Raw genomic sequence first — 230686 nt, 5'->3', positions numbered from 1 at the left:
CTTTTGGAATTGATTTTTCAGATCCTAATTCATTTGATGATTTTACCAGTGCAACAGAAATACATATTCCTAAGGGTAAGCCGGTTCTATTAAAAATTAGGGCACGAGATGTCTTGCATTCAGTCTTTATTCCTCACATGAGAGTTAAAATGGATGCTGTTCCTGGAATGCCTACTAAGTTTTGGTTTGAAGCTGATAAGTCTACTGAGGATATGAGGAAGGAGTTAAATAACCCTGACTTTAATTACGAAATAGCTTGTACCGAGATTTGTGGAAGAGGTCATTTTAGTATGCGTTTGTTACTAATTGTGGATGAGTTAGAAGATTATGAAATTTGGAAGAAGGAGCAAACACCTTTTTTATCTATGAATCCAGATTTCATAGAGAAAGTACCTGATAATTTAAAGGCTAGAGCTTTAAAGTATATTGAATCAGACGATTCGGATGCAATGGTAGAGGTAATTGAGGCTACAATAGAGGAGTCAGCAGAATAATTTGAAAATTTGATTTAATTCAATAAGATATGTCAACGGTTTTATCACATACGGACGCTCATGACCATGGTCACGAAGAACACCATGAGCTTGGTTTTATTAGAAAATACATTTTTTCAGAAGATCATAAAATAATTGCAAAGCAATATCTTATTTCAGGTATAGTTTGGGCAGTTATAGGTGGTTTGATGTCTTTGGTTTTCCGTCTTCAGTTAGGTTTTCCTGATATGGATATGACATTCCTTAAACCTTTCTTAGGCCAGTGGATCGATGCTCAAGGGAAGTTAGACCCTAACTTTTATTTAGCATTGGTTACAATGCATGGTACCATTATGGTATTCTTTGTATTAACGGCTGGGTTAAGTGGAACATTCTCCAACTTTCTTATTCCTCTTCAGATTGGAGCAAGAGATATGGCCTCTGGATTTCTTAATATGTTGTCTTACTGGTTCTTTTTTGTTTCTAGTATCATCATGTTTTGGTCTATTTTCATTGAAACAGGTCCTGCTGGAGGTAGTTGGGTTATTTATCCACCTCTAAGTGCTTTGCCACAAGCAAATCCAGGCTCTGGACAAGGTATGACTTTGTGGTTAGTAGCCATGGCACTTTTTATTGTATCTCAGTTGTTAGGTGGGGTTAATTATGTTTCAACCATTATTAACTTGAGAACAAAGGGTATGACCTTTGATAAGTTACCTCTAACAGTTTGGGCATTTATGTTCACTGCTATTTTAGGTATACTTTCTTTCCCGGTGCTTTTGTCGGCTGCGTTGCTTTTAATATTTGATAGAAGCTTCGGTACAAGTTTCTTCCTTTCTGATATCTATATTAATGGACAAGCTTTACCGAATCAAGGGGGTAGCCCAATTTTATTTCAACACCTTTTCTGGTTCTTAGGACACCCAGAGGTTTATATTGTTATTTTGCCTGCTTTAGGTTTGGCTTCTGAGGTAATTGCTACAAATTCACGTAAACCAATCTTTGGTTACAAGGCTATGATTTTCTCCATGGCTGGTATAATGTTCCTTGCATTTATTGTATGGGCTCACCATATGTTTATGACAGGAATGAATCCTTTCTTAGGCTCGGTGTTTATGCTATTGACCTTGATTATTGCTGTACCTTCTGCAGTAAAGGCTTTTAATTATATCACAACATTATGGAGAGGTAATATCATATTCACTCCTGCCATGTTATTTGCTATTGGTTTAGTATCTTTCTTCGTTTCGGGTGGTTTAACAGGTATTATACTTGGTAATTCGGCTTTAGATATTCAATTACATGATACTTATTTTGTAGTAGCCCACTTTCACCTAGTAATGGGTTCTGCCGCAATATTTGGTATGGTTGCTGGTGTTTACCACTGGTTCCCTAAGATGTTTGGCAGAATGATGAATAAGAGCTTAGGTTATATTCATTTCTGGATTACGTTCGCAGGAGTTTATGCTGTATTTTTTCCTATGCATTACGTAGGAATAGCTGGTTTCCCAAGAAGATACTATGCTTGGTCTGGTTTTGATACATTTGATATTTATGCTGACTTGAATTCTTTTATGACTATTGCTGCCATATTGACATTCGCAGCTCAGCTGATTTTCATATTTAATTTCATTTATTCTATCTTTTGGGGTAAGAAGGCTTCTGCTAATCCGTGGAAATCAAATACTTTGGAATGGACTACGCCTGTTAATCCAGGTCACGGAAACTGGCCAGGTGAGCTTCCTACTGTTTATAGATGGCCTTATGATTATAGTAAGCCAGGTCAAGAAGACGGTGATTTTATACCTCAAAACGTTCCTTTCTCTGCAACACCTGAATCTAACTTACCTGAAGAGAACGAGTTAATCGCAGAGGAAAAAGTTATCGAGGCTATTGAATTTGATGAGAATATTCCAGATTAATTTCTAGGTATTATTTATTAACCAAGTGCGAAGTATTGGGATGTAATACCTTATACTTCGTACTTTTTGTTTAAAGATGTATAAGAAATTTGCCATCGTTACTATTGTAGCAGTCTACTTCCTTATTTTAGTTGGAGGTATAGTAAGAGCTACTGGGTCAGGAATGGGATGTCCTGATTGGCCAAAGTGCTTTGGCACTTGGATTCCGCCGACCAGCGTTGAGCAATTGCCTGAAAATTATCAAGAAATATTTGGTCAAAAACTAAAAGGAGAGGTCGAGTTTAGTGCCGTTAAAACTTGGACGGAGTATGTCAATAGGCTTGTAGGTGTGTTGATAGGTGTATTTATTTTTATAACGCTTTTGTTGGCATTTAAAGAGTACAGAGGTCTAAAAACGGGAATTGTAAAGTATTCGCTAATTGCGTTTATTTTGGTTGGTGTGCAAGGTTTTTTAGGATCTATTGTAGTATCTACCGAATTACATCCAGGACTGGTTACTGTACATATGCTGCTAGCTATAGTGATAGTGCTGTGTTTAATTTATGCCTTGTTTTTGGCTTATAAATATCAAGGTAATGGTTTGGAAACGGAAAATAGGTCTTTGCGTTTTATGACATTAATATTGCTAATACTTAGTGTAGGTCAATTGGTTTTAGGTACTCAAATTAGGGAGATGGTAGATCATCTTTCTTTTGGAAGTTTACCAAGAAGTGAATGGGTAGATTCTTTACTTGGAGGTAAGTTTTACATACACATTGTTTTGGCGGTTATTTTGCTTGCCGTTCACTGGGTATTATTTAGAGATGGCAAGAAGGTTTTGAAGGAAGGAAGTTTAAAGATCTTGACTCTGTTGTTTGTTGCGGTGATAGTGGAATTTATAATTGGTGGAGTATTAGGGGTTTTTGATATACCTGCTTTCTCTCAACCTATTCATTTAACATTGGCAACAATAATAATTGGTTTGCAATATGCATTGTTTTTAATTTTTGGTAAATCTAAAAGATCGCTTAGCTGAAATGGACGAATTAGTAATTTCAAGGAGTATGGGTGGTAAGATTAAAGCTTTTTATGAGCTGACTAAATTTAGGTTATCTGCTACTGTAGTATTTTCTAGTGCTATTGGCTTTATGCTTGGAGCTTCTGTGATTAACTATGGTTCTTTAGCACTGTTTGCTCTTGCTGCGTTTTTAACTACGGCTGCGGCAAATATTGTTAACCAAATTTGCGAAATAAACCTTGATAAACTTATGACTAGAACTGAGGCTAGGCCTCTGCCTTCTGGTAGACTAACTGTGAATGAGGCCGCTATTTTTGGTGCCATATGTTTGGCAATAGCTATGTTCTTGTTGTTATATTTCTTCAATATTAAGGCCGCAGCTATTTCTTTTTTATCCTTTGTGCTATATGGCTTTGTATATACACCATTAAAAAGAAAAGGGCCAATTGCCGTTGCCGTTGGAGCTTTGCCAGGAGCTTTTCCTCCGATGATAGGTTGGCTGGCCGCAACTAACCAATTTGGTTTAGAGCCAGGTATACTTTTTGGGATTCAGTTTTTCTGGCAGTTTCCTCATTTTTGGGCAATAGCTTGGGTGTTAGATGATGATTATAAGAAGGCAGGTTTTAAGCTTTTGCCTTCAACTGGTGGAAGAAATATCAATTCTGCTATTCAAATAATGATTTATACGGTGGTTTTATTACCACTTTGCTGGGTTCCTATGTATCTTGGAATGACAGGAATTAATTCAGCTATGATAGCCATGCTATTTGGGGTGTTATTTTTGATTCAAACTTTTCATTTAATGAGGAAAATGGATAATAAAGCTGCATTACAATTAATGTTTGGCTCTTTTATTTATTTGCCTGTAGTTCAAATCGCGTTTTTACTAGATAAAATATGATGGCAATTTCAAAACAAGAGGCAAAGCCAGTGTTAAGCATAAATAAATGGAAATTTATTACATGGCTTTTTATTATTACTATTTTGATGCTTTTCGCATCGCAAACTTCGGCATATCTGGTAAGAAGAGCAGAAGGGAATTGGGTAGAATTTTCACTACCAGCTGTTTTTTATTGGAGTACGGGAGTACTGTTAATTAGTAGTGTTTTAATGCACTTGGCTCTTAAAGCAGCTAAGAAAGATGAGTTCTCTAAATTGAGAACGTTCATATCAGGTACTTTTATCTTTGGAATGGTGTTTCTAGTGATGCAGTATTTAGGCTGGCAGGAACTTCAGGCTGCGGGAGTATACTTAAAAGGCAACCCGTCTGGCTCTTTCATGTATATTTTGACAGGTTTGCATGCATTCCATTTACTTAGTGGTCTAGTTGTTCTAATATTTGCTTTAATGGCTGCTTTTAAATTACATATTCATGCGAAAAGTTTAGTGCAGATTGAAGTTTGTGCTACTTATTGGCATTTTTTAGATATTCTTTGGATTTACCTATTTGTGTTTTTATTGTATTTCAGATAATTTTTTAACCAATACTCTATTCTCAAGGCATTTTTATAAAAGATGTTTAAATTTGCCGTGGTATAATAGAAAAAATTAAAAGCGTTTTATGTCAAGTCATGCTTCTTCTACACCAGATAATCTTCTTTGGAAGGGTGGTGTACAACCAATGAGAGTTGGATATGGTAAACTGATGATGTGGATTTTCCTTTTGTCAGATACATTTACTTTTTCTGCTTTATTGATTTCTTATGGATTAGTAAGATTTAGTTATCCTACTTTTAAGGATCTTAATCCTGGTCAATCAATTGCGGATTTTGTGCCGTCAACAGAATGGTGGCCTACTCCTGAAAAGGTTTTTGAAGCGGTTCCTTTATTACATGGTTTAAGTTTACCATTGGTATTTGTAGGAATAATGACTTTCATTTTGATATTTAGTTCTGTTACTATGGTTTTAGCTGTAGAAGCAGGTCATAGAATGGATAAGGCAGACGTAGAAAAATGGATGCTTTGGACAATCTTAGGTGGATTTACTTTCTTAGGCTCACAGGCTTGGGAATGGTCACACTTTATTCATGGAACAGGAGCAGGTGGAGCTAATTTAATAAGTAATGAGTATGGTCCTACGGCATTTGCAGACTTTTTCTTCTTTATAACTGGTTTTCACGGAACTCACGTACTCTCTGGAGTAATACTTAATATTCTCATTTTTTATAATGCCTCAAATGGTGTTTATCAAAAAAGAGGACACTATGAAATGGTGGAGAAAGTTGGACTTTACTGGCACTTTGTAGACCTTGTTTGGGTGTTTGTATTTACTTTCTTTTACCTAGTTTGATCACATTATTAAAGCATATTAAAAGATGGCAGAACATATAGAAAATATTGATGCAGAAAAGCAAAAACCACAAACGAAGGAACTTTGGAAAGTTTTTTGGATTCTGCTAATAATTACGGCGGTTGAATTTGTGATTGCATTTCAAATTAGCTCAGACAGTGATTTTGGAAAATGGTTGAAAATATCACTTTTCATTATTCTAACATTTGTGAAATCGTTTTATATAGTGGGCACATTCATGCACTTAAAGCATGAGGTCAAAGCTTTAATATGGACCGTGGTTTTACCCGTAGTTTTTGTCTTATGGTTTATCTTAGCTCTTGTATACTATGAGGGTGGATACATAGGTTCGCTAAAATAAGATGAATAAAGGTTATTTTAAGGCCGGAATACTAATTGTGTTATTAGTAATTCCGGCTTTGTTTTTTGTATTTCTTAAAACATTCGGCGATAATCAGTTTAGCTTACCTAAATATTTTCCAGTTTTAGACGAGTCTGGTCATGTTCTAATTACGGAGGGAGATACTGTTTTTAATACCATAAGTGATTTTACTTTAACCAATCAATTTGGTGAACCCGTGGTTTTGTCTCAATTAGGAGACGAAATAAAGGTGGTAAGTTTTTTCTTTAGTCGTTGTGGTACTATTTGCCCTATGATGAATGAAAACTTGGCGAGGGTACAGGAAACTTTCAAGACTGACAGTAGTGTTAATTTCTTTAGTATTACAATAGACCCAGAGTTTGACACTCCAGAGGTTCTTTCAGAATATACCTCTGAGTTTAGTCCTGAGCTTAAACAATGGCAATTACTAACTGGACAAAAGGAGTATATCTACAAACTTGCCATAGAAGAGTTTAAATTACCAGTTGCAGATTATTCTGGTTTAGATTCATTGGGCAACCTTGATGTAGATCAAGCATTCATTCATTCAGAAAGGGCTCTCTTACTAGATGAGAATAACTTTATTCGTGGAATTTATGATGCCACAGATTTGTTAGAAATAGACAGATTGAAATTGGAGATTAAGGTGTTAAAAGATATTAATCAATGAAAAAGGAATACTCGCTGAAAACAATCAATATAATTTCTATTGTTGTGCCAGTAGTGGTGGCGGTTTTGTTAGGAATTAGGTCAAAGCCTTATCTAGGTGAATGGACCAGCGTATTACCACATCTTAATGCTTGTATAAATACGCTAACGTCAGTTTTATTAATTACAGGATTGGTTTTAATAAAGCAAAAAAAACAAATGGCTCATAGGATAGTTATGACGTCAGCTTTTTCTTTAGGTGGACTTTTTTTAGTGTGTTATGTGCTTTATCATTTGACTAATTCTTCTACAAGTTTTGGTGGAGAAGGTGCTGTAAGAGTATTTTATTATTTTATTTTAATTAGCCATATAGTATTGTCTTTGGTGGTACTTCCATTGGTTTTAAGAGCCTTTTACTTTGCAGTGGTTCAAGACTTTCAAAGACACAAAAAACTGGTTAAATTTGCATATCCTATCTGGTTATACGTTTCTATAACAGGAGTAATAGCCTATTTAATGATATCACCATATTATGCTTAAGAGAAGTTTCTTATTTAAGGTAGTGTTTGTTTTACTAGCGGTAATGTTAGTTTCTAATGTTAGTATGGCTCAGTGTGCCATGTGTAGAGCTACTGTAGGTAGTAATTTGAGTGAAGGAAGGGGAGTAATTGGTACTGGACTTAACTTTGGAATTCTTTACCTACTTTTAACTCCATACCTATTGGTGGGTGGTGTAGCTTTTTTCTGGTTTAGAGCAAGTAAAAAAGAGCTTTCGGAAAAGCTCTCTCTTACTAACCAAATAAAGAAAATTTACAGCTAATCTTTATATCTTATTGATAAGCCTGTTTTCTTCCGGAATATCATCTACTTCTACTAGCTCTAATCCAAACCTGAGGTATGCAGGCGTATTTTCAATATCCTCTTTGATATTATCGTTTTTGGCAAAGCTGGTTACGCTCTCTCTTAGTTTTTCTTCTGCTTCAAATAAACCTACTTGATTCTCAGGGATAGGGTTCTTCTTTTTACTCTTTTGACTTGCAATTCCTGGCATTCCAAAGGTAGAGAAAGGGCTCTCACTGTTGTTTGATTCGTTGTTCTCACTTTCGTCCTCTTTCTTTGTTTCATGTGCGGTGTTAAAATCCGTGATTCCAGCAGCTACTATAGTCACTCTTATACGGTCTTCTAAGCTGCGGTCAATAGAGTATCCGTGCTTAACTATTTTTGCCTTGGTTTTAATTTCATTTTCAATGAAACGCATAATCATGGCTTGGTCACTCATTTTAATTTTGTATTCTGGCCTTTCATCAGAGTAACATATTGAAACCAATAACCTCTTAGAACCTTTGATGTTATTACTATGCAGTAGCGGTGATTTTAAGGCCTCTTCTACGGCTATTTTGGCTCTGTCTACACCAGATGCCTCAGCAGAGCCCATAACGGCTTGTCCAGCGTTTTTAAGCACTGTTTTTACATCGGCGTAATCAAGGTTAATAATACCTGGTCTTGTTATCAATTCGGCAATGCTCTTAACGCCATTAGCTAGTATCCCATCAGCTCTTTCAAAGGCCTCTTGGATATCCATATCATGAAATAGGTTTTCCAATCTATCATTTTTGACAATAAGGACAGTGTCGCAGTAGGTTTTCATTTTTTCAATTCCCTCTAATGCTTGCTCAATTTTTTCTGTGCCTTCCCAGCTAAATGGGTCTGTAACCACACCTACTGTCAGCATGTTTTTTTCCTGAGCTATACGGGCTATTACTGGAGCAGCACCTGTACCAGTTCCGCCACCCATACCAGCTGTAATGAAAACCATTTCAGTAGGCTCATTAAAAAGCTGATGAATAGAATCTTCACTTTCAAGTGCCGCCTGTTCTCCAACTTTAGGAATTGCACCTGCACCTAGTCCTTTTGTTAGTTCAGCCCCAAGCTGGAGTCTCGTAATTTCTTTTGGCAAGTTCTTTAGAACCTGAAGGTCTGTGTTAGCCGCTACAATATTGACATCTTTGATGCCCATTTTGAAAAGCGTTTTAACAGCATTTCCACCGGCTCCACCTACACCTATTACGGTAATAATATTAGGCATGTCAGATTGGAAATCTAGTCCATAGTCTTGAGGGTATAACATAATTTCTAATTTAAAGTGAAAGCTACTAGTTATAAGTTTGTCTTAATTCAGGATCCTCCAATCTTTCAAGGAAAGAAGAAATTGGATTATTTTTGAATGAAAAGATAGTCTTTTTTCTTTTCTCTTTCAATACGTTAGTCATTGGTAATCTGTCGTCTGCTGGTTTTAGGGTTGATAACATTAAACCAACGGCCGTACTATATTTTGGGTGAGAAAGTTCAAAGAACGTATTATTGTCAATGTTTCTTACAGAATCAGCCACCCTGACAGTCAAAGGGGAAAAAGAGTTTTGAAATATCTTTTTAACCAATCCTAACCTTGCAACAGCTCCAGATACTATGACACCGTTTCCTAAAACTTTGGCATAATTGCTGTCAATAACATTTGACGCTATTAAACCGACTATTTCTTTTAATCGACTTTCTATCACTATAGCTACCGACCTTTGTAATAACTGCTTAGTAGGAAGGCCGTCTTTTCCTTCTAATTCTAGTACCTCGTTTATTTCAATTTCCTTACTACTCTTGTCTGAACTGGCTCTTAACACCTCTTCTGACTGTGCTTCCGTGATATTGAATGCTTGAGATAAATCCTTCAAAATAGCTAAAGAGCCAATTCCTAAAACGGCAGTATGTCTCAAACCGAAATCTTTATAAACCGTAACTTCGGTCAGTTGAGAACCGAAATTTACAAGCAAAATTCCGTTTTGTTTATCTTCAATAGAAAGTGTGGCTGCGGCATCTGCCACTGGCGTATATATAAGTTGGTCTACTGCTACCGGGCTTGGTCCCTTTCTACTACTTTCTAAAAAACCATAAGATAGTTCGTGGGTGCTTTCTAAAAAATCGTTGACTTTTTCAACAGGTGAAACCACAAAGTTAAAGTTGCAGGTCAATTTGTTTCCGGTAGCACCTTCAGGGTATTTGTTTATTTTTTCACCATCTATAAAAAAGTCAGTAGGTAAAGAATGAATGCATTCTGCCTTGTTACGCTTGTTAAAATTACTCTTGGCAGTTTTAACGAGTTGTACTAAAGTGTTATCATTTACTGTAAACTTATTTCCTGAGTTAGTGTATTCTTCGCGTTCTCCTTTTAGCGTAATAAACTCGTTGGAGTAATTACAATTCACAGAACCAATATCTAAGCTAGATTTATTGGCCAGTTTTTGTAAAACCCTGCTAGCTGTTTGTTCAAAATTCTGTGAGTTTTTTGAAAAACCTTTTGACATAGACTCGTAATCAGGGTCGTACTTTTCTTCTGCGTAATGCAGAATACTAATTTTTCCATGTTCGTCTCTTTTACCTGCTACGGCACACATTTTGGAGTTTCCGATATCTAGGCCTACGGAATACATTGGTTCTTTTTGTTCTTTCATTTTTCTCGATTATTAGGATTCACTTTTTTATTCGCACACAAGTTGGTTGGCATATTGTAATTTGACTTTAGAAAACTTATCCCAGCCTTTTACAGTCATAACCTGTTTATAAAAAACTTTCAGTTTATGAAGTTTCTGTTCTATGTTTTCAGCCTTTCCAAATTCAATAATGTGATTTCCTAAAACTGGGACAAATTTGATTTGTCCACTTTTGCTGACATCCATTTGAGATATTTGAGCATCCCAAAAGTCGTCTGTCTTGATGACCTTTATAAGTTCCATTAAGGAAGCGTCATCCTGTTTTTGAAGTGATTTCTTTTTATAAAAATAATCTCCAGAGAGTAAGAGAACTCTTTCTGAGTGATATTTGGAAAGAGGGAAAAAGTGACCGCTTTCATTTAAGTACTGGTCATTTTTCGAAACATATGAGCTGACTCTTGCATATGGAATGTAAGGTTTTACTTTCACATGAAGCATTCCTTTAAGGTCTCCATAAACCTCGCAATACTCTATCTGGTCTATTTGTTGAATACGCTCTTCAAGTTTACCTAAGTCAATTTCAGAGAGTACTTTTCCTTCAAGTGGTTCTAAACCGTTTTTAGTGATGTATTTCTTTACATCTTCTTTCGATATATAAGACTGGTCATTATTCTTAATCATTTTGATGTCTATTCCTTGACATCGCTGTATTCTAGATTTCTCATTTACAAAAGCAATGAGTGACAGTAATACCACCAAGCCGATTCCTGCAAATCCGTATTCCTTGAAGTTATTTAGAGTTAGTTTCATTGTTATAGTTGGTTTAGGAAGCTGTTAGGTTCCTCTAGATTTTTAAATCTATCTGATGTTTTTTCTTCTAAATCTGTCTTACAGTATTCTTTCAAGAGTTTAACGTCTTGATTCCACTGCTGACCGTCCCAAAACTCTAAACCCTTATGGTCTCTAATTTTATAAAGAGCCGCAGGTTTATACGCGGTGCCTAAGTATACGAAATCCAATCCCCTTTCTTTAGACCAGTTAATGGCACGCCACATCATCCATTTTCCTAACGAATGACTTTTCATATAGTCTGTGTCAAAAAATGAGAACCAGTAGTGTAACATGGTATCCGTTAGGCTAACGAGAATGTAACCTAAAGTTTTATCAGCATTCTTAAACTTTAGAATATGTGTTCCAATACTGCTTTTCAATATATAATTCCAACGCTCTTGGGTCATGTTAGAATCGCCAATTCTTTCGGTAATATATGCTTCACAAAGAGCTTTAAAGGTTGGCTCTTCAAGGTCAAACTTGTCTTTCTCTATCAATTCTACACTTACGCCAAGAGGTTCTATTTGACGACAAATCCTCCTATTTTCAGAAGTATCTTCAAATCTTGCCAAGTCAACTCGCAAGCTTCTAGCTAAATAGAACGTTTCAGACTCAAGCGTTATGTTTCCAGTGTAAGGAAGAAAACCTTTATCATAAATAGGTGATACATCTTCTTGACCCTCTCGCATAGCATAAATGGCATACGAAAAAGTATAGCTGCTGTAGTCCACGTTATTTTCTGAATAAAATATCTTCATTCCTATATTAGGCTTAAAATTTGGTTTACAATATCTTCCGCAGCCTTAGGCTTGGCGAAAGCTTTAATATTTTCGCTCAACTCACCTTGTAAATTGCTGTTTGACGCTAATTCCAAAGTTGTTTTAATAAGTTCTTTATTGACATCAATGTCTTTTACCAATAGAGCTGCATTCTCATTTACCAAACTCATAGCATTCATGGTTTGATGGTCTTCGGCTGCAGTAGGAAGCGGAACTAAGATGGAGGGCTTGTTGGTCAAACAAAGTTCAGAAACTGATAATGCTCCGGCTCTAGAGATAACAATATCTGCTGCTTTATAGGCTAAGTCCATTTCATAAATAAATTCAGAAATGTAAGTCTTAGAATTTGTAGGAAATTCTGATTTAAAGTTTTTGCCCGTTTGCCAAATGACTTGAAGATCAGCTTCTGTTAAATCTTTCAATCTAGCTTCTATAGCTTGGTTAATACTTCTGGCACCTTGGCTACCGCCAATAATCAATAATGTTTTCTTATTTTCATCTAAACCGAAATGAGCTAGAGCTTCTTTTCTAGTTTTGATGTTTTCAATAATGTCTTTTCTTACGGGATTTCCTGTGAATACTATTTTCTCAATTGGGAAAAAGGTTTCCATTTTAGGATAGGCTACGCATATTTTTGAAGCTTTTTTTGACAAGAATTTATTCGTAATTCCTGCGTATGAATTTTGCTCTTGAAGTAAGGTTTTTACTCCTTTAAAGTTTGCCATAAGAAGAGTGGGGCCACTGGCATAGCCACCCACGCCTATGGCGACATCTGGTTTAAACGTGCTTATTGTTTTATAAGCGAGTCTAAGGCTGTTGATGAGTTTAAACGGAAACTTTAAGTTAGCCAGCATATTGGAACGGTTAATTCCTGCTATTGGTAGTCCAATAATTTCAAAACCAGCTTTAGGAACTTTTTCCATTTCCATTTTGCCCTCAGCTCCAACAAATAGAATTTCAATATCGGTATACCTTGACTTTAATTCATTGGCAATGGCTATGGCTGGGTATATATGCCCTCCAGTACCACCTCCGCTGATAATTATTTTGTAAGGTTTACTCATCTTAGTTTGTTTGCGGCTTTAGCCTCATGATTTTTTGAAACGCTTAATACTATGCCAAGGGCAATTGATGTGAAAAGGATAGAAGTTCCTCCTTTACTAATCAAGGGTAATGTTTGACCCGTAACTGGACCCAAACCCACATTTATAAACATATGCGTTAATGCCTGAAATACAATACTTAAGGTCAATCCTATACTTAACAAACCACCGAAGGCATGCGTAGTGTTTTCAATATTTTTAAAGCCTCTTGCTAAAAGCCAGAGATAAAGACCTAAGATAAATATGCCACCCATGAGGCCATATTCCTCGATAATTATGGCGTAAATGAAATCGGAATAAGACTCGGCCATTCCGTGTTTTATAGCACTTCTTCCTGGCCCTACCCCAAAGAGACCTCCTCTTGCCACCGCAGCTAGGGCTTGGTCTTGCTGAATACTATTGCTACCTACCGCACCACCAATTAGGCCGTTGCTATCTAAATCTGAATTTGTGAAAGCTTCTACTCGATCAATAACTGTTTGGGTTCTTCCAAAATCTTTGTCAAAAACTACCTTAGAAATCCAACCTGCTCCAAAGGCGAGTATTAATCCCATGAATACTGAACCTGTAAGCCAAAGAATATATTTTCTAGGAATACGACCAATGATCATAATCATAAGGCAGGTCAATCCGAGAATCACAGATGTAGAGAAACTAGAAATAGCGAGAAGGCCACATAAAACACCGCACCATATAATGATAGGCCATAGGTGTTTGAAATTATCTAAAGTGTTCTGCTTTCTTGCCAGCATGGCAGAAAGGTTGGTAATAAGTACCAGACGCACTAGGTCTGAAGTCTGAAAAGTCCAGCCAAAAACAGAAATCCATCTTTTGGCACCACCCACTTCTCTACCAGAAGACAGGGTGTAAATAAGAATTAACGGAGTTAGCCAAAGGAGTATTTTGGCTAAAGGAGCTAGATTTATAAAATCAAACCGATGCACAAAGTAGGTTACAAAAAAACCGATAGCTACAAAAAACGCATGTTTAAAAATGACGATTTCAGGTGTAGCTGAAGTTCTATAAACCAAAGCTGAAATAGAGCTGTATACCGCAGCAATGCCAAAAAGAGACAGAAAAATAGTTATGACCCAAATCTGCATGTCGCCTTGCAGATGGTCCTTCAGTTTGAACCTATTCATTACACGTTTTATTAGAAAAGCTTGATATTAATCTAATTAGAGTTAGTAATTAGACCTTTGTTGTTCAAATTTACGTTTAAAAAACACTTCGCAAAAGATAATCTGAGTTTTTAATTCGGCTCAAAAGATAAAAAGGGAGAAACGTCTCGTTCCTCCCTTTTTGGTTCTATATGTTCTCTGAAAAATTACTTTTTAAGAGAGTCTCTGATTTCTTTTAGAATATCTAATTCAGATGGTCCCGCTGGAGCTGGATCAGCTACTGGTTCTTTAGTTTTGTTGTAAGCCTTAACAATCATAAAAAGAACAATACCTACTGTGATAAGATTAATAATGCTATTAATCCATATACCATATTTGATTGCATTTTCAGGAGTTGCTACAGTTCCGTCTTCAGCCATAATAGCTGGGTCTAAAACTACTTTGAGGTCAGCGAAGTCAAGTCCACCAGCAAAATGACCAACTATTGGCATCATGATGTTTCCTACAAAACCGCTAACTACAAGGCCAATAGCTCCTGCTAAAATTACCGCAACTGCAAGGTCAATGACATTTCCTGTCATTATGAAATTTTTAAATTCTTTAAGCATCTTGATATATGTTTATGTTTGAAAAAAATTAAAGGGCAAGTGAAAAGCCAGCGGAAAGACCTTGGCTAAGTTGAAATTTCTTTACTTGGTCTTCGTCATAAATACCTATTAAAGAAAAGTTTACGTTAAAGTATTTGCCAATTTTTGAAGTGGCAATTAAGTTAATGTTATGGTCAATAGGCTTAGTTTCGGGAGCGTATGCTACAAATGCTTGATACCTCCACTTAAGATTAAAGTTTTCGGTAATATTTTTATCAAATGATGCTACTGCCTGTACACCTAGTTCATTAAGAATGTTTTTACCTTCATCTACGCCATAAGCCCTTCTAATAATCTCTCCATTTTTAGCTTCTACTTCTATGGCTTTATTTTCAAAAACTTCATCGTTGAAAACAAGCGTTTGTCTTACAGTAGCACCACCTAGCTGTACCGTAAAGTATGGCTTAGGAACCCATTCAAGGCCAATGCCTTCAGAAAGAAATGCAGGGGCAAAAAAGTTTGAAATCATATTTCCTCTTACGCCGTCATCACCAAATTCATAACCTCCAGAAAGCTGAGAAAGAAGATTAACACCTGCGAACCAGTTCAATTTTGGAGAAATGCTGCTTGCATATTTACTTTCAGCAAAAAGCCTATCAACGCTTTTTCTCAAATCAATGCCTTTGTTTTTAAGGAAGCCATATTGAAATTGAATGTCGTTTGTCCATACTCCTTTTCCTTTATGCTTTACAGCAAGGTTGTTAAATAAAAGACCAATTGCGAAGTTGTTAACTCCACCGCCTTGCCAGTTGTCATTAAAGGAAGCTTGAGAAAAGTTAAGGGCTACTTGAGTGTTTCTGTCCCACCAGCCTACGCGTAATGAATCTTCTAAATTATTCATTACTGGTGCTTCCTGTGCATATGCACCAATAGCCATTAGGGATAGGAAGATTATACTTAAAATTTGTTTTTTCATCTTAAAAAAATATATGGGGTTTATTATTTGTGTATTGTTACTTTTTCGGTTTGTAGAACTCTTAATGGAAATACTGTTTTTGCATCACCATTTTGAATAGTTATAGTGGTGTTATCAACTTTTAAAACTTCTCCTTTTATTCCGTCAATCTCAATGGTTTCACCAACCGAATACTTGTTTTTTGAGTAGAATGAACTTATAATATTAAGCAATATTTCTTTAGAAGCAAAGCCGTAACCTATTGAAAACGAAAGGATAATGCCCGCTATTAGTATATTGAAACTGCTTTCTAAAAGAGCAGTGTTTATTCCAGCCTGACCTAAGGCCGCTATAATAGTTATGACCAATAGGAAGAAAAAGACACCGGTTCCTATTAATTTCCCTGATGCTATATTGAAAGATTCGCATAGGCCTACCACAAAAGACTTAACAGCATCTGCAAGTAATAAACCAGCAAATATCATTATGGTAGCGGAGATAACCTTTGGAATGTATTCTACCACCATTGCAAACATGTTGGAAATGGCAGGAACGCCTAATGTTTGTGCGGCTTGTATTAGAAAAACTATCAGTATGAAGAAGTAGACAATCTTTGATACAACCTTACTCAACTTTATATTAAGGTCAAATTTCTTAAGTGCGTCTATGTCGTTTATTTTCTCACCAAGCTTATCAAGGCCAATTTTTGAGATTATATTTTTAAGAACGGTACTTGCTATTTTGGCTGTAAGCCAACCTATTAAAAGTATAACCACTGCACCAATGAAATTGGAGGTAAATTCTCCAAATTGTGTTATTAGGTTTTGAAAGGTACTTATTAAGATGTCCTTAATATTTGGTAATTTATCCATTAGTTTTTTAGTGTTTTGTTGGCTTCTATTTCCTGAAGTAAAGTTGCTCCTACTCTAAAGGGTTCCCCTATAAACATATTGACCATAACCATGGCCTCTCTTATAATATCAATTTCTGATACTAACTGGTCTTTTACTTTGTCTGAGCCTTCAAAGATCTCATTTGTGTTTATGTCAAAGTTATTATTAGCCATGTTTATTTTTTAAAGAATAAGAGTATTTTTAGTGCTATAAGAGCGAACAAAGCTACATGCTCTAAATAGAGTTTTTTCATTTTCTCCTTTGTTCTCATCAGCCTCATCTTGGTTGCACTTTCAGACAATTCAAAAGTCTCCGCAATTTCCTTTATGCTAAAGTCGTCTTGATATTTCATCAAAAGCATTGCTTTTTCTTGAGGAGATACTTGCTCAAGACTTTTATGGAGTCCTTCGGCTTTCATACCTAGAAGTTCAGTGTCAACCTCTTCTTCCACAAATTCCATTCTATCGTCCCAGGCTTCTTCTCTCATTTTTTTCTGTTTCCTGATATTATCCATACAGTAATTGTATGTAATGGAATAGAGCCAGGTAGAAAAACGAGCATTCTCTTTAAAAGTACCAATCTTGGTAATAACTTTTAAGAATATATCATGAGCCAAATCTTCTGCTTTAGCTGTGTCTCCAGTGAATGAAAAGCATTTTCGATAAACTTTTTCGGAGTAGCGATCATATATTTCTTCAAAATAGATATTTTGTTGCGTAGAAACATATTCTCGAACTAGTTCTTCATCTTTCATCTTATCGTACAACTGACTACGCATATTAGACTAAGCAATTTGATTTAGTAACTAGAAATTTGAGAAAAGTTTGAGATTTTCACTTTTAAAAGGCAAATATCTTAAAAATATTAACGGTTTTGGTATGCTTAAGGCTAAAATGTATCTATAAGATAAGCTTTTCAGTCGTCTTGCGTGAAGCCTAAAGCATGATTGAGAAGGGTAAATAGTTATATTTACAGAAAAAATAACAACAAACTAATGAACGCAAGAGAGTTTTTAGAAAGAGTACCCCAAAAAGTAGACCCTGAGGAAAATAAAGGTCTAAACACTGCACTGCACTTTGATTTTAAGGAAGAGCAGTATACCCTCGCTGTTAAAGATGGTGTTGCTGAGTTTTTAGAAGGACTAGTAGGAGAGCCAGAGGTTACATTAAAAGCCAAGGCAGATGATTTTGCAAAGATTGCATCGGGTGAGATGAATCCAATGACGGCTATGATGTTTGGTAAATTGAAAGTATCAAATCCAGGAGCAATGATGAAGTACGCTAAAATGCTAGGCTTCATGTAAGAACAATTTTTTCAACTAATACTTCATCAAACAATAAAAATGGCGAGTAAATATTTTGACAGAAAAACATTAGATTTTATTCTGGAAGACGTACATGTGGCATCTTCTCTAAGTGCACTAACTTATTTTGAAGATCATGATTCCGAAACTTTCAAAATGGTTTTGGACTCCGCAGAACACATTGGAGATACCATCATGTTTCCTAGTCTTTCGGCTGTAGATAAAAATCAACCTGAATTAGTAGATGGTGAAGTAAAAGTACATCCATCTATTAAAGCTTATTTAAAGGCTATAGGTGAGGCAGGACTTTTATCAGCAGACTTTTCTTATGAAGATGGTGGCTCTCAGTTGCCGCTTACTGTAGGGAGTGCAGTTGGCTTTACCTTGATAGCCGCAAATAATGGAATGCTTTATAGTGGATTGACAGCTGGTTCAGCAAGGTTGATTACTGCTTATGGCTCAGATGATTTAAAAGAGACTTATGTAGAAAAAATGTTATCAGGGAAATGGCAAGGTACTATGTGCCTTACCGAACCACAAGCAGGCTCATCTTTATCTGATATTAATGCTACGGCTACTAGAGAAGAAGATGGTACATTCAAATTAACCGGGCAAAAGATATTCATTTCTGCAGGAGACCATGACTGCTGTGATAACGTGGTGCACTTAGTTATTGCTAGAATTAAAGGAGCCCCTTCTGGCTCAAAAGGTATTTCTTTATTCGTAGTTCCCAAAATTTTACCAAACGGAGAACTTAATGATGTGACCAATGTAGGGATTTTTCACAAATTAGGTCAAAAAGGCGTTCCGGCTATGCATTTAGGTTTTGGCGATAGGTCAAATAACTGTGTGGCTTATTTGATAGGACAAGAGAATAAAGGCCTAAGCTACATGTTCCAGATGATGAACGAAGCTCGAATAGGGGTGGGAGTAACAGGAGCAGCTATTGCTTCTGCGGCTTATCAGGCCTCCTTAGAATATGCAAAAGAGCGTCCGCAAAGCAGAAGACTTAATGAAAAGTCGGCTGTGGAATCACCGCAAATTCCTATCATTCAGCATCCGGATGTCAGAAGAATGCTTTTCTTCCAGAAAGCTGTGGTAGAAGGTTCAATATCTCTTTTGACTGAAGTGTCTAAGTATTATGACTTATCACATAGGTTGGAGGATGCTAAAGAAAAAGCGGAGTATCATTTGTTATTAGAATTGCTCACGCCAATAGCTAAAACATATCCATGTGAAGCTGGAGTCAAATCAATTTCTGAAGCAGTTCAGATTTTTGGTGGTTACGGTTTTACGGAAGATTTTCCTGTAGAACAGTATTATAGAGATATTAGAATTACACCAATTTACGAAGGAACCACAGGGATTCAATCGCTAGATTTATTAGGTCGTAAGGTTTTGATGGCAGACGGAAAAGCAATGTTCCTTTTGGCAGAAGAAATAAACAAAACTATAAAAGAGGCAAATCAAACAGAAAAACTGCAAGCATATGCAGGAAAGCTAGGCGATGCCGTTAAAAGACTTTCTGAAGTTACGCAGCATCTGATGAAAGTAGCTGCCACTGGTGATGTGGAGCTTTTTCTTTCTGATGCTACACTTTATATGGAAGTATTCAGTTTAGTGACCATTTCATGGCAATGGCTTAAAATGGCGAGTGTAGCAGCAAATGGTTTGAAAGATGTAGGAATTAACGCCGAGCAAAAGGCATTTTTAGAAAGTAAGATTAAAACTATGCAGTTTTTCTTTCATTATGAGCTCCCTAAAACGGAAGGGTTTATTACACGTCTTACGGACGGTGAGGTCATTACTGTTTTAAGAGGAGAAGAGAAAATGGTTTTCTAAAATAAAGGATTTTTAAACAAAAGGCGGAGGGCTTATTCTTTAATAGAATCAAGCGTTTCGCCTTTTATTTTGTCTTGAAGTTTCAGAATTCCACCTATTAATGCTTCTGGCCTTGGAGGGCAGCCAGGTACATATACATCTACCGGGATAATTCTGTCAACACCTTTTACTACATGGTAGCCATGCTCCCAGTACGGCCCTCCACAGTTAGAGCAGCTTCCCATAGAAATCACATACTTAGGGTCTGCCATTTGTTCATATAGCCTTTTGATTCTGTCGGCCATTTTGAAGGTAACTGTTCCTGAAATTATAATTAGGTCAGACTGACGCGGCGAGTTTCTTGGGAAAATACCGAAACGCTCTAAGTCATAATTTGAAGCCATAGAAGCCATCATTTCAATTGCACAACAAGCCAAACCAAAGCCTAGAGGCCAAAGTGAGTTTGCACGAGCCCAGTTGGCTAGTTCATCCAAGTTGGTCAAAATCACTTCACCCTGACCATCTTTTATTCTTTCGCTATTTTCTAAGGAATCAAAATTCATTGATACTTTTCATTAATAGATTCGTAGGCAGCCATTGGTACTTTGGCTTCAAATTCTGTTTTGACCACAGAAGACTTTATCCAATCTAGGTGGCCTTCTTTCCAGGCATACACTAAACCTAAAGTCAATAAAAATATAAAGACAAACATTTCACCTATGGCGTACCAAGCCCAAGCTCCTGCCGTTTCATTTATTAGACTAGCATTTCCAAAAACGGTGGCCCAAGGAAATAATAAAACCAACTCAACCTCAAATAGGAGAAATATGATGGCTATTACATAGAATTTAATGTTAAAACTGACCACAGCATCTCCTTCAACATCTTCTCCAGATTCATAAGACGCGTTTTTTTCGGGGTTTGGTTTATCAGGTCTTAGTAGTTTTGCAACTCCTAAAAGCACGGATAGCATTAAAAATGCACCGAGAATAAATAAAAATATGAAAGTAAAATTTTGAGCCATTTTTCGTCCTTAGGATACAAACCTAGTTATTTAATTTAAAAATGTGACATATGGTTTCATTCTCGTCCAAAAAAATGGTGTAAAATTTGTTATGATTTATTGATAAAGAGTGTATTTAGTTTTAAAGGTCATTCATTTTAAAATTTATGTTGTTTAATCGAAGTTTAATTTTGTCTTGTGTTCTCTTTCCTTTTTTAGGTTTTGGGCAGGAGTCAGCTATTCCAGAACCAATTGTTTGCCATGCTGATAAGCATGACGCTTTCTTTCAGGTTTTGGCAGAAGGCTCAGAAAAAGCAAGAAGAACTGTTACGAGTAACATTGATGTTTCTTACACTGGTTTTCCTGATGTGGCTCAAATTGCATTCGAAAAGGCTGTGAGTATTTGGGAAACTCTTTTAATTTCAAACCAACCCATTAGAATTAATGCTAAATGGGAAAACATAGGTGGTGGTACCACTTTGGCCTATTCTGGGGCCACTAGAATTTACAGAAATATAGATAATGCTCCTTACAGAGACGTATGGTATGTTTGCCCATTGGCAGAAGCCATATCAGGTAAAGATTTAAATGATGGCGACTTCGATATTAACGTGACTTTAAATAGTAATACAAATTGGTCTTACAGCACTGACGGAACTACTTTTTCAGGTAAGTTTGATTTAGTTACAGTTGCACTACATGAAATAGCTCATGGTTTAGGTTTCTCTTCATCTATGAAGCTTATTAATAATGAGTCCGAAGGTCAGTGGGGACAGTCTAGTTTTCCTTATATTTTTGACACGTTCGTTCAAACGGAAGAGGGAGAGTCTTTGGTAGATAAGTCTAATTACCTAAACCCTTCTGAAGATTTGAAAGAAGAAATGGTGAGCAATTCCCTAGTTTTTAATGTCACTAATGATAATTATCGTGGAAGAACTCCAGAGATTTACTCTCCGGAAGAGTATAAGGAAGGGGCAAGTTTATCGCATATTGACTTTAGAGATGCTAATTCAAGTACAGATACGCCAAATGCATACTCCATTATGTCTCCATCTATCCTTGCAGCACTGGCTATTCACAAGCCAAGTGGCGAAGTGCTGACCATTCTTAATGAGATAGGTTGGCCTGTAAATAATCTAGAGAGTTTCGTGATATTAGGAGAAGAACCAAAACCAAAAGTTTTAGTTTTCCCTAATCCAGTTCAGAAAAAGTTAGCCATAGCTGTGCCAATAGCGTTAAGGTCAGAAAATACGGAAGTTGTCTTAACCAATAACAGTGGTAAGGTCTTAATGGAATTGCAAAAAAACACTTTAGTAGAGCCAACTTTCTATATCAGCTTTAATAATTACCCTCCTGGAATCCATTTTCTAACGGTAAATTCCGAAAAGGGCAAATTTACTAAGAAGCTGGTGAAACGTTAGTTTCAGAGTTTTTGAGTGCAAATAAACCCGCAATAGTAAGCATTCCGTTTAAAAGCAAGTTTTCAAAACCAAATCGATATGCTGTTTGGGTCTCTATTATTTGAACCAAAACATAGGTAAGTATGGGGGCTGCAACACAAACGTAAGGTACAAATTTGTCTTTTACGCTTCTCTTTGTATAAATACCATAAGCAAATAAACCCAACAATGGTCCGTAAGTATAACTAGCTATCTGAAAAGTAGCGGAAATAACATCTGTGCTGTTTAAGGCATGAAAAGCCATGATTACTACAAAAAACAGAAGTGAAAAGCCCACGTGGGTAATGTTCTTCAATCGCCTTCTTTCAGGTTCCGGTTTGCCTTCTAAGTTTAAGAAATCAATGCAGAAAGCGGTGGTAAGTGCTGTCAAAGCAGAATCAGAACTGGCGTAAGTAGCGGCCGTAATTCCAATTAAAAACATAACGGCTACTAGCATACCAGTCATGCCAAAATCTAAACTACCAAAATGCTGTAAAGCCATCATAGGGTAGAGGTCGTCAGTTTTTGCTGGAATATCAAGGCCTTGTTTCTGTGCATAGATGTACATTAATGCACCTAAGCCTAAAAACATCAAATTAACAAAAACTAGTACAATGGTAAACCAAAGCATGTTTTTCTTGGCTTCACCAATATTCTTACATACCAGATTTTTCTGCATCAAATCTTGGTCAAGACCAGTCATGACAATGGCAATAAGTGCTCCGGAGAAAAACTGTTTAAAGAAGTTTTGGGGATCTGACCAGCCACCTTCAAAAAAGAAAATATTAGAATATGAACTGGAAGAAACAGTATCAAGCATTCCACTGAAATCTAAGCCCATTTCTGCTGTAATTAAATAAATGGTTAAGGCTACAGCGGATACCAAAAATGTAGTTTGTAGCGTATCAGTTATTACAATGGTTTTAATACCTCCTTTAAAAGTGTAAATCCAAATAAGAGCAATAGTAATTAATACAGAAAGCCAGAAAGGAACACCTAATGGGTCATAAATGACAATTTGAAGCACCTGTGCTGCAATATAAAGTCTTACTGCTGAGCCTAATGTTCTACTCAAAAGGAAAAATGCAGAGCCGGTTTTGTAAGACCAAAATCCAAAACGTTTCTCTAAATAAGTATAAATAGAGATGAGGTTAAGTTTGTAGTAAATGGGCATCAAAACCGTGGCTATAAAAAGATAACCAAGGGTATAGCCCAAAACCATTTGAAAGTAAGAAAAATCTTTAGTACCTACGGCCCCAGGTACGGAGATAAAAGTTACCCCAGAAAGGGAAGTACCTATCATTCCAAAAGCCACCAAATACCAAGGCACCTCCTTGTTAGCATTGAAAAATGAGTTAGTATCAGCACCTTTAGAAGTTCTGATTGAAATGAAAACGAGCACAGCGAAGTACACTAAAAGAATGGTGATGGCTAATCCGGGACTCATAAAGTAAAGCTTGGTTATTCAGAAAGGCTCAAAGATAAGCATAAGAAAATAGCTTTTTTTGATATTTTTGTGTCGCTTTAACACAGTAAGCAAATGAAACCAGAAGAAAGTCCTGAAATAGAAATTGTAACAGCCTTAGACGAGGTAGTAGAAAACGTTAAACTATGGAGTCTTGTGGTTTTTAATGATGACGTCAATACTTTTGACCATGTCATTGATACGCTAGTAGATGTTTGTAAACATGAACCTACTCAAGCTGAACAATGTGCCATGATTATTCATTTAAAAGGTAAGTGTGCTGTAAATTCGGGTGAGTATGATGAACTAGTGAGCCAGCGAAACGAAATTTGCAGGAGAGGTATTTCGGCTGAAGTAATGGTTAAGTAAATGCTAACGTTTCAAAAAGAATAAGTGAATTACCCTTCCAAATTTATTGAAAATGCAATTGATGAGATTTCTAAACTTCCAGGAATAGGGAAGAAGTCTGCATTGCGTTTAGCCCTGCATTTACTGAAAGCTGACGAATCAAAAACAATGGCTCTTTCGCAAGCATTGATTGATTTAAGAACAAAAACTACCTTCTGCCGCCAATGTCATAATATCTCTGATGATGAGTTATGTCAAATTTGTACTTCGATAAACAGAGACGAACAAATAATTTGTGTGGTGCAAGATACTAGAGATGTATTGGCTATAGAAAATACAGCTCAATATCAAGGGCAATATCATGTTTTAGGGGGAATAATTTCTCCCATTGCCGGTATTGGCCCCAATGATTTGAACATTGATACACTTATGAAAAGAATTTCGGAAAGTGGTCAGGTCAAAGAAATCATTTTAGCACTTTCGCCTACAATGGAAGGAGATACCACTGCTTTTTATCTTCAAAAGAAATTAACAGACTTCAATTTGCACATAACCACCATAGCTAGAGGCATTCCCATAGGTGGAGATTTAGAATATGCAGACGAAATAACCTTAGGACGAAGTATAGCTAGCCGTACAAGGTCAGACCTTCAGTAAAATAATTTTTTAGTAAGGCGAAGGAATTACGCCTTTAGTATACCTCAATCAGGATTCTGAACGGTTTTTTTAATAAAAGAGCAATTAAACTCGTATTTTTGAATAACAATTTTCACAAGAATATGTCTCAACAAACACTTTTAGACACTATCCCATCGATTGACTTAGCTGAGTTTACTTCGGGAGATTCTAAGCTAAAAAATAAATTTGTAGGTGAACTAGGTGCGGCCTTTACTAATATTGGTTTTGTGGCACTTAAAAATCATGGCCTTTCTGATGAATTGAGAGAAAAGCTTTATGCGGCTGTGCAGAAGTTTTTTTATCAAGAGGACGCCTTGAAAACAAAATATGAATTTCCAGAGTTAGCGGGTCAAAGAGGCTACATTGGTAAAAATAAAGAAACAGCAAAGGGCTTTAAAAAGCCTGATTTGAAGGAGTTTTATCATGTAGGTCAGCTGAACCCGAGAGAGGGAATGCCGGAAAATGTTTTTCCAGAAGAAATTCCTGAATTTGAAGAATTCACAAAAGAGACTTTCAAAATCTTTGAAAACACGGGACGTACACTATTGAAAGCGATAGCTCTTTATTTAGAGCTGCCAGAAGATTATTTTGAAGCCAAAGTATATCAGGGTGATAGTATTCTTAGGGCTTTGCATTATTTCCCAATTGAAAATCCAGAATTATTAGAAGAAGGGGCTGTGAGAGCTGCGGCTCATGGTGATATAAATTTGATAACGCTTTTAATGGGAGCATCAGCAGATGGTCTTCAGGTATTAAGGGCAGATGGCGAATGGATTTCTGTGACTGCCTTACCAGACCAAATAGTAATAAATGTGGGTGATATGTTAGATAGGCTAACAAACCACAAACTTAAGTCAACTATTCACAGGGTTATAAATCCTCCTGTGGAGAAAATGAAAACATCTAGGTTTTCAATACCGTTTTTTATGCACCCACGTGCCGAAATGGACTTGACTTCGTTAGATTCGTGTATTTCTGAGGCCTCTCCCAAAGTGTATGTTGATATGACTGCAGGAGAGTTTTTAGAAGAAAGATTAAGAGAATTAGGACTCAAAAAATAAATAAAAAGAAAAATGAAAAAAGTACTTTTAGCCATGTTTGTGACATCTGTAATGGTGTCTTGTAATTCTTCAACAAACACTGAAGAAACGGAAGAAACGACAGAGGCCACGGCATATAATTTTAATTTAGCAAAGTCTACATTGACTTGGACGGCTTTTAAAACACCAGATAAAGTGGGTGTACCAGGGAGCTTTGATGAAATTAGCCTTTCAGGAAACGAATTTACTATAAATGCAAAAAGTGTAAATACTAACAATGAACCACGTGATGCTAAATTGGTAGAGTTTTTCTTTAACAACCTTTCTGATTCATTAATTACGGGTTCTTATGGAGTAGCGGAAGATGGGCTTATTCCAGTAACATTGAAAATGAATGGCGTTGAGAAAACATTTGATTTTGCTATTGCAGAAAATGATACAGCTACCATAGTTACAGGAAGCATCGATATACTAACTGACTTTAGTGGAAACGCGGCTTTAGAAGCTATTGGTGAAGCATGTAAAGAACTTCACATGAACAAGACTTGGTCTGACGTAAGTCTTCAGGTAGTGGAGATGAAATAGACAAAAATTTCATATCGAGAAGCTAAAAAAAGAAATCGGTGCATGCATCGATTTCTTTTTTTAGTAGATTGTAGTTCTAAGCCATAAGGAACTCGCAGTGAAAATATGCGTAAAATAAGATATTTTATATTTTTAAGGGATGTGCTTACCATAGCATTGACTGGTTTTGGTGGGCCAAACGTTCACCTAACCTTGTTTATAAAGTATTTTGTTATTCGTCATAAATACCTAACAGAGGCTGAACTTATGGAGCTTCAGGCACTCTGTCAAATACTTCCTGGTCCCACATCTACACAAACTTTAACGGCTATAGGTTTCAAGCTAGGCGGGCCCGTCTTAGCCATTATTACACTTTTGGTTTGGATATTGCCAGCCACCATTATAATGGCGGGTGCGGCACTTGGGGTGTCTTTTATTGATAAAGATTTATTGCTAAAAATGACTCGGTTTATTAAACCGATGGGGATTGCTTTTATCTTTTATGCTGCGTATGTAATTGGCCGAAAGGTAATTCATTCTAAAACTAGTTGGGTTTTGATGGTTTTAGGGGCTGGTATGGCTTTTTTATATCGTTCTCCTTATGTTACACCCGCTCTTATTCTTTTAGGAGGAATAGTGTCTTCTTTTAAATTTGAAGAACAAGAGGTAATGGATAAAAGTCCAATAAAAATAGCGTGGAGAAATTTTGTTTTATGGGCTGTTGTTTTTGGAGCGTCTATCGCCGTAGGTTCAATAACACAGAACCTTCCTGTACGGCTTTTTGAAAACTTTTACAGAAACGGCAGTTTGGCTTTTGGAGGAGGTCATATTATGAAACCGCTACTTTTCAATGAGTTTGTAGAGTTTAAGCATTATTTATCTGCAGATGAATTTCTCTCAGGTATTGCCATAGCAGAGTTGGTTCCTGGGCCTACATTTTCAATAGCTTCTTTTGTTGGTTCCTTGTCAATGAGAGATTGGGGTGTAAGTGGGCAAATTCTAGGGGCTGGAGTAGCAGCTTTGGGTATTTTCCTTCCAGGAATTTTGATGATATTTTTTGTGATTCGATTTTGGACACAATTAAAGCAATATAGAGCTGTAAGAGCTTCTTTAGAAGGTATAAATGCCTCGAGTACAGGTTTGACTATAGCCGCAGGGATTTCTCTTTTTGAAACCATGTCGGGCTCTATGATATCGGTATGGACTATCATAATTACATTCTTGATTTTGATTACAACCAAGATACCTTCTTACGTAATTATTATGGGCGGGCTTTTTCTTGGTTTGATTCTAAACTATTAGTGTTCAGTGTTATTTGACTTTTGTGCAGGCTTTTTTTGGACAAAAGGAACATCAGAAACGTATGTCAAATATGAGAAGAAAAAATTTAAGTTCAGGAACCTCTTGGGAAAAGTCGGTAGGGTATTCGCGTGCCGTAAGAGTGGCTAATACTATTGAAGTAAGTGGAACGGTTTCTATTACCAATAGTGGTGAAATAGTAGGGGCGAATGACCCTTTTTTGCAAACTAGATTCATTTTGATGCGAATTCAAAATGCCATTGAGCAATTGGGTGGAGAATTAAAAGACGTGGTGAGAACCAGAATCTATGTAAAAGATATAGAGCAATGGGACAAAATAGGAAAAGCCCATTCCGAGTTTTTTGGAGAAACACTACCTTGTACTACCATGATAGAAGTGAGTAGAATGATTCAGGAAGCTTATTTAGTAGAAATAGAGGCTACCGCTATCTTAAATCATGATTAATTGATTTTTAACGGCAAAAGCTACTAAACTAGCCGTATTTTTAACACTTAGTTTTTCCATTATTCTGGTTCTGTGCCCTTCAACAGTTCTTGGGCTCAGGCACACTTTGTCGGCTATTTCTGCGGTAGTTTGTCCTTGGCAAATAAGCGTTAAAACTTCTAGTTCTCTTTCAGATAAGTCTTTCTTGTAGTTAAAGAATTTACCAGAACGCGGTAACTTTTTGAGCGTGGCCTTTCTCAGCATTACACGACTAACAAAATCGGTAAAGTAAATTCCCTGCCCATTAACTTTTCTTATGGCTAGTTCTACCTCATCTGGTTCTGTGTCTTTTAATAAATATCCGTTTGCACCTATTTCTAATAAATGAAGAATATACTGGTCTTCATTATGCATAGATAGAATAATTATTTTTGGCTCTTCCTCATCTTGTTTTCTAAGATACTCTGTTACTTGAATGCCATCCATTTCGGGCATTTGTATGTCTAAGAGAATTAAGTCAACTTCCTTCTCCGAAAGTTTTTCTAAAAATTCTTGACCGTTTGAAGCTTCCAGAACCACTTCGAAATCATCAATCTGGGATAGGATTTGAACCATACCATGTCTAAAAAGGAGGTGGTCGTCTACAATAGCCAGTTTAATTTTCTTCTTCATGGTTTATATTTTTTTTGGGTATGGTTATTAAGTATTCTATACCTGAGTTTCTTTTAGTGTCAAAGGTATACTCTCCCTCAATTACAGAAAGTCTAGAAAATACATTTCCTAAGCCTAAACCTTCTTTTTTAGAGTTTAATGCACTTGCAAGATCAAAACCTTTTCCGTTGTCCGTAAACTTTATTTGTAGTTTTTCTGAAATAACTCTTAAGTCAATTTCAATCAAAGAACATTCGGCATGTTTTAGAGAGTTATTAGTTAGCTCTTGTATAATTCGGTAGGTAGCTAATTCTATTTCAGGATGAAGTCTTTTTAAATCGTCTTCATGACTAAAGTCAAACTCAACAGAAGTAGCTTCTTCCATTTTTTGAATAAATTCTTGAATGGCAAGCTCTAGACCAAATTTCTCAAGAGTACGAGGTATAAGGTCACGTGATAAGCTTCTTACCTGTGATAATGCTTCAGTTACAAGCTGTTTAGAATGATTTACTCTTTCCACCACACTGGCATCTACCTGTTTACTTAGCGAGCTAATACTAAGCTTTGTGGCAGATAGTAATCCGCCTATTTCGTCGTGGAGGTCATTGGATATTTTTCTACGTACTACCTCTTGTACGGCAAGTGAGTTGCTGAGCATTTGTTTTTGATGTATTTCTTTTAATTGCGTTAGGGCTCTTTGGTTTCTAATTTGTTTTCTTTGGTAATAAACCACAAAACCAACAACGGAAAACCCCATTAAGAGTAGTATTGAAGTGCCAATAAGAATAGATTGGATGGCGGTTTCCATTAATAAATTTTTGGTTTTAAATTTCGATTATCAAGGAATAGAGCAATAGTAAGACAAAAAACAAAGATGTATTTAAACGAATCTTTCAAATATCTGAAAAGAGAAAAGTAATCGTAAGTGTAAGAAGCATATTCTGAAAAGACGAACATAAAAAGAGTACCTAAACTGCTTATTAATGTTCCTGTAAAGAACCAGAATTTAGGATAGCGTAAAAGATCAACAACCTCTAGTTTTTCTAGCAATTCATAAAAAAACATAAAGGAGAACCCTATGAAAAGCAGTCGGTCGAAAGAGAATATTTTTCCAGAATAATCTATCCAATTAAAATCGTAGAATATAATAATTGCAAATATCATGTATATGATATAGAGGGCTTTTATAGATACTCCATCGAGTATCTTAAAAAACACGAAAAATAGCCAACCGGAAATTAAAATTTCTTGGAAATTGCTCCATCTGTAATTATTAATACTTTGAAGTGCAGTCCACCAAAGTGGAATGTCTGTTACTGCAAGTATTACCGTATAAATCCATATGAGCTTGAACTCTTGGCTAAGTAGCTGCCATCTAATGAGTCCTAGGGCCAAAGGAATTAAAATACAGGCACTTTCAAAAAAGGCCCCTGGGTACTTTGATATAAAACTAAAAAATAAGTCTAACAATGTTGTTAAATTTTATTCGCACACTGTGGGGCAAGTAGGCCCATTACCGCCCTTACTCTCATTGCCACCTCCAAGGCCTCCTCCGTCACCCTCTGTTTCTATAACGTTTCCGTAGGTGTCTAGTGGAGCTAGAATTAAATTCGGAACATTGTTTTCGTTTAAGCCAAATGAAAAACGAATTCCAACAACGGATTTTCTATTTAACATTTCTTGTAAAATGTCAGAGCCATAAAATTGAGAACGTACGGCAGTTTCTGGATCTCCTTGGGTTTGAAGGAATGCTATCTCATTTTCTAAGGCTTCACGATTACTTATATATTCGCCAAAAGTGGGTTTAAATATTGGTTCTTTATTCATATTTATGGTTAGATAACGAAATATAAAATTACTTCTAAATATTCAAACCTGTTTAGTAAGAAAGCGTCTAAAATGATGTTGTTTTTCAATGGGCTCGTACTTAGCTAGTTATTCGGTTGTACGCGTAAATGGTTTTAGCAAGCCTTTTAAGGGTATAAAAAGGAGTTTAACGACCTGTTCTGATAGGTTTGGGTTAAATTGATTAGCAAATTCTTTTTAAATCATTAACTTAGTGTGTTCTTTGATAAATTCTAAAGAGAAACCACTTCATGGAAAAAATCAAATACCTTGTAGAAAGCAGACTTTTTGGAGTTTGTTCTAAGATTGGTCAGAAGATGAATTTCTCGGCCAGCAGTATTAGACTGTATTTCATATACGCATCTTTTTTTACGCTAGGTTCTCCCATTATTATTTACATGGTTTTAGCTTTTTGGATGGAGGTTAGGAAGCATCTTAGAAGGCATGAGAATCCAAGTGTTTGGGAACTTTAGTTTTATTACCTGTCTACTTCGCCCATTACCACATCAATAGAACCTACAATAGCTACTAAGTCGGCTATCATTGTTCCTTTTGATATTTCTGGTAGTATTGATAAGTTATTGAAAGAACAAGCTCTTACTTTGGCTCTTTCTGGAATATCAGATTTTCCATTTGTCTTAAAAAAGAAACCTAATTCTCCTTTTGGGTTTTCAGCTCTGCAGTAAAACTCCATTGCTTTGGGCCTAATTTTCTTAGGAACTAAAGCTTGTGGGTCAAAACTTCTATCTCTTTTATGTTCTTTGGTCAGCTTTTCAAGGCATTGCTCAATTATCTTAACAGACTCTGTGCACTCTTGTACCCTAACATTATTTCTATCCCAGCAGTCGCCTATGGTTCCCATTTCTCCTTTACCCACAGGTATGTCAAAATCAAGTTCAGGGTAAACAGAATAAGCGTCAACTCTTCTTAAATCATATTTCAAACCGCTTCCTCTAAGAACAGGGCCTGAGCAACCGTAATTTACGGCCATTTGAAGGGGTAGTACGCCTACATTTGCTGTTCTGTTAATGAAGATATGGTTTTCAATAATTATTTGGCGTAGCTCAACTAGTTTTGGCTTAAGATAATTCACAAATTCCAAGCACTTTTCTTCAAAGCCAACTGGGAGGTCATAAAACAAACCACCAATCCAGATATAATTATAAAGCATTCTGGCCCCGGATGCCCACTCCAGCATTCTCATAATGGTTTCGCGGTCTCTAAAGAGCCAAAGAAACGGTGTGGCAGCTCCAATATCTAAACCATAGGTACCTATGGCTATAAAATGAGAGGCTAGTCTATTTAACTCAGCTACTAAAACACGAATATATTCTACTCGCTTAGGAATGTCATTTTCTATGCCGAGCATTTTTTCAATACCCATAGCCCATGCATGTTCAGAGTTCATAGCCGCCACATAATCTAACCTATCCACAAAGGGTATAGCCTGATTAAAAGGAACGGATTGAGCATGTTTTTCAAAGCAACGATGTAAATATCCCATATGCGGAACCACATCTTTGATTATTTCACCATCTGTAACTACCTCTAGTCTTAAAACCCCATGGGTAGAAGGATGCTGTGGACCAATATTAATGAGCATCTCCTCCGTTTTTAAACTAGAGGCGTCATATTTTACTGGCTCTGAGAGCGTCAGATTTTCGGGTTTGTATTTGTATTGAATGCTTGACATTTCTTATCGGTAAAGTTAATAGAGAAATGTTCAAGTTTTTATTTTTTTCTAATTAATGGTATTTGCCTTTCTTTAATATCGAGGAAGACTCACTTAATTTGAAATTATTAAGGATTTTATGGGAGTAATTTGGCTTCCTTTTAGTTCAGCAAAGTTTATGGAAATAGTCTTTCTGAAATCTTGTTAATTTACAGCGGTATTGATTTAAAATATAGACAATGATGAAAAGTCACAGTTGGTATAATGGGCAAATAATGCCTTCGGAAGATATAACGATTAGCCCAAACGACTTAGGTCTGCTGAGAGGTTATGGACTCTTTGACTATTTCAGGACTTATAACGGAAAGCCTTTCCAGTGGGATTGGTATTGGCAAAGGTTTAAGGGATCGGCAGATTTGTTGAATATTCCTTTTAACATGAAACAAGAGGAGGTTTCTGAAATCTTGACAGAACTTTATAAGCTTTCAAAAGAAGAGGAAGTAGCTTTTCGATTTTTGCTAACTGGTGGAGATGCTCCTGACAGCTCTACAATGACAAGACCGAATTTTCTTATTCGTTCAGAAGAGCTGTCAGAAATGCCAGTAGAGGCTTTTAGTAAGGGAATTTCAATAATTACACATGAGTATTCGCGTGATATGCCTACACTTAAGTCTACAGATTATAAAAGAGTGATGTCGCTTCAGCCCGCTATAAAGGCTGCGGGGGCTATTGATGTTTTGTATCATACAGGAGGACTACTTTCTGAAATGAGTAGAAGCAATATCTTTTTGGTTAAAGACAATCAAATTAAAACACCTGCAACTGGAGTTTTGAGAGGTATTACTAGAAGAACAGTCATGGATTTAGCAAAGCCAGACTTTGAAGTGAGCGAAACAGATTTATTTTTGAAAGACATTTTTGAGGCAGACGAGGTGTTTACTACTTCTACCAATAAAAAGGTTTTACCCGTGACAAAGATTGATGGCGTGACTATCGGAAACGGTTTGGCTGGCAAAGTAAGTAAAGAAATGTTGGTACGTTTTGAGAATTTGATCGTTAGTTGGTAAAGTCTACATATAGATAATTAGGTTAAGCAAATTCTCTTTAAAAAGTGACTTCCGATTTGCCAAAATCCTGTTTGAAGCACGGTTAAAATTCATTCTTCATAATATTCTTACAGTTAATTGTTTAATGAATTTTTACTGTGCAAGTTTATTTTGGTAATGGTTTTTGCCTAAACAATAATGAAGGGCAGTCTGTCAAGACAAGAAGAAACCATTTGAAGTAACGTACGTTATATTCAAGTATTCCATCTTAAACCCTGTATTTGAGATTAAATAATAATACGTATCTAATTTATTTTAAAATACTCAATAGATTTTTAAGTAAGTCTTTATTAATGCACGACATAGAACCGTATCATAATTGGCAAAAGTATTATCAAGCAGATAAAGACATGCGTTCTCCGTTTTTTGGGAGGGAGTATAGCATTTATTATGAAAACGATGTGTATGGCTACTATATAGACCCTCGCTGGGATGATATAGGTTCTGAAACGCTTTATTTAAAAATTCTTTATACCGACTACACCAATAATGTGGCGGTAATAGAGCTTTTTGGAGAGTGGAATGACACCCTGCATAATGACATCATGCATTTGAAAAGAAATGTGATAGATAGGCTGCTGAAAAATGGTATTGACAAGTTTATCTTGATTGCAGAAAACCTTTTTCAGTTTCATGGCGGAGACCAAGACTATTACGAAGAGTGGTTTGAAGATGTGGAAGATGGCTGGGTAAGCATTATTAATGCACCTGAGTTTATCCTTTCTGAAATGCAGAAATATCGCCTCGATTATTATTTGAACTTTGGCGGGACGCTGCAATTTGACAATTGGCGGACACTTAAACCCAAGAGGTTGTTTGAACTAGTAAATGCTTTAATGCAGAGGAGGTTGGGTTAAAAAATGCACTCTTCTTCAGCAAAACCTATCGGTACTTCTTCACAAGTTTCGTAGGTAACATCCACATCTAAAATTAGGTCTATTGTACCCACCAGCCTTTTACCATTTGGTACTATACCTTCCAAATCCATTCTATAACTTTTGCCATTGTTTACGCCGTATACTTCCGAATTGCCGACTAATACTTCGCTTAAAACTCTTTTGACTGTTCCCGCCCCTTTATTGTTTAAAAATTGGGTTACAGCAAATTCAACTCCAATTTGTCCAAAAAAATCGGTAGGAATGTGACTTTGACTTCCGTCAGCACTTAAAAAAGGGTCTCGTCCACTTGCGTTACCCACAAATACACGATACTGAATAGCATCTGCAGTACTTCCAGAGCCAAAATTAAATTTCATCCCAACCTTTTTGATATTTACTTCTTTTATTATAAAGTCATCGGCTAAGTCTAAGTCTAAAACTTTTCGAGCAATTTCATTACTAGTGAGGGTACTACTTTCACTGAATTCTCCACTTTTATCAAGCGTGTATTTGAAGGTTTGATCAATAGTGGTGACATATTCAAACTTACCTCGTTCAAAACAACCAGATATAAAGGTGGAGGAGACCAAAAGGATTGCTATTAATTTAATTTTCATGATTCTACGTTTTAAAATGATAGACCAACATTTGCTGAGACTACGGTTGGTTGCAAGAGAGAGACTTCAGCATTAATTATTAAAACAGATAACTTAAGACCAGCCCCAACGCCTCCAACGAGTTTATTTTTGTTTTTTAAGCTAATGTTAAATTGGGATGTCAAATCCTGACTATCTTCATATTCAAAATCTGCATCAAGTTTTCCAGTTTGAAAACCTAGGAAACCATAAAAATGATAAAGTTTGGCCTGTTTTCCAGCATGTATACTTGCTCTTTGAGTAGTAAAATCAAAGTAATTATTCATGCCGAGTTTTTGAAAGGCATAGTTGAAAACTAGAAAGTCGTTTGTGTTTTTTAGAAAGTACCTTCCTAAGTTATGCTGTACGCCAGCTCCTATCCACCTGAAAGTATCGTCACTTTCTTTGCCTTTATATTGAGCAAATCGTAAACTCAGACTGGTTCCTGCAAAATTCCCGATAGTGATTTGGGGAGCCACTAAAGGTATAAATCTACTTCCAGAGCCCGGTACATAAGTATCTGCAGAACCGTTTTGGTTTTCTATTACCACCGTTTCAGATGGGCCTACAATAGTGGGTACTTGAAAGCCGAGAGCTTGCCCTTCTGCATCTAATGGCTCGAATGTTCTCAGTTTGTCAGTGATGAAATATGACCTATTGCCAATAAGTTTAATAGTGAAATGGAAACTGCTGTCTAAAGGCATTCTATCTACATGGCCCGAGTTTAATCCAGCAGTCAGAACATCAGAAAGTGGCTGAAAATATGAAATCTGATTTTGACCTTCATAGGCTTTTAGGAAGTCGTCAAAGTTCTGAGCTTTAACCCTAAACGAAAGGCAAAGTAGAAACAAAAGGGGTAATGTTTTTTTCATCTTAGTTTCATGGTTAGCTTATTGTTACCTTTTTGGTTAATAAGGTAAGCTTAAGTTTAAATTACCACTAAGTTAATAAAAAAAAGAATATAATGGTCTGATGCGTAATGGTTTATGGTGTGGGGTTGCATTCTAGTACAAAAAAAGAAGAGCTTTGCCCTTCTTTTTTTATACTATAAAGTGTTTTTAAAATTTTATTCAGGTACCGAATCATATACCTTAACCGTGCTCCATAGGTGACTATAATCTTCTACAAACTTTAAGTGAATAGGGTCTACTTGGTACATTTCTTCCTCTTCCAAGTTTTTGAAAAAGCACATCCAGCTTACAGCATAATCTTTCACAATAACATCTCTATCGGTAGAGGCAGGAAAACCAATAAAGTGCTTTTGAATAGTTTCTACTTGTGCAAGCTTATTTAAACCTTCCACTAGTTTGGCCTTATCTTCGGCACTGTCAGGATTGTTTAAATAGAAATAAACATGATGAATAAATGGATTCTCTAATTCAGTGACCTCAGCAGTAATTGTTTCAGTTACTTCCGTTGCTTTTTCTTCTGCTGGTGTACAAGAGAAGGCTATTGATAGAATTAAAAGAGATAAGATTGATTTCATTTTTTTTGATATAGTATAAAGTGATGCTCTGCATTATAAATGCAGAGCTGATAAATTATTTGAGAATAGTTTCTATTTGAGCTAATTCGTCAGAAGAGAAGGTCTTCTTGTCTAGTGCTCCTAAAGAGTTTTCTAACTGAGATACACGGCTAGCACCTATCAATACCGTAGTTACGCGTTCGTCTTTTAATAACCAGGCTATCGCCATTTGTGCCAAAGACTGACCGCGGCCTTCTGCCATATCATTCAATTTTTGAATCTTGGCAATCACCTCATCATTGATTTCACCTTTTTGAAGGAAACCATGGTCTAGTGCTGCACGCGAACCTTCAGGAATTCCTTTTAGGTACTTATTGGTTAAGAGTCCTTGAGCCAAAGGCGAAAACGGAATACAGCCTACGCCATTATCTCCTAAAACGTCCATCAAACCTTGCTCCGCATCACGTACAAACATGCTGTACTTTGGCTGATGAATTAAACAAGGCGTGCCTAAATCTTTCAATATCGCTAAAGCTTCTTTGGTTTGCTCAGGGTTATAATTACTTAAACCAGCATATAAAGCTTTTCCAGAACGAACAATGCTGTCCAAAGCACCCATGGTTTCTTCCATTGGCGTGTCTGGGTCTGGGCGGTGCGAGTAAAAAATATCTACATATTCTAAGCCCATTCTCTTCAAACTCTGGTCGCAGCTAGAAATAAGGTATTTTCTAGAACCCCACTCTCCGTATGGGCCAGGCCACATGTGGAAACCCGCTTTAGAAGAAATGATAAGTTCATCTCTATAGGGTAAAAAGTCTTTTTTAAGAATAGAGCCAAAATTCTCTTCGGCAGAGCCGGGAGGTGGGCCATAATTATTAGCAAGGTCAAAATGTGTAATGCCTGCGTCAAAGGCTGTATGTAAAATGGCTCTGTAAGTTTCGTAAGTATCTACACCACCGAAATTATGCCATAAGCCTAGCGATATTTCTGGTAACCTAATGCCGCTTTTGCCACATCTACGGTATTCCATCTTGTCATATCTGGCTGAATTTGCTACGTATGTCATTTAGGGTTTTGATTAATTTGATTGAAAAACTATGCTAAGGTAAGAAGCTCTGTTGAAGTCTTCTTTGTTTTGGGAGTCAAATAATGTTTTGAATCGCTTATTTAACGATAATTGAATTCCTTGTAGAATCAATTATATTTATAGTCTAGTGTTTAATGATTTCTGTTGTTCGAGAAAAAGAATAAACAGAATGAATTCCTTATATCGCCCTGTACTGTCTGAACACGGTCGAAACCCTTAAAGTAGAAGTGTTAGTCCACAACTTTTTTATATTAAGGGTTTTGAATGGGTGAGTTTACAGGGTGCTGTTTTTTTTTGTTCATATTTTTTCGAAAAAAAATGAACTCCCCGCTGGAAAGCGAGCCGAGTAAAAGGGGGTGGGGTAAGGATTTTAAGAAATGCCATTTCATGACTTAAATAGCCCATTTTTTGACTCTAGTTTTTGTCGGATGATAATAGAAATCAATTATATTTAAAGCCTTGTGTTTAAAATAATACCCTCCATGAAAAAACTTCTAACGTTTTTCACGTTTTTATTTTCCTTAAGCCTATCGGCTCAAAAGAATCCAGACTCTGGTCAATTCACCCTCTTTGATGTCACGTTTGATTATACTAAGTGGGACGCTGATAATGCCAAGCCAAATAAATCTCACTTTTACGTCATAGGAGATTTAATTAACCCTGAAAGACCTACCGATTGGACTTCACCAGTGGATTATAGAAACGGAACAGTTCATATTAGATTAGAGGTGCTAGAAAAACCAGAAGGCAGTGAACCCACTAAATGGACGCTCTGCTATATTCCAAACAAAGGACAAGGCAATGGATATGGCTGCACGGGAACAGAACTATATACCGAAGAAGGAATTTATGAAATAGATGTAGATATGCATGATTTCTGGGAGAACGAATCTATCATTTGGACAGAAGGAATAAAACAAATGGATTTGGTAATAAAAGACGACAGCGGCGGACAAGGAAAAGCTCACAAAAGAGCTGACCACGAGAAATTTTTCCCAACCAAGGTCAGAATATCCATGGTGCAGGTGGCTGCTGGGCAGGAGTATTCTGCTGAGTTATTTGAGAGGGTGGAGTAGGGTTTTAGTGCTTTTTGCTCCTTCTCTTGGAACTGTAAATATGTACTATACTGCATAGCAAGAAACATTATACCGTTCAGTACCAATATTGTCTTATACTTTGTTGGCAGAGGGCTATCACTAAATAACTTAAAATGCTCATTGTTAATTATCTGAAAAAGGGGAAAGTCTCAATTTTAAGGGCTATTTATAGGGCGTTTTAAAAGAACTGCAGTAATCCTGCTTTCTGAAATTGGAGCCTTAAACTCTACATACTATTAATGGATAAATTGAATGATTCTCAGAGTTTTTCCGTAGTACCATCTATAATATTGAGTATAACTTATTAAATACAAGTTATTTGTCTGAATAATTGCATGTTGATTTATCTAGAGTGAGTATGACTTTTTTAAGAAACTGGAAATGTGGATAACTTTAGAATAGCACTCTTTTAATATTGCTTCAGAAGAAGTTGAAAATTATTTTGTCTATTAATACCATTCTTTTCTAGGGATTACATCTATATGCAGGAGAATGTATAGTGAATTTAACCCCACCCTACTCTTTTTATAGAATAATTAACTTTTTAGCGAGTGTTTGAATAGTGTATTATATAAAGTTTTCCATTTTTCCTAGTCTAGGCGGAAATTATTTTTTGGTAGTTCTTTCCTTGAATAAGTCCTAATTTTACATCTCAAAACAAAAGGAAAATGATATTTAAAGATAAAAGAGCTACACAAAAATAAAGAAAAGCTAAATCTATGTAGCCCCTTTACTAGGTTAGATTTTAAGTGAGATTAAAATCAATACCAAAAAAGATTCTGAGGTTGGAATCGCGGTAAAGTTATAATGTAGCTCTGGGTTAAGCAAGGTTTGGTACTATATATTATGGTACTAGTTAATGAATATTTCGGCATGCCCGAAATAACAGAACACCTCAATATTCCATTAGATAGGGATATTAAAGTATTTATCTCTCCTACTTTGATAGAGGGGGAGCGAGGTAAAAGTCAGGTTTCGAACAAGTTGTACTTGCGAACTAAAGCCTTTTTTAGTCATTTAGTGAATGATTTTGTCATACCTGATGATGAGGTAAAAGGAGTAGAGTTGTTGAACTTCCTACATGAACCTTACGAATATCGTATTGGATATTCAAATGGTACGTATTTTGGGAAGGGTGTTGGTCCAGAGAAAGGTAAGAGTGTATTTAACGCTTTTAAAAACAATTCTTTTGCTCAACGAGGAGTTTCAATATTAAGCGATCCATTAAGTATTTTGTTATTGGTAGATGGTATTGGGCAGGATAATGTTTCTGATATTTTGGCAAATGTATGTCGCGATTTATTTTGTGAATTTACACTAAAACAATGTTTGAAATATAATGTGCCCACCTCCGATTATACTATTGATTACTTTAATTTGGAGAATCTATCGTGGGAAACCAAAGTGGTTCAATTGCCGAGCTATCGAGGCAAAGAAATTATACTTTTACCATATTGGGCGGTTAGTAAAGAGTTGAAATTTAACCTCTTGTACAATAAACATGTTTGTTTGAAATATATTTGGGAAGATATTGTCCGTACTCAGAAAGTTTCAAGTATTCCTGATAGGTTTCTTATTGTGAATAAAAGAGGTGAAATTCGTCCTAATATAGGTGCGATGATGGAAGAGTATAAATTATCGAAAAAAGAGTTTCGTTTGTTTGTTTTGAAATATCAAAACTCAATTAGCACTTTTAGAGATGATGTCAATTTGAAATACCCGGCATTGTCTTATCAGGATTTAAAAGGTATTTATAAAGAAGCTTCTTAGGTAGAAAGAGGCTTTTGGATAAAAGTTGGGGCTGTTTAGGTAACTAAGTAGCCCCACTTTTTTGCATTGAAATGTTATTTAATCCTTAAAAAGTTGCTCTTAACATAATGTTAGTTATTGAATAGTTCTTAGAATAGTTTTATTTGAGTGCTTTCTTACTTGGTAGTAACTTTGATAAAGGCGGAATAATCAAACTTAAATACAGTCTGATGAATTGTTAAAAGTAATCCAATGTGCAGGATTAGTTAGAAAGTTTATTTAACGTTCTTCAAAAATTCGCCAGAATCTAAAAACAAGGCACAAAAAAAGCAGCACGAATGCTGCTTTTTTGCTCCTTCTCTTGGGCTCGAACCAAGGACCCTCTGATTAACAGTCAGATGCTCTAACCAGCTGAGCTAAGAAGGAAACTTATTCCGTTTCCGAAATGGAGATGCAAAAGTATAGGCTTTGTTCTAATTGAGCAAGCTTTTGCTGAAAATAATCTTACTTTTTTTAAGTATTTTTTTTGATGCTTGTGGATGTTGTTGAAATACAGCTAAATAGCCTTTTGGCTAAGCGAATTTAAATTTCAAAAATAAAAAGGGAGCTGCCATTAAAGGATTTGAAATATATTTGTTCAAACAAAATCATCAACATGAATTATAAACATTTTAAAGTGGAGGTGGCTAGCCACATTGCCGAAGTTCGGTTTAATAGGCCAGAGAAAGCAAACTCTCTGCACGGCCCTGCTTGGGAAGAAATGCAGCAGATTTTTGAAACCTTAGATAGTACTGAAAATGTAAGGGCTATTATTCTTTATGGAGAGGGTAATAATTTCTGTGCAGGAATAGACTTAGAAACCTTAATGAATATTCAGGAGTTTGCTACTATATCTTGCGAAGGTAGAAAAAGAGAGGCTCTAAGAGGGTTTATTTTTAAGTTACAGAATACTATATCGGCTATTGAGAAATGCCGTAAGCCCGTTATTGCGGCCGTGCATAAGGCTTGCGTTGGCGGTGGCTTAGACATTGTTTCTGCTTGCGATATTAGATACTGTACAGATGATGCATATTTCTCTATTAAAGAGATTGACTTGGGCTTGGTGGCTGATATTGGTACCTTGCAAAGGTTGCCAAATATTATAGCTCCGGGCATTGTAGCCGAAATGGCCTACACCGGAAGAAATGTGGCTGGAAAAGAAGCAGAGCGTATCAATTTGGTCAATCAATCTTTGGCAAATAAAGAGGAGCTTTTAAATGCTGTAAGAAAATTGGCAGCAACTATAGCAGAAAAATCACCGCTTAGCGTTAGAGGAATTAAAGAGATGTTACTTTATAAAAGGGACCATAGCGTAGCGGAGTCTCTAAACTATATGACAGCTTGGAATGCCTCCATGTTTTTGTCAAACGATTTGCAGGAAGCTTTCACCGCATATATGGAAAAGCGTAAGCCTGTTTTTGAAAATTAATTTAAACTTTTAGAAAATACGAAAATGAAGAATTTTGAAAATATAAAGGTGACTGTAGAAGATGGAATAGCTATCTTAACTTTGTCTAGGCCTAAAGCACTAAATGCTCTTAATAATATGCTGTTGGGAGAGTTGTACCATTTCTTTACGGAGGAACTTGCAGCCTTGAAACTTAAGGGCATTATCATAACTGGAGACGGTGAAAAGTCGTTTGTGGCTGGTGCAGATATCTCTGAGTTTGTGGAGGTGAAGCCGGGAGAGTCTTTTAGTCCAGAAAATGGCCACAAGGTTTTTAATGCTATTGAAAGTTGCCCTATTCCAGTAATAGCGGCTGTTAATGGTTTTGCTTTAGGCGGAGGTTGCGAGCTGGCTATGGCTTGTCATATCAGAGTTGCATCTGAAAGTGCCTTGTTTGGTACACCAGAAGTTAAACTAGGAATAATTCCAGGTTTCGGCGGCACGCAAAGGTTGTGTCAATTAGTAGGACGTGGAAGAGCCCTAGAACTTATGATGACAGCCGACATGATAGACGGGAAAGAAGCATACAGAATTGGTTTGGCAAATCATGTAGTACCTGCCGGTCAAGAAATAGCCAAAGCACAGGAGATTTTGGGCAAAATAGCTCAGAAGGCTCCATTAGCCATTTCAAAAGTGATTGACAGCGTAGGTGCGTATTACGCTCACGATAGAGACGGCTTTAAGTCGGAGATAGAAAACTTTGAATACTTAACCACCACTCAAGATTTCCGTGAAGGAGCAGGGGCCTTTTTAGAAAAAAGAAAAGCTTCATTTAAGGGTGAGTAAGTATTTTACTTCAAAATAGAGTCTCCGTAAATTTTTACAATAGAGTCTTTCCAATCTTTTGGGATAGCCGCTTTTTTCAAAGCTTTAAAGTCATACGCCATGACAGAGCTTTTTGAAACAGCGGCTATTCTATTATGACGGTTTGAGTAGATTTTGCATTCACCAATAATGCGGTCTTTATGAAGTTCTATCACATCAAAAGTGATGGTTACAGTGTCTGGATATGTTATTGGGAAAATATATTTGCAATCTTGCCAAGCCAGTATGATGCCCACGGCTTTAAAGTCAAGGTTAATGCTTCCTAACTTTTCATAAAACCCTATTCTGCCAGATTCTGCCCAGCGTAGATAATTAACATTGTTAACATGTTGGGCGGCGTCCATTTCTCCCCATTTAACAGGGAGTTCTGTTTTGAAAAAGGCCTTTTCAATTTCTGTGTTTGTCATTTGTTATTCATGATGAAGTGGGCATAAGTAACGAATGGCTGATTAAAAATCAAAACACAGGCACAAAAAAAGACTCACCCTATTGAGTGAGCCTTCCAAATAAAATATCTTCTTAGATTATTTTGTCTTTGACTTAGGTGTAACTGTACCATTGATGGTCAATATTACCGTAGAGTTCTCTGCATTACTTGTTACAGTAATAGTTTTCTTGAAGTTTCCTGGACGTCCAGAGGTGTTGTATCCAACTTTAATAGAGCTAGATGCACCTGGTAAAATAGGGTCTTGGCTCCACTCAGGAGTAGTACATCCACAAGAAGCCATAGCTCTTGAAATAACTACAGGGGCTGTTCCAGTGTTTGTAACTTTAAATGTATAGTTAGCTACAGGACCTTCTGCAAGTGTCCCAAAATCATGCTTTTCGTTTTCGAATTTAAGAACACCTTGAGCGTTTGATGCTACTGCAAAAGCCATAACCGCTACAATTGTAAATAATACTCTTTTCATTAATTTCATCTTTCTTGAGTTTGTAATTTGAACATTTTATTAGACTTCTTTACAAATTAACGTCCAAAAGGAACCTGATACAAATATTTAACAGCCCATTAACAAAGAAGGACCGGTGTTTTAGGGGGACTAGACTGATTGATAAATTCAGGAAATGTGGTAAATTGCAGCTCTTTTCAATAAACAAGCTAGATATAATTGATTTAGCACATAAAACCTTTACAGAATGAGTGATACCTCCAGTCAAGCTTCAATCTCTTCTAAATTCATCATTGATAAAAAGGAGATCCTTGGAGATTACAGAATGGCGGTTGAGAGTAGGGAGGTAAGCCTCCTTGGTAGAAAAGAGGTTTTTATGGGTAGGGCTAAGTTTGGGATTTTCGGCGACGGAAAGGAACTAGCTCAGTTAGCCATGGCAAAGGTTTTTCGTAAAGGGGACTTTAGGTCGGGTTATTATAGAGATCAAACTTTTGTGGCTGCTGTAGGTGGAATGACCTGGACGCAGTTTTATTCCCAGTTATATGCCCATGCAGATGTTAAGCATGATATATTCTCGGCAGGTCGCTCTATGAATGGTCATTTTTCTAACCCATGGTTAGATAATAAAGGAAAATGGCTTAAACAAACTAATTTATTTAATCAGGTGATGGATGTATCGCCTACTGCTGGTCAAATACCTCGTAGTGTTGGCATAGGGTATGCTTCTAAATTATACAGGGAAAACGCAGAACTGAAGAGTTTAGACGGTTTTTCAAATAATGGAAATGAGGTTTGCTTTGCCACTATTGGTGATGCATCTACTTCGCAGGGAATGTTTTTTGAAAGCATTAATGCCGCGGGTGTTCTTCAAATACCAGTCATTTTTGCTGTATGGGATGATGGTTACGGTATTTCTGTTCCTTCGGAATATCAAACAACTAAAAGTAGTATATCAAAAGCTTTAGCTGGTTTCCAGTCAAATGATGATGGCTCAGGTTTAGAAATAATAAGAGCAAGAGGCTGGAATTATCCTGAACTTATTGAAGCTTTTCAGAAGGCTGCTAGGTTTGCTCGAGATAAGCATATGCCTTGTTTGCTTCATGTAGATGAAATTACACAGCCACAAGGGCACTCTTCCAGTGGTTCGCATGAGCGTTATAAAAGTAAGGATAGGTTAGCATGGGAGGGTAAAAAAGATTGTAATGTCAAATTCAAAGAATGGATTTTAGAGCAAGGAGTAGCCACCGAAAGTGAATTGACAAAGATAGAACTTGCCGCCAAAGAGGTAGCTAAAAAAGCTAGACAAGAGGCTTGGCAGTCTTTCAGGAAGAATATTGATAAAGATGTGAAAGAGGCTATTTCGCTTCTTGACACAGTTGCCAATAAATGCTCAAAGAAAAATGCATTAAATGCAATTAGGAAATCTTTGGCTAGTAAGCAAAATCCGTTAAAAAGAGACGCTGTTTCCGCTATTAAAAAGGCGAAAAGGGTTTTGATAAAAGAGGCGGTAGGGAAGGAATTTGCTCCTTTCTTGGAAAGACTAGCTTCTGAAAATTTACATAATTATAGTTCGCATCTATACAGTGAGTTTGAATCTTCTCCTTTAAATGTTAAAGAGGTAAAACCTAAGTACGGAGGAGAGCAAAAAGTGCTTAGTGGCCATCAAATAATCAATAATTATTTTGACTTACTATTGGCTAAAGATAAAAGAGTTTTTGCTTTAGGGGAAGATGTAGGTTCAATAGGTGATGTAAATCAGGGTTTTGCTGGATTGCAAGAAAAGTACGGTAAGCTCCGAGTAGAAGACACTGGGATAAGAGAAGCTACTATCATTGGGCAAGGAATAGGGGCGGCCATGAGAGGTCTTAGACCAATAGTGGAGGTTCAGTATTTTGACTATGTCTATTATTGCCTATCTATTTTAACAGACGATTTGGCTTGTTTGAGGTATCGAACTTTTGGTCGTCAAATGGCACCAGTTATAATTAGGACACGTGGGCATAGGTTAGAAGGTATTTGGCATTCTGGCTCGCCATTAGCTGTTATGATTCATTCTTTAAGAGGAATGCATATTTGTGTACCAAGAAACTTTGTGCAAGCAGCAGGTCTTTATAATACGCTACTGCGTGGCGATGACCCTGCCATGATGATAGAGCCATTAAATGGTTACAGGTTAAAAGAAAAGGCTCCTAGTAACTTAGGTGAGATATGTGTGCCGTTAGGAGAGCCTGAGATACTTAAAAAGGGTTCAGATATTACTATAGTTACTTATGGTTCTATGTGTAATATAGTGATGATGGCTAGCGAAGAACTTGAAAAGGTAGGTATTTCTATGGAAGTGATAGATGCACAGACGCTCCTTCCTTTTGATAGAACAGATGTCATCTTAAAGTCATTAAAAAAGACCAATAGAATAATATTTGCAGACGAAGATATGCCGGGCGGAGCTTCGGCGTATATGATGCAGCAAATAATAGAGCTTAAAGAAGGGTATAAATACCTGGATTCAAAAGCTACTACCATTTCAGCTAAAGAGCATAGACCCGCGTATGGTTCAGATGGAGATTACTTCTCCAAGCCTAATGAGGATGATGTGTTTGATGTGGCTTATGCTATCATGAGAGAAGCTAAACCAAAGAGCTACCCAGAGATTTAGAATTCACTGTACCTTTCTGTAAAAGGATTAGAATTTAGTAAATATAAAAAGACCCGAGCTTCAATTTGAAACTCGGGTCTTTTATTTTGAAAAGATGTCTTTTCTTATTTTAATAAGAACTCAATTCTAGTTCCAGTTCTCTTTCCTTCAGCATTTGTATAGTAGCTTGCTGTATCTTCATCACCAAATCCGTCGTAAGAGATTCTAGATTTAGTTAAACATTTCTTCTGTAAGAAATATGTGTAAATAGCACAAGCTCTCAATTTAGCTAATCTAATATTGCTAGAAGAAGAAGCACCATCGTTATAAGCATTTACGTGAATAGCAGCGTCAGAACATCTTGCCAACAAGTCACAAACTCTCTGAAGAGATTTGTAAGAAGATGGACGAAGTTTGTTAGTTCCACTATAGAATTCAATTTGCTGTGCAGCATAATTCAATTCGTCTAATTCAGAAGCTGTGATTTCACATCCACTAGCAGTTTTGTATCCTAAAGCTGGAGCTACTCCGTTAACGTATCCTTCAGGACACCCTTGATTAGATGCTAAGCCAGGTACATCAGGACATAAGTCAATATTATCAGGAACACCGTCTCCATCAGAATCAGGACATCCATTTTCCGCATCACCAGCAGCGTTAATACAGTCATCTTCACTATCAGCCACACCATCACCATCTGCATCTGGGCATCCGTTTGTAGCAGCAGGACCTGGAGAGTTAGGGCAATTGTCATCTTTATCAGCAATACCGTCACCGTCTGTATCAGGGCAACCGTTCAATTCTTTCACACCAGCTACATCCGGACACTCGTCGTCTTTATCAGCTACGCCGTCACCATCTCTGTCTGGGCAACCGTTAAGAGAAGCTAAGCCATATAAGGTAGGGCACTCATCATCTTTATCGGCAATACCGTCACCGTCAGCATCAGGACAACCCTGAAGCGAAGCTGGACCAGCTAAAGTAGGACAAGCATCAAGGTTATCAGGAACGCCATCACCGTCTGTGTCTGGGCAACCTTGGAATTTACGAAGACCAGGAATATCTGGGCAAATATCACATTTGTCTACAGTACCGTCTTTGTCTCCATCCTTATCTCCAAATCTATAAGAACCCATTAATAAACCTACAAAGTAACCATCATTACGCTGGTCGTTTGCAGCCATGCTAATTCCGTCTAGGTAATCAGAAAGTGAATATCTATAACCACCTTCTACACCTAAAGTAAAACGCTCCGCTAAGTTCCATTTAACACCCAGTCCAAATGGAATTACCGCCGCCCATTTTTTTAGATTATCGGCATCTGCCGCAATATCACGTGGTAAAGGAGGGAATGTGGTTCCTGGCTGTACTTCTACGGTAGGGTTGGTATAGGTTATACCAATACCACCAAAAAGATAAGGAGCTAGTGTTTTTCTTGTAATCCCGTCGCAGGTAATACTTCTTTCTTTAAATGGATATATCTCTCCAAGAATAGAAGCCTCTACTAAAGGTGTTTTAAATTTCAAACCCCTGTAGTCCCAGTAGCCGTCTGGCTGAGAAAAGTCATTTCCAGCTAAGCCTCCAGCTAAAATTTGTGGACGAACAGCGAAGTAATCGCTAAGATGTCTTCTGGCAAACACGCCACCTATAAGTCTATTCCCTGCTGCATAAGGCATGCTACAGTGGACATCTCCAAAGTATTGTGTTAGACCTATTGGGACTCCAATTTCCCATGGGTATGGTTTACAAACCTTACAAGTATCTTGTGCTTTTAGAGAATAGCTTGCTAAAGTTAAAACAGCGATAAAAGCGAATATACCTTTTTTCATGTGTTCTGATTAATAGTATAAATTTCTAACTAACGGATTACAACTGACAAAAATAAACTTATTGAAGTCAAAGTTACTGTGAAAAATCAATTTTTAACAAAATTGACCTTAAAAACAATTTCTTTTTTATTTGGGGAAGATATACTAAACGAGGACACGTTTGCGAAGATTCACAAAAAAAACTGAAAAAATCAAATGTGTGCCGTAATATTCTGTCCTTATAGCGATAAAGTACGTGTATATGAGTCTATGGGTTCCAATTATATCCTGTGAAGTAGGATTTTAACTTAGAAAAAACTTAATTCGGGTAATATTTATTTATGAACAAAGGCATTTTCACATCGCTGGTTATTCTCTTTTTTACTTTTACTTCTTTCTCAGATTCGAGTAAGAAGAGAAAGGCTGTATTTAATCAGATAGCAAATAACGTTTCGGAAAAGGGGAAAAGTTATCAAAAACTCCAAGATGTAATAAATCTCACTACGCACAGGCTTACAGGTTCTGAGAATGGTAAAAAAGCGGAAGCCTTTGCTTTTGAAACCTTTAAGACTTTTGGATATTCAGATGTTTCATATAATTCTTTTGAGGTGGAATCTTGGTCGAGAAATAGGGTTTCACTATCTATCGTACCTAGCAACAGTGACAATTTTAGGGAGGTTAGTGTGGTTTCTTTGGCTCACTCGCCAAAAGCAGCTCATGTAACTGCTCCTATTGTAGACTGTTTTGATGGCTTGGATGCTGATTTTGATAAGGTTAAAGGCTTATTAGCTGGTAAAGTGGCTCTTTTCAATATCAATATTCAATCGGAAGAGAATAAGGGAAAGAAGAATTTGCACCGCTCTGAGAAAACAGCTTTGGCAATAAAACATGGAGCAGTAGGAGTTATGATTGCAAATTCGGTAGAGGGCGGTGTACTTTTGACCGGAACGGCATCGGTTACAGGTTCTTTAATCTCAATTCCTGCAGTGTGTATTTCTTTAGAAAGCGGAAAAGCTATTAGAGAATGGATTAGTGAAGAACACAATTTGGAAGCTCATATTGAAATGCTTAATTATAATAAACCTGTAAGGGCTAGAAATGTTGTTGCGAAGCATAAAGGACAAGGAAAGTATAGTAAAGAGAAAATTGTGATTGGTGGGCATTTAGATTCATGGGACTTAGCTCAAGGAGCTGTTGATAATGGTTTAGGTGCTTTTTCTGTATTAGACATTGCCCGAGTTTTTAAGGAACTGAATTTAAAAACTAAACGTCCTATTGAGTTTGTGTTATTCATGGGAGAGGAGCAAGGCTTGCTTGGCTCTAAAAGTTATATTGCACAAGCTGAGAAAGACGGGAGTATTTCAGATGTGGCTTTAATGATGAATCTGGATATGATAAATGATGCTCATGGTTTTAATGCCTTTGGTAATGAAGAACTAAATCAGTATTTCAACAATATAGGAGAGGAAATACAGCGTATTGATAAGAGCTATTTGAACAATAATCGGAATGCTGCAGGGCTTCATAGCGATCACCAGTCTTTCATGTTGAAAGGGATTCCTATTTGCTCGCCAGTAGGGCAATTAAGCAGAGAAGCTCTAAACTGCTATCATGCAGACTGTGACGACATAGGGCTTATTGATAAAAAAGAACTTGACAATAATGTTAAATACACGGCCATGATGCTTTATGCACTGGCAAATTCTAATAGCCTACCTAAAAGAAAAACCAGTGAGGAAACTAGAGATTACCTCATTGCTCAAAATTTAAAAAACGAGCTTATTTTAGGTAAAGAATGGCTCTGGGATAATTAAAAATAAACCACAAAATGCTGGCGACAACTTTCGGTGCGGCCGTTTATGGCGTAAGTGCCACCCTAATTACAGTAGAAATTAGTATTATTAAAGGAGCAGGCACTAGCGTAGTAGGCTTGCCAGATAATGCTGTAAAAGAAAGTCTTCAAAGAATAGATGCTGCTCTAAAAAATGAAGGCTACAATCAGGATAGAAAGAAAACGGTTATAAATCTGGCTCCTGCTGATATTAGAAAGGAGGGCTCTTCCTACGATTTGCCCATAGCTTTATGTTTGATTAATATTTCTTGCGGTGTAACCTATGCTAAAGACATTTCTGAATATGTGATATTGGGAGAGCTGGCTTTAGACGGAACGCTGAGACCTATAAAGGGTGTGCTTCCGATAGCTATTGAAGCGAGAGCACAGGGCAAAAAAGGTTTTATTCTACCCAAAGAAAATGCCGAAGAGGCTTCTATTGTCAATAAACTAGATGTAATAGGTGTAGAAACGCTGGACGAAGCTGTGCGTTTTCTAAAAGGAGAATTAGAAATAAAACCTTTAGTAACTGATACCAGAGAGATTTTCCAGCATACGGTTAATAATTATGAAGCCGATTTTTCTCATGTGCAAGGGCAAGAGAATATCAAAAGAGCCATGGAAATAGCTGCTGCCGGTGGGCATAATGCTATCATGATAGGCCCTCCTGGTGCAGGGAAAACAATGTTAGCTAAAAGGCTCCCATCTATTTTACCTCCTTTAACATTGGCCGAAGCTTTAGAAACTACTAAGATTCATTCGGTAGCAGGGAAATTAGGCGGCAAAGCCACGCTGATTTCAAAGCGACCTTTCAGAAACCCTCACCATACGATATCCGATGCTGCCTTAGTAGGCGGTGGAAGTTTTCCGCAGCCAGGAGAAATATCTTTGGCTCATAATGGTGTTTTGTTTTTAGACGAATTGCCAGAGTTTAAAAGAACCGTTTTGGAGGTAATGCGTCAGCCGCTGGAAGAACGGAAAGTGAGTATTTCTAGAACAAGGCTTTCCGTGGAATTTCCATCAAGTTTTATGCTGATAGCCAGTATGAACCCTTGTCCATGCGGTTATTATAATCATCCTGAAAAAGACTGCACTTGCCCTCCGGGAGCAGTAGAAAAGTATTTAAATAGAGTTTCTGGACCATTATTAGACAGAATAGACCTTCATGTGGAGGTGACGCCAGTGAGTTTTGACCAGATTTCTTCTACCCGAAAAAATGAAACTTCAGCTGAAATTAGAGAACGTGTGGTAAAAGCACGTGAGGTGCAAATAGAGCGATTTAAGGAATATCCTGACATACATTCCAACGCCATGATGCCTGCCGAAATGGTCAAAGTGATTTGCCAAATAGACGATGCAGGCAAAGCCTTGCTTAAAAAGGCGATGGAAAGACTAGGCCTAAGTGCCAGAGCCTACGACAGAATCTTAAAAGTAAGCCGCACCATAGCCGATTTGGCAGGCTCTGAAAACATCAGAAATGAACAATTAGCAGAAGCTATTCAATATAGAAGTTTGGATAGGGAGAATTGGGCTGGTTAGGGTTTTACGATATGAATGCAGCTCGGTTTCAGATTTTTGTACCTAAAAAAGGGATTCGTATTTCCAGAACTTTTGTTTTGTATGGAGTATTACTCTTATCACTAGGTTTTCAAATGACTTATTCTGAATACATCAACCCTGAAAATACGGTAAACTTCATTTTCCCAATTTATTTAATCTTATGTTTGATTACCATCGTTTTTTGGATTCTAAAAAACCGGCAACGAAAACCCTTGCATGGAGAGTTGAAAGGTTGGATTGAGTTCTATGACGATAAAATAATTATTGATGAGAAGAGATACGAATTAGATGAGTTAATGAAAATAGAAATTGCCTATGGTGATTATTTAGATGGATATAAACATGAGAAAGGCGTTGATCCCGCATTGAGTCAAGGGGTTTCCAATTATCTTACATTAATTTTTCAGGATAAAACAATCATCAAAACCTTCTTTCAGGTTAAACAATATGATTTCCTCTCGAATACTAAAAAACTATTAATAGGATATCATAAAAAGGGCAAAATTCCCTGGCTAGCATTGATATATTATCTCAGAATTAATGATTACGACGAAATCCAAGCTTTCAAGAAGTCTTTAAAATCTCCTAATACTTCCCCTTCCCCTCGTCCAGAAACTTAACAAATTCCTCTTCAGAAGAATAGCCCAAAGGCTTCATTAGTTTGTTTCCTTTAAAGTCTACCACCACATAATAGGGTATTGAATTTCGTGATTTTTCTTTCTCAGCAATTGTAGCTTTAAATTCATCGTCGTAGCTTTTACTTCTCTATTGTCTAAATTCATCTGCTCGGGTATAATTTGTAAGCCAAGCTAGTATGGTCATCAAAATAAAACAGCCAAAAAAGTAAAAAATAAACGTCCAAATCTTCCTGTTTTTCTTTGACATATCAATCTCATCCGGCTTAAGCAAAGGAATAAAATATCGGAAACAAACTGGATAAGCCAAAGAGTTGAAAATTACTCCCGAAACAAAAACAAGTTTTTTAGAGCCAGTAATAAGTCCATTTATTAGCGGAATATCTAACATGATATGAATGCCCAGCCCTCCAAACAGAAAAAACATTGGTAGAGGAAATACAAACTTGATATTACCTTTGACTTCGCTTTCGCTTTTATTAGGGTCATTGTAAAGTATGTAGATACCTTCCAAAGCCTCTTTGATAAAATTGATCATTCTTTGATATTATTAACACGGCCCAGGCTGACCGAAGACACTATTAGGTAAAAGTTGCTGATTGCGACGAAATCCAAGCTTTCAAGAAGTCTTTGAGAGATTGATTTTAGGGTAAACTTAAACGTATGAAATTAGATAAACCTAATCTATCATTAACTTCAAAGAGACAAACTCTGTAAGGTTATTAATAGACAATACATTTCCTGTTTGATTAATCTTAGTTTCTCCCTCTTTATGTAAAACTTTAAATGAATTTAGCTTAAAGGGTAGCTCTATCTCCAGATTAGAAACCGGGATTAAGCTTCTAAATGGCCTTTGCGTGGCTCCGGAAGTATTTACTAAGGCCAATTGATAAGTACCCTCTTCTGATTTACTCTTATTTAGGTAAATATTAACACTGGCAGGAGCGTTTGTTTTCAAACTTAAATGCTCTCCCAAAAGACTGTTTATTGAGTTTACGAGTAAGTCGTTATAATCTGGGTGACCAATAGTATAATTTAATTTTGCCACTTGATTTGAGAAATATACCACCTTGCCTTTTCCATAAGTATTGCTAAGCATTATTGGGTTTTTAGAATCCCATGAGTCTGGAAAAGCATTTTCTGGTGGCTGATTATTGATTTTTGGAAGATAACCCGTTAATATTTTAGCTTTTCCTTTTGCATTAACAAGAAGCGTTTGACCGCCATTATGCAATAATTTCGTTTGCTCAAAACCCTTTAAAATCTCGGTTCTATTTTCTATAGTTTGGTAGCAATCTATGGATGTATTTATTTCTTCACCCGAATAACTAGCCCCAAAAAGTTCAGAAAAACCAAAGTCACTTCTTGAAACGCCCAAATCATCAAAAAGCGAAGTTTTGTGAGTAGCCAAAAGACTTCCTCCATCATTTACCCAATCTTTAATAAGGTATAAGTCTGCCTTGCTAATGGCAGCTACATTTGGCATTAAAAGCACTTTATATTTATCAAGGTCTTTTCTCGTTAGATTTCTATCCGATAAGAAGCCATATTGATAATGATTCTCTTCTAAAAGTCTTAGCATCCCGCGTATTGGAAAACCGAAATCCTCATCACCAACTAATTGGCCAGAGGCCTTAGAATAAAAAAGAGCAATGTCCGTAACCGGTTCTAGCTGGTCCAATAAAACCTCATTTTTTTCTAGGTATTGATATGCGTCACTTGCTAAATGAGCATTCCTTTGGTCTAAAGTGTTTGTTGGAAAATCACCATTAAAGTAGCAGTTCCAAAAGCCCCCTCCATTAGCCGCTGCCTGCCAGAGCCAAAGCCTTGAGTCAATAGGCGGGTCATAAGTATATCGGTGCTCAGTACCGTTTCCTCCAAAAAGTATAACTGGGGACTTTTCAGGTTCTAAGGATTTCAAAAATTTGACAATAGCGGCAGGATAATAAATGTCTTTATATCTAACATCTGCATTATTATTAGCAATAAAACTCACCGTAACAAAAAAGTCGAAGTATTTGGCAGCACTGTAAAGATTTATGCCAGTATGTTTTTGCTGCTCTACCCTATACATATCAAAAACCTCTGCAGCATATGATTTATCTTCCCCATATTTTTTTACTACAGCCCTCATCTTGGCTAATTGCTGGCTAGCCATTTTCTCATTCCATTTATAATATGTTTCCCACTTATGTTCAGAGCTAGCTTTTACAGGCACATTTTCACCATATTCTTCTTGGTAGAGAGATTGACAAACATCGCAATAACACACATCATGAAAATTTACCGAATTATGCCAAATGCCATCAATATAATACTTATCCATTAATTGGTTAATGAAAGCCTCTGAGTGTTCGTTTCTATAATGACCATTATAACATGGGGCATATAGCCCTGGCTTAGTGTAGTTCAGTATTATTGGTTCCCCTTTTTCATCTTTGGCAAACCAGTCTGGGTGTAGGTCATAACGTTCTTTATGTACCCCTCTAAAATCTACCCTAGCTATAACCTTAATATTTTGCTCATGACATGCCTTCACTATATCTGCTAATAAATCTCGTTTCCCCATGTATGGGTTTACATTTGCCATGGGCATCTTATTCTGAAAATAATCTACTATACCTCCCCCGTTAATTACCAAGGTATTAGCGTGTACGGCGTTCATGTAGTTTAACAGGCTATCCGTATCATAACTTGCAGCGTCAGGTTGTCTTAAAACTGTCTGTAAAATTCGCATAGGCTGCTGATACCAATGCTCATTACTTTGAGACAAAGCAGAAAAACTTAATAGAACTAATAGCAGAATCTTTCTAGACGTCATATTTATAGGGTTTAAGTATTGGCTAATTTAGGCACAAAAAAGCACTTTCATTTAAATGAAAGTGCTCTAGTTTATAGTTTTGCTCTCCTAATACTTACTCTTCCCCTCGTCCAAAAACTTAACAAATTCCTCTTCAGAAGAATAGCCCAAAGGTTCCATTAGTTTATTTCCTTCGGAGTCTACCACTACATAATAGGGCTGAGCGTTATTATTGAACTCCGTGATTTCTAAGTCCATATTTTTCTCGCCATTTGTAGTTTTGAGTTCTTCATCAGAGCTTTTACTTCTCTATTGCCTAAATTCATCTGCACGGGTATAATTAGTTAACCAAGCCAATAAAATCATTAAGGCAAAACACCCGAACCAATATAGAATTAAAGCCAATATCTTTCCTCTTTTGTTATTCATATCAATATCATCGGGCTCCAAAAGTGGAATGATGAATCTAAAACAAATAGGATATGCCAACAGATTAAAAGCAATACCATAGATTGGAACCAAAGCCCGAATACTATTTACATTTCTATTCATCCATGGTATGTCCAAAAGAAGATGGATGCCCAGCCCTCCAAATAGAAAAAACATTGGAAGGGGAAAAAGAAATTTAATATTTCCCATTATCACCTCCTTTGTCCTAGAAGGGCTAACCATTAATAAGTATAAGCCCTCAAGGGCATTTTTAAGAAATTTCTTCATTCTCAAATTTCTAACATGGCTGAGACTGACCCAAGATACTATTAGGCACAAAGTTGATGATTACAACGAAATCCAAGCTTTCAAGAAATCTTTGAGAGATTGATTTTAGTATCTCTAATACTTACCCTTCCCCTCATCCAAAAACTTAACAAATTCCTCTTCCGAAGAATAGCCCAAAGGCTCCATTAGTTTGTTTCCTTCGGAGTCAACCACCACATAGTAGGGCTGAGCGTTATTATTGAACTCCGTGATTTCTAAGTCCATATTTTTCTCGCCAATTGTAGTTTTGAGTTCGTCGTCATAAGTGGAAACATAATGTTTCTCTTCCGGCAGTGCGGCCTTATCATCCACATATAAAGAGGCTATCACAAAATCATCTTGAAGACGAGTAAGCACTTCAGGTTTTGGCCAAACAAACTCCTCCATTTTTCGGCAGTTGGCACAGGCATATCCTGTGAAATCTATCAAAACAGGTTTTCCAATTTCAGCCGAGTACGCAAGAGCATCTTCATACTCTTTAAAACCCTGCAAACCATGTGGCAGCTGTTTCATTTTTGGGTGCTTTAATGGCGTAGCCACATTGCTAACAGGCATAGGAGGCAGTATTCCAGACAATAAACTCAGGGGCTTATTACTCAAACCCGGTACCATATACAGCGTAAACGCAAAAAACAAAGTAGCAAAACCCCACCTAGAGAAAGAACGTTTTTCTATTTTGGCATCTTTCGGTAATCGTAAGAAACCAAGAATATAAAGCGTAATCATAGCTGAAATCAATATCCAGAACATCAAGAAATAATTCCTGTGAATTAAGTCCCAGTGTCGTGTCAGGTCAATATTACTTAAAAACTTTAGTGCTAAAGCAAATTCCGCTAAACCAAAAACCGCTTTCAGTTCGTTTAGCCAGCCACCAGACTTTGGCAATTTCTTTAAATATTCAGGGAAGAACGCCAATCCTCCAAAAACTAAAGCGAAAGGAAGTCCAAAAGCCAGCATTCCCAAGAATGGTCGCCAAACATCACCTTTGGCAGACAGTATCAATAAACTTCCCACCAACGGAACTGTGCAGGAGAACGAAACCAAAACCAGCGTAAGAGCCATGAAAAAGATGCCGATAAAACCCCCTTTGTCAGACATGGCGTCTATTTTATTGACCGCAGCATGCGGCAGCACTATTTCAAAAGCCCCCAAAAGAGAGATTCCGAAAAGGATAAATATGATAAAGAAGATAAGATTAGGAATCCAGTGCGTACTCAGAAAATTCAAGAATGTTGGCCCTAATGACATCGTCACCAAACCCATCAGAGAGAATATAAGTAGAATACAAAAACCATAAAAAATAGCCTTTACTTTTCCGTTTTTTTGTTTGGTAAAAAAACTAACCGTTATGGGCATAATCGGGAAAATGCAGGGCATAAAAATACTCGCGAATCCCACACCAAAAGCTCCTAAAAGAAAGGTAAACATAGAAGAGTCGGCTTCCTCACTTGGTACTCCAGCAGGTTGATCGGTAATTACAGGCTCCGTCCCTTGCTCCAAAACCACCTCGGCGGTTTCTGTATCTTCGGTTTCTAGGGTAGCCATTACCTCATTGGCAGCCTCTTTTTCATCCTCTACGGCCGTAGAGAGAGTTTCCGTTTTTTTTTCTTCGGGTTCAGGCACCACTACAGATGCCGCCACCGCTTTTACATTAAATGTGAACTTTTCCTTTCCGTTTACACACCTTCCGTCTACCTCTGTACAGGTTTGAAAAGAGATAGAACCTCCTATTTTGGCCTCGGGTTTAAGAATTTTCACTTTCTGTATAAACTGTCCCTTCTCCTTAAAATAAGTAACATCACCCTCCCATATATCATCATATTTCTTCTTAGGATGAATCGGTGTAAGTCCGCCTACCAACTCATAAGAATCATTCGGCTCAAATTTCACTTCTGTTACTATTGGCCCCAAATCAGGGTCAAAATCCGAAGAATATAAATACCAATTTTTATCTATTTTGGCATTAAACTCTAAACTTACAGTCTCCCCTACCTTTACCTCACCAGTTTTGGTTTCAAACGACCAAGTGGTAGGTTTCAGAATTTGTCCAAAGGATACAAGAGATGCCAGAAAAAGGAAAATAAATGGTGAAACTGTTTTCTTCATGAGTTTTATATAGAGTCTTTAATAACCTTAAAATTGTGCAAATAATTACACCTTTAGGTAAAAGTATCAATTTGCTTGCCAATGCTGCTTATGAAGTCTTCTAAATATCTAAAAAAGAAGTTCTTTTATAAGATTATTTATTTGGGGCTTACCTTTCAGGTCGGGCTTTCGCTACTCGCCTTATCAGGCTCAAACAAACCGCTCTATCCCTAAGCCGGCTTACGCCAGATTAAATCAGTTATCAGAACTGAGAAATTAGCTTTCTTATAAGATTATTGAATGGACTATAGAGCAAGGGATAATACTTTTCTTTAAATTGATTTATTAAAAACAAACGCTATGAAAAAGGTCTTTAAAATTGTTGGTGGTATTTTAATCTTGATACTAGCCTTCGTGTTTCTTTTTGTACCAAAAGTAATTGACAAGAAGTTTAATGTTGTTTCTCAAAAGCCGCCTTATAGTATCTCAGAAGCTGGACAAAGACTATATGATTCATTAGATTTTGTGGCTGATATGCATTGTGATGCACTGCTTTGGAAAAGAGATTTGCTAGAGGAAAATGATTTTGGGGCGGTAGATATTCCAAGAATGTTAGCAGGTAATGTTAGTCTGCAAGCATTTACTATAGTGACCAAATCGCCTAAGGACTTGAATTTTGACAAAAATACGGGCGAAACAGACCAAATTACTTTACTCAGTATGGTACAAGCACGGCCTATAAAATCTTGGTTTAATTTGACTGAGAGAGCATTAGCTCAGTGTAAAGCTTTGCATAGTTTTGAAAGTAAGTCAAACGGGACGTTCAGGGTAATTGAATCAAAGGAAAATTTAAGAGCGTATTTGAAAGATAAGCGTGAAAATAAAAATATCACTGCGGGCTTTTTAGGAATTGAAGGAATGCATGCTTTAGAAGGAGAAATAGAGAATGTAGATAAACTCTATGACGCAGGCGTAAGAATGATGTCTCCTGTTCATTTCTTTGATAATAAATTAGGAGGTTCGGCACATGGCGTAGGGCATGAAGGACTCACTGATTTTGGAAAAGAAGTGATTAAGAAAATGCAGGACAAAAACATGATTTTGGATGTGGCTCACTGTTCTCCAAAAATGGTGGATGATATTTTCGAAATAACCCAAAAGCCTATTGTAAGTTCTCATACAGGAGTGAAAGGCACTCAGAATTCAGTTAGAAATATTTCTGATGAGCATATTAAAGGAATAGCTAAAACGGGCGGACTTATAAGTATTGCAATGTTCGAGCCTGCCACGGGTACTAAAACGCCAGCCTCTACGGCTAGAGCCATTAAATATTGCATAGACTTAGTGGGTGCAGACTATGTAGCTTTAGGTTCTGACTTTGACGGTGCTATAGAAACGCATACTGACATAACGGGTCTGTCGCTTTATGTAGATGAGTTACTAAAATTGGGTGTTTCAAGTGCAGATATCAGAAAGGTGATGGGAGATAATGTAAAGCGACTTTTATTAGAAAACCTTCCAGATTAGGCTTTAGAATATTCTTGCTTGTTTTTTAACACTTGATAAATTGCTAAGTATTTTATCATTTTTTGCACATAGCGTAAAATTTTAGCAGATTTGTGCTAAATATTATTGCAAGAGAACGTTATGAAAAAAATCTGTAAGAACATCGCCCATTTACGCCATTTGAAAGGTTTCTCTCAAGAAAACATGGCAGAGCAGCTAGGAATCACGCGTTCACGCCTTAGCTCATGGGAAGAGCACAGAGCTGCTCCACCTATTGACATGCTCATTCAGCTTTCAGATTATTTCAATATTTCTGTAGATTCTCTTGTAAAAATAGACCTGACAAAGGTGCAAGACCTTCGTGATTTACTAAAAATAGGAGGGAACAGGATTCTCTTTCCCGTTATGGTAGACCAAGACCAAAATGACCTCATAGAATTAGTGCCGCTAAAAGCATCGGCAGGTTATTTAGATGGTTATGCCGACGAGGAATTCATAGAAAATTTACCACGCATAAGTTTGCCTTATGCCACCAGCGGCAAGTTTAGGGCCTTTCCTATAAAAGGAGACTCTATGCCACCGTTAGAAAGTGGGGCCTACGTGATAGGTAAATACGTAGAAAATATAGACGACATAAAAGACGGAGACACCTACGTGGTGCTTACCCAAAACGACGGCCTAGTTTATAAAAGACTATATAACACCACCAAAACGGACGGCACCATACAGTTTCATTCAGACAATAAGTCTTACCTGCCATATCATATTAAGCCAGAAGATATTTTTGAGGTATGGCATTTTGTATGCAGCCTAAACCCAACAGACCGACCTATTTCCGATTTACTCTATAATGCGATCCAAGATATTCAGAATAGCTTAGTAGGCTTTAAATTAGATGGTCGTAAGATGATTGGCCAGGGCTAATTTTAAATGGAAGTTTTCGGAAAAACGAAACTGATATGAAGTAGTCCCGTTAGGGACGAAACATCGGTAGAAATGAATATATCGTTGTTCAAGAATGTCCCGTTAGGGACAATACCTCGCTAAAACAAACGCGAAACACACAGCACCATGCCCAACACATACACACAAATCCACATTCAAGCCGTCTTTTCCGTCCAAAATAGAACATGCCTAATCGATAATTCTTGGAGAGAAAAATTGTATAAATACATCACAGGCATAATTCAAGCAAATGGGCATAAATTATTGGCGATAAATGGAATGCCAGACCATATACATATTTTATTCGGAATGCGACCAACGCAATCTCTCTCAGATTTAATGCAAGATGTAAAAGGAGATTCATCCTTAGGGATTAACCAAAATGGATTTGTAAAAAGTAGGTTCTCTTGGCAAGAAGGTTACGGGGCTTTTTCTTACAGCAAATCAGACGTTTCTAAGGTTATTAGTTACATAGAAAACCAAGAAGAGCATCATAAAAAGAAAATATTCAGGCAGGAATATAAGGAGTTTTTAGATCCGTTTAATGTCGATTATGACGACCGTTATATATTTAAACGAGTTGAATATTCTTGATATATTTTGTTCGGTTATATCGTTATTGACGTTTTCGGCGAATGTTTCGTCCCTAAGGGACGCCTCTTTCGCTCTGCTAACATTTTTTTTCTACCGAGGTTTCGTCCCTAACGGGACTAATTTATAATTTTGTTCAGAACAAAAGGAGAAGAACATGATTACAATCAAACGCTGTACATCTGAAAATATCGATTTCATTAATCTAGTAGCCGCTCTTGATAAAGAGCTCGCAATCATTGATGGTGATGACCATGCTTTTTATAGCCAGTATAATAAGATTGACAAAATTCAGTATGCGATTGTAGCTTATAAAGATGAGGTTCCTGTCGGTTGTGGAGCTATTAAGCAGTTTGACGCAGACAGCATGGAGGTAAAGAGGATGTATGTAAATCCCAATGGAAGGAATATGGGAACAGCTACTGTCATGCTTAAGGGTTTAGAAAACTGGGCTAAGGAATCAGGCTATAAAAAATGCTTATTAGAAACAGGGAAAAGGCAAGAGGATGCTGTGGCTCTTTATACCAAAAATGGTTATGTCGTGATTCCTAATTATGGTCAATACGAAGGTGTAGAGAATAGTGTATGTTTTGAGAAAGTGCTGGGCTAAGTGTTTTTCTGCTTATATTGGATTATTACATCATGGTTTTAGTTATTAACTTAATAACACAAAATGAAAACCTTTAAAAGTATTCTTACATATCTGATGGCAGTATTCATGATATACGGTGGCGTTAATCACTTTTTGAAGCCAGCCATGTATGTCCCTTTTATTCCTGATTTTCTACCAACAGATTTTATTAATTATGGTTCTGGTTTGCTAGAAATTGTTCTGGGTATAGGACTGCTGATTCCAAAATTTAGATACAAGGCAGCTCTTGGTGTATTGATTCTAATGCTAATATTTTTGCCTTTACATATTCTAGATGTTTTTTCAGATACACCTGCCATAGGCAGTCATCAAGCAGCTTTGGTAAGGCTTGCTGTTCAGTTTCTATTTATTTTGTGGGCTTGGTTTATTAGTAGGAAAGCTCAAGCATAAACAAAAAAAGACTCAACCATTTCTGATTGAGTCCCAGTTTTTAGAATTACTCTTTTCTTAAAGAATGCCTTTTGCCATGCTAAGGATTCCGCCTAATTGATTAGGCAGGGCTTTCTCTGCTGCTTTAGCAGCTAATCCACCACCGTCAAGTTTATTGACATTACCCATAGCACCACCAATAAGGTCGTTTAATCCGCCAGACTTACTTCCTAAAATAGAAGAACCACCTTGCATTAGACTCAATCCAGACTTAAGAGCAGATGCTTTTCCAATTAGTCCGCCTCCGCCACCAAGCATATTTCCAATTCTATTGGCACCCAACATTAATTTAACGGTATTGATGATTTTTTTCAAAGGACCTTCTTTCACCATTCCTTTTGATGCTAAAGGAGCCAGCTTACTTAAGTTAGCGGCTTGGCTTAAAAGCCCTTCTTTAAAATCGCCACCTGTGTCATTAGCTTCAGTTTCTATGCCTGAGCTTAATTGACTAATAGCAGAGCTTAGGCCTTTTTTATCTCCTGATTTTTGCAATGATAAAACATTATCTAACATACCATCAAGAGATTGACTTTGTGCAGATAGACCTAAAATTAATAGGCCGAATACTAATAATACTTTCTTCATCTTATATAAATTAATTACAATAATACTTTATAACTTCATAGGCCTTTACATAACCTAGTTCGCCTGATTTACTAAGGTCAAAACAACCTTTGTCGGAGTCGCCAAGAGCGTGTTCTATTAAACCTCTAACGTAATAAGCTTCTTTATAGAATTCGTTTAGGTCGATAGCATTTGTTAAATCAATGATGGCTTCACGCTGCAAACCTTCCGCTGAACGAACCAAACCACGTGCAAAGTGAGCAGGAGCCATGGTAGGGTTTAAATCGATGGCAGTGCTAAGGTTAGATAAAGCGTCTTTACTATGTCCACTTTTAAACTCTGCAATACCTCTTAAGTAGTATGCATCAGATCTGTTTTCAGAAAACGTGCTGATTTGTATTTCGTCTGAAACCGCGTTTCTTAATGATGCCAATTTCTTTTCTGGCATGTTTGGAGAATATTCGAACTTAGATTCTAAACCTGGATTGTTATATTCTATTGATTTTGTTAAGTCTTGAATAGCAGCTCTTTGGTTGTTAAGTTTGGTGTAAGCAAACCCTCGGCCATATAAAGCTTTGATATTAGTTGGTTCTAATCTTAATGAAGCATCAAAGTCAGTTTTGGCACCTGTGTAATCTCCCGATTTAGCTTTTGCAAAGCCTCTGTAATAAAATGCATCTGCATCTTGTGGGTTTAAATCTAAAGCTTCATTATAATCAGAAACGGCCTGAGCAAATTCTCCAACTTGTACATTTGCAAAACCCCTTTCGGCGAATGTTTGAGAACGTTTCGGGTTGATATCAATAGACTTAGAGTAATCTGATATACTGCCTTTGAAATCGCCTAGTTTAGATTTGCATAAACCTCTTGAAAAGAAAGCTTGGTACATGCTGCTTTTATCACTGTTAAGTTCAATAACTCTATTGAAGTCAGATATAGCACTTCTATATTCGTCTAACTTGCTAAGTGTAAAACCTCTTTGCAGGTATGCGTAAGAATCTTCAGCGTTTAATTCAATACATCTGTTGAAATCTTGAACTGCAGCTCTTGGCTCACCTTGTTCGGTTTTACTAATACCTCTATAAAGATAAGCCATTGGCTCACGAGGGTTTAGACTCGCTGCTCTATCAAAATCTTGTATGGCTCCACGGTGGTCTTTTAATGCTTGTTTTGCCAAGCCACGGTTATAATAACTTTGAGAGTTTTCTGGGTTCATTGAAATGGCTCTGCTGAAGTCTGAAAGTGCTCCAGTAAAGTTTCCAACTTTAGTTTTGTTAACGCCCTGTTCAAAATAATCAGCGGCAGTTTGCTGACCATAAGAGATAGATACAATGAGAAGTAGGAAAGGTAGTAATCTTAATTTCATTTTTTTATTAGAAAAGGTATATGTCAAAATTAAGATTTCAAAAAGATAAAAGTGGTATGAAATCTTAAAAATTGGTTAAAATAGTACCGAAACCCCGAATAATAGAACAAAAAACAGGGTTGAAAGTGCCAATTGCCTTAAAAGAGTATCTGGATTTGGAAGTTTGAAGGCACGGATAACATTAAACGCAAAAAGTGGAAAACTGAGTAAAAACCAGAAGGAGATGTCACTTTTAAGGATTACAAAAACTACAATAAGAATGAGAGCTAGACCTAATAAAAAGCTATGATAAATAAGGCCTTTTTCTCTTCCCAGTCTGGCAGGAATTGTCATTTTGCCGGCGGCAATATCAGATTTGATATCTCTAATGTTATTGAGGTTTAAAACACCGGTGGCTAAAAGACCGCAGCTTAAGGCAGGAAGAACATTGTAGATGTCAAATGACAGCGTAAAAAGAAAATTGCTTCCTAAGACACCAACCAAACCGAAAAACAACAAAACGGAAATGTCTCCAAGACCTGCATAACCGTAAGGCTTTTTTCCTGCTGTATAGGTATAGGCGGCTAAAATACACAGTAGGCCAAGTCCTAAGAAGCCGATGAATAAGGAAGAGTCCGCTGATTTGAAAGAATAGTAGAGTAAAGCAATTCCGGAGACTAAAGAGAGCACTCCAAAAACTACAATTGCTCTAAACATACTTTGACCAGAAATTTCTCCTGTTTGAACAGCTCTAGCCGGTCCAACTCTTTCAGAAGAATCGGCACCGTTTTGGGTGTCGCCATAGTCGTTGGCAAAATTAGAAAGTACTTGAAGTAAAATGGTGGTTAGGCAAGCTAATCCGAAAATAATCCAATCAAACGCACCCGCATAAGCAGCTAAAAAGCTACCCATTAGTATACATGAAAGTGCTAAAGGAAGTGTTCGTGGCCGAGCGGCAGAAATCCAAGGAGACATAAATTAAGATTAAGGTCAGAAAGCTTAAAGTCCAACAGCAGCTTTAAATTCTGCGTCTTCTGGTTTTATTTTAGAAGCAAAGAAATGAGTTACTTTACCCTCTTCGTTAATTACGTATTTACAGAAGTTCCAGGTTGGGGCTTTATCATTCCAGCCGTTTAAATCTTTTTTGCTTAACCATTGAAAGAGTGGATGCTGGTTTTCCCCAATTACATCTATTTTTTCAAACATCTGGAACTCTACGCCGTAATTTAATTGACAAAAAGAAGCTATTTCATCATTTGTTCCTGACTCTTGTGCCCCAAAATTATTGGCTGGAAAACCTAGGACTATAATGTCTTCGCCATGTTCTTTATGAAATTTTTGCCAGTCGGCATATTGCGGTGTGTAACCACATTTAGAGGCAACATTCATTACCACTACTTTTTTTCCTTTGTATTGTGACAAATCAATCTCCTGGCCAGTCAATGACTTCATTTTAAAGTCATAAAAAGAACCTAAAACTTCTACATTTTCTGGTAGGGTAGCCACTTCTTTTTTGTTGGATAATAAATTTTTGATGGTGGTAAAGTTCATGGCAAGGAGGCCTATGAGCACCAAAGCGATAAGAATAAGGGCTATTTTCATTTGTCTTGATTTAAAAGTTTGATACACAAAGTTAGCTAAAACTTCGATTGTATGTTATAACCTTTAAATCAAGACATTGAATTTGTTTTTACATTTCTTTCATTTCACCAACTAACTTACCAATAGTTGATTTAGCATCACCAAAGAGCATTAGGCAGTTGTCATAACCGAATAGTTCGTTTTGAACACCAGCATAACCTTTACCCATACTTCTCTTACTCACTATTACGGTTCTAGCCTTATCAGCATCTAAGATTGGCATACCGTATATAGGACTTTGAGGGTTTTCTCTGGCGGCCGGGTTAACTACGTCATTGGCCCCTACCACAAATACTAAATCAGTGTTTTGGAAATCGCCGTTGATTTCGTCCATTTCTATCAATTTGTCGTAAGAAATATTGGCTTCAGCCAAAAGTACGTTCATGTGACCTGGCATACGACCAGCCACTGGGTGAATGGCAAAACGGAATTCAATATTTCTTTTTTCGCACTGCTCTGCTAACTCACGAATAACGTGCTGAGCTTGTGCCACTGCCATACCATAACCTGGAACTACAATGACAGAAGATGCAGAATCAAAAAGCATAGCCGCTTCTTCTACACCTACTTCTTTCACTTGAATTTCATCGGCATCGCCACCGTCGGCACTTACAGTTTGACCAAAACCTCCTAAGAGTACATTGACAAGTGACCTGTTCATGGCTTTACACATGATTTGCGTCAAGATAATTCCTGAAGCACCCACTAAAGCACCTGAAACTATAAGGACATTGTTATTTAAAACAAAACCTGTGGCACAGGCAGCCATTCCAGAATAAGAGTTAAGTAATGAAATTACTACGGGCATATCTGCTCCCCCAATTGGTAAAACAGTTAAGATTCCTAGAATTAGAGATAAAGCAACCAAAGCAAAAACATAAGTAGAATCTATCTGATAGATTATAGCGAAGACAGAGGCTACTATGGCTAAAATCAACAAAATGAGGTTTAATAAATGCTGACCGCCAAATGTGATAGGCTTACCAGAAATTTTTCCGTTCAGCTTTAAAAAGGCAATGATAGAACCAGTAAAGGTTAAACCTCCAATAAAAATACTGAGTGCTGTACTTGTCCCAGTAATGGCATCAACAGTTAAATTTAACTCTTGAGAGTTTAACCAATAAAATGATAAAGCCACAGCCAATGAACCAAGCCCACCAAAACCATTAAATAGGGCTACCATTTCTGGCATTTGGGTCATTTCTACCTTAAAAGCGATAAATAAGCCGATGGCAGAACCAATAACCACACAAATTAAAATTTCTACTAACGAGACGGCTTCAACTTGCACTACTGTAGCCAATACAGCTATCAGCATTCCTAGTGAAGACAATTGATTTCCTGTACGGGCTTCTTTCGTTTTACCCATTTTTTTGATGCCTATAATAAAGAGTATAGAGGCTACCAGGTAAGCGATTTGTATATATATATTCATTATCTATTCTTTTTCGTTTGGTTTTAAGTTTTACCTTAAACCATTAACCTCATTTTTTCTTTTTAAACATTTTAAGCATCCTATCGGTTACGGTGTATCCACCTACCACGTTAATGGTGGCTAATACTAAGGCTAGCATGCCCAGCCATTTGCTGAATGTAGTATAGCCTAATTCATTACAGGCCAAAATAGCTCCTACCATGGTAATACCAGAGATAGCATTTGACCCTGACATTAGCGGCGTATGAAGTGTTGGCGGAACTTTGGTGATTAACTCAAAACCTAAGTAACTGGCCAAAACCAAAATGTAAAAGAGAATGATTAGTGATTCTGTTGTCATAATAATTATTTTTTGACAGATGTGGGATGCTAGATGTTTGATGTTGCTTTGAGGAACATTCGGCACCTAACATCAGGCACCTTAAATTCCTAAAATTTGTTTCGTAAAGCCATGGACTATCTCACCCTTATGCGTGATAAGAGAACCCTTGGTTATTTCTTCTTCCATTTCCCACTTGAAAGCATCTTTGTCTGCCAAGTGAAGTAGTAAAGTACTAATGTTAGTAGCGTAAAGCTGACTAGCATTTATTGGAAGTAATGATGGTAAATTAGATTCGCCTATAATGGTAACACCATGTTTCACCACAGTTTTATTCATTTCGGCTATTTCGCAGTTTCCTCCAGACTCTACAGCCATATCTACAATAACGGCACCCGTTTTCATAGATTTTACCATTTCTTCTGTTACCAAAACTGGAGCTTTTTTACCAATCACCAATGCCGTGGTTATTACTATATCGGCCTCTTTGATTTTTTCTTGGATAAGCTCTTTTTGTTTTTGCAAAAACTCTGCAGATACCTCTTTGGCGTATCCTCCCTCTACTTTGACGCCTTCTACACCTTCTACGGTTAAGAATCGACCACCGAGAGATTCTACTTGCTCTTTGGTTTCTGGACGCACATCGGTTACCTCTACCACAGCACCTAATCTTTTGGCGGTAGCAATGGCCTGTAAGCCTGCTACTCCTGCACCAAATATTAGAACTTTAGAAGGTGTGATGGTACCTGCGGCTGTCATCATTAATGGGAAAATCTTTCCTAGAGCATTTGCTCCAAGAAGCACCGTTTTGTATCCAGCAAGGTTGGCTTGAGAGCTCAAGGCATCCATTTTTTGTGCTCTTGAAATACGCGGCACCGCATCCATAGAAAATGAAGAGATGTTTTTCTTTTTCATCACTTCTAAAACTTCAGGAATGGTGTAAGCATACATAAACGACATGCATACCGAAGCATCTGGGAACATGCTTACCTCTTCTGCCGTAAAGGCGTTTACCTTTAAGATTATATCAGATTGACAGGCTTCTTTTGTATTTTTTGCAATACTTGCACCTGCATCTGTATATCCTTGGTCAGAAAAGGAGGATTTTAATCCAGAGCCTGTTTCAACGCATACGTCAAAGCCCTTTTTAACTAGAGATTTTACAACATCCGGGGTAAGGGCTACTCGGTTTTCGTAGGCCTTTGTTTCTTTTAAAACTGCTATTCGCATTGTTAGGTTTCCTTGTAAGGTGGTTCTGTTATGACCCCAAAAATAGTTATTCTGATTAAATTACAAACCAATTGTTTCAGTGGCAATCAATAAGACATCAGAATTGAGCCTTATTTTATTAGTTTTGTGCCATTAACTTATCAACGTAACATCTATGAAATCAAAGTTTTTAGGACTTTTTCTATTTTTAATATTTTGTAATTTAGAACTTTACGCTCAGCCAGGAAGCGGTACCAAATGGACACCAGAGGGAGATGCCTACTACCTAGAGAATGAGGGAGCAATAGTGAAATTTGACCTCAAAACACAAGAATATACCCCAGTAATTACAGCCGACAGATTTATACCCAAAGGTCAATCAGAGCCTTTGGAATTGAAAAATTTTGTTTTTACGCCAGACCAAAACCAACTTTTGATTTTCACTAATTCAAAGAAAGTTTGGCGATATGAAACCCGTGGCGATTATTGGATTTTGAATTTGCAAAGCAATGAACTAAAGCAATTGGGTAAATCTTTGCCAGAGGCAACTTTAATGTTTGCCAAAATTTCGCCTGACGGTCAAAAAGCAGCTTATGTGAGTCAAAGAAACATTTATGTAGAAGATTTAGCTTCAGGGAAAATTAAGCAATTGACTAAAACGGACGGTCGGCCAAAACTTATTAATGGAACTTTTGACTGGGCTTATGAAGAAGAGCTAAGCTGTTATGACGGTTTTAGATGGAGTCCTGATAGCAAGAAAATAGCTTATTGGCAGCTGGATGCTTCTGGTATTAAGTATTTTAATATGATTAATAATACCGAAGATATTTATTCAAAAGTGATTCCGATAGAATACCCTAAAGTAGGTGAAGACCCGTCTGCTTGTAGAATAGGCGTGATGGATGTAAAAAAGGGGAAAACTAAGTGGATGAATATTCCTGGTGACAACAAGCAACATTATATACCTAGAATGGAGTGGGCAGGAAACTCTCAAGAATTAATGGTGCAGCAGCTTGACAGAAAGCAGCAAGTGTCTAAAATCATGTATGCTAATGTGAAAAGTGGTGAGGCTAAAACCATTTTTGAAGAAACAGACGAAGCTTGGGTAGATGTGCGTACCATTTGGCATGACGATAACCCTGCTGGCTGGGAATGGATAAATGACGGAAGAGAGTTTCTTTGGGTAAGTGAGAAAGATGGTTGGAATCACCTTTATAAAATTTCAAGAGATGGTAGGAATGTGTCCTTAGTTACGGATGGTAATTATGATGTGATAGACCCGCTGATGTATGACGAAAATACTGACTTTGTGTATTTCACAGCTTCGCCTGACAACGCCATGCAAAGGTACCTTTACAGAGTGTCAGTAGGCAGCAAAGGTAAAGCAGAACGTATTACACCAATAAACCAAGAGGGGACAAATTCTTATGAATTGTCTGCCAATGGAAAGTTTGCGAGCCATTTATTTCATAACCACTACACTTACCCTGTGAGGGAGTGGGTGACACTGCCAGACCATAAAGCATTGGATGACGCAAATGGCGTAAACAGCAAAATAGACCCTGCTAAAAAGGAGGCATCTAATATTGAATTTGTAGAAGTTAAAACGGCAAGCGGAGTTGATATTCAAGGTTGGATGGCTTTGCCAACAAATTTTGACCCAACTAAGAAGTACCCAACTGTTTTTTATGTTTACGCCGAGCCGGCCAACCAAACGGCTTTAGACAACTATGCTACAGGAAAAAATCGTCAATACATTGGTAGTATGGCGGACGATGGCTATATCTATATTTCTGTAGACGGAAGGGGCTCTCCTGCACCAAAAGGAAGAGCCTGGAGGAAGGCTATTTATAAGAATATTGGAATAATAAACATCAAAGACCAAGCAGAAGCCGCTCAAGAGTTGATGAAGAAGTACAGCTTTATTGATTCTGAGAGAATAGCGGTTCATGGCTGGTCTGGTGGAGGAAGTACTACGTTAAATTTACTTTTCAAGTATCCTGATATTTATCAAACGGGTATTGCGGTGGCCGCCGTAGGAAATCAACTGACTTATGATAATATTTATCAAGAACGTTACATGGGCGTTCCGCCGGAAGATTTAGCTGGTTTTGTGGAAGGTTCTCCTGTAAATCACGTGCAGGGTTTTAAGGGGAAGTTACTTTATATACATGGAAGTGGTGATGACAATGTGCATTATCAAAATGCAGAAATGCTAATCAATGAAATGGTAAAGTATAACAAGCAATTTCAGTTTTTTGAATACCCAAACCGTACACACGGAATAAGAGAAGGCGAAGGCACTTCACTTCATTTAAACACGATGTTTACCAAATTTTTGAAAGAGAATTGCCCTCCGGGAGCTAAGTAATCTTTTAATAACTTTATACCTAAAACGCCAATCTACTTTTGTGGATTGGCGTTTTTTGTTTCAGAATCTTATTTGTCTTAAAAATATGTTTTAACGGCAAACTCAAATTGCCCAATAAAAATATCTTTTAACGGAGCTACATTATTTTGCTCGTAAAAAACTAACATGGCCTTTTTATAGGTAATGGAGTCAATAGTTCTAAATGAAATGGGGCAGTGTTTATTTAATATTAAGATTGCATTGCTCAGAATTCTTGCAGTTCTTTTATTACCATCGTTAAAACCTTGGATATAAGAAATTAGTACTAGAGCTAAGAACGCTTTTTCAAAAACAGATTGCTTTTTGTTAATCAAATAGCACATATCTTGTAAAGCTTCTCTTATCTGGAATTCATTGTCTAATGGTGTGTAATTTGTGCCTGAAATACCGACGCGTCTAAGCCGAATATTTCTTTCTATTCCCAGCTCCTTCATCAAAATACTATGAATATCTTCTATTCTAGCCAAACTTAAGGGGTTTAGGTATGCTGGGTCGGCTACAATAAAGTCTATGGCTTCCTTATGGTTTAGAAGCATGGTGGCATCGTCTTTCGTTTTGCCAGCGGCAGTTTCTTTTTCTTTTAACAATCTTTCGGTTTCCAGAAGAGAATAAGTGTTTCCTTCTATTTGAGAAGATTTCCAACTTAAGTCTATCGCTAGCCTTTCTAATTCTTTGTTGTATTCTGTTTCAGTGAGTTCTTTTACTTTTTGAGTATAGAGATTCTGTAAGTTCTTCAGTTTTTCTATCTCAGAAGAACTGAATAGTTTAATTGTAGAAAGAACATCAGGCATTAAGTTAAGGTTGAAGGATTCTTTAATCTTTCTGTCATCAATCTCTTTTAAAAAGTATTCTTCTAAGTCTATCGGCTTTAAAACTTCGTAAGCGGGACTTATTGAATAGGTTGTTCCTTTTCCTTGTCCTTTGGTGGTAATGAACTGCCTTTTCTTTAAATCGGTAAGAGCTCTTTTTATGGTGGCATACCCAAACTCAGAAGGAATACCTTCATGAATCTCTTTAGAAGAAACGGCTTGATTCTCCTGAATGAAATTTAATATTTGAGTTTCCTTGTCTAACATTTCTGGCTCACTTCTTATGCATTTAAAGCTCAAATATAAAACATTTTGAGCTTTATTGTAAATAAAAATGAGCCACAAGTTAATTGTGGCTCATATGGCAGTAATTTATGGCTCATTTTTCACCAAAAATGAGCCGCATTTAAGGCGGTGGTGAGCTACAAATGTTTGTGCTTACAACTGCGAATATCCCAAAGGCTTCAAAAATGTTCTTTTGATATCAGAAACTGAGTTGGCATATTCTTCTAAACTAGAAATAGTTTTCCAGTCTGGATGAGAGATAAATTTGGCCCAGTTGGCATCACGCTCTTCCATATCTTTAAAAGCTAGCATATAGGTCAAAGCTGGCATTTGTGGTCCGGCTAGTTTCTCACCAAAGAAAACAGAATTTAAACCTGTCTTCTCAAAAATCTCTATTTCGCCTTCGTTAAACATTTTTCTTTTTCTTCTGGCGGCGTCTTCGCTGTAGCTTTCATAGGTTCTTAATTCAAAAAGCATAGAACCACTCGCAGGTTTTATTAATTGAGGTATTCCGTCAAAGGCTCTAAAGTGAGATACTTCCACTCTGTCATAAGGAAAAGCTACTTGCGATAGCTCATTATAGGCTTGGGAGTCTTTAATAAAGGTTTTGTCTGTTTTTAAATTGGCATGAATAGTTTCGTAAGAACTCATGCTTGCATAAGGAATCAAAAGATAAAACTTGGCTGGCTGGCTCATGCCATACTCTTCAAAGGCTCCAATGTTCTTCACGCCTTCTCTGTTTAAGGCAGGCATTAATGCTTTTTCTAAGTAATTATGGAGTCCTGAAGCTGGCCCACCACGTTTCATGGAGTACACTCTAAGTTCATAAAATTCATTTTGAGCAAAGGCTCCTAAAGTAAATAGGGCGAGGCATAGGGTTATTAGTGTTTTTCTCATTTCGTTTCAGGGTGTTTTATTATAATGGAAGCAATTTAAACCTATAAGTCGCCTTTCGCAATGATGTATGTCACATTCTAATTGACAAAGTAGACAGAACTGAACTTTTAACTAATTCATTGCTGTTCTTTGCCCGAACAATTAATACTATGAAAATACTAATTTCCTCAGATTCCTTTAAGGGTAGTTTAACATCAAAAGAAGTAGGAGAAGCCTTAAAAGAAGGCATTCTGAATAAAAAACAAGATGCTAGCATAGAAGTGATTTCTGTAGCTGACGGGGGCGAAGGTTCTTTAACTGCAATTAATGAGTCTTTGCAGGCGGATGAGGTTAAGCAGTTTGTAAAAGACCCTTTTTGGCGAACTACCACAGCTTCCTATTTGAGAAAAGGAAATACGGCTTACATTGAGATGGCTGCCGCTAGTGGTTTACATTTGATAAAAGAGTCGCAAAGGAACCCAGAGTTTACTACGTCTTATGGCACAGGTCAGCAGATTAAGCATGCTGTAAAAAACGGAGCAGATGTAGTTTATCTTTTTGTAGGTGGCACAGCCACAAATGATGGAGGTATAGGCATGGCTCAAACTTTAGGCTATAAGTTTTTAGATGAAACGGGTGAATCGGTTTTGACTATTGGCGAAGGTTTGTCTCAGATTAAGAAAATTGTTCCACCAGAAGAGAAGTTAGATTTCAAACTCAAAATAGTAGCGGATGTCAATAATCCGCTTTACGGGCCAAATGGTGCCGCTCATGTTTTTGCTGCTCAAAAAGGTGCAGATGAGGAAACCATTGAAAGGTTAGACGCAGGACTGAAGAATCTGTCGGAAGTTATTTTGAAAGATTTAGGCAAAGATGTTAGCGAAATAGCTGGAGGAGGTGCTGCTGGTGGAGTGGGAGCAGGAATGTCAGCCTTCTTTGATGCAGAAATACTTCCTGGGACAGAGACCATTTTAGACATCATTGGTCTTGACGAAAAACTGAAAGCTGTTGATTTAGCAATTACTGGAGAAGGAAAATTAGACCATCAAACACTTTCAGGAAAGTTGATTTCTGGAATTTGTAAAAAAGCTACGGCTCCAGTTATAGCAGTTTGTGGAATGAACGAGCTTTCTGAAAAGGAATCTGAGACCTTAGGATTGAAAAAGGTTTATTCCTTAGTAAATGACAAAATATCAAAAAGTGAAGCCATTGAAAACGCAAAGCTTCTATTGACTAGGTTAGGCGAACAAATTGTGCTTGACTTAGCTTAAGAAATCTATATAATTGATGCTCGGTAGGGGTATAATATTGGTAGCGACGGGTAAAACCCGTCGCTATTTTTGTTTTAGGTTAGTTTCATTTGGCGGGATTTTGGCGATAGAAAGCCAAAATCGTGACAAATATTTACAGCTCAATTAACTTAAACCTTTAGCAGCAAGATACTCCTGAAGACTTTTTAAAAGAAGCATTTGATTTTTGGCTCTATCAAAATTATGAAGGTCGTACTTCACAGGGTAATACGTGTCGCCTTGTAAATAATCACTCAGAAAACGCAAGCCCTGCATGTAAATCATAAATTGCCCTGCGTAATGTAAATTGGCTTTTTCAGATGGACTTAAAACAGTCTCCATTTCTGATAAATAGCCTTTTATTAAAGCCTCGTAATAGGCCGGTCTAAGTTTTACTTCATCCCAGTTGGTACTGTCTTCATTTTCGGCAGAGGTGTAGGTTCGCACCATATCGCCCAAATCCGAAATGAAATAACCAGGCATTATGGTGTCCAAATCACATATAGCTAAAGCCTTAAAGCTTGTTTTGTCTAGCAGTACATTATTGATTTTAGTGTCGTGGTGCTGTACACGTTTTGGCAGGGTGTTTTGACTTATAAGTTCGTTAAAAATTTTAAGGATGCGGTCATTTGCTAGGTAAAAATCTATAATAGCGTAGGCATGTTTTTTTCGGTCTTTCAGTCCGTTTTCTAAGGCCGTTTTAAATTCTTCAAAACGGAAATCTAAATTGTGAAAATTGACAATGCTTTCTTCAAAACTTTCAATCGAAATGCCATCAAGGTGTTTCCCTAGCTCACCAAAAGCCTTTGCAGCTTCGTGGGCAGCTTCTGGGTTTTCTACAGTGTCAATGGTATTAGAATTAGCTACAAACCTTGTCAAACGCCAGTAATGGTTGCCATCAAAAAAGACGTTTTTATTTTCTAAAGTTGGAATAGAAGCTAAAAATAGATAGTCTGGATTATGTTTAGCTAAATGCTCTCTAACCAGCCCAATGTTTTTTTCAATCAGTTCTGGGTCTTTAAAAACAGCGGTATTTAATTTTTGAATAACATAGTCCTCATCTCCTTCTAGTTTTAGGGTTTGATGAATATGGCCAGAGCCAATCTTTTGTTCTTTAAAATTAGAAGCATTTAAGCCCCAAGCCGCTAAAACGTCCTTTAAATTCATTTAATCTTAAATATACCAATATCACTAATACAAATAGCTACGGGTGCGTTAAACGTAATCCTGATTTTATCGCTTTCTACCGGAGTGTCAAGTTTTATTAATCGAGTAGCTCCTATGCTGTTAACTTCACCTACTATTTTCCAAGCATCATTCACAAATACTTCTACCGTAGCTTTGTCAATTCGTTGACCTAGTTTTATATTTTCACGAATTCTTATCAAATCGAAATTAGCAGGTTTTGATAATTCAATTTCAAGTGAAGCATTTGTGACTTCATCGTCTGTTGCCCAGTAAGAATACCTGTCGTCATCTATCAAAAACTCCTCTCCAAAAGCAGTACCTCTAACATTGCTGGCTTTTAAAGTAGCTCCCGAAATATAATTTTCACGGAAAGTATCAGCTAATCTTGTTCCGAATTTTTTAAGAATTTCTACATCATTATTGTGAAGAATTCCTTCTGGGGTTGGAGCTAAACCTAAGTCAAGGCCAGCACCACGACCTACACTTTTTAAGTAAAGGTCAAAAAGAGCTTCAGCGTCTTTTTCTTTGCCATCTTCTTCAGGGTGATAAAACCATCCTGGCCTAAGGGGTACGTCGCACTCTGCAGGCATCCAGTACTTACCATTTCTAGTTCCAGTGCTACTTACTAGGGTATTTACATTTCCGGGAACTGGCACAGAGCCTGTATTGGCTTCTGGCGAAAATGTAGCCCAGTGTGTTTCTGCAGCATAACCGTGCTCACCACCTACCCATCTCACATCTAAACCTATGTCACTAAAAATATTAGCGGTAGGTTGTAGTTTTCTTGTAATGCCTTCCCACGTATTTGTCCAGTCGTAATAGGTAGTGTTATCTATTTTTCGAGCTTCATTGGCTCCGCCATAATAGCCGTCGCCTCCATTGGCTCCGTCATGCCAACTCATAAAAAACTCACCGTAATTACTATATAGCTCCTTTAACTGAGTTCTGTAAATTTCAAGATACTTTGGCGTGCCATAAAACTCACTATTTCTGTCCCACGGTGAACAGTAAACGCCAAATTTAAGACCTGCTCTTTCACAGGCTTCTTGAAACTCTTTAACCATATCACCTTCGCCATCTTTCCACGGGCTTTTTGTGATATTGTATTCGGTAGACTTGGTAGGCCAAAGTGCAAAACCATCGTGGTGTTTCGCTACTAATATTAAACCCTTCAGACCTCCGGCTTTAGCGGCACCAACTATTTGGTTTGGGTCAAAATTAGAAGGATTGAAAACTGAAGGGTCGGCATCACCATAGCCCCATTCTTTGTTTTCAAAAGTGGTAGGAGTGAAATGAACCAGTGCATAGGTTTCCATTTCGTGCCAAGCTAATTGACGTTCTGAAGGAAGGACTCCATAAGCTTCGGGGGGAGTGGCGGATTCTTGACAAGAGGTAATAACAACACTTAAAAATGTTAAAACAAGAGCAATTTGCTTCATTTACTATTCTATTAATTCTAATTCTAATAATTCTTCGGCTGGTTTTTCTGCACCCCAGGCTTCGCCAATAACTAAGGCTGCACCCATGGCTGCGGTGTCTTCAAAACCAACTTTATAAACTTTTTTATCATGAAAAGCTTCAGAAAGAAGTTCCATAAAAATGCTGTTTTTTGCTAGTCCACCTTCTACAAATATTTTTTCGATGATAGGGCGGTGCTCAATAGTCAATTTAATTGAAGCCACCTGCTGAGCTACTAAATCCATAATGAACTGGTGGTAGGCTTCTTCAATACTAGCGAAATTGTTGAGATTTCGCTCCATAAAAGGACTATCCAGCATATTGCCAAGTTCTGTATTATCAGGTACTACCTGGCTGGTGCTTTTTCTTAGACGTCTTACTATGTTAGCATCATAGTCAATTTTTAAACAATGCTTAGGTTTCACGTTGAAATGAGTGGCAAGGTGTTCAATTTGCCTAGTATGTTCGTTTCCACTAAACAGGCGAGCCATTTTTATTCTTTTGCCATCTTGGTTCAAAACATTGAAACAGTTGTTTGCCAAGTCATTCTCGGTGGCTTTGGTATGGTTAAAAGGGTTTATGCAAATAGTCCATGCACCCGTACTTAGTAAAACGAAGCGTTCTTTAATAGCCTTTAGAAAGGGTATTGTTTCTGCCACTTTGTAATACATACCAGCACCAATAACAAGCTTATCCACCTCTATAAATTCAGATGAACGTTTTATTTGAAGTTTAAAGGCGTTTAACTTCTCACTATCTATCCATTTTAAATAATCTTTTTTTGTAAAATCCCACGCTCCCGAATGACAGGCTACTATAGAATAATCATGAAAGTATTTTTTTGTGAATTGAGCTTGAAAATACTGAGCTATAGAAACACTCTTGGTTATTTTCTCAAACAGTTCAGGTTTGGTGTTTTTAAAATAGAGTAGCTGAAGAGCAGCTGTTTCAAAGCTGTTGACAGTAATTTGAGCGTCTTCCTTTTTAAGATTGTTTTTTCCTAAGGTTTTCTCAATGGCCGTTCTGGTAGTATAATCAAACCTTCGGTCAATATCCCAGATAGGAAGAACTAGCTCGTTATTAGCGTCTAAGTGGGCTATGCCGCCTACGTAAGAAGTGAAGTTTATGGCTGCAATCTCGTATTTTTCAGAGGCTTCATGGATTTTGACATTACTGTCAATCCATTCTTTAATGCTGTTTAAATCTTCAACTCTACCTTCGTTTTTAGAAGTAATAAGTTGTTTAGGCGTGCTTGAATGAAAAAGAACATTCAGTTTTTGGTCAAAGACAGTCACGTTTAAAACATGACGTAAAACATCAAAAACAAGACAAGCCTTTTGCATTAGTTTTTTTCTTCAAATAAACACAGTTCCGATTATGATTCAAAGTTAAAAGGGAGAAGAAAAGGCTGTTTTTAGTCACATACTTTAAAAAATGTTATCAGGCATTAGTCTTATACTATAATGCCGATGTATTCAAATTAATTTCCACAAGCCCCAAAACTTCACGACATTTGTCATCTTTAAAAAGAAAGTGAAATTTTATATGAATATTCTAGTTTTAGGTTCAGGAGGAAGAGAGCACACTTTTGCATGGAAAATGGCCCAGTCAAGCAGGTGTGAAAAACTTTATGTAGCACCGGGTAATGCAGGAACTTCTGAAATAGCTGAAAACGTGAATATTTCAATTCTTGACTTTGAGGCTATTAAAAGTTTTGTGCTAGAGAAAGAAATTGAAATGGTGGTGGTAGGGCCAGAAGCTCCGCTAGTAGCCGGAATTGTAGATTTCTTTAAGCAGGATAAGCAACTTAAAAAAGTAAAAATAATAGGGCCTTCTGCTAAAGGTGCTATGCTGGAAGGGAGTAAAGACTTTTCAAAGGACTTTATGCTACGTCATAATGTTCCTACGGCCGCTTCTAAAACTTTCACGAAAGATACACTCGAAGAAGGTTTTGTCTATATAGATTCTTATCCAGGTCCTTATGTTTTAAAAGCAGATGGTCTGGCTGCAGGTAAAGGCGTAATTATTACGGAAGATACTGCCGAAGCTAAGCTTACTTTAAAAGAGATGCTGGTAGATGCCAAATTTGGTGATGCTAGCTCTAAGGTGGTTATAGAACAGTTTTTAAAAGGTATTGAGCTTTCTGTTTTCGTTTTGACCGACGGGAAAAATTATATGATTTTGCCAGAGGCCAAAGATTATAAAAGAATTGGTGTAGGAGACACTGGCTTAAATACGGGTGGTATGGGAGCTGTTTCGCCAGTGCCATTTGCAGATGCTGCTTTTATGGAAAAAGTAGAAGAAAAGGTAGTTAAGCCAACTTTAGCAGGTATCCAAAAAGATGAAATAGACTATGTAGGTTTCATATTTATTGGCCTAATGAATGATGGCGGTGAGCCATACGTGATAGAGTATAATGTAAGAATGGGCGACCCAGAAACACAGGTGGTTTTTCCAAGAATTCAGACGGATGTAGTAAGGATTTTTAAGGCTGCTGCGGAAGGTAAATTGGATAAAATTAAACTTAAAACTACGCCTAAATCTGCAGTGACATCTGTAGTGGTAGCTGGTGGATATCCTGAAGTTTACAAAAAGGGTCACAAGATGGAAATTCCTGAAAGCAGTGCCGATACGATAGTTTTTCATGCTGGTACTAAGTATGCTGAAGGAGAAATAGTGACCAACGGAGGACGAGTAATGGCCTTCACTGGTTTGGCAAAAACTATGGCTGCGGCCGTAAGGAAATCACAGAGTATGGCACGAAAAGTGAAATATACTGGTAAGTATTATAGGAAAGATATTGGGCAGGATTTACTGTCTTTGAATAATAATTAGATTATTTTTGATAAAACTTGGACTCTGTTAATGAGTTTGAAGGTTTATGTACTCTGCGTGAGAGGTTTGAAAAGTGAATTAAGGCAGAGGTTTTGAATAACGGGCATTATGCCCTTGAATTTATATATATATGGGATGTGGACAATGCTCTTCCGGAGGGTGCGGTAGCGTTAAAACGCTCGCAACCAACGAGAAGACTAATCATAAGACCGCTGGCTGTAGTAGCGGTGGGTGCAGCACAGGCTGTACCAAATTAAATACTTTCGATTGGCTATCAGATATGGCCCTGCCTAGCTCCATGCGTTATGATGTGGTGGAGGTTAAATTTAAAGGAGGAAGAAAGGGATACTTCAGAAATACCAAAAAACTAGATTTATACACGGGTGATTTTGTAGCATGTCAAATGTCTACAGGCTTTCATATTGGTACAGTTTCTTTGCAGGGTGAGCTTGTAAGATTGCAGCTCATCAAAAAAGGAATTTCAGATAATAACGAGCTTACTAAAATTCTCAGAAAAGCTACCGACCAAGATTTAGAAAAACATCAGCAAGCCATTAATCGAGATATGCCTACGCTCTATAGAGTAAGGGAACTTGTGTCTGAATTTAAACTAAAAATGAAGCTTTCTGATGTAGAGTTTCAATCTGATAACTCTAAAGCCACTTTTTATTATTCTGCCGAAGATAGAGTTGACTTTAGAGAACTCATAAAAGGACTTGCGTCAGAGTTTAGAATTAGAGTAGACATGCGTCAAATTAGCATGCGTCAAGAAGCCTCAAGAATTGGAGGAATTGGCTCATGTGGAAGAGAACTTTGTTGCTCTACTTGGCTTACAGATTTCAAGTCTATTTCTACATCGGCTGCCAGATATCAAAACTTATCACTAAATCCCGCTAAACTTTCAGGGCAATGTGGTAGACTTAAGTGCTGCCTTAATTATGAGCTAGAAACTTATGTGGATGCTCTTCAAGACATTCCGAAAGTAACAAAACCTCTCTTTACTGAAAAAGGAGAGGCATATCTTCAGAAAACGGATATTTTTAGAAGGTTGATGTGGTTTGGCTACAAAAACGATAGTAACTGGTATCCTATTGCTACTACAAGAGTGGTAGAAATTATGGAAATGAATAAAGCGGGTAAAAAACCCGTTAGTTTAGAAGATCTGAAGTTATTAGTTGATGTGGTGAGTAATAAGGAGCCAATCAATAATGAGCTAGACAGGTTAGATAAGAAATTGGCAGGCAAAACACCTGGTAACAAAAAACGTCCTAACAGGAAAGGAAAGCCTCAGAATAAAGGAAATAATAGGTCAAATACCAACAAGCCTGCTCAGGCCAAAGGGAAGCCAGGAGCACCTATCGAAAGGAAAGCGAATAGCAATAAGTCAGCACCTGCAAGGGCAAAACATGGAGCACCAGCTGATAGGAAACCTAAAGGCAATAGACCGCCACAAGCTAGAAATAAGCAAGGGGCACCATCTACCGGGGATATCAAACCGAATGCAGAAAAAGCTCCAAATGCTCAGGCGAAGAGTGGTCCACCCAAAAAGAATAACAATAGAAGGAATAATAGAAAACGTCCGAATAGAAACAACAACAGTAATCCGAGTAATGAGAAGAGCTAGTCTTGTATTTATTTATGCTATTTTTCTTTATGGATGTAATTCAAATTCGGTTCATAAAGACTTAGCAGATTTTGATGACTATCAATGGGCTGTGGACGATACTCAAAACTTTGATTTCGAGATTGATGATATTTCGAAAGAGTATCATGTCAATTATCTTTTAAGAAATGCCATTCAGTACCCTTTCTATAATATTTACCTAAAGAGTGCTTTAAAAGACTCTGCAGGAAATGTACTTACGTCTGGAATGGAAGAGCTTATTCTTTTTGATCAAAAATCAGGTAAACCTAAAGGTGATGGATTAGGAGACCTTTTTGACCATAGAATTGCGGCAGCTCAATACAAAAAAGTTAAGTTTCCTTACAAAGGGAAATATAGTTTTGAGATACAACAAAACATGAGACCTGACCCTTTAGTAGGTATTTTGTCCATTGGTTTTGAGATTAATCTTCCAGAAGAAAAAGCTAACTGATTTAAGAATTTGTTAGAATATATTAGCTTACTGTGATTCATTACTTAAGTGGCTTATTGATCAAAGATGGTGGGGAAAATAAGTTCTAACGAATATTCAAATTTCATTGCAGCACTTTTTGCAAATATTGGATTTTCGCTTTTTGCATTTTTTGGAATCTCCTCCATTACAACCGACAATTTAATTATTCTACTATTCTTACTGGTAATAGAAGTATGTTTCATTTTTCTTACTAAGAAAATTCTCAAACGAGTAAGTCTAGAAATATTTCTAGTCAATGATGAGCTAAGTGTTTTGAGGTATAACTACAAACACACTATTCCTGTCAAAAAGATTAGGAAGATTAAACTTGAACATGGAAATATTGGCAATAGTCGACGATATCGAATCGAATATTTAGACGATGAACATCAGTTTAATTCCTTATTCTTTTATGTAGCCCGTTGGAATACTGAATTCGAAAAATTCATTGAGTTTGTTGAAGAAAATAACCCATATGTTAAGATTGAACGTTATTCTATGCCATGGGAATAATGACGAAATCACAACATAGCCTATATCCCATGTTGGTCAGCTGTAGACTCTACTCTCCTGTTTTCTGGCGGCGTGGGAAAATGTTCGCTCTTCATATTTCATGAAAAAGGTATGATGAAAAAACGGAGAGTTTTCCTTCTTTGAATCCGAAACTTTATCTTATTCCAAGGATATAGACAGGCATTTCAAATGTATTCTAGTAGTTTTTTTAATGATTGACTGAAACAAAAAAAGGGACAAACAATTGGTTCGCCCCTTTCTCATTTCAGATTTCTTAATCTTTACTTTATGCTGGTATAAAGCGTGTTAAACTTCTCTAGTTTAGTGCCTATTTTAGTAGCTAAATCCACAGCTGTTTTAGCGTTTAATTTCGCTTTTTCTGTTTCGCCATCTTTCTGATTTAGTCTAGCCAGTTCATAATAGTATTCCGCTCTTACGTTATCTTGCGTAATGGTAGGCAGTGCACTTACTAACCAGCTTTTAGCAGACTTTACGTAAGAGTTGTCAGGGAAGTTATCTGTAAAAACCCTGGTGATATAAACGTAAGCAGAGCCATTTCCTTTAAAAGTATTAATCATTTTATTTCCTACAGCTAAAGCTTGAGGTAAGTTTCCTTCCCTGATATTGGCTTTAGTTTCAAACTCCCAAAGGGTATTGTCAGCATACTGGCTAGCACCTATACGTGACATATAAAGTCTTACTTTTTTTAGCTCATCTATACTAAACTCTTTTCCTTTTGGACCATAAAGTGTTCGCTGTAAAATTCCTCCAAGAATGTTATTTTGATTGTCTGCGTGGCCTTCTTCTTTTTCAAAAGCAGCGGCTTCGTTTACGTGGTTGAACCAATGTTGAGCAAAACCATTATCCAAATCATCTACCGCCTTTTTAGTTAGCTCCCAACTTTCTTCCGTACTTAATTTTTCTTTTGGGTAAACCTCATAAAGTGCTTTTGCAGCATTTATTCCAGCAGTAGTATCTTTTATTACTCTAGCAAAAGATGCATAGTTGGCCAAAAACTCTACAGAACGCTCTCCATCTTTAAATCTTTTGGAAAAACTTGAAGCTCGAGTTTCAGGATTTAAGGCAGCATCTGCGTTACCATTAATAGAAGCAATGTTTGGGTCTGCACTTGCTTGGTGTACTAGGTTCCCGTCACCATCAAAATAGAGAAACATAGGAAAGCTCGGTAGCCAAATGTTTCTTTCGTTTAAGTATTTTACTTGATCGGCTTCTGTTACGTTTAACTTAAAGTTGATAAAGTTACTGTTGTATTTTTTTGCAACTTCTGGCTCTTTGAAAAATGGCTCTAGTGCTAGGCAATATGGGCAGGTAGGGGAGTAACACTCCACAAAAAGCAACTCACCTCTGCTTTTGGCTTCTGCTAGAGCCTCTTCGAAGTTTGATTTCCAAGAAATCTCAGTTTCGTTAATTACTTTTGCTGGAAGGTCAACGGTAGCGGCTTGTTGGGAATTTGATTTACAACCTATGGTTAGTAACACCAGTAAAATGGAAATTCCTTTAAGGTTTTGAATGTGCTTTTTCATTAAATGCATAAACGTTTTGAGTATATAATATTCAGAATGAATCTAATCAAGAATTTTGCCGAAATTAAGAACAAAACAGGAAACGACAGCAAGATTGATTGCGTTGTCTTGTTAAACGGATGTTAAAAAGAGCATATGTCAATAGGAAGCAATGAAGAACTAGAAGGGATGATAGCCGTAAGCAAAGCGGTAGGAGAAACCCTAAAAGAAATGAGAGCTTATGCCAAAGTGGGTATGAGTACTTATGAATTAGACCAATATGGTGGAGAATTGTTAAAAAAATATGGGGCAAAATCTGCTCCTTATGAGACTTATGAGTTTCCGGGTTATACTTGTATAAGTGTGAATGAAGTGGTAGCTCACGGCACGCCGTCAAAAGAGATAATTCTAAAAGAAGGAGACTTAGTTAATGTGGACGTATCTGCAGAGCTAAATGGCTTTTGGTCTGATAACGGTGGGTCCTTTGTGCTTGGTGAAGATATTCATAAGCTTCAGCCTTTAGTAGATGCTTCCAAAAAGATTCTGTTTGACGCTATCAATAAAATAAAAGGTGGTGTGAAAATTTCTGATGTAGGTTTCATTATGGAGAGCGGTGCTAAAAAAGCTGGCTTTAAGGTAATTCGTAATTTGGCGGGGCATGGAGTAGGAAGAAGTTTGCATGAAGCCCCTGAAGATATTCTGAATTATAAGGATAAATCAAACAAAGAACGCTTCAGAAAAAACGCTGTAGTGGCTATAGAAACTTTCATTGCTACTGATTCTAAATACGCAGTAGAGTCTGACGGAGAATGGAACTTAGTGGGAGATAAGGGTGGTTTTGTAACCCAACACGAACACACAATTATGGTAACTGACGGTAAGCCTTTAATATTGACGGCTTGCAATGAAATTTGGAACTAAGAATTAATAAAATGGCATATATACTTTACGGAATACCGAATTGCAATACAGTAAAAAAAGCACAAACCTGGTTAACAGACAAAGGCGTGGACTTTAAGTTTCATAACTTTAAAAAGGATGGGCTTACCAAAGAAAAAGTAGATTCTTGGTTAAATCAGGAGTCTTACGAATTACTGATAAATAAAAAAGGAACTACTTATAGAAAGCTTTCGGCAGGAGAAAAGGATGCTTTAGATAATAATGCAGCCGCTGCAGAACTAATGCTGGCTAATGCCTCAGTTATTAAAAGACCAGTGCTAGAGTTGGACGAGAAAGTAATTTCTGTCGGCTTTAAGCCTGAGATTTATGAAGGTATCTTTTAGGTATTTTTGTTTCATCTTTTTTGGAAATGCTGTTTAGGTGCCTAGAATCATTGATTCTCGCTTTTACAGGGGTGCATTTTGATTCATTATACTACTATGAATCATTCAATGGCTTTTATCTATTTCTAGGTTGGAAATGTCTTCGCTAGATTTGAAGAAAAAAATCAAGCAAATGTCTTTAAAATCACTCTCCACTTTACTTCTAGTTATCTCTTTGTTTTCATGTTCTCAAGATTCTAAAGAAAACGAGGTTTTACAAAAGCCTAATGTAATCTATATTCTAGCTGATGACTTAGGTTATGGTGATGTGGGTTGTTATGGACAAGACTTTATAAAAACACCAAACATTGATAAGTTAGCGGCGGATGGTATGCTCTTTACAGACCATTACGCGGGAAGCTCGGTTTGTGCACCATCTAGAGCTTCATTGATGACTGGTAAACATACTGGACACAGTTACGTTAGAGGAAATTATGAAAAAGGACCTTTAGGTTTTGGAGCCTGTTTAGAACTTAGAGATCAAGATTTCACCCTAGGTGAATTATTGAAACAGGCCGATTATCAAACCTCCATTATTGGTAAATGGGGTTTAGGAATGGACGCAACTACGGGCGAGCCTATTAAACAAGGGTTTGATTATAGTTATGGTTATTTAAATCAGGGTCATGCACATAATCAGTTTCCTGAATATCTTTTTGAAAATGGAAATAGAGTAAGTGTAGTAGCGAATGAGGAAGGAAAAATGGGTGCGTTTTCAAATGACATCTTTACAGGAAAAGCTCTAGATTATTTAGATGATAAAAGGGCAGAATCGCCGTTTTTCTTGTACATGGCCTATACTACACCACATGCTGAGTTAGTATTGCCAAATTCCGAAAGCTTTGAAAACTATGCCAAAACAGTAGAAGATAAGGCTTTTGTAAATGGAAATGGGGCAAGTGAAAATGATGGCAATAGATGGGCCTACAGGTCTACAGAGACGCCACTTGCCGCTTATGCTGCTCAAATCAGTCACCTTGACTCTTGTGTGGGTGTTTTGGTAAATAGAATAAAAGAATTAGGTATAGAAGATAATACCATAATAATGTTTAGCTCGGACAATGGTCCACATAGAGAAGGCGGGGCTAATCCAAAATACTTTAAAAGTGCAGGAGAGTTTAGAGGTGTAAAAAGAGATCTTTATGAAGGAGGAATCAGAGTCCCTTTTATAGTTAAGTGGCCAGCTAAGGTTGAAAAAGGTTCTGTTTCTGAACACACTTCGGCTTTTTGGGATTTAATGCCAACTTTAGCAGATATTGCCAATCAGGATATTGAATCGGAAGAATCTGATGGGGTTTCATTTTTACCAACTTTAACAAATGGTACTCAGAAAGAGCATGATTACTTATATTGGGAATTCCATGAAAACCCTAGCTCGGACCAAGCTGTTAGAAAAGGAAAGTGGAAAGCAATAAGACATGACTATAAAGGTGAAGCAGAACTTTATGATTTAGAGAAAGACAGAGGTGAAATGAATAATGTAGCTGCTGAAAATCCTGAAATTGTAAAACAGATGACACTCTTGCTGGATAATACAAGAACACCGAGTGAGATTTGGCCATTAAAAAGTAAAAAACAATAGAATACATAAATCAATTTGAGAAGCTTAGGATTTTTTCTCTTTAATTTTCTTGCCCTTTTAATCAATTTAAATGGGCAAGAAATTGATTTGAATAATCTTCGGATTTCAGAAGAAGGCTGGCTTCCAAATAGATCTATAAACTGCATTTTCCAAGATTCGGAAGGTCTTCTTTGGGTTGGGACGGGTTCTGGGCTTTACGAATATGATGGCTACGACGTAAAGCATTACGCTACAAAGCCAAATCAAACCAACGCACTTTTTACCAATACCGTAAGGGATTTATCGGAAGATAAATTTGGGAATATTGTTATTTCCTTAGAAAGCGGTTTTAGCGTTTTCAATAAGAAAACTAAGGTTTTTCAAACGCTTTCGAGAGAAATTGAGAGTTTTGGGAATTTAAAAAGAGGTGTCAATAATGAACTTTGGGTAGCTACAAATCAGAATAGTTATTTATATCAATATAAAAATGATTCCAAAGATGGTTTTTCCCCAGATAGCTTGGATAAGTTTATTGAGTCGCCTAATGATTTAGTAGGTCTCACTGGTGTTGTTGTTGACCTAGAGCAGATTAATACCGAATTACTTCTTTTAGGTACAGCAAAAGGGCTTTTCCTTTTTGATATCAAAAGCCAAACGATAAAAAGTACACCCTATAAATTTTCGGTAGGGGTTATTCAAAAATCTAAACTTGGAGAAATATGGGTAGGGACTAAAGGCGAAGGGCTTTTTGAATTTGTGATTGAAAAGGATGATTTGAAATTGTTGAATCAATATCATTTTGGAAATACTATAGAGGCCGCTTACGATTTTATTACTTCCATATCTTTTGGCAGAAATAAAGAAGTCTTGGTTACTTCTTATCATAATTTTTATTTGAGCACTGGCTTAGGAAGGAAAAAAAAGTTCAAAGAAATAAAGCTGGATACTAAGATTTTTGATGATAACAATATCCTTACCTCTTATATAGATAAGCTTGGCGTAATCTGGATTGGCACTTTAAGAGGATTGGTGAAAATAAGGCCTGCCTCTATTGAAGTAGAAAGAATAAAGCTGAATGTTAAAAATTATATCCCGATAAATAATCAGGTTAATTACCTCTTTAAGGACAATAAGAATAAGATTTGGGTCAAAACGCGGGATGATGGTTCTTTTATTTTTGATACTAAATCAGAGACTTTTGAAAAAGTTGATATTCCAGCTAACATAAGAAGGTTTTACCAGGCAGAGAATGGTGTTTTTTACTTTATAGGAGGAACTAAGTTTTATGAGCAGAAAGGTAAAAATGCGGAAATAAAGACGCTTTATTCTGCCAAAACTACTATAAATGCAGCTCTGGAGATTGAAAAAGGAGAGTGGTGGTTTGGTTGTGAAAAAAATGGATTGGAAAGATATTCTGTCAATAAAAAGGGAGTTCATGACAAGCTTGTTTCCAAAGTTAATGCCTTGAGCAATTATAGCTCCACCATTTTTGCAATGATTAAAGACCGGTCGCAGAATGTCTGGATTGGTTCTAGAGGGGATGGCCTTACACGGGTGAATTTGGTTTCAGGCGAAGTGAAGAAATACTCTGGAATTGACAGGAAAGGAAGTATTTCCAGAAGGATATTGGTATTAAAAGAAGATTCAAAAGGTCAGATTTGGATAGGAACCAGAGAAGGAGGGCTTTATAAATATTTACCAGATACAGACACTTTCAAACAATACACAAAAGCAGATGGGTTGCCCTCTGATGTGGTTTGTGCCATAGGGGAGAGTGTAAATATGGATTTGGTGGTAAGTACGGATAATGGCGTAGCTAAATTTATCCCTAACGAGCCTATTGCTTTTCAAAGCTACGGGGTTGAAGAAGAAATAATTTTTGGTGATTTCTCTTTTGGAGCGGTAGCCGAAGGTCAAAACGGAGAAGTGTATTTTGGAAACACGAACGGTATTTATAAAATCAAAACTTTGCCAATTCAGGGGCGTCAAATGGCGGCTTTTCATTGGAATTCTTTTGAGGTTTTAGATACGGATGGAAATAAAAATGATGGAGAAAACCTTATCAATGCCATTCTTGAAAATAAAAGCATAAGTTTAAGTGCTAATGAAAATAGTTTTGAAGTGCTGTTTTCATTGCTTGATTTTGGAATTCCGGAAAAGAACAGATACGCTTACCGCTTAAAAGGATATGATAACGATAACTGGCGATATTCTCTGGAAGCCAATCAAAAAGTACAATTCTTAAACATTCCACCAGGCAATTATACACTGGAAGTAAAATCGTCAAATAGTTATGGGCAATGGAACGACGAACCCGCCAGTTTTGACATTAGCATAAAAGTGCCCTTTTGGAGGTCTAAATTCGCTTTTCTGATTTATGGCTTACTCTTTTTGTCTTTTTTATACTTGGCTTATTATCTTTTTAAAAGGTGGGTGAAACTTCAAAAGCAGCTTCAAGAAGAGAAAGCTCAAGTGGCTTTTCAAGACCAACAAATGGTACATTTCTCTGACTTGTCTCACGAAATCAAGAATAGGCTTACCATGATTTTGGGGCCCTTGGAAAATGCACTGACCGGAAAAAAGGTGAATCAGGCAGTTCTTAATAACTTATATGAGCAGGCTCTAAGGTTAAAGAGAATTACCGACCAGATTATGAACATCAGAAAAAGTGAGGGTGGCGAATTCCTGTTGAAAGTAGGAGAGGGAAACATTTTTTCTTTGCTGGAAACCATCTGCCATGATTCAGAACCTTTAGCTATCATTAGAGACATTGAGTTAAAATATTCTTTTGAGCAAGAATACCCAGAAGCTTGGTTTGATGGAGAGTTAATTGAGATTATGATGCTGAATCTGCTCAGTAATGCCATGAAATATACCCAGTCTGACGGAGTGGTTACGGTCACGGGCGAAACTGTTCAGTTGGATAAATCCGATTTGCCAAACACAGCTCCTATGGCAGGCACTTATCTTAAATGTACCATTCATGACACAGGCATAGGTATTCCAGATGATGATATTGAAAAGCTTTTTGATAGATTTTATAGAGCAAGTAATCTTCCCGAATCTGGTGGAGGTAAAGGTATAGGTTTAGAGTTGGTCACTAGATTAATAAAAAAGCATAGAGGTTTTATAGATATAAAAAGTAAAGAAAACGAGTTTACCGATGTTACTTTTTATCTGCCAATAGAAAAGGAGCACTTTCAGGTCAATGAAATGAAATTGTCTATTGATAGCGTACCTATTATTGAGATTGAGGCTAGAGCCAAGAAAAATTTAAGTGCCTATACAAACGAGAATGGAACAGTGCCAGCTATTCTGCTAGTTGATGACGAACCAGAGATTCTAGATTTATTGGAAGAGAACCTAAATCAGAACTTTGATATAAGCAGAGCCGAAAATGGAGAAGATGCTCTTAAAAAACTGGGTCAAAAGAATTTTGACTTAATTATAAGTGATTTGGCTATGCCCAAAATGGATGGCTTGTCGCTTTTAAGGCATGTCAAAAACCAAGCAAGCTGGAATCACATTCCGTTTATAATTCTTACAGGAAGAAATTCAGAATCTCAGAAGTTGCTATGCCTACAAAGTGGTGTTGATGATTTTATTGACAAGCCTTTCAGTCCTATGCTTATAAAGTGGAGAGCGAAAAACCTCATTGAAAATCGCTCACTTCTTAAGGCTAAGTTTGCTAAAAAACTAAGTCTGGAACCAGAAGAGGAGGTTCTAGAGTCGCCAGAAGAGCTATTTATACAAAAAGTTATAGGGCATATAGAATCTAATTTGATGAACCCTAGTTTGGGTGTGGAGTTTTTGGCAGAAGAGTGTAGCATGAGTAGGGCTACGTTTTATAGAAAAATGGAAAGTCTTTTGGGCGAAGCTCCATCCATATTTATTCGTACTTACCGATTGAAAAAAGCTGCACAATTATTGAAAAGTGGAAACTTCTACGTTTCCGAAGTAGCGTATCAAACTGGGTTTAATAATCCAAAGTATTTCACAAAGTGCTTCCAAAAGGAATTTGGCACTACACCATCAGAATACATTAAAAATATAGCCGAAGGAACTTTCAAGTAATAGAATTTGATGTGTGGTAATGGAAATTGAAAGAGGGCGTAAGCCTTCTTTTTTTATGTTTTTTGTATAAAAATAAGCCTATTAATGGCTTCTGAGGGGTTCTGGGAGGGCTTGAAACATTTGTGTCCCATGAATGAGACATCTAGAAAATCTAAAGAAAGTAGTTTTGCTTCTGAAAATTATATTCAATTCTATTAACCTATTTGCAAAAAGACTTATGAAGAAAAAACTACTTTCAAAGCTCTCTTTGGTCATCCTTTTAGCCTTAACATCTGTGGTCAGTTTTGGACAGCAGATGATAACAGGTCAAGTGACTGACGAAAATGACGAAGCTCTTATAGGAGTGACTGTAGCAGTACAGGGCTCAACTAGAGGAACCATGACAGACGTGAACGGGAAATATAGTGTTTCTGCCAGTGCAGCAGAGAACCTAGTGTTTTCTTTTGTGGGTTATAAAGCCACTACAGTGACAGTGGGTAACCAAACTACTATTGATGTTAAATTAAACACTGACCAAGCCTTGCTAGAAGAAGTAGTGGTGGTGGGATATGGTGTTACCCAAAAGAAAGACTTAACAGGTGCTGTAAGTCAGGTAGACGCAGAACAGCTAGCCGATATGCCAGCTTCTAGAGTTGACCAAATGCTACAAGGAAGGTCTTCTGGCGTAATGGTGACCTCTGCCAATGGTTCTCCGGGTGCTAGGTCTTCTATTAGAATTAGAGGAGGAAACTCTATCAATGCCGATAACGAGCCACTTTATGTTATTGATGGGTTTATTGTAGGTACTGACTTTAACCTGAATAACATCAACACAAATGACATTCAGTCTATTGAGGTTCTTAAAGATGCAACGGCCATTTCTATTTATGGAACTAGAGGTGCTAATGGTGTGATATTAATTACCACTAAGAGCGGAGAATCTTTTGGGAGTGGAAAGCCAAATGTTTCGCTAAACCTTTATACGGGAGTGCAACAAATGGCTAGAAAGATTGATTATTTGAACGGTTACGATAGAGCCGTTTACGGTACTGAATTTGCCGCAAACTCTGGCAGTGCTGACCCGTTTGCTGATAAAAGTGAAATTGGAGATTCTGATTGGCAAGATTTAGTTTCTCAAACTGGTGCCATCTCTAATATGGACGTTTCTATTGGTGGTAGTACAAAAGATTTGAACTACTATGTTTCGGCCAATTACTTTAATCAGGAAGGAATAATTAAAGGGACTGGTTTAGAGCGTTATAACTTTAGAGCAAACCTTGACTTTAAGCTTAATAAGAAATTAAAAGCTGGTGTAAGATTAAACGGAGCATTTACGCAGACGGAAAACGATAAAACGGATTTATGGAATATGAGAAGGGCTTTAACTTCTTATCCAACATACTATCCTGATGGTGTTACTTTTTGGGATCAAGACATTGTTCAGGGTGGAGCATTCGCAAATCCTTTAGCAGATTTAGCTTTAAGAACAGACTTTACTTACGGTACCAACTTACTGACCACCGCATATTTAGAGTATAGCCCATGGAAAGACGTAGTGATTAGGTCAACTATTGGTCCTAAGATCAATTGGAGTAAAAGAAATCAATTTGACTCCGGAACACTGCCTACAAGAGCAGCGGCTCAGCAAGGAGGTTTAGCTCAAATTGATAATGTTTTTGAATTTGATATTCTTCAAGAGAATACTATTTCTTATTCTAAAGAGCTTAACGAGAATAATAGAATCAACCTCTTAGGAGGTTTTACATGGCAAAAGGGCTTAAGAGAAACAGCTTTTCTTCAAACCCAAGGTATTTCCATTGATGCCATTAATTATGATAACCTGAGCATAGGAGACCCCTTAACTTACAGAGTTGGTTCTAATTTAGCAGATTCCAGACAGTTGGTTTCTTGGTTAGGAAGAGCGAATTATTCTTTGAAAGATAAGTATCTTTTTACGGCGGTAGCTCGTGTAGACGGTGCTTCGGTTTATGCTGGTTCTAATAATGCTTATGCCTTCTTCCCTTCTGGAGCTTTTGCTTGGAGAATTATTGACGAGCCGTTTATGCAAAACCAAACTCTTTTTTCTAACCTTAAGTTTAGAACAAGTTTTGGTACTGCTGGTAAAGAGTCTATTAGCCCATATAGCACGCTAGCCGTTTTAAATAACAGTGTTTTAGTTTTCAATGACGCTCAAGCCATTGGAATTCAAAAAGGAAGACCAGCCAACCCAGAACTTAAATGGGAAACTACCAGTCAGTTAGATATTGGAATAGAGTTTGGCTTCTTGAATAATAGACTTTCTGGTGAAATTGACTATTACTATAAGAAAACGAAAGACTTGCTATTGGCAAGACAAATTCCTAAAGTAACGGGTTTTGATACGAAATTAGAAAACGTAGGTTCTATTCAAAATCAAGGTCTTGAGTTTATGTTAAACTCAATCAATATTGACTCTAAAGATTTTAGATGGGAGTCCTCATTAACTGTCTCAGGAAACAGGTCAAAGATTTTGAACCTAGCAGGTTCTGATGAAATCATCATTTATTCTTTAGACCAAGGTGGTCCTGGAGCTAAGCTTATAGTAGGGCAGCCAGTGGGTGTGTTTACTGGAGTTCAATATTTAGGAACATATAAATCTCAAGAAGAAATAGATACTGACGGAAATTTAGGAGTGCGTCAGGTAATAGGTGGTCCACGCTATAAGGATGAAAACGGCGATGGTAAAATCAATAACGACGATCATATCATGATGGGAAATCCTGAGCCTAAATTCTTCGGTGGAATTAATAATAGTTTCACTTATAAGAACTTCAGTTTAGATGTTTTCTTCCAAGGAACTTTTGGAAACGACATCTACCATGAGCCAAACCAAGCTAACTTATTTGGTCTTAGTGAGGCCAATATTTATGCGGAAGCATTAGACCGTTGGAGCCCAGAAAATCCTACTTCTGATATTCCTAAAGCTGGTGGAATTGCCAGTCTTTCTGATGTGGTTTCTAATTCTTCTATGCTAGAAGACGGTTCGCATTTAAGATTGAAAAGTTTGAAAGTGGGTTATAATATACCACTTAAGAGTAATGCTATAAAGACCCTAAATGTTTATGGTGTTGGTAGTAACCTTTTCTTAATTTCTAAGTTTAGAGGCTATGACCCAGAGGCTACCAGATTTGGAACAAACTCTACCGTAAGAGGAATTATTAGGAATCAATACCCTAATGCTAAAACGTTCACAGTAGGTTTAAAAGCAGACTTTTAAAGAATAAGACAAATGAGAAAAATAGCAATATTAATAACAGTAGTTTTCTTGAGCTCTTGCTCTGGTTTTCTTGAAGAAAATGTAAGGGGGATTATATCTCCAAATAACTTTTATAACTCTGACCAAGAGGCTATTCAAGCTGCAAACGGTATTTATAAAGATATGCGAGCCTCTAACCTTTATGGTGGCTGGCAAGGCTTGCAGGCTTTTACCGTTTTTGGAAGTGACGAGTCTATGCCTTCTAGAATTTTTGGTGGCCTTGCGGCTATCATGGATTATAACTTAACAGAAACTAACTATGGTAATGCCTACAGTATCTGGAGAGATTTATATGGTACTATTGGTGATGCGAACTCGGTGATAGTGAATGTTGACGGTAACGAAAACCTTTCGGCTCAAACGCAAGATAAGGTTATTGGCGAAGCATTATTTCTTAGAGCTTTAGCATACTATCATTTAACGGCTTTATGGGGAGATGTGCCTTTCTTTACAGAGGACCTTCCTTTAGACGAGGTGGCTGTTTTAGGAAGAAGTAATATGGATGAAATTAGAACTGCGATGATTGCAGATTTGCAAAGAGCCGAAAACTTACTTCCGTCTGTTAATCAGGGTTCTGATATTGGAAGGGCTACCAAATGGGCAGCTAAGTTTTTAAGAACTAGGTTCCATTTATGGGAGCAAGACTGGGCAAGTGCATTAGCATCTAGTAAAGATATTATTGATAACTCTCCGCATGCATTAATGCCTTCTTACGGAGAAGTGTTCGAGATTGATAACCAGTTTAATCAAGAGGCTATTTTTGGTTTTGATTTTACAAAAGATGTACCCGGTAACGCTCAAGTAATTACCGATAGCTTTAACCCAAGACTTAGAGATGAGCCTAAAATTTCGGCTTTAAGAAATGAATTTGCAGGTAAGCTAAATGATTTGGGAGAGGAGTTTAATGGCTATGGTTTGGCAGTACCTTTGACTGACCTAGTGACCAATTTCCCTACCGAAGACCCTAGAAGACCATTTAATCTTATGAGTGAGTACTTGGGTTATGATCTTACTTTCACTTATTATCAAAAGCGATGCAATTTTGATTTTATAAACTCTCCAAGAGGTAATCATGGCGAGTGGTGGATTACCATGAGACTGGCTAACGTTTACCTTATGGCAGCAGAGGCTGCAAACGAAATGGGCAATACGGCAGAGGCTCTAACGTATGCAAACGAAATTAGAAAAAGAGCTTATGGTGCAGATGCTCCGCTTACAGCAAGCGGTCAAAGTGACATTAGAACGGCTATTCAAAATGAACTGAAATGGGAGTTAGCTGGAGAGGCAGAAAGACGTTATGATTTAATCAGATGGGGTATTTTGGTAGAAACGGTAAGAAATGCTGACTATGGTATTTTTGAAGGGCCACAAAATATTCAAGATTACATGGTGAAGTTGCCAATACCTCAAGAAGAAATCGATTTAAACCCTAACCTTTTAGATTCTGATGCATCTAATAATGGTTACCGTTAATATTAAAGTGTGAATAATTAAGTAAGCTCTAAAGGTCAGCCGCTTTGCGGTTGATCTTTATTATTTAAACCAAAACAAATATGCTAAGAAAAATAATTGTTCTAACCATTGTAGTCGGTTTTGTTTGGGCGTGTAAAACAAAATTGCCTAGCGTTTCAGATACCTCAAAAAAGCCAAATATTGTTTTTATCATGGCAGATGATTTAGGCTATGGCGATGTAGGTTTTAATGGACAAACCAAAATTAAGACACCAGCATTAGACCAAATGGCAAAGGAAGGGGTGGTTTTGACCAATCACTATTCAGGCTCTCCCGTTTGTGGGCCTTCACGCTCTTGTTTGCTTACAGGAACTAATACTGGGCATACTACGGTGAGAGGAAACCCAAATTGGACCACTTCTGGGGCAGATGTAGTCTTAAAAGAAGAAGATGTAACGGTAGCGGAAGAACTGAAAAGGGCGGGGTATCATACCGCTATTTTGGGAAAATGGGGCATGGACGAATATGGCGTAAGCGGTCAAGCAAATGCCCAAGGCTTTGATTATTTCTATGGGTATAGAAGACATGGCGAAGCCCACCATTATTACCCTAAACACCTTTGGAGAAATACCGAAAAAGTACCTTTAGAAGGAAACATTCCGGAAGAAACATTTGGTCAATATTCACATGATTTGGTGTCAAATGAGGCACTCTCCTATTTAGATCAGAGGGCAGAAAGCAAGCAGCCGTTTTTTATGTATGTGGCTTTTACCACGCCGCATTATGAGTTAACGGTGCCTGAGGACTCTAAGGAGCAGTATAAAGACCTAGGCTGGGAAAAGAAACCAATGAAAAAAGGACATTACTATAACGACGAAGAAGGTAATGTGGCCTATGCCGGAATGGTAAGCCGAATGGATAGAGATATAGGCAGAATAAGAGCAAAGCTAAAAGAGCATGGCATGGATAAAAACACCTTGGTGATTTTTACGAGTGATAATGGTCATGAGTACGACAGAGGCTTCTTTAACAGCAATGGCGACTTTAAAGGACGCAAAAGAGATGTGTACGAAGGTGGAATTCATGTGCCTTTTACGGCCGTTTGGCCAAACAATATACCAGCGGAAACTAAGTCAAATCATCAGTCTGGTTTCTGGGATTTCTTAAGTACAGCTTGTGAAGTTGCTGGTATAGCACCAACAAAGGATGACTTGGACGGAATTTCATATTTGAACGCTCTAAAAGGTGAAAAACAAAAAGCTCATGAATATTTGTATTGGGAGTTTAATGAGGGAAAAGGACCAAGACAAGCTTTAAGAAAAGGAGATTGGAAGTTGGTACGTCAGTATCAAAAAGAAGATGAGTTATATTTCTTATCGGAAGACGTAGGAGAAGAAAATGATTTGTCAAAAGCAAATCCTAAAAAGCTAAAAGAACTTCAAGCATTAATACTTACAGCCAGAACAGACGACCCGAATTACGAATTAGTCAAGATTGTGAAGAAGAAGTAGTTCATTTTTTATTTTAGCAAGTTTTCGTAGCCTTAGTCAGTCTTGGAAACTAAAGTATTAAAACCTTATAAAGCCCTGTACTGTTTGAGCACGGTCAAAATTTTAGCTTAAAAGGTCATTTTTTAACTAATGAGGTATATGAATTTTGACTGTGTGAGTTTACAGGCGGTCGGCCGCTGCCGTTCGTTTTTTTTAGAACGGTGCGACGTCTCGCAAAAATGAATGCGGGCGGCAAGCCTCCCCGCTGGAAGGCGAGCCTTGGAAAAGTGGCGAGTAGCTTTTGGGATAGGGAGAAAAGTTTGTTTTTTTGTTGTAAAACAAGTTTTTATGGGTTTCCTAACTTTTGAAAACTAGATATAAAATTGAAATAATAATCAACCCTACATAAAATGAAAAAAACGCTCTTTTTTTTATGCCTTATAAGCTTTTCCGTTTTCTCGCAAGACCGTCCTAATATCCTCTGGTTAACTTATGAAGATACATCGCCTGAGTTTATAGGAGCCTATGGTAATGCAGACGCCAAGACACCTTTTATGGATTTTATGGCGGAAGAAGGCGTTCGGTTTACCGGTGCTTTTTCTACAGGTAGTGTTTGCTCTCCTAGCCGTTCGGCTATTATTACAGGTGTGAAGACTTTTGAGTTAGGAACAGGAAACCACAGAAGTAATTATACCATCCCTGATTATATCCATGGCTTCCCGAAGTACTTACGGGATGCAGGATATTACACCAGTAATAATGCTAAGACAGATTATAATGTGGCTGACGAAGCCAAAATGATAGCAAACGCCTGGGACGAAAGCAGCAACAAAGCTGGCTGGTGGAACAAGAAAGAAGGGCAGCCGTTTTTTTCTGTTTTTAATTCAAATTCTTGTCATCAATCTAGGACTATGACACTGCCTTTTGAGCAGTATGAGGAAATGATATGGAATCAACTGCCAGACAGTTTGAAAACGGGTGATAATGATTTTGAAATGCCTCCGTTTTATAGAGATTCTCCAGAAATGAGAAAGCAGATGGCAAGGGTGTATAATTCCCTTTCTAAAACCAATATTGAGTTTCAAGAAATCTACATGCGTTTAGTGAAAGAAGGATTGGTTGATAACACTATCATATTCTCTTTTGGTGACCATGGAGAAGGAATGCCGAGAATGAAAACCAACGGCCTAGGTTTAGGACATAGAGTACCTTTTACCATGTGGTTTCCAGAAAAATATAAGCACCTTTCTCCTTGGGGGCAAGGCGGTATTGTGACAGACGAGATGATTGACTTTGTGGATTTGGCACCTACTGTATTGGCTTTAGCGGGTGTTGAGATTCCAAGCTACATGAAAGGAAGGGTTTTGCTTGGAGAGCATAGAACAGCTCCAAGAGATTATCTATACCTCTCTTCTGATAGGTCTGACGAGAGTTATGATTTGACCAGAACGGTTATTAAGGGAAAGTATGCCTATACACGTATTTATATGCCATATATTCAGGAGCTGAGGCATTTGATGTATATGGATATTGGTGAAATTACTGCTCAAATAAGAAATGATTTTAAAGATGGTAAGCTTAATGACGCACAAGAGTTAATGCTTATACCGAGACCTGCGGAGTATTTATTTGATTTAGAAAATGACCCGTGGGAGCTTAATAATTTGGCAGAAAGTAAGAGTCACAGAGCATTACTACAAGAGTTTAGAACAAAGCTAAAGGCTAATATTCTTAAAGAGCGAGACGTGTTGTTTTTGCCAGAATATGAAATAGGAAAAATCTCCGAAAATGGTAATGCTTATGAGTTTAGGTTAGACCTTGATAAGTACCCTTTAGAGCAGATTTACGAACTAGCCGAATTGGCAGGATTTAGAGACAAGGCAACTTTAAAGAAGCAGTTGAACGCTTTAAAGGCCGAAAATCCTTTTGTGAGGTATTGGGCATTGATGGGTTTAAAATCTCAGGATAATAAAACTTTTGGAAAGCAGTTGTTAGGCTTATTAGATGATATTTATGAGCCAAATGCCATTTTGGCGGCAGCTATGCTTTATGAAATTAGTCCTAATGCGGAAGCTAAGGCTGTTATTCAAAAGGCGATTAATAGTGAGTACGACCATATTAGCAATTTGGCTATTCAGCAGATTATTTATCAGCCTAATGCCAGTGATTTTACAGAAATGGTGGAAGTTTTTGAAGCAGAGCAAAAGAGCCTAAAGAAAAAGGAAAGATTATTTAACGCAGCTCGCTCAGCACCTATGTTTAGGTATGTGCTGTCTGGTGGTGTAATTTCCGAGTAAAACTATGGGAATAAATTCCTTATAAAGCCCTGTACTGTTTGAGCACGGTCTAAATTCTATCACAAAAAGCTAAATTACTAGCTAGGATATTAATAGGAATTTTGACTGTGTGAGTTTACTGGGCGATGTTTTTTTTGCCTCGTTTTTTTTCGAAAAAAAATGAGGTCCATGCTGGAAAGCAAGCCGAGTAAAAAGGAGCGGGTTTTAAAATTCAGAAAATGCTACTTCATGGCTTAGATTGCCTTTTTTTATTAACTTTAGTTTTCAGTCGAAAGACATTAATATTCAACCCAATAATGAAAAAAAACCTTAATCGCCGTGATTTTCTAAAATCATCTGCCATCGCTTCTAGTTTCTTTATAATTCCAAGACATGTCTTAGGAAAAGGCTTTTTAGCTCCTTCTGATATAGTTAATATGGCTTTTATAGGCTGTGGGAAACAAAGCAATGGCCTACAAAAACGTTTTCACGAAACAGGTCAGGTAAACATAGTAGCTGCTGCCGACCCACACAGACTTAAACTAAAAAGGTTTACGAATAACCTTAAGGAGTTGGCAGGGAAATCTGCTGTGGACAGTTCTTACAAGGCCTATGAAGATTACAGACAGGTCATAGCTGATAAATCTATTGACTCTGTGGTGGTGGTGACGCCAGACCATTGGCACGCCGCCATGACGGTTAAAGCTGCTGAGGCAGGTAAAGACATTTACTGTGAAAAACCGCTGGCACTTACTGTGAAAGAGGGGAGAGCTATGGTGAATGCCGTGAGAAAAAACAATAGGGTTTTACAAACCGGTAGTATGCAGCGTTCTTGGCCTGAGTTTTTAAGAACTGCGGAACTTATCAGAAATGGTTATTTGGGTGAGATTAAAGAGATTTTTGTGAATGTGGGTAACCCGCCGAAGGACATTGATTTTGAGGCACAGCCTTTACCAAATCACCTAAATTGGGATTTATGGATGGGGCCAAATACCGATAAAACGCCATATAATGAATTACTGGCTCCTACGCTAGAAAACGATTTTTGGGCACTGTGGAGAGAGTATAAGCCTTTTGGTGGCGGCTATATTACAGACTGGGGTGCACACATGTTTGACATAGTTCAGTGGGCACTTGGCATGGATAATTCTGGACCTGTGAAGGTTAGTGCTCCGCTTTCTAGCAAAATGTCTGGTGATATACGCGGACTTAAATACACCTACAAAAATGGGATAACGGTGACCCATAAAGATTTTGGAAAGAATAATGGCATTCGTTTTATAGGTTCGGAGGGGACTTTGGACGTGCAAAGAAGAAAACTAGAAGAACCGGATAACTTAAAGAAGGTAGTCATTAAAGAAACCGACATCAGACTGAAACACCCTGAAAATCATTATATAGATTTTATCAACTCCATGCGAACTAGAGAGCTACCAATTTGTGATGTAGAGATAGGCCACAGAACGTCTTCTATGTGTAATATTGGAAATATTGCCTATGAACTAGGCACCGAACTGGCATGGAATCCTAAAAAGGAGACCTTCAAAAATAATGCTGCCGCAAATGCCCTTCTAGGAAGAGAAATGAGAGCGGAGCATGGGATTGTGATTTAGGGGGGAGAAATATTGGCTCGAATGAACCGAAGACCAACTTCGCTTTATTCGAGCCTAATTGTGTCCATAGTTTTTAATTTCTCTTTTAACTTTTCTATCATTCCGCTCAATAGTAAGCTAAAATAATCTTTGGAGGCTTCTAAACTTTTGAGTTGAATTTTATAGTTTTCACTTTCACTAAAATTTCCAAATAAAGTCAAACTTTTATGCAATTCTAAAACAAGTTCATCTGTTTCAGCTCCATAAACTCCGATCCAAAATGCTCCGTGTTCATCATCCATTTGTTATATATCTTTCAGGGCTTTTAGTAAATCAGATTCAACAATATTCTTTTTATCGTAACCTCGTGCATATTGGATGTAAGTACCTTTTATTTCTATTTTATTCATCTAGTTCAGTTATTGATTCTGCAATTTTTTCGGTTTGTCCCATTTCGTGATTCCAGAAGTGAATTTCATCAGTTAAAACTCCATCTCCGTTATGAGTCAAGATTATTAGGTTTCCTAACTCGTCAGAGCCGACTGCGATTCCATTTTCTGGAAATCCATTCCATTCACGAGCATTCTTTGTTTCAAGTCCAATGTGATTACAAGTTCGGCTTATTCTTTTTCGGTCTGATTTGTCAAAAAATGGATAGAGTTCAAATTCAAATTCAGCCGAAACCAATTCCCCTCCATTTGATTTTATCATTCTATTTTTGAATTCATTCGGGAATTTTACGTTTAGTTCAGATTCCGTTTCTTTTATATATTTTTCGTCAATTGGAAATGGCATTTCGAGGTTTTGTTAAATTGTGCACGACGAAGGGATATAAACCATGTAGTATTCCCTTCTATTTAAATATATCAAGAAATGAGAGTCTATGAGAACTTTTTTTGCTAAAACCAGAATGTTTAGAACTCATATAATCCCTTAATAAAAAAAGCTCCAATGAGCATTTCTGCCACATTGGAGCCTTTTGTTCGTTAACTATATTTTACTTCAGATCGAACCTATCTGCATTCATCACTTTTACCCAAGCGTTTACAAAGTCATTTACAAACTTTTCTTTACTATCGTCTTGAGCGTATACTTCAGAATATGAACGTAATATTGAATTTGAACCGAATACTAAATCCATGCGAGTGGCAGTCCATTTTACATTTCCTGTTTTACGATCACAAATATCATAAAGGCCATTTTCTGTAGGCTTCCAAGTATTATTCATATCCGTAAGGTTAACAAAGAAATCGTTGCTTAAAACGCCAGCCTTATCTGTAAAAACGCCATGTTTAGTGTTTCCGTAATTGGTGTCAAGCATTCGCATACCTCCCACAAGTACTGTCATTTCAGGAGCTGTTAAACCCATTAGTTGAGTTCGGTCTAACATTAATTCTTCTGGACTTACAACGTAATCCTTTTTACTCCAGTTGCGATAACCATCAGCAATTGGCTCTAAAGGTGCAAAGGAATCGGCATCAGTCATTTCGTCAGTTGCATCTCCACGACCTGGAGCAAAAGGAACTTCAATATCAAAACCAGCAGCTTTAGCGGCTTGTTCTATACCTACATTACCGGCTAAAACAATAGTGTCAGCTATGCTTATTCCAAATTCAGAAGCAATCGGTTCTAGAACTGATAAAACATGTGATAAACGTTTTGGCTCATTTCCTTCCCAATCTTTTTGCGGAGCTAATCTTATGCGAGCACCGTTGGCTCCTCCACGCATATCAGATCCTCGGAAAGTTCGGGCAGAGTCCCATGCAGTAGCAACTATTTCTGGAATTGCTAAGCTAGAAGCAGCTATTTTTGATTTTACCGCAGCAACATCATAATCAGTAGTTCCTGCAGGAACTGGGTCTTGCCAAACTAATTCCTCTTCTGGAACATCAGGTCCAAAATAATTAGCTTTTGGTCCCATATCTCTGTGTGTAAGTTTAAACCAAGCACGGGCAAAAGTCTCAGAGAAATATGCCGGGTCTTTCATGAATTTCAATGAAATTTCCTTGTAAATAGGATCTACTTTCATAGCCATGTCAGCGTCGGTCATCATAGGATTATGACGTATAGCTGGGTCTTCAACATCAACAGGTCTGTCTTCTTCTTTAATGTTTTTTGGTTCCCATTGCCATGCACCCGCTGGGCTTTTACGCGGCTCCCATTCGTGATTAAATAACATTTCAAAAAAGCCATTATCCCATTTGGTAGGGTGTGTAGTCCAAGCTCCTTCAAGTCCACTTGTTACAGTGTAACGCCCTTTGCCTGACTTATTAGGGTTGCTCCAGCCCAATCCTTGTTCTTCAACATTTGCACCTTCAGGTGCAGGGCCTAGAAGACTTGCATCTCCATTTCCATGTGTTTTACCTACAGTGTGACCTCCTGCTGTAAGAGCCACAGTTTCTTCATCATTCATGGCCATACGTGCAAATGTTTCACGTATATGTGCTGCTGTTTTTAAGGGGTCTTGTTTTCCGTTAACGCCTTCTGGGTTTACATATATTAAGCCCATTTGTACTGCCGCCAGTGGGTTTTCCATGGTAGAAGGCTCATCTACATTTTCATAGCGTTCGTCGCTAGGAGCTAACCATTCTTTTTCAGCTCCCCAATATGTATCTTTTTCTGGATGCCAAATGTCTTCACGACCAAAAGCGAAACCAAAGGTTTGTAAGCCCATATTTTCATAAGCAATGGTACCTGCTAGAACAATTAAATCTGCCCAACTAATTTTCTTACCATATTTTTTCTTAATCGGCCATAAAAGTCTCTTTGCTTTATCTAAGCTAACATTATCTGGCCAAGAGTTAAGTGGAGCAAAACGCAGATTTCCTGAGCCACCGCCACCGCGACCATCAGAAATACGATATGATCCTGCTGAATGCCAAGACATACGTATCATCAAACCTCCATAATGCCCCCAATCTGCTGGCCACCATTCTTGGCTATCAGTCATTAAGGCATGCATGTCTTTTTTTAGAGCCGCCACATCCAATTTTTTCAGTTCTTCATGATAGTCAAAACTTTCACCTAAAGGGTTTGTTTTAGTATCATGTTGGTGTAAAATATCAAGATTAAGAGCGTTCGGCCACCAATCCATAACAGTTACACCGGTAGCTGTGTTTGCTCCATGCATTACTGGACATTTACCTGATGTTGCAGCGTTATCATTGACTTCTGAAAGTGCAGCACCAGAAGCTTGTTGCTGGTGGTGTGGACATTTACTTTCATCGTTTGATGAGTTTGAATTACTATTGTTTTCCATATTAAAGGTTGATTATTTTCAAATTTATTCTTTCAAAAAGTTTGCCAGCTAATGGCTGACTTAATCGTTTTTTATACTGTTTAATATCAAGTTGAAAGGCTAATTCTATCTACACTAGCACTTTACAATTCGTGTTTAAGCTTTTGTTAATCTTAAGTTACCTATTAAGTGTCAATTAATCTGTACTTCTTATTAAAAAACTTAGGACAAATTTATGAACGTGCCGCATATTAGTCAAATTAATAATATGTATATTAGTATTGATAAAATCTATATATGACAATACAGCAATTAGAATACGTGATAGCCCTAAATACGTATAGGCATTTTGTAACGGCGGCTAAGAAATGTTTTGTAACGCAACCTACTATAACCATCCAAGTGAAAAAACTGGAAGACGAGATAGGCTTCTCTATTTTTAATAAGAGTCAATCACCATTTGTACCAACAGATTTAGGGGCAATTTTTATAAAAAAAGCGGAGGTGATTGTCCGTGAGGTCGCCGACTTGAAAAACATGGTGAGTAAGGAATTGTATAATATAGATGGCAACTTTAGGATAGGTGTAATACCAACAATTTCCCCTTATTTAATTCCATTAATTTCTGGTTCTTTTTCGAGGAAATATCCCAATACTTTTTTGAAGATTGATGAAATGCAAACTGAAAATATTATAGCAGCCTTGCAGAAGAAGGAGATTGATATTGGAATACTAGTATCTCCATTAAACGAGCCCTTTATTAGAGAGATAAAAATGTATAATGAACCTTTTGTGTTTTATGGGCAAAAAGAAAGTTTTATAGAGTCTCGGAAAACAATTTCGGTGTCGGAAATTGAAGAGTTAGATGATGTATGGCTTTTAGAAAGTGGGCATTGTTTTAGAAATCAGGTTCTTAATATTTGTAATAATACCAAGAATAATAAAAATATTAAGTTTCAGAGTGGTTCTATCGAAGCTTTGAAGAGGATGGTTGATAATTACGGTGGCTTTACCCTAGTGCCTGAGATGGCAATTAATAAAAGTGACCAAGGCTGTAATATTCCATTTGAAGAGCCCAAACCTGTAAGAGAGGTAAGTCTTGCTATTCATCACTCGTTTTCAAAAAATGCGGTGATTGATGCTTTAAGGTTAGAAATCTTAGAGAAAACACCAGATAGATTTGTTAAAAATAAGAAGTTTATAAAAATAAATTGGAGGTGATTTCCAATTTTCGGAAGCAAACACAATCCTTTTTTTCTAAAACCTTATAGGTATTGTAAACACTTGATACTTCATATATGAAATATAGCCTCCTCTTTTCAGAGGAGGCTACACACTCTTTTATTCATTCATTTGATTGTTCAGTTTTTCAAACTCTGCCAACAGCTTATTAAGTTTTGTGTTCTGCTTCTTAATTGTTTTAGGTCTTAGATAAAACCAGTTTATCGCAAACCAAGCTATAGTTAGAGCACAGGTGATTATTCCCCAGGTCATTGGCATGTTTGAAACAAACTCAAAAAGATATAAGCCAATGCCTAAAGAAAGAAGTATGAAAAAGACATTTAGCATGGTGGTTTGCTGAAAGACTTGTACCTCTTTTAGCTTTGTTAGCTGTTGAAGATATTCCTTGTTATTAGGCTCTGTCTTGTTCTTTTTAAGTAAAGAAAGCTGCTTGTTAAAAGGGAGTAAAAAAGTAACTGTAGCTACCATAATCATTATAATGCCAATCTTGGTAGTTACTAGTTCAGGTTGATAGTAGTACCAAATAAAACCTATAAAAGTGATGGTTAGTAAAAGAGTAATGTTGATTACTATGAGCTCTAAAAAGCTTCTACTTTTTAATTTATTTGCTTTAGCATAAAGAGCTTCTACTTTTGGAGTTTCTACCTTTTGTTCGCTCCATATTTTTTTGAAATCTATGTTAGTATCCATTTTTCTTAAATTTTTGTGTTAATTTTTCCTTTATTCTGTAAATTTTGACTCTAACGTTTCCTTCAGATAGGCCAACTATCTCTGCTATTTCTTTTTGACTCATATCTTCTAGTTCTAATGATATGATGATTCGTTCTACCTCTTGAAGTTCAGAAATACACTTATATAAAAACTGTATATCTTTCTCTATGGTCGTTTCTGAAATTTCGTCTGTTAGCTCTATTGGTAATTCAGACTTGGGCATCTTATTGTCTTTTTGAATTTGACGCAAACAGGTGTTCGATGCAATTCTGAATATCCAAGTATCAATAGAAGATTCGTTTCTAAACTTGGGTAGCTGTTTTAAAACTTTGATAAATGTTTCCTGAGCTAAATCCTTAGCTGTATCAGCATCATTTACATAACCCATACAGAGCCTAAAAACCTTCTGCCAATGTGTTTTATATATGGTTTCAAAATTCATTATTCAGCTCATTTTTTAAGGTGTTAATAAATTTTGTTTGCTGGTCTATAAAGAGGTTGTGAGAGCAGTTATCTAAATACGCCATATTATTTTCTCCAATTAGGCTTTCAATGTTTCTTATTTGAGCCTCTGAAAACAGACCGTCATCTTTACCGTATAATCCGAGAACAGCTGTGCCATTCTTTATTACTTGTTTTAGATTTTCGTTTAAATCTAGGCTTGTGTATTTTTCGTTTTGCCAAAACCCTCTTGGAGCTTCATAAGTCATTTGTGAACTATATTTTATGAGCAAAGTATCTGTTCTAAACATTGAATATATATTAACGGCTTCTTGTGTTGGCTCTTTTGTGTAATAAAATCCATTTTGCATAGCATGGCTAAAAAGGTAGGAATTGTATTCTAGAGAGTTTTTATCCATGTTTTCTAACATAGCTATATACTTAAGATTAACGGAGTCATTGTTCTTAGTATAAATTGATTTTGATGACTTTAATATGGTAGAAAGCGTTTCCTGCATGGAGAGCGGTGCCGAAACCAACACGATAGATTCAGTTTTATTAGGATATTTCTCAGCATATAAAGTGGCTATTAAACCACCGAAGCTATGTCCTATTAGTGTGGCCGATGTTAAGTTGAATTCATCGTAAATTAAATTTATATCCTTAAAGGTTTCATCAAATGTGAATTTTGCATTTTTGTTTGTTGACCTTCCTTCTCCACGTCTGTCATAAGTGATGACATAAAAACCATTTTCCGAAAGTTTTTGGGCTGTGGTTGATTCAAAACCTACCGCATTATATCCCGGCCCACCATGGAGGAAAATGACCGGCTTATCATTTGGATTGCCAAAGGCTTTTGAATAAATGCTCTGAGAGTGAACTACAATTGTAGATATTATTATGACGAATGCTGTTAGTATTTTTTTCATTTTGTTTCCTTTTAATTTTCTTTTAGATACAAGGAAGTTCAAAATGTTACAGATTATTTTCAAGATTCTTTATAAAGGCATTTGTATCACTTATGCTCATGCGTTTCAAGGTGCTGTTTCAATAGGTCTTTTCCGTAGTCATTTCCGTTTGGAGTTCTAACTATGGTATGTACATGTTTTTTGCTGGGTGCACTGCCTTCTAAGAATATTGGTTTTTGATGGTCAAACTCTATCATAACCACAGGGCTATGAATTCTGTAATAAAAAGGTTCTGAGCCGTTAGTAGCACCTATCCATGAAAAATGAGTTTCTTCCAGGTGTTCTAGCACTTCTTCCATTCTGATTTCAGCATGTCCTTCTTTAATATTCCCAATATATTCGAATATCAGCTCTTCTAGCGTTCTCCTTTGAGCTTTATCTAATGAAGATAGTTTTAAGCCTTTGTAGGGAATTATTGCATTGTCGCTATATGCTCCGGCTTGTAAATAATTATAGTCCTTTTTGTCAAATAGTGTGGCAGCTTTTTTCTGCTGTGGGTTAAGAGATTTATAAAATTTCAGGCCTAATCTTTCTTCCTGTTTAAAAGTTCGTGTACCAGCATTTTCTCCATCTACAATATGGTTAGGTTCTGAACCCATAAATGTAGGAGTCATGACTATTTGGTCACCCAGAATAAAGTAGTTAATAACCAGATGGTGCCCATCAATCTGCCAGCCCCATGGCTGCGTGTCAGAAGGCGTACCCATAAACGAAAACCAATAAAGGTCAGAACCTAGAAGCTCGTGTTCTCCTGTTAGTCTTGCCAAGTATTGCTCCATTTTCATGATATCTTGCGTTTTTTTGAAGCCTTTAAGACTCAAACTTTCTTTGAGTATCTGGAAAACCAATTCTTTTTGTGTTTTGGTCAGCTCCTTTAGTCCTACACCTTTTCGTTCGTAATAGTCAATATTAGACCATCTTCTCCATTCATTATCATTGATAGGGAAGGTGCAATTAGCTCGTTTGCTTGGTGACAAAGAACTTAGAAATTCCTGAACAGCAGTCCTTATTTTGGAGGTGCTTATGTTAGTCTTTTTGATGGAAAACAAATTTGGTTCTATCACACCCTGAGATGTTACTCCATTAAAAGGAATTTTTAAGGCTTTGCTTTCTGCATCAGTATCTGCTCGCTCCACTTTCAGCATAGGAGACGGACTAGCATCACCAATAGCCAATGCAGGCAACTCTCCCCATTTAACAAGCGGTAAAGTTTGCTTTCCTGGAGTCGGCTTAATTTTCCTGTATGCAGCCTCTCCAATGTTTCCTTCATCAAAAGTGTCATGACTATGAATAAAGGTGTATTCTATAGTTAATGTGTCTTTTAGTGGCCAGTCAAAAGTAACTGCATAAATACCATTTCCTTTCTCTGCTAAAGGAGTGATTTCCCAGTTTAAAGGGCCTGAGCCAACAACGCCTATAGTGGAAGGGTCTTCTATGTCCTGAATTATTTCAGACATATCAATTTGGAAAGTTATTTCAATGTTTTTCGGTTGACAAGCCGCCATAAGCATGACTAAGCCTAGGCAAGTAATTACTTTATTCATTCGTTTATTTTTATGGCTATAAGCGGAGAGGATATAAATCAGAAGATGGCTCTTTCATTTCCAATATATAAAAAAATAGAAGGCTATACGAACATTTTCAAGACGCTAGTCTGCATCTAGCGATTTAATTAAATCGCTAGAAGGTGCTGGAATTCAGTTTTGTAGCCTTTTTGCGAACTTTAAGTTTACGGTCGTTTCCTAGATTGGGGAAAGTTAGTTGCTCCATTCGTTTAATATTAACTCTGTTATTTCGAACCTCGGGAAGTCACCTGTATTATTTAATAGTATTATTGTAATTCCAGAATCAGGTTGTTTTACAAACATTTAATAGAAGCCAAAGTCAGTTCCAGGATGGTAGAAAGTTTTATGTTTTTTGTGGAGCGGAACATATACCGGTCAATCATCCAGCCATATCCATAATAAGCATCCCAATCATCGTAGCTCGCTTTGGGGCTTATTAATTCCTCTATTTTGGAAGTTGAAAGAAGTTTAGAGGAGTCTAGGGCATTGCTACATTTTAATAAGTCGGCTGCGGTTGAAGTGATTCCTCCAGAGCCTCCTACATTTTGAATCTAATAAGTTGGTTCTGGCTATCTGTACATAAAATCAGTAACTAGCTCGCTGCTGTTTATACCTTTTCCAAAATATGAGTCCGACATATTTAGTGGCTTGAAAATGTTTTGGCTAAGTATATCACTGCAATTTTTATGTAGGATTTTCTCAGCAATTAGGCTTAAAATCAGATAGTTATAATTGGATTATTCAAATTTGCTCCCGGGTTGAAATGCCAGTGTATCACTACAAAATAGATTTACTAATTCCTCAATTGTGTATTCCTTGATGAAAACTTTGCTTAAGTAATCTGTATTGGCCAAAAAATTGGGTATTCCAGATAGGTGACTTAATAAGTGATGAATAGTAATATTTCCATTTTTATAATTGGGCAAAAACTTACTAATAGAATCATCATACTTTAATTTGCCTGCATCTTCCAGTTGAGCAATTACCATTGAAGTGAACGTCTTATTAAAAGAACCTATTCGGTATTGGGAGTTTATTGTATTGTTTGTAAGAGTATTATTATAACTTTTTTAAAGAATTGTTTCTCCTTCAAAAGTAACCAAATCCGTACCATTAAATAGGTCTCTATTGTTATAAAAACTCAAAATAGAATCAACTCTAATGGATTGATCTTTTGGTAAGTCCAGCAGCTGCTCTTCAACTTCAATTTTCAGGTCATTTGCCTTGTTGTTGGGATCCAACTTTGAAGCAATTTCATTGAAATCACTTGTAGGTAACAGAATGATATAATTTTCCCAAAAGTCAGCATCGTAAATAGAGTTTTGTTCTTCTATGAGTTTGCCTTGGCCTAGTGTTTCTTCATTTGTGAATTGCTTCTTTTCTTTGTCAATTTTTGATTGGTAAATGTCAAAAACTGCCTCAGAGAGATGATTATAACTGTTGTCTTTTTGAGAACTTACTCTATAAAAGCCTTTGGATTTATAAGGTTTTTGACAATAGTTTTGAGGTATTTTAGCGAGTGCTTTTTCGATAATTGAGTTAGCTGTAAAGCCAGTAACTACTATTTCATTTAAAGCCGTTTCGTTCTCATGAAGAAATATTTCTACCGGACTTTTAATGCCAGCGACTCTAACTTTTTGCGAACTATACCCATATATAGGAGATAACTAAACTGTCACTTAAATAGCTGAAGGAATAATGATTTTAAACGCTCCTTTTTCATTACTTGTGGTACCCAAATAGCCATCTTGTAAATGAACATTTGCAAAAGGTAAGATTTCCTTACTTTCAGAGATCTTTATTATTCCTTCGACAACAATGTTTTGAGGATTGGCTTTTGTTAAGAAAAAGGGCAAAACTAAAATTATGGAAATTACTCTTTTCATAGGCTTTCAATTTTGACAAACAAGGCTACATAAGCCATGTCATTTGCCTCATTACCAATGGTTTAAAAACATGAGGCTGAAAGGCCTTTTTTTGAAAACGGTAGGGGTTTAAATTTTTTTTAACGCTTTAGATGACAAAAGTCTGAAGTTCTTAGACTTTATGATTAAGGCTTTTCTTTTTCAAACAAAAACTCTAAAGGAATATTGAACCTTTTGCTCCATGCATTTTCACTATGATTTTCTCCAGGGAAAAATCTAGTAAGCCAATTGCTTTCGTTGTATCCTTTTTCAAGCATTACTTGGTCTACTTCTTTTTGGATTTCAGGATATAGTTTATCTAATGTTTGGTCACCACAATCGAAATAAATCTTATGCTTTTTGGGATTCGGGAGGTTGTTTTTCAAGTACTTTAGGAAGGAATCTGGCACTGGATTATTTTCAGGAGTAAACGTTCCTACCCAATGTGTTGATAGGCAAGCCGCACCTCCAAATACTTTTGGGTATTCGCATATGGCATACATTGAAATAAGGCCTCCCATGCTGCTACCGGCTACATAGGTGTTTTTTCGGTTTGTATAAACGGAGTACTTTTTGTCGATATATGGCTTTAGTTCTTCTGTGACGAACTTCAAATAATTATCTGATTCGGGCTTAAACATTCCATCCATGCTAATGGAGGCTCTTTGTAACTGTGCTGTAACGGTATCTTTTTCAATTTTGGATAAAGACTCAAAGGCTTTCTGTGGGAAATAGTCGGAGTGGCGAGTAATGCCGCCATTCCAAATACCAACCACTATAAACTCCTTAATTTGATTAGAAGCAAATAAGTAAGAGGCCAAGTCGTCAACATTCCATGCTTGTTTGTTCCAAGAGTTAGCTGCATCAAATAGCATTTGACCGTCATGCATATATAAGACAGGATACTTTTTAGTTTTAGAATACCCATCTGGCAGCCAGATGTCAACATTCCTTGAAGATATGTACTCAGAGTCAAAATTTTCAATACGCTCTATTTTACCACTCACCACATTAGGAAGGGCATTTTGGGCTTTGGACATTATTGCTAAAACTAAGATTAGCGAAGTACATATTATTTTTTTCATTTAATGTCTGTTGGTATTTGTCAATCTACATGCAGAGTCTTTAAAGACTAATTAAATCAATAAAGCTTTCTATCTAGGCACTATATTACAGAAATCAAATAAGTATATTTCTCTAATTTTGAAATGTATACATTTCTCATTTTCTATCAGTTTCCTTGATGTAAAAACGGGATGGATTAATTAGCGGAGTTTTCATATTTGAATAATAGCTACAAAGTCTTTCAACAGCTGGTTAGCAAAATTTACCGAAAACATGGTTGCCAATTATTTTAGCCCGTGGCTATACTATTAATGAGCGTTGCCCCTTTTTACATTTTTCACTAGTTGTTTTAAAACGTCATAATCGTCTGGAACAGGAATTACGCCATTTGTTTTTTGATAGAGGCCATAGGCATTTTTAAGCTCCTCTACTAGTTTTGGTTTCGCGGTGTAAAGATTGTGCATTTCAGAAGGGTCTGTAATAATATTATATAGTTCCCATTCTCCCGTTCCTTTAGTTTTTGGATTAAAAACTAATTTGTAATCGCCTTTGAAAACGGCCCTACTTCCTGCTAATTCTGAACCTACTGTTTCGTCATCGCCGTGAACAGCTCCTGACTTTCCTGTTAAAGAGCTCCAATGCTTTTGCCGGTAATTGGATAGATTTTTTTCCCATTATACTTATCACCAGTGTTTTCAATACCGGCTACTTCTAGCATAGTAGGGACAATATCTTTAATGAATGCAAAGTCGTTTGTTATTCTTCCAGCTTGAATAGATTTTGGATACCAAACCATAAAAGGAACTCTGATTCCGCCTTCGGTCGAAAACATTTTGTAATAACTATTTGGCGTATTTGAAGCTGAAGCCCAATTTGGTCCGTAGTCCGAAAAAGAACCCTTTAAACCTAACTTTGAATAGTCTCCTTCATAATCTTCTATAGTGGAATAAGTATAGTTTTCTTTATACCAGTCTTTAAATGCTGGGTTTTGGGATAGTTGATTTGGGTCGGCTCCATTATCTGATAAGAAAATTATTATGGTATTATCATATTCTCCTATTTCTTTAAGGTGTTCTGTTATTCTTCCAATGTTATAGTCCATGTTGTCTGCCATTCCTGCATATGATTGCATTCTTCTGGCATTAAAACTTTTCTCATTATCAGAGAGTGATTCCCAATCTGAAAATTTCCAACCAGGTTCTGTGGTGGCAGCATTATCGAAATTCAGGCTTGCTTCTTTAGAAACTATACCAAGTTCTTTTTGTTTTTCTAATCTATTGATTCGGGCATGCTTCCAGCCATTGTCATAGACGCCGTTATATTTATCAATAAACTCTTTTGGAGCTTGGTGTGGATAATGAACTGCTTGATAGGCCACATAAGCAAAGAACGGTTTCCCGTCATCTTTACCTGAATCTATATAGCTCATTATTTTATCGGTATAGTAGTTTGAAGAAAAGTAGTTTTCTGTTGGCAAACTGACCTGCTTGTTATCCTCAAAGTAATGAACCTCTTTATTTAGCGGGAAATATGATTGTTCTACCCAGTTATCGGCACCACTTTCCATAAGAGCAAAAGACTTTTCAAAGCCTCTGGCGAAAGGTATTTTAGTTTCAGTCCTTCCCAAATGCCATTTTCCTACCATGTAGGTATGATAGCCGCCATCTTTTAATCGAGTAGCAACAGACACAACATCGTCGTTTAAATAGCCTTCATAACCTGCCTTACCAAACTGATTGTCAGCTTGTATTTCTACTAAATTTCCAATTCCAGCTCTATGATTATCTACTCCGGTCATTAGCATAGCCCTAGACGGGGAGCAAGCAGCACTCACATGAAAGTTTGTATATTGAACACCTTCTTTTGCAAGCTTATCTATATTTGGCGTGCTTATTTCACTTCCGTAAACTCCAATGTCGCCATAGCCCATATCATCGGCTAATACTAAGATGATATTTGGTTTAGCCTTTTTTGAGTCCTCGGTTTTGTTATTTGAAGAATCGCAACTAGCAAAAATGCTTGACAAGGCTAAAATTAAGACACTAAATTTTTTCATGAAGATTTTTTTACTATAAAAATTATAGTTGCAAATTTAGGTAGTGCCTTTTATACTTGAAATAACGGTCAATAATGATAGTATCTACTCAGAAAGCCCTGAGCCTAAAATGACTAGATGTAAAGGTGATAAGTATAGATGTTTGTAAAGTTTTATGTTAGGAATTTGTGGTAGTAAGATAGAATCTTCTTTCAGATTCAACCAAAAAAAAGCGTGCCCAACACTTATTAGGCACGCTTTTATGAAAGTGAGATTATCACGGTAGTTGTTAATACTATCCCTGGTCTAGTACTTTTTGGATTTCGTAATAAGCTGGTTTTGCCACGTAATTCGTATCGAATAGTGATGGTGTTAAATCTTTATGCCAGCCGGTGTTATCTTCTATGTGCCAGGTGTTCCAGCCCACTACGCCGTTGTTGCTTTTATTTACCATAATTTCCATGACAGCTTTATATGTGGCGGCTTGTTTTGCAAGTTCTTCTTTTGACATTCCGTCTCTCATCCAAACGCTAAACTCGGTAATATGAAATTCTAAATCATTTTCATGTGCCCAGTCTATCAAATTTTCCAAAGCCTTTTTTTGACCAGAAATCAGCTCCCAACCTGCATTAAAATGAGCCTGCATTCCTATTCCATCTACTCGCGAGCCCTGCTCACGCAAATAAAGAACGGTTTGCTTAATAAGGTCCCAGTCGGTATTAAATACGTAGTCTGCATGCTGATTATAAATCAATTTCATATCTGGAGCATGTTCTGATGCTATTTCAAACGACTTTTTGATATAAAGCGGAGTCCCGTTTTTGTCGGTGTCGTAACCCATTTTTACCCAAGGGTTTTGCCATCCGTAGCCTTGTTTTTTGCCAAACCATGTTCCTTCTGCACAAACGGTTTCATTCACTACGTCCATGTATTCAAATCCTTTTTTGCCATTATAACGTTTGCACAAAGCCGTCATGAAGTCTTCTAAATTTGTCTCGAGTTCTTCTGCAGTTCGGCTCTCTTCTAGTGTCCATTTGGAACATTGCGGACCAATAGGGCCATGTACTCTAATTATCTGGTTGTTTTCGGCCACATGTTCAACCCATTTATCTGCTTCTTCCCAGTTCCATGTGTCGCTATTGTCTGGATGTATGGTTCGTTGTTTGAAATCATTTTCAGGTGTGACATAGCCAAACTCGCTGTCCAGAATAATACCCGTTTTAGTGCCTAGAAGTCCTGCTGCCGTAGTACCGCCAACTATTAAATTTCCTGAAGGTTTTTTTTTAGCTACAATATCCCTAAGTCTAAGACCAGAAGGTTCGGTGATTTCACCATTCTCATTGAAAACATAGCCAGTACTGGTTGTGTTTTCTGTGGTGCAAGAAGCTATAGTCAATACTAATAGAAAGAGGGTTGATAGGGTTTTCATTTAAAGTTTTATATGCTTTTGGGTTTATGATTGTTTTAATAGTTTTTCACAAGTGCTAATGGCAGAGCAGATGGCTCCTTCCATATAGCCAGAAAACTCTGTTGAAGATTCTGTTCCTGAAAACAGCAATTTACCATTAATATAGCTCTCTTGTAAGAAAGGATGCCCGTTATTTTGATGTGGTTTATTAATTCTTTGATTTCCGCTTATGACAAACTCATCAGTCCAAATTTTATCGTAATAAGTCAGAGGTTCGGAAGCGTCCTTTCCTAAAAGTTCTGTTAGCTGTTTTAACACAAGTTCCTCTCTCAGTTCTTTTGTATAGTTAGACGAACCTGGGTTTAAGAAACCAGTAAAACCAAACTTGTTCTCTTCAAAATTAGTGTGGTCATACATTTCAGAAACTATTCCGGAGTGGCTGTAAAGCATTCCTGAGTATTCATTTTTCCTCCAAAAGGGTTCCGGGTATTCTAGAACAAATTTTACCGCTCCAGCCATCCAAGTTTGTACGATCGGCAAGACTGTTGAAATATTGGAAGAGAGTTCAGGAGAAAATGATATTTGAGAACCTGCCAATTGCGGAGGTAAACATAAGACAAGCTTGTCGGCCTTAAATGTTTCACCATTATTAGCTTCAATCACTAGGTAATTGTCGATTTCGGTGATGGAAGTAACTTTAGTTTCTAGCCTAATGTGTTCTGAAGCTAGTTTTTCAAAGAGGCGGTCTATTAAAGCCTGTGTTCCTCCCGCAATCCTGTATGATGGGATTTCGGCTTCAGACACAAAAAATTCTTGTGGTGGCTCAAAGGATTTTGTTTGAAACAGAGATTTCCCTTTAGAGTATTGCGGAAATTTCTTTAGGTCTAAATGTTCTAGGAGTTGATTCAGGTTTGTATGAACGTCCGAAAACCAGGTAGCACCTAACTCTAGGGGCGTAATGTTTTTCCCTTTTATAGTTTGTATTCTTCCGCCTAACCTAGGAGAGGCTTCTAATACGGTGGCTGAAATATTATGTTTTGATAGTAAATAGGCCAAAGTAAGGCCACTAAGGCCTCCGCCTATAATCACTATGCGTTCGTTTTTTTTCATTGCTTTTTATTAAATTCAGCTTACAGCTAAGCTGCGATGAAGAACAGCAGCTAGCTTTGTGGAGTTTCAAAAATCTAGCTTAAAATAAGTACAATAGCCACGCTTGTGCTCCTTAGGCAAGTTTCTTATCAAAAAGGTAAGAAACAAACAAAAGAACAGTAGCGATAAGTGCAGGGGCAAACTCACCGTTATTTACACTTAAATGAGCTGCCAAAGCAAGAACAAAATCAAAGAAAAAACCTGCATAGGCCCACTCTTTCAAACTTTCATATTTTTTGCTCCAAATGGCCATTAGCCCTAAAAATTTTGCTAAAGCGAGCGGGTAAACGAGATAACTAGGGTAACCCAATTTTCCGAATGTCTCAGCTACGACTTCATGATTGAAAACGTACATTCCGGCCGACATTAGCATTAATGCACTTAGCAAACCAGTAGCGGCTAAATAAATTATTTTGTTTCTTTTTTGATTCATTTCTATTCGTTGATTTTTAATAGCAAATAAACCCAAGCCACCAGCAGAAAGTTCTTTAGGGCTTGCAGAACTAGCTATTTATTAGAACGTCTATTGCCTATCTAGTATTCCTTTTCCTCCGGCCATTAGGTCACTTATCTCTCCATTTAGAATTCTCAAATTAGCTATAATTAAACTTGGAGAGGGTTCTTTCATGTATGTTCCTTGCTGAATGTTAAAACTTTCTTTCTTGATTTTTAAAATATCAAATAGATAACAAGCAAGTGGTCCGGCGGCCATTCCTGTTCCAGACTCTTCTAATATTCCGTACCGTGGGGCAAACATTCTAGCACTCGCATCATATGTTGTATTTGTAGAAAAAACATAATAGCCAATTAAATCAAACTCATTGCTAATTTGGTTTATTAAGTCAAAATAGGGGCTTATGTTCTTTAAGGTCTCGTTGTTCTTAACAGGAACTAGGATAAAGGAATTTCCTGTGTTAACTACTAGAATGGGTGCATTGGGTATTAGGTCGCTTTTTTCTATCCCTAAGGATTTTAGAATTAGATTTTCTTTATGACCTACGTCAACATATTTTGGTGCCAATTGCTCCATAAATGCTAAATCTCCAATTATCTCAATTTTGCGGCTGCCATCTATGGTTTCTTTAGAAGAGTTATTATTCTTTAGTGTTCCAAACTGTTTTTTTTTGAACGCTTCATCATTTTAAAGTTTGCTTTCCTGAAAGGGCTTAATTTTTCTGTATGCAGCCTCTCCAATGTTTCCCTCATCAAAAGTGTCATAACTATGAATAAAGGTGTATTCTACAGTTGATGTGTCTTTTAGTGGCCAGTCAAAAGTAACTGCATAAATACCATTTCCTTTATCTTTTAAAGGAGTGATTTCCCAGTTTAAAAGGCCTGAGCCAACAATGCCTATAGTGGAAGGGTCTTCTATGTCTTGAATTATTTGAGACATGTCAATTTGGAAAGTTATTTCGATGTTTTTCGGTTGAAAAGCCGTCATAAGCAGGACTAAGCCTAGTCAAGTAATTACTTTATTCATTCGTTTATTTTTATGGCTATAAGGAAGTAAGATATACCATAGTATACCGCCTTCATTTCCAATATATAAAAAAATGGAAGGCTATACGAACATTTTCAAGACGCTTATCTGTTTGTGAAAAACTTAATTAAAGCTTCAGTTCTTAAAAATGTAAAGACTTTATCATTCTTTTAAACCAGAAAAATGACTGACTTACCTATTCTGTTTAGGTCTGGAAAGTTTAAAATATTGGTTGGTACTTCTGTCTAGTAGATTTGTTATTTTATCGAAATTCTGTGGAGTAGGGTTAAGCCCAATATGTTTGTCAATAATATTACTTCGTTTATAAATCAAGAAAGTATTTTCCACATTTGGGTCAATTTTGTTTAGATGTACTTCGGAGGTTTTATCATCAAAAGAAGGAACAAAAGTTAGGGCAATTTTTTTTAAACGAAGTTCAGTTCCTAGCTCCTCTAGCTCTTTCATTCTTCGCTCGTTGTTGTAATTAAGGTCATTACCATATACGAAATAAACTTTCAAATACTTTTCTCTTTCTTGGCTTACTTTATCTAAAAACACAAGCCACTCTTTTACTTCTTCCCAGTTTGGCTTATTGCCCACAAAATATAAAATTCCGTGATACCAGCCGTATTTACAGATTGGGCAGGTTTTTGTGCCTTTATCTACCCCATAGGCGTGGAAAGGGGTAAAAGAGATAATATCTTCGCCAATGCTTTTGCCAGAACTTTCTAGACTATTATTTTCTATGGGGTAATTTGGAATATTTAGGCCTAAAATGATATTTCGTTCGCCAATCCATAAATCCTCTTTTTCAACAAAACGGATTACGCCACTTCCACCCCGGTTTTCCATACGGTTTCTGCGTCTGGTAGATAAAATTGGGTCATTATCAAACACGAAATCATCTAGGTAGTAAGGTGCCTTCATTTTGTCCTCTTTTACACTAATGTGCACATGGGCAGGTTCATCTCTGCTGGGGTAGGTTCCTGGCATTGCGGTGTAAAGAGCGTATTTCCCTTGCACATCAGTTTTTATCCAGCCTCTAATATACCCGTGGGTTTGCCCTAATTTGTTTTTAGGCATATTCCTTTCTTCGCTTTCTTTTGTGGCATAAACTCCTTCTGCATTGGTTTGGTAGTAGTAGAGGATTATTCCTGAAGCTGGAGTTTTTCCGTCTAACTGGTAAACTGTTCCTGTTAATAGTATTTTTTGACCGTTTGCGTTAAATGCAGGACTTGAGTCTTTTGATAATAAATCTTTAGGCATTTTGTAGTAAAATGGTGGTGATTTATCAAAGTCCTCACTTAAAGCCATGGTCTGTTTCTCGGTTGTTTGGCCATTGCAGCTAACCAAGTTTAGGCACATTAAAATCAGAAAACCTATTTTAGAAGTTCGTGACATTTTGTGAGTTTTTTAATAAATGTACGCAAGCACAGGACTGTTAACTTCCGAGTTTTTGGGCAATTACCTGAGTGGAGTGAATAAATGGTTTAGTGGAGTAGCTGATGCCAATTATTTCTATAATGCCTACTTAGTCTAATAGTTTGACCATTTTCTAGCAATGCGTCATAATCTCCATTACTTCTTGATTTTAGTTCTTTGAGGTATGTGCAGTTTATAATTGTGGAGCGATGCACCCTTAAAAAGATAGTAGGGTCCAGCTCAGTTTCAAGCTCTTTAAGGCTTTTATTCTCTAAAAACTTCTGGTCATCGGTATAAATGATAGAGTAAGGTTTGTCGGTAGAAATAAGCTGAATGGATGCGGTAGTAATACTTATGATTTTTGAACCAGCTTTGACTTTGATATTATCTGAATATGAAGAGTTTGATTTGCTTCTAGAAATATAAAGTGCTGGTATAATCATATACCACAGGGTGGCAATATAGAATTGATTAGAAAAGGCTGCATTAAAAATATTAGAAAACCGATGTGGCGGAGAGAACGCCATATGACTAATTAGCACAAATAGGGAAGCGAACAATGTGATATGCAGAAAACTAAAAGCTATCCCAATTCCTAAATTATAGGGCAGTTTACTTATTTCATTTTTAGGGTTAGCCCTACTAAGAAGGCGGTTTATGAAAATAGTAAGCGGAATGAAAAATACCCAAAAAGTATTATAAAGTAGAGATTCTGAGAGGTAAAACCCAGTTTGCTGCAACCTACTGTATATATAGTCTTGGAGCACTGCAAGCAGAAAAACAAAAACTAGTAAGGATAAATACAACGGTATTTTACCCATTTTCAGGGTTTTGAATTTATCTTTAAAGTGAATTGATTGTTGCAACGCTTCTTTAAGTTTTCATTGGAACAAAGGTCTTAAACCTCAAACACAGTTTAGGTTAAATGGGTTTCTTCTCAGAAATCTTACGGATGCTTTTTAAAAGGGAAGGCTACTCAGTAGAATCAATTAAAAAGGCTTCATAAGTATAGCTTCAATGAATTTGCTTGTTTTTTTATGATTTTCTTTGTCAAAGAATCCAAAAACACAAACGGCTTCGGTTCCAGTGTAGGCACGTTTATCTTCGTCTCTCCCAAAACTAAAAATTACCATGTTGTCACCTTGACGCCAGCCTTCATCTCCTGCAGATGATGGGCCTATGTTTTTAACTCCAGCATAAAAAACTTGAGTGTCTTTTGGATCGCTATCAGCCAAATAAAAGAATGGAGAAGGGAATTTGTTGCCAAACTCAGGGTTGAGGTATCCTAGTCCACCAGATTTTATTTCTCTCTTAAGGCCATCTTTTAATACATAAAAGTCGGCGTTGTCTTGCTCTCCACCTACCGGCCCTTCAAAAAGAAAAGCATATTTATCATCTGCCTTTATAACTTTAATGGCAGCGTGAGTAGGGAAGAAATGGTATTCCAACTCATATGTAGCGTTAGATGTTTGCATAATGAGGTGTTCGCCTTCTAGTTTGTCGCTGAATGCCATTTTCTTACCATTTTCATCTACCCAGTATGACGTGGAATTACTTTTTCTTTGAGGGTGATTAAAGTTTCCTTCACCAAAGTTTGGCCAGCCACGATATTCATGTTTTCCTCCTTTTGCAGATGATTTATTGTAACCTCTGTCGGCATCATTGCCTATCCAGTCGTTTCCTGTTTGGTCAAAAGCACTGCTAAAACCTGATTTTCCATCAGTCTCGCCATTTTCAAAATACCATGTTCCACCAGCAGCCGCTATTTTCCAGCACATATTATCAAAATGCTTGACTTTGGTCACTACTACTTTGTCGCTTGGGAAAGGTGTATAGGGTTTTCCTGCTGCAGGTTCATGCTTACGCCACGCTTGAGCCATTTCTTTTACAAATTTTTCAGCATCACCGTTAAAATGAACCACACATAAGTTGCCCACCTCAAAATCGCCCATGCTGGAGGCAATATACTTTTTGAGGTAGTAGCCTGTCTCGTCCACATAGTCTACCGAAGGATGTTTATCCCAGTCTACATTGTCGGTTTTTTCTATAAAAAATGTTTTGTCTTCTCTTACGCCATGTAAGTCTTTTATGGGCATTTGTGGCTTGTCCATGGTTCCCCAAGTTACGGTAAGGTCATGCTGCGGAATCACGGATTGATACCATGCTCCATGATAACCAATTTCTTGGTCAGGGTACAATTCCTTTACATGGGCTTTCAGCCAATACACAAATTCTAATTCCGATTTGTCTGGATTTTGTTCGTAGGCTTGTGCCATTTTTTCAACGAACTTTTCAGGTCTCCCGTTAAAATGAATAACCGTAAGCCGTCCTATGTCAAAGTTTGCCATGGTAGCTGTAGAATATTCAGAAACGAGGTATCCAGTTTGTTCGAAGTAGTCAATTTTGGGGTTTTGTGCCCAGTCATTTTTACTTTCTTTCGCGATGAAAATGGTCTTGTTTTCATAAAGCCCTTCCATGTCTTTAAGTGGCCAGCTTTCTTGTGGCGTTAGCCCCCAACTTACGGTTAAGTCATATTCGGGAATGAAAACTTGAAACCAATCATTATGATGGTCAAAGGAACTCCCCGGATACTGTTCAGGAATGTTTTTTATTAAGAATTTAGAGAATTCTGTGTCCGTTTCAGCTTGTTTTACTTTTTGAGCAGATACCAGCTGAGCACCAAGTGTCAAAAAGGCAAGAGCATATAAAAGGTATGATTTCATAATAGGGTTATTTTTTTCGTTTACTGGGAAAAACAAAAATAAACATAAGTAAACGAAGTGATATAAAAAATAAACGAAACCTAAATTATTTATCGGAGGTATAGGTGAATAAAGAGCTTGTTCAGTTTGGAGGAATACTTTCTTAACTAATTAGTTCCCTTTTTTACCTTTCAAAAGGTTTAGTTTTCGGTCAAAAGTTTAAAGTCCTTTTCTATTTACTCTTATTACTTTAGTTTTAAACTCAATAATTCTATAAAAGATGATTAAGAAAATACTTTTAGCTCTTTTGGCGGTTCTTTTTATAGTTCAATTAATACGACCAGAGGAAAATGTTTCTGACAGTGTTTCTGTCAATGATATTAGTGCCAAATATGAGGTTCCAGAAGATGTGCATTTGATATTGCAAAAAGCCTGTACCGACTGCCATTCTAATAATACAGTGTACCCTTGGTATGCTAATTTTCAGCCAATGGCTTGGTACCTTGATGACCACATCCAAGATGGCAAAAGACATTTTAACCTTTCTGAGTTTTTGGCTTATGAGCCATGGAGAGCACACCATAAATTAGAAGAACTAGAGGAGGAGGTAGAAGAAAATAAAATGCCACTTGATGAATATGTAAGAATGCATGAAGAGGCAAATCTAACGTCTGTGGAAAGGATAAAACTTTTAAATTGGTCAAAAGGCATTAGAGCAGAAATGGCAGCTGATAGTACATTAGATTTAACCAGACCTAAAAGAAAAAAGTAAAGCTTTATTTCGCTTCATTCCTTATGTATTTGACTAGAATGCATTGTCCAACCTTACTGGTTAAAAACCGCATGGATATCTTAGATTCCCTTTATCCTAATTAGGTAGTTTAGGCCATCTTATTTCCGTAATTTTAGATTCAAACAAACAGAAAAAGTATGTCGTTGTTATTATTTTTAGGCCTTGCGGCTATTATTGCCAGTTTTGTGGTTAACACCCCAGCATCTCCTTTACAGAGAATGTCGGGCGTTATTAGAATTGCGGGTATTGTGCTTTTGGTTTTGGGAGCATTATCAAAAGCTGTAATTCAGATTGACCCAGGTCAAGTAGGGGTTCAAGCTCTTTTTGGAGAGGTTAAAGAAGGAACACTTCAAAGTGGATTGAACATTGTGAATCCATTGGTAGAGATAAAAGCTTTTGATATTAAAACTCAAAACTATACTATGTCTGGTGTTAATGATGCCGGAAATGCTGGTGATGATGATGCCATAAAAGCCTTGTCAGAAGATGGCTTGGAGGTTACGATTGACCTAACGGTTTTATATAGAATTATTCCTTCCAGTGCACCATCTATTTATAGAGAGTTGGGTACTAGCTACAGAGACCTAATTGTTAGGCCTATCGCCAGAACTAGAATTAGAGATTTGGCTGCCAACTATGAGGCCGTGTCTTTGTATTCTTCAAAGAGAGAGGAGTTTCAGGCTAAAATCTTTGAAGCCATTGATAATGATTTTACTTCCAGAGGGTTAGTCTTAGAGCAGCTTTTGGTACGTAATATTACCTTGCCAGAATCTGTTAAGAAGGCTATTGAGTCTAAAATCAATGCAGAGCAAGATGCTCAAAAAATGGAGTTCGTACTTCAAAAAGAGCAGCAAGAGGCCGAGCGTAAAAGAGTAGAAGCTCGTGGTATTGCAGATTATCAAAAAATTATAACATCTACTTTAACTACTAAGCAGTTACAGTATGAAGCTATTCTGGCTCAAAAGGCTTTGGCGGAATCGCCAAATGCTAAGATTGTGATTATGGGTTCTGATAAAGGAAACATTCTTATCAATCAATAGTTAGGAGTTACAAATGATGTTAACAGTAAAAGACCACCCTAGGGTGGCCTTTTTTTTTAAATCTACACTGGATTATTAGATGTGTAGCACATAATTGTCTTTTAGTTACATTGAAATTGGTAACTCACGCTTTGTCTGGTTTGCTCTCCAGCTTTATCTGTTGTTGTTTCTGAAGCCATTGGCAAGCCTTCATTATTATAGGTGTAGGCTATACCAGTGGTTTGATCCACTTTGCCATCCTCATCATATATTCGTCCAGAAATCAAGTTGTTTTCACCAAAAAAGCTGAAGAAATTGTTGGCAATTCCTACAAAACCGAGGGCCGCTATTTTATAAGCTTTTGGATGAAATTGAGGTTTATTATCATACTCATCACCTACAAAAGCCAATTTTTCAGGTTCACCATCTATACTGGTCAAAACCTGAGATACATTATTTCCCTGGTACACTATTCTTGTATTTCCTGAAATTTTCTTGCCAAATAACTTTACCGTAGTCACTACAGCAGAAATTTTGCCATCATTCAAAACGAAAGAGTTTTCCATAAAAGGTAAGCCTCCTACTGATGTACTCGTATTACTTACTCTATCTTTTTCGTCGTAAGTGTATGCTACTTTTAAAGTTTCGCTATTGTTTTCGGTTTCTACTTCCATGGTTTTGATTAAGCCTTTTTCATTGTATTTAAAACTCATGATAGTTTCATTTTCTTCCAAGGTATAAATACGAATGAGATCATCTTGAACATATTCAAAATCACGAATCGTCTTCCCTTCTCCATTTACCATTGATAATAGCGGGCATACGTCATTGTCACCTGAGAAAGGGTCTACGTCTCCTTTGTTTTTCTTTTTACAAGAAAACACTAGAGGTATTAAAAGGAGTAAGATTACTATTTTAACAAATTCTTTTTTCATTTTCAGTTTTTTGAAGCCTTAAAGGAAGTGTTGCAAAAATTGTACCGATAATGATTGAATTGGTGATTTTTTGAAGGGTTTTCGTATATAGCTCTTTTTTGCAGAAAGCATTTGTCGAATTATAAAGCTTTGAGGTTTTCGTTTTTCAAAAGGAAAAAACAGCCAAAATCTAATGATTGACAAGGTTTTCTTTGATAGAAAATTTACTATCTTGCCACATAAATAGGTGATAGGCTTATTATAAATCACTTAATACTTAATTCAGAAAAACCCAGATGGCAAAAATCCTCGTAATAGATGATGAAAAAAGTATCCGAGACGCTTTAAGAGATATCTTGGAGTATGAGGGATACCAAGTTGACGAAGCTAAAGATGGCCAGGAGGGTCTAGAAATGGTTTTAAATGCACCGTATGATGTAGCCTTGTGTGACATCAAGATGCCGAGCTTGAAGGGCTAGATGTTCTTCAAAAAGCCAAAGAAGAGGGTTCTATTACACAGTTTGTAATGGTCTCAGCTTTTGGGAATGTTGAAAACGCAGTAGAAGCTACTAAAAGAGGAGCTTTTGATTTTATTACTAAACCACCAGATCTGAATAGACTTTTGGTAACAGTAAGAAATGCCATTGAAAAAGCCAACGATGTTGAGGTGATTAAAACGCTGAAAAAGCGTGTCTATAAGAAAAATGAAATTGTAGGTGAGTCTACAGTTATCATGAAGGTTAAGGAAACTATCGATAGAGTAGGACCAACCGAGGCTAGAGTGCTTATTACTGGGCCTAACGGTTCTGGTAAAGAAATGGTGGCCAAACAAATTCATGAGAAAAGCAACAGACTTAAAAAACCATTAATTGAGGTTAACTGTGCCGCTATTCCTTCTGAGCTTATTGAAAGTGAGCTTTTTGGACATGAACGTGGAGCATTTACTTCTGCTGTCAAACAGCGTATTGGTAAATTTGAACAGGCTGATAACGGAACTTTGTTTTTAGATGAGATTGGTGATATGAGCCTTTCAGCTCAAGCGAAAGTTCTTAGAGCTCTACAAGAAGGAAAAATTACTAGAGTAGGTGGAGAGAAGGAAATCAAAATAAACGTAAGAGTACTTTCTGCCACTAATAAAGATTTGAAACAGGCCATTGCTGAGAATGAGTTTAGAGAAGATTTATTCCATAGATTAAACGTTATTCCTATTCATGTACCCGCACTGGCAGAGAGAGCAGAAGATATACCTCTTTTAGCAGAGAAATTTCTGCAAGATGTAGGTGAAGATTACACGGACCAACCGGTAAAACGATTTTCTCCAGAGGCTATGGAGCAGATGAAAAAACTGCCATGGACAGGGAATGTGAGAGAGCTACGTAATGTGGTAGAGCGTCTTGTAATCATGTGCGGTGAAGTTATTCAGGCTGACGACGTCAAGCTGTATGCTGGCATGGGCTTGTAAATAAATAATTTAATGATTTTCAGAGTGAAGCATAACGGAGTTGTGCTTCACTTTTTTGCGTTAAGCTATTCTTTTTAGTCAAGAAAATAATTCCTTATAAAGCCCTGTGCTGTGTGAGTTTACAGGGTGATGTTTTTTTTGGTTCGTTTTTTTTTGAAAAAAAATGAAGTTCCCGCTGAAAAGCGAGCGAGGAAAAGGTATGTCTTTTTTCTGTCGAGAAATGAAGCCAATAATTGTCTTTTCTAAGTGAAGTGTAATCGAGTTGTGCTTCACCTTTTTGTGTTAAGCTATTCTTTCTTAGCTTTGATAAATTACCTTTTATGAAATCACTCAAATTTCCAACAGCCCATACGGTACTTTTTATTATTGCTGCTTTGGTAGCTTTATTAACTTGGGTTCTACCTTCTGGAGAATATGACAGATTATCGTATTCAGAAGAGGCTAATGAATTTTTGAGGACTGGTAAGTCAGAAGGTAAATTCCCCGCAAGCCAAGAAACCCTAGACGAGTTTGGAATAAAAATTCCCTTAGAAAACTTTACGAGTGGAAGTATTTGGAAGCCAATAGGAATTCCCGGCACTTATCATAAAACGGTCTCAAAACCACAGGGCTTTCTGGCCTTCTTTCAAGCTCCCTTAAAAGGAATTATAGAATCTATTGACATTATATTATTCGTGCTCATTTTAGGTGGAATGATTGGTGTGGTGCACAGCACCCATGCCTTTGACTCCGGCGTGGCTAGCTTGTCAAACTTGTTAAAGGGAAAGGAGTTCTGGTTAATAATAATAGTAACCTGTCTAATGGCAGCAGGCGGTACCACCTTTGGTTTATCCGAGGAGACTATAGCTTTTTACCCCATCCTGGTTCCTGTATTTTTAGCTGCAGGTTATGATGCTATAGTGGCTCTGTCCTGTATTTTTATTGGCTCCAGTATTGGAGGTTTGGGGGGTACTACTAATCCTTTTTCCGTGATTATTGCTTCTGATGCAGCAGGTATAAACTGGCTTTTGGGAGTGAATGGAAGGCTTATAATGTTAATTTCTGGAACATTAATTTGCTTGTGGTACATTTTACGCTACGCCAAAAGAGTAAAAGGGAATCCAGAACTGTCAGTAATATATGACCAAAAAGAAGAGATTGAAGCTGCATTTTTGAATAAGAAAGGAAGAGAAATAAAGCATTTGACTTTAAAACAGAAAATAATTTTAGTCATTTTTACTTCCTGCTTTGTCCTTATGATTTATGGCGTTTCAAGTCTGGATTGGTGGTTTTTAGAAATGACTACCATTTTTTTTGTTGGTGCTGTTTTGATAGGTATAGTTGGCCAAGTAGGCGAAAAGAAGTTTGTGAGAGCATTTGTTTCTGGAGCAAACGACTTGTTAAGCGTAGCATTGATTATTGGAATAGCTAGGGGTATTACAGTTTTGATGGAAAACGGTCAAGTTTCAGATACGCTGTTGGATGCAGGTTCAGGTTTAGTATCTGATATGCCAAAAGGAGTTTTTATAAATATGCTCTATTTCGTTTACATGGGTCTATCACTTTTTATTCCTTCTTCTTCGGGAATGGCGGTGCTTACCATGCCCATTTTTGCCCCACTGGCAGATGTGGTGGGTATAGGTCGTGAAATGATAGTAAATACCTACATTTACGGGCAAGGTTTATTGGCTTTTATAAATCCTACAAGCATGATTTTAGCTTCACTTACTATGATTAATGTAGGTTTTAACAAATGGTTGAAGTTCGTTTGGCCACTTGTTCTGATATTGGCTTTACTTTCAATGTTGTTTTTGACCGCAGGTGTTTATTTAAGCTAATTAATTATTGATATTATAAATAATAGCAATGCAATTACGCCTAAAGTCAGAAGCCAGGTAAACAAAAAGCTCTTCCATTCTTTCCATTTTTCCCGTTTGTTCAATTTCCTGTACTTTCTAGGTTTCTTTTTTGAGATAAGCTTTAGTAAGAAGAATATTCCTGCAGCCAAAACCCCAAACGAGAGGATATAAAATACCCAAGGTAAAAACACGTAGCCCGAACAGCCAAGACTGCAAGCAAAGCCAAGACCATAAACGGTCAATGGTAAACTTAGTAAAAAGAGAAGTGCGTAAAGTATTTTTCTTTTGGTAGAGAAAGGCATTTTACTTTTCTCTTTCCCTTTTATCTGGACTTTATTTTTTTGGATTGTTTCTTTTAAGAGGCCACTCTTTTTAGTGGTTTGAACGTCATTGGCTAAGACACTTATTTTGGAGGTATCGGATTCTACGTTTGAAAAGAAACTTCCCGTACAGAAGTATAAAAGCCAAGAGCAAGTCATAAGCACAAAACCTTTCTGGAAATACCTTTTAAAGAGGCTACGCTTGGTTTTTCGTTTTATTAGTACATAGGAAAGACATAAAAGAGCAATACAGATAATTAAATATTCTTGTATCGCTAATGGAGCTAAGAATGCTTTTCCCAAGTAAAAGGCAATTGAAATTCGCAAAATTTCAGTAAATGCAAATAGAATGCGAGAGGCCGCGATATTTTGAGCAGCCCAGCGAGAAAGTGGAATATGGAGTGGATTAAATTTCATTAGAAATTTTATTGAAGAAACAAGTTAAGTCAAAAATTAATAAACACCTTTTTTCTAAAGGTTTTCTGTCTATAGAGCGTGCTACAATTCTTACCTTTGTGGGGTCAAAAATCAGAAACTATGAATTTATTACATCGTCCGAGAAGAAATAGAAAAAGTGAAGCCATAAGGTCAATGGTAGCTGAAAATAGCATATCGGTTAATGATTTTATCTTTCCAATGTTTGTGACGGGAGGTACTGGTAAAAAAGAAGAAATTAAATCGATGCCTGGCATTTCTAGGTTTTCTTTGGACACACTTCTGATTGAATTAGAAGAAGTGGTGGCTTTAGGAATTAAATGTATTTGCCTTTTTCCTAATTATCCAGAGTCTAAAAAAGACAAATACGCTACGGAAAGCCATCAAGAAGGTACGCTTTATTTGGAAAGCTTAAGTGCCATAAAGGCAAAGTTTCCTGAACTAGCTATCATGACTGACGTAGCCATGGATCCTTATAGTTCTGATGGGCACGACGGCATAGTGGAAGATGGTAAAATCTTAAATGACGAAACCGTGGAGGTACTATGTAAAATGGCCGTGGCTCAGGCAAAAGCCGGTGCTGATATTATCGGTCCGTCAGACATGATGGATGGCCGAATAGAAGCCATAAGAAATGCATTAGATGCGGAGGGTTTTGAAGAGGTAAGTATTATGGCTTATACCGCTAAGTATGCTTCTGCGTTTTACGGTCCTTTTAGAGATGCATTGGAATCTGCTCCGAAATTCGGCGATAAAAAGACCTATCAAATGAATCCGGCTAACAGCAAAGAAGCTCTTTTAGAAGCGGAATTGGATATAAACGAAGGGGCTGATATGATAATGGTAAAGCCTGCATTTAGTTATTTAGATGTAATAAAATCGCTTAACGACAATTTCAGTATTCCGATAACGGCTTACAACGTATCAGGCGAATATGCCATGATAAAAGCTGCTGCAAATAATGGCTGGATTGACGGTGAAAAAGCAATGATGGAAATGCTGCTAAGTATGAAAAGGGCAGGTGCAAGCGTTATTTTGACCTATTTTGCTAAAGAGGCTGCAGCTGTTTTGAATAAAAATTAACGCCCAGCTATAGCCACAGTTTTTAGTATTTTCTCAATAATTTGTTCGGTAGTTACGCCGTCGGCGTCAGCTTCATAGTTTAAGATAATTCTGTGTCCAAAAACGTCTTTAGCCAGAGGCTTAATGTCTTCTGGCAATACATAATCTCTACCATCAAAAAAGGCTGTGGCTTTTGCCGCATTATAAAGAGCAATTCCAGCTCGTGGAGAAACACCAAACTGTACGTAATTTGCTTCTAATTCTAGTCCGTAGTCTGCTGGAAAACGAGTAGCAAAAACGAGCTCAATGATATATCTTTCTAACATATCAGAGATGTTTACCTTGTTTATTTCGCTTCGTATTTCAAGAATGTCTTCCGCCGTTAATATTTTTTGAGGTTCGTAATGCCAATCTAAATTGGTCATTCTTCTAATTACCTCTAATTCGCTGTTTTTGTCAAGGTAGTTAACAAAGACCTTCATCATAAACCTGTCAACCTGAGCTTCTGGTAAGGGGTAAGTTCCTTCTTGCTCAACTGGATTTTGCGTAGCCATTACTAAAAATGGACGGTCTAGCTGATAGGTTTCCGAGCCTATGGTCACTTGTTTTTCGGCCATGGCCTCTAGCAGGGCAGACTGAACCTTGGCAGGTGCTCGGTTAACCTCATCTGCCAGTATTAGTTGCGAAAAGATAGGTCCTTTTTTTACCTCAAAATCACCAGACTTTTGATTATAAATCATGGTTCCAATCAAATCGGCAGGCAATAAGTCAGGTGTAAATTGAAGTCGCTTGAAGCCAAGGTCTAAAACCTGAGCTAGTGTGTTAATAGTTTTAGTTTTGGCCAAACCCGGTACCCCTTCTAATAAAATGTGTCCTCCGGTAAAAAGTCCAATGAGAAGACGGTTGACTAAATAATCTTGTCCTACCACTACTTTTTGAACTTCTTCAAAAACGCTTCTTATCTTTTCCTGAAGGTGCTGGTTTTCTGCCATTGAAATCTTGAAATTTTGTGAAATTAATCAATTCGTTACTAAAAACGATATTGACTTAGCTTTTTGCGGTTACGAAGCGGTCTTTATCATAAAAATCTTTTATCAATTTAACATCTCTGAAACCTTCTTGGATAAAGACTTCTTTGGTTTCTTGACCTAAATAAGAGTTAATCTCAACGCAGATAAAGCCCTCTTTATTTAAATGTTTTTTGCCATATTTGGCTAGAGTTGTATAAAAAATTAAAGGATTCTCATCTTCAACAAAAAGAGCTAGTGCTGGCTCAAAGTCTAAAACGTTTTTAGACATTTCTTCCCGTTCAGAGTTCTTTATGTAGGGTGGGTTACTCACTATCATATCAAAGTTCCCTTCATCATAGCTTAGAAAATCTGCTTCTATAAAGGTTACATTTGCTTTTAAGTCTTCGGCATTTTGCTTCGCTATTTTAAGGGCGTTTTTAGAAACGTCTAGTGCACTTACAGTAGCATTCGGTATTTCTAAAGCTAGTGTTATGGCAATGCAGCCACTCCCAGTGCCAATGTCTATAATAGAGGGTTTAGGTGAGTCAAAATCTTTGACTAAATCAATGATCTCTTCGGTCTCTGGTCTTGGAATTAATACATCTTTTGAGACTTTGAACTTTCTGCTGCTAAAATAAGTAAAGCCCACTATTTGCTGAATTGGCTCTTGAGCATTTAACCTTTTTAATTGTCCTTCTAAAAGTTCTTGTTTAAGGTTGAATACCTTGTTTAGAAGTATATCTGTTTTGGTGATTCCGTACGCATCTTCCAATAAAATATAGGTAATAGCTTCTTTTTCGTCAATGTTTAATTGATTGATACAGAACCTGAAAATGTTATTTGCCTTAACTGTTGCCATTAAAAAAAGGGAAGGCATTAGCCTTCCCAAGTTTTTTATTTTCCTTTGAAAATGTCTTATAGGTTTCTTAACCAGATATTTCTAAACTGCGTTTTATTTCCATGGTCTTGAAGTGAAATCACGTCTGCACCATGAGCGTCCGTGTACATGTGCAATCCAATATAGTTAGTCAAGCCAGCTATTGTTGTATTGTTCTGAACCAAAACACCATTATGAAGCACTGTAATTCTTGCAGGAGCGTCCACTCTGCCATCCGGCTTAAACCTTACAGCAGTATATATAACATCATATGTGTTCCACTCTAATGGGCCACGCATTGCGTTTACCAAAGGAGCTACATCTTTATAAATGGCTCCAGCTTGTCCGTTACGGTAAGTTCTGTTTTGATAAGAATCTAAGATTTGAAGTTCATATCTGTTTTGAAGAAACAAGCCTGAGTTTCCTCTTCCTTGACTCACGCCTTCTACTTTATCAGGAGCAGAAAATTCTATGTGCAACTGAATGTCACTAAATTTCATTTTAGTTTGAATGCCACCAGAGCCAGGTTTAACCTCTAAGTGGTCGTTATTCACAATGGTCCAAGGTGCTGGTTTGGTAGCGTCTTTTGCACTTACCCATTGGTCTAAATTACTTCCGTCAAAAAGGATGACAGCGTCAGAAGGGGCATCTCCTAATTTCTTAGCAGGGGTAACTACTTGTACTTCTGGTTCCCAGATTTCTGTCATTTCAGGTTTCATCGGCATAGGAGATACTTCAGGCGGAGTGCTAGAATATTGTGCAAATCCGGTTATAGAAGTGGCCATTAAAGCCAGGCAAAGTATGTTTTGCTTACGTATCATAGGAATAGAGTTTTTGTTAAATTTTAAGGCTTCAAAGCTACAAAAGATTGTTTAATCTGTCACTAGATTTGTACGAGTCAAAAAGTCCTGAACACCTTTTCTACCACTTTCCATCATTAGTTTCTTTTCGTCTGGCAGTATTTTTCTAACCCTGGGGCTCATGCCCAAGTCGTTTATGAAAATGGTTCTGTGCACATCTTCTGGATGAGCAGGACTTACGTTTCTCATTAGAATGCTAGAAAGTGCTGAGACGTATGAATTAAAGTCCGTAATTTCATAAGGAGCTATACCACTTCCGTTTTTTACTTCTTGGTTTATTTGCTCCATTCGGTCTAAACGCAAACCTATAGTTTCTTTGTTGAAAACGTATTTTTCAGGGGAGGGCTGATTGCTCAGAAAACGAGTGTTATCAAATATTTCAATGGGGTAATTCATTAATATTCCACCATCTACAAAAAGGTGACACTTATCTTCGGCTGTTGGGTTTTCTATTATTTTTCCATCACAGTTTACCCATAAGGCTTTGTAATAAATAGGAATAGACATGGAAATTCTGACAGCATCAGCAATTCGCATATTAGGATAAGTTTCGTGCGAAAATATAACTGACTTCTGTTCTGTCAAATCTGCTCCCACCACATATAAATCTCTAAAAGGATACGTAGTTGATAATAAATGTAAGTCTTTGAATGTTAGGTTTCTATTTCCTGTCCTTTCAAATATTAACTGCTCCATGGTGGCTAAAAAACTATCTCCTTTAAACCAACCAAAATCATTAAAAAGCCTTTTGGTTCCTCGTGAGATAAATCCATCATCGTTAAATGATTCTACAGGAGTATTGGCAATTATGTCTGAAATTTCGGTAGCAGAATAGCCTACGGCCAATAAACTTGCTTGGATAGCTCCAGCGGAGGTTCCTGCCACGCGGACAATGTCTTTCAGAATGCCTTTTTCTTCTAATTCAAGCATGGCTCCTCCATAGGCTATGCCTTTTATTCCGCCACCTTCCATCACTAAGTTTTTATAATTGTACTTCTGGGCAGAGGCGGGGGCACTCGTAATGAAAAGGAGAAGGAAGAGTTTTTTAATGAAGTTCATATTCTCAATTAAACAATATCTTGCTATAATAATGTAATTCTATTAAAAAATGTTTCATGACTTAAAGCTACCTTTGTTAACGAAAGTATAAAGTAAAATCTATTTTAGTTTTATTCGGTTTTTGAACGCAAGTTTTGCAATTCAATATTTAATGAAAGTCTCTTTAATCACGGTCTGTTATAATTCTGTCAAAACTATTGGCCATACTATTGAAACGGTTTTAAGTCAAGACTATGATAATATTGAATATGTAGTTAAGGATGGCGGCTCATCTGATGGTACATTGGAATTGCTCTCAAAATATGAAGGACAAATCACAGTTGTTACAAAAGCTGATAAAGGTATTTATGATGCTATGAACCAGGGGCTTGAACTAGTCTCAGGTGATGTGATTGGAATAATTAATTCGGATGATTTTTTTCCAGATAATAGGGTTATTTCTAGGGTGGTAGCTGCGTTTGAAAGCTCTAGTGCAGGAGCTGTATATGGAGATTTAGAATATGTGGAAGCAGAAGACACATCTAAAATAACCAGAAAATGGCAAGCCAAATCCTACGATAAATCTAATTTTCTGAAAGGATGGATGCCGCCACACCCTACCTTTTTTCTAAAGAAAGAATATTACAATCAATTTGGTCTTTTCAAACCAGAGTTTAAATCAGCTGGCGATTATGAATTAATGCTTCGTATGCTTTATAAGGAAGGGATAAGTGCGAGTTATATTCCAAGCGTTCAAATGAAGATGAGAGCAGGAGGCGTAAGTAATGTTTCTTTGAAAAACAGAATAAGAGCCAATAAAGAGGACCGAAGAGCATGGAAGGTTAATGGCTTAAAACCAAAATGGTATACCCTTTGGCAAAAGCCTTTATCAAAAGTGTTTCAGTGGCTTAGTTAACCGAGAGTATCTTTACCTCTTTCCCTCTAAAGTTTACTTTTTCTCCTTTCTTTGCTCCTTTTAAAACTTCGCCAATAGGTGATAACAATGAAGTTAGCATTACCTTTTTCTTGTCAACTTCTAAAATTCCAGTACTAATACAAAGGAAAAATAGTCCCATGCTAGTTTCTACCAAAGAGCCTTGGCCAGCCAGTACAAAGACCTTTTCGGGATTAATACTTTCTAGAATATTCCAGTCTAAATTGGCTTCGTGCCATTGTCTGGAATATAAATTGAGGTCGTTGTGAGCCATGGCTCGGCTGGTTTCAAATTTGTCTCCAGCCGAGCTTTTGGTGTCTTCGTTTGCTGCGTTTTGTGCAGCTTCCATTGCTTTTTTTGCTTCGCTAAGTCTTATTTCAACTTTAGCTTTAGCTAGTTCTAGAAGTTTTCTCTTCACTTATCTTATTTGACCATTACCTCTTAAAACCCACTTTTCTGTTACCAGCTTTTCTAAAGCAAATGGTCCTCTTGCATGTAGTTTTTGAGTAGAAATTCCAATTTCAGCACCTAAACCAAATTCCTCTCCGTCGGTAAACCTGGTGGAGGCATTATGGTAAACAGATGCAGCATCTACATCACGTATAAATCTTTCTGCCAATTCCGTGTTAGCGGTAATAATAGCTTCAGAGTGACGAGACGAATTCTTTTCGATGTGCTCTAAAGCTTCATCAAAACCATCTACTACTTTAAAAGAGGCTTTAAAATCTAACCATTCTCTACCGAAGTCTTCAGGAGCTGCTTTTTGAAGTAATTCGTAACCATTCTCTTTAAAGGCTTTATAGCTTATTTCATCGGCATAAACTTCAACATTAAATTCTTTAAAGCCAGCTAAAACTTTTGGTATAAGTTCAGCAGCTATCTCTTTGTCCAGAATGGCTGTATCTAAAGAGTTACAAACCGAAGGACGAGTGACTTTAGCATTCACTATAATGGCAGCTGCCATGTCTAAGTCGGCTGTTTTTTCTACATAGGTATGACAAACTCCGGCACCAGTTTCAATAGTTGGAATCAAAGAATTGCTTCTTACAAAGTTTATTAAGCCTGCCGAACCCCTTGGGATAATTACATCCACATACTTTTCAGCTTTTAAAAGCTCATGTGTATAGGCTCTATCTGCTGGTAATAAAGTTACTGCCTCGGTAGGGATATTGAATGCTGTCAATACATCATGAATCAGCGAAACCAAAATGGTGTTAGAGAAATGTGCTTCTTTTCCACCTTTAAGTATTGCCGCATTTCCAGAACGTAAGCAAAGCGACGCTACATCGATAGTTACGTTTGGTCTCGACTCATATATAATACCGACCACACCTAGTGGATTGGCTATTTTTTCTAGTTCTAAGCCATTAGGGAGTGTTTTCTTCAATAAAACTTCTCCTACTGGGTCTTTTAAAGAGGCTACTACTCTAAGAGAATTAGCCAATCCTTGTATACGGGCATCCGTTAAGAGTAACCTGTCATACTTAGGATCTGAGGTTTCCATCCTGTCAAGATCCTTTTTGTTTTCAACTTTGATCTTGTCAACAGAAGCTTCAATCTTTTCTGCAAGACTTTTTAAAATGTCTCCTTTCTGCTCCGAACTCAATGACGCCAAACTCTTTGACGCTTTTCTACAATTGATAAAAATTTCTTCCAAAATGCTTTTTCTTTTTTTCAAAGGTCTTAAAAAATACTCGTTCATTTAAGGATAAGCCTTCATTTCTGAGATATGATTGCTATTTTTAAAGCAAATTTTACAGACCTAAATACCCTTTGCAATGTTTTCAGAAAAAGATCTTAGCCAAATAGCTAAAAGAGGAAGTGATTTAAAAATAGTGGAAGAGCAGATTGAAAACTTTAAAAATGGTTTTCCGTTTTTGAAAGTGAAAAAAGCTGCCACCATAGGTGATGGTCTTATAAAGCTAGAGAATAACGAAGTTAATGAGATGGTTGATTTCTTTGACCAGCAGGCTTCAAAAAAGAAATTATTAAAATTTGTGCCAGCCTCTGGAGCAGCATCTAGAATGTTTAAAACACTTTTTGCGGCAAAAGATGAAGGAAAGACTACTGAGGCGGTTGACACCTTTGTCAATGAGATTAATCGTTTTGCTTTTGCAGAAAGCCTTAAAAAAGTAACAGAAGGTAAAACCGACGCTCAAAGTTTATTAGAAGGCTTATTAAATCCAGAGGGTTTAGATTATGGCTCGTTGCCAAAAGGACTTTTAGAGTTTCATGAATATCCAGATGGAACTAGAACTGCAGTGGAAGAGCATATGGTGGAAGGTGCTTCTTATGCTAACAGAAATGGAAGAGTAAGATTACATTTTACTGTTTCACCTGAGCATAAAACTAGGTTCAAGGCTCTAATAACTGATGTGAAAAAGGCTTATGAAGAGAAATTTGGTGTACAGTTTCTATTCAGTTTCTCTGTTCAAAAGAAAAGTACAGACACTATTGCTGTCAATATGGATAATACGCCATTTAGGAAGGAAGACGGTTCTGTGCTTTTTAGACCTGCAGGCCACGGTGCTTTATTAGAAAACCTTAACGAGCAAGATGCCGATGTTATCTTTATTAAGAACATTGATAATGTAGTGCCAGACCATTTAAAGGAAGAAACAATAAAGTATAAAAAGGCTTTAGCAGGTTTACTTCTTTCCTATCAAAAGAAGCTTTTCAATTTTGCGAAACGTTTAGATAAAGATGAGGTTTCGGATTATACAAGACAGAAAGCCTTGAGCTTTTTGAAAAACGAACTGAGCGTGGTACCACCTAAAGGTTTCAGAAACTGGTCAAACGAAGATAAATTGGCTTACGCCAAGGAGAAAGTAAATAGACCTATTAGGGTGTGTGGTATGGTGAAGAATGTAGGTGAGCCAGGTGGAGGTCCTTTTTGGGCTCAAAATGCAGATGAATCTGTTTCTTTACAAGTAGTGGAGTCGGCTCAAATAAATTTTAATAGCAAGAGTCAGTCTGAAATCTTCCAAAATGCCACACACTTTAATCCAGTGGATTTAATAGTGTCAACTAAGGATTTTAAGAAAGAAAAGTTTGACCTTCTAACTTTTAGAGATTCAAAAACGGGATTTATAACAGAAAAGTCGCTGACTGGTAAAACTCTTAAAGCTCAGGAGCTTCCAGGTTTATGGAATGGAGCCATGGCAAATTGGAATACTTTGTTTGTTGAGGTACCATTGATAACTTTTAATCCTGTCAAAACAGTAAATGACCTCTTAAGAAAAGAGCATCAACCTAAATAAATAAGCTAAAATCAGGGGTTTATCTGTTTTAAATTGATTGTATTTTTTAAAGAATTGTACTTTTCGAAGAATTATTGCATTTAATTAATCTTTCTTTCAATTGTTCAATTTGGTTTTCCAACATTTGTAACGTAATAATTATTTAATCAATGGCTAAAAAGAAAGTTAGTTTTTCGTTGGCAGCAGAAATAGTAGGAGATGCTACTACTGGTGTTTTAGTAGGAGAGTTTAATAATTGGGACACTAGAAACGGTGTAGAACTTAAGAAAGCCAAAGACGGTTCATTAAGTTGTTCTGTTTCTTTAGAAACCGGTCAAACTTACCAATACAGATACCTTCTTGATGATGGTAGATGGGTTAATGATGGTAACGCTGACGATTATAGTTTTGTAGGTAGTTATCAAGTAGATAACTGTGTTATTTCAGTGCCAAAAACGGTAGCGAAGAAGACAACAAAGAAGGTAGCTGCGAAGCCAGCCGCTAAAACTACAAAACCTGTAGCAAAAGCTACTAAGCCTGCGGCAAAGGCGTCAAAACCAGCTGCAAAAACTACTAAGCCAGCAGCGAAAGCGAAGGCAGCTAGTTCGGCTAAATAGTCAAAGGTTTTGAGAATTTTTTTATAAGTTTTTAAGCTTGTAGAAAGTAAAAAAGATTTAAACATCGCTGAGTGAAAACAATTCAATAGAAATGTTCTTACCAGTCAGTTTTAAGACAAAGAATCTAGTATTAATCTTAGTTCGTCTTAAAAATGAAAGCGAAAATAATATTATTTCAATAGGGTTGAATATAAAATCCGGAGGCATTGCCTTCGGTTTTTTTTGTTTTAGGGTGTAGCTTTTATTCTGGTATGTATCTTTATTGGCAAAACAATATTGAAATACATGAAAAGGCTTCTTTCGTTTTTTCTTCTTTTAGTTTCTCTGGGCTGCGAAAAAGAGGCTCTTGTTTTTGAATATCGTATTAATGATAGCCTCAAAACTTATGTGAACACGTTTTACACAGAAGCTGAAAACAGAGGATTAAAGCTTCAGCGAGAAAATCTTATTGTAGATTTTGTGGATAGTCTTGAAGAAGACCGTTGTGGGCAATGCGAAAGACCAGCTGGAAATATGGAGCAGCAAAGGAGGGTATTGATTAGTTTGACCTCTGACTGCTGGTCCCAAGAACCTCAACAAAATAAAGAAGCCCTAGTTTTTCATGAGCTTGGGCACTGTTTATTAAATAGAGAGCATAAAGAGGTACTCTTTCCAAGTGGAGCTCCCCAAAGCATTATGACGTTAATTTTGGATGGACCATATCAGCCATGCGAATATGTAATAGGAGATAACCCTAGTGCTTGTAACAAAACCGTTCGTCGACAATATTATATTGATGAACTATTCAGTGAAAATATAGACACGATTCCAAGCTGGGCGAATTGAAATAATCGTATTTTAGAGTATTCAACCAATTATATAATAAATGAATTTTTCAAGAAAGAATTTCCTCAAGACGCTTGGAGTGGGTGCTTTGGGTTATAGCTCATTGTCATTCAGGTCTTTAAGTAAACCACCAGTTAGTGCTCATAAGCTTAGGGTGGGATTGGCTTCGTATACTTTAAGAAAGTATAGCCTAGATGAGCTTATTGATATATGCCAAAGATTAAATATTAAGGATGTAGCATTCAAAAGTTTCCATTTGCCTTATGAGTCTTCTGATGAGGAGTTAAGACAAATAACCGCTAAAGTTAAAGCTAGAGGTTTAAATCTTTATGGTGGAGGTGTGATGTATATGAAAACGCCAGAAGATGTTGACAAGTATTTTAACTATGCAAAGGCAGCTGGTCTTAAAATGATTATTGGTGCACCAAATCATGAGTTACTTCCTTTAATAGAGAATAAAGTAAAAGAAACAGACATTATTTTAGCTATTCACAATCATGGACCGGAGGATAAAATATTTCCCTCACCAGAAAGTGTTTACAATAAAATTAAGCACCTTGATAAGCGAATTGGTTTATGTATAGATGTAGGGCATACCTTTAGACTAAATTTAGACCCAGCTATGGAATTGAAAAAGTTTAAAGACCGGCTTTATGATGTTCATATTAAGGATGTAAATGAGCAGGTTCCTGATGGAAAAGTATTGGAAGTAGGACGTGGAAAAATGAATATACCAAGCATTTTGGCAGCCTTAAAAGAGATTAAGTATGATGGCGTGTTAGGTATGGAATATGAAAAAGATGCAGATCATGCTATGATTGGACTTGCGGAATCTGTAGGTTATGTAAGAGGTGTTATTGACATGGTTTAAGCCAAAACTTTTAACTTCTCTAAATAGGCCTGAATATCTTCTTCTACGTCCACATCGCTTAATACAGGCAATTGGGTGTAGGAGAGATGGTGTTTGTCAAAGGCTTCTAGGGCTTCATAGCAAACATGCTCATGAGACCATGTTTTATTTAGAAAAGTATCTCTTAAGACTGAAGCGGCACTTTGTCCTAGTTTTTCAAAATTGAAACCTATGCTGTAGTATCCGCCGTCTTTGGCTGGCCCTACAATGGTGTCATGTTTAGCTAATTCACTAAATGCTGAGTTTACAATGGTAGCATTTAATTCTAAGCAGTCGCTGCCTATTATTAAGGCTCTTTTGATACCTGAGTTAAGCAAGTGTTCAAAACTAGCAAGCATTTTGTTGCCTAAGTTCGGATTTGGATTTTGAAGATGTTTTATGAATTTTTTATTATCCCAAGCATCTGTTTTGTCAATAAATTGACTGTAGAAAAGATGCCGTTCGGCTTTGGTCTTTAGGGCAATTTCTCTAGTGTGTGCCAAAAGTTTAAGGTAAATTTCTAAGGCTTTTTCTTTACCGAGAGTAGCTGCAAGCCTTGTTTTAGCTTTACCTAATTCTGGATTTTTAATAAAAATAAGAAGGGCGTTTTCCAATACTGTTTAGTTTTGTAAGAGGTCTTGTTCAAATAAAATCAATAGAAATGCAAAAACATATCATATATACGGAAAAAGCACCAGAACCGATCGGACCGTATTCGCAAGCGGTTCTAATTAAAGATACACTTTATGCTTCAGGACAAATAGCTTATCAAGCTTCTTTGTCTGGAGATCTTGAATTAGAAACAGAGCAAGTTATGAAAAACTTGGAAGAAGTTTTAAAAGCTGCAGGGATGACATTTAATAATGTGGTGAAATGCAGCATATTTTTAAAGTCTATGGATTCATTTACTGTAGTGAATGAAATATATGGAAAATATTTTATAGAAAACCCGCCAGCCAGAGAAACGGTGGAAGTATCTAAGTTACCTAAAGACGTTAATGTTGAAATATCATTAATCGCAGTTTTATAATTTTATATTAATACCCATTGAAATGACAAATCGTAGAAAATTTATATCAAATTCGGCTCTTGTGGGAGGCGGACTTCTTTTAGGTGCAAATAAGGTTTTTGCAGAGACTCCTTTGAGTACATCAGATAAGCCTTTTAAATCTAATTTTGCACCGCACTTTGGAATGTTTAAAAATTCGGCTGGTGAAGATTATGTAGACCAGATAAAGTTCATGCATGAGAGAGGCTTTAGGGCTCTTGAAGATAATGGCATGATGGGCAAAAGTATCAAAGATCAAGAGCGAATAGCGAAAGAAATGTCTCGCTTAGGAATGCAAATGGGCGTTTTTGTAGTTGCTTTTGATAATTGGCCACTTTCCACAAGTCTAGCTTCTGGAGATATGGAGTGGAAAGAAACTTTTTTAAAAAAATGTAGAGAGGCTGTACCAGTGGCTAAGCGAGTTAATGCAAAGTGGATGACTGTGGTGCCAGGTAATTATGACAGAAGCCTGCCTATGGGTATTCAAATGGCCAATGTGATTGATGCCCTAAGAAGAGCTGCTGATATTTTTGAACCGCATGGTTTGACTATGGTTTTAGAACCACTTTCCGATACACCTGATTTGTTCATGCGTACTTCAGATCAGACATTTTTGCTTTGTAAGGCGGTTAATAGTCCGTCATGTAAAATTCTTTTTGACATGTGGCACATGCAGAGAAATGAAGGTCGTCTTCAAAGAAACATGGATCTTACTTGGGATGAAATAGGGTATTTTCAAATTGGCGATGAGCCGGGAAGAAAAGAGCCTACTACTGGTGAAATAAACTACAAACACCTTTTTAAGCATATTCATGAGAAAGCCGCAAAGGATGGTCAAAAGCTAGTTTTAGGAATGGAACATGGTAATTTTTATGGAGGAAAAGAGGGCGAAGAGAAGTTAATAGCCGCTTACAGGTGGTCAGACGATTTTTGATAACCTATTTTTTAATAAAATAAAGGGGTACTAAATATTTCCATCTTAAATTTGGGAAAAATCATCGAAACATATGCAAAATATACTACTTAACTGTCATCATTATTTAGCTTTTATCGCTTTAACCTTAATTGCGTGGGCTACTATAAACGGAATAATAGGCAACATGTCTGAAAAGGTATGGGAGCCTAAACATCAAAAAGTTAATCTTTTTGCTTTGATAGCCACGCATACTATGCTTCTTCTGGGCGTGGTGTTATTAGGAATGGCTATGGCTAATGCAGATATGGGTGAAATTATGAAAAACGCTGTGGCTAGAAAGCAGTATGTGGAGCATCCAATGATGGGGATATTAGCGGCTGTTTTTGTAACCATTGGTAATGCAAAAAGCAAGAAAGGCGTAGGTAACGGAAAACGCTTTAAGTCAAGCATGATTTTTTATGGCATAGCATTGATTCTTGTATTGAGTCGTTTGCCATTTGAGAAGTTATTTTAAATGAATGTGGTCCTCTTTGATGGTGTTTGCAACCTATGTAATGGGTTTGTCAATTTCATTATTGACCATGATAAAGATAATAAATTTAAGTTCGCTTCGCTCCAATCTCGTTTTGCTCAAGATCTGATTGGCGACAAGTTTTCAGATATGTCTACCGTGGTATACTATGATGGAAACAAGTTTTATGAGAAGTCTGAAGCGGTTCTTGAGATAGCAAAACAGCTACCTATCTTACGATGGGTAGCTGTTTTTTCTATAATACCTAAGTTTGTAAGAGACGGTGTTTACATGTTTATTTCAAGAAATCGATATTCCATTTTTGGAAAGTCGGAAACATGCCGAGTACCTACGCCAGAGCTAAAAGAGAAGTTTTTAGAATAAATTTCTTAAGATTTCTGGTAGTTTATGGCATTCATTAGTTCTTCCATGTTACTATCACTTACAGGAATGTCAAATTTGTCAATAGTGATTCTATGGTTTCGGATGCTCTGAATTTTATCCAAATTGACTATATAAGACTTCTGTACTCGCATGAAATTACCTGGAAGTCTTTCTTCAATTCCCTTTAATGTAGACTTGGTAAGGATTGGTCTTGTTTGCGTAGTAATGAATATCTTGATATAATCTTTAAGCCCTTCAATGTGTGTAATATCATTGAAAATGATTTTGACCAATGAATATTCTACATTCACAAAAAATGATTCAGGCTCTTGAATAGCAAGCGTTCCGTCTGTGGCGGGTAAGCTACTAGATGGTTTGTTCTTCTTGAAAAGATCCAATGCTTTGTGAGCGGCTTTTGAAAACCTATCGAAACTTACGGGCTTCATTAAATAGTCTACCACGTCAAGGTTGTAGCTTTCTACGGCGTAATTATCATATGCCGTAACCAAAATCACCAAAGGTTTGTCTTTAAGACTAGCAAGGAATTTTGTTCCTAGCATTCCAGGCATTTGAATGTCAAGAAACATTAAGTCGATTTTGTTCTCTTGCAGAGCCTCCATGGCTTCGTAAGGGTTTTTGCACACCTTTACAAGGTTAAGGAAAGGCACTTGTTCTATGTTTTCTTGCAGCAGTTTTCTCGCTAGATTTTCATCATCTACAGCAATGCAATTTAATTTACTTACCGACATTTTATTTTCTTTATCGTTTTAAACTAATTTTTAATCTAACGGTAAACTCACCATCACTATCAGAAATTTCAAGACTATGTTTTTCTGGATATAAAAGCTCTAGTCTTCTCCTGACATTTTTAAGGCCTATACCTGAGCTGAAATCTTTTTGGTCAGTAGTTTCCGGCCCTATAAGGTTCCTTACCTCAAATATAAGATCTGTTTGGTCATAATTAAGGTCAATCTCTATTTTAGGGTCTATAACCATTCCAACGCCGTGTTTAAAAGCATTTTCAACAAACGGAATTAGAAGCATAGGCTCAATAGTAAGACTACTGTCGTTACCAGAAATTTTTACTGTAATGTTTACATCATCGCCATATCTTACCTTCTGTAAGTCAATATAGTTTTTTAAGTAATCTACCTCTTTACTAACGGGAACTTGCTTCGTGTCAGTTTCATAGAGCATATACCTAATTAATTCTGATAGCTGTATTGTAACACTTTCTGCAAGGTCCGATTTTGACCTAATTAGATAGACAATGCTGTTTAAGACATTGAAAATAAAGTGCGGGCTAATCTGAGAACGAAGAAAAGATAGTTCGGATCTTAATCTTTCTTGGTTTTCTTCTCTTCTAAGGCTCTCCTGTTCCATATAGGCGGTTACTAGGCCATAGCCAGTACCTAAAGCGGCCACAAAAATTACAGGGAAAAATATGAAGAAAGTGTAGCTGTTTTTATAATCAGGATTTACCCAAACTTTAATATAACTTTCAGCAAAAATGAAAGTCAAACATATTACGGTAAGGATAATTAAGTAAGTGGTTACCCCGTTTTTTCTGAAGACTTTAGGGATTAGGTAATGAACAATGAAATAAAAGAGTGGTATTTCTACCATTCTTACTACAAATAACATTTTCAAAAATATAACAGATGCAGGATTGTCATAATCCGTATTAATGAGGGGATATCCTATCCAGATAGCCCACATGAATACTTGAAAAAGTATTTTATAGAAGCCTTCGTTATTTTTAGGTCTTAGGTTTATTGTCATCGTAATGCGTAAAGCAAAGCTTTAGTTTTTTGAAAACCAAGAATGCGGGCTATTAAAATGCTTTGTGAAGATGTACCTCTGTTTCTTGTAGAAAAGTCATTTTACTATCATACGCTGCCGTTTGGTCGCCAAAATTATACTTTTTAACGATTTTGATGCGAGGGTTTACGTATAGAGTTTATATTTGTGCGATTTTATAAGTTATAGCACATGAAAATACTTCTTTAATATTCCTTTTATGGATTATTAGGCCATTGGAGATGGCAGTTTTAATTAGACCTGATTTAGATTGGGATTGTTGAGGTATGTTCTTTTAAACTTGTAAATTGCAGAAGAAAATTTAGGTATAATATATAAATAGTTTATTATAAGATCTTACTATAATCTGCCAAACTAGAATTATTGAATTTAGGATAAACATCTAATATTGGTCAAGACATATTCATGAAAATGGAGAGTTGCATGTTAGAAATAAAGAAATAGCGGTTTACAGAAATTGTGAATTTAGCGAAGAGCAAAAATAAAAGGGGTTTTATTTTTAAGGGGGTTACTCTAAGGGTGACCTCCTTTTTTATATAAAGGTGTTTTTTTTATCAAAACCGCATACGGTATAACGCTCCCATCTAGCTTACGTTTAGGTGAGAGAGTTAGGGATAAATATCAGAAATGATTTATTTTTTTTCTTTAAGTGTATACTTGAAGTTCAAACCTATGATGTCTGAATGTTTTAGGCTCTCGGAGTTTGTAGTGTTTTCGAAGCCATAAAAGGCTTTGATTTTTCCATTCTGTCCTATTTTATAAGAAGTGCCCAAGGTTAGCCTGTATTTGTCTATTTGGCTTTCATTGAGTGGAGAAAATACTTCTCCAGACAGCTCGGGGTCAAGTTTCCAATTTTTAAAATTATAGTCTAAAGATAGTTTTAATCTCGTTACTGCTTCGTTAAGGTTGTCGCTGTTTAGTTCTTTTTTATTCTGATAACGAAGCCTATACTTTAACTCAAATTTGTCAATTTTATGTTTATATGATGCATCAAATTGATATCGTATGTGGTTCTCATAACCTTGTATTTTACCATTTGTATCATTTGATCTTATGAATCTAAATCCAGTGTCAATGCTGAAGTCTTTCCATAGCTCATATTTTCCAGATAGTTCGGTGAAATAGGAATCTATGGTAGAGCTGTTTTCCTTTAATCTTAATTGCTCTTCGAGGTTCAAGCTAAATTTGGGAGTTATTTCATATTCAAATTCTAGTGAAGACCAAGTTTCTAAATCTTGGACTCTAACTGCTTCTTCGGTTTGAGCAAATATTGCAAATGGAAGAAAAACGAATATTATGACTTGTAGGTTCTTGTTCATTATTTATTTCTGGTGAATAGAATAGTTATCTCTGCAGTGTCTTTTAAGAAATCTATGGCGTCTATCTGTATTTTGTTTATAAGTAAGCCTGTTCTGTTTTCTAGGTCTGTCTTAAGTAATTGGTGATTTTCAGGTTTAACATTTTCTATTTTTTCGTAAAGAATTGTTTTACTCTCCTCATTATTCACTCGCCATAACCTTTCCATGATATAAATGGCACCTACTATGAGAATGTTGCCAGCCATAATTTCAGCATAGCTCATTTTTTGGTTAGCAAGTGAATTGATTACAGACACCCCAATTACCACAAAAAGGTAAGTCATTTCTTTAATAGGAATGGCATCTGTTCGGTAACGTATGATTCCAAAAATGGCAAAGAGACCTAAGGCCATACCTATGTCTAATTCATATTTTTTTAGTGTAAAGCATAAGAAGAAGACTATAATGGCAATCATATAGTAAGTGAAAAGGTAATCTTTCCTCTCACTGGATTTGAAGTATAAACCTCTAATGATGATACTAAGAAAGGAGATGTTAATTGTGAATCGGAACATCATTTTAAAGAAGTCGTCATCAAAAAGAGGGATTTCGAGAAATTCCATATTTAGGCTGTTAGTTTTTGTATTTGAAGTAATTTTTCTTTGAAAGTGTTGTATTTGATATCATTGTATAGGCTAATCATACCTAGACAATATTTACTGATGCGGCTGGGCAGTATATGGCGTATTTTAAGAGCCTGATAGATTGGGGAATTACGGTTAACACCTTCTTGTTTAATTTCTATTATAGCAAGGCGGTCATAGGTTTTCTCTTTGTATTCATTGAGAAAGTTTAGGTTGAAATCTATGGTTGCTCGTTCTTTATGGGTTTTACTAACTAAGGTGATTCTGTTAAACTTGTTTTCTAAAATAGGGGATAGTTGAAAGGTTTGATTTGTGGTTTCTTCAATAAAGTTCTTAGACCGTTCGGTAAGTTTTTCTTCAAAACCTTTTATTCCTATACGACTTTTTTTCGTCATACCTTTTCCGTTTTTTCTCTTGACCTCTAGAAAATGAAGGTTTGATTCTACGTAATTGCGTATCCTGACTTTTATTCTATTGACTTTTCCATTGTGGTGCCATTGATAAAAGGCATGTTCAGGAGTGTCATAGTAAAGAGAGTTGTAGGTCATTAGGCGATTTTGATTCACCTCCAAGACCCTATATTTATCTGATAGGGAACTCAAGATTCCTAAAACCTGGTTTTTGGGAAGAATGAATTTTGTATCTGACCTATTCATTAGAGAAACGTCATCCATTTCTATAAGTGATATAGGTCGAAACTTTTCGACGACTTTTATTATTGCTTGATTCATATACTTATGTAGACGACAAAACTGCAGGAAATGTAGACATCACCTGATACGAATCAAGAAAAAAATAGTGTAGCCAGGGAAGTTTGTTCTGTTTACTTCCTGTAGGGGTGTTTTAGTTATGATTTGAAGAGTTTCAGCTTTTATTTGCTTTGCTAAATAGAGAATCTACAAATTCGGTTTTATTAAAAACCTGCAAGTCTTCCATTTTCTCTCCAACACCGATGTATTTAACTGGTATTTTGAATTCATCTGAAATCCCAATCACAACGCCGCCTTTGGCTGTTCCATCTAGTTTTGTGATAGCTAAAGAGTTTATTTCAGTAACCTTAGTGAATTCTCTTGCTTGAATAATAGCGTTTTGACCGGTACTACCGTCCAAAACAAGCATGATTTCATGAGGAGCTTCAGGAAGAACCTTTTGCATCACACGTTTTATCTTGCCTAATTCTTTCATTAGGTTAACTTTAGTGTGAAGTCTACCTGCAGTATCAATTATGATCACATCCGCCTGTTGCTCAATACCAGCTTTAACGGCATCATACGCTACAGAAGATGGATCGGTATTCATGCCGTGGTCGATAACTGAAACACCTACACGCTCTCCCCAAAGTTTTAATTGGTCTACAGCGGCCGCTCTGAAAGTGTCGGCAGCTCCTAAGACTACTTTCTTTCCATTTTTTTGAAAGTTGTAAGCTAGTTTTCCAATGGTCGTAGTTTTTCCTACACCATTTACACCTACTACCATTAATACATAAGGTTTTGGAAGATTATCTGTTTCAAAACTATTTTGAACGTCTTGAGAATTATTTTCTTCTAATAAGGCAGCAGTTTCTTCTCTTAAAATTTTATCAAGTTCGTTTACAGAAGTGTACTTGTCATCAGCTACTCTATTCTCAATTCTCTTTATGATGTTGAGCGTGGTGTCAATTCCAACATCTGATGAAATTAAAATTTCTTCTAGTTCATCTAAAACATCCTCATCTACAGTAGACTTACCTATAACAGCACGGCTTAACTTATCAAAGATTCCAGTCTTAGATTTTTCAAGACTTTTATCTAAAGTTTGCTTTTTTTCTTTATTGAAAAGATTAAAAATTCCCATGTAGGTTTTCTTATGGTTTAAGAGGTTAATTCACAAATTTAAAAGCTTTTAGCTTTCTCTATTGCTTTTATAACACCTAAGATTCAAAAAAAGATTCAGCAGTAGAAGCTGGAATTCGTATTGGCTTCATTTTTTTTGCGTCAAGAGCTATCCAAAGTGTGGATGCTTTTACCAAAAGCTCATCTCCTCTTTTGATTTGGTAGTGTCTTTCGGAGCTAACTTGTGTAAAGTTAGAAACCCAGGTGTTAACTATTAATTGGTCTGCTTCGTGAGCCGGTTTGAAATATTCTATTTCGTGTTTTCTTACCACCCATCTTATAGCTTCTGCTATTTCTTTTGGAGCGGTGCTATACCAATGGTGTATGGCGGCCTCTTGTAAATAGCTTAGGTAAACCACGTTGTTAACATGGTTTAGCTCGTCAAGGTCTTCTTTCTTGACTAGAATGGGATGGGGAAATATTTTTGGAATTGGCATGATTGAGAACACAAAAAGCCTATCCGAAAACGGACAGGCTCAATATATAAGCGATTTAAAAAGTCTTACGACTTCATGTATGCTTCTACCTGGTCTGCAGGTACCATTTCTTCTTTGAAGGTATAAGCTCCAGTCTTAGGAGATCTTACAGCTTTTACTACTTTAGCAAAACTTCTAAGCTTGGATTTATCTTGCAGGGTTGCAACTACTTTCTTTGCCATGATTAATTATATTTAACTGGTTTTACTTAATTTCTTTATGAACAGTATATTTTCTCATTACAGGATTGTATTTTTTTAATTCCAATCTTGTAGTAGTGTTCTTACGGTTCTTTGTGGTAATATACCTTGACATTCCTGCCATGCCAGATTCTTTGTGTTCTGTGCACTCTAAAATTACCTGAACTCTGTTACCTTTTTTAGCCATCGCTTTATCTTATTAAAATATCTTTGTCCTCAAACGGGGCTGCAAAGATAATTATATTTTACTTTTAGACAAATTAACTCTTGAAATATTCTCGAGTTTTTAAAAGCTTGCTATTCTGAACCTTATGGCCTGAATATATTTGCTTTAAAAGACTGTTTTTAGAAAGGAAGATCATCCTCACCTTCTAAGGCTGCAGGTATTTCAACTGGAGCACTTGCTGGACCTTCTGGAGGTGCTGAGGCAGCTTGTCCTTCTAGTTTCCAGGCTCTCACGTCTGTATACCATCTTCCGTTATATTCTCTGCTTTCTACTTCTATAGAGGCAGTTACAGTGGTTCCAGCTTTGATTAAGTTTTCGTTTATTTTGTCTCCCCACATAGAAACACAAACTTTTTTAGGGTATGTTCCTTCTGTTTCAATAACAAAGTCTTGCTTTCTCCAAGTACCGTTTTTTCCTTCGCCTGATTGTAATGGTAGAACTTGAACTATATTTCCGCTAATTTCCATTTCGAACTTTTAGTATAGATTTTTAATTAAATTGAGCACAAAGTTAGAAAATATGACTTCCAAAACCGAATGAATTTAAGTGGTTTCTGAATTTATTGAACGTATTGCCCTTTTACAGGCTCATAGGAATGATAAATTTCCGGAAGGAATGTTTGAGTCTTTTCGTGAGAATAAGTTTTGGCTGTATAATAGGTCAGATTCTAATATTTTCGGAACAGTTTCTGTTGCTTACATTTTGAAAAGTTTGAAGCCTCTGGTTTCAGAATTAGATGGTAATGAGATTGATAAGGTCATTGATAAAGCCAAAAAGTCTTTTGACCTTTATCAAAATAAGGATGGTCTTAAAACCTATAATTTTTGGCAAACGAAACCTTCGCAGCATTTCCCGAATGGGTATTTAATGAAACGCTACAAGCATTTTAAACTACCAGATGATATTGATGATACCGCTTTGGTTTACATGACTAACGGATACAATAAAAAAGAGGATATCAATTGGTTAAAAGAAAAGCTAAAGCAACATGCTTTTCCTGATAATGTTTATAGTACTTGGTTTGGGTTGAAAATGCCTTTAGAAAAAGATGTTTGTGCTTTATGTAATTTAATGTGTCTTCTTTTAGAATCTAAAATAGGTTTGAATACAAACGATACGGCAACAATTGATTTTTTAAACAAGGCAGTTTTGTCAAAGGAGTTTTTAAAAAACACATTTTGGATTTCTCGGCATTACGCCACTGTTTCACTTATTATTTATCATTATGCAAGGTTACTTGGAGCTTTTGACATAGAAGAAATGATGGAAGCTAAAAAGATATTAATAGGGGAGATTGAAAATAGTTTTGATAAAGAAACTGTGTGGATGAACAAGGTTTTGCTGCAAACGGCATATTTGAAATTGAATAAAAGTGGTAAAGATTATTTACTGAACTGGAACTGTTTAAGTAAATCTAAAAGCACTCAAAAAGGGTTCTATTCTTTTATAGGGGCACCATTTGCACCCTTAAAGAGCAAGTATTTAAAGAACCTGGGTTCTATGAAGTTTCTTCAAATAGGGTGGAAATGTGAGGCACATGAGTTGGCTTTAGTTTTAGAAAACTTAGTTTTACGTGAAAATTACCTGAACGGGAAAATTTGATTAATATGAAAAAAGGAAACCCTGAATCTCAACCGAATAATCCACTTCATGGTGTAAGACTAGACTTTATGCTTGATACCTTGGTAGACCATTTTGGGTGGGGTGGACTGGGGAAAATTATTAAGATTAACTGTTTCAATAATAATCCTACAATGAAGTCTTCTTTGACGTTTCTTAGAAAGACTGATTGGGCAAGAAAAAAGGTGGAAGACCTATATTTAGAAGTGGCGTCAAGGGAATAATAAATTAAAATACTTAGCATTATTAGCTTTAGCTGAGCTCTTTGTTTTCAATTTGGTTAACTTTGCGAATTATCAGAAATCAAACCAGAATTCGTGGCATTATCAGATATTGAACTAACAGGACATGAGCAAATAGAAGTCTATGGAGCTCGGGAGCATAATCTTAAAAATATTGATGTAACTATTCCAAGAAATAAGCTTGTTACCGTAACTGGTATTAGTGGTTCTGGGAAGTCTTCGTTGGCATTTGATACTATTTATGCCGAAGGTCAAAGGCGTTACATGGAGAGTTTTTCGGCTTATGCTAGAAGCTTTATTGGCGATATGGAGCGTCCTGATGTTGATAAAATCAACGGACTTTCTCCCGTTATTAGCATTGAACAAAAAACTACATCTAAAAACCCACGCTCTACGGTGGGTACTACTACAGAGATTTATGATTTTCTGAGACTACTTTTTGCAAGAGCTGGCATAGCCTACAGTTATGTGACTGGTAAACCAATGATTAAGCAGTCGCAAGACCAAATTGTAGAAAAAATATTAGAGGAATATGCCGGTCAAAAACTAAGTCTTTTAGCTCCAGTAGTAAAAGGAAGAAAAGGCCATTACAGAGAGCTTTTTGTTCAAATTAGAAAAATGGGCTACTCTAAAGTAAGGGTAGATGGCGAGGTGATGGATTTGACCCCAAAAATGCAGCTGGATAGGTACAAGATTCACGACGTGGAGATAGTCGTGGATAGGATTTTACCCAAAAACGAAGACAGATATAGAATTAGTCAATCTGTAGGTACCGCTTTAAAAGTAGGTAAAGGGGCTATGCTTTTGCTCAATGAAAAGGATGAGGTTCAGTACCTTTCTCAAAATTTAATGGATCCTGAGTCTGGGATTAGTTACGAGAAGCCGTCTCCAAATTCATTTTCTTTTAATTCTCCTTATGGCTCTTGCCCTACATGTAATGGTATGGGAGAGGTTAATGAAATTACAGAAGAGTCTATAATTCCAGATAGAAAACTGAGCATTAGCAGAGGTGGCATAGTGGCACTAGGAGAGTACAGGGAGTTGTGGATTTTTAAGCAAATTTCGGTTATTCTAAAAAAGTATAAGGCCAATATAAGTACGCCAATAGAAAAGATTCCTGAAGATGCCATGAAGGTTATCTTATACGGCAGTGATGAGCCAGTGGCTGTGCCATCAAAAAAATACCCAGGAGAAGATTGGAACACAAATTTTGAAGGAATAATCAATTTTCTGAAGCGGCAACAAGAGTCAGATAATGACAAAATAGGAGACTGGCTAAAAGATTTCATGCTAATTAAAACTTGTCCTGACTGTGAAGGTGCACGGTTGAAAATAGAGTCAAGGCATTTTAAAGTTAGTGATAAAAATATTTCAGAATTGGCTGAAATGGATGTCTCTGATTTGGCTGCTTGGTTTGAAAATATAGAAGTTAATCTTACAGATAAGCAAAATCAAATAGCCGTTGAAATCTTAAAAGAGATTAGGAAGAGAATTGGCTTTTTGAATGGAATTGGACTTGATTATTTGACTTTGAACAGGCCGATTCGTTCGCTGTCAGGTGGTGAAGCTCAAAGAATTAGATTAGCTACGCAAATAGGGACACAATTAGTAGGGGTACTTTATATTATGGATGAGCCAAGTATTGGTTTACATCAGCGTGATAATGTGAAATTAATTAAGGCTCTTAAAGATTTAAGAGACTTGGGTAATACAGTACTAATAGTGGAGCATGATAAAGATATGATGCTGGAGTCGGATTACATTATAGATGTAGGTCCTGGTGCAGGAAGGCATGGAGGTAGAATAGTAGGGCAAGGAACACCAGAAGAATTCCTCAAAAACGGTAGCAAAACGGCTGAGTTCTTGAGTGGTAGAATAAATATTGAAGTTCCTAAAGAAAGAAGGGAAGGGAGTGGTGAAAGTTTAGTACTCAAAGGAGCTGAAGGTAATAATTTACAAAATGTAGATCTCAAAATTCCTTTAGGGAAGATGGTATGCGTAACTGGTGTGAGTGGTAGTGGAAAGTCTTCACTTATACATGATACATTGTTTCCGATATTGAATAGACATTTTTATAGAGCTAAAAGAGAGCCTTTAGAGCATAAAAAAGTAACGGGTTTAGAGCATCTAGATAAAGTAATAGAGGTAGACCAATCACCTATAGGAAGAACGCCAAGAAGTAATCCGGCTACCTATACAGGAATGTTTACAGATATCCGTTCGCTTTTTGCAGATTTACCAGAATCAAAGATTCGTGGTTATAAACCTGGTCGTTTTTCATTTAACGTAAAGGGTGGAAGATGCGAAACCTGCCAAGGTGGCGGCATGAAGAAAATAGAAATGGATTTCTTGCCAGATGTTCATGTAGAATGTGAAACCTGCAAAGGGAAAAGGTTCAATAGAGAAACTTTGGAAGTAAGATTTAAAGGGAAATCAATTTCTGATGTTTTAGACATGACAGTGGAAGAGGCTTTGATTTTTTTTGAGAAACAACCCCGTATAAGTAGAAGGGTTCAAACACTTTATGACGTAGGTTTAGGTTATATAACGCTAGGTCAACATGCTACTACCCTGTCTGGAGGGGAAGCCCAGCGAGTGAAGCTATCGGAAGAGCTTTCTAAAAGGGATACAGGAAAGACTATTTATATTCTTGATGAACCTACTACTGGTTTACATTTTCAAGATATTCAGAAGCTCTTAGATGTACTGCAAAAACTAGCAAACAAAGGTAACACTGTCTTAATTATTGAACACAATATGGATGTTATCAAAGTAGCGGACCATATTATTGATATGGGGCCTGAAGGTGGTGTTAGAGGTGGTTTTGTTGTTGCTGAAGGAACCCCAGAAAAAGTAGCCAAAGTTAAAGGAAGTCATACTGGGTTTTATTTGGCGAAGGAGCTTTGAATTATTTTTTTAGATTTTTATTGAGTGGTTATAAGGTTGTTAATAGACAAAATTTTTATGTAGCACATGTTTGTAAGTATTTAATAGTAAGTGTATTGTTTTGTTATTTGCTTGTTTTGGTAGTGCAATGAAATATCTGTAAAGTATATAGGTAGCGGGTTTATGGTAGAGACGAGCCTTAGAGTTTTGCCTTTTTAGCTTAAAAATTTGTAGCTTTATCGGTAGCCTAAGTTATTGAAAAGATATTTTAGCCCTAAAACTATATGAAAAGAACCACTACTCTATTAGCAGTAATATTTTTCTGTCAAATTTTCTCTTTTGCCCAAAGTCCTGAAAGTGCTCCCCCATATTTCAGTATGAGTTTTTCTCCTAGCTCTGTAGGGCCGAGTTCAAGTTCGTTATTGACTTATACCATAGATAACAGTGAAGGTGCAGCCATTACCGATATCGCTTTTACGAATAACCTTCCAGCGGGAGTAACTATAGCCAGCCCTTCTGGTTTGATTTTTAATGAAGTTGACGGAACAGTTACAGCTCCTGATGGTGGTAATACTATTAGCTTTACTGGTGGTAAGTTGGGTGCAGGAAGCTCCTTGACCATTCAGTTGTATGTAACTTCTAGTACTGCTGGGACTCATATAAATACTACAGGAGATCTTACATCTAGTGCAGGAAATAGTGGCACAGCTAGCAATAATTTGGTCATAAATGGTAGCAATACGGGCCTTTCTAGTGCCTTTAGTGATGCATCAATTAATGTTGGACAAAAGTCGACTTTAACGTTTACTTTTGATAATACTCTAAATGGCAGTAATGCAGGGTCAGGTTTTTTCTCTACTAATTTACCTGATTATCTCGTTTGGGCAAACCCAGTAAATTTAACAAACACTTGTCCAAAACACCCACTGGTACCGGTGACGGCGAACCCTGGAGAGCGAGGGCTGTCATTTAGTTTTAACTCTGCAGTCGCCTACGTTCCTGCGGGATCGACCTGTGCTATTTCTTTGGATGTAGAAGCTCTGTCTATCGGAAGCGAGTTGCTGGTAAGTACTTTATCGGGCAACAATATGAATGGTATCGCCATTTCTAAGCTTCAGGTTATTCCAAACGCTTCCGGTGGAATCCTTTTTGATAAAGCATTTTCTTCAGAGGTCATAAGTCCAGGAGAAAACGCACAGTTAACATATACTATAAAAAACCTAGACAGGGCAAATGATTTAACAGCCTTGACTTTTACGGATGATTTAGGTAGTGTGATTCCTGGGCTAGTTGCTACTGGTCTACCTATTTCAAATTCTTGCGGTTCAGGCTCGACTATTAGTGGTACCAATGTGATAACTTTAACTGGAGGAAATATTCCGCCAGAAGGGACTTGTAGTTTTTCTGTTCCAGTTTCTTTTCCTTCAAATGCTCCTTCTGGTAATCATACAAGCGAATCATCTGTAATTACTGGAACTCGTGGCGGTAATCCGGTTACTGGTCCCACGGCGAAAAAAAGTTTCTATGTTTATGGCAAGCCAATACTTACCAAGGTGATTCTGAATAAACCAGTTGATATAAATGGAACTACCACTTTTAGATATACCATAGAAAATACAGACCTGACTAATACTTTATCAAATATTACCTTTGTTGATGACGCTAACGGACAGGTAGGTAATATGAGTTTTACTTTTCCACCTGCAGGCTTTTGTGGGGCGGGTTCTGGAATGAGTTTTTATTCACCAGTTTCTGAAATAGAAGGAGTTCAATTGACCGGTGGAGAGCTAGCTCCGGGAGCCTCATGTACTTTTGACTTAGGAGTTGATTTGCAGCCAGCTATTTTGGGGGGTGAATATTTAGGTATAATCTCTAACGCCAAAGGAGAGTTTAACTCTTATCAGGTTAATGCTGAAACTACAAATGATACCCTAAAAGTAAGCCCAGTTCCACATTTATCAAAAGCGTTTTCGAGTTCTGGTTTACCAGGAGATACCTTAACCATTGAGTATTTATTTACACTTGATGCTTTAGCTACTCAGACTTTTAGTGGTCTTTCATTTACAGACGATTTTTCAAGTATGACATCTGGTACAGGCAGTACTAGCTTATTAATTACTGAAATTCAAAGTGTATGTGGTGGTGCATCAGCTACTGGTATGAATACAAATATATTTTCTTTAAATGGAGCATCATTATCCCCCGGAGATACTTGCCGGATTTCGGTTAAAGTTAAAATTCCGGAGGATTCAGATATGGGGAGTTTTACAAGTGTGACTAGCCCTCCCACAGATGGAAGTTTTACTGGAACAGCGGCTACGGCAGACTTTGATGTAATTGGCCTGATAGTTAAAAAGGAGTATAGTCAACCTTCCTTTCCTGGGGATGTGATGCAAATGACGTACTCTTTTATTAATCCGCATCCAACTTATGATGTTAATCTGTTTACCCCAATGAAGGATGGCTTGGACAATGAATTGACAGGTTTATCATATTCAGGTGGTAATCTTTCTAATTTTTGTGGTTCGTCATCATCTTTGACAGGTACTAATCTTTTAAGTTTTAGCGGCATCGAAGTTTCTCCAGCCGACACTTGCAAGTTAACTCTAGAGGTTAATATTCCTGCCAATGCTGCTATCAACGAGTATCAAACTACCATTACTAAACCTACGTCCCTTTTTCAAAATTCTAATTCAAACTTTGCAAATGGAAATAGCTTCAAGGTTGAAAATTCAACTTTTAAAATTTCAAATGCTATAGCGTTTAGTAAAGCCTTTTTAAGCAATGCAGAGCCTGGAGATACGGTGTCCTTGGCTTTTACAATAAAGAACTTGCATCCATCAGAAACTTTGACAGGTATTTCCTTTACAGATAATTTGAGTGCTATGTATGCTGGGTTTACTAGTGTTGACTTGCCTCAAGCTGATATTTTAGGAACGGGCTCATCTTTAAGTACTGCATCTGGTGGGGATTCCATTATAGTTTTAAGCGGGGGTTCTCTTTTACCAAATCAGGAAATAACTTTTAACGTTAAGGTAAAAGTGCCGGAGGATATTTATTCAGGCGACTTTGATAATACCACAAGCCTTATATCTTTTGATTTAAACTCTAATAACTTAACTTATAAAGGAGCTGTGGCCAGTTTGACTATTAATAATAATAGAAGACCTACTTTTTCTAAAGCCTTTGCTCAAGACACTATTTTAACTGGTCAAACAACGAGACTAACGTTTACAATTGATAATTCACTTAATGGTGATCCTATAAATACTTTTAGTTTTTCTGATAATTTTCCGGAAGGTATGCTTATTGCAAGCACACCGAATATTGTAAACTCTTGTAATGTTGGCACTGTAACGGGCACAGCTGGTGCCTCTTCTTTTTCTGTTAGTGGTGGTTCTGTAGCTGCACTATCTAGCTGTACATTTTCTGTAGATGTTAAAGCTTCAAAGTCTAGTATTAATTTCAATACATCAGAAGATTTAATATCTAACGCCGGAACAAGTGGTAAGGCAAAGGACAGTATTTATGTAAAAATGCCTGAACCAAGCTTATTTACGGTAAGTACACTTTCTCATAATGCTATAAGTCTTAGTGCCAGCCCTAATGTAAATAATGGGGACTCCATTTTGGTTGCGTTTTCCGGTGATGGTGTTTTTGGAGTTCCAACTGGTTTTTTGAGTTCAGGTGCTTCTATTAGTGGAGGTGGTGAAGTGCTTTTTAAGGGTTTGGCGGCTAATTTACCAAACCATACAGGTTTAGATCAAGCAACAGTTTTCTTTTACAAAGTATGGTCTTTGGGTTATGACTTATATTCTGATATTGGTTTGACCGGCCATGATACTACTTGTATTGACACCGCTCAGCTCTTTACTATTGTGCCATCTGAATCAACAGTATGTGTAGGAAGTAATCTTAAATTAACCGCGGCACCAGTTCTAGAGAATGTATCTTATACTTGGCAGGTAAAACCACAGAATGGAACATTTTCTAACATTAGCCCATCTTCCTTATATTCTAAAGAAGACTCTTCAACTTTGTTAATTAGTTCAGTTTCGCTTGCGGAAAATAGTAACACTTACCGCTGTATTATTTCAAGTAAATGTGATACAGATACAACGAGTGAATATAATTTAGCGGTTTTTGGTAATCCCGTGATTACCTTAAACCCAAAGGACTCAAGTAATTGTGCAGGAAGCGATTTTAAGTTTTATGTGGCTGCAACAGGTCCTAATTTGACATATCAATGGCAAAAGAGAGTTGGAACTTCAGCATTTGTGGATGTAGCTTCTGCAGATGACGATACATTGACATTAAATGCAGTTCCTTTTTCTGAAGATAGTACATTCTATAGGTGTGTTATTACGGGGACTTGTGGTGTATCTATTTCTGATTCGGCTCTTTTAAGAGCCCCACTAATTCCTACTATTACTGCGGGCACAGCAGTAAACCCAAGTACTTGTTTAGGTGTAGACGGCAGTATACCTTTTACGAGCACCAATTTACCAGCAGGAACTTATTCTTTAAGCTTCACAGGAGCAGGCAGTCCAAAGAATGTAGCAGTTGCGAATGATACCTTTTCTTTAAGAGGATTAACGGCAGGGAACTATAGTGGTTTTTCAGTAACGCATTTAGCCTGTACAGGAAGTGATGCAAGTTCAAAAACATTAAGTGACCCGCCAACTCCAACTATTTTAGCAGGAACAGCAGTAAACCCAAGTACTTGTTTAGGGGTAGATGGCAGTATACCATTTACAAGCACTAATTTACCAGCTGGCATTTATTCTTTAAGCTTCACAGGAGCGGGCAGTCCAAAGAATGTGGAAGTTGCGAATGATACATTTTCTCTTCGAGGTTTAGCCGCAGGAACTTATAGTGGTTTTTCAGTAACGCATTTAGCCTGTACGGGAAGTGATGCAAGTTCAAAAACATTAAGTGACCCGCCAACTCCAACTATTTTAGCAGGAACAGCAGTAAACCCAAGTACTTGTTTAGGAACAGATGGCAGTATACCATTTACGTGCACTAATTTACCAGCTGGTACGTATTCATTAAGCTTCACGGGGGCAGGCAGTCCAAAGAATGTGGAAGTTGCGAATGATACTTTTTCTTTAAGAGGATTAACGGCAGGGACTTATAGTGGTTTTTCAGTAACGCATTTAGCCTGTACGGGAAGTGATGCAAGTTCAAAAACATTAAGTGACCCGCCAACTCCAACTATTTTAGCAGGAACAGCAGTAAACCCAAGTACTTGTTTAGGAACAGATGGCAGTATACCATTTACGTGCACTAATTTACCAGCTGGTACGTATTCATTAAGCTTCACGGGGGCAGGCAGTCCAAAGAATGTGGAAGTTGCGAATGATACTTTTTCTTTAAGAGGATTAACGGCAGGGACTTATAGTGGTTTTTCAGTAACGCATTTAGCCTGTACGGGAAGTGATGCAAGTTCAAAAACATTAAGTGACCCGCCTACTCCAACTATTACAGCCGGCACAGCAGTAAACCCAAGTACTTGTTTAGGTGTAGATGGCAGTATACCATTTACCAGCACTAATTTACCTGCAGGCACTTATTCTTTAAGCTTCACAGGAGCGGGGAGTCCAAAGAATGTAGCAGTTGCGAATGATACCTTTTCTTTAAGAGGATTAACGGCAGGGAACTATAGTGGTTTTTCAGTAACGCATTTAGCCTGTACAGGAAGTGATGCAAGTTCAAAAACATTAAGTGACCCGCTTACTCCAACTATTACAGCCGGCACAGCAGTAAACCCAAGTACTTGTTTAGGTGTAGATGGCAGTATACCATTTACCAGCACTAATTTACCTGCAGGCACTTATTCTTTAAGCTTCACAGGAGCGGGGAGTCCAAAGAATGTATCAGTTGCGAATGATACCTTTTCTTTAAGAGGATTAGCGGCAGGAACTTATAGTAGTTTTTCAGTAACGCATTTAGCCTGTACGGGAAGTGATGCAAGTTCAAAAACATTAAGCGACCCGCCAACTCCAACTATTACAGCCGGCACAGCAGTAAACCCAAGTACTTGTTTAGGTGTAGATGGCAGTATACCATTTACCAGCACTAATTTACCTGCAGGCACTTATTCTTTAAGCTTCACAGGAGCAGGCAGTCCAAAGAATGTGGAAGTTGCGAATGATACCTTTTCTTTAAGAGGATTAACGGCAGGAAGTTATAGTGGTTTTTCAGTAACGCATTTAGCCTGTACAGGAAGTGATGCAAGTTCAAAAACATTAAGCGACCCGCCAACTCCAACTATTACAGCCGGCACAGCAGTAAACCCAAGTACTTGTTTAGGTGTAGATGGCAGTATACCATTTACAAGCACTAATTTACCTGCAGGCACTTATTCTTTAAGCTTCACAGGAGTGGGGAGTCCAAAGAATGTATCAGTTGCGAATGATACCTTTTCTTTAAGAGAATTAGCGGCAGGAACTTATAGTGGTTTTTCAGTAACGCATTTAGCCTGTACGGGAAGTGATGCAAGTTCAAAAACATTAAGCGACCCGCCAACTCCAACTATTACAGCCGGCACAGCAGTAAACCCAAGTACTTGTTTAGGTGTAGATGGCAGTATACCATTTACAAGCACTAATTTACCTGCAGGCACTTATTCTTTAAGCTTCACAGGAGCAGGGAGTCCAAAGAATGTATCAGTTGCGAATGATACCTTTTCTTTAAGAGGATTAACGGCAGGAAGTTATAGTGGTTTTTCAGTAACGCATTTAGCCTGTACAGGAAGTGATGCAAGTTCAAAAACATTAAGTGACCCAACATATTCGGTATCGGCTTCTAATTTAGGACCTTATGAAGAAGGAGGTGTTGTTGAATTATTTGCCTCAAATGGCGTTTCCTTTGATTGGTCTGGTCCCAACGGATTTACAAGTTCTTTGCAAAGTCCAAGTATTTCGAATGTAACTATTTCTGATGCTGGAATATATTCTGTAACTGTTTTAGGAGAAAACAATTGCTCTGTAGAAGTTACGACTCAGGTGGATGTTGCTTGTTCTACCCCAAGTATGTCTTATTATTTAGCTTATGCTGGTTCTAACCCAGAATTAATTTCTCCTCTTATCGATGGCATGGAAGTTCAGCAGTCAACAAGGCGAATGACCGTTATAGCCTACTCTACTTGTACTGTACCCAAAATTGAATCAGTCAAATTACAATTATCAGGGACAAGTAATTTACAGTATTATATTGACAATGAGATGCCGTTTAATCTGCATGAGTTAGGGAATGTTTCTAATGGAGATATTTTGCCGAATAATGGATACACTTTCATTGGTAGAGGGTACTCTGAAGACAATGCTGAAGGACAACTTTTAGTTGGCGACGACGTCCTTCAATTTGACATTGTTCCTCCAATACCGAGCACAGGTACTCCAAGGGCAGTTGCGGAGCCAACTTCTTCTAACACCGATATTTGTATAGGGAATAGTTTTAATGTAAGCACTTCCTCTACGGGTTCGTTTATAGTTGGGAACTTATATCAAGTATATCTCTCTAATGCTGATGGACTTTTCTCGTCTCGAACCTTAATAGGTAGTTCTACAAACCCAAGTCAGATAACCTGTACTATACCTAACTTTATTAAAGGAGGGACTAAATATAAGATAATGGTGGTAACCACAGCTCCAATAGTTTCTTCTGCGATTTCAGCAGGAACCTTGAGCATTATTGGTGCGGATTTAGTCTTGTCTTCGCCAATGGATGACGTGGCCGCTGGAGTAAAAACTTATAAGGCCATAAATAATATTAAGGCTGGAAATAAAATAGAAGCAGGCGGAAATGCAACACTAAACTCAAGTAGAAAAATAGAATTGGAACCAGGTTTTAAAGCCGACGCTGGTTCCGTATTTAAGGCAGAACTTAAATCATTATGTCCAAATTAAATAACGATTAATTCTATGTTTCCTTTAAGTTCTTTATCACTTTTTTTATCCCAAAGTTTAAACAGAAAACGATATGTTTCACCTTTGACCATTGGCTTGCCAACTCGAATGTTAAACTTTAGTTTTTCTGCATCAGCTGGGCGAACACCTGTAAGATCATATTTTTTAAAATAATCTTCAATATAATAAATGACCTTTTCATCTTTATCAATTAATGTATTTTCACCGCCGATGAAAACTTGGCCAGTATCTCCTTTTTTGAAGTCATCAATGCCTAATATTTCAATGGTGAGCTCGCTACCGAAGTTAATGTTTTTGTTTAACTTCATGGTTTGGTTCTCATACGCATTGATAGTTGTTGGTTTTAAGCCTGAGGTTTTTACAAAAAGACCAATTTGTTCATTTGTAATATCCGAATTACAAGAAATTAAAATTAGGGCAATGGAGCTTAGGCTCAATAGTTTTGAAAACATATTTAGACGTTCAATAATTAATAATTTAAACACTTTTAACATAAATCAATAAAGACATGAAAACAAGAATAAGAATTCTCTTCTCATTGCTCTTTGCGAGCTTCTTTATGCAGGCTCAAATTAGCGAAAAAAGAGATGATGTTGAACTCAAACAGATAAATAGTATGGTAACCGAAGCAAAGTCGGTTACAGATCAGGTCATAAATGATGACTTAATTGTTACTAGTAGTGCCTGCGTAGGTTTTGACTGTGTAAACGGTGAAAGCTTTGGTTTTGATACCATAAGATTGAAAGAAAATAATTTGAGAATTAAGGCACAGGATACAAGTAGTTCTGCAAGTTTCCCTTCCAATGATTGGCAGATTACTTTTAACGATACTAGTAATGGTGGTCAGAATAAATTCTCCATTGATGATATAGATGGTGGAAGAACTCCATTTACTATAGAGGCTAGTGCACCTTCACATTCTTTATATGTTGATGATGGGGGTAGAATAGGTTTGGGTACTAGTACTCCGGTCGCTGAGATTCATTCAAAAGATGGTGATACACCTACTTTGAGATTGGAGCAAGATGGTTCATCTGGCTTTACGCCCCAAACATGGGATATTGCTAGTAACGAAACTAACTTTTTTATTCGTGATGCGACTAATGGAAGTAAATTGCCTTTTAGGATTATGTCTGGTGGTGCTCCTACTAATAGTTTAGTAATTGCCTCTGATGGAGATATTGGTTTGGGGATTCAAAGTCCAGGTGGCCTGTTAGATGTTAACAAAAGGTTAGTAGTCAAATCAGATACAAGCGTAGGTATAGCAACATCCACACCTACGGCCAGGTTAGAAATAAAAGGAAATACGGCGGGTGGAACAAACTTAAGAGCAAGTGGGAACAAAGCTCAACTAATAGTAGATTATAACGAGTTAGGATATAATTACTATGATGCAGCTTTTCATAATTTTAGAAGTTTTTCAGGCACACCTTTCTTAAGCATTAACTCTTCAGGTAATGTAGGAATAGGTATTCCAAATGCTTCAAACAAGTTACAAGTAATTGGCAATACCAGGATAGAAGGTAATCTTGTGGTAACAGGAACAGTTACAGCTACAGTAGGTGGGGTAAACTCTGTTGGGGACGGCTCAGGAAAAGTTCTAGGTTCTGAAGAAACTCCATTCCCACAGCTTTATGTTAATGGAAATAGCAATTTTGATGATGTTAGTTACTTCAGTAAAGATATCTACGTAAAGGGTTCAGTAATGCCAGGTTCTATTTATGGGCCGTCTGATGCTAGAATTAAGAATGATATTAGCCCACTTTCTGATGCCACTTCAGTTGTAATGAATCTTTATCCAAAGACTTTCTTTTACAAGAAAGAGTTTACGGAGGAGCTGGGTTTGCCAGAGACTAAGCAGTTTGGACTTATAGCTCAGGAAGTAGAAAAATCTCTTCCAGAACTTGTTAAGGAATTTGAAACTAAATCAGGTAAAAGTTTTAAGAGTGTTAATTACAATGCCTTAATACCAGTATTGGTTCAAGCCTTAAAAGAGCAAAAAGTAAGAATAGATGAATTAGAAAATGAAGTATCTAATTACGCCTCTTTGGACAATAGATTGAGAGCAATGGAAGCTCAGTTGAACGCAAAAAACAAAAACGCAAAAAGATAATATCATGAAATATATATTTACACTAGTATTTTGTTTGGTGGGCATGGTTTCTTTTGCTCAGCAAGCTACAGAAGACGAAAACGGACGCCCAATTGGAGCAAAGCCAGCAGTGGTGGTATCCTCTGAAGACTCAGACATTTATCTAAGACAGAGTAAAGAGAAGAGCTCTTCGGCTACTGTCTTAATAGAGTACTCTTTGCCTTTTGGTAAGTCAGGTGGTAAACTGGTTCTGTTTCACCCTAAAAAGGATGAAGAATTAAAGACTATAGCAATTAGCGGTAATCACGGAAGCGTAACAGTGGATATAAAAGAAATAGGTTTTTCAGGCTTTAATGCTGGCTTATATTTAACTGATAATACTTTTATAAAAAGCCAGTCTTTCTACTCGGCAGACTGATAAACTTTTACTTTTTGATTTTGAAGGGCAGCCAATATTAGGTTGCCCTTTTTTAATTTTATAGAGCTTAGTTGCTTTACTGCACCATTTAGCCAAATGCCAGATTCTGAATTCGGGAGATATGTAAAGCCAGATTTATCATTTATTAATAAGCAGCTTTTAGAGCCTTCCGTATAACCAGCATTTATTGGTTCTGAATCTTGGTCATTTCCGGCTAACAAAATATCCTTTTTGCCGTCATTGTTAACATCTTCTATCAAAGTAGAATTGATAGAAAATAATTGAGCTTCTTTTGGGAGCTCTTCTAACTCAAATGACTTTCCGGCTTTATTCCAAAGTATTACGCTTTTCATGTAATTTGCTGTCAAAAGGGAAGAGGATTTACTTAAAGCAGGTTCTAGGTCAAAAACAGCGTATGAATTATAGTCTGGGAATAGCGAACGGAGGTACGGGTACTGTCTGATAATTTCATCCCGGGCAGGAATTAAATGGCGTTTTTCTCCCTCAAAATAGGTGTGCACTTTTTCATTTTTACTTAGCGATAAATTATATAACTCAATTGGACGCTTCTCGTCAAATTTATAGCGGTAGTTTTCACCACAATTTCCTAAAATTAAATCGTCAAAGCCATCATTATCTAAGTCGGCAATTGAGACACTTTTCCAAAACCCTTTTTTATTGCTTATTTCCATTGGAGTGAAAGCACCTTTCTCATTCACTAGTACAGTTGGCCTCATATATTCGCCAATCAAGACTATATCTTCCCAGCCATCTTTATTAAAGTCAGTCACTCTTGCATCGGAAACTAAACCTAAGTTACCTAGTGAAATTTGTTTTATGCCGTTTTTGTCAATTTTATGGACATAACTATCACTTACATTAGGAAAGTCACCTGGCTGTACTGAACCAGCCCTAAAGATGTCTTTTATGCCATCTTTGTCTATGTCAATTAGGCATGCTACGCTACCTGGTTGATTATTTTTAGGTAATAGATGGCTAACCTCTGTAAACTCTCCTAAGCCATTATTTTGATAAAGGTGGTCTTGATATTGACCTGAATAAATCGGAAATTCATTGCTTCCGCTTAGCGTATAAATGTCTGTAAATCCGTCTTGGTTAAAATCTAAGAAAAGAGCGTCGGCATCTTCCCAATTTTGATTTTTCACTAGTTCTTTTTTATCAAATCTATTGTTGGCTTTTTGAAAGTAAATAAGTGAAGGCTGCTCGGTGTTTCCACCAAAGAAAACATCTTCCAAACCATCATTATTTAAGTCGCCTGTAATCATTACAGGACCTGGCTGCGAGTATTTTTTTAAGAGGAGATTTTCTCTATAAAAATCAATATATCTACTCTCCGTATGTTTATAGTCAAAGTCTATTTCAGTAAATAATGGTCTTGAACTGGCTGCTGTTTTAGCTCCTTTGATAGCATTGCTTTGCTCTACTTTTATAGTTTGATTGGCATCAATATCCTTAAAGGTTTGCGACAAACCATTTGGCCATACCACTTTTAAGGAGTCAACCTTTTCAGATTGACCTAAACCAATTACCGTAGGGGCATGCATTGCCGAGAGGTATCCTCTGCTTATGGAGTTTGCATAAGTTTGACATATTCCATTTTGATAAACCTCTATTTTGACACCTTGGGCATTATGGTATGGGTTTAATTCTACTTTTAGATACTTGTTTTCGGTATCATTTCTAAATAAATGAGCCGCCTCATTTATATTATTAACCACATAATCTAAATCTCCATCATTATCCAAATCCGCAAAAATTGCACCGTTTGAAAAGGTTTCATTTTCTGATAGCCATCCTTCGGTTTGATTGGAATACTTAAAACCTCCCTCATTTTTAAAGAATTGATTTTTTCTTTGAAGCTTAGGCGAGTTAAGGGCATTGGAATTCATAAAATCCCTCATCTCTTCAGTAGATTCAGTTTTTTGAGCGAAGCTCATGTTATAGGCTATATTATCAGAATTGGTTACATCACGTAAATAGCCATTGGAAATGAAAAGGTCTTTTTCTCCATCATTATCAAAGTCAAGAATTAGCGGAGCCCATGACCAGTCCGTAGCGTGAATGCCACTATATTGACCTATTTCATTAAAATATGTTTCTCCTTCGGTATCATTTCCCGCATTCTGAAAAAGCATGTTTCTGGTAAATTCATTTTGAAAACCTAAGGTCTGCTCTGTTTCAAAAACATGATAGGAAGTCATCAACATTTTCTTTTGCTGCTCGTTGTCGGGAGGTAGCATATCTACGGTTACCATCTCAGGCAAGCCATCATTGTTAATGTCGGCAATGTCATTTCCCATAGAAAAGCGACTCTGATAAGGCATATAGTCAGACGCTCTATTTGAAAAAGTGCCGTCTTGGTTATTGATATAAAGAGCGTCGTTTGGCAAGAAATCACTGGACGCTAGTATGTCTTCCCAGCCATCTCCATTAATGTCGGCAATAGCTAAACCAAGACCATGCGTGTTTCCCGTTATTCCGTTTTGCTGCCCAACTTCCTTAAAGTGACCTGTTCCATCGTTTTCATAAAGTTTGTCAAGTGCATATTGGCCATACGAATCTTTTTTATGAAGAAGATTTGGGTTTCGGATTTTATTGGAAGTGGTTAAGATATAAAGGTCTAAATCCCCGTCTTTGTCAAAATCAAAAAAAGCAGATTGCGTTGATAGCGAACTGTCTGCTATTCCTCTTTCTTGAGCCTCTTCTTTGAAGGTTAAATTTCCTTGATTGACAAAGAGTAAATTTTCTAATTTATCGCTTGATTCATTCCCTGCCTTGCATACGTATATATCTAAGAAGCCGTCATTATTTATATCGCTAACGGTTACGCCTGTTGACCAGCCTTTTTGAATAATGCCAGCTTTTTCTGTGATATCTTCAAACTCGAAATTTCCTTTGTTTAAATAGAGTTTATCGTTGACTTGGTTACCCGTAAAGTAAAGGTCAATTAATCCATCATTGTTTACATCAAAAGCCGCTATTCCGCCACCATTATAGAGGTTATGATAGTCGTAAACGTTATACTTTTCATTCTCAATAATATTATTTGAAAAGTGAATGTTACTCTGTTCGGCAGGAACTTGCACAAAGAGTTCGCTCTGCTCCTCTGAACAGGAGCAAAGAATAAATGAAGCAAAAAGGATAAGGAGTTTTTTCAAGGCTAGGTATTGGTATTCCCAAAGCTAAGAAATCCGCTTGTAAATTTCCATGCAAGCTCGTGCATTGTGATAGGGTGCTTTCCATGGATTTCCTTTGCTGGAGTTAGTGATTTCATGTTTTGCGTTAACACCTCCATACCATTCGCCGTTTTCATGGTCAATCAAATGCTCATTTATAAATGTCCAGCAATTCTCTGATTTCTCCAGATAATGGGATTTCCCGCTCATTTGATAGGCATTATAAAAACCTACCATAGCTTCAGCCATTACCCACCAGTCTCGTGAAAAATTTCCATGCCCCGTTTCAGGGTCAAATTCATATATCATTCCCTTATCTGCCTGAATGCCCTCGGCAGAATCTCGTGCTATAGGAAGACATACTTTTTTACATCTTTCTATAAGATCCTCGTCGCCCAATATTTCAGCAGCTTCTAAAACTAGCCAGCTAGCTTCTATGTCGTGCCCGTAAGAAATAACTTTCGTTTGTGGCGTCCAGTCTTCTGAGAAAAACAAGGTCATTCTGGTATTTCCTTCGCCTATGATTCTATCTAGCATTATCTCTAAACAGTGCTTAAGGTGAAAGTGTACTTTTTCTGATTTGTCAATTCGGTAAAGGTTTGCAAAGCACTCTAATAAATGAAGGTGGGTATTCATCGATTTTCTAGAAATACCTTTAGAAAGAATATAGTCGTCAGTTTCTGACCAATCTTCATTATAAGCTTCTATATAACCACCTTCTTTACCATCATAAGAATGATTAATGATGGTATTAAAGCACTTTTGAGCCATTTCTAAAGCGGGTTTATAGCCTGTAGCTCTGTAATATTCGCTCATGCCATAAACATAGAAGCTGTGCCCGTACATGAGTTTTTTGCCGTTTTCTTTTTCTCCTTTGGCGTTCACTGCCCAATAAACTCCTTGATGCTTTTCATCCCAAAAATTATTTTTGAGGCTATCATAAGCTCTTTTGCAAAGCACTTCATAATCTTTAATGAGGTGCTGATGTTGAATAAACTCTGGTGTATTCTTGATGAAATTAATACCTGCACTGAAGCTCCAAAGAATCCGAGCCGTAGCTACTACAGATTTATAGGTTTCTTTTGGCTCGTTATTACCATCAATGGTGCCATAGAAACCACCATTTTTATTATCGACGGAGTGAGTAGCCCAGAAATCAAGAATGGAAAAGAATTCCTCTTTGACTTCTGTTTTGAAAGTGTTTTTAGAGATTGACATTTTATATTGGGTTGAATTATTAGCAATTTAAAGAAAATTAGGAGGCAAATCTTATATGCAAAACTTAATTGAACATGGATTTAGAGATAAGTCTTAGATTCGGCTAAGAAAAGATTACCTTCATAAAAAGAATCACCAATATATAATGGATTTAAAATTAGCAGTGCTTATAGATGGAGACAACATTCCATCGGCCTATATTAAAGAAATGATGGAAGAAATAGCCAAATATGGCAACCCAACCATCAAGAGAATTTATGGTGATTGGACTAAACCCCATTTGTCGAAATGGAAAAACTTGCTTTTAGAAAATGCCATTACGCCTATCCAACAGTACGGCTACACCACCGGGAAAAACGCCACAGATTCTGCCATGATTATTGACGCCATGGACATTTTATATTCTGAAAAGGTCAATGGCTTTTGTTTGGTGTCAAGTGATAGTGATTTTACAAGACTAGCCACCAGGCTCAGAGAAGCCGGAATGCAGGTGTATGGAATAGGGGAGAAAAAGACGCCAAATCCGTTTATAGTAGCTTGTGATAAGTTTATCTACCTTGAAATTCTTAAGAAAGAGGCAGAAGAAGATTCTCCAGATTCACCAGAAAAGAAAACTGTCAAGAAAAATGAGGTTGACAAGATTACCCCTAAAGTCATAAGTTTGATAGCCGCCACCATATCAGATTTAGCTGATGATGATGGCTGGGCTTTCTTAGGAGATGTTGGAAGTTTGCTTCAGAAAAAGATGCCAAACTTTGACTCTAGAAACTTCGGTTTTCAAAAGCTCACACCAATGATAAAATCTATCAAAGGGTTCGAGGTAGAAAACAGAGATACCCAAAAAGGACGATTTAAACTTATTTATGTTAGAATGAAGGGTTAAGGCTTAAAAACAGTCTTGCCTATCATTACATTTTCAATTGCTGTTCTTTCCATAAGTTCGGCTCGTTTGCCACCTTTTACAAAAAGCTGTGCTTGGTCATCATAATGTTTGCTCATGAAGTAGCCACTTTGACCGGTAGGTAAAACGCTATAGCCTTTTTCTGGGGTACTAAAATCTATAATTCTTCTTAGTGCTGGTCCAGCAGTTACTTTATATAGGCCAGTGCTATCCATACCGAAAGCCATATTATTAATAGTTTCCCTACCACCAGGAGCAGGAAAAGGGCCTACATTAAAATATTGTCTCAGTGCTTCTACTTTTCCCATGGCATGAGGATGTTCTATAGAATGGACTTTCTCCCATTTCCATTCCTCTGGGTTTTCGCCTAATTGATTTTCTAGAAAGACAACCGTTTTATTCAAAGCTTTGCTGATTAACGCACCTCGTGATTCTTTTTCTGGTGTGTTTATGTTATCCCACCAAGGTGAATTCTCGTTTTCAAAGAAGGTTTTCATGCTCTTTTTAAATACATGACTGCGTTCAAAAGAAGGGTAGAAACGCTCGCCTAGCTCGTCTCGCATAGCCACTTGGTATAGTTCAAAAACCCAGCGATAAAAAATAGTAGGTTCAGTGTTTTCAAGAGCGTGTTTTCCATCCCAATTGCCTAGCATAATAAGAAGTTTTTTGGCTTTAGGGTTTAAGAGAGTATGGTCAAGGCTTTTTATTAAAGAATCAATAATTTCAGAATATGTAGGGGAGGTGATATCATTTATCACATCTCGCATAGACTCCTCTGTCCAATCCGTTTTGTCGGTATCTAAAAGTTCTTCAATCCTTTTAGCACGATTTGACGGAACATAATAGCCAGGTACCAGGCCATTGCCCATGTCATCTGGCTGATTATTTGCGGTATAAAGAAAGCCACGCTCTGGGTTTAAGATTTGAGGATTTAGGTCAAAACTAGCGTAGCCTTGCCAATCGTCATTTCCAGAGCTACCATCTAAAATATAGTAAGGATTTACGTGAGTGGGTCTAATTGGTAACTTTCCTGCAGCCCACCAAGCTATATTTCCGCTAGTATCTGCCCACATAAAATTTAGCCCAGGAGCAGTGAGTGGTTCCACGGCTGCTCTGGCGTCGGTAGCATCTTTTGCCTTGCAAAGGTTATAGAAAACCTCCATGTGCTTAGAAGGGAATTTGTGATAAACCCATTGTAGAGCAATAGGTTCTGCGGTGTCATCTAAATCTTTAAAAGCCCCGTTTAGGATATAGCCATGTGGCGATTCTTTGACATAGATAGTAGTATCTGTGCCGCCTTTGATGTTTATTTTTTCCTCTCTGGTCTCTAAATCAACCCAAGAGTCTTTGTAACGTACCTGATTTTCGTTTTCTGGATTCAGGCTTTCGGCATAAAAGTCGGCTTCATCGTTTTCAAACATGGTTAAACCCCATCCGCCTGCATAAGTATGACCTAAGGCGGGTACTGGCGTTCCTGCTATGAAATTACCATATACCTTGAAAGTGGGGCACTCTAAATGTGCTTCATACCATACACTTGGCTGAGAGAAAGCCATGTGGGTGTCGTTTGATAAAATGGGTTTACCTGACTTGGTTTTGCTACCGGAAATCACCCAGCCATTTGAACCATGAAATGGTTTGAAATCTAATTTTGAGTCAATTTTAGAGAGCTTTTGCTCTATCAGAGCTAAGTTTTTTGCAACAGCAATTACGTTTTTATCGACAGGTATTTTGTAGTCTTGGTCTGGCCAGCTTTGGTCAAAGTCTTTTGTGTATTCCTCACCATATTTTCCATTTATATAAGTCATGACCGCCTCTGTTTGAAAGGCAGCTTCAAAAGTGTAGCCTAAAAAGCCTACTATCTTTTCCATGTCTTCTAAAGTGAAGTCCTCTTTCGGAATGCCCGATAATGTAAACTCTATAGGTGTTTTACCTTCGTGAATGTACTGATTTATCCCTTTGACATAAGCTCTGGCGGCCTTCATGAAGGGAGCGTTCGGGTCTCTTTCTTCTAAAGCCCACTTGGCATGCTTTTCAAAACTTAGCGTTCTAAAGAATACATCGGTTTCTAAGGCTTCTGGGCCAAATACTTCAGCCAGCCTTCCTGAAGAAACTCTTTTAAGTAGTTCCATTTGGAATAGCCTATCTTGGGCATGTACATAGCCAAAAGTATAAAAAAGGTCTTCTTCGTTTTCGGCGTAGATATGCGGTACGGCGTAATCATCATAAAGTACCTCGACCTCAGCATTGAGTTCGGGTAAGTTTAGGGTGCCGGCATAAGAAGGTTTGAGATGATTTAGATAGAAATAAGATGCCGCAAGGGCAAGGAGCACTATGAGGCATAGTCCTAAAAGAATTTTTTTCATTGATGAGGGTCTTATAATTTGACCCAATTTAACCAATTAAGGTTAAAAGAGAGGTATCAATAGGTTGTTCCTCTTCCGTGGCCTCTCCTTTTCTTATGTTTTCCTTTGACAGGTTTTTTGGGTTGCCCATCAAAACTTACAACACTTCCCTTTTTTTTGATGTTGGCTTTCCAATTATAGGCTTTCTTAACCTCTTCTTCTTTGGGCTTTGACTCTGAAACTTTTAGTTTCCTATCCATTATTTCAAATCCATTAAGGCGATAGATGGCAGTTCCAGCTTCTGCTTTGTTTGGCATTTTGACAAAACCGAAGCCTTTATTTTGTCTAGTTTTGTGATTCAGAATTATTTGGACAGACTCTACCTTGCCATGTTTTTCAAACAATGCTTTTAGTTCGTCTTCGGTTAATTTGAAAGGTAGATTACTTACGTGTATGTCCATATATTATTTTCTTTGACACAAAGGTATCTCTTTCTGTCCAATTCTTTTCCGAATACTTTGGAAGTGCGGAAATTCATTTATTTTTGGAACCGATTGCATAAACCCTAAATTTTATCAAATGAATTTTATGAAAATGGATTTACGTTTAGTGACACTGGCTTTGCTAATGACTGCCTGTGCTTCTGAGACCTCTGATAAAGAGGATGCTAGTGTGGATGAGTCTACGGAACTACAGCCTATATCTGAGCCCTTAGTTTCAGATATTTTTACAGCAGATCCTTCTGCCCATGTTTTTGATGGTAAAATTTATGTTTATCCATCACATGATATAGATGCTGGTATTCCTAACGATGATTTGGGTACGCAGTACGCTATGAGAGATTACAGAGTTTTATCAATGGATGAAGTTGGCGGGCCGGTAACTGACCACGGTGTAGCTCTTGATATAGAAGATGTGCCATGGGCGGGAAGGCAAATGTGGGCACCCGATGCAGCCAAAAAAGACGGGAAGTATTATCTATACTTCCCGGTAAAAGACAAAGAAGATATATTCCATATAGGAGTGGCTGAAAGTGATTCTCCTACGGGACCTTTTACAGCCGAGCCTACGCCTATTGAAGGTACCATAAGTATGGATCCAGCAGTTTTTGAAGATACTGATGGTTCTTACTACTTGTATTATGGCGGAATTTGGGGAGGCCAATTGCAATATTATAAAAATGGTAAATTTGAGAAGTCTGAAGAGCAGCCGGCTGCTGATGAGCCAGCTTTATTGCCTAAAATGGCTAAACTTGGTGCTGATATGAAAACATTAGCAGAAGAGCCTAGAGATATTAAAATCTTAAATGCAGATGGCGAACTTTTCAAATCTGGTGAAACAGACGAAAGGTTTTTTGAAGCAGCATGGGTTCACAAGTATAACGACAAATACTATTTGAGTTATTCTACAGGTGATACGCACAAGATAGTGTATGCCACTGGCGATAATCCTTATGGACCATTCACTTATCAAGGTGTGGTTTTAAACCCTGTACAGGGGTGGACAAACCATCACTCGATAGTTGAGTTTAAAGGAAAGTGGTATTTGTTTTATCATGATACTCAAATTTCAGGTCAGAATCACTTGAGAAATGTAAAAGTGACTGAGCTTCATTATAATGAAGATGGTTCTATTAAAACCATTGACCCATATAAGTAAGAGTTAAAAATAGTTTGAAATAATTATTCAGAAATATATTTTTGTGCCCAAATTTCGGGGTGTGGCTCAGTCCGGTTAGAGTACACGTCTGGGGGGCGTGGGGTCGCAGGTTCAAATCCTGTCACCCCGACTTAGAGAGGTTACCTGTTTTGGTGACCTCTTTTTTTGTACTAAAGATGCACTTGCTTTTGACAGTAATGAAATTGAGAAGGTGAGTTCCTATTAGGAGGTTGCTTGTTTTTTTATCATTTTGCTAAAGTGTTAGGTCTGGTTGTAGATTCTATGGAGAAACTTGCAATTACATTTATTAAACGAACTTATACTTATTGAAATGAGAAAATTGAAAAACTTTTTAACCCTCACAGCCTTCTTATTGACTTCAGTTGTAAATGTACAGGCCCAAGAAGACAATAGCTACTTTCTTGATTCGTGGAATGTTTTAGTAAAAGGAACACCCGAAGGCGACGCTGAATTACCTATGAGGTTTGAAATGACAGACGATGTGGTTTCGGGTTATTTTATTAATCCAGAGAGTGGAGAAGAGGAAGAAATGGATTCTGCTGAAATAAAAGATGGGACACTTTCAGTGGCTTTTTATATAGCTGGATATGATGTGACCATGAATTTAAAAAAGGAAACGGAGAACAGCATGAAAGGTTCTTTGATGGAAATGTTTGAGGCGGAGGCTACTAGAGTGGTTGACGCTGATGCATATTTTATAGGATCTTGGAATGTTTTTGTTGAAGGTACGCCTGAAGGTGATGTTCAAATACCAGTGAGGTTTGAGAAAAATGGCGATGTGGTTACTGGTTATTTTACAAATCCTGACAGTGGAGAAGAAGAAATGGATTCGGCTGAAATAGAAGACGAAACCTTGAATATGGCTTTTCACATTGTAGGCTATGATGTTACCATAAGCTTAAAAAAGGAGTCTGAGGATATTATGACGGGTTCTTTAATGGATATGTTTGAGGCAGAGGCGATAAGAGTGGTGGAAGAGACAGCATCACCTGAAGACTATTATTTAGGCTCTTGGGATGTTTTGGTAGTAGGCACGCCGAACGGTGACGTAACGATACCCATGCGATTTGAAGCAGGAGATGATGGTTTAAACGGATACTCTACTAATCCAGAGGATGGGAGTGAGATAGTTATGAGCGATGTGATGGTTAAGGATAGTACTATTACTGCCAGTTTTACAATGATGGGCTATGATTTAAACTTCTATTTAAAAGCAGAAGATGCCAATCAAGCCAAAGGTTCTCTAATGGAAATGTTTAGCATGACGGCCACCAGAAAAGAAGAATAATTTTAAAAATAATAAGCCTTCCCAAATTTAGAAAGAGAACCCCGCCTTCACCGCAAGTCGGGGTTTTTCTTCTTCTTTTTCCTTTGGCAAATATAGTCCGAGCGTAAAGGTTAGTGCGTCTACAGGAGCTAGCCAAAGGCCTCCGCCGTAGCTATAGTGCCAACTGTCGGAGTTTTCTGATGGTAGCCAAACTCTGCCATGGTCAAAACTCCCAAAAACGCCATAAGTGATAGGGACTAATGGGTTATAATTACTCTTGAGTTTATATCTTAAATCAGTGGATTGCCAGAAACTATACTTTCCATAAAACCTTTCAGACCTGTATCCTCGTAAACCCTGTTTGCCGCCAATATAGGGCATTTGATAAAACTCAAATCCGTCTCCAATATTAATTCCTGTGCCAAACTGGGAGGCTAAAACTAATTTCTCTTTACTATCTAAAGCCCTAAAAAAACTAAGACTGGCGTTTATAGAACCAAAGTTTTGAGAATTATTGGTTTGATGAGACCATTTGAATTCAGAATTAAAGATGATTCCATTATGTGGAGCTATGAAATTATCAACGCTATTAAAACTGAATAAGAACTTAGAGCCAACAAAGTTTTTACTATCGAAAACTTGATTTTTGATGGTATTCTCCACCAAAAACCTTCCTGGTGTCGCTTGTAAATTTAGGCGTTCGGCAAATGGCCCAATACTGAAATAAGCACTGTTATGAGCAAACCTCTTCTTTATGGCTGGGTAAATGTGGAGGGCAGCTTGTCTTACTCTATAATAGTTCTCGTCGTCATCGGGTCTTATTGTATTATTTCCAACACCCGCAAAATTAAAGGCATAACTAGGGCCATGTAAAAATGATTTGAGGTAAAAATCCCATTCGCCGAAAGTATCGACAAAATCTCCTTCGTAGTTTATGCTTAATGACTTTGTCTGAAAAGCATACTTAAGTCTAAAATCCTGAACAGAAGAAAACGGCTCTTTTTTAAAACCATATTTGGTATAATTAACACTGCCCCCAAGTAACAGACCATCATCAGGGTTGAAACCTATCACGGGCAGTACCATAGCTATATCATAGTTGCTGTCATTGTTTCTTCGGTCGTACACATTATATCTAAAGATATTGGTTCTTTTATCCTTAAATGTGGAGGCACTCTTTAGTTTGTCCTTTTTTAAATCATCATAGATAGTGATTCTCTTTTTGCCAGTAGATGAAGTAGATAAGTCTTTAAAAGTGTCTTTGCCATCACCACCTATAAATCTAATTTTTAATTTGTTATTGGCCTCACCTTTAAAAATAAACTCGTCTTTATCGCCGTTTCCATAAAGATTTACATAATTAGTAATGCTACTGTCAAAAACTCGGTGATAAATTATTTTTCTTTTTTCACCATCCTTGTCAAGGTCAAATACTGTTATTTCTGTATTGTTTTTATCTAGTTTCTTTACCTCAAAACGTTCTTCTTTTTCAGAACCGATCACGTTGACAGATTTGCTGACAAACTCGTAATGTGCTCTTGCAATTTTCATTAAATCGGCTCTTCTAGTTTTTATGCTGTTAGAAATTCTTTCAAAAGAGATTTCTTTGGCTTTAGGAGGCCAGTTGTCAAAAGACCTTTCAATAGCCTCGTCTGTTAAGTGTTGCTGAATAAAAAGAACTTGTTCTTCCCAGTCTTCCCAACTTAACCCATTTAGAAATGTTCTATCTACCAATCGGGCACTCCAGGTAGTCCATTTCATGCTTTTTATTTCTGGGTCAAAACTTTGTAGCTGTCTTAAAAAAGGAGCAGTGAGTCTTGCTAAATTTGCGGCAGCTCCATCATATAGTGAGAAAGCTTGGTCTCTGTCTTTTGGTATAGGTCTGTAAATGGTTTCTCCTTTGCCCTGTTTTATGGCAGCCCATGCCCACTGGTCGTCATGTCTATCCCAGTCGCCTATTAAAAAGTCAAAAAGCCTGGTTCTGAGCATCCACTTTTCATCTACTCTATCTTTATTGTTTTCCAGAATGGCCTCCATTAAATCAGGTGTATTGATGATTTTGTCAGGATTTCCGAAGAAACCTGCGTCTTTCCAGTGTTTACCTTTAGGTCTTTCTTCAAAGAGGTTCATCGACTCTCCAAAGATGTCATTATAAGCATCTAAGTTGGGCTGCTTGGGTACATAATAAAGTATAGGATTAGTGTGGTATACGTTTATAGCGTCAGCTAATGCTGGCATAGACAGCGGTGCGAAGGGATTTGTGGATAGAAAATTATCTTCAACAATAAACTTTGCAACACTCATTTTATTGAAAGGGAATGGCAAAAAGCGGGTAACGTCTTTTGTCAAATTCCGAAGAACATATTGTCTTTCGCTAGGGGCGTCAAAACGTAGGGAGTTGGTTTGATTGCCCCCTCCTAACTTTACAGGAGTTAGTCCACCCTGAATAGTCGATAGGTCTAAAACGGGGAAATTGTAGCTTTCTAGATATAGGTCTCTGTTATGTTTTCCCAGTAAGAAATCATGTGCTTTGCCTACGGGTACTATTTTATTTTTGGTCAGTTTATGATTGGCAGAGTCTAGTAGACTTTCATGCTCAGAAAAATCCGCTAAAATGTTTTCGTTTTCTTGTGTTTTGGTGTCTTTTACTTTTTTGCGGTAAACCAATTTTGCTGCCGTTCCTTTGTCATTTACTGTGTAATAATTGACCCAAGTTTCTCCACCTTCGTAAAAGTCTAATTTGCTATAGCCCATATCAGTTGTGGCAAATTCAGAGCCTTTTCCCATAGCCACAGGGCTGCTTTTAGAGCCGCTACCACTTACTATAAATTTTTGACCATTGTTTTCAATATGCTGTAAAGTATGCTCATGCCCACTCACAAATATAAAATTTCCGTTTTTACTTACACCTGCCAAAAGTGCCGAGCGGAGGTCTTTATAATTCTTGTTTGCAACGTCTTGTCTTGAGCCTATTGTACCCCGTACTATAGCACTTAAACTACCAAGTATAGGAATAGGCACAAAGAGCTTAGGTTTCATTTCTGTTAATGGAAACAAATGCTGTTTTGCGGTAAACCTACCTCCATGAGGCCCATACGTATAAAGGGGGTGGTGCATGGCTATTACTATATTTTTATTCCTATATTTTCTGATGACGTTTTCGAAAACGAACTCAAAATTCTCTCTATTTTTTATGGAACAGTCGTCGTTAATCTCTGGGTCATTATCCCAGTCTGCTAGCCACCACTGAGAGTCTACCACTACCACTACTATATTTTCATTTAGCTCTACCACTTCTGGGCCAGAGCAACCATCTAGTGGTAAAAAATAGTCTTCGTAATCGTCCTTTTCTTTGTCTCTGTTGAGGTATTTTTGAACATACTTGCTTTGTCTTTTTAAGCCCTTTACTCCGTCAATTCGCCAATCATGATTCCCAGGAAGAATAATAGGCCTGCCTTTAAAATTGTCAAGCATTTTCAATTGTTCCTCTAATCTGTATTGAGCATCTGCTCTGGCGTCCACATCTTCTTTTGATGGCATACCATCTTGGTAAATGTTATCTCCCAAAAAGATGATAGAGCTGTTTGCTGATTCCTTTTTTAAGGCTTCTTCGAGGTAGTTGATAACAGGCGACCTATGAGAAGGGGTAGAGTTTCCTGCATCGCCAATCAGATACATGGTGTGTGTAATGCTAAGAGAGTCTGCAGGTTTTACTTCTTGCCATTTCTCTGTTTCGGCAGCGTACTGTGTCTTGTAGGTTGCACAGGAATAGCAAAAAAATAATAGAAAAAGAAGAGCTATTTTGTTTATGCTTAGTTTCATAAATGGGCTTGCTAGTCTGTGATTCGCGAGAACTTCAGTATTTTCCCTTTGGTAAAATCATCTCCCTCACTAGAGATGTAAAGGTGCCCCGCTTGGTCAAAGGCTATACCTTCAGGTTGTCTGAAATTGTCTTTTTTTAGCTCTATGCTTTCTTTGAAATTCCAGTCGGTATCAAAAACAAGAAGACTCGCATTAATGGCAGAAATTACGTACCAGTCTTTATCGATTGGGTTTCTGGCTAAGGCCGAGGCCGCAAAGCCTTTTTTTGAAAAATTCTTAGTTTTTATTTCAAATGTTTCAGGCTTCTTTTTTTGACGTTTTAGGTCATATTGGAAGCCCAGAATACTATTCTTTTTGTCACACTTTTTACAAAGTATAAACAACGACTGGGTTTCTGGGTCAGCATAAAGGGACTCATATTCGCCTTTTGGGAGTTTAATGTCTATCTCGCTGGTGGCGGTGGTTTCTTTGTTTACCATTTCGCTTAGAGCTGTGGTAAACACTTTCCCGCTGCTTTGTAAAACATAAATTTGATTATTCAGAATACTCAAATCTTCGTAATCCCCATTTTTGATAAACTGAGTTTTCTGAGTTATTTCATCTTTATTAAGTTGGTAAATGGCTCCTTTTTCGTCTTGTATAGCGTAGGTGATTTTGGCATTACCTTTATTGAATGCTATTCCCGATATTTCTAGTAGACTTAAAGGCAAAGGGAAAACTTCAGGTTTGTCAAGATTATAAGGAAAATCTGAGCTGCTAAGTGTGGCGGATGATGATGATGGCGAACAAGCTTGAACTAACATAAAGAGTCCAAAAGCTGAAAGTAAATTATTCAAAGCAAGAAGTTTGTTCATATCTGTCCTAGAGATTTTTCTTGAATAATAGCCATGGTGATAAAAGCCAAAACTGAAACCACCACGCCAAACATAAAGATGTTATACGCTATTCTGAGAAGCCTATATTTTCGTCCTAAAACTACTCCTTGAGAGTAAATGTCTTTCGTGAGCGAGCCGTATAAGTAGTCTCTATCGTCCATGAGGTTTAACATACCTCTAGAGTAGTCTTCGTAAGGCATTTTGTAAAAATTTCCAAAAAACAGAAGATTGACTCTCTTTTCTGATAAGTCTTCTTTAGAAAAGATACCGTTTGGAATAGTTGGTCTGGTAGCTAAAATAGAGAAAACCATGGTAACTACACATACGGAGGTTAGTATGAAGTTTGGTATAAGCAGGTATTGATTTGCATCCATTTCTCTAAAGAGAATGGTAAGTACTACGGACAGAATAATGGAAGTGGTGGTAATCATGATGTGTGCCTTATTGTCTGCCATGTCGCTCAGCCTTTGGTGATTGTTTGAGCTTATTCTAAACATGGTCTCTATTCCTCTATCGGGTCTTTTCTGAGCAGGCACTTCTTTCTTTTTTGATTTTTTCTTGAGCTTTGAAATGTTCTTCTTTTTTTGTTTAGCCAAAACAGTTTTTCCGTAGGATGTATGAAAGGAGTGTTTTTCTAAGAGCTCAATGCTACTATTCTTCCACTTTTTATTTGGTATCTTTTCTCCTGAGCAATGCTCTGTTTCGAGTTTCATGCTTTCATTAAATTGCTCAAAATCGTCTGTTCCAAAATGAAAAAGGTCGGCATCACAAATAATTTCTTGAAGAAGGTTTTGAGGATTTTGGGGAAGAGTAGTGGCTTTAATACATGCCGATATTTCTTCTAAAGTTTCCTTTTCAATTTCATATTTATTTAAAAAATGGACGGTAAAGTCTACACCTCTTTTTTCATGCTCTACTTTGGAACCGTTACAATAACCGGTGTCATGAAACCAGGAAGAAGCTAAAACTATGAAAGTGTCTCTTTCATTTAATGTATAGTAGCCCGCAAGGAATTTTGCATTAGAAACCACAATTTGCGTGTGTTTCAGGCCATGATAAATTAAATGATCGTCGGCGTGAGTTTTTATTAATTCGCTCACATAGTTTTCTATATCGTCTAGTATTTCCTGGTAATTCATTGAACTAGTTTGTTTCAGAATTTAAATTTATGCCAACGCGTAGTGCCTTTAGACCGTTAACGCCTTGGAGATGCTCTAGTTCTAAAAGTTCTAGGTCATCTAAGAGCAAACCTTGTGCCTGTAAATCTTCAATGTACGGAATATATTCTTTAGCAGTTTGGCTGTCAAAGTATACCAAGGCTATTTTGCCAGGCTGAGTTAGCCTTTCATCTTTCCCTTTTAGTTTAACCTTATCTATTCGTTTTTTGATAACTTCATATCTAATATTATAAGCCCCCTCTACGTCAAACCTTCTTTCGTCTTCTCTAAAACTAATGTCTATGGCGTTTGGGTTTATAAAAATGAGTTGTGTAGTTCTTAAGGGCAAAGATAGCTTAGGAATTAATGCTTCGTTTAACCGAGCTATTTCTGCCATGGAGCTTAGTTGCCATTTCCTTATTTTATTTAAATATTTCTTTTGAAAAGGCTTTTTGGGCTCTATTGATTGACCAATATATATGTCATACTCTACACCATCTGTCCTGAACTTTTCAAAATAGGTAGGGAAGTCCTCTTGTAGTTTTTCTTTACTGTTTTCTAGGTATCTGTTTACCGTAGAGTTTATGGTTTGCATGTCGTTTTCAAAACCTCTTCTGTGTAAGTGCCCTTCACCAGATTCTTTGCTTAGGTTTAGGTATGCATTAATAAGTTTTAAAGCTTCAGTATTAGTAACAGTATTCTTTACTTCGTATAAAAAGGAATAAATATCAGCATCTAAAAAGCTTTTAATTCTTAGTTCATCACCTGCATATTCGTTTTTATTTATTCGGTCTAAAAACCTTTCAGTTCTGGGAATTAACTTTTCAGCTAAATCATGTTCTATATGAGGCTGAATAGCTTTTAGCGTACGCAAAAGTGAGTTTATCTGAAAAATGAAATCTAAATGCTGAGCCGTGTTTCTTTCAATAGTAGAATTTCTGACGTCTATAGCACCATATAAAGGATAAACATTTTTAAAAGCCACTGTTTCTACTTTCTTAATTAAAGAGCTGTTTAGTCGCTCATCCATGTAATGAAGTGCGGCTTCTTTAAATTTCCATTCTACTGCTTCTTGTAAGAAAGTATATTTCTCTCTAATAATGCTCTCAATTTTGTGATTAAACTCTTCTATATCATGCTCTAAGCTTTGACTTATAACTGAGATGGCGGTGTGAAGTTGTCCTAAAACAATCTCATTGACAGCGTTTTCAGTTCTTGAATAGCATATCAGTATTCCAATTACCTTTTTTTTGCAAACCACTGGTACTATGGCTAAAGACCTAAATTCATTTTTGACCATTTTAGAGTCAAATGCATTTTCGGTACAAGAAGCCATTTCCAGAGATGGCTTGAAAATCATGGTGGGATTTTTAAAAAATTCTTTACAGAAGTTTATATAAGTGTTTTGCTCTGTATCGCCATTAAAAGTATGTCTGAATAACTGGCTGTTGCACAGTGTGTCTGGGTTTAATACTACTTCATCATTTACCTTAAGTAGCGGAACTAGGTCAAAGTATAGATTTGGGTCTCTTGTTAAGTTTTTTAAAGAATTGACAATTTCTACATGATAGGTATTGTCTTTAAAAGAGGCCCTTTCTATGATTAAGCTTTTCATGTGTTCCACTGTCTGGGTAGTGGTTATATCTTCTAGCTTAATGACAGAAAACCCTTTAAACTTGAAGTTTGATAAGGGTAAAAGCTCTAAAATAGAGTGTATATCAAAATCTTTTTGCCATAACTCTCTCACTTGACTTAAGTCAAATTCTGGAAGTTCTCCCTTAGGACTTACGCTTACATAAGTATTGTCAATATCTAATTTATAGTATTTCTTAAGGATAGAATCAGTCTCTTTAACACTGATGATAATACTCCTAGCAGGGTGGGGTGGAAAACCATATAGCTTCTCTAAAATTAAAGAGTATATCTGAATTATTTCCTTTTTTGGCGAAGGATCATATTCTTCTATGGATTCATGATTTACACAGCCATTTCCTTCGTTTATAAGTAAATTGTAGAAGGCGTCTGTTCCATAAAAAAAAGTAGGCTTTATAGGAGTACTAAGGGCTAGATACACCTGCGATTCGTCACTAGCAGGTGGTACTAAGAAATTGTATATTTCTTCAAAGAGATTTTCGTAATTAGAAGTATCGGTAAGTGGTATATTACCTTTCAGGTCAAAAACGTTCTCTAGTTTATAAAGAAGGTTTTCAAAATATTTTTTATTGACGGAACGTACATTTTCCATTCTGTCTTTAACAAACGAAATTAAAGGGGCTATAGAAATATGGGTTTCCAAATCCTTGAATCCACTATGTGAATCCTTTGAAACGTCAAGTAATATGCTTTTCATCAGTAAGGTAGTAGTCTTGCTATAGAGATAAATTTAGGTTTCTAGATGAGTAAAAGTACGCCTGAAGGTAAGGAGAGAGAAGCTAGTTTATTTAGAAGGACTTAAATAGTGATAAACCACATTGCTGACTGATGACCTACAGGTTTACATTTGCGAAAACGTTTACTGTTATAGGTTTTAGTAACATTTATGAAGGTCTATTTGGTTCGGCTTAGTTTTTAAATTGAAATGTAAAGCGTTCAAACAAAAAAGCAGCCCCAGATGGAGCTGCTCTTAATATTAGAAAATTGTTAAACTTATTTGCTTACTGTGCCCGTAGGGAAACTTAGATTTTGACCCATATCTAATAAAGTATGTACCGGAGCATCTGCTGCTATTTGACCAACTAATGGCTTTAATGTAAAAGGAGCAGGGCTATTATCTGGGTAAGGCTCTATACTTATTACACCCGCACCACCTTGAAGGTTGGTAGGAAATGTCATTCCTGATGGAGGATTAGCCACAAAATCTTCTCCTGGGAAAGGAGGTGTTCCGCCGCTTCCTTTAAACGGCTCGCCGCTATCAGGACCAGAAATGCTAGTAAATGTACCGCTGCTTACTGGTGTGCCGTTTATTACTGCCCAGCCTTCATACACCCATCCCTCAGGAAGTGTAGGTAAAGTAAGGGTAGCTGTAGGTCCAGATGGGTCTAGCCACCAGATTCCGCTTGTTTCGTCATCCATAGTTTCTGTAGATGGTGTGGCTAGTATAAACTGGCCAGCCACTGATGAAAAATCGCTTCCTAAAGCGGCTGTATGACCTACATTGAGGTCTGCAGAATTGGAAGAAAAATCTCCAGCTAAAATATGAACTTTAGAAGGTGCAGGGTCGGTGTCATTTGCTGGCTCTATAGTTAAAACAAATGTGCTACCCGCGTCTAAGACATCTTGGTCTAGGTTAAATTGAGATTGAGAGAGGGCTCCCGAACCATTGACTGTAAATACGCCCGTAGATATAGGGCCAGATGGCGTAATTAACCATCCTTCATAAACGGCTTCCGAGCCCAAGTCTTCTAATCCTTGAATGTTTAATGTCAATGCTCCGCTTTGTGCCGTAGGCTCATCATCATCGTCGCAGGCGGTAAAAGCCAATGCCATAAATGCTAGTGCTAAAGTCTTTAAGTGTCCTTTTTTCATATCCTTGTTTTGTTTTAATGTTAAACTTGACACAAAGGAACAGCCTAGGTATTACGTGAAAGTGTCAGAATTATAACAAAACTATCACAGAGCATTTTTGAGTGCTTATGGCTTATTTTATAGAACCTTGCCAAACGAAATTCCGTAAGTCTAAACTCATCTTTTAGTAGAAAACTTCTTTGTGATAATTCTGTGATACTTAAAAGTTTACTTTGAATTCTCCGAGGACATACTTTTAAAATTAACCTAAAAACATGCCTAGAGCTCTAGTAATAGAAGACGACCATAAGATAGCCGAATTGATAAAAATCCATTTGAAGGATTTGCATTATGAAATAGACCATACACTGGATGGTTTAGAAGGTTATGAAATGGCAAAAAAGACAAATTACTGCCTAATAATTCTAGATCTAATGCTTCCATCTATGGATGGAATGGAGGTTTGTAGAAAAATTAGGGCAAATGATATTGCTTCGCCAATAATCATGGTAACTGCAAAGTCTGAAGAAATAGACCGGGTGCTAGGTTTAGAAACAGGGGCAGATGATTATATCGTGAAACCTTTTGGTGTGAGAGAATTTCAGGCAAGGGTAAAAGCTGTACTGCGGAGGTCTTTAGGGAAGTTTGACAATCCTTCTTCTACAAATACCCAGCTTATTGAGGCTGATGGTTTAACTATTGATTTGGATAAACGTTCCGTTCAAAAAGCAGGGTCAAGAATAGAATTGACACCAAAAGAGTTTGATTTACTTTCGCTTTTGGCGGCTAGCCCAGGGAAAAGCTTTAATCGTCAAAGTTTGCTCAATTTAGTTTGGGGCTATGATTTTGAAGGCTATGAACATACGGTCAATTCCCATATAAATAGAGTTCGTGCCAAAATAGAAGAGGATATGAACAAGCCCAGTTATATTTTGACTAGCTGGGGTTATGGGTATCGTTTCAATGAAAACCTTTAAAGAATGAATAATAAATTTTTCATACGTCTGTCGCTTTCTATGCTATTGGTGCTGCTGCTTTTTGGCTCCGCCATGACCTACATAAGTTTTGTGACTACCAGAAATTATCAAGAAGAGGCTAATCAGAAATTGCACGCACATTTGGCTCAGTTTACTATTGACCATTTAGAGACTTTTAATGAAGAGGGGAAGCTAGACACCATGGCTATTCAAAAAGTAATGGAGTCGATGATGATTATAAACCCTGATGTAGAAGTCTACCTGCTAGATACGGCAGGAGGAATTATGGCCCATGTAGCACCTTATAAGGAGGTGGTGAGAGAAGCTGTAAGTTTAGAGCCAGTGTTAAGTTTTATAGCGGATAAAGGACAAAACTTTATCAAAGGAGACGACCCAAGAGACTTTTTAAAATCAAAGATATTTTCGGCAGCACCCATTATACAAAATGATGTGCTTAAGGGGTATTATTATATCATCTTGGTTTCGGAAGAGCGAGAATCTGTTTTTGCAGGACTTTTAGGAACCTATACCATGGACACCTTTTTGAAGCTAATTGCTTTGGCTGCTGTGCTGGCTTTGCTTCTTGGTTTTTTTATTTTATGGTATCAAACAAAGCATTTACAAGCCATTACCGATGGAATGAGTCAATTTCATTCCGGTGATTTTAGTAGGCGAATAGAAACAGATGAGCGGAGTATGTTTAGCGGAATTTCTGAAACGTTTAATGATATGGCGAATCAAATTCAGCTACAGTTTGACAAGATTAAGTCGATAGATAATTTTAGAAGAGAGCTGGTGGCGAATATCTCACATGATTTAAGAACGCCACTTTCTATCATTCAGGGTTTTACAGAAACGCTCCAATTAAAGAAAAACCAACTTAGTGCTGCAGAAGAAAGTCAGTATTTGGAGAATATAAACGAGAGTACTAAAAAATTGAAAGGTCTGGTAAATCAGCTTTTTGAGCTTTCAAAGCTAGAAAATAATCAAATTCAGCTGCAAAAAGAGCCATTCCCATTAGATGAACTTGCCTATGATTTGATGGCTAGGTATGAAGTTTTGTTTAAAGAAAAGAATATAGAACTGGAGTTTGTTAGAAACCCAGAGACGCCTTTTGTTTTTGGCGATATTTCATTGGTAGAAAGGGTGATTCAAAATTTAGTAGACAATGCTTTAAAGTTCACACCAAAGGGAGGCAAGATAAAACTAGAAATAGGTTCAAGCGATACACAGAATATTTTATTCAGTATCAGTGATACGGGTTCTGGAATAGCAGAAAAAGACCTTTCGGTGATTTTTGAAAGATATCATACCAATACCAAAGACGAAACCAGGGTAAAAGGAACAGGCTTAGGATTGGCAATAGCCAATAAGATTATTGAGCTACATAACAGCAGTATAGATGTAAGCAGTAAGCTAAATCAAGGCACCCGTTTTAGTTTTAATTTGCCGGCGTACGTGGTTTAACCCAAACTAGGAATCTGAATTCCGGTAATTTTTCTATAAAGGTCTACGGCGTAAATGTCTGTCATGCCCGAAATAAAATCTAAAACAGATAAGATGTTTTGATACAGTGGCAGGTCATTACTTATTTCAAATTGCTCTGGAATTAGCTTTTTCATCTTTTTAGACTTGGCCGACTTAGGCTCTAAAATAGCACCAAGAAATTCCTTTAAAAGGCCGCCAATAACATGAAAGCCTGCAATTTCGATTTCTACTACAGACTTGTGATTGTAGATTTTACTGACAGAAATAGCGTCAATTTTATCAATGAGTTGGATAGACTTTTCATCTATAAGCTCAATCAACGATTTGTTTACGTCACCGTTTAAAAGAGCCACTTCATTTGCCATAAAGGCATCAGAGCATTTTCTGGTCAAAAGGCCAATTAACATAGCTCTCAGCAGGGAAAGCTTTTGCTTCTCGTCTTTCATGCTCAGCATTTGCTCTTTTATATAAGCTTCATTTTTTTTTCCCTCAAAGAATGGAAGAAGTAACTCTTCCACCTCTTTAAAACCAAGAATATGAAGCCTGAAAGCATCTTCTAAGTCTATGATTCTATAACAAATATCATCAGCAGCTTCCACTAAGAATACGAATGGATGCCTGGCCAAATGACTTTTACTTTCGTTCAAAGTCTTCATTTTAAGGTCGGCAGCCATCTCTTTCATGACAGAAAGCTCTGCATCAAAATACCCAGATTTTTTAGTAGAGATTAAGCCCGTAGACTTGTCAAAACCGTTTAAACTATCAATTGGATATTTGACAATAGAAGCCAAAGTAGTATAAGTCAGTTTTAAGCCTGCTTTTAAAAACAGTGTACTTAAGACTCGGAATGCATTGGCATTTCCTTCAAAATTTTTTAAATCGGCTAGTTGGTTTGGCGTTAGCTCTTTTTCTAAGGTTTCTTTTTGACTGCCAGAAAGCTCTTCGAAAAAGGTTCTTATGGCGTCTTCTCCTGAATGTCCGAAAGGAGGATTGCCAATATCGTGAGCTATGCAGCCTGTTTGGATTACATCTGCTAGAGCAAATTTGTAAAACTCAGAAGCATGGGGGCTTAAGTTTTCGCTGTTTTTCTTGGCTATTTTTTCGCCTACTAATCTCCCTAAAGAACGGCCTACTGAGGCTACTTCTAAGCTGTGCGTAAGTCTGTTATGTACAAATATGGAGCCTGGCAAAGGGAAAACTTGGGTTTTATCTTGAAGTCTTCTAAACTGGGAAGAGAAAATAAGACGGTCGTAATCTCTCAGATATTCTCCACGAGTTTCGTCTGTGTTTTGAAGGTTTCTAGAGCCGTATCTTTTGTTCGAAAAAAGTGTTTCCCAGTGCATAATATAAATTTTGACAAAGCTAAGGCAATTTATAGACCTAATGAATTGCCAAAGGCTTATTTCTATTCTTCGAGTAACTCTACCGTAACTAAATACGCACAGTGGTCAGAGGCTACAGCATCTTGAATCACTTCGGTGGTCAATACTCGCCATCTGTTTTTAGGGTAAAACATGACATAATCTATTTTAACTTCGGGCTTATCAGAAGGGTAGGTAGGCTTTGGGTTTTCTTTATTGTAAGAAGAAAGCCAATGTTTTTCTAAAGTATTAATGGCTATGCTGCCTGGCGTATCATTTAAGTCACCTGCTAAAATGCTAGGGTATTGGTTTGAAGTGAAATTTTCATTGATGCTTTGCACCTGAGCCAGTCTGTCTTTTCCGTCTTTTAAATGGTCTAAATGAGTTCCAATAAAAGAAACGGTATCACCAGAGGCTAAAACAGAGGTTACCTCTAAAGCTGCTCTGGGTTCTCTGCCTGCAGTATAAGGCAGGATGATGTTTCTGCTATTTAAGAAAGTGTAGTTTGCCAAAATTCCCTCGCCATATTCGCCACCATCATATTTCATGGCTTTTCCAAAAAGAGGGGAGAGCTTGGTTCTATAGCCCAATTCCGTTACTAAATCATATTTTTTAGCTCTGTTGGTTTTATAATCTACCTCCTGTAAGGCTACAAAATCAGGATTGGCATCTGAAATAACTTTGGCAATATGGTCTAAGTCAAAATCATTATTGGTGGTAGCACCATGAAGAATATTGAACGTGAGAACTCTAATGATTCTTGGATGCTCATCAATGGATTGAGACAAAGAATTTAAACTAAAGAGTAAGCAAAGAAAAGTAATGTATGTTTTTAGTTTCATATATTGGGTAAAGTATAGAAGAGGGCGTTTATAGGCGAAAATAGTATTTATAAAACGACAGGAAGTATTTTATATCAAAAAAGCAGTCTACTAAAATGCAGACTGCTTTTTTCTGACAATAATTATGGGAAGCTACCAGCCTGGAGTCTGTTTGTATATGCCATTACTTCTTGAGATTTCGTTTGAGCTAAGTGGCCATGCCATGTGTCTAGCTGGGTCGAAACTTCTTGCTGGCCAAACTTCCTCTACCGTGTAAGAAGAACTAGGGTCAGTTTTGTTTTCATGGATTCTGCCGTGAAGCGGAGCATTGATAACATCTACATCACCCCATCTTTTTAAATCGGCTAATCTATCTGTCCACTCACAAGCAAGCTCCACGCGTCTTTCATGCTTTAAGTCATCCATAGTTGGAGTAGCAATAGGGCTTAAGCCAACTCTAGCACGAACCTCGTTTAAAGGCTCTGCTGCTTGAGCAGCTTGGCCCATCTGGATTAAAGCTTCTGCCTTGAAAAGTAAAATCTCTGCATACCTAATTAAAGATAAATTCAGAGCAGTGGTAGGGTAGTTACCGTTTTGATTGATTTTTGAATTGGTACCTGCATCCTCATCTGTTCCGTAGCTGTAAGGGTCCATGTATTTGTTAATCTGGAAACCTGAAAGGCTATTGGTGGAGTAGTATTCACGCTCCACACCAAAATAAGTAAACTTGTCACCAAATTTTAAGATAGTAACCTCACGTCGTGGGTCATTTTCTTCATATTCTTGGTAAAGCTCTTCGGTTGGTTGGAAATAGCCCCAGCCATTGAAAATACCCCATCCTTTGTTTTCTAGTATAACACCAGGGAATTCAGAACCACCCTGAATTCCTGAAGTTACTGACCAGATATATTCTGGACCCCAGTTTTGACTGTCGGTAAATACCGCTCTATAATTAGCCTCGTTACTTTCTTGACCAGTTACCAATGCTCTTTGACCTTCGTTTTTGATTTTGTCGGCAAGGTCTGGTACGTTTTCCCATTTTGAGCTGTCATATTGTGCCCAGTAAGCGTAGGTTTTTACCATGTATGCCCATGCTGCTGATTTGTGAGCACGGCCTTGGTCTTCGGCACCGTAGGTTTGGAACAATGGTAATAACTCAGCTGCTTTTTCTAAGTCAGAAATAATCTGAGCGTAGTTATCTGTTACAGAAGCTAGCTGTGGAGGTATTCTATCTCCAAACTCCTCATTTTCTACACCATCATAAGGCACACCTTGGTCTTCATGACCCCATAGGTAGGCAGCCCAAAAGTGAGCAAATGCTCTTACGAAATATGCTTCGCCTAAAGAACGTTGTCTTAACTCTTCTGAAATGTTTGTGGCACCTTGAACACCTTCTATGGCTTGATTTGCCTTGTTCATCATCCAGTACATATCTTCAAAAGCCGTAGCCATATAACCTTCGTTTCCTGTTGGAATAAAATTTTTGATGTTTTCGGCATCAGCTTTTGAGCGGCCTACCACTAAATCATCACTTGCATTTTGCATCCAAAACAAATCTCTACCCCATGTAGATTCCCATCTGAATGGTACATAAATGGAGGCTATGCCTTTGATAACGTCATCTTCGCTATCCCAAAAGTAGGCTGTGGTAGATGCTCCGTTAGGCTTAGTGTCTACCCATTCCTTGTCACAAGAGCTTATGCTAAACATAAAGCATAGGCCTAGTAGAATTGTATATTTTATTTGAAATTTCATTGTCGTAATAATTAGAATTTAAACTTTAAACCTGCAGCATAAACACGCGATACAGGGAACTGACCTCCGTCAAAACCAATACCACCAACCTCTGGGTCCATTCCTGAATACTTAGTGAAGGTTAGCAGGTTGTCACCACTAACGTAAACTCTCAAACCAGATACTGGCCCAAGCGTAGGGAAAGTATAGCCAAGCACTAAGTTTTTCAATCTTAGGTAGTCACCACTTTCTAGGTACCAGTCAGAGGCAGTCTGGAAGTTATTGTTTGGGTCGTTTGCAGATATTCTAGGAATGTCTGAATCGCTATTTGTAGGAGACCAAGCGTCCAAAATTTTGTCCCATCTGTTATAACCTTGCTCAGAAGCGTTAAGAGTAGACTCTTTGAAAGCGTGGAATAATTTAACTCCAGCTACACCTTGGAAGAATACACTTAAGTCGAAGTTTTTGTAAGTAAGGTTAGTATTGAAACCGTAGGTTAACTTAGGAGCAGCCGAACCCATGTAAGAACGGTCATTGTCATCAATTTTTCCGTCTTCGTTTAGGTCAACAAATTTCAAATCTCCCGCTTGGGCATTTGGCTGAATTCTTTCTCCATTGAAAGTATAGCTGGCAGCTTCCTCATCTGATTGGAAAATGCCATCTGTTTTAATCATCCAGTAAGAATAGTAAGGTTGACCTACGGTAGACCTGTACGGTCTAATGGTTCCTCTCCATGCATTTCCGTGAGCCCAGAAAGAGTCAGGGTTGTTGTCAATTTCTTCTACGCTGTTTTTTAGCGTAGCAATATTCCCACTAAACTCATAAGCTAGCTCGCCTGAGTTTCCGCTGTAAGAAGCCATAACTTCAAGACCTGTATTTCTAATTTTACCCTGATTAATCAATGGAGCACCAAAACCGTAAGTGTTAGTCCAGTCTGTATCTTGTTGTTTGATTAGGTCATAAGTAAGCTTGTCAAAATAATCTACAGAAAGAGATAGGTGTTCGTTAAGCATAGTTAGATCTAAACCGATGTCTGTTTGTTTAGAAGTTTCCCATGATAAAGCGGGATTGTTCAAACTACCAACATAAAGAGCAGGAGAGTAAGGAGCATCGCTACCAATTTGGAATGTATTATTAGTGCTAAGTGTAGCATAACCGTAGTATCTGCCTATAGAACCAATGTTTCCTATTTCTCCCCAGCTAGCTCTTAGTTTTAATGAGTTTATTAATGGGATATTGAAAAATGGCTCAGAACTTATTTTCCATGCAGCGGTGGCTGCTGGAAAACCTTTTCCTCTATAACCTTCTGCTAATCTTCCGGCGATGTCATAACGGTAACTCCCTGTTAAGAAATATCTGTTTGACCAGCTATAAGAAAGCCTTCCAACGTAAGATAAGTTTCTGTCTTTCCAGTCATAGTCGCCAGGCCTGTCAGAACTAAAAGTTTGAGCATTTAAGAAAAATTGAGCCCAATCTTCTTCATCTGGGAAGTCTCTTGCTGCAGCTGAAAAGCCTTTTGCACCATTTTCTTGTGCTGTAGTTGACACCATAGCTCCAAGGTTATGGTTACCAAGGGTACGTGTATAGTTTAAGGTGTTTTCCCAAATCCAGTTATAACCTTTATTGGTGCTGTAGTTTAAAGAGTTTTGATTGTTAGGTTTACCTGGCTCTGTTACTTTAGGGTTGAATTTCTTATAAAGTGAGGCTTGAGAGCGGTAAGAATATCTTGTCAAGAAATTTAAGCCAGGAATAATGTCAGAGTATGATAACTCAGATACCGACTGTAAATCGCTGCCTTTATTGTAAGGTTGATTTCTTAAAAGTGTTCCTACCGGGTTAATGGCATCACCATGAATTCCTAAATAATCAGAATCTCTTGGGCCTACGCCACCAAAACTTCCATCTTCATAGTAAGGAACAGCAGAGCTAGGCATATAAATAGCAGAAAGTATAGTTCCGCTATAGCCACTTTCTGTAGATGTGCCGCGGCTGTCGCTATTGTTCCAAAATACTTCTTGACGGAATTTAAGGTGGTCGTCAAAACTGTATTGACTATTAAACCTTAAAGAGATGTTTTCACTGTACGTGTTTAATAAAGTACCCTCGTTGTTTTCATACCTTCCTTGGAAGAGCGTTGAGAATTTATCCGTTCCAGCATTAATTGAGAAATTATGACGTTGAATGGTTCCTATTCTGAAAATTTCGTCTATCCAGTTTGTTCTGGTAACGGCAGCGTAAGGATTCTTAGTGGCATCCCAACCGTCTAAAGGGTTAAGGCCAGCGTTTTGCATAGCTAAATTTGATACCTCTGCTTCTTTGTCGGCAGTTAGGGCATTTGGTGTCTTCCAAGCTTGTTTAGCTCCCATAAAGCCATTGTACTCTATACTTGGTTTTCCTGAGGAAGCCTGACGAGTAGTAATTAATATTACACCTGCAGACCCAGAAAATGCTCCATAAATAGCGGCGGAAGCGGCATCTTTAAGCACCGTGATAGACTCAATGTCTGCTGGGTTATAAGGAGCATTTGGTACCCCGTTAACCACGTAAAGTACGTTTTCAGTTCCTCTAGAACCAGTACCTCTAATTGTGATTTTTGGTGTCGAGTTTGGGTGGCCACCATTGCTTATAGCGGTTACGCCAGGTACTCTTCCTTGAATCAAATTGGCAACATCAAGAACGGGTCTGTCTTTTATTTTTTCTACATTTTCTACGCTTACCACGGCAGAAGAAAGGTCTCCTTTTTTTGCCGTTCCGTAACCAATCACAACCACCTCTTTTAGGTCATTCATGTTAGGGCTTAAAGCCACACTTATGGTGGTCTGGTTTCCTACTATCACCTCTTGTGTAGTATATCCAATAAAGCCAAAAACTAAAACGGCGTTCTCGTTTTCTACGTTTAGGCTATACTCACCGTTTACATCAGTAATGACACCTACATTAGTTCCCTTTACGGTAACTGTACACCCTGTTAGTGTCTCGTTTGTTTGAGCATCGCTCACAATCCCTCTCACTGTTCTGGTAGGCTCGCTAGCCCAAGAACTTCCACAAATAATTAAAAATCCCATTAACGACAAATAGAAATGTCGCAAGGAGACTTTAGGTAAATTTTGTCTCATAAAACTTGTTTGATTGAACTAATAAATGATTTGAGACGCAAACGTATATCTATTAGTAATAGCGAAATTCCGCTTGTTAGGAATTTAAAGATTGCTTAACAATCAGGGCTGAAAAAGGAGGAGGTTCTTAACGGTTTGTTCTTGTAGAAATAATGATTTAGTAAAGAATCACAATAGTGCAATTCTATCTAAAATAAGCCATATGGGGAAATTGAAGCTACTTCTAAGGGAGAGATTTGGTAGTTCAGTGGCGGATAAGCGGTGGGTTTAAGTTATTTGAACTTATAACTATCTAAATATGGAGTTATAAAGTCTTTATAGTGGTAATACTTCAGCGTTTCACCTGAAAAAGTTACAATATACACCTTGCTGTTTCTTACATGATAATACTGTATCCAGGTTTGCCAGATATTATTTTTGTTGCCTTTATAAGAGATGACATAGCTTTTTGAGTTGAGTTTCTTTTTCTCTAAAACCTTGAACTCCTTGACCACTTTGGGCAAATAGCCAATAGAGAAATTAGCATACTTCTCTGCCGTATAACTGGCCGACGAAAGTTTATTGACCGTAAGGTTAACACTTTCTATATAAGTGTCATACCCTCGTAAAGTATCTGTGGGCGAATGAGCTGTGCACTGTGCTTCTACACAGCCTGTTTTTATAGTCCAAGTATTTGGTAATTCAATGCTGTAGGTGGGCATGTCAATCAGAAGTGGGTCCGCGGCCGCTAGTGTGTCAATTTTTTCAGTTGCCGTTTGTGCTTTTAATGTAAAAGATACACTTAGGAGTAAAACAAAAAAGTATTTCATGTAAAGAAGCATTAGTAAAAATGCAAAATAGTCAGTTTATATGAAACATGCGGAAAGTAGCGTAATGCTTTGTTTTTTTATGCTAGATGATTTTTAGAAAGGAGTTGACTTATGACTGGATTTTATTTGCATTAAGCAGTTTGATATTTCAGCTTATTTGGAGGTGCTTTCTTCCATCTTTAGTTTTGAAAACCCACTTTTTATTTTGTGCATCAAGTCCTGCTTATTTATTGGTTTGCTGATATAATCATCCATTCCAGCTTCTAAGCATATTTCTTTATCACCTGCCATTGCATTAGCTGTCATTGCTATTATTACAGGCTGTTTTTTTTGTAGTTTTCTTATTTGTTGGGTTGCCTCTAGACCGTCCATTTCAGGCATTTGGATATCCATTAATATTATATTGAAATCATCTTGGTTAAACTTTTCAACTACTTGAATTCCATTAACAGCTAATGTTGGCTGAAATCCAAGACTTTTTAAAACCTTACTTATGACCATTTGGTTAATTATGTTGTCTTCAGCCACCATGATATTGGCAGGATAATTTTGTGCAAAACACTCTTCAGTGTTTTTCTTATCTACTTTAATATCAGCATTTTGAAGGGTAGTAGAGGTTTTGAGCTGATTCAGGATTTCCTTGTAAAGTAGATCTTGTTTTACAGGCTTAGTCAGGCTTGCTGAAATTAGCTCTGAATGGTTTTTATAAGATATATCACCCAGAGAACTAAGTAGAATAATTGGTGTATTTGAATCGTTTTTACGTATTTCATGAGCTAATTCTAAACCATCCATGTCTGGCATTTCCATGTCAGTTAAGATGATATCGAAGTTTTCCGATTTTTTAATCAATTTGAGAGCGTCCAAGCCAGAAGACGCAATAGTCGGTTTGAATTCCCAAAAGTTAAGCTGTGCTTCTAAAATTTGTCTATTGGTTTCGTTATCGTCTATTACCAAAATTCGTTTCCCTTTTAAGGCATCTAATTCGGTGACAGCTTTGTGAATGGGTTCAGATTCTTCCCCAGGCATGGTTATGATGTTAAAATAGAAAGTAGTGCCCGTGCCTTCCTGACTTTCTATGCCAATTTCGCCGCCCATTAAATTGACTAATCTTTTGCTTATAATTAAACCTAAGCCGGTTCCTCCATATTTTCTTGTAACGGAGGAGTCCACTTGTGAAAATGCCTGAAATAATTTATCTCTTTTCTTTTTGGGTATTCCAATTCCGGTATCACGCACTTCAAAAGTGAGGTTGATTTTATCCGGAATATGTGTGTTAGCTAATTTTACGTTTAAGAATATTTCGCCCTCGTGGGTAAACTTTATGGCATTCCCAATAAGGTTAATAAGAATTTGTCTAAGTCTTGTAGGGTCACCATAGATATGTGGTGAAACCTTTGGGTCTATGTGATAAACAAGGTCTAAATTCTTTTCAACTGCTTTTTTTGCAAATAGGTCAATAACCTCTTCAATACAAGTTCTAAGTTTAAAGTCTTTATCTTCAAGTTCCATTTTTCCAGACTCTATTTTAGAAAAGTCAAGAATATCGTTTATCACCGTTAGAAGGTTGTCGGCCGAAACCCCAATGGTTTCTGCATAGCTCCTTTGCTCTTTGTTTAGTTCTGTTTCCAGTAAGAGGTTACTCATTCCTATGACACCATTCATGGGGGTTCTTATTTCATGACTCATGGTAGCCAGAAAAACGCTTTTGGCTTTGTTGGCAAGTTCAGCATCGGTTTTAGCTTTTTCGGCTTCTTCACGAGCTTTAATTTCTTGCTCAGTAGATATTTGTAACTCTTTAGTACGTCTGCTTATTTTCCTTTCTAAAGATGCTTTTTTTGACCTTATAGTTCTTGTTCTATATCGGTAAAGAGCAAAAAGGCTTCCCAAAAAGACGATAAGCATTAGTAGCCTAAACCACCACGTTTTCCAAAATGGAGGTGTGATAGTTAGATTTAACTCTTTAGGGTTTTGAGACCAAGTACCGTCATTATTTAAGCCGTTTATTTGGAAAATGTAGTTGCCAGGGTCAAGATTAGTATAGGTAGCAGTATGTTCGTTTCCTACTTGCTGCCATTCTTGGTCAAAGCCAAGCATTCTGTATTGGTATTTTTTCTTTTTTTCTGATACAAAATTTAAGGAGGAAAAATCGAAAGAAATAACTTCATCACTGTAAGAAAGTACAAGTTTGTCAACAAGGGAAATGTTGTTTTTTAAAGGTGAACTGTCTTCTTTATTCTTTGCTACAGCTATATTTTTATTAAAAATTTTAAAACCAGTTATTAGTAATGGAGGTTCAAAGCTAACTTGCTTTACGCTGTCAGGCCAGAAAGCGTTAATTCCATTATTTCCGCCGAAATACATCTTTCCGCTCCTTGTTTTGCAAAAAGCCAATTCTTTAAATTGACCTTCCTGTAGTCCGTCAGCTTCAGAATAATTATGAAAAGTTTTGCTTCTAGGATTATAGCGGCTAATGCCTTTATCAGTACTAATCCAAAGGTTCTTACTGTTGTCTTCTAAAACACCTTGAATTATATTTCCTTCTAAACCATTTTCTTCTGAAAACTTAGTAAATAGCTTTTCTTTTGGTTTGTATAAGTCCAAACCGTTTTTTGTGCTAATCCAAAGGTTGCCCTTCTGATCTTCAAAAACATTTCCAACACTATTGCTGCTGATACTATTGTCTTTATCGTGATGCATGAAATAGGTAAAAGAGCTGTCTGCTTTTTTCATTCTATTTAGGCCACCGCCATCAGTTCCAAACCACATATAACCTTTAGAGTCTTCTGTGATAGAAAGTATTTTGTTATTGTTGGTGCCTTTTCCGCTGCTTGGATTTGAGGTATAATGTATGAAAGAATTGTTTAAAGGATTGTAAAGGTTAATTCCTCCGCCATAGGTGCCAATCCAAATGTTTCTTTTGCTGTCTTGATGCATTACCCAAACGTTATTATTACTCAGAGAGCCCTTTTTTAAAGGGTTGTTTTTGTAATGCCTGAGGACTTTACCAGCAGTATTAAAAACTGTAATTCCATTGGCCCAGGTACCCACCCATATTTCGTTGTTTCCCGTTTCTAGAATACTTAGTACGTGGTTTCCTGTGATTGACTGACTATCGTTATTAGTATGTGTCAAATGTTTGAAACTTCCATTTTTGGGGTTCATGATGTTTAAGCCACCACCATCTGTCCCAATCCATATTTGGTTTCTCTTATCTTCGTAAATAGTAAGAATCTTGTCGTTATTAAGGCTATTAGCTTTAGACATACGGCGATAGTGAATAAACTTTTCAGCATCAATATTTACTTGACTTACACCTGCGTTAAAGGTGCCTATCCACATATTTCCTTTTTGGTCTTTTAGTAATGAGTGAACTGAATTACTACTCAGGCTATAAGAGTCTAACTCATCGTTTTTAAATGTTTCAAAAGATTGCTCCTTTTGATTATAGATAGACAGCCCGCCATTTTCTGTACCAATCCATATGTTTCCTTTTGGACCTTCTTCTAGGGAGTATATGACATTACTTCCTAAACCATTTGATTTGTTTACTTGAGAAAGGTGATGTTTAATGGAATTATTATGTGGATTATATATAAATAGGCCATTTCCATTGGTACCTATCCATAATTGTTTTTTGTTATCTTCCAAGATGGAGCTAATCCTTATTTTGGTAGAAGTATTTTGGCTCAAGTTAAAGGAGATAAATGACTTTTTTTTGTCATCAAAAGCATAAAGTCCAGTATGTGTTCCTATCCAAATTTTGTTTTGACTATCCTCATATATGGTTTCGATAAAGTTACTTTTCAAACCAGAAGCCTTGTCAGTAGTATAATGAAAAAATGTACCATTTTTTGGTGAAAAGACATCTAGTCCTTTACCGTCAGTACCTATCCAAACATCCCCTTTATGGTCTTCAATTACCGCATTTAGGGAGTTGGAGGAAATTGAATTTATGTTCTTTTTTTGGTGCTTAAAGCTAATGAAATGGTCTTTATTAATGTCGTATAGGTTTAGCCCCCCTCCGGTAGTGGTAATCCATAAGTTTCCGTTTTTACTTTGATGAATGTCTGTTATCTGATTACTACTTATGCTTGTGGAGTCTGTGGCCTTGTTTTTATATGTTTTGAACGAATAGCCATCATACCTATTCAAACCATTTCCTGAACCGAACCAAAGAAAGCCTAGTTGGTCTTGACAGATACTTGTTACATAACTATGCGAGAGCCCTTCGGAAATACCAAAATTCTCAAATCGAAGATAGTCTTGTTGACATGTACTTTTTAAAGGAATTAAAAGCATTCCTAAAAATGTAAAAAGCCAAAATTGCAAACTCCAATTAATTGATGTGTTATTAACTGGTCTCATATAGAGTTTTGTTATAGTGCTAAGAAATATTCAATTATTCATACTCCAATATTCAGTCCAAAATTTTAGAAGATAGAGAGACTGATAAATCAAAAAGGAATAGGAGTTTAGCTTGATATTTGTCAATAACCGTTTCGTGTATACGAACATGCGGTTTGTGCATTTTAATTATGGTATTTGTATGTAGTTAGTTCCTAATGAAATATTTATCCACATAAGAATGATTTGGTAGTTTCATAGGGCTGCTAATATATTTTTCACCGCAAAATAAAACCCTCCCCTTAGGAAGGTATAATCAGAGCGTTCTGTGCTAACTTTAAGTTTAAAAAACCAAAAAAGAATGAATAAAATATTACCTGTTATAGTCTTAGTTTTAGTTCCATTTTTTATTAAAGCACAGTCTGTTTTAATTAGCCCAGGTGCACAAAGCATAAATGGAGATAGTACGAACCAAGACCAATTAAACGTTTTCGGTAAGGGGCTGCTCGTGGGACCAAAAGTTGAATTTACCGAAGATGACCCAGCTAGTAATGTGCATACCATGAGTTGTGCTACAGGAGTGCCAGATGTATCTCTTGCTGGAACATTAAAAGACCCTGGTGGAGATTTAAATTATTTTGGTGGTTTCGCTTATGATTGTGAGTTTGATTTCAAAACTGATAATATTTTTTTTCTTGCTTATCAATTAGATTTTGAATCCTTTGGGACTGAAGCTGAAGGTGATACTCTATTTGTTTTGAATTATTATACCTCTGAAATTATTGAAGCCTATTCTGGCAGTACTCTGCCAGAAAGGTTGGTCATCAGTGATAAAACGGTTAAAATTAAATTTAAGACTGATAGTGACCATAACACTGGTAGTGGTTTTGTGTTAAAGTGGAAAGCAATACTTCAAGATGAGGTAGCTACTGATATTCAGAATTATTTTGGAGAGGGTTTAGTTTATGATGCAATGTCAAGGTCTTTATGGTCTGGAAGGCATAATCCTTGGGTCTTCGATAAAAAAGGGCTTTATTCTACAGCTTTGGGTTTAGATAATGAGGCTACTGGTAATTATTCTACAGCTCTAGGTGCGAGGTCAATTTCTTCAGCTGATAATTCTACTGCAATTGGTTATAATTCAATTTCCACTGGTGCGTATTCCCTCGCTATGGGAACTCATGCAACCGTGTCTGGTAATAGTTCTATTGGTATTGGTAATTTTTCTGAAGCTCAGGGGGATTATTCTGTAGTGTTGGGTACTAGTAATTTAGCCGCAGGAGATTATTCTACGGCCATAGGGTATAAAACAAAAGCGGTCAGCTACAATTCCACAGCTCTAGGTTACAATACAGTTGCGTTAGGAAATACTTCAACAGCTATGGGTTATGAATCGATGGCTAATGGAGATTATTCTATCGCTATAGGTTATTCTACGGAAGCAAGTGGTGGTTTATCCACGGCTATGGGAAGTGATACAGATGCTTCAGGAGATTATTCCACAGCTATGGGTAATCAAACCAAAGCTCTAGGTTCAAATTCTACATCGATGGGGCTGTTTACCGAAGCCTCTGGTAATTCTTCTACAGCTATAGGTTATCGTACCAAGGCTTCTGGAGATTACAGCACGGCAAGTGGGACAAGAGCAACTACCAATGGTTTTAGAGGGGCAATGGTCATAAGTGATTATGTCGTTAGTACAGGAGATTCCTTAAAAGCAGATGCATCAAACAGGTTCTTGGCCCGATTCCATAATGGATATAAATTATACACCAATAATGATTTGTCGGCAAGTAGCATTGGCTTAATGGCTCTGAATAATGCCAACTCTTGGTCAAGTATTTCTGACAGTACTAAGAAAGAAAACTTCATAGCTTCTAATGGTGAAGACGTATTAAAAAGCGTCGCTGCTATGCGAATAGGCACATGGAATTATAAAGGTCAAAACGTAAACAAACACCGCCACTGGGGCGTAATGGCTCAAGACTTCCATCATCATTTTGGTAACGATGCCTATGGTACCATAGGAAACGACAGCACCATAGCCACAGCTGATTTTGATGGCGTAAGTTTTGCGGCCATAAAAGCCTTGGAAGCAAGGACTAGGGAGCTTCAAGAGGAATTGGCTACTGAAAAGAGGTTCTCGGCTTCGTTGAAAGCTGTGACAGATGATTTAAGAAAAGACATTGGTGCATACGCGTCAAGAATAGAAAAACTAGAGGCAAAATTAGAAGAACATACTTCGCTAAAAAGTGATTTCAAAGAGCTCAAAGAAATGCTATTAAAATCTGTGGCGGTGAAGGAAGACTAAATCAATGTAGCTTCTTTCTTTTTTAGTAGGTCATTTATGGTGTCCCAAAGGCCTATGCGTTTTTCTAAAGCTTTTTTGGCTATATCTAATGCTTCTTCCCATTTTTTATTATCAGAACCACAAAGTTCTGTAATCATTTGGAGAGAAAGTGGGCCGTGCTCATCGCCGTCAAGTTCTATGTGGCGTGCCAAATAGTAGTTTAGCTTATTATAAACTTTGTTTTCGGCGTCAGCACTTTCTAAGATTTCTATAAACATATCAGGAATTAAATCTTCTCTGCCAAAAGTAAAGGCAGATGCTATAAGATGTGGCTTATCGGTAGCTATCACTTCAAAAGAAAAGTTCACGAAATCTTTAACTCCATCATGTACATCAATTTCGTCTAGTGCATGGTTTATTGATTTTCCTGATTCTACTAATTCAATTAAAGCCTTTACAGGTTTGGTATTGGCGTTTACTTGCTCCATGGCATCCAGATACATCTCATAATGGCTTTTGGGTTCTCCAAGCTCATTTATATCACTTTCTTCTCCATGTACTATCTCGTTTATAAACCTTGAAAGCGTAGCATTGCTAGAGGGTACCCAGGGTATCTGAACCGTGGTGAGTTTTAACTGAAGAGCTTTAAGTAAAGACATAAAATCCCAAACGGCAAATACATGCTGCTCCATGAAGGTTTTAATGTCTTCTATATTATTTAGATTCTTATACAGTGCGTGATTTTGTAGCTGATTTCTTAAACCTGCGATTGACTGCTCTATATGCTTTATTCTGTTCATTTTTTATTCAAAGTAGTAATTCTTTATAAACGCATTTTGCCATTATAAAGACTATATTTTTTCGAAGAATATGGGATTTTGCAGACGCACTAAAAGAAAAAATCGCAACCGATTTTCATCAGCTGCGATTTGTGTTAACCCGGAAGGACTCGAACCCTCAATAAGGGCACCAAAAGCCCCTGTGTTACCATTACACCACGGGTCAATCGTGTAATTAGGCTGCAAAAATAGGGGCAAATTTCTTTCCTGTCAAGTCATTCTCTGAAAAAAAATAATAATATTTTTCAGTCTAAATGGCTCCGAGGAGGTAAGCCTCTATTATACAGTCACTAAAGGCTAAATTCCAGAAGCCTCTACTTCCGAAGAAATTTTGCTTACTAAGCCTTGCAGTACTTTTCCTGGTCCGCACTCCACAAAACTAGTAGCACCATCAGCCACCATATTTTGTACAGATTGTGTCCATCTTACAGGAGCAGTAAGCTGTGCTATAAGGTTTGTTTTTATAGCTGCTACGTCAGTTGATGGCTTCGCAGTCACGTTTTGATATATCGGGCATGTAGGCTCGTTAAACGTCGTGTTTTCTATGGCTGCAGCTAGTTGCTCTCTTGCCGGCTCCATTAGCGGTGAGTGAAATGCTCCTCCTACAGGTAAAACCAAAGCTCTTTTGGCTCCCGCCTCTTTCATTCTCTCGCAGGCTATCTCTATACCTTTAATAGTACCTGAAATTACAAGCTGCCCTGGGCAGTTATAATTAGCGGCTACTACCACTTCTCCAGTCTCTTCAGCCACAGCTGCACATATTTCCTCTACTTTGGCGTCATCTAGCCTTAAAACAGCCGCCATGGTTGACGGATTAATTTCACAAGCCTTTTGCATGGCATCGGCACGTTGGGCTACTAGCTTTAAACCATCTTCAAAAGACAAGACCCCCGCCACTACCAGTGAAGAAAATTCTCCTAAAGAGTGTCCTGCTACCATGTCTGCCTTAAATTCATCTGCACATAGGGCCTTAATTACAGAGTGAAGGTATACGGCTGGTTGCGTTACCTTAGTTTCCTTCAGGTCTTCGGCACTACCTTCAAACATGATTTTTGTAATCTCAAAACCTAAAATTTCATTGGCTTTATCAAAAAGCTCTTTGGCCTTGGCAGACTCTTCGTAGAGCTCTTTGCCCATACCACTAAACTGGGCTCCCTGACCTGGAAATACGTATGCTGTCATAATATTAAATGATTTTATTTTCTGTTGATTCTTGTTAGAATCTGTTTCTAATTTAAAACTTCGTTCAAAAATGCCTTAGCACCTTCCGTAGGCTTTTCACAGTCAATAGCCCTAATAAAAGCACTGCCTATAATGGCTCCATTGGCATATTGACTAGCCTCTTTAAACGTTTCTTTATCCTTTATTCCAAAGCCTATAAGACGTGGAATCTTTAGGTTCATTTTATTGACACGGTCAAAATAGCCTTTCATTTCTTCCGTAATTCCAGTAGTAGAACCTGTGGTAGAAGCGGAAGAAACCATGTAGACAAAACCAGATGAGTACTCGTCAATCTCTCTAATTCTTTCTTCAGAGGTTTGTGGCGTAATCAAGAAAATATTCAACAGGCCATGCTTGTCAAAAAGTGCTTTGAAATCTTCCAAGTATTCTGCCATGGGTAGGTTTGGTAATATCAAACCATCTACACCTACTTCCTCACATTTTTGACAAAACTCGGCTACACCAAACTGAAAAACGGGATTAATATCTCCCATCAAAATGATTGGGAGATTCACCTTGCTTCGCATTTCCTTTAAGTGCTCAAAAAGCAATGCCACAGACATGCCATTATTTAGTGCCTTAATGTTGGCTTTTTGAATAGTTTCACCATCCACCACAGGGTCAGAGAAAGGCATACCTATTTCCACCAAATCAGCACCACCTTCTTGAGCTGCTTCTAACAGCGGAATAGTGCTATCTAAATTTGGGAAACCTGCGGTAAAGTAGATGTTTAAAACCTCCTTAGGTTTGTCAATAAATAGTTTCTCCAGTCGATTCATCAATACGAGCTTATAAAAATTGTTTGATTATGGTTTTTCTACTTTTTCCAGTAGTCTAGTACCAACACTTTGTCTAAAACCGGCCCTAAACCTTCTCCAAACGCTTTGTGAGCTGGGTGTGGTAAATAAACGGCTCTTCCTTCTTCTGAGTCAAAAGTAAGGGTGAAAATATGTGTGAATCCTTCATCCAATCCTTCAGGGCTGTTATTTACACCCCACTCAAATCCTTTGATTTCGGGAATTTCGTTTGGTAAATTTTTAAAAGAAGCTACCACTGCATCCACATCTTCTTTGGCTACATCATCTTTAAATTTAAACATGACTACATGTCTTAGTTTTGCTGTTTCTTCTGTCATAACGGTTTCTGTTACTTCTTCTTCTTTTGTTTCTGTTTCAGGCTGACAAGCCATTCCTAATACGGCGATTGATAAAAATAAAAGTGTTTTTTTCATTGCTAAAGGGTTTGTATTTGGCTCTGCCAAATGGGTTGATTATAAGTGTTTCATGTAAGTACTCAAGTCTTTGTCACCTCTTCCAGAAAGACTCACCACCACAGTTTCGTCTTTGCCTGCGTTTAGTTTTGCTAAAACAGCTAGTGCATGAGAAGATTCTATGGCAGGAATTATACCTTCCAGTTTAGTCAGTTCAAAACCAGCAGCCAGTGCTTCGCCGTCAGTAGCATCATAGAATTTGGCTCTGCCAGACTCCCAAAGGTGAGCGTGCATTGGCCCTATGCCTGGGTAATCTAAACCTGCAGAAATAGAATGTGGTTCTACTACCTGTCCATCTGACGTTTGCATTAAAAGGCTTTTGCTGCCATGCAATACCCCTTTTTTACCTAAGAAAGTGGTAGCTGCAGACTTATCTGTGGTGATACCATGTCCAGCTGCTTCCGCTGCAATAATCTTAACAGAAGGTTCATCTAAGTAATGGAAATATGTTCCAGCGGCATTTGAACCACCACCTACACAAGCTACCAAATATTCAGGATTTGCTTTTCCTGTTTGTTCTAGAAGCTGCTTTTTGATTTCTTCGGAAATAACGGATTGAAACCTGGCTACCATATCTGGGTAGGGGTGAGGACCTACCACCGAGCCAATAATATAATGCGTATCCGTAGGATTATTAATCCAATGACGCATGGCTTCGTTGGTAGCATCTTTCAAGGTTCTAGAGCCGCTTTTGGCAGGCCTGACTTCCGCACCAAGCATTTTCATTCTAGCTACGTTTGGAGCTTGGCGTTCTATGTCCACCTCTCCCATGTACACTATGCACTCTATTCCCATTAAAGCACACACCGTGGCCGTGGCTACACCATGCTGTCCTGCACCAGTTTCAGCTACTATTTTATTTTTACCAAGCCTTTTAGCTAGTAATATTTGACCTATGGTGTTATTAACTTTGTGAGCACCGGTATGGCAAAGGTCTTCTCTTTTAAGGTATATGTTTGTTTGATACTTTTCCGAGAGCCTGTTGGCAAAGTATAAGGGGGTAGGCCTGCCTACATAATTCTTTAAAAGGTCGTTAAATTCCTCTTGAAATTCGTCCTTATAAATAATGTCTAGGTAGTTTTTGCGAAGCTCTTCCACATTAGGATAAAGCATTTCAGGAATCCACGCTCCGCCAAAGTTTCCATAATATCCTCTTTCGTTTACAGCAAAAGCTGAATTCTCTATTTGCAACATGTATAGGTTTTTCTCAATATCTGAGTGGTAAAATTAGCCAAGAATCTTTAAATGCCCTTAGTTCTTGTTCAATCTATCTAGGGCTTCTCTCAGCTTACGCAATTTTTCTATGTCTTTTAAAGCAGGTTCAATTTCAAACTTGCTGTTCACATCAATTCCCAATAAGGCAGGATTATTAATGTTTATTAACTCCTCAATATTACTGAGGTCTATCCCTCCGGCCAATAAGAATGGCGTATTTAAGGTGTATTGGTCTAACAAAGTCCAATCAAAAGTTTTCCCATGGCCACCATATCCGCCTTTAGCCTTAGTGTCAAAAAGAAATTGAGTACATGCTTTTTGGTAAGGTATTACGCTTTCAAAGTCAAAACCCTCATCCACAGAAAAAGCCTTCATCACAGGAATCTTTAGCGTTTCAAGCTTTTGACAATAATTGGTGGACTCGCTACCGTGTAGCTGAACTAGGTCTAGTTGATACTTTTTAACTTTTTCTATGACAATCTCTAAGGCTTCATTCACAAAAACGCCCACTTTCTTAGTTGTTTCAGGGAAGCTTTGAAGTATTTCTGGATTCCAGTCGATATCTAAATTTCGAGGCGATTTTTCAAAGAATATAAAACCCATGTAGTCTGGATTGACGGTCAAAACATCTTTGATGTTTTGATTATCTCTCATGCCACAGACTTTAAGTTTTAAATTCATTAGGCTTCTATTTCTTTTATAAAACTATCAAGTGCGGCTCCTGGGTTCTCTGTTTTCATAAAATTTTCACCAATCAAAAAGCCTTGGTAGCCTACATTCTTCAATTGCTTGATGGTGCTAGTTTGGCTAATACAGCTTTCTGATATTTTAACCATCTCTGCTGGTATAATCTTTATAAGCTCCAATGAGGCGTTTACATTGCTTTCGGCGAAATTTTTTAAATTTCTATTATTTACGCCAATCACGTCGATATGCTTTAAAGGACTCTTATCAAGTTCTTCTTCATTATGGATTTCTAATAAAACCTCTAATCCTAGCTCGTGAGCTTTGGTACTTAAGGTGTCAATTTGCTGGCTATCAAGACAGGCCGCTATTAGTAAAATTACATCAGCTCCCCAGGCTTTGGCCTCATATATTTGGTAGTTGTCTACCATAAAGTCTTTTCGTAAAATTGGAGTGTTTGGGTTAGCGGCTCTTGCTTTTAGCAAATCTTCTTTGCTGCCACCAAAAAACTTAGTATCTGTCAAGACACTCATGCCAGCAGCACCTGCATTAGAATAACCTGAGGTAATTTCAGCCACATCAGCATCAGCTTTAATGAATCCTTTTGAGGGCGATTTCCTTTTGAATTCTGCTATAATTCCAGAAGAACCAGTTTTAGTCAAAGAAGCCTTTAATGACAAACTTTTCCTTTTGAAATGCTCTGCTGCCTGAAGGTTTGCTATCGAGACCGTCTTCTGGGCGTTTTCTATTTCAATTCTCTTTTGTGCTACTATGGTATCAAGAATGGTCATGCTATCTTTTGGGATGCTTTTAGTTTGCAAAAATGAGGTTTTTGTACGGTTTAAGCTAAAATTAAAAACCAATTTTATGGAATAAAATAAGCCATTTTAATCAGTTTATAACACCTAGGTTTGAAACCTATGAGGAGGATGATATGGGAAAGTAATGAAAAATTTATAGGTCAAACGTCCACGAAATGAGTATTTTACTCGATTTAGTGCCACTTAAAGTTTTAAGTGTGGATACTTGGCTTTATTATTGTATTTATGGATTTAAATCAATTTCCTAATATTATGACAATTCAAAAAAGTACTTTTTTTATAGCAGCTTTTATATCCTTAGGGATGTTTGCCTGTAACTCTGACAGTGGAAGTGAATCAGCAATGACTCAGAGTGGTACATCAGCAACTGCAGCAAGCAGTGTATTAGAAGCTCCCGCGGCAGCTACTGCTAACACAAGCCCAGAGGCGAGTGTTTCTCAAATAAGTACTCAATCTTCAGGAACGGTGGTTCATCCGCCTACTAAACTTGGTAAATTAATGAACCTAGGTGCACCAGCTAACTTTAGTGCTTCTGGTTCAGGTTTAAATCCTGCTCATGGTATGCCAGGTCATAATTGTGATGTAGCGGTAGGTGCTCCATTGCCATCAGGGCCAGTAGCTCAGTCTGCTCCGGTTCCTGCAGCTTTAACGGCAGCACAACCAACTGTGGCAAGTACGCCAAACTTAAATGTGAATTTGAAAAATATAAATCCTGCTCATGGTCAGCCAGGGCATGATTGTGCAGTAGCAGTAGGTGCACCATTACCTGCAAAGGGTGCGGCCAAAGCTGCAGCTCCTGCAAGTATTTCAGCTCCAGCGGCTACTACTCCTAATTTCGGCTTGCCTGCTAATGTAGGTAAAGTAAATCCTGCACATGGTCAGCCAGGTCATGATTGTGGAGTAGCGGTAGGTGCTCCATTACCAGGCTAGTAGTAAATTACTTTCGAAATTTTATAGACTTTTAGAAACCTTCTTCAGCAATGGAGAGGGTTTTCTTGTTTTATAAGGCTGCTTATGTAGCGGGTAGTCTTAAGTCTATAAATATACTTTTGCAAAACGCTGTTTTCGGAAATGGAATACCTTAGGCATGTTTTCCATTCCTTCTACTAGTTTTACGTCTCCTAGTTTTGTTTTGCTAAAGGGCAAATATAAAAAAAGACAACCTGTTGTTTTAGCAATGAAATACAAAGGGCGTGGGGTATTTTAAAAGTATATTGCCTTATTATGCTTAAGATATGTCAAACAAAAGTATTATCTTAAAAATCTAATTTCAGAAAAATGAAAAAGATAATAATTGTATTGCTCTCTGCTTTGCTATTCAGTTCTTGCAGAAACAAACCGTCATCCAGTGGTAATTCTAGCTATGAAAAAAATAGTGTAGTTGACAATGGCTTTACTAAGAAGAGCAAACGTTCTAGCTCAAGTTCGGCTCAGTCGGTAAAAATGGATGATGAGAATATTACCCTAGAAAATTATCTTCGACAGGTACCAGGTTTAAATGTAAACGGGTCGGGCTATAATGCCACAGTTACAGTTAGAGGGGTCAAGACTTTGTTTGGAGCTTCGGGAGTTCTTTTTGTGGTGGCTTAGGAGAAGTACAAGGTTTAGTTCAAGTTAGAGATATTGCAAACTTGACAGTGCTCAAAGACGGCTCGGCTACAGCTTTATATGGCACTAGAGGCAGTAATGGAGTCATCATCATAAAGACTAAAAAATGATTTAAGTAAATCTTGTTGAATCTTACGCTTAGCGGATTTTTAGAAGATAAGGCTTTTAGGGGTACTGGATCAATGGTTTTTGAATATCCCAGATTTATAGATAGTATACATTTTATTTTTGATATTGGATATTCTCTTCTTTCAAGCCATAACAAAGCGAAGCTTTTTTTAGACCAAATTCTCTACCATTCTTTGCTTCATAGTTGGCATACAAATCGCCATTTTCTCTAAATGCTTGTTGAATGCCTTTTTCTTGCCCCATGTCAAGGTTTATTTTTTGGTGTAGTTCTCCCGTGGGATACCATTTCTTTTGTTCTCCATGGGCTTTTCCAAAGCTATAATTAAGGTGAGAAATTAAGACGTGACCTGGTTCAGACGACCACACCTTTTTCTCACCGTGAAGTTTTCCGTTACGATAATTTGCAACATGACTAACATGTCCATCAGGATACCAATGAATGGCTCGATTTTCTCTTTTTCCATTCACAATGCCTATTTTCCCCTTTAAGGTACTGTCTTGGTGAAAACTGACAGAATAGCCTGAATATGGTTGGTCATTTAATGTCCAAAGTGATGTTTTATTATCGTAGTACAGTACTGATTTATCAACGGTGATATTTGGTATTTCTAATGCAATATCAGTTGAATATGGGATTTCCTCGATTCTTCCCTCTTCCTTTTTTGTACAGCTTAACAGTAAAACACTTAACGGAAATACAATTTGAAAAATATGCTTCATTTTTTTGAAAAGGATGTAGAAAGGGGGCATTCCATATTACATACAGTTAATTCCGACTTGCTCCTTTCGGTTAGCTTATTGCATTAAAAAATCTTATTTGGCGTCCCTTGTAAGTCAGCTCCAAACAAAAGGATATAAGAGTTAATGTAAAACTCATTAATAACATGATAATGATAGAATTCTACGCCGTCACTATGTTGAGTGACGCCACTATGTCCCCCTGATTCGTCTAAGTCAGTAGGATAAGAACCATCCATTTCTTTTCTACCATATAACAAAAAACCATCAGACATGATACCAACCAACTTCCCGTCATCGTGGGACAATACCTTATTATCGTTTTCAGGTACGTCAGCAGCTTCGAGGTGATAATGGTATCCTCCTGGACCATTGTGAGCTCCTGCATAATCAAGTCCCGTAGCTGTTGGTAAGTCAAAAGGTCTATTTTGGCCTTCTTGGCCATTAAAAATAGGTACACCAGTGACCGATATTCCAATAGCACCTAAACCCGTAGCTGTACTTGCCGATGCCTTTTCTGGATTAAGTGGAAGTGTGACAGTATAGCTGCCTTCATTTATAAAGCCCGGCGTTAGATGATCGCCATATGTTTGTGCAATATATAAGGGATTCGTTTCTGGCCAATACGGAGATGTGTGGTTAGGCAAGCCTGTCGATTCGACGGTAACGTCGTTGTCACTAAACGAAAACGTTACTGCATCGGGGTTGAACTCATCAAATGCTGATAAAGGTGTACCGTTTGTAGATTCATCTGTTATTGTAACTGTGTCGTCATCCTTATCGCAAGATAAAAATCCTAATGCAATAAATACAGTTAACTTGGTCAGTTTTAAAGTCATTTTTTTCATTTCTAATACGATTTTAGTGTCTGAACCATAAAATTGTTCTTTATTTTATTACGTGTCGTGGTATGATTTCGTTGCCTTTCGCTTTAGCAGAGTCTCAAGTGTGGACTCTGTGGCGTTCCTTGGAGAGTTGTTGTTGAGTATGTAAAATGACACACTCACGCACAAAAAAACCTTCCCAATTTCTTGAGAAGGTTTTAATAAAGATTTGCTAAAAGCTATTATCTCATTCTGAAGTGAGAGAATGCTTTGTTTGCATCTGCCATTCTGTGCGTGTCGTCTTTTTTCTTAACGGCTGCACCTTCACCTTTAGCAGCAGCGATAATCTCACCAGCTAAACGCTCTGTAATGGTTTTTTCTCCTCTTCTACGAGCGTAGCTAATAAGCCACTTCATGCCTAAAGACTGACGTCTTTCTACACGAACCTCGATAGGCACCTGAAAAGTAGCACCACCTACACGACGGCTTTTTACTTCAACAGATGGAGAAACATTGTTCAATGCTTTTTTCCATGTTTCAAGGCCATTTTCCTCAGTTCTTTTTTCAACTAAGTCTAATGCTCCGTAAAAAATGCTGTACGCCAAGCTTTTTTTACCTTGAATCATCAAGTTATTTACAAATTTTGTAACGTTAGTGTCTCTGAACTTAGGATCAGGCAATACGTAACGTTTTGGCGGTTTTCTTTTTCTCATTTCTTTGTTTTTTTAATGAGGTTTCGTTTTAAAAAACTAATTCACATTACTCAGTAATGAGTAACATTACTTCCCTGTTTTATATATCATTGGATATTGCTACCCTAATTTAAAACAATGGGGACTACTTTTTGGCTGCTTTTGGTCTCTTAGCACCATACTTAGAACGACCTTGCATTCTACTCGCTACACCTGCTGTATCCAATGCTCCACGAACGATGTGATAACGTACACCAGGAAGATCTTTGATTCTACCACCTCTTATCAATACGATAGAGTGCTCTTGTAGATTATGACCTTCACCCGGAATGTATGCGTTCACTTCTTTTTGGTTTGTAAGTCTCACACGAGCTACTTTTCTAAGGGCCGAGTTTGGCTTCTTAGGAGTAGTAGTGTAAACACGAGTACAAACGCCACGACGCTGTGGGCAAGAATCCAATGCAGGAGATTTCGACTTATGCTTAAGCTGCTCTCTTCCTTTTCTTACTAACTGTTGTATAGTAGGCATTGTAAAAATTAAAAATGTTAAAAAAATAAATACTCCCTTAAAAAGGGAGTGCAAAGGTACAGAAATTTATTTTATTCCTATGCCATGACATTAAAAGTTTTCTATCAATATCTTGGTAATGGTTTTAGGGTGTAAAATCCCCGCTATATTATAAAGGTATAAATAGGCTTTTAAGCTTCCCCCATTGGCCCACCAAAATTCATTGGAAAAGGAACCGACTCATTACTTTCTCTTATGTCCCCAAAGTTGTCTTCGTATTTACTGATATTATCTTGCAGGGCTACAAGCAACCTTTGAGCATGCTCAGGAGTAAGTATGATTCTTGATTTTACCTTTGCCTTAGGAACGCCAGGCATCAATCTTATAAAGTCAATGACAAATTCTGAATTAGAGTGGGCAATCATGGCAAGGTTAGCATATACTCCTTCTGCCATTTCTTCAGATAGTTCAATGTTTATCTGTTGGTCGTTAGCTTTTGTGTTTTTTGTCATTATTTCGGCGTTTAGCAATTATTGTCAAAACTAATTAATTGTTTTCGATTGCACCGTTTCGGCATAAGGAATTTTATTGAAAGGCAATGTTATTTTGATAATCTTAAACTTATACTTAAAAGGATAGTTTATTTGTCAGAAAAAAATGCGTACTTTTGCACCCCGAAAACAGAAAGGTGACTTTTAAAGTTTTGTAAGTCCTATTCTGTTGACAGTCAACGATTTAGGTCTAAAATAAGTAAAATATTTAATAATGGCTCGCGATTTAAAATACACAAGAAACATTGGTATTGCCGCTCATATTGACGCAGGTAAGACTACAACTACAGAACGTATCCTTTATTACGGAGGGGTTAGTCACAAGATTGGAGAGGTTCATGATGGTGCTGCCACAATGGACTGGATGGAGCAAGAGCAAGAAAGAGGTATTACTATTACTTCTGCTGCTACTACGCTAGACTGGAAGTACAAGGACCAAAACTATCACATGAACATCATTGACACACCAGGTCACGTAGACTTTACGGTGGAGGTGAATAGATCATTGAGAGTTTTAGATGGTCTTGTATTCTTGTTTTCTGCGGTTGATGGTGTTGAGCCACAATCTGAAACTAACTGGAGATTAGCAAATAACTACAATGTTGCTCGTCTTGGTTTCGTAAACAAAATGGACCGTCAAGGTGCTGATTTCTTAAACGTGTGTGCACAGGTTAAAGAAATGTTAGGTAGTAACGCCGTTCCTCTTCAGTTACCTATTGGAAACGAAGAGAACTTTGAAGGTGTTGTTGACCTTGTTTATAACAGAGGTATTATCTGGAATGAGGAAGATAAAGGAATGACTTTTACCGAAGTTCCGATTCCTGCTGACATGGTAGACGATGTAGCTCATTGGAGAGAGCAGCTATTGGAATCAGTAGCATCTGCTGACGAGTCATTGATGGAGAAATTCTTTGAAGATCCTGAGTCTATTTCTGCTGAAGAAATTATCAACGCATTAAGAATTGCTACAATTAGCATGGACATCGTTCCAATGCTTTGTGGTTCTGCCTTTAAAAACAAAGGTGTTCAAACAATGTTGGACTATGTTATGGAGCTTTTACCTTCTCCTTTAGATAGAGATGGTATCATTGGTACAGATCCAGTAACAGAAGCAAAAATTAAGCGTCTTCCAGATAGCACTCAGCCATTTTCTGCATTGGCTTTTAAAATTGCAACGGATCCTTTCGTAGGTCGTCTTTGCTTTATCCGTTCTTATTCAGGTACATTACCTTCTGGGTCGTATATCTTAAATAACAGAAATGGTAAGAAAGAGCGTATCTCTAGAATCTTCCAAATGCACGCTAACAAGCAAAATCAAATTGATGAATTGCAAGCTGGTGATATTGCTGCGGTAGTAGGATTTAAAGATATCAAAACTGGAGATACATTATCTGATGTAGATAATCCAATTGTTTTTGAATCAATGAACTTCCCAGATCCAGTAATTGGATATGCTATTGAGCCTAAGAAAACTGCTGATCAAGATAAATTTGGTAATGCTATTGCGAAGTTGATTGAAGAAGATCCAACACTTCAAGTAGAGACCAACGAAGAAACAGGTCAAACTATCATGAGAGGTATGGGTGAGCTTCACCTTGACATTATCATTGATAGAATGCGTCGTGAGTTTAAAGTAGAAATTAATCAAGGTGCTCCTCAGGTGGCATACAAAGAGGCTTTAACTAAAACTTACGAAGGAAGAGAAGTTTATAAGAAACAATCTGGTGGTCGTGGTAAGTTTGCAGACATTGTTTATGCAATGGGACCTGCAGATGAGCCAGAAGATGGAAAAGAAATTCTTCCAGGATTACAGTTTGAAAATAAAATTGTAGGTGGTGCTATTCCACGTGAATTTATTCCTTCTGTAGAAAAAGGATTTAGAGAGGCTATGAAAAATGGTCCTTTAGCTGGTTTCCCAGTTGATAGTATGAAAGTATCTCTAGTTCATGGTTCTTTCCATGATGTGGATTCTGACTCTTTCTCTTTTGAAATGGCGGCTCGTTTAGCGTTCCGTAATTCAGGAAAAGAGGCTGGTGCTAAATTATTGGAGCCAGTTATGGCTGTTGAGATTTTAACTCCAGATGAGTATACAGGTCCTATCACTGGTGATATGAACCGTAGAAGAGGTATTATGAAAGGAATGGATACTAAGCAAGGTTCTCAAGTAATCAAGGCTTCTGTTCCTCTTTCTGAATTGTTTGGTTACGTAACTGACCTTAGAACTATTTCTTCAGGTCGTGCTACAGCCAACCTAACTTTCTCTCACTACGATTTCGTTCCGCAAAGTCTTGCAGAAGATGTTATCAAGAAAGAAAAAGGAGAGTAGGATTTACGAACCTTCTAGATATAAGAAGAGCAGCTCATTTGAGCTGCTTTTCTCGTTTTAAAGCCTTTTAGAATTATAGACGTCGCATAAACTGCTTTATAGCTTTTGGCTTCCAAGTAGTAAAATCTCCAGCAAGAATATGTTCTCGAGCTTGCTCCACTAACCAGATATAAAAAGCTAGATTATGTACACTGGCTATTTGCGAACCTAACATTTCCTTACATTTAATAAGGTGTTTTAAATAGGCTTTGGTGTAAAACTTTGATGCATAACAATCTAAATTAGGGTCAATTGGAGAAAAATCATCTTCCCATTTTTTGTTTCTAATATTGATAATACCTTCCGTAGTGAATAGCATCCCGTTCCTTGCGTTTCGGGTTGGCATAACACAATCAAACATATCGGTACCTAAAGCTATTCCTTCTAAAATATTCTCAGGAGTACCCACACCCATCAGGTAGCGTGGTTTTTCTTTTGGTAAGATATCATTGACCACTTCCAGCATGGCATACATGTCTTCGGCAGGTTCTCCTACAGAAAGGCCGCCGATTGCATTTCCTTCTCTGTCTTGCTCCGCAATAAATTCAGCAGATTGCTTTCGTAAATCAGGATAAACACTTCCCTGTACAATTGGGAACAATGTTTGAGAATGACCATAAATTGGTTCTGTTTTATCAAAGCGATTTATGCATCTTTTTAACCACCTGTGAGTCATATGCATAGAGTTTTCTGCATAAGCAAAATCGCAGGGGTAGGGCGTACATTCATCAAAAGCCATGATGATATCCGCACCTATTATCCGTTGAATATCCATAACATATTCGGGAGAAAACATATGTTTTGACCCGTCAATATGTGAACTGAACTTGGCTCCCTCTTCCGTGATTTTTCTCATTTCTTTCAGAGAAAAAACCTGGTAACCGCCACTGTCGGTCAAAATTGGTTTGTCCCAGCCATTAAAGCCATGTAATCCACCAGCTTTTTGGAGCACATCTAAACCCGGTCTTAGGTATAGATGGTAGGTGTTTCCTAAGATTATTTGAGCATGAATGTCTTCTTTTAATTCGCGTTGATGAACACCTTTAACTGTTCCTGCTGTACCTACAGGCATAAATATGGGTGTTAATATCTCACCGTGGTCTGTTGTGATTTTTCCTGCTCTTGCTTTACTGCCAGAGTCTGTTTTTTTTAGCTCAAATTTCATCCTGCAAAATTAAGTCTAATTAATGGTAGCCTGAAAATAATTTTAAAGGCGGAACCACTTGAAATGAAATTGATTGAAAGATTTTTTATCACATTAATACATCAGAATAGTTATTATCTTTGAGGATATTTAACACTATAATTTTTAGAATGACATCTTCATTAGTTTTGAAGGGACTATTCTAGGAGCGTAAAAAACACCACTATTATTAAGTGATCTGGGATTATATTTTTCCGGCAATTTTTGGAACAGCTATTTTAATACAGCTGATTTTCCTGCTTTTTGTTTTTACTGCTATTCTAAAAAGAGAAGGCAGTGCTGAAACGGAAGTAAAATCAAAGCCTTTAGGCGTATCCATTATTGTGGCAGCTTGGAATGAACTTGATAATTTAAAAGAATTGCTGCCTCTTCTTGATAATCAAGAATATCCAAACTTTGAGATAGTGGTGGTAGATGATAGGTCTTCTGATGGAACCTATGATTATTTAAGAACCAATGAAGGAGCTTATAAAAATCTTTCTTTTGTTAATGTAAAGGCCTTACCCGAACACTTTACTGCTAAGAAATATGCGGTAACTATGGGTATAAAAAAGGCAACTAAAGAAGTGATTCTGCTAACCGATGCCGACTGCAGGCCATTAAGTAAAAATTGGATTAAGGAAATGGTTGCCAAACTTTCTGATGGCAAAGAAGTGGTGCTCGGTTTTTCTCCTTATAACAAATACCCAGGAATTTTAAACGCCTTTATTAGATACGAAACTTTCCAAACTGCTTTGCAATACATGTCTTTTGCAAAAGTAGGTATACCTTTTATGGGTGTAGGAAGAAATCTGATGTATAGAAGAGAGTGTTTTTGGCAGAATAAAGGTTTCTCTACGCACATGGGACTTTTAAGTGGAGATGATGACCTTTTTATTAATGAAGTTTCTAAAGGCAGCAATACGGAGATTGCTTTAAACTATGACTCCTATGTGAGCTCAGAGCCTAAAACCACCTTTGACTCTTGGGTAACCCAAAAAAGGCGTCACCTTTCAGTAGGGAAAAAATATAAAGCAAGAGATAAATTTAGTATTGCTATGCTTTGGTTAAGCTTCTTGGCTTGTTGGTTTTTTATTATTCCGGCATTTGTTTCTGAACCGTCATGGTTTGTATTACCAGATTGGATGAGAGTTTCTGAACAGTGGCTTGATGAAATAGGCTGGCAGCAGTATTTACCCTATACCAATTGGATGAGAGTAGTTACAGGAGTTTTTATTTCTTGGTTACTGCTTCGTTGGTTAATTTTGTCATTGACAAATAAGAAACTAGGCCTTACTGTAAGTTCAGGTAAGATTTTACTTTTAGACTTTTTGTACTTTACCTATTTGGTGGTTTTCGGAATAATGTCTTTGTTTTCGAATCCTAAGAAAATTAAGTGGAGATAGGTTTCTACGTCATTTGACGTTCAATTTTTGAATCAGTAATTCCGTATTCATGGACATTATATTAAAATATTTTCCAGATTTAACAGAGAAGCAGAAAGCTGAATTTGGCCAGTTGCTTGACCTCTACACACTTTGGAATGCTCAAATCAATGTTATTTCTAGAAAAGATGTGGAAGCTTTGTACGAAAAGCATGTGCTCCATTCCTTAGGAATAGCAAAGGTTTATCAGTTTGCACCTAACTCAAAGGTTTTAGATGTAGGTACTGGCGGTGGTTTTCCTGGTATTCCATTGGCTATAATGTTTCCTGAAGTTCAGTTTCATTTGGTAGACTCTATTGGAAAGAAAATAAAGGTAGTGAATGAAGTAGCGGAAGCACTAGGTTTGAAAAACCTTACCGCTCAGCATGAACGTGCAGAAAATGTCAAAGGAAAATATGATTTTATAGTAAGTCGTGCGGTAACCAGAATGAAACCATTCATAGGGTGGATTCATCAAAAGTTTGAAACTAGATCTATTAATTCTTTAGATAATGGAATCCTTTATTTAAAAGGGGGAGATTTGGAAGAAGAGCTCAACGAAGCAAAACGTCCTTATCAAGAACATTTGCTTGTTGATTTTTTTGAAGAAGAATTTTTTGAAACGAAAAAGGTAATTTACGTACCCTTTTCTTAAACGTAATACTATTAACAGCCGCATTCTCCAATTATCTGGAGTGTTATTTTGCTGCCGTCTATTTTGTTAATTTCCATGGTGCCTTCATATTCCCATGTTTCATCTTCATGGCCTATTTCTGTTAATTCCATATCGACTCCATAGTGTTCGGCTCGGCATTTATGTTTTACAAAGCCATTTTCATTGTGGGCTTCATAAATTTCAAGTTCTTCAAAAGTGTCACCGATTTTGATAAAACCAGTTCGAGAAAAGTCATCTACGTAAACGTAACCTGCACTTTCTTTCCCTTTTTCTTTAAAATAGCAAGCACAGCCATCAATGGCATCAGGGAATTCACTTTCTTGAAACGTTGAAAGATTGATCGTTTTTTGTACTTCTTCGGTAAGTTCTGTTAAAGACTCAGCTTTGGCTTTACCAGTATTTGCTTGATTATTGCAGGAGGTAAGAAGAACAACTAGAAAGAGTAAACTTGTGACCTTTTTCATTTAAAAGTCCCCTTTTTTTTAGCCTTTCTTATTAAACCTTCTTGAACAACAGAAGCTATCAGTTTACCTTTTTGAGTAAAGATATTTCCTCTAGTAAATCCACGCGTATTAGAAGCACTTGGGCTGTCCAAGGCGTAAAGCATCCACTCATCAATTCTAAAATCACGATGAAACCACATAGCATGATCAAGACTGGCCATAAACAAATCTTTAGGAATAGGACCTTTAGTATGTGGTAAGGTGGCAGTGGTTAAAAGATTATAATCAGAAACGTATGTTAATAGTGTCTGATGTACATCCAGTCCGCCTTCTACTTTTTCTTTCGCTTTAAACCAAATGTGTTTGTAAGGAGGTTTGGTACTTCTGTCAAAAACATTCAATTTCTCAACAGGTCTGAATTCAAAAGGGCGTGTTTTGATAGATTGAAGAATATTTTGGGGAACAAAAAGTTTGTATTTGTTTACCAAATCTTCATCAGACTTTAAACCTTCAGGACCTACCACGTTTGGCATATCAATTTGATGGTCAAATCCCTCTTGTTTAGATTGAAAAGATATGGAAGTAATAAAAATGGGAACATCATTTTGTTTGGCTACCACTCTTCTAGTGCTAAAACTTCCTCCATCTCTTACACTTTCCACTTCGTAATGAATAGGAATAGATATGTCACCAGCCAATAAAAAGTAGGCATGCATCGAGTGGGCAAATCTATCTTTTGGTACTGTTTTATATGCGGCACTTACGGCTTGAGAAAGCACTTGGCCACCAAAAACCCTATTCCACGGAGCTTGATAATTTTGCCCCACATAAACATTTGGTGAGAGTTCCTTTAATTCAATTAATTCTATAAGTTGATTGATGTCCTTCATTTCGTTGTTGAAGTTATGTTTTATTTGTTTCTACTGTCGTAGAATTTTATTTTGTTAATGAAGTTCAAAATTACGGCATTTCTTTGACTCTGCTTTTTTAAGGTCTAAATAGGATTTATTATCAAGCCAACCGATTGAAAATCTTGGTATATCTAGACTTAATAGATAAATTGTGACTTCAACCCAATTAATTTAACCTTGAATCCTATTAAAAATTACGCATTTGGTTTATTTATATTCCTGTGCATACCGCTTCTTTCTCCTGCTCAAAACAAGATTGTCCTGAATACAGATTTAGGGGAGACTATTATTAATAAACATATTTATGGGCATTTTTCAGAACATTTGGGTCGCTGTATATATGGAGGACTTTATGCTGGCGAAGAAAATAAACTGGTGCCACATATTAATGGAATGCGAACAGATGTGGTGGAGGCACTAAAAAACTTAAATATCCCAAACTTGAGATGGCCTGGCGGATGTTTTGCAGATACCTATCATTGGAAAGACGGGATTGGTCCAAAAGAAGACAGACCAACCATTGTGAATACCTGGTGGGGAAATGTTACAGAAGATAACTCCTTTGGCTCCCACGAGTTTATGGAGCTTTGTCGTCAGCTCGGTACTGAACCTTATTTTTCTGCAAATGTAGGTAGTGGAAGTGTTCAAGAAATGTCTGAATGGGTACAGTACATGAATTTTTCTGGCAAAAGCCCAATGTCAGATTTGCGTGCAGAAAATGGTCATGAAGAACCTTTCAAAGTAAAATACTGGGGAATAGGGAACGAAACATGGGGTTGTGGTGGAAATATGACTGCAGAATATTATGCAGACCTTTATAAAAGATATGCCACTTACGTAAACACTAGCTGGGACTCAAAAGAGAAACTTTTTAGAATAGCCTCTGGAGCATCTGACGATGATTATCACTGGACCGAAGTAATGATGCGAGACATTCCTCACAAAATGTTGGAGGGAATAGGAGTACATCATTATTCAGTAATAGACTGGGCAGATAAAGGCTCGGCCACGGAGTTTGATGAGAATATGTACTTCACTACCATGTCTAGAGCATGGGATATGGAAAGATTAGTACAGGGACACTCCACTATTATGGATAAGTATGACCCTGAAAAGAAAGTAGCCATGATGGTAGACGAATGGGGTGGCTGGTATAATGTAGAACCCGGAACTAATGGTGGATTTCTTTATCAACAAAACACTATGCGTGATGCCATGATAGCCGGAATGACGCTTAATATCTTTAATAATCACGCTGATAGAGTGAGAATGGCAAACATTGCTCAGGTGGTTAATGTGCTTCAGGCAGTAATTCTTACAGACGAAGAGCGTATTATTTTAACACCAACTTATCATGTAATGGAAATGTATAAAATTCATCAAGATGCTGTACAAATTCCTGTTTACCTGAAAACAGAGGATTACGTTTTTGGTGATAAAAAGCTTCCTGCTATTTCTGCTTCTGCATCAAAAGATGCTAGTGGGAAAGTGCATGTTTCCGTTGTAAATATTGATATGAATAAAAGCCACAAGATAAGTCTTGATATGAGGGGCGAAAATTTTAAGGATGTTTCTGGAAGAATTTTGTCTTCACCTAGCATTCAAGACCATAATACATTTGCCAAGCCTAATAAAATAACACCTAAGAAATTCAACGGAGCTAAACTTATCAATAATAAAATGGATGTAGTAGTCCCGCCTTTTTCTGTTTTGGTGTTGGAATTAAATTAACATGAAAACAATCAAATTATTTCTAACACTACTTTTTATCACAACTTGGTGCTTTGCTCAAAACAATTTTGAGCTTCGCCAAGGAGCCTACTTCACTCCAGAAGAAGGAAAAGCGGAGCATGCGAAACTAGCTGCTTTGTATCAAAATAAAGAGGAATGGCAATCAAGAGCGGAAGAAATAAGAAAAGGGATTTTAGACGGAGCGGAAATTGACAACTTGATAAGGAATCAGAAGGTCAATGCTACCATACATTCTAAAAAGACCTTTGCCGGCTATACTGTCGAGAATGTATTCTTTGAAGCCTTTAAAGGTGTTTATGTCTCAGGAAACCTCTACAAACCAACTAATATCAAAGGTAAGGTTCCAGGAATACTTTGCCCACATGGCCATGGAGTAGACCCACGTTTTAAAGAATACACACAGCAACGCTGTGCCACTTTGGCTAGAATGGGAGCAGTAGTTTTTGCGTATGATATGGTAGGGCAGGGCGACATGAAACAAGCGGAGCATAAAATTCGAAATGTACTCAAGGGTCAACTGATCACTGGCGTGCGTTCTTTAGACTTTCTTTCACAATTACCTGAAGTTGATGCCAGCAAGATTGCCATGACAGGAGAATCTGGTGGCGGAACACAAACTTTTTTACTTTCGGCTCTAGATGACAGAATTAGTGTTTCTGTGCCTGTAGTTATGGTTTCTTCTTACTTTTTTGGTGGTTGTCAGTGTGAGAGCGGTATGCCTATTCACGTAAGAGAACATCATAAAACCTCTAATGTGGAAATAGCGGCTTGTTTTGCCCCCAAACCACTTCTACTCATTTCAGATGGTGGAGACTGGACACAACATAATCCTGAAGTTGCAATACCTCATATTAAAAGGATTTACCATTTTTTTGATGCGAAGCAAAATATAGAAAATGTACACTTGGCGAACGAAAAACATGATTACGGCCCTTCAAAAAGACAAGCGGCTTATGCTTTTTTAGCAAAACATTTAAGTCTAAATACAGTTCAGGTTTTGATTAATGATAGCTTTGATGAATCAAAAAACACCATTCTCCCTTCAGAGGAGCTAAGCGTTTTTAATCAAGAGCACCCGAGACCTGCCAATGCAGCCATGGGGAATATAGCTTTAATGATGGCTATAGATGCTTATTAAGCTTATTCCTATTAAATTTAAACAGCATTAATAACCCTATCCAAAATGAACAAAACAAAAACAACATCGTTTCTAGTTATTTTATTCTTATCTATTTGTGGTTTTGCAAATGCACAGCACCCAAATCTTGAAAAAAGTGTAGAGGAGTTACGCCAATTAATGGTGCAACCTACTAAAGTTGGTCTAACAGCTATTACTCATTTTAAGTTGACTTACGGCCATTCTGATGGGAAACTTGAAAATAGAGATCAGTTTGTTGAAGCATTGGTGTCTAAAGCATCAAATTTCACCGAAATAGAATTATCAAACCAAACGATTGAAACACTTGGAAAGACGGCTATTGTACGTCATGATTTATACGCTAAAACGTTAGATGGTGGTAATCCGGCTGAGGTTAAGCTCCATATCATGACGGTATGGCAAAAACAAAAGAAAGGCTGGGTACTTTTAGCTAGACAGTCGGTAAGGAGAAAATAACCTTATATTTTAGAAGAAGCCCTGATTTCTAAGGAAGTTGGCAGTTCTAACTTTTTAAAAGCCATATCTCTTTTGTTTCCTTCAATATTGTCAATCAGAATATTAACAGCCTCGGCACCTAAATCAAAAGCCGGTTGGGTTACTGTGGTCATTGATGGACTCAGCAGGTTAGCTACTTTTAGATTTGTAAAACCAACTACCGCAACCTCTTCAGGTATTTTAACATTTAGACTTTTAATGGCGTCATAGCAGCTTAATGCTAATCTATCACTTGCTGTAAAAAGAGCGTCTGGGTTTTCTTCTTTTATGAGTTTTTTGATAGTTTCAGCAATTATACTGTAATCAAACTCCATAAATTTCACCAAATTCTCATTAAAAGGAATATTGTATTTCTCCAAGGCGGCCTTATAACCAGCTAATCGTTCTTGGGTAATTGATAAAATAGGAGGGCTAGTAATATGGCCAATCCTCTTTCTACCAGTTTTAATCAAATGCTCCGTAGCATCAAAAGCACCTTGAAAGTTATTCGCTACTACTTTGTTTGCCTTAACTCCATCAGGTACCCTGTCAAAGAAAACCATCGGAAATTCACCTTTAAGTAGGTGTTCTAAATAAGTATAATCTTGTGTGCTACCAGAAAGAGAAATAAGTACACCGTCTAGTTTTCTCGAAAGTACATGTTCCAAACAAGCCTTCTCTTTAAGGTCAGACTCCCTTGTTTGAAATATCATAACGTGATAGCCTCTTTTTTGTGCTACATCTTCGGCTCCATTAATGGCATTAGAAAAAAAGTTATTGGCAATTTCTGGAACAATGATTCCTATGCTTCTACTTTTATTTTCGCGTAAGCTAAGGGCAATTGGATTTGGCCTATAATTGACTTTTTCCGCATAATCTAAAACCAGTTTTTTTGTAGCATCGCTAATCTCATAACTACCTCTTATTGCACGAGACACCGTGGATGTAGAAAGGTTTAAGGCTTTTGCTATGTCTTTAATGGTTATAGTTTCCAATAAAAAATTTGTTTAGAATGATTTAGTAATTGTAAATATCGTAAAATACAACGTCAAGTATGATCTTTTGGTTAATATTAAATGTCAATTCTACGATTAATATAATAAAAAAAAATAGTGGCAACGTTCCCGATATCGATTGCACAAAAAAACCAAGAGATATGTTAGGCATACTTTCACCTATTACCTAATCTTGTATTAGTCCAGTTTTTTATTGGATTTGCAGAAAATAAAGAGAAACAATGACAAAAATTGACCTTAGTGGTAAAGTAGCCTTAGTTACAGGATGTAAGAGAGGAATTGGGTTTGCTATGGCAGAAGGACTAGCTGCTGCAGGTGCAGACATTATTGGAGTTTCGGCCAGTTTAGAGTTAGAGGGTAGTGATATCCAAATTGCCGTAGAGGGCATGGGAAGAAAGTTTTATGCTTATCAAGCTGATTTTGGAGATAGAGATGCTTTGTATGCGTTTGTAAATGCTGCTAAAGCTGATCACCCAATTATTGATATTCTGGTAAATAATGCAGGAACTATTCTTAGAAAACCTGCTGCAGAGCACCCAGATGAATACTGGGATAAAGTAATAGACATTAACCTCAATGCACAATTTATCCTTACCAGAGAATTTGGAAAAGAAATGGTTGAAAGGAAATCAGGAAAAGTGATTTTTACTGCTTCTTTATTGACTTTCCAAGGTGGTGTAACCGTACCAGGCTATGCAGCCAGCAAAGGAGCAATAGGAAGTTTGGTAAAAGCTTTTGCAAATGAATGGGCAGGTAGTGGTGTAAATGTAAATGCTATAGCCCCAGGTTATATAGCCACGGATAATACAGAAGCCTTAAGAAATAATCCAGAGAGAAGTAAGTCAATATTAGACAGAATTCCTGCAGGAAGATGGGGAGAGTCTGAAGATTTTGCGGGTCCAACTTTATTTTTGGCGTCAGAACTTTCAAATTATGTACACGGAACCATTCTTACCGTAGACGGTGGTTGGATGGGCAGATAAAAATAAAATATAAAGATAAATGAACTCAAGATACGAATCTAGCCCAAGAGAGGTAGAGAGAATGAACACCAAAGAGTTAAGAGAAAACTTTTTGATTCAAAACCTGTTTGTAGAAAATGAAATTACATTAACCTACACACATTATGACAGAATGGTAACCGGTGGTGCCAGTCCTGTCAAAGCAGACTTAGCACTAGAGGCACCAGAAGATTTTAAAAGTGAGTTTTTTTTAGAAAGACGCGAGCTAGGCGTAATTAACATCGGTGGCTCAGGAACAGTAACTGCAGACGGTGAAGTTTTTAAGTTAGACAAATTAGGCTGTGTATATTTAGGAAAAGGAACAAAGAGTATTGTTTTTTCTTCAAATGATCCCGCTAGCCCTGCCAAATTCTTTTTGTTATCGGCTCCAGCACATCATACTTATCCTAATGCTTCTTATACTAAAGAAGAAGCTCTTCCTGTAACTTTGGGCTCTGCCGAAACATCAAACAGAAGAACCATTTATAAGTATATCCATAATGATGGACTAATGAGTTGTCAGCTGGTAATGGGGCTAACTACCTTAGATACGGGTAGCGTATGGAATACCATGCCAGCTCATACGCATGATAGAAGAAGTGAGATTTATTGCTACTTCGATATTCCAGAAAATCAAGGTGTAATGCATTTTATGGGTAAACCAGACGAAACAAGACACCTTTGGGTTCAAAACCAAGAGGCTATCATATCTCCACCTTGGTCTATTCATTCTGGAAGTGGTACCTCTAATTATGCTTTCATATGGGCTATGGCAGGGGAAAATAAAGACTTTACTGACATGGATCACATTCCCCTCAATTCTTTAAAATAATTTTAAAAGGCTATCTCGTATCTATGGGGTAGTCTTTTTTTTAGACTCCCCGAGAGTTAAGCCGTTGGTACTAAATTCTTAGTACCATCAAAACAATCTTTTTAAACTTTACCCTATTGATATGATAAAAAAAAGTGTCTATCTATTACTATGCTTTTTTGTGATAACTGCGTTTAAATCTACAGATAAAAAGGCATTGACTATCTTCATGATTGGCGATAGCACCATGGCAAATAAAAAGGTGTACGATGCTCCAGAGACAGGCTGGGGGCAAGTATTTCATGAACTCTTTACAGACAAAATAGAAATTCAAAATCATGCTAGAAACGGAAGAAGTACTAAAAGCTTTCGTGATTTAGGCCATTGGGCTGAGGTTGATAAACAGTTAAAACCAGGAGATTATGTGTTTATCCAGTTTGGTCATAATGATCAAAAAGAAAGTGACCCTGCCAGGTATGCCGCCCCGCACACCGATTATAAAGAGAACTTAAGGCGATATGTTAAGGAAACTCAAGCCAAAGGAGCTATTCCAATTTTACTTACTCCTGTAAGTAGAAGGAAGTTTGACGAAAGCGGAAACTTCATAGATCAACACGGAGACTACCCTTTGGTGGTTCATGAACTGGCCAAAGAGCTTAATGTACCTATGATTGACATGCATCAAAAGAGCATGGAATTGCTGAAAGAAATGGGTGTTCAAGACTCAAAAGACCTTTTTATGCATGTTATGCCGGGTGTTTATGACAAATTTCCAGATGGCTTAGTTGACAATACTCATTTTACGCCTTACGGGGCAAAGCTAATGTCCAAAATGGCTGCTGCAGAATTAATGGCCCTTAGCCATCCATTAAGACATTTTTTACTAAAATCACCTTATCCAACCAAGTATGCTTATGAGTTACCTACGGTTAATGAGACAGCTTTTAAAAAAGACACATTAAATATTGTAAAGTATGGTGCAGAAAGTGGTGGTCTTACTTTATGCCATACGGCCATTAATCAGGCTATTGAGGTAGCTTCGCAAAATGGTGGTGGGGTAGTACTAATTCCAAAAGGCTTTTGGCTTTCAGGGCCTATTGACTTAAAAAGTAATGTCAACCTTCATTTAGAGGAAGGTGCATTTGTTCAGTTTTCAGATAACAGAGACGATTATCCGTTGGTAGAAACAACTTGGGAGGGGCTAGACGCTTACAGAAGTCATGCACCTATATGGGGAGTTAACTTGGTCAATATTGCTATTTCTGGGAAAGGAATAATGGATGGAGCAGGCCAGGTGTGGAAACAGGTTAAGAAATCGAAGATGACAGAATCTCAATGGGCTGCACTTATTAAGTCAGGTGGTGTTTTGGATGAGAAAAAAACAGCGTGGTATCCCTCAGAGCAATCAAAGTATGGAAATGAAAATAGAGAATGGACGAATCAAAAAGTAAAAGGTAAAACAAAAGCCGATTATGAAGCTATCAAAGATTTCTTGAGACCTAATATGGTGAGTTTAACCAACTGTAAAAATATATTTATAGAAGGAGTTACGTTTTTAAATTCTCCAGCTTGGACTTTACACCCATTGCTTTGCAAAAACTTAATTATTAGAAATGTAAATGTAAAGAATCCGTGGTACGGTCAAAACAATGACGCTTTAGATGTGGAATCATGTACAAATGGAATAATAGAGGGCTGCACTTTTGATACAGGAGATGATGCCATTACCATTAAATCAGGTAGAGATGCTTCAGGAAGAGAACGTGGAGTAGCTACTTCAAACTTTATAGTTAGAAATACTACAGTGTATCATGGGCATGGAGGTTTTGTGATTGGTTCAGAAATGTCTGGTGGAGTGAATAACCTATTTGTTAATAATTGCAATTTCCTCGGGACAGATATAGGATTGAGGTTTAAAACAACCCGTGGCCGTGGTGGAATTGTTGAAGATATATTCATCTCCGATATTAATATGAATAACATTCTAGGAGAAGCTATACGTTTTAATATGTATTACGCAGCTAAAGACCCAGTGGCTTTAATTGGAGAAGACCACGGACTTCCACCTATTGAGACAAAACCCTTTTATGAGGGAACCCCTATTTTTAGAAACTTCCTGATTGATAGGGTTTATTGTAAAGGAGCGGAGGCTGCTATTATGATGCGAGGAATTCCTGAAGCACAAATAGAGAATGTTACCATTTCAAATTTCAATATCACGTCAAACAGCGGAATCCAACTTACTGAAGTTAAGAATATTGATTTGGTCAATGTTAATTTGACAAGTTCGAGTAAAACCGTAGTGCAGCTTAACAATGTAGACGGTTTAAATATTGACAAGTTAAACTATGGACGGAACAAGAAAACTTTCATGGAAGTAAATGGAGCCAACACTAAAGGAGTAGAAATAAGAAATACATCAAAAGAAGGAGCTCTTCAAAAGACGATATTTTTAAACAAAGCTTCCAAAAATTCTGTAAAGTGGAAGTGAACCTTCTGAAATTTGTGTCATAATAAGAAAAGCTAGCCGTGAAGCTAGCTTTTCTTATATATTGCTGTGTCCAATATGAACAAAAGAGGTACTTGTAGAATTAAGCTTCCTCTAAAATGACAATTTTCTCAATCTTGTCGCCTTGTCTGATATCATCAACGGTATCCACACCTTCTATTACTTTACCAAAACAAGTATGGTTTCTGTCTAGGTGAGCAGTATTAGTTCTGCTATGACAGATAAAAAATTGAGAACCACCAGTGTTTCTCCCAGCATGTGCCATAGAAAGTACACCTCTGTCGTGATATTGAAGCTCACCATCTAGTTCACAAGGGATGTTATAACCCGGTCCACCATTCCCAATACCGTTTGGGCAACCACCCTGTACCATGAAGTTAGGAATTACCCTGTGAAAAGTTAAACCATCGTAAAAGCCTTCTGAGGCTAATTTTTTGAAATTTTCTACAGCAAGTGGGGCATCATTGTCATAAAATTCTATGACCATCGTACCTTTTTCGGTTATCATCTGTGCTTTGCTCATCCTTCAGTATTAGTTTTATATGAAGCCGCAAAGGTAGAAAGATTTACTTTTTGGTAATAATAAATTCTACACGACGATTTTTAGCCTGTCCTTCGGTAGTAGCATTTGAGGCAATTGGCTTTCCCATACCCATTCCTACGCTGGCTACTTTTTCAATCGGCACGTTCTTAGTTAACAGATAATCACGTACAGAATTAGCTCGAGCCTGCGAAAGTTTAAGGTTAGCTTCAGCAGAACCAACATTATCAGTATGCCCTTGTACCTCAATCGCCATGTTTTTATTTGCTAATAAAACGCCGGCAAGTCTATCAAGCTCCGGAAAGGATTCTTTTTCAAGATTTGCTGAAGCAAATTCAAAGAAAATGTTACTCATGGCCACCGTAACCCCTGCTAATAATGGAGCCAACTCCAAGTTCTCACCTTTGATTTCCTTAAAGGAGCCTACCTCCGTAAGATCAATGTTTTTACCAATAGCAATAAAATCATTCGCTTCCGCCCTTACAGTGTACATTTGGCCGTATGGCAGTACTATTTTATATTCACCTGTTGTAGGGTTTGTATTTGCTACGCCAATTTCTTCACCACCTGGAAATGTTTCATATATAATACGTGCCTCAATTGGTCGCTGTGTTTTGGTGTCAATCACTTTTCCGCTAAGCATAACCACAGGGTTTGGAGATGTTAAGGCGTCAAGTTTTTCTTTTTCTAACTCTTCCTTAGTTTTTGGTTTGGTAGTTTTACTGGCAATTTCATTGTTAGATGACTGAAGAGCACCAACCACCTCTTCACTTTCTGAATTGTCGCGAAGTTTAAATCTTATAATGTCGCCCTTACCTATAGTTTCGCTTTTTGTGGTCATGTAAGCATATTCTCCTGTGGCAGTAATAGAGTAGTAGTAATCGTCTTCAGGGGAGTTTATTTTTTCTCCAAGGTTTATCGGGGTTGACCATTTTTTCCATGTTCTATCGCTTCTTTTACTTACCCAAATATCTGAACCACCTTGACCACCTTTTCTATCAGAGGCAAAGTACAAGGTATAATCATCTGAGGCTAGGAAAGGAGTAGTTTCGCTACTTCCCGTATTAATATCAGGCCCTAAGCTTTCAGGTTTACTCCATTTACCATCTCTCCCAAGACTACTTATATATAGGTCGTCATCTTTACTGTTCTTTTTTTCTGCAAAGCCAAGAATCAAGACCTTACCATTATTTGTTAAAAAGGCCGACAAATATTGACCCTTACACATAGCATCTAGTTTAGGAATATCTAGTTTCTCAGGTTGAGTCCAGCCTGTCTTCGTTTTCTGACATTTAGAAATACCTACTTCATTCTGTTTTCTTCCATTCTTGTATACTCCTCTTATAAGAACGGTGTTTCCGTCGGGTGAAATACTGAACAAATCATTATACTTATCTTTATTAATCGTATTTGGCATTTTTCTGGCAATAGACCATCTTCCATCAGATCTATGTTGTGTATACCAAACATCATTGCTCCCGCTCTTTCCATGATTGTTGGAGGGATGGCTAACTCTTACAAAATATAGAGATTCACCATCTGGTGATATTACGGGATGTATCTCGTTGTATTCTGTATTAATAGAAGACCCAAGCTTTTGTAATTCTTGAGAGCTGGCATTTTTGGTACACAGAGTAAAAAGGATAAGGAATGAAATTTTCTTCATGAAATATGTAGTGATTGTCCTCAAAACGAAGATATAGTATATATAGTATTAGAATCTATGGTATGCTCTATGTTACAAATGAACAATTTTTTTGTTAATCAAAGGCTCTACTAATACTGTTTTAAAAGCACATCTTTCTGTATTTGTCTATTATTTTCGTCAAAAGTGGTATGTGTAAATCAAATAAGATAGTATAACGATTTAAAGTAAAAGTATAAATGTCAAATTTAGTTAGCTTGTTTTTTACTTGATTTTAAGAGTATTAGGGGAAGAGTGTATTTTTAAATGTGTTTGTGGTGTTGCTATTGGTAATAATTGTTTTACCTTTGCACTCCCGTTACAAAGAGGGCGGA

General features: G+C 37.2%; 206 protein-coding genes, 3 tRNA genes and 1 pseudogene (1 of these 210 cut by a window edge). 90 read left to right on the top strand and 120 right to left on the bottom strand.

The annotated features are described in order from the left end of the window. The 10 genes from AADJ06_RS17185 to AADJ06_RS17140 all read left to right on the top strand — a co-directional run. On the top strand, window positions 1-494 hold the final stretch of the coding sequence (locus AADJ06_RS17185; protein WP_341227720.1) for a cytochrome c oxidase subunit II. It extends 616 nt beyond the left edge of the window; only the last 494 of its 1110 coding nucleotides appear in the window; the start codon falls outside the window, past its left edge; it ends in the stop codon at window positions 492-494. Window positions 495-523: 29 nt separating this feature from the next. After that, the gene (locus tag AADJ06_RS17180) at window positions 524-2395 is read left to right on the top strand and encodes a cbb3-type cytochrome c oxidase subunit I (RefSeq protein ID WP_341227719.1); all 1872 of its coding nucleotides are present in this window, start codon (window positions 524-526) and stop codon (window positions 2393-2395) included. Window positions 2396-2471: 76 nt separating this feature from the next. Further along, entirely contained in the window at window positions 2472-3410 is a 939-nt protein-coding gene (locus AADJ06_RS17175; protein ID WP_341227718.1) for a COX15/CtaA family protein, read from the top strand. 1 nt (window position 3411) lies between these two features. Then, window positions 3412-4293, top strand: a complete 882-nt coding sequence (gene cyoE, locus AADJ06_RS17170) for a heme o synthase (protein WP_341227717.1) — start codon at window positions 3412-3414, stop codon at window positions 4291-4293. Then, window positions 4290-4865, top strand: a complete 576-nt coding sequence (locus AADJ06_RS17165; RefSeq protein ID WP_341227716.1) for a cytochrome c oxidase subunit 3 — start codon at window positions 4290-4292, stop codon at window positions 4863-4865. The genes cyoE and AADJ06_RS17165 overlap by 4 nt, the downstream gene beginning before the upstream one ends. A gap of 88 nt (window positions 4866-4953) precedes the next feature. Continuing rightward, window positions 4954-5682: a cytochrome c oxidase subunit 3 gene (locus tag AADJ06_RS17160; protein ID WP_341227715.1), complete on the top strand. Its 729-nt coding sequence runs from the start codon at window positions 4954-4956 to the stop codon at window positions 5680-5682. A 25-nt stretch (window positions 5683-5707) separates the two neighbouring features. Next, on the top strand, window positions 5708-6043 hold the full coding sequence (locus tag AADJ06_RS17155; protein WP_341227714.1) for a cytochrome C oxidase subunit IV family protein: 336 nt from the start codon (window positions 5708-5710) through the stop codon (window positions 6041-6043). A gap of 1 nt (window position 6044) precedes the next feature. Beyond that, the gene (locus tag AADJ06_RS17150) at window positions 6045-6734 is read left to right on the top strand and encodes an SCO family protein (RefSeq protein ID WP_341227713.1); all 690 of its coding nucleotides are present in this window, start codon (window positions 6045-6047) and stop codon (window positions 6732-6734) included. After that, entirely contained in the window at window positions 6731-7252 is a 522-nt protein-coding gene (locus tag AADJ06_RS17145; protein WP_341227712.1) for a DUF420 domain-containing protein, read from the top strand. Before AADJ06_RS17150 ends, AADJ06_RS17145 begins: the two co-directional genes overlap by 4 nt. After that, the gene (locus tag AADJ06_RS17140; protein WP_341227711.1) at window positions 7245-7532 is read left to right on the top strand and encodes a hypothetical protein; all 288 of its coding nucleotides are present in this window, start codon (window positions 7245-7247) and stop codon (window positions 7530-7532) included. The genes AADJ06_RS17145 and AADJ06_RS17140 overlap by 8 nt, the downstream gene beginning before the upstream one ends. A gap of 3 nt (window positions 7533-7535) precedes the next feature. Here AADJ06_RS17140 and ftsZ read toward each other — a convergent pair whose 3' ends face one another. The 11 genes from ftsZ to AADJ06_RS17085 all read right to left on the bottom strand — a co-directional run bounded on the left by ftsZ (window position 7536) and on the right by AADJ06_RS17085 (window position 17241). After that, window positions 7536-8840, bottom strand: a complete 1305-nt coding sequence (gene ftsZ / locus AADJ06_RS17135; protein ID WP_341227710.1) for a cell division protein FtsZ — start codon at window positions 8838-8840, stop codon at window positions 7536-7538. Between the two features lie 25 nt (window positions 8841-8865). Further along, window positions 8866-10215: a cell division FtsA domain-containing protein gene (locus AADJ06_RS17130; RefSeq protein ID WP_341227709.1), complete on the bottom strand. Its 1350-nt coding sequence runs from the start codon at window positions 10213-10215 to the stop codon at window positions 8866-8868. Between the two features lie 27 nt (window positions 10216-10242). Then, window positions 10243-11004, bottom strand: a complete 762-nt coding sequence (locus AADJ06_RS17125; RefSeq protein WP_341227708.1) for a hypothetical protein — start codon at window positions 11002-11004, stop codon at window positions 10243-10245. Between the two features lie 2 nt (window positions 11005-11006). Next, the gene (locus AADJ06_RS17120; protein ID WP_341227707.1) at window positions 11007-11783 is read right to left on the bottom strand and encodes a GNAT family N-acetyltransferase; all 777 of its coding nucleotides are present in this window, start codon (window positions 11781-11783) and stop codon (window positions 11007-11009) included. Window positions 11784-11785: 2 nt separating this feature from the next. Further along, the gene (murG, locus tag AADJ06_RS17115; protein ID WP_341227706.1) at window positions 11786-12868 is read right to left on the bottom strand and encodes an undecaprenyldiphospho-muramoylpentapeptide beta-N-acetylglucosaminyltransferase; all 1083 of its coding nucleotides are present in this window, start codon (window positions 12866-12868) and stop codon (window positions 11786-11788) included. Continuing rightward, window positions 12865-14049, bottom strand: a complete 1185-nt coding sequence (locus AADJ06_RS17110; RefSeq protein WP_341227705.1) for an FtsW/RodA/SpoVE family cell cycle protein — start codon at window positions 14047-14049, stop codon at window positions 12865-12867. Before AADJ06_RS17110 ends, murG begins: the two co-directional genes overlap by 4 nt. 185 nt (window positions 14050-14234) lie before the next feature. After that, the gene (gene mscL, locus AADJ06_RS17105; protein WP_341227704.1) at window positions 14235-14636 is read right to left on the bottom strand and encodes a large conductance mechanosensitive channel protein MscL; all 402 of its coding nucleotides are present in this window, start codon (window positions 14634-14636) and stop codon (window positions 14235-14237) included. 28 nt (window positions 14637-14664) lie between these two features. After that, the gene (locus tag AADJ06_RS17100) at window positions 14665-15591 is read right to left on the bottom strand and encodes a DUF3078 domain-containing protein (RefSeq protein WP_341227703.1); all 927 of its coding nucleotides are present in this window, start codon (window positions 15589-15591) and stop codon (window positions 14665-14667) included. Window positions 15592-15614: 23 nt separating this feature from the next. Then, window positions 15615-16442 (bottom strand): mechanosensitive ion channel domain-containing protein, encoded by an 828-nt coding sequence (locus AADJ06_RS17095; RefSeq protein WP_341227702.1) that lies wholly within the window; start codon window positions 16440-16442, stop codon window positions 15615-15617. After that, window positions 16442-16636 (bottom strand): hypothetical protein, encoded by a 195-nt coding sequence (locus tag AADJ06_RS17090; RefSeq protein WP_341227701.1) that lies wholly within the window; start codon window positions 16634-16636, stop codon window positions 16442-16444. Before AADJ06_RS17090 ends, AADJ06_RS17095 begins: the two co-directional genes overlap by 1 nt. Before the next feature lie 2 nt (window positions 16637-16638). Then, a complete protein-coding gene (locus AADJ06_RS17085) occupies window positions 16639-17241 on the bottom strand; it encodes an RNA polymerase sigma factor (protein ID WP_341227700.1) in 603 nt (200 codons plus the stop codon). A 216-nt stretch (window positions 17242-17457) separates the two neighbouring features. Between AADJ06_RS17085 and AADJ06_RS17080 the strand changes: the two genes are divergently transcribed. Both AADJ06_RS17080 and AADJ06_RS17075 read left to right on the top strand, forming a co-directional pair. Further along, complete coding sequence (locus AADJ06_RS17080) at window positions 17458-17766, top strand: SCP2 sterol-binding domain-containing protein (RefSeq protein ID WP_341227699.1); 309 nt, start codon at window positions 17458-17460, stop codon at window positions 17764-17766. 39 nt (window positions 17767-17805) lie between these two features. Continuing rightward, window positions 17806-19608: an acyl-CoA dehydrogenase gene (locus AADJ06_RS17075; protein ID WP_341227698.1), complete on the top strand. Its 1803-nt coding sequence runs from the start codon at window positions 17806-17808 to the stop codon at window positions 19606-19608. A gap of 32 nt (window positions 19609-19640) precedes the next feature. Here the strand turns inward: AADJ06_RS17075 and nuoB are convergent, their stop codons facing one another. Continuing rightward, complete coding sequence (nuoB, locus tag AADJ06_RS17070; RefSeq protein WP_341227697.1) at window positions 19641-20150, bottom strand: NADH-quinone oxidoreductase subunit NuoB; 510 nt, start codon at window positions 20148-20150, stop codon at window positions 19641-19643. Then, window positions 20147-20611 (bottom strand): NADH-quinone oxidoreductase subunit A, encoded by a 465-nt coding sequence (locus tag AADJ06_RS17065; RefSeq protein ID WP_341227696.1) that lies wholly within the window; start codon window positions 20609-20611, stop codon window positions 20147-20149. The genes nuoB and AADJ06_RS17065 overlap by 4 nt, the downstream gene beginning before the upstream one ends. A gap of 170 nt (window positions 20612-20781) precedes the next feature. Here AADJ06_RS17065 and AADJ06_RS17060 point away from each other — a divergent pair, with 170 nt between their 5' ends. Further along, window positions 20782-22011, top strand: coding sequence for a T9SS type A sorting domain-containing protein (locus tag AADJ06_RS17060; RefSeq protein WP_341227695.1), 1230 nt, complete (start codon window positions 20782-20784; stop codon window positions 22009-22011). Here AADJ06_RS17060 and AADJ06_RS17055 read toward each other — a convergent pair. Continuing rightward, window positions 21989-23476 (bottom strand): sodium:solute symporter, encoded by a 1488-nt coding sequence (locus AADJ06_RS17055; protein ID WP_341227694.1) that lies wholly within the window; start codon window positions 23474-23476, stop codon window positions 21989-21991. The genes AADJ06_RS17060 and AADJ06_RS17055 overlap by 23 nt on opposite strands. Window positions 23477-23569: 93 nt before the next feature. Here AADJ06_RS17055 and AADJ06_RS17050 point away from each other — a divergent pair, with 93 nt between their 5' ends. The 6 genes from AADJ06_RS17050 (at window position 23570) to AADJ06_RS17025 (ending at window position 27889) form a co-directional block, all read left to right on the top strand. Then, complete coding sequence (locus AADJ06_RS17050) at window positions 23570-23863, top strand: ATP-dependent Clp protease adaptor ClpS (RefSeq protein ID WP_341227693.1); 294 nt, start codon at window positions 23570-23572, stop codon at window positions 23861-23863. A 24-nt stretch (window positions 23864-23887) separates the two neighbouring features. Further along, on the top strand, window positions 23888-24499 hold the full coding sequence (gene recR / locus AADJ06_RS17045) for a recombination mediator RecR (RefSeq protein ID WP_341227692.1): 612 nt from the start codon (window positions 23888-23890) through the stop codon (window positions 24497-24499). A 122-nt stretch (window positions 24500-24621) separates the two neighbouring features. After that, window positions 24622-25581 (top strand): 2-oxoglutarate and iron-dependent oxygenase domain-containing protein, encoded by a 960-nt coding sequence (locus AADJ06_RS17040; protein WP_341227691.1) that lies wholly within the window; start codon window positions 24622-24624, stop codon window positions 25579-25581. A 12-nt stretch (window positions 25582-25593) separates the two neighbouring features. After that, window positions 25594-26145 (top strand): YceI family protein, encoded by a 552-nt coding sequence (locus tag AADJ06_RS17035; RefSeq protein ID WP_341227690.1) that lies wholly within the window; start codon window positions 25594-25596, stop codon window positions 26143-26145. A 105-nt stretch (window positions 26146-26250) separates the two neighbouring features. Next, complete coding sequence (chrA, locus tag AADJ06_RS17030; RefSeq protein WP_341227689.1) at window positions 26251-27426, top strand: chromate efflux transporter; 1176 nt, start codon at window positions 26251-26253, stop codon at window positions 27424-27426. A 70-nt stretch (window positions 27427-27496) separates the two neighbouring features. Further along, complete coding sequence (locus AADJ06_RS17025; RefSeq protein WP_341227688.1) at window positions 27497-27889, top strand: RidA family protein; 393 nt, start codon at window positions 27497-27499, stop codon at window positions 27887-27889. Here the strand turns inward: AADJ06_RS17025 and AADJ06_RS17020 are convergent. The 4 genes from AADJ06_RS17020 to AADJ06_RS17005 are packed head-to-tail and all read right to left on the bottom strand — an operon-like array spanning window position 27875 to window position 30346. Further along, entirely contained in the window at window positions 27875-28540 is a 666-nt protein-coding gene (locus AADJ06_RS17020; protein ID WP_341227687.1) for a response regulator transcription factor, read from the bottom strand. The genes AADJ06_RS17025 and AADJ06_RS17020 overlap by 15 nt on opposite strands. Then, window positions 28524-29327, bottom strand: coding sequence for a histidine kinase (locus AADJ06_RS17015; protein WP_341227686.1), 804 nt, complete (start codon window positions 29325-29327; stop codon window positions 28524-28526). Before AADJ06_RS17015 ends, AADJ06_RS17020 begins: the two co-directional genes overlap by 17 nt. Further along, entirely contained in the window at window positions 29327-29989 is a 663-nt protein-coding gene (locus AADJ06_RS17010) for a hypothetical protein (protein ID WP_341227685.1), read from the bottom strand. Before AADJ06_RS17010 ends, AADJ06_RS17015 begins: the two co-directional genes overlap by 1 nt. Window positions 29990-30001: 12 nt before the next feature. After that, a complete protein-coding gene (locus tag AADJ06_RS17005) occupies window positions 30002-30346 on the bottom strand; it encodes a hypothetical protein (RefSeq protein ID WP_341227684.1) in 345 nt (114 codons plus the stop codon). Between the two features lie 269 nt (window positions 30347-30615). Between AADJ06_RS17005 and AADJ06_RS17000 the strand changes: the two genes are divergently transcribed. Then, on the top strand, window positions 30616-30837 hold the full coding sequence (locus AADJ06_RS17000; RefSeq protein WP_341227683.1) for a PspC domain-containing protein: 222 nt from the start codon (window positions 30616-30618) through the stop codon (window positions 30835-30837). A 5-nt stretch (window positions 30838-30842) separates the two neighbouring features. Here the strand turns inward: AADJ06_RS17000 and AADJ06_RS16995 are convergent, their stop codons facing one another. Next, complete coding sequence (locus AADJ06_RS16995) at window positions 30843-32057, bottom strand: NADH-quinone oxidoreductase subunit D (protein WP_341227682.1); 1215 nt, start codon at window positions 32055-32057, stop codon at window positions 30843-30845. 218 nt (window positions 32058-32275) lie between these two features. Here AADJ06_RS16995 and AADJ06_RS16990 point away from each other — a divergent pair, with 218 nt between their 5' ends. Both AADJ06_RS16990 and AADJ06_RS16985 read left to right on the top strand, forming a co-directional pair. Continuing rightward, complete coding sequence (locus tag AADJ06_RS16990) at window positions 32276-33103, top strand: aminotransferase class IV (protein ID WP_341227681.1); 828 nt, start codon at window positions 32276-32278, stop codon at window positions 33101-33103. A 332-nt stretch (window positions 33104-33435) separates the two neighbouring features. Then, entirely contained in the window at window positions 33436-33999 is a 564-nt protein-coding gene (locus AADJ06_RS16985) for a hypothetical protein (RefSeq protein WP_341227680.1), read from the top strand. On the opposite strand, the gene AADJ06_RS16980 is transcribed toward AADJ06_RS16985, so the two are convergent. The 4 genes from AADJ06_RS16980 to mgrA form a co-directional block, all read right to left on the bottom strand. Then, window positions 33996-34637, bottom strand: coding sequence for a hypothetical protein (locus AADJ06_RS16980; protein WP_341227679.1), 642 nt, complete (start codon window positions 34635-34637; stop codon window positions 33996-33998). The two genes, AADJ06_RS16985 and AADJ06_RS16980, sit on opposite strands and share 4 nt — an antisense overlap. An 11-nt stretch (window positions 34638-34648) precedes the next feature. Further along, window positions 34649-35527 (bottom strand): DUF6588 family protein, encoded by an 879-nt coding sequence (locus AADJ06_RS16975; protein ID WP_341227678.1) that lies wholly within the window; start codon window positions 35525-35527, stop codon window positions 34649-34651. 194 nt (window positions 35528-35721) lie between these two features. Then, window positions 35722-36141, bottom strand: coding sequence for a Dabb family protein (locus AADJ06_RS16970; protein ID WP_341227677.1), 420 nt, complete (start codon window positions 36139-36141; stop codon window positions 35722-35724). Between the two features lie 55 nt (window positions 36142-36196). Then, complete coding sequence (gene mgrA, locus AADJ06_RS16965; protein ID WP_341227676.1) at window positions 36197-37186, bottom strand: L-glyceraldehyde 3-phosphate reductase; 990 nt, start codon at window positions 37184-37186, stop codon at window positions 36197-36199. Between the two features lie 503 nt (window positions 37187-37689). Between mgrA and AADJ06_RS16960 the strand changes: the two genes are divergently transcribed. Both AADJ06_RS16960 and AADJ06_RS16955 read left to right on the top strand, forming a co-directional pair. Continuing rightward, complete coding sequence (locus AADJ06_RS16960; protein WP_341227675.1) at window positions 37690-38283, top strand: hypothetical protein; 594 nt, start codon at window positions 37690-37692, stop codon at window positions 38281-38283. Between the two features lie 894 nt (window positions 38284-39177). Continuing rightward, window positions 39178-40074, top strand: coding sequence for a hypothetical protein (locus AADJ06_RS16955; protein WP_341227674.1), 897 nt, complete (start codon window positions 39178-39180; stop codon window positions 40072-40074). Between the two features lie 331 nt (window positions 40075-40405). Here AADJ06_RS16955 and AADJ06_RS16950 read toward each other — a convergent pair. After that, window positions 40406-40479, bottom strand: a tRNA-Asn gene (locus AADJ06_RS16950). A 229-nt stretch (window positions 40480-40708) separates the two neighbouring features. Between AADJ06_RS16950 and AADJ06_RS16945 the strand changes: the two genes are divergently transcribed. Both AADJ06_RS16945 and AADJ06_RS16940 read left to right on the top strand, forming a co-directional pair. Continuing rightward, window positions 40709-41521 (top strand): crotonase/enoyl-CoA hydratase family protein, encoded by an 813-nt coding sequence (locus tag AADJ06_RS16945; RefSeq protein WP_341227673.1) that lies wholly within the window; start codon window positions 40709-40711, stop codon window positions 41519-41521. 24 nt (window positions 41522-41545) lie between these two features. Then, entirely contained in the window at window positions 41546-42325 is a 780-nt protein-coding gene (locus AADJ06_RS16940) for an enoyl-CoA hydratase-related protein (RefSeq protein ID WP_341227672.1), read from the top strand. Between the two features lie 5 nt (window positions 42326-42330). On the opposite strand, the gene AADJ06_RS16935 is transcribed toward AADJ06_RS16940, so the two are convergent. Together AADJ06_RS16935 and AADJ06_RS16930 are read right to left on the bottom strand one after the other, a co-directional pair. Then, window positions 42331-42771, bottom strand: coding sequence for a thioesterase family protein (locus AADJ06_RS16935; protein WP_341227671.1), 441 nt, complete (start codon window positions 42769-42771; stop codon window positions 42331-42333). A gap of 117 nt (window positions 42772-42888) precedes the next feature. Continuing rightward, complete coding sequence (locus AADJ06_RS16930; RefSeq protein ID WP_341227670.1) at window positions 42889-43275, bottom strand: DUF1573 domain-containing protein; 387 nt, start codon at window positions 43273-43275, stop codon at window positions 42889-42891. A gap of 226 nt (window positions 43276-43501) precedes the next feature. Here AADJ06_RS16930 and AADJ06_RS16925 point away from each other — a divergent pair, with 226 nt between their 5' ends. Beyond that, window positions 43502-45910: a thiamine pyrophosphate-dependent enzyme gene (locus AADJ06_RS16925; protein ID WP_341227669.1), complete on the top strand. Its 2409-nt coding sequence runs from the start codon at window positions 43502-43504 to the stop codon at window positions 45908-45910. Window positions 45911-46014: 104 nt separating this feature from the next. On the opposite strand, the gene AADJ06_RS16920 is transcribed toward AADJ06_RS16925, so the two are convergent. Beyond that, window positions 46015-47718: a DUF6089 family protein gene (locus AADJ06_RS16920; protein ID WP_341227668.1), complete on the bottom strand. Its 1704-nt coding sequence runs from the start codon at window positions 47716-47718 to the stop codon at window positions 46015-46017. 320 nt (window positions 47719-48038) lie between these two features. Between AADJ06_RS16920 and AADJ06_RS16915 the strand changes: the two genes are divergently transcribed. From AADJ06_RS16915 to AADJ06_RS16905, 3 genes are read left to right on the top strand one after another with little or no spacing between them, the layout of a single operon-like run. Further along, window positions 48039-49511 (top strand): M28 family peptidase, encoded by a 1473-nt coding sequence (locus tag AADJ06_RS16915; protein ID WP_341227667.1) that lies wholly within the window; start codon window positions 48039-48041, stop codon window positions 49509-49511. A 14-nt stretch (window positions 49512-49525) separates the two neighbouring features. Next, window positions 49526-51067 carry a YifB family Mg chelatase-like AAA ATPase gene (locus tag AADJ06_RS16910; protein WP_341227666.1) on the top strand — a complete coding sequence of 514 codons (1542 nt, stop codon included), beginning with the start codon at window positions 49526-49528 and terminating at the stop codon, window positions 51065-51067. Between the two features lie 11 nt (window positions 51068-51078). After that, a complete protein-coding gene (locus AADJ06_RS16905; protein ID WP_341227665.1) occupies window positions 51079-51708 on the top strand; it encodes a hypothetical protein in 630 nt (209 codons plus the stop codon). 145 nt (window positions 51709-51853) lie between these two features. Here the strand turns inward: AADJ06_RS16905 and AADJ06_RS16900 are convergent, their stop codons facing one another. The 5 genes from AADJ06_RS16900 to AADJ06_RS16880 form a co-directional block, all read right to left on the bottom strand. Continuing rightward, window positions 51854-52261 carry a hypothetical protein gene (locus tag AADJ06_RS16900; RefSeq protein WP_341227664.1) on the bottom strand — a complete coding sequence of 136 codons (408 nt, stop codon included), beginning with the start codon at window positions 52259-52261 and terminating at the stop codon, window positions 51854-51856. Between the two features lie 141 nt (window positions 52262-52402). Then, complete coding sequence (locus tag AADJ06_RS16895) at window positions 52403-54544, bottom strand: alpha-amylase family protein (RefSeq protein ID WP_341227663.1); 2142 nt, start codon at window positions 54542-54544, stop codon at window positions 52403-52405. An 87-nt stretch (window positions 54545-54631) separates the two neighbouring features. Continuing rightward, window positions 54632-54781 carry a hypothetical protein gene (locus AADJ06_RS16890; RefSeq protein ID WP_341227662.1) on the bottom strand — a complete coding sequence of 50 codons (150 nt, stop codon included), beginning with the start codon at window positions 54779-54781 and terminating at the stop codon, window positions 54632-54634. Between the two features lie 51 nt (window positions 54782-54832). Then, window positions 54833-55240: a hypothetical protein gene (locus AADJ06_RS16885; protein ID WP_341227661.1), complete on the bottom strand. Its 408-nt coding sequence runs from the start codon at window positions 55238-55240 to the stop codon at window positions 54833-54835. A 114-nt stretch (window positions 55241-55354) separates the two neighbouring features. Then, window positions 55355-57385, bottom strand: coding sequence for a cytochrome c biogenesis protein CcdA (locus tag AADJ06_RS16880; RefSeq protein WP_341227660.1), 2031 nt, complete (start codon window positions 57383-57385; stop codon window positions 55355-55357). 339 nt (window positions 57386-57724) lie between these two features. Between AADJ06_RS16880 and AADJ06_RS16875 the strand changes: the two genes are divergently transcribed. From AADJ06_RS16875 to AADJ06_RS16855, 5 genes are all read left to right on the top strand, one after another. Further along, window positions 57725-58891 carry a membrane dipeptidase gene (locus AADJ06_RS16875; RefSeq protein ID WP_341227659.1) on the top strand — a complete coding sequence of 389 codons (1167 nt, stop codon included), beginning with the start codon at window positions 57725-57727 and terminating at the stop codon, window positions 58889-58891. A gap of 120 nt (window positions 58892-59011) precedes the next feature. Beyond that, the gene (locus tag AADJ06_RS16870) at window positions 59012-59794 is read left to right on the top strand and encodes a LexA family transcriptional regulator (RefSeq protein WP_341227658.1); all 783 of its coding nucleotides are present in this window, start codon (window positions 59012-59014) and stop codon (window positions 59792-59794) included. A 147-nt stretch (window positions 59795-59941) separates the two neighbouring features. Then, complete coding sequence (gene tnpA, locus AADJ06_RS16865; RefSeq protein WP_341227657.1) at window positions 59942-60409, top strand: IS200/IS605 family transposase; 468 nt, start codon at window positions 59942-59944, stop codon at window positions 60407-60409. Between the two features lie 154 nt (window positions 60410-60563). Continuing rightward, on the top strand, window positions 60564-61016 hold the full coding sequence (locus AADJ06_RS16860; RefSeq protein ID WP_341227656.1) for a GNAT family N-acetyltransferase: 453 nt from the start codon (window positions 60564-60566) through the stop codon (window positions 61014-61016). Window positions 61017-61079: 63 nt separating this feature from the next. Continuing rightward, entirely contained in the window at window positions 61080-61448 is a 369-nt protein-coding gene (locus tag AADJ06_RS16855) for a hypothetical protein (RefSeq protein WP_341227655.1), read from the top strand. Between the two features lie 57 nt (window positions 61449-61505). Here the strand turns inward: AADJ06_RS16855 and AADJ06_RS16850 are convergent, their stop codons facing one another. The 7 genes from AADJ06_RS16850 to AADJ06_RS16820 all read right to left on the bottom strand — a co-directional run bounded on the left by AADJ06_RS16850 (window position 61506) and on the right by AADJ06_RS16820 (window position 68021). Then, entirely contained in the window at window positions 61506-62072 is a 567-nt protein-coding gene (locus tag AADJ06_RS16850) for a hypothetical protein (RefSeq protein WP_341227654.1), read from the bottom strand. A 10-nt stretch (window positions 62073-62082) separates the two neighbouring features. Next, on the bottom strand, window positions 62083-63417 hold the full coding sequence (locus tag AADJ06_RS16845) for a tetratricopeptide repeat protein (RefSeq protein WP_341227653.1): 1335 nt from the start codon (window positions 63415-63417) through the stop codon (window positions 62083-62085). A gap of 75 nt (window positions 63418-63492) precedes the next feature. After that, window positions 63493-64371 (bottom strand): 1,4-dihydroxy-2-naphthoate polyprenyltransferase, encoded by an 879-nt coding sequence (locus AADJ06_RS16840; RefSeq protein ID WP_341227652.1) that lies wholly within the window; start codon window positions 64369-64371, stop codon window positions 63493-63495. Between the two features lie 24 nt (window positions 64372-64395). Beyond that, complete coding sequence (locus AADJ06_RS16835) at window positions 64396-64998, bottom strand: glutathione peroxidase (RefSeq protein WP_341227651.1); 603 nt, start codon at window positions 64996-64998, stop codon at window positions 64396-64398. 88 nt (window positions 64999-65086) lie between these two features. After that, window positions 65087-66472, bottom strand: a complete 1386-nt coding sequence (locus AADJ06_RS16830) for an NAD(P)(+) transhydrogenase (Re/Si-specific) subunit beta (protein WP_341227650.1) — start codon at window positions 66470-66472, stop codon at window positions 65087-65089. A 49-nt stretch (window positions 66473-66521) separates the two neighbouring features. Next, complete coding sequence (locus tag AADJ06_RS16825; RefSeq protein ID WP_341227649.1) at window positions 66522-66812, bottom strand: NAD(P) transhydrogenase subunit alpha; 291 nt, start codon at window positions 66810-66812, stop codon at window positions 66522-66524. 81 nt (window positions 66813-66893) lie between these two features. Continuing rightward, the gene (locus tag AADJ06_RS16820) at window positions 66894-68021 is read right to left on the bottom strand and encodes a Re/Si-specific NAD(P)(+) transhydrogenase subunit alpha (protein WP_341227648.1); all 1128 of its coding nucleotides are present in this window, start codon (window positions 68019-68021) and stop codon (window positions 66894-66896) included. 154 nt (window positions 68022-68175) lie between these two features. Between AADJ06_RS16820 and AADJ06_RS16815 the strand changes: the two genes are divergently transcribed. Continuing rightward, entirely contained in the window at window positions 68176-70371 is a 2196-nt protein-coding gene (locus AADJ06_RS16815; protein WP_341227647.1) for a S9 family peptidase, read from the top strand. 77 nt (window positions 70372-70448) lie between these two features. Here the strand turns inward: AADJ06_RS16815 and AADJ06_RS16810 are convergent, their stop codons facing one another. Then, window positions 70449-71486, bottom strand: coding sequence for a Fic family protein (locus AADJ06_RS16810; RefSeq protein WP_341227646.1), 1038 nt, complete (start codon window positions 71484-71486; stop codon window positions 70449-70451). A 171-nt stretch (window positions 71487-71657) separates the two neighbouring features. Continuing rightward, complete coding sequence (locus tag AADJ06_RS16805; protein WP_341227645.1) at window positions 71658-72401, bottom strand: NIPSNAP family protein; 744 nt, start codon at window positions 72399-72401, stop codon at window positions 71658-71660. Window positions 72402-72550: 149 nt separating this feature from the next. Here AADJ06_RS16805 and AADJ06_RS16800 point away from each other — a divergent pair, with 149 nt between their 5' ends. Then, entirely contained in the window at window positions 72551-73651 is a 1101-nt protein-coding gene (locus AADJ06_RS16800; RefSeq protein WP_341227644.1) for a glycerate kinase, read from the top strand. A gap of 144 nt (window positions 73652-73795) precedes the next feature. Here AADJ06_RS16800 and AADJ06_RS16795 read toward each other — a convergent pair whose 3' ends face one another. Genes AADJ06_RS16795 through AADJ06_RS16785 form a run of 3 tightly spaced genes read right to left on the bottom strand, consistent with a single transcriptional unit; the run spans window position 73796 to window position 77658 of the window. Continuing rightward, on the bottom strand, window positions 73796-74836 hold the full coding sequence (locus tag AADJ06_RS16795) for a phosphotransferase (RefSeq protein WP_341227643.1): 1041 nt from the start codon (window positions 74834-74836) through the stop codon (window positions 73796-73798). Continuing rightward, entirely contained in the window at window positions 74833-76296 is a 1464-nt protein-coding gene (locus AADJ06_RS16790; protein WP_341227642.1) for an alpha-L-fucosidase, read from the bottom strand. The genes AADJ06_RS16795 and AADJ06_RS16790 overlap by 4 nt, the downstream gene beginning before the upstream one ends. A 3-nt stretch (window positions 76297-76299) precedes the next feature. Beyond that, window positions 76300-77658, bottom strand: a complete 1359-nt coding sequence (locus tag AADJ06_RS16785; RefSeq protein ID WP_341227641.1) for an FGGY family carbohydrate kinase — start codon at window positions 77656-77658, stop codon at window positions 76300-76302. 202 nt (window positions 77659-77860) lie between these two features. Here AADJ06_RS16785 and purD point away from each other — a divergent pair, with 202 nt between their 5' ends. From purD to AADJ06_RS16765, 4 genes are all read left to right on the top strand, one after another. Further along, window positions 77861-79150 carry a phosphoribosylamine--glycine ligase gene (purD, locus tag AADJ06_RS16780; RefSeq protein WP_341227640.1) on the top strand — a complete coding sequence of 430 codons (1290 nt, stop codon included), beginning with the start codon at window positions 77861-77863 and terminating at the stop codon, window positions 79148-79150. Window positions 79151-79280: 130 nt separating this feature from the next. Continuing rightward, window positions 79281-80774: a regulatory iron-sulfur-containing complex subunit RicT gene (gene ricT / locus AADJ06_RS16775; protein WP_341227639.1), complete on the top strand. Its 1494-nt coding sequence runs from the start codon at window positions 79281-79283 to the stop codon at window positions 80772-80774. Beyond that, window positions 80761-81246, top strand: a complete 486-nt coding sequence (locus AADJ06_RS16770; protein ID WP_341227638.1) for a gliding motility lipoprotein GldH — start codon at window positions 80761-80763, stop codon at window positions 81244-81246. Before ricT ends, AADJ06_RS16770 begins: the two co-directional genes overlap by 14 nt. A 66-nt stretch (window positions 81247-81312) precedes the next feature. Further along, window positions 81313-81780 (top strand): hypothetical protein, encoded by a 468-nt coding sequence (locus AADJ06_RS16765; protein WP_341227637.1) that lies wholly within the window; start codon window positions 81313-81315, stop codon window positions 81778-81780. 281 nt (window positions 81781-82061) lie between these two features. Here AADJ06_RS16765 and AADJ06_RS16760 read toward each other — a convergent pair whose 3' ends face one another. Then, window positions 82062-83324 (bottom strand): thioredoxin family protein, encoded by a 1263-nt coding sequence (locus AADJ06_RS16760; protein ID WP_341227636.1) that lies wholly within the window; start codon window positions 83322-83324, stop codon window positions 82062-82064. A 135-nt stretch (window positions 83325-83459) separates the two neighbouring features. On the opposite strand from AADJ06_RS16760, the gene map reads away from it, so the two are divergent. The 9 genes from map (at window position 83460) to AADJ06_RS16715 (ending at window position 100365) form a co-directional block, all read left to right on the top strand. Next, the gene (gene map / locus AADJ06_RS16755; RefSeq protein ID WP_341227635.1) at window positions 83460-84224 is read left to right on the top strand and encodes a type I methionyl aminopeptidase; all 765 of its coding nucleotides are present in this window, start codon (window positions 83460-83462) and stop codon (window positions 84222-84224) included. 11 nt (window positions 84225-84235) lie between these two features. Beyond that, entirely contained in the window at window positions 84236-84586 is a 351-nt protein-coding gene (locus tag AADJ06_RS16750) for a Spx/MgsR family RNA polymerase-binding regulatory protein (RefSeq protein ID WP_341227634.1), read from the top strand. A gap of 172 nt (window positions 84587-84758) precedes the next feature. After that, window positions 84759-86207, top strand: coding sequence for an arylsulfatase (locus tag AADJ06_RS16745; protein ID WP_341227633.1), 1449 nt, complete (start codon window positions 84759-84761; stop codon window positions 86205-86207). Window positions 86208-86294: 87 nt separating this feature from the next. Next, the gene (locus AADJ06_RS16740; RefSeq protein WP_341227632.1) at window positions 86295-90260 is read left to right on the top strand and encodes a response regulator; all 3966 of its coding nucleotides are present in this window, start codon (window positions 86295-86297) and stop codon (window positions 90258-90260) included. A 217-nt stretch (window positions 90261-90477) separates the two neighbouring features. Beyond that, window positions 90478-93495 (top strand): TonB-dependent receptor, encoded by a 3018-nt coding sequence (locus AADJ06_RS16735; protein WP_341227631.1) that lies wholly within the window; start codon window positions 90478-90480, stop codon window positions 93493-93495. A gap of 12 nt (window positions 93496-93507) precedes the next feature. Then, window positions 93508-95007 (top strand): RagB/SusD family nutrient uptake outer membrane protein, encoded by a 1500-nt coding sequence (locus AADJ06_RS16730; protein ID WP_341227630.1) that lies wholly within the window; start codon window positions 93508-93510, stop codon window positions 95005-95007. Between the two features lie 80 nt (window positions 95008-95087). Then, on the top strand, window positions 95088-96497 hold the full coding sequence (locus AADJ06_RS16725) for an arylsulfatase (protein WP_341227629.1): 1410 nt from the start codon (window positions 95088-95090) through the stop codon (window positions 96495-96497). Window positions 96498-96886: 389 nt separating this feature from the next. Next, the gene (locus tag AADJ06_RS16720; RefSeq protein ID WP_341227628.1) at window positions 96887-98773 is read left to right on the top strand and encodes a sulfatase; all 1887 of its coding nucleotides are present in this window, start codon (window positions 96887-96889) and stop codon (window positions 98771-98773) included. Between the two features lie 296 nt (window positions 98774-99069). Next, on the top strand, window positions 99070-100365 hold the full coding sequence (locus tag AADJ06_RS16715) for a Gfo/Idh/MocA family oxidoreductase (protein ID WP_341227627.1): 1296 nt from the start codon (window positions 99070-99072) through the stop codon (window positions 100363-100365). 44 nt (window positions 100366-100409) lie between these two features. Here the strand turns inward: AADJ06_RS16715 and AADJ06_RS16710 are convergent, their stop codons facing one another. The 3 genes from AADJ06_RS16710 to katG form a co-directional block, all read right to left on the bottom strand. Continuing rightward, window positions 100410-100646: a hypothetical protein gene (locus AADJ06_RS16710; RefSeq protein ID WP_341227626.1), complete on the bottom strand. Its 237-nt coding sequence runs from the start codon at window positions 100644-100646 to the stop codon at window positions 100410-100412. A gap of 100 nt (window positions 100647-100746) precedes the next feature. After that, the gene (locus AADJ06_RS16705; RefSeq protein WP_341227625.1) at window positions 100747-101139 is read right to left on the bottom strand and encodes an SMI1/KNR4 family protein; all 393 of its coding nucleotides are present in this window, start codon (window positions 101137-101139) and stop codon (window positions 100747-100749) included. Between the two features lie 202 nt (window positions 101140-101341). Further along, window positions 101342-103603 carry a catalase/peroxidase HPI gene (gene katG / locus AADJ06_RS16700; protein WP_341227624.1) on the bottom strand — a complete coding sequence of 754 codons (2262 nt, stop codon included), beginning with the start codon at window positions 103601-103603 and terminating at the stop codon, window positions 101342-101344. 276 nt (window positions 103604-103879) lie between these two features. On the opposite strand from katG, the gene AADJ06_RS16695 reads away from it, so the two are divergent. Continuing rightward, complete coding sequence (locus AADJ06_RS16695; RefSeq protein ID WP_341227623.1) at window positions 103880-104803, top strand: LysR substrate-binding domain-containing protein; 924 nt, start codon at window positions 103880-103882, stop codon at window positions 104801-104803. A gap of 120 nt (window positions 104804-104923) precedes the next feature. Here the strand turns inward: AADJ06_RS16695 and AADJ06_RS16690 are convergent, their stop codons facing one another. The 18 genes from AADJ06_RS16690 to AADJ06_RS16605 form a co-directional block, all read right to left on the bottom strand. Continuing rightward, window positions 104924-105514, bottom strand: coding sequence for a hypothetical protein (locus tag AADJ06_RS16690; RefSeq protein ID WP_341227622.1), 591 nt, complete (start codon window positions 105512-105514; stop codon window positions 104924-104926). Beyond that, the gene (locus tag AADJ06_RS16685) at window positions 105504-105977 is read right to left on the bottom strand and encodes an RNA polymerase sigma factor (RefSeq protein WP_341227621.1); all 474 of its coding nucleotides are present in this window, start codon (window positions 105975-105977) and stop codon (window positions 105504-105506) included. The genes AADJ06_RS16690 and AADJ06_RS16685 overlap by 11 nt, the downstream gene beginning before the upstream one ends. Further along, window positions 105967-106905 (bottom strand): alpha/beta hydrolase, encoded by a 939-nt coding sequence (locus tag AADJ06_RS16680; RefSeq protein ID WP_341227620.1) that lies wholly within the window; start codon window positions 106903-106905, stop codon window positions 105967-105969. Before AADJ06_RS16680 ends, AADJ06_RS16685 begins: the two co-directional genes overlap by 11 nt. 86 nt (window positions 106906-106991) lie before the next feature. Next, window positions 106992-108488 (bottom strand): DUF3500 domain-containing protein, encoded by a 1497-nt coding sequence (locus AADJ06_RS16675; RefSeq protein WP_341227619.1) that lies wholly within the window; start codon window positions 108486-108488, stop codon window positions 106992-106994. A gap of 758 nt (window positions 108489-109246) precedes the next feature. Beyond that, on the bottom strand, window positions 109247-109546 hold the full coding sequence (locus AADJ06_RS16670; protein WP_341227823.1) for a serine hydrolase domain-containing protein: 300 nt from the start codon (window positions 109544-109546) through the stop codon (window positions 109247-109249). Between the two features lie 33 nt (window positions 109547-109579). After that, window positions 109580-109750: a hypothetical protein gene (locus AADJ06_RS16665; protein WP_341227618.1), complete on the bottom strand. Its 171-nt coding sequence runs from the start codon at window positions 109748-109750 to the stop codon at window positions 109580-109582. 438 nt (window positions 109751-110188) lie between these two features. Beyond that, the gene (locus AADJ06_RS16660) at window positions 110189-110395 is read right to left on the bottom strand and encodes a hypothetical protein (RefSeq protein WP_341227617.1); all 207 of its coding nucleotides are present in this window, start codon (window positions 110393-110395) and stop codon (window positions 110189-110191) included. 164 nt (window positions 110396-110559) lie between these two features. After that, a complete protein-coding gene (locus AADJ06_RS16655) occupies window positions 110560-111498 on the bottom strand; it encodes an alpha/beta hydrolase-fold protein (protein ID WP_341227616.1) in 939 nt (312 codons plus the stop codon). Between the two features lie 288 nt (window positions 111499-111786). Further along, complete coding sequence (locus AADJ06_RS16650; protein ID WP_341227615.1) at window positions 111787-111942, bottom strand: hypothetical protein; 156 nt, start codon at window positions 111940-111942, stop codon at window positions 111787-111789. Between the two features lie 161 nt (window positions 111943-112103). Next, entirely contained in the window at window positions 112104-113534 is a 1431-nt protein-coding gene (locus AADJ06_RS16645) for an arylsulfatase (protein WP_341227614.1), read from the bottom strand. A 274-nt stretch (window positions 113535-113808) separates the two neighbouring features. Next, on the bottom strand, window positions 113809-114942 hold the full coding sequence (locus AADJ06_RS16640; protein WP_341227613.1) for an endo-1,4-beta-xylanase: 1134 nt from the start codon (window positions 114940-114942) through the stop codon (window positions 113809-113811). 24 nt (window positions 114943-114966) lie between these two features. Further along, complete coding sequence (locus AADJ06_RS16635) at window positions 114967-116031, bottom strand: NAD(P)/FAD-dependent oxidoreductase (protein WP_341227612.1); 1065 nt, start codon at window positions 116029-116031, stop codon at window positions 114967-114969. A gap of 112 nt (window positions 116032-116143) precedes the next feature. Further along, a complete protein-coding gene (locus AADJ06_RS16630) occupies window positions 116144-116503 on the bottom strand; it encodes a DoxX family protein (RefSeq protein ID WP_341227611.1) in 360 nt (119 codons plus the stop codon). 90 nt (window positions 116504-116593) lie between these two features. After that, window positions 116594-117100: a PhzF family phenazine biosynthesis isomerase gene (locus AADJ06_RS16625; protein ID WP_341227610.1), complete on the bottom strand. Its 507-nt coding sequence runs from the start codon at window positions 117098-117100 to the stop codon at window positions 116594-116596. Window positions 117101-117211: 111 nt separating this feature from the next. Further along, window positions 117212-117463: a hypothetical protein gene (locus AADJ06_RS16620; protein WP_341227609.1), complete on the bottom strand. Its 252-nt coding sequence runs from the start codon at window positions 117461-117463 to the stop codon at window positions 117212-117214. Between the two features lie 279 nt (window positions 117464-117742). After that, complete coding sequence (locus AADJ06_RS16615) at window positions 117743-118951, bottom strand: intradiol ring-cleavage dioxygenase (protein WP_341227608.1); 1209 nt, start codon at window positions 118949-118951, stop codon at window positions 117743-117745. 89 nt (window positions 118952-119040) lie between these two features. Beyond that, window positions 119041-119793 carry a LytTR family DNA-binding domain-containing protein gene (locus AADJ06_RS16610; RefSeq protein WP_341227607.1) on the bottom strand — a complete coding sequence of 251 codons (753 nt, stop codon included), beginning with the start codon at window positions 119791-119793 and terminating at the stop codon, window positions 119041-119043. Window positions 119794-119961: 168 nt separating this feature from the next. Beyond that, on the bottom strand, window positions 119962-121695 hold the full coding sequence (locus AADJ06_RS16605; RefSeq protein WP_341227606.1) for a hypothetical protein: 1734 nt from the start codon (window positions 121693-121695) through the stop codon (window positions 119962-119964). A gap of 259 nt (window positions 121696-121954) precedes the next feature. Between AADJ06_RS16605 and AADJ06_RS16600 the strand changes: the two genes are divergently transcribed. Further along, the gene (locus AADJ06_RS16600; protein WP_341227605.1) at window positions 121955-122446 is read left to right on the top strand and encodes a heme-binding domain-containing protein; all 492 of its coding nucleotides are present in this window, start codon (window positions 121955-121957) and stop codon (window positions 122444-122446) included. Between the two features lie 158 nt (window positions 122447-122604). Beyond that, the gene (locus tag AADJ06_RS16595) at window positions 122605-123507 is read left to right on the top strand and encodes a prohibitin family protein (RefSeq protein WP_341227604.1); all 903 of its coding nucleotides are present in this window, start codon (window positions 122605-122607) and stop codon (window positions 123505-123507) included. 101 nt (window positions 123508-123608) lie between these two features. Here AADJ06_RS16595 and AADJ06_RS16590 read toward each other — a convergent pair whose 3' ends face one another. Further along, window positions 123609-124421 carry a hypothetical protein gene (locus tag AADJ06_RS16590; RefSeq protein WP_341227603.1) on the bottom strand — a complete coding sequence of 271 codons (813 nt, stop codon included), beginning with the start codon at window positions 124419-124421 and terminating at the stop codon, window positions 123609-123611. A 275-nt stretch (window positions 124422-124696) separates the two neighbouring features. Between AADJ06_RS16590 and AADJ06_RS16585 the strand changes: the two are divergent. Further along, window positions 124697-125862, top strand: a pseudogene (locus AADJ06_RS16585) (sigma-54 dependent transcriptional regulator). Window positions 125863-126182: 320 nt separating this feature from the next. Then, a complete protein-coding gene (locus tag AADJ06_RS16580; RefSeq protein ID WP_341227602.1) occupies window positions 126183-127679 on the top strand; it encodes a YfcC family protein in 1497 nt (498 codons plus the stop codon). On the opposite strand, the gene AADJ06_RS16575 is transcribed toward AADJ06_RS16580, so the two are convergent. Beyond that, a complete protein-coding gene (locus tag AADJ06_RS16575) occupies window positions 127676-128437 on the bottom strand; it encodes a hypothetical protein (RefSeq protein WP_341227601.1) in 762 nt (253 codons plus the stop codon). The two genes, AADJ06_RS16580 and AADJ06_RS16575, sit on opposite strands and share 4 nt — an antisense overlap. Window positions 128438-128557: 120 nt before the next feature. On the opposite strand from AADJ06_RS16575, the gene hemB reads away from it, so the two are divergent. After that, window positions 128558-129538 (top strand): porphobilinogen synthase, encoded by a 981-nt coding sequence (gene hemB / locus AADJ06_RS16570; RefSeq protein WP_341227600.1) that lies wholly within the window; start codon window positions 128558-128560, stop codon window positions 129536-129538. On the opposite strand, the gene AADJ06_RS16565 is transcribed toward hemB, so the two are convergent. From AADJ06_RS16565 to AADJ06_RS16550, 4 genes are read right to left on the bottom strand one after another with little or no spacing between them, the layout of a single operon-like run. After that, window positions 129535-130509, bottom strand: coding sequence for a MoxR family ATPase (locus AADJ06_RS16565; protein ID WP_341227599.1), 975 nt, complete (start codon window positions 130507-130509; stop codon window positions 129535-129537). The two genes, hemB and AADJ06_RS16565, sit on opposite strands and share 4 nt — an antisense overlap. Window positions 130510-130564: 55 nt before the next feature. Then, entirely contained in the window at window positions 130565-131386 is an 822-nt protein-coding gene (gene prmC / locus AADJ06_RS16560; RefSeq protein WP_341227598.1) for a peptide chain release factor N(5)-glutamine methyltransferase, read from the bottom strand. Between the two features lie 56 nt (window positions 131387-131442). Beyond that, window positions 131443-132225, bottom strand: a complete 783-nt coding sequence (locus AADJ06_RS16555) for a DUF1080 domain-containing protein (protein ID WP_341227597.1) — start codon at window positions 132223-132225, stop codon at window positions 131443-131445. A 51-nt stretch (window positions 132226-132276) separates the two neighbouring features. Next, complete coding sequence (locus AADJ06_RS16550; RefSeq protein ID WP_341227596.1) at window positions 132277-133323, bottom strand: patatin-like phospholipase family protein; 1047 nt, start codon at window positions 133321-133323, stop codon at window positions 132277-132279. A 151-nt stretch (window positions 133324-133474) separates the two neighbouring features. Here AADJ06_RS16550 and AADJ06_RS16545 point away from each other — a divergent pair, with 151 nt between their 5' ends. Beyond that, on the top strand, window positions 133475-134218 hold the full coding sequence (locus AADJ06_RS16545; RefSeq protein WP_341227595.1) for a glycosyltransferase family 2 protein: 744 nt from the start codon (window positions 133475-133477) through the stop codon (window positions 134216-134218). On the opposite strand, the gene AADJ06_RS16540 is transcribed toward AADJ06_RS16545, so the two are convergent. Then, window positions 134211-134654, bottom strand: a complete 444-nt coding sequence (locus AADJ06_RS16540) for a transcription elongation factor (RefSeq protein ID WP_341227594.1) — start codon at window positions 134652-134654, stop codon at window positions 134211-134213. The genes AADJ06_RS16545 and AADJ06_RS16540 overlap by 8 nt on opposite strands. Continuing rightward, window positions 134655-135893 carry a glutamate-5-semialdehyde dehydrogenase gene (locus AADJ06_RS16535; protein WP_341227593.1) on the bottom strand — a complete coding sequence of 413 codons (1239 nt, stop codon included), beginning with the start codon at window positions 135891-135893 and terminating at the stop codon, window positions 134655-134657. Between the two features lie 121 nt (window positions 135894-136014). Here AADJ06_RS16535 and AADJ06_RS16530 point away from each other — a divergent pair, with 121 nt between their 5' ends. The 4 genes from AADJ06_RS16530 (at window position 136015) to AADJ06_RS16515 (ending at window position 139788) form a co-directional block, all read left to right on the top strand. After that, entirely contained in the window at window positions 136015-137496 is a 1482-nt protein-coding gene (locus AADJ06_RS16530) for a DUF4301 family protein (protein WP_341227592.1), read from the top strand. Between the two features lie 149 nt (window positions 137497-137645). Then, window positions 137646-138092, top strand: coding sequence for an isoamylase early set domain-containing protein (locus AADJ06_RS16525; protein ID WP_341227591.1), 447 nt, complete (start codon window positions 137646-137648; stop codon window positions 138090-138092). 285 nt (window positions 138093-138377) lie between these two features. Beyond that, window positions 138378-138917 carry a putative metallopeptidase gene (locus tag AADJ06_RS16520; protein ID WP_341227590.1) on the top strand — a complete coding sequence of 180 codons (540 nt, stop codon included), beginning with the start codon at window positions 138378-138380 and terminating at the stop codon, window positions 138915-138917. Window positions 138918-138957: 40 nt separating this feature from the next. Continuing rightward, window positions 138958-139788, top strand: coding sequence for a sugar phosphate isomerase/epimerase (locus AADJ06_RS16515; protein ID WP_341227589.1), 831 nt, complete (start codon window positions 138958-138960; stop codon window positions 139786-139788). On the opposite strand, the gene AADJ06_RS16510 is transcribed toward AADJ06_RS16515, so the two are convergent. Further along, window positions 139785-140420, bottom strand: coding sequence for a TIGR04282 family arsenosugar biosynthesis glycosyltransferase (locus AADJ06_RS16510; RefSeq protein WP_341227588.1), 636 nt, complete (start codon window positions 140418-140420; stop codon window positions 139785-139787). The genes AADJ06_RS16515 and AADJ06_RS16510 overlap by 4 nt on opposite strands. Before the next feature lie 47 nt (window positions 140421-140467). On the opposite strand from AADJ06_RS16510, the gene AADJ06_RS16505 reads away from it, so the two are divergent. The 4 genes from AADJ06_RS16505 (at window position 140468) to AADJ06_RS16490 (ending at window position 142665) form a co-directional block, all read left to right on the top strand. Then, the gene (locus tag AADJ06_RS16505; protein WP_341227587.1) at window positions 140468-140836 is read left to right on the top strand and encodes a Rid family detoxifying hydrolase; all 369 of its coding nucleotides are present in this window, start codon (window positions 140468-140470) and stop codon (window positions 140834-140836) included. Window positions 140837-140858: 22 nt separating this feature from the next. Then, entirely contained in the window at window positions 140859-141788 is a 930-nt protein-coding gene (locus tag AADJ06_RS16500) for a TIM barrel protein (protein ID WP_341227586.1), read from the top strand. Between the two features lie 73 nt (window positions 141789-141861). Further along, the gene (locus AADJ06_RS16495) at window positions 141862-142284 is read left to right on the top strand and encodes a hypothetical protein (protein ID WP_341227585.1); all 423 of its coding nucleotides are present in this window, start codon (window positions 141862-141864) and stop codon (window positions 142282-142284) included. After that, window positions 142285-142665 (top strand): DCC1-like thiol-disulfide oxidoreductase family protein, encoded by a 381-nt coding sequence (locus AADJ06_RS16490; protein ID WP_341227584.1) that lies wholly within the window; start codon window positions 142285-142287, stop codon window positions 142663-142665. Window positions 142666-142670: 5 nt separating this feature from the next. Here the strand turns inward: AADJ06_RS16490 and AADJ06_RS16485 are convergent, their stop codons facing one another. The 10 genes from AADJ06_RS16485 to AADJ06_RS16440 all read right to left on the bottom strand — a co-directional run bounded on the left by AADJ06_RS16485 (window position 142671) and on the right by AADJ06_RS16440 (window position 149668). Further along, window positions 142671-143414, bottom strand: coding sequence for a LytTR family DNA-binding domain-containing protein (locus AADJ06_RS16485; protein WP_341227583.1), 744 nt, complete (start codon window positions 143412-143414; stop codon window positions 142671-142673). Between the two features lie 10 nt (window positions 143415-143424). Further along, on the bottom strand, window positions 143425-144447 hold the full coding sequence (locus AADJ06_RS16480; RefSeq protein WP_341227582.1) for a histidine kinase: 1023 nt from the start codon (window positions 144445-144447) through the stop codon (window positions 143425-143427). A gap of 671 nt (window positions 144448-145118) precedes the next feature. Next, entirely contained in the window at window positions 145119-145805 is a 687-nt protein-coding gene (locus AADJ06_RS16475; RefSeq protein WP_341227581.1) for a DUF2490 domain-containing protein, read from the bottom strand. After that, window positions 145805-146407: a DUF4956 domain-containing protein gene (locus AADJ06_RS16470; RefSeq protein WP_341227580.1), complete on the bottom strand. Its 603-nt coding sequence runs from the start codon at window positions 146405-146407 to the stop codon at window positions 145805-145807. The genes AADJ06_RS16475 and AADJ06_RS16470 overlap by 1 nt, the downstream gene beginning before the upstream one ends. Before the next feature lie 2 nt (window positions 146408-146409). Further along, window positions 146410-147084, bottom strand: coding sequence for a polyphosphate polymerase domain-containing protein (locus AADJ06_RS16465; protein WP_341227822.1), 675 nt, complete (start codon window positions 147082-147084; stop codon window positions 146410-146412). Window positions 147085-147292: 208 nt separating this feature from the next. Further along, window positions 147293-148261 (bottom strand): signal recognition particle-docking protein FtsY, encoded by a 969-nt coding sequence (gene ftsY, locus AADJ06_RS16460; protein ID WP_341227579.1) that lies wholly within the window; start codon window positions 148259-148261, stop codon window positions 147293-147295. Between the two features lie 76 nt (window positions 148262-148337). Next, window positions 148338-148736: a thioesterase family protein gene (locus tag AADJ06_RS16455; protein ID WP_341227578.1), complete on the bottom strand. Its 399-nt coding sequence runs from the start codon at window positions 148734-148736 to the stop codon at window positions 148338-148340. 65 nt (window positions 148737-148801) lie between these two features. Then, complete coding sequence (locus AADJ06_RS16450) at window positions 148802-148957, bottom strand: DUF4295 domain-containing protein (RefSeq protein ID WP_341227577.1); 156 nt, start codon at window positions 148955-148957, stop codon at window positions 148802-148804. 22 nt (window positions 148958-148979) lie between these two features. Next, window positions 148980-149162, bottom strand: a complete 183-nt coding sequence (rpmG, locus tag AADJ06_RS16445) for a 50S ribosomal protein L33 (RefSeq protein ID WP_341227576.1) — start codon at window positions 149160-149162, stop codon at window positions 148980-148982. Window positions 149163-149320: 158 nt separating this feature from the next. Continuing rightward, window positions 149321-149668 (bottom strand): DUF3127 domain-containing protein, encoded by a 348-nt coding sequence (locus tag AADJ06_RS16440; RefSeq protein ID WP_341227575.1) that lies wholly within the window; start codon window positions 149666-149668, stop codon window positions 149321-149323. Between the two features lie 79 nt (window positions 149669-149747). Between AADJ06_RS16440 and AADJ06_RS16435 the strand changes: the two genes are divergently transcribed. From AADJ06_RS16435 to AADJ06_RS16420, 4 genes are all read left to right on the top strand, one after another. Then, a complete protein-coding gene (locus AADJ06_RS16435) occupies window positions 149748-150803 on the top strand; it encodes a hypothetical protein (RefSeq protein WP_341227574.1) in 1056 nt (351 codons plus the stop codon). Between the two features lie 5 nt (window positions 150804-150808). After that, window positions 150809-151045: a VF530 family protein gene (locus AADJ06_RS16430; RefSeq protein WP_341227573.1), complete on the top strand. Its 237-nt coding sequence runs from the start codon at window positions 150809-150811 to the stop codon at window positions 151043-151045. A gap of 93 nt (window positions 151046-151138) precedes the next feature. Further along, window positions 151139-153970 carry an excinuclease ABC subunit UvrA gene (gene uvrA, locus AADJ06_RS16425; RefSeq protein WP_341227572.1) on the top strand — a complete coding sequence of 944 codons (2832 nt, stop codon included), beginning with the start codon at window positions 151139-151141 and terminating at the stop codon, window positions 153968-153970. 263 nt (window positions 153971-154233) lie between these two features. Continuing rightward, window positions 154234-161862: a 3-coathanger stack domain-containing protein gene (locus tag AADJ06_RS16420; protein WP_341227571.1), complete on the top strand. Its 7629-nt coding sequence runs from the start codon at window positions 154234-154236 to the stop codon at window positions 161860-161862. Here the strand turns inward: AADJ06_RS16420 and AADJ06_RS16415 are convergent. After that, entirely contained in the window at window positions 161859-162335 is a 477-nt protein-coding gene (locus AADJ06_RS16415) for a hypothetical protein (protein ID WP_341227570.1), read from the bottom strand. The genes AADJ06_RS16420 and AADJ06_RS16415 overlap by 4 nt on opposite strands. A gap of 56 nt (window positions 162336-162391) precedes the next feature. Here AADJ06_RS16415 and AADJ06_RS16410 point away from each other — a divergent pair, with 56 nt between their 5' ends. Both AADJ06_RS16410 and AADJ06_RS16405 read left to right on the top strand, forming a co-directional pair. After that, complete coding sequence (locus tag AADJ06_RS16410) at window positions 162392-163996, top strand: tail fiber domain-containing protein (RefSeq protein WP_341227569.1); 1605 nt, start codon at window positions 162392-162394, stop codon at window positions 163994-163996. Window positions 163997-164000: 4 nt separating this feature from the next. Continuing rightward, on the top strand, window positions 164001-164393 hold the full coding sequence (locus AADJ06_RS16405; RefSeq protein ID WP_341227568.1) for a hypothetical protein: 393 nt from the start codon (window positions 164001-164003) through the stop codon (window positions 164391-164393). Here AADJ06_RS16405 and AADJ06_RS16400 read toward each other — a convergent pair. Both AADJ06_RS16400 and AADJ06_RS16395 read right to left on the bottom strand, forming a co-directional pair. After that, window positions 164378-167572, bottom strand: coding sequence for a VCBS repeat-containing protein (locus tag AADJ06_RS16400; protein ID WP_341227567.1), 3195 nt, complete (start codon window positions 167570-167572; stop codon window positions 164378-164380). The two genes, AADJ06_RS16405 and AADJ06_RS16400, sit on opposite strands and share 16 nt — an antisense overlap. A 24-nt stretch (window positions 167573-167596) precedes the next feature. Beyond that, window positions 167597-168808 carry an AGE family epimerase/isomerase gene (locus AADJ06_RS16395; protein WP_341227566.1) on the bottom strand — a complete coding sequence of 404 codons (1212 nt, stop codon included), beginning with the start codon at window positions 168806-168808 and terminating at the stop codon, window positions 167597-167599. 145 nt (window positions 168809-168953) lie between these two features. Between AADJ06_RS16395 and AADJ06_RS16390 the strand changes: the two genes are divergently transcribed. After that, the gene (locus tag AADJ06_RS16390) at window positions 168954-169691 is read left to right on the top strand and encodes an NYN domain-containing protein (RefSeq protein ID WP_341227565.1); all 738 of its coding nucleotides are present in this window, start codon (window positions 168954-168956) and stop codon (window positions 169689-169691) included. Here AADJ06_RS16390 and AADJ06_RS16385 read toward each other — a convergent pair. Both AADJ06_RS16385 and AADJ06_RS16380 read right to left on the bottom strand, forming a co-directional pair. Further along, window positions 169688-172075, bottom strand: a complete 2388-nt coding sequence (locus AADJ06_RS16385) for a penicillin acylase family protein (RefSeq protein WP_341227564.1) — start codon at window positions 172073-172075, stop codon at window positions 169688-169690. The two genes, AADJ06_RS16390 and AADJ06_RS16385, sit on opposite strands and share 4 nt — an antisense overlap. A 56-nt stretch (window positions 172076-172131) precedes the next feature. Further along, window positions 172132-172515: an RNA-binding protein gene (locus AADJ06_RS16380; protein WP_341227563.1), complete on the bottom strand. Its 384-nt coding sequence runs from the start codon at window positions 172513-172515 to the stop codon at window positions 172132-172134. A 118-nt stretch (window positions 172516-172633) separates the two neighbouring features. Between AADJ06_RS16380 and AADJ06_RS16375 the strand changes: the two genes are divergently transcribed. The 3 genes from AADJ06_RS16375 (at window position 172634) to AADJ06_RS16365 (ending at window position 175022) form a co-directional block, all read left to right on the top strand. After that, on the top strand, window positions 172634-173713 hold the full coding sequence (locus AADJ06_RS16375) for a glycoside hydrolase family 43 protein (RefSeq protein WP_341227562.1): 1080 nt from the start codon (window positions 172634-172636) through the stop codon (window positions 173711-173713). A 55-nt stretch (window positions 173714-173768) separates the two neighbouring features. Beyond that, a tRNA-Pro gene (locus AADJ06_RS16370) sits at window positions 173769-173843 on the top strand. Window positions 173844-174044: 201 nt separating this feature from the next. Continuing rightward, the gene (locus tag AADJ06_RS16365; RefSeq protein WP_341227561.1) at window positions 174045-175022 is read left to right on the top strand and encodes a hypothetical protein; all 978 of its coding nucleotides are present in this window, start codon (window positions 174045-174047) and stop codon (window positions 175020-175022) included. A gap of 27 nt (window positions 175023-175049) precedes the next feature. Here the strand turns inward: AADJ06_RS16365 and AADJ06_RS16360 are convergent, their stop codons facing one another. From AADJ06_RS16360 to AADJ06_RS16340, 5 genes are all read right to left on the bottom strand, one after another. Next, on the bottom strand, window positions 175050-178823 hold the full coding sequence (locus AADJ06_RS16360; protein ID WP_341227560.1) for a metallophosphoesterase: 3774 nt from the start codon (window positions 178821-178823) through the stop codon (window positions 175050-175052). 11 nt (window positions 178824-178834) lie between these two features. After that, window positions 178835-179677, bottom strand: coding sequence for an SdiA-regulated domain-containing protein (locus AADJ06_RS16355; protein WP_341227559.1), 843 nt, complete (start codon window positions 179675-179677; stop codon window positions 178835-178837). Further along, window positions 179674-180837 (bottom strand): Pycsar system effector family protein, encoded by a 1164-nt coding sequence (locus AADJ06_RS16350; RefSeq protein ID WP_341227558.1) that lies wholly within the window; start codon window positions 180835-180837, stop codon window positions 179674-179676. Before AADJ06_RS16350 ends, AADJ06_RS16355 begins: the two co-directional genes overlap by 4 nt. Before the next feature lie 4 nt (window positions 180838-180841). Continuing rightward, window positions 180842-183205, bottom strand: a complete 2364-nt coding sequence (locus tag AADJ06_RS16345; protein ID WP_341227557.1) for a GAF domain-containing protein — start codon at window positions 183203-183205, stop codon at window positions 180842-180844. A gap of 296 nt (window positions 183206-183501) precedes the next feature. Continuing rightward, a complete protein-coding gene (locus tag AADJ06_RS16340) occupies window positions 183502-184380 on the bottom strand; it encodes an anti-sigma factor (protein ID WP_341227556.1) in 879 nt (292 codons plus the stop codon). Between the two features lie 254 nt (window positions 184381-184634). Here AADJ06_RS16340 and AADJ06_RS16335 point away from each other — a divergent pair, with 254 nt between their 5' ends. Together AADJ06_RS16335 and AADJ06_RS16330 are read left to right on the top strand one after the other, a co-directional pair. Next, complete coding sequence (locus AADJ06_RS16335; protein ID WP_341227555.1) at window positions 184635-185336, top strand: response regulator transcription factor; 702 nt, start codon at window positions 184635-184637, stop codon at window positions 185334-185336. Between the two features lie 3 nt (window positions 185337-185339). After that, window positions 185340-186803, top strand: coding sequence for a HAMP domain-containing sensor histidine kinase (locus tag AADJ06_RS16330; RefSeq protein ID WP_341227554.1), 1464 nt, complete (start codon window positions 185340-185342; stop codon window positions 186801-186803). On the opposite strand, the gene AADJ06_RS16325 is transcribed toward AADJ06_RS16330, so the two are convergent. From AADJ06_RS16325 to AADJ06_RS16300, 6 genes are all read right to left on the bottom strand, one after another. Beyond that, a complete protein-coding gene (locus tag AADJ06_RS16325; RefSeq protein ID WP_341227553.1) occupies window positions 186800-188167 on the bottom strand; it encodes a deoxyguanosinetriphosphate triphosphohydrolase in 1368 nt (455 codons plus the stop codon). The genes AADJ06_RS16330 and AADJ06_RS16325 overlap by 4 nt on opposite strands. Before the next feature lie 62 nt (window positions 188168-188229). Further along, complete coding sequence (locus tag AADJ06_RS16320; protein WP_341227552.1) at window positions 188230-189027, bottom strand: endonuclease/exonuclease/phosphatase family protein; 798 nt, start codon at window positions 189025-189027, stop codon at window positions 188230-188232. Window positions 189028-189159: 132 nt separating this feature from the next. Next, the gene (locus tag AADJ06_RS16315) at window positions 189160-190761 is read right to left on the bottom strand and encodes a RagB/SusD family nutrient uptake outer membrane protein (protein WP_341227551.1); all 1602 of its coding nucleotides are present in this window, start codon (window positions 190759-190761) and stop codon (window positions 189160-189162) included. A gap of 11 nt (window positions 190762-190772) precedes the next feature. Next, the gene (locus AADJ06_RS16310; protein ID WP_341227550.1) at window positions 190773-193805 is read right to left on the bottom strand and encodes a TonB-dependent receptor; all 3033 of its coding nucleotides are present in this window, start codon (window positions 193803-193805) and stop codon (window positions 190773-190775) included. Between the two features lie 323 nt (window positions 193806-194128). Next, window positions 194129-194665, bottom strand: a complete 537-nt coding sequence (locus tag AADJ06_RS16305; RefSeq protein ID WP_341227549.1) for a hypothetical protein — start codon at window positions 194663-194665, stop codon at window positions 194129-194131. Window positions 194666-194818: 153 nt separating this feature from the next. Beyond that, window positions 194819-199033 (bottom strand): two-component regulator propeller domain-containing protein, encoded by a 4215-nt coding sequence (locus AADJ06_RS16300; protein WP_341227548.1) that lies wholly within the window; start codon window positions 199031-199033, stop codon window positions 194819-194821. A gap of 340 nt (window positions 199034-199373) precedes the next feature. On the opposite strand from AADJ06_RS16300, the gene AADJ06_RS16295 reads away from it, so the two are divergent. Next, the gene (locus AADJ06_RS16295) at window positions 199374-201323 is read left to right on the top strand and encodes a tail fiber domain-containing protein (protein ID WP_341227547.1); all 1950 of its coding nucleotides are present in this window, start codon (window positions 199374-199376) and stop codon (window positions 201321-201323) included. Here AADJ06_RS16295 and AADJ06_RS16290 read toward each other — a convergent pair. The 8 genes from AADJ06_RS16290 to trpC all read right to left on the bottom strand — a co-directional run bounded on the left by AADJ06_RS16290 (window position 201320) and on the right by trpC (window position 207352). After that, window positions 201320-202102 carry a DUF3050 domain-containing protein gene (locus tag AADJ06_RS16290; RefSeq protein WP_341227546.1) on the bottom strand — a complete coding sequence of 261 codons (783 nt, stop codon included), beginning with the start codon at window positions 202100-202102 and terminating at the stop codon, window positions 201320-201322. The genes AADJ06_RS16295 and AADJ06_RS16290 overlap by 4 nt on opposite strands. Window positions 202103-202236: 134 nt before the next feature. Beyond that, a tRNA-Gln gene (locus tag AADJ06_RS16285) sits at window positions 202237-202307 on the bottom strand. Between the two features lie 131 nt (window positions 202308-202438). After that, window positions 202439-203323, bottom strand: coding sequence for an ACP S-malonyltransferase (fabD, locus tag AADJ06_RS16280; protein WP_341227545.1), 885 nt, complete (start codon window positions 203321-203323; stop codon window positions 202439-202441). A gap of 47 nt (window positions 203324-203370) precedes the next feature. Beyond that, a complete protein-coding gene (gene trpA, locus AADJ06_RS16275) occupies window positions 203371-204141 on the bottom strand; it encodes a tryptophan synthase subunit alpha (RefSeq protein ID WP_341227544.1) in 771 nt (256 codons plus the stop codon). A gap of 38 nt (window positions 204142-204179) precedes the next feature. Beyond that, window positions 204180-204593 carry a Dabb family protein gene (locus AADJ06_RS16270; RefSeq protein WP_341227543.1) on the bottom strand — a complete coding sequence of 138 codons (414 nt, stop codon included), beginning with the start codon at window positions 204591-204593 and terminating at the stop codon, window positions 204180-204182. A gap of 39 nt (window positions 204594-204632) precedes the next feature. Then, window positions 204633-205826: a tryptophan synthase subunit beta gene (trpB, locus tag AADJ06_RS16265; protein WP_341227542.1), complete on the bottom strand. Its 1194-nt coding sequence runs from the start codon at window positions 205824-205826 to the stop codon at window positions 204633-204635. Between the two features lie 57 nt (window positions 205827-205883). After that, a complete protein-coding gene (locus AADJ06_RS16260) occupies window positions 205884-206528 on the bottom strand; it encodes a phosphoribosylanthranilate isomerase (protein WP_341227541.1) in 645 nt (214 codons plus the stop codon). Next, window positions 206528-207352, bottom strand: coding sequence for an indole-3-glycerol phosphate synthase TrpC (gene trpC / locus AADJ06_RS16255; protein WP_341227540.1), 825 nt, complete (start codon window positions 207350-207352; stop codon window positions 206528-206530). Before trpC ends, AADJ06_RS16260 begins: the two co-directional genes overlap by 1 nt. Window positions 207353-207604: 252 nt before the next feature. Here trpC and AADJ06_RS16250 point away from each other — a divergent pair, with 252 nt between their 5' ends. The 3 genes from AADJ06_RS16250 to AADJ06_RS16240 all read left to right on the top strand — a co-directional run bounded on the left by AADJ06_RS16250 (window position 207605) and on the right by AADJ06_RS16240 (window position 209070). Continuing rightward, window positions 207605-208282, top strand: coding sequence for a hypothetical protein (locus tag AADJ06_RS16250; RefSeq protein ID WP_341227539.1), 678 nt, complete (start codon window positions 207605-207607; stop codon window positions 208280-208282). A gap of 348 nt (window positions 208283-208630) precedes the next feature. Beyond that, entirely contained in the window at window positions 208631-208942 is a 312-nt protein-coding gene (locus AADJ06_RS16245) for a hypothetical protein (RefSeq protein WP_341227538.1), read from the top strand. Between the two features lie 41 nt (window positions 208943-208983). Continuing rightward, window positions 208984-209070, top strand: coding sequence for a hypothetical protein (locus tag AADJ06_RS16240; RefSeq protein WP_341227821.1), 87 nt, complete (start codon window positions 208984-208986; stop codon window positions 209068-209070). 112 nt (window positions 209071-209182) lie between these two features. On the opposite strand, the gene AADJ06_RS16235 is transcribed toward AADJ06_RS16240, so the two are convergent. From AADJ06_RS16235 to AADJ06_RS16215, 5 genes are all read right to left on the bottom strand, one after another. Continuing rightward, window positions 209183-209809, bottom strand: coding sequence for a membrane-binding protein (locus AADJ06_RS16235; protein ID WP_341227537.1), 627 nt, complete (start codon window positions 209807-209809; stop codon window positions 209183-209185). 83 nt (window positions 209810-209892) lie between these two features. Continuing rightward, entirely contained in the window at window positions 209893-210474 is a 582-nt protein-coding gene (locus AADJ06_RS16230; RefSeq protein ID WP_341227536.1) for a YHYH protein, read from the bottom strand. A gap of 419 nt (window positions 210475-210893) precedes the next feature. Beyond that, window positions 210894-211364, bottom strand: coding sequence for a 30S ribosomal protein S7 (gene rpsG, locus AADJ06_RS16225; RefSeq protein ID WP_341227535.1), 471 nt, complete (start codon window positions 211362-211364; stop codon window positions 210894-210896). 124 nt (window positions 211365-211488) lie between these two features. Continuing rightward, on the bottom strand, window positions 211489-211872 hold the full coding sequence (gene rpsL, locus AADJ06_RS16220; protein ID WP_111373596.1) for a 30S ribosomal protein S12: 384 nt from the start codon (window positions 211870-211872) through the stop codon (window positions 211489-211491). Window positions 211873-212042: 170 nt separating this feature from the next. Next, window positions 212043-212363, bottom strand: coding sequence for a DUF3467 domain-containing protein (locus tag AADJ06_RS16215; RefSeq protein ID WP_341227534.1), 321 nt, complete (start codon window positions 212361-212363; stop codon window positions 212043-212045). A gap of 253 nt (window positions 212364-212616) precedes the next feature. Between AADJ06_RS16215 and fusA the strand changes: the two genes are divergently transcribed. Then, complete coding sequence (fusA, locus tag AADJ06_RS16210; protein WP_341227533.1) at window positions 212617-214728, top strand: elongation factor G; 2112 nt, start codon at window positions 212617-212619, stop codon at window positions 214726-214728. 73 nt (window positions 214729-214801) lie between these two features. On the opposite strand, the gene tgt is transcribed toward fusA, so the two are convergent. Further along, window positions 214802-215932 (bottom strand): tRNA guanosine(34) transglycosylase Tgt, encoded by a 1131-nt coding sequence (gene tgt / locus AADJ06_RS16205; protein ID WP_341227532.1) that lies wholly within the window; start codon window positions 215930-215932, stop codon window positions 214802-214804. A 212-nt stretch (window positions 215933-216144) separates the two neighbouring features. Between tgt and AADJ06_RS16200 the strand changes: the two genes are divergently transcribed. Next, a complete protein-coding gene (locus AADJ06_RS16200) occupies window positions 216145-217356 on the top strand; it encodes a glycosyltransferase (RefSeq protein WP_341227531.1) in 1212 nt (403 codons plus the stop codon). A gap of 49 nt (window positions 217357-217405) precedes the next feature. Continuing rightward, complete coding sequence (gene rsmG, locus AADJ06_RS16195) at window positions 217406-218029, top strand: 16S rRNA (guanine(527)-N(7))-methyltransferase RsmG (protein WP_341227530.1); 624 nt, start codon at window positions 217406-217408, stop codon at window positions 218027-218029. A gap of 11 nt (window positions 218030-218040) precedes the next feature. Here the strand turns inward: rsmG and AADJ06_RS16190 are convergent, their stop codons facing one another. Beyond that, a complete protein-coding gene (locus AADJ06_RS16190) occupies window positions 218041-218514 on the bottom strand; it encodes a hypothetical protein (protein ID WP_341227529.1) in 474 nt (157 codons plus the stop codon). Then, the gene (locus tag AADJ06_RS16185) at window positions 218511-219383 is read right to left on the bottom strand and encodes an acyl-CoA thioesterase II (RefSeq protein WP_341227528.1); all 873 of its coding nucleotides are present in this window, start codon (window positions 219381-219383) and stop codon (window positions 218511-218513) included. Before AADJ06_RS16185 ends, AADJ06_RS16190 begins: the two co-directional genes overlap by 4 nt. Before the next feature lie 207 nt (window positions 219384-219590). Between AADJ06_RS16185 and AADJ06_RS16180 the strand changes: the two genes are divergently transcribed. From AADJ06_RS16180 to AADJ06_RS16170, 3 genes are read left to right on the top strand one after another with little or no spacing between them, the layout of a single operon-like run. Next, window positions 219591-221135: an alpha-L-arabinofuranosidase C-terminal domain-containing protein gene (locus AADJ06_RS16180; RefSeq protein WP_341227820.1), complete on the top strand. Its 1545-nt coding sequence runs from the start codon at window positions 219591-219593 to the stop codon at window positions 221133-221135. Window position 221136: 1 nt separating this feature from the next. Then, window positions 221137-222294 carry an acetylxylan esterase gene (locus AADJ06_RS16175; protein ID WP_341227527.1) on the top strand — a complete coding sequence of 386 codons (1158 nt, stop codon included), beginning with the start codon at window positions 221137-221139 and terminating at the stop codon, window positions 222292-222294. 45 nt (window positions 222295-222339) lie between these two features. Further along, window positions 222340-222771 carry a nuclear transport factor 2 family protein gene (locus AADJ06_RS16170; protein WP_341227526.1) on the top strand — a complete coding sequence of 144 codons (432 nt, stop codon included), beginning with the start codon at window positions 222340-222342 and terminating at the stop codon, window positions 222769-222771. A 2-nt stretch (window positions 222772-222773) separates the two neighbouring features. On the opposite strand, the gene AADJ06_RS16165 is transcribed toward AADJ06_RS16170, so the two are convergent. Further along, on the bottom strand, window positions 222774-223784 hold the full coding sequence (locus AADJ06_RS16165) for a LacI family DNA-binding transcriptional regulator (protein ID WP_341227525.1): 1011 nt from the start codon (window positions 223782-223784) through the stop codon (window positions 222774-222776). Window positions 223785-224026: 242 nt separating this feature from the next. On the opposite strand from AADJ06_RS16165, the gene AADJ06_RS16160 reads away from it, so the two are divergent. The 3 genes from AADJ06_RS16160 to AADJ06_RS16150 all read left to right on the top strand — a co-directional run bounded on the left by AADJ06_RS16160 (window position 224027) and on the right by AADJ06_RS16150 (window position 228108). Then, entirely contained in the window at window positions 224027-224788 is a 762-nt protein-coding gene (locus tag AADJ06_RS16160) for an SDR family oxidoreductase (RefSeq protein WP_341227524.1), read from the top strand. A 19-nt stretch (window positions 224789-224807) separates the two neighbouring features. Beyond that, window positions 224808-225638, top strand: a complete 831-nt coding sequence (gene kduI, locus AADJ06_RS16155; protein WP_341227523.1) for a 5-dehydro-4-deoxy-D-glucuronate isomerase — start codon at window positions 224808-224810, stop codon at window positions 225636-225638. Window positions 225639-225759: 121 nt separating this feature from the next. Next, complete coding sequence (locus AADJ06_RS16150; RefSeq protein ID WP_341227522.1) at window positions 225760-228108, top strand: glycosyl hydrolase family 28 protein; 2349 nt, start codon at window positions 225760-225762, stop codon at window positions 228106-228108. Between the two features lie 100 nt (window positions 228109-228208). Here AADJ06_RS16150 and AADJ06_RS16145 read toward each other — a convergent pair whose 3' ends face one another. Both AADJ06_RS16145 and AADJ06_RS16140 read right to left on the bottom strand, forming a co-directional pair. After that, a complete protein-coding gene (locus tag AADJ06_RS16145) occupies window positions 228209-228649 on the bottom strand; it encodes a peptidylprolyl isomerase (RefSeq protein ID WP_341227521.1) in 441 nt (146 codons plus the stop codon). A gap of 43 nt (window positions 228650-228692) precedes the next feature. Then, window positions 228693-230333 carry an OmpA family protein gene (locus AADJ06_RS16140; protein ID WP_341227520.1) on the bottom strand — a complete coding sequence of 547 codons (1641 nt, stop codon included), beginning with the start codon at window positions 230331-230333 and terminating at the stop codon, window positions 228693-228695. Window positions 230334-230686: the final 353 nt, after the last annotated feature.

It is taken from the genome of uncultured Arcticibacterium sp. (assembly GCF_964021845.1).
In the GTDB taxonomy this organism is placed as follows: Bacteria; Bacteroidota; Bacteroidia; order Cytophagales; family Spirosomataceae; genus Arcticibacterium.
The sequence above is the reverse complement of the archived record's forward strand: the minus strand, read 5'-3'. Positions and strand labels throughout refer to the sequence as shown.

Coding starts and splice junctions, on each gene's coding strand:
- AADJ06_RS17180 (WP_341227719.1), top strand. CDS start 524: ATGTCAACGGTTTTATCACATACGGACGCTCATGACCATGGTCACGAA.
- AADJ06_RS17175 (WP_341227718.1), top strand. CDS start 2,472: ATGTATAAGAAATTTGCCATCGTTACTATTGTAGCAGTCTACTTCCTT.
- cyoE (WP_341227717.1), top strand. CDS start 3,412: ATGGACGAATTAGTAATTTCAAGGAGTATGGGTGGTAAGATTAAAGCT.
- AADJ06_RS17165 (WP_341227716.1), top strand. CDS start 4,290: ATGATGGCAATTTCAAAACAAGAGGCAAAGCCAGTGTTAAGCATAAAT.
- AADJ06_RS17160 (WP_341227715.1), top strand. CDS start 4,954: ATGTCAAGTCATGCTTCTTCTACACCAGATAATCTTCTTTGGAAGGGT.
- AADJ06_RS17155 (WP_341227714.1), top strand. CDS start 5,708: ATGGCAGAACATATAGAAAATATTGATGCAGAAAAGCAAAAACCACAA.
- AADJ06_RS17150 (WP_341227713.1), top strand. CDS start 6,045: ATGAATAAAGGTTATTTTAAGGCCGGAATACTAATTGTGTTATTAGTA.
- AADJ06_RS17145 (WP_341227712.1), top strand. CDS start 6,731: ATGAAAAAGGAATACTCGCTGAAAACAATCAATATAATTTCTATTGTT.
- AADJ06_RS17140 (WP_341227711.1), top strand. CDS start 7,245: ATGCTTAAGAGAAGTTTCTTATTTAAGGTAGTGTTTGTTTTACTAGCG.
- ftsZ (WP_341227710.1), bottom strand. CDS start 8,840: ATGTTATACCCTCAAGACTATGGACTAGATTTCCAATCTGACATGCCT.
- AADJ06_RS17130 (WP_341227709.1), bottom strand. CDS start 10,215: ATGAAAGAACAAAAAGAACCAATGTATTCCGTAGGCCTAGATATCGGA.
- AADJ06_RS17125 (WP_341227708.1), bottom strand. CDS start 11,004: ATGAAACTAACTCTAAATAACTTCAAGGAATACGGATTTGCAGGAATC.
- AADJ06_RS17120 (WP_341227707.1), bottom strand. CDS start 11,783: ATGAAGATATTTTATTCAGAAAATAACGTGGACTACAGCAGCTATACT.
- murG (WP_341227706.1), bottom strand. CDS start 12,868: ATGAGTAAACCTTACAAAATAATTATCAGCGGAGGTGGTACTGGAGGG.
- AADJ06_RS17110 (WP_341227705.1), bottom strand. CDS start 14,049: ATGAATAGGTTCAAACTGAAGGACCATCTGCAAGGCGACATGCAGATT.
- mscL (WP_341227704.1), bottom strand. CDS start 14,636: ATGCTTAAAGAATTTAAAAATTTCATAATGACAGGAAATGTCATTGAC.
- AADJ06_RS17100 (WP_341227703.1), bottom strand. CDS start 15,591: ATGAAAAAACAAATTTTAAGTATAATCTTCCTATCCCTAATGGCTATT.
- AADJ06_RS17095 (WP_341227702.1), bottom strand. CDS start 16,442: ATGGATAAATTACCAAATATTAAGGACATCTTAATAAGTACCTTTCAA.
- AADJ06_RS17090 (WP_341227701.1), bottom strand. CDS start 16,636: ATGGCTAATAATAACTTTGACATAAACACAAATGAGATCTTTGAAGGC.
- AADJ06_RS17085 (WP_341227700.1), bottom strand. CDS start 17,241: ATGCGTAGTCAGTTGTACGATAAGATGAAAGATGAAGAACTAGTTCGA.
- AADJ06_RS17080 (WP_341227699.1), top strand. CDS start 17,458: ATGAACGCAAGAGAGTTTTTAGAAAGAGTACCCCAAAAAGTAGACCCT.
- AADJ06_RS17075 (WP_341227698.1), top strand. CDS start 17,806: ATGGCGAGTAAATATTTTGACAGAAAAACATTAGATTTTATTCTGGAA.
- nuoB (WP_341227697.1), bottom strand. CDS start 20,150: ATGAATTTTGATTCCTTAGAAAATAGCGAAAGAATAAAAGATGGTCAG.
- AADJ06_RS17065 (WP_341227696.1), bottom strand. CDS start 20,611: ATGGCTCAAAATTTTACTTTCATATTTTTATTTATTCTCGGTGCATTT.
- AADJ06_RS17055 (WP_341227694.1), bottom strand. CDS start 23,476: ATGAGTCCCGGATTAGCCATCACCATTCTTTTAGTGTACTTCGCTGTG.
- AADJ06_RS17050 (WP_341227693.1), top strand. CDS start 23,570: ATGAAACCAGAAGAAAGTCCTGAAATAGAAATTGTAACAGCCTTAGAC.
- AADJ06_RS17040 (WP_341227691.1), top strand. CDS start 24,622: ATGTCTCAACAAACACTTTTAGACACTATCCCATCGATTGACTTAGCT.
- AADJ06_RS17035 (WP_341227690.1), top strand. CDS start 25,594: ATGAAAAAAGTACTTTTAGCCATGTTTGTGACATCTGTAATGGTGTCT.
- chrA (WP_341227689.1), top strand. CDS start 26,251: ATGCGTAAAATAAGATATTTTATATTTTTAAGGGATGTGCTTACCATA.
- AADJ06_RS17025 (WP_341227688.1), top strand. CDS start 27,497: ATGAGAAGAAAAAATTTAAGTTCAGGAACCTCTTGGGAAAAGTCGGTA.
- AADJ06_RS17020 (WP_341227687.1), bottom strand. CDS start 28,540: ATGAAGAAGAAAATTAAACTGGCTATTGTAGACGACCACCTCCTTTTT.
- AADJ06_RS17015 (WP_341227686.1), bottom strand. CDS start 29,327: ATGGAAACCGCCATCCAATCTATTCTTATTGGCACTTCAATACTACTC.
- AADJ06_RS17005 (WP_341227684.1), bottom strand. CDS start 30,346: ATGAATAAAGAACCAATATTTAAACCCACTTTTGGCGAATATATAAGT.
- AADJ06_RS17000 (WP_341227683.1), top strand. CDS start 30,616: ATGGAAAAAATCAAATACCTTGTAGAAAGCAGACTTTTTGGAGTTTGT.
- AADJ06_RS16995 (WP_341227682.1), bottom strand. CDS start 32,057: ATGTCAAGCATTCAATACAAATACAAACCCGAAAATCTGACGCTCTCA.
- AADJ06_RS16990 (WP_341227681.1), top strand. CDS start 32,276: ATGATGAAAAGTCACAGTTGGTATAATGGGCAAATAATGCCTTCGGAA.
- AADJ06_RS16985 (WP_341227680.1), top strand. CDS start 33,436: ATGCACGACATAGAACCGTATCATAATTGGCAAAAGTATTATCAAGCA.
- AADJ06_RS16980 (WP_341227679.1), bottom strand. CDS start 34,637: ATGAAAATTAAATTAATAGCAATCCTTTTGGTCTCCTCCACCTTTATA.
- AADJ06_RS16975 (WP_341227678.1), bottom strand. CDS start 35,527: ATGAAAAAAACATTACCCCTTTTGTTTCTACTTTGCCTTTCGTTTAGG.
- AADJ06_RS16970 (WP_341227677.1), bottom strand. CDS start 36,141: ATGAAATCAATCTTATCTCTTTTAATTCTATCAATAGCCTTCTCTTGT.
- mgrA (WP_341227676.1), bottom strand. CDS start 37,186: ATGACATACGTAGCAAATTCAGCCAGATATGACAAGATGGAATACCGT.
- AADJ06_RS16960 (WP_341227675.1), top strand. CDS start 37,690: ATGAAAAAACTTCTAACGTTTTTCACGTTTTTATTTTCCTTAAGCCTA.
- AADJ06_RS16955 (WP_341227674.1), top strand. CDS start 39,178: ATGCCCGAAATAACAGAACACCTCAATATTCCATTAGATAGGGATATT.
- AADJ06_RS16945 (WP_341227673.1), top strand. CDS start 40,709: ATGAATTATAAACATTTTAAAGTGGAGGTGGCTAGCCACATTGCCGAA.
- AADJ06_RS16940 (WP_341227672.1), top strand. CDS start 41,546: ATGAAGAATTTTGAAAATATAAAGGTGACTGTAGAAGATGGAATAGCT.
- AADJ06_RS16935 (WP_341227671.1), bottom strand. CDS start 42,771: ATGACAAACACAGAAATTGAAAAGGCCTTTTTCAAAACAGAACTCCCT.
- AADJ06_RS16930 (WP_341227670.1), bottom strand. CDS start 43,275: ATGAAAAGAGTATTATTTACAATTGTAGCGGTTATGGCTTTTGCAGTA.
- AADJ06_RS16925 (WP_341227669.1), top strand. CDS start 43,502: ATGAGTGATACCTCCAGTCAAGCTTCAATCTCTTCTAAATTCATCATT.
- AADJ06_RS16920 (WP_341227668.1), bottom strand. CDS start 47,718: ATGAAAAAAGGTATATTCGCTTTTATCGCTGTTTTAACTTTAGCAAGC.
- AADJ06_RS16915 (WP_341227667.1), top strand. CDS start 48,039: ATGAACAAAGGCATTTTCACATCGCTGGTTATTCTCTTTTTTACTTTT.
- AADJ06_RS16910 (WP_341227666.1), top strand. CDS start 49,526: ATGCTGGCGACAACTTTCGGTGCGGCCGTTTATGGCGTAAGTGCCACC.
- AADJ06_RS16905 (WP_341227665.1), top strand. CDS start 51,079: ATGAATGCAGCTCGGTTTCAGATTTTTGTACCTAAAAAAGGGATTCGT.
- AADJ06_RS16900 (WP_341227664.1), bottom strand. CDS start 52,261: ATGATCAATTTTATCAAAGAGGCTTTGGAAGGTATCTACATACTTTAC.
- AADJ06_RS16895 (WP_341227663.1), bottom strand. CDS start 54,544: ATGACGTCTAGAAAGATTCTGCTATTAGTTCTATTAAGTTTTTCTGCT.
- AADJ06_RS16890 (WP_341227662.1), bottom strand. CDS start 54,781: ATGGACTTAGAAATCACGGAGTTCAATAATAACGCTCAGCCCTATTAT.
- AADJ06_RS16885 (WP_341227661.1), bottom strand. CDS start 55,240: ATGAAGAAATTTCTTAAAAATGCCCTTGAGGGCTTATACTTATTAATG.
- AADJ06_RS16880 (WP_341227660.1), bottom strand. CDS start 57,385: ATGAAGAAAACAGTTTCACCATTTATTTTCCTTTTTCTGGCATCTCTT.
- AADJ06_RS16875 (WP_341227659.1), top strand. CDS start 57,725: ATGAAAAAGGTCTTTAAAATTGTTGGTGGTATTTTAATCTTGATACTA.
- AADJ06_RS16870 (WP_341227658.1), top strand. CDS start 59,012: ATGAAAAAAATCTGTAAGAACATCGCCCATTTACGCCATTTGAAAGGT.
- tnpA (WP_341227657.1), top strand. CDS start 59,942: ATGCCCAACACATACACACAAATCCACATTCAAGCCGTCTTTTCCGTC.
- AADJ06_RS16860 (WP_341227656.1), top strand. CDS start 60,564: ATGATTACAATCAAACGCTGTACATCTGAAAATATCGATTTCATTAAT.
- AADJ06_RS16855 (WP_341227655.1), top strand. CDS start 61,080: ATGAAAACCTTTAAAAGTATTCTTACATATCTGATGGCAGTATTCATG.
- AADJ06_RS16850 (WP_341227654.1), bottom strand. CDS start 62,072: ATGAAGAAAGTATTATTAGTATTCGGCCTATTAATTTTAGGTCTATCT.
- AADJ06_RS16845 (WP_341227653.1), bottom strand. CDS start 63,417: ATGAAATTAAGATTACTACCTTTCCTACTTCTCATTGTATCTATCTCT.
- AADJ06_RS16840 (WP_341227652.1), bottom strand. CDS start 64,371: ATGTCTCCTTGGATTTCTGCCGCTCGGCCACGAACACTTCCTTTAGCA.
- AADJ06_RS16835 (WP_341227651.1), bottom strand. CDS start 64,998: ATGAAAATAGCCCTTATTCTTATCGCTTTGGTGCTCATAGGCCTCCTT.
- AADJ06_RS16830 (WP_341227650.1), bottom strand. CDS start 66,472: ATGAATATATATATACAAATCGCTTACCTGGTAGCCTCTATACTCTTT.
- AADJ06_RS16825 (WP_341227649.1), bottom strand. CDS start 66,812: ATGACAACAGAATCACTAATCATTCTCTTTTACATTTTGGTTTTGGCC.
- AADJ06_RS16820 (WP_341227648.1), bottom strand. CDS start 68,021: ATGCGAATAGCAGTTTTAAAAGAAACAAAGGCCTACGAAAACCGAGTA.
- AADJ06_RS16815 (WP_341227647.1), top strand. CDS start 68,176: ATGAAATCAAAGTTTTTAGGACTTTTTCTATTTTTAATATTTTGTAAT.
- AADJ06_RS16810 (WP_341227646.1), bottom strand. CDS start 71,486: ATGTTAGACAAGGAAACTCAAATATTAAATTTCATTCAGGAGAATCAA.
- AADJ06_RS16805 (WP_341227645.1), bottom strand. CDS start 72,401: ATGAGAAAAACACTAATAACCCTATGCCTCGCCCTATTTACTTTAGGA.
- AADJ06_RS16800 (WP_341227644.1), top strand. CDS start 72,551: ATGAAAATACTAATTTCCTCAGATTCCTTTAAGGGTAGTTTAACATCA.
- AADJ06_RS16795 (WP_341227643.1), bottom strand. CDS start 74,836: ATGAATTTAAAGGACGTTTTAGCGGCTTGGGGCTTAAATGCTTCTAAT.
- AADJ06_RS16790 (WP_341227642.1), bottom strand. CDS start 76,296: ATGAAGCAAATTGCTCTTGTTTTAACATTTTTAAGTGTTGTTATTACC.
- AADJ06_RS16785 (WP_341227641.1), bottom strand. CDS start 77,658: ATGCAAAAGGCTTGTCTTGTTTTTGATGTTTTACGTCATGTTTTAAAC.
- purD (WP_341227640.1), top strand. CDS start 77,861: ATGAATATTCTAGTTTTAGGTTCAGGAGGAAGAGAGCACACTTTTGCA.
- ricT (WP_341227639.1), top strand. CDS start 79,281: ATGGGATGTGGACAATGCTCTTCCGGAGGGTGCGGTAGCGTTAAAACG.
- AADJ06_RS16770 (WP_341227638.1), top strand. CDS start 80,761: ATGAGAAGAGCTAGTCTTGTATTTATTTATGCTATTTTTCTTTATGGA.
- AADJ06_RS16765 (WP_341227637.1), top strand. CDS start 81,313: ATGGTGGGGAAAATAAGTTCTAACGAATATTCAAATTTCATTGCAGCA.
- AADJ06_RS16760 (WP_341227636.1), bottom strand. CDS start 83,324: ATGAAAAAGCACATTCAAAACCTTAAAGGAATTTCCATTTTACTGGTG.
- map (WP_341227635.1), top strand. CDS start 83,460: ATGTCAATAGGAAGCAATGAAGAACTAGAAGGGATGATAGCCGTAAGC.
- AADJ06_RS16750 (WP_341227634.1), top strand. CDS start 84,236: ATGGCATATATACTTTACGGAATACCGAATTGCAATACAGTAAAAAAA.
- AADJ06_RS16745 (WP_341227633.1), top strand. CDS start 84,759: ATGTCTTTAAAATCACTCTCCACTTTACTTCTAGTTATCTCTTTGTTT.
- AADJ06_RS16735 (WP_341227631.1), top strand. CDS start 90,478: ATGAAGAAAAAACTACTTTCAAAGCTCTCTTTGGTCATCCTTTTAGCC.
- AADJ06_RS16730 (WP_341227630.1), top strand. CDS start 93,508: ATGAGAAAAATAGCAATATTAATAACAGTAGTTTTCTTGAGCTCTTGC.
- AADJ06_RS16725 (WP_341227629.1), top strand. CDS start 95,088: ATGCTAAGAAAAATAATTGTTCTAACCATTGTAGTCGGTTTTGTTTGG.
- AADJ06_RS16720 (WP_341227628.1), top strand. CDS start 96,887: ATGAAAAAAACGCTCTTTTTTTTATGCCTTATAAGCTTTTCCGTTTTC.
- AADJ06_RS16715 (WP_341227627.1), top strand. CDS start 99,070: ATGAAAAAAAACCTTAATCGCCGTGATTTTCTAAAATCATCTGCCATC.
- AADJ06_RS16710 (WP_341227626.1), bottom strand. CDS start 100,646: ATGGATGATGAACACGGAGCATTTTGGATCGGAGTTTATGGAGCTGAA.
- AADJ06_RS16705 (WP_341227625.1), bottom strand. CDS start 101,139: ATGCCATTTCCAATTGACGAAAAATATATAAAAGAAACGGAATCTGAA.
- katG (WP_341227624.1), bottom strand. CDS start 103,603: ATGGAAAACAATAGTAATTCAAACTCATCAAACGATGAAAGTAAATGT.
- AADJ06_RS16695 (WP_341227623.1), top strand. CDS start 103,880: ATGACAATACAGCAATTAGAATACGTGATAGCCCTAAATACGTATAGG.
- AADJ06_RS16690 (WP_341227622.1), bottom strand. CDS start 105,514: ATGGATACTAACATAGATTTCAAAAAAATATGGAGCGAACAAAAGGTA.
- AADJ06_RS16685 (WP_341227621.1), bottom strand. CDS start 105,977: ATGAATTTTGAAACCATATATAAAACACATTGGCAGAAGGTTTTTAGG.
- AADJ06_RS16680 (WP_341227620.1), bottom strand. CDS start 106,905: ATGAAAAAAATACTAACAGCATTCGTCATAATAATATCTACAATTGTA.
- AADJ06_RS16675 (WP_341227619.1), bottom strand. CDS start 108,488: ATGAATAAAGTAATTACTTGCCTAGGCTTAGTCATGCTTATGGCGGCT.
- AADJ06_RS16660 (WP_341227617.1), bottom strand. CDS start 110,395: ATGAAAAGAGTAATTTCCATAATTTTAGTTTTGCCCTTTTTCTTAACA.
- AADJ06_RS16655 (WP_341227616.1), bottom strand. CDS start 111,498: ATGAAAAAAATAATATGTACTTCGCTAATCTTAGTTTTAGCAATAATG.
- AADJ06_RS16650 (WP_341227615.1), bottom strand. CDS start 111,942: ATGCACAATCTTTACACCGCGAAACCAAAACTAGTAGAGGAGCTTAAA.
- AADJ06_RS16645 (WP_341227614.1), bottom strand. CDS start 113,534: ATGAAAAAATTTAGTGTCTTAATTTTAGCCTTGTCAAGCATTTTTGCT.
- AADJ06_RS16640 (WP_341227613.1), bottom strand. CDS start 114,942: ATGAAAACCCTATCAACCCTCTTTCTATTAGTATTGACTATAGCTTCT.
- AADJ06_RS16635 (WP_341227612.1), bottom strand. CDS start 116,031: ATGAAAAAAAACGAACGCATAGTGATTATAGGCGGAGGCCTTAGTGGC.
- AADJ06_RS16630 (WP_341227611.1), bottom strand. CDS start 116,503: ATGAATCAAAAAAGAAACAAAATAATTTATTTAGCCGCTACTGGTTTG.
- AADJ06_RS16625 (WP_341227610.1), bottom strand. CDS start 117,100: ATGGAGCAATTGGCACCAAAATATGTTGACGTAGGTCATAAAGAAAAT.
- AADJ06_RS16620 (WP_341227609.1), bottom strand. CDS start 117,463: ATGTCTCAAATAATTCAAGACATAGAAGACCCTTCCACTATAGGCATT.
- AADJ06_RS16615 (WP_341227608.1), bottom strand. CDS start 118,951: ATGTCACGAACTTCTAAAATAGGTTTTCTGATTTTAATGTGCCTAAAC.
- AADJ06_RS16610 (WP_341227607.1), bottom strand. CDS start 119,793: ATGGGTAAAATACCGTTGTATTTATCCTTACTAGTTTTTGTTTTTCTG.
- AADJ06_RS16605 (WP_341227606.1), bottom strand. CDS start 121,695: ATGAAATCATACCTTTTATATGCTCTTGCCTTTTTGACACTTGGTGCT.
- AADJ06_RS16600 (WP_341227605.1), top strand. CDS start 121,955: ATGATTAAGAAAATACTTTTAGCTCTTTTGGCGGTTCTTTTTATAGTT.
- AADJ06_RS16595 (WP_341227604.1), top strand. CDS start 122,605: ATGTCGTTGTTATTATTTTTAGGCCTTGCGGCTATTATTGCCAGTTTT.
- AADJ06_RS16590 (WP_341227603.1), bottom strand. CDS start 124,421: ATGAAAAAAGAATTTGTTAAAATAGTAATCTTACTCCTTTTAATACCT.
- AADJ06_RS16580 (WP_341227602.1), top strand. CDS start 126,183: ATGAAATCACTCAAATTTCCAACAGCCCATACGGTACTTTTTATTATT.
- AADJ06_RS16575 (WP_341227601.1), bottom strand. CDS start 128,437: ATGAAATTTAATCCACTCCATATTCCACTTTCTCGCTGGGCTGCTCAA.
- hemB (WP_341227600.1), top strand. CDS start 128,558: ATGAATTTATTACATCGTCCGAGAAGAAATAGAAAAAGTGAAGCCATA.
- AADJ06_RS16565 (WP_341227599.1), bottom strand. CDS start 130,509: ATGGCAGAAAACCAGCACCTTCAGGAAAAGATAAGAAGCGTTTTTGAA.
- prmC (WP_341227598.1), bottom strand. CDS start 131,386: ATGGCAACAGTTAAGGCAAATAACATTTTCAGGTTCTGTATCAATCAA.
- AADJ06_RS16555 (WP_341227597.1), bottom strand. CDS start 132,225: ATGATACGTAAGCAAAACATACTTTGCCTGGCTTTAATGGCCACTTCT.
- AADJ06_RS16550 (WP_341227596.1), bottom strand. CDS start 133,323: ATGAACTTCATTAAAAAACTCTTCCTTCTCCTTTTCATTACGAGTGCC.
- AADJ06_RS16545 (WP_341227595.1), top strand. CDS start 133,475: ATGAAAGTCTCTTTAATCACGGTCTGTTATAATTCTGTCAAAACTATT.
- AADJ06_RS16530 (WP_341227592.1), top strand. CDS start 136,015: ATGTTTTCAGAAAAAGATCTTAGCCAAATAGCTAAAAGAGGAAGTGAT.
- AADJ06_RS16525 (WP_341227591.1), top strand. CDS start 137,646: ATGGCTAAAAAGAAAGTTAGTTTTTCGTTGGCAGCAGAAATAGTAGGA.
- AADJ06_RS16520 (WP_341227590.1), top strand. CDS start 138,378: ATGAAAAGGCTTCTTTCGTTTTTTCTTCTTTTAGTTTCTCTGGGCTGC.
- AADJ06_RS16515 (WP_341227589.1), top strand. CDS start 138,958: ATGAATTTTTCAAGAAAGAATTTCCTCAAGACGCTTGGAGTGGGTGCT.
- AADJ06_RS16505 (WP_341227587.1), top strand. CDS start 140,468: ATGCAAAAACATATCATATATACGGAAAAAGCACCAGAACCGATCGGA.
- AADJ06_RS16500 (WP_341227586.1), top strand. CDS start 140,859: ATGACAAATCGTAGAAAATTTATATCAAATTCGGCTCTTGTGGGAGGC.
- AADJ06_RS16495 (WP_341227585.1), top strand. CDS start 141,862: ATGCAAAATATACTACTTAACTGTCATCATTATTTAGCTTTTATCGCT.
- AADJ06_RS16490 (WP_341227584.1), top strand. CDS start 142,285: ATGAATGTGGTCCTCTTTGATGGTGTTTGCAACCTATGTAATGGGTTT.
- AADJ06_RS16485 (WP_341227583.1), bottom strand. CDS start 143,414: ATGTCGGTAAGTAAATTAAATTGCATTGCTGTAGATGATGAAAATCTA.
- AADJ06_RS16480 (WP_341227582.1), bottom strand. CDS start 144,447: ATGACAATAAACCTAAGACCTAAAAATAACGAAGGCTTCTATAAAATA.
- AADJ06_RS16475 (WP_341227581.1), bottom strand. CDS start 145,805: ATGAACAAGAACCTACAAGTCATAATATTCGTTTTTCTTCCATTTGCA.
- AADJ06_RS16470 (WP_341227580.1), bottom strand. CDS start 146,407: ATGGAATTTCTCGAAATCCCTCTTTTTGATGACGACTTCTTTAAAATG.
- AADJ06_RS16465 (WP_341227822.1), bottom strand. CDS start 147,084: ATGAATAGGTCAGATACAAAATTCATTCTTCCCAAAAACCAGGTTTTA.
- ftsY (WP_341227579.1), bottom strand. CDS start 148,261: ATGGGAATTTTTAATCTTTTCAATAAAGAAAAAAAGCAAACTTTAGAT.
- AADJ06_RS16455 (WP_341227578.1), bottom strand. CDS start 148,736: ATGCCAATTCCAAAAATATTTCCCCATCCCATTCTAGTCAAGAAAGAA.
- AADJ06_RS16450 (WP_341227577.1), bottom strand. CDS start 148,957: ATGGCAAAGAAAGTAGTTGCAACCCTGCAAGATAAATCCAAGCTTAGA.
- rpmG (WP_341227576.1), bottom strand. CDS start 149,162: ATGGCTAAAAAAGGTAACAGAGTTCAGGTAATTTTAGAGTGCACAGAA.
- AADJ06_RS16440 (WP_341227575.1), bottom strand. CDS start 149,668: ATGGAAATTAGCGGAAATATAGTTCAAGTTCTACCATTACAATCAGGC.
- AADJ06_RS16430 (WP_341227573.1), top strand. CDS start 150,809: ATGAAAAAAGGAAACCCTGAATCTCAACCGAATAATCCACTTCATGGT.
- AADJ06_RS16420 (WP_341227571.1), top strand. CDS start 154,234: ATGAAAAGAACCACTACTCTATTAGCAGTAATATTTTTCTGTCAAATT.
- AADJ06_RS16415 (WP_341227570.1), bottom strand. CDS start 162,335: ATGTTTTCAAAACTATTGAGCCTAAGCTCCATTGCCCTAATTTTAATT.
- AADJ06_RS16410 (WP_341227569.1), top strand. CDS start 162,392: ATGAAAACAAGAATAAGAATTCTCTTCTCATTGCTCTTTGCGAGCTTC.
- AADJ06_RS16405 (WP_341227568.1), top strand. CDS start 164,001: ATGAAATATATATTTACACTAGTATTTTGTTTGGTGGGCATGGTTTCT.
- AADJ06_RS16395 (WP_341227566.1), bottom strand. CDS start 168,808: ATGTCAATCTCTAAAAACACTTTCAAAACAGAAGTCAAAGAGGAATTC.
- AADJ06_RS16390 (WP_341227565.1), top strand. CDS start 168,954: ATGGATTTAAAATTAGCAGTGCTTATAGATGGAGACAACATTCCATCG.
- AADJ06_RS16385 (WP_341227564.1), bottom strand. CDS start 172,075: ATGAAAAAAATTCTTTTAGGACTATGCCTCATAGTGCTCCTTGCCCTT.
- AADJ06_RS16380 (WP_341227563.1), bottom strand. CDS start 172,515: ATGGACATACACGTAAGTAATCTACCTTTCAAATTAACCGAAGACGAA.
- AADJ06_RS16375 (WP_341227562.1), top strand. CDS start 172,634: ATGAATTTTATGAAAATGGATTTACGTTTAGTGACACTGGCTTTGCTA.
- AADJ06_RS16365 (WP_341227561.1), top strand. CDS start 174,045: ATGAGAAAATTGAAAAACTTTTTAACCCTCACAGCCTTCTTATTGACT.
- AADJ06_RS16360 (WP_341227560.1), bottom strand. CDS start 178,823: ATGAAACTAAGCATAAACAAAATAGCTCTTCTTTTTCTATTATTTTTT.
- AADJ06_RS16355 (WP_341227559.1), bottom strand. CDS start 179,677: ATGAACAAACTTCTTGCTTTGAATAATTTACTTTCAGCTTTTGGACTC.
- AADJ06_RS16350 (WP_341227558.1), bottom strand. CDS start 180,837: ATGAATTACCAGGAAATACTAGACGATATAGAAAACTATGTGAGCGAA.
- AADJ06_RS16345 (WP_341227557.1), bottom strand. CDS start 183,205: ATGAAAAGCATATTACTTGACGTTTCAAAGGATTCACATAGTGGATTC.
- AADJ06_RS16340 (WP_341227556.1), bottom strand. CDS start 184,380: ATGAAAAAAGGACACTTAAAGACTTTAGCACTAGCATTTATGGCATTG.
- AADJ06_RS16335 (WP_341227555.1), top strand. CDS start 184,635: ATGCCTAGAGCTCTAGTAATAGAAGACGACCATAAGATAGCCGAATTG.
- AADJ06_RS16330 (WP_341227554.1), top strand. CDS start 185,340: ATGAATAATAAATTTTTCATACGTCTGTCGCTTTCTATGCTATTGGTG.
- AADJ06_RS16325 (WP_341227553.1), bottom strand. CDS start 188,167: ATGCACTGGGAAACACTTTTTTCGAACAAAAGATACGGCTCTAGAAAC.
- AADJ06_RS16320 (WP_341227552.1), bottom strand. CDS start 189,027: ATGAAACTAAAAACATACATTACTTTTCTTTGCTTACTCTTTAGTTTA.
- AADJ06_RS16315 (WP_341227551.1), bottom strand. CDS start 190,761: ATGAAATTTCAAATAAAATATACAATTCTACTAGGCCTATGCTTTATG.
- AADJ06_RS16310 (WP_341227550.1), bottom strand. CDS start 193,805: ATGGGATTTTTAATTATTTGTGGAAGTTCTTGGGCTAGCGAGCCTACC.
- AADJ06_RS16305 (WP_341227549.1), bottom strand. CDS start 194,665: ATGAAATACTTTTTTGTTTTACTCCTAAGTGTATCTTTTACATTAAAA.
- AADJ06_RS16300 (WP_341227548.1), bottom strand. CDS start 199,033: ATGAGACCAGTTAATAACACATCAATTAATTGGAGTTTGCAATTTTGG.
- AADJ06_RS16295 (WP_341227547.1), top strand. CDS start 199,374: ATGAATAAAATATTACCTGTTATAGTCTTAGTTTTAGTTCCATTTTTT.
- AADJ06_RS16290 (WP_341227546.1), bottom strand. CDS start 202,102: ATGAACAGAATAAAGCATATAGAGCAGTCAATCGCAGGTTTAAGAAAT.
- fabD (WP_341227545.1), bottom strand. CDS start 203,323: ATGACAGCATACGTATTTCCAGGTCAGGGAGCCCAGTTTAGTGGTATG.
- trpA (WP_341227544.1), bottom strand. CDS start 204,141: ATGAATCGACTGGAGAAACTATTTATTGACAAACCTAAGGAGGTTTTA.
- AADJ06_RS16270 (WP_341227543.1), bottom strand. CDS start 204,593: ATGAAAAAAACACTTTTATTTTTATCAATCGCCGTATTAGGAATGGCT.
- trpB (WP_341227542.1), bottom strand. CDS start 205,826: ATGTTGCAAATAGAGAATTCAGCTTTTGCTGTAAACGAAAGAGGATAT.
- AADJ06_RS16260 (WP_341227541.1), bottom strand. CDS start 206,528: ATGAATTTAAAACTTAAAGTCTGTGGCATGAGAGATAATCAAAACATC.
- AADJ06_RS16250 (WP_341227539.1), top strand. CDS start 207,605: ATGACAATTCAAAAAAGTACTTTTTTTATAGCAGCTTTTATATCCTTA.
- AADJ06_RS16245 (WP_341227538.1), top strand. CDS start 208,631: ATGAAAAAGATAATAATTGTATTGCTCTCTGCTTTGCTATTCAGTTCT.
- AADJ06_RS16235 (WP_341227537.1), bottom strand. CDS start 209,809: ATGAAGCATATTTTTCAAATTGTATTTCCGTTAAGTGTTTTACTGTTA.
- rpsG (WP_341227535.1), bottom strand. CDS start 211,364: ATGAGAAAAAGAAAACCGCCAAAACGTTACGTATTGCCTGATCCTAAG.
- rpsL (WP_111373596.1), bottom strand. CDS start 211,872: ATGCCTACTATACAACAGTTAGTAAGAAAAGGAAGAGAGCAGCTTAAG.
- AADJ06_RS16215 (WP_341227534.1), bottom strand. CDS start 212,363: ATGACAAAAAACACAAAAGCTAACGACCAACAGATAAACATTGAACTA.
- fusA (WP_341227533.1), top strand. CDS start 212,617: ATGGCTCGCGATTTAAAATACACAAGAAACATTGGTATTGCCGCTCAT.
- tgt (WP_341227532.1), bottom strand. CDS start 215,932: ATGAAATTTGAGCTAAAAAAAACAGACTCTGGCAGTAAAGCAAGAGCA.
- rsmG (WP_341227530.1), top strand. CDS start 217,406: ATGGACATTATATTAAAATATTTTCCAGATTTAACAGAGAAGCAGAAA.
- AADJ06_RS16190 (WP_341227529.1), bottom strand. CDS start 218,514: ATGAAAAAGGTCACAAGTTTACTCTTTCTAGTTGTTCTTCTTACCTCC.
- AADJ06_RS16185 (WP_341227528.1), bottom strand. CDS start 219,383: ATGAAGGACATCAATCAACTTATAGAATTAATTGAATTAAAGGAACTC.
- AADJ06_RS16175 (WP_341227527.1), top strand. CDS start 221,137: ATGAAAACAATCAAATTATTTCTAACACTACTTTTTATCACAACTTGG.
- AADJ06_RS16170 (WP_341227526.1), top strand. CDS start 222,340: ATGAACAAAACAAAAACAACATCGTTTCTAGTTATTTTATTCTTATCT.
- AADJ06_RS16160 (WP_341227524.1), top strand. CDS start 224,027: ATGACAAAAATTGACCTTAGTGGTAAAGTAGCCTTAGTTACAGGATGT.
- kduI (WP_341227523.1), top strand. CDS start 224,808: ATGAACTCAAGATACGAATCTAGCCCAAGAGAGGTAGAGAGAATGAAC.
- AADJ06_RS16150 (WP_341227522.1), top strand. CDS start 225,760: ATGATAAAAAAAAGTGTCTATCTATTACTATGCTTTTTTGTGATAACT.
- AADJ06_RS16145 (WP_341227521.1), bottom strand. CDS start 228,649: ATGAGCAAAGCACAGATGATAACCGAAAAAGGTACGATGGTCATAGAA.
- AADJ06_RS16140 (WP_341227520.1), bottom strand. CDS start 230,333: ATGAAGAAAATTTCATTCCTTATCCTTTTTACTCTGTGTACCAAAAAT.